This window comes from Blattabacterium cuenoti (genome assembly GCF_014251575.1).
In the GTDB taxonomy this organism is placed as follows: domain Bacteria; phylum Bacteroidota; class Bacteroidia; order Flavobacteriales; family Blattabacteriaceae; genus Blattabacterium; species Blattabacterium cuenoti_N.
Genome location: NZ_CP059191.1, coordinates 173014 through 403699 on the forward strand (window position 1 = coordinate 173014; position 230686 = coordinate 403699).

General features: G+C 27.6%; 213 protein-coding genes, 11 tRNA genes, 4 rRNA genes and 2 pseudogenes (1 of these 230 cut by a window edge). 99 read left to right on the top strand and 131 right to left on the bottom strand.

Going from position 1 to position 230686, the window contains the following annotated elements:
* The first annotated feature begins 16 nt into the window (after nt 1-16).
* Genes purH through guaA form a run of 3 tightly spaced genes read left to right on the top strand, consistent with a single transcriptional unit; the run spans nt 17 to nt 4366 of the window.
* Entirely contained in the window at nt 17-1552 is a 1536-nt protein-coding gene (gene purH / locus H0H67_RS00810; protein WP_185859450.1) for a bifunctional phosphoribosylaminoimidazolecarboxamide formyltransferase/IMP cyclohydrolase, read from the top strand.
* A gap of 5 nt (nt 1553-1557) precedes the next feature.
* A complete protein-coding gene (purD, locus tag H0H67_RS00815) occupies nt 1558-2793 on the top strand; it encodes a phosphoribosylamine--glycine ligase (protein ID WP_185859451.1) in 1236 nt (411 codons plus the stop codon).
* Between the two features lie 25 nt (nt 2794-2818).
* Nucleotides 2819-4366 carry a glutamine-hydrolyzing GMP synthase gene (guaA, locus tag H0H67_RS00820; protein WP_185859452.1) on the top strand — a complete coding sequence of 516 codons (1548 nt, stop codon included), beginning with the start codon at nt 2819-2821 and terminating at the stop codon, nt 4364-4366.
* A 7-nt stretch (nt 4367-4373) separates the two neighbouring features.
* Here guaA and accD read toward each other — a convergent pair whose 3' ends face one another.
* Nucleotides 4374-5213 carry an acetyl-CoA carboxylase, carboxyltransferase subunit beta gene (gene accD / locus H0H67_RS00825; RefSeq protein ID WP_185859453.1) on the bottom strand — a complete coding sequence of 280 codons (840 nt, stop codon included), beginning with the start codon at nt 5211-5213 and terminating at the stop codon, nt 4374-4376.
* A gap of 4 nt (nt 5214-5217) precedes the next feature.
* Nucleotides 5218-6285, bottom strand: a complete 1068-nt coding sequence (gene fbaA / locus H0H67_RS00830) for a class II fructose-bisphosphate aldolase (protein ID WP_185859454.1) — start codon at nt 6283-6285, stop codon at nt 5218-5220.
* Nucleotides 6286-6429: 144 nt separating this feature from the next.
* Between fbaA and H0H67_RS00835 the strand changes: the two genes are divergently transcribed.
* Entirely contained in the window at nt 6430-9009 is a 2580-nt protein-coding gene (locus H0H67_RS00835) for a UvrD-helicase domain-containing protein (protein WP_185859455.1), read from the top strand.
* A 1-nt stretch (nt 9010) separates the two neighbouring features.
* Here the strand turns inward: H0H67_RS00835 and lipA are convergent, their stop codons facing one another.
* Entirely contained in the window at nt 9011-9865 is an 855-nt protein-coding gene (gene lipA, locus H0H67_RS00840; RefSeq protein WP_185859456.1) for a lipoyl synthase, read from the bottom strand.
* A gap of 97 nt (nt 9866-9962) precedes the next feature.
* Here lipA and H0H67_RS00845 point away from each other — a divergent pair, with 97 nt between their 5' ends.
* The 3 genes from H0H67_RS00845 to H0H67_RS00855 are packed head-to-tail and all read left to right on the top strand — an operon-like array spanning nt 9963 to nt 12423.
* Nucleotides 9963-11066, top strand: a complete 1104-nt coding sequence (locus H0H67_RS00845) for a Nif3-like dinuclear metal center hexameric protein (protein ID WP_185859457.1) — start codon at nt 9963-9965, stop codon at nt 11064-11066.
* Nucleotides 11066-11860, top strand: a complete 795-nt coding sequence (locus H0H67_RS00850) for a zinc ribbon domain-containing protein (RefSeq protein ID WP_185859458.1) — start codon at nt 11066-11068, stop codon at nt 11858-11860. Before H0H67_RS00845 ends, H0H67_RS00850 begins: the two co-directional genes overlap by 1 nt.
* Before the next feature lie 8 nt (nt 11861-11868).
* Nucleotides 11869-12423: a thioredoxin family protein gene (locus H0H67_RS00855; protein ID WP_185859459.1), complete on the top strand. Its 555-nt coding sequence runs from the start codon at nt 11869-11871 to the stop codon at nt 12421-12423.
* Here the strand turns inward: H0H67_RS00855 and H0H67_RS00860 are convergent.
* From H0H67_RS00860 to H0H67_RS00875, 4 genes are read right to left on the bottom strand one after another with little or no spacing between them, the layout of a single operon-like run.
* The gene (locus tag H0H67_RS00860; RefSeq protein WP_185859460.1) at nt 12407-13414 is read right to left on the bottom strand and encodes a DHH family phosphoesterase; all 1008 of its coding nucleotides are present in this window, start codon (nt 13412-13414) and stop codon (nt 12407-12409) included. The two genes, H0H67_RS00855 and H0H67_RS00860, sit on opposite strands and share 17 nt — an antisense overlap.
* Before the next feature lie 7 nt (nt 13415-13421).
* Entirely contained in the window at nt 13422-14840 is a 1419-nt protein-coding gene (locus tag H0H67_RS00865) for a CCA tRNA nucleotidyltransferase (protein ID WP_185859461.1), read from the bottom strand.
* Nucleotides 14841-14856: 16 nt separating this feature from the next.
* A complete protein-coding gene (locus H0H67_RS00870) occupies nt 14857-15435 on the bottom strand; it encodes an L-threonylcarbamoyladenylate synthase (RefSeq protein ID WP_185859462.1) in 579 nt (192 codons plus the stop codon).
* Nucleotides 15436-16260 (bottom strand): 2,3,4,5-tetrahydropyridine-2,6-dicarboxylate N-succinyltransferase, encoded by an 825-nt coding sequence (locus tag H0H67_RS00875; protein WP_185859463.1) that lies wholly within the window; start codon nt 16258-16260, stop codon nt 15436-15438.
* 74 nt (nt 16261-16334) lie between these two features.
* Between H0H67_RS00875 and ruvX the strand changes: the two genes are divergently transcribed.
* Together ruvX and def are read left to right on the top strand one after the other, a co-directional pair.
* Nucleotides 16335-16760: a Holliday junction resolvase RuvX gene (ruvX, locus tag H0H67_RS00880; RefSeq protein ID WP_185859464.1), complete on the top strand. Its 426-nt coding sequence runs from the start codon at nt 16335-16337 to the stop codon at nt 16758-16760.
* A 3-nt stretch (nt 16761-16763) separates the two neighbouring features.
* On the top strand, nt 16764-17291 hold the full coding sequence (gene def, locus H0H67_RS00885; RefSeq protein ID WP_185859465.1) for a peptide deformylase: 528 nt from the start codon (nt 16764-16766) through the stop codon (nt 17289-17291).
* Here the strand turns inward: def and rplT are convergent.
* From rplT to H0H67_RS00940, 11 genes are all read right to left on the bottom strand, one after another.
* A complete protein-coding gene (gene rplT, locus H0H67_RS00890) occupies nt 17286-17633 on the bottom strand; it encodes a 50S ribosomal protein L20 (RefSeq protein WP_185859466.1) in 348 nt (115 codons plus the stop codon). The genes def and rplT overlap by 6 nt on opposite strands.
* Before the next feature lie 5 nt (nt 17634-17638).
* A complete protein-coding gene (gene rpmI / locus H0H67_RS00895) occupies nt 17639-17827 on the bottom strand; it encodes a 50S ribosomal protein L35 (protein WP_185859467.1) in 189 nt (62 codons plus the stop codon).
* Between the two features lie 20 nt (nt 17828-17847).
* Nucleotides 17848-18369, bottom strand: coding sequence for a translation initiation factor IF-3 (infC, locus tag H0H67_RS00900; RefSeq protein ID WP_185859468.1), 522 nt, complete (start codon nt 18367-18369; stop codon nt 17848-17850).
* A gap of 57 nt (nt 18370-18426) precedes the next feature.
* Nucleotides 18427-19683: a threonine--tRNA ligase gene (gene thrS / locus H0H67_RS00905; protein ID WP_185859469.1), complete on the bottom strand. Its 1257-nt coding sequence runs from the start codon at nt 19681-19683 to the stop codon at nt 18427-18429.
* 21 nt (nt 19684-19704) lie between these two features.
* Nucleotides 19705-20451: an MIP/aquaporin family protein gene (locus H0H67_RS00910; RefSeq protein WP_185859470.1), complete on the bottom strand. Its 747-nt coding sequence runs from the start codon at nt 20449-20451 to the stop codon at nt 19705-19707.
* Nucleotides 20452-20464: 13 nt separating this feature from the next.
* Nucleotides 20465-21961, bottom strand: a complete 1497-nt coding sequence (gene glpK, locus H0H67_RS00915) for a glycerol kinase GlpK (RefSeq protein WP_185859471.1) — start codon at nt 21959-21961, stop codon at nt 20465-20467.
* Nucleotides 21962-21988: 27 nt separating this feature from the next.
* Nucleotides 21989-23593 carry a glycerol-3-phosphate dehydrogenase/oxidase gene (locus H0H67_RS00920; protein ID WP_185859472.1) on the bottom strand — a complete coding sequence of 535 codons (1605 nt, stop codon included), beginning with the start codon at nt 23591-23593 and terminating at the stop codon, nt 21989-21991.
* A gap of 119 nt (nt 23594-23712) precedes the next feature.
* Complete coding sequence (gene ffh / locus H0H67_RS00925) at nt 23713-25065, bottom strand: signal recognition particle protein (protein ID WP_185859473.1); 1353 nt, start codon at nt 25063-25065, stop codon at nt 23713-23715.
* 19 nt (nt 25066-25084) lie between these two features.
* Nucleotides 25085-26839, bottom strand: a complete 1755-nt coding sequence (gene argS / locus H0H67_RS00930; protein ID WP_185859474.1) for an arginine--tRNA ligase — start codon at nt 26837-26839, stop codon at nt 25085-25087.
* 10 nt (nt 26840-26849) lie between these two features.
* A complete protein-coding gene (locus H0H67_RS00935) occupies nt 26850-27911 on the bottom strand; it encodes a branched-chain amino acid aminotransferase (protein WP_185859475.1) in 1062 nt (353 codons plus the stop codon).
* A gap of 82 nt (nt 27912-27993) precedes the next feature.
* Complete coding sequence (locus H0H67_RS00940; RefSeq protein ID WP_185859476.1) at nt 27994-30441, bottom strand: alpha-ketoacid dehydrogenase subunit alpha/beta; 2448 nt, start codon at nt 30439-30441, stop codon at nt 27994-27996.
* A gap of 99 nt (nt 30442-30540) precedes the next feature.
* On the opposite strand from H0H67_RS00940, the gene ndk reads away from it, so the two are divergent.
* The 3 genes from ndk to H0H67_RS00955 are packed head-to-tail and all read left to right on the top strand — an operon-like array spanning nt 30541 to nt 32375.
* On the top strand, nt 30541-30990 hold the full coding sequence (gene ndk, locus H0H67_RS00945) for a nucleoside-diphosphate kinase (protein WP_185859477.1): 450 nt from the start codon (nt 30541-30543) through the stop codon (nt 30988-30990).
* Nucleotides 30991-30999: 9 nt separating this feature from the next.
* A complete protein-coding gene (locus H0H67_RS00950) occupies nt 31000-31602 on the top strand; it encodes a LemA family protein (protein ID WP_185859478.1) in 603 nt (200 codons plus the stop codon).
* 38 nt (nt 31603-31640) lie between these two features.
* Complete coding sequence (locus H0H67_RS00955; RefSeq protein ID WP_185859479.1) at nt 31641-32375, top strand: TPM domain-containing protein; 735 nt, start codon at nt 31641-31643, stop codon at nt 32373-32375.
* 18 nt (nt 32376-32393) lie between these two features.
* Here H0H67_RS00955 and H0H67_RS00960 read toward each other — a convergent pair whose 3' ends face one another.
* On the bottom strand, nt 32394-35042 hold the full coding sequence (locus H0H67_RS00960) for a valine--tRNA ligase (protein WP_185859480.1): 2649 nt from the start codon (nt 35040-35042) through the stop codon (nt 32394-32396).
* A gap of 33 nt (nt 35043-35075) precedes the next feature.
* Here H0H67_RS00960 and H0H67_RS00965 point away from each other — a divergent pair, with 33 nt between their 5' ends.
* Nucleotides 35076-35609, top strand: coding sequence for a dihydrofolate reductase (locus H0H67_RS00965; protein ID WP_185859595.1), 534 nt, complete (start codon nt 35076-35078; stop codon nt 35607-35609).
* Here the strand turns inward: H0H67_RS00965 and H0H67_RS00970 are convergent.
* Nucleotides 35592-36227 (bottom strand): bifunctional nuclease family protein, encoded by a 636-nt coding sequence (locus H0H67_RS00970; protein ID WP_185859481.1) that lies wholly within the window; start codon nt 36225-36227, stop codon nt 35592-35594. The genes H0H67_RS00965 and H0H67_RS00970 overlap by 18 nt on opposite strands.
* 171 nt (nt 36228-36398) lie before the next feature.
* Here H0H67_RS00970 and H0H67_RS00975 point away from each other — a divergent pair, with 171 nt between their 5' ends.
* Together H0H67_RS00975 and H0H67_RS00980 are read left to right on the top strand one after the other, a co-directional pair.
* Nucleotides 36399-37043, top strand: coding sequence for a hypothetical protein (locus H0H67_RS00975; RefSeq protein ID WP_185859482.1), 645 nt, complete (start codon nt 36399-36401; stop codon nt 37041-37043).
* Nucleotides 37044-37112: 69 nt separating this feature from the next.
* Entirely contained in the window at nt 37113-38093 is a 981-nt protein-coding gene (locus tag H0H67_RS00980) for a pyruvate dehydrogenase complex E1 component subunit beta (protein WP_185859483.1), read from the top strand.
* A gap of 3 nt (nt 38094-38096) precedes the next feature.
* On the opposite strand, the gene metF is transcribed toward H0H67_RS00980, so the two are convergent.
* The gene (gene metF / locus H0H67_RS00985) at nt 38097-39059 is read right to left on the bottom strand and encodes a methylenetetrahydrofolate reductase [NAD(P)H] (protein ID WP_185859484.1); all 963 of its coding nucleotides are present in this window, start codon (nt 39057-39059) and stop codon (nt 38097-38099) included.
* Nucleotides 39060-39071: 12 nt separating this feature from the next.
* A complete protein-coding gene (gene serS / locus H0H67_RS00990; protein WP_185859485.1) occupies nt 39072-40337 on the bottom strand; it encodes a serine--tRNA ligase in 1266 nt (421 codons plus the stop codon).
* Between the two features lie 74 nt (nt 40338-40411).
* Between serS and rsmA the strand changes: the two genes are divergently transcribed.
* From rsmA to H0H67_RS01005, 3 genes are read left to right on the top strand one after another with little or no spacing between them, the layout of a single operon-like run.
* Nucleotides 40412-41200 (top strand): 16S rRNA (adenine(1518)-N(6)/adenine(1519)-N(6))-dimethyltransferase RsmA, encoded by a 789-nt coding sequence (gene rsmA, locus H0H67_RS00995; protein WP_185859596.1) that lies wholly within the window; start codon nt 40412-40414, stop codon nt 41198-41200.
* Nucleotides 41197-42078, top strand: a complete 882-nt coding sequence (locus H0H67_RS01000) for a bifunctional 5,10-methylenetetrahydrofolate dehydrogenase/5,10-methenyltetrahydrofolate cyclohydrolase (protein WP_185859486.1) — start codon at nt 41197-41199, stop codon at nt 42076-42078. The genes rsmA and H0H67_RS01000 overlap by 4 nt, the downstream gene beginning before the upstream one ends.
* A complete protein-coding gene (locus tag H0H67_RS01005; RefSeq protein WP_185859487.1) occupies nt 42065-42682 on the top strand; it encodes a 7-carboxy-7-deazaguanine synthase QueE in 618 nt (205 codons plus the stop codon). The genes H0H67_RS01000 and H0H67_RS01005 overlap by 14 nt, the downstream gene beginning before the upstream one ends.
* A gap of 6 nt (nt 42683-42688) precedes the next feature.
* Here the strand turns inward: H0H67_RS01005 and hisIE are convergent, their stop codons facing one another.
* The 8 genes from hisIE to hisG are packed head-to-tail and all read right to left on the bottom strand — an operon-like array spanning nt 42689 to nt 49860.
* On the bottom strand, nt 42689-43294 hold the full coding sequence (gene hisIE, locus H0H67_RS01010; protein ID WP_185859488.1) for a bifunctional phosphoribosyl-AMP cyclohydrolase/phosphoribosyl-ATP diphosphatase HisIE: 606 nt from the start codon (nt 43292-43294) through the stop codon (nt 42689-42691).
* A 2-nt stretch (nt 43295-43296) separates the two neighbouring features.
* Nucleotides 43297-44058: an imidazole glycerol phosphate synthase subunit HisF gene (gene hisF / locus H0H67_RS01015; protein ID WP_185859489.1), complete on the bottom strand. Its 762-nt coding sequence runs from the start codon at nt 44056-44058 to the stop codon at nt 43297-43299.
* 2 nt (nt 44059-44060) lie between these two features.
* Nucleotides 44061-44798 carry a 1-(5-phosphoribosyl)-5-[(5-phosphoribosylamino)methylideneamino]imidazole-4-carboxamide isomerase gene (gene hisA, locus H0H67_RS01020; RefSeq protein WP_185859490.1) on the bottom strand — a complete coding sequence of 246 codons (738 nt, stop codon included), beginning with the start codon at nt 44796-44798 and terminating at the stop codon, nt 44061-44063.
* 12 nt (nt 44799-44810) lie between these two features.
* Nucleotides 44811-45401, bottom strand: a complete 591-nt coding sequence (gene hisH / locus H0H67_RS01025; RefSeq protein WP_185859491.1) for an imidazole glycerol phosphate synthase subunit HisH — start codon at nt 45399-45401, stop codon at nt 44811-44813.
* A gap of 19 nt (nt 45402-45420) precedes the next feature.
* Nucleotides 45421-46587 carry a bifunctional histidinol-phosphatase/imidazoleglycerol-phosphate dehydratase HisB gene (hisB, locus tag H0H67_RS01030; RefSeq protein ID WP_185859492.1) on the bottom strand — a complete coding sequence of 389 codons (1167 nt, stop codon included), beginning with the start codon at nt 46585-46587 and terminating at the stop codon, nt 45421-45423.
* Nucleotides 46587-47690 (bottom strand): histidinol-phosphate transaminase, encoded by a 1104-nt coding sequence (gene hisC / locus H0H67_RS01035; RefSeq protein ID WP_238784583.1) that lies wholly within the window; start codon nt 47688-47690, stop codon nt 46587-46589. Before hisC ends, hisB begins: the two co-directional genes overlap by 1 nt.
* Before the next feature lie 4 nt (nt 47691-47694).
* Nucleotides 47695-48990, bottom strand: coding sequence for a histidinol dehydrogenase (hisD, locus tag H0H67_RS01040; RefSeq protein ID WP_455737546.1), 1296 nt, complete (start codon nt 48988-48990; stop codon nt 47695-47697).
* A 12-nt stretch (nt 48991-49002) separates the two neighbouring features.
* Nucleotides 49003-49860, bottom strand: coding sequence for an ATP phosphoribosyltransferase (hisG, locus tag H0H67_RS01045; RefSeq protein ID WP_185859495.1), 858 nt, complete (start codon nt 49858-49860; stop codon nt 49003-49005).
* A gap of 151 nt (nt 49861-50011) precedes the next feature.
* Here hisG and H0H67_RS01050 point away from each other — a divergent pair, with 151 nt between their 5' ends.
* Nucleotides 50012-50773 carry an exodeoxyribonuclease III gene (locus tag H0H67_RS01050; protein ID WP_185859496.1) on the top strand — a complete coding sequence of 254 codons (762 nt, stop codon included), beginning with the start codon at nt 50012-50014 and terminating at the stop codon, nt 50771-50773.
* Here H0H67_RS01050 and H0H67_RS01055 read toward each other — a convergent pair.
* Nucleotides 50766-50838 (bottom strand) — tRNA-Lys (locus H0H67_RS01055). The two genes, H0H67_RS01050 and H0H67_RS01055, sit on opposite strands and share 8 nt — an antisense overlap.
* 56 nt (nt 50839-50894) lie before the next feature.
* Here H0H67_RS01055 and H0H67_RS01060 point away from each other — a divergent pair.
* The 4 genes from H0H67_RS01060 (at nt 50895) to H0H67_RS01075 (ending at nt 54529) form a co-directional block, all read left to right on the top strand.
* Nucleotides 50895-51416: a shikimate kinase gene (locus H0H67_RS01060; protein ID WP_185859497.1), complete on the top strand. Its 522-nt coding sequence runs from the start codon at nt 50895-50897 to the stop codon at nt 51414-51416.
* Nucleotides 51413-52738: a tRNA lysidine(34) synthetase TilS gene (gene tilS, locus H0H67_RS01065; RefSeq protein ID WP_185859498.1), complete on the top strand. Its 1326-nt coding sequence runs from the start codon at nt 51413-51415 to the stop codon at nt 52736-52738. The genes H0H67_RS01060 and tilS overlap by 4 nt, the downstream gene beginning before the upstream one ends.
* A 76-nt stretch (nt 52739-52814) precedes the next feature.
* Nucleotides 52815-53882, top strand: a complete 1068-nt coding sequence (gene serC / locus H0H67_RS01070; protein ID WP_185859499.1) for a 3-phosphoserine/phosphohydroxythreonine transaminase — start codon at nt 52815-52817, stop codon at nt 53880-53882.
* Nucleotides 53879-54529: a YggS family pyridoxal phosphate-dependent enzyme gene (locus H0H67_RS01075; protein WP_185859500.1), complete on the top strand. Its 651-nt coding sequence runs from the start codon at nt 53879-53881 to the stop codon at nt 54527-54529. Before serC ends, H0H67_RS01075 begins: the two co-directional genes overlap by 4 nt.
* Here the strand turns inward: H0H67_RS01075 and trpA are convergent.
* The 7 genes from trpA to H0H67_RS01110 are packed head-to-tail and all read right to left on the bottom strand — an operon-like array spanning nt 54519 to nt 60918.
* On the bottom strand, nt 54519-55292 hold the full coding sequence (trpA, locus tag H0H67_RS01080) for a tryptophan synthase subunit alpha (protein ID WP_185859501.1): 774 nt from the start codon (nt 55290-55292) through the stop codon (nt 54519-54521). The two genes, H0H67_RS01075 and trpA, sit on opposite strands and share 11 nt — an antisense overlap.
* The gene (gene trpB, locus H0H67_RS01085; protein WP_185859502.1) at nt 55276-56478 is read right to left on the bottom strand and encodes a tryptophan synthase subunit beta; all 1203 of its coding nucleotides are present in this window, start codon (nt 56476-56478) and stop codon (nt 55276-55278) included. The genes trpA and trpB overlap by 17 nt, the downstream gene beginning before the upstream one ends.
* Nucleotides 56475-57101 carry a phosphoribosylanthranilate isomerase gene (gene trpF / locus H0H67_RS01090; RefSeq protein WP_185859503.1) on the bottom strand — a complete coding sequence of 209 codons (627 nt, stop codon included), beginning with the start codon at nt 57099-57101 and terminating at the stop codon, nt 56475-56477. Before trpF ends, trpB begins: the two co-directional genes overlap by 4 nt.
* A gap of 30 nt (nt 57102-57131) precedes the next feature.
* On the bottom strand, nt 57132-57926 hold the full coding sequence (gene trpC / locus H0H67_RS01095) for an indole-3-glycerol phosphate synthase TrpC (protein ID WP_185859504.1): 795 nt from the start codon (nt 57924-57926) through the stop codon (nt 57132-57134).
* Nucleotides 57923-58924, bottom strand: a complete 1002-nt coding sequence (gene trpD, locus H0H67_RS01100; protein ID WP_185859597.1) for an anthranilate phosphoribosyltransferase — start codon at nt 58922-58924, stop codon at nt 57923-57925. Before trpD ends, trpC begins: the two co-directional genes overlap by 4 nt.
* Nucleotides 58925-58926: 2 nt before the next feature.
* A complete protein-coding gene (locus H0H67_RS01105; protein WP_185859505.1) occupies nt 58927-59502 on the bottom strand; it encodes an anthranilate synthase component II in 576 nt (191 codons plus the stop codon).
* A gap of 6 nt (nt 59503-59508) precedes the next feature.
* A complete protein-coding gene (locus H0H67_RS01110; RefSeq protein WP_185859506.1) occupies nt 59509-60918 on the bottom strand; it encodes an anthranilate synthase component I family protein in 1410 nt (469 codons plus the stop codon).
* Between the two features lie 168 nt (nt 60919-61086).
* Between H0H67_RS01110 and H0H67_RS01115 the strand changes: the two genes are divergently transcribed.
* The 10 genes from H0H67_RS01115 to H0H67_RS01160 all read left to right on the top strand — a co-directional run bounded on the left by H0H67_RS01115 (nt 61087) and on the right by H0H67_RS01160 (nt 72701).
* A complete protein-coding gene (locus H0H67_RS01115) occupies nt 61087-62985 on the top strand; it encodes a putative porin (protein WP_238784584.1) in 1899 nt (632 codons plus the stop codon).
* A 97-nt stretch (nt 62986-63082) separates the two neighbouring features.
* Complete coding sequence (locus tag H0H67_RS01120) at nt 63083-63730, top strand: glycoside hydrolase family 73 protein (protein ID WP_238784585.1); 648 nt, start codon at nt 63083-63085, stop codon at nt 63728-63730.
* Between the two features lie 11 nt (nt 63731-63741).
* Entirely contained in the window at nt 63742-64140 is a 399-nt protein-coding gene (gcvH, locus tag H0H67_RS01125) for a glycine cleavage system protein GcvH (RefSeq protein ID WP_185859508.1), read from the top strand.
* A 22-nt stretch (nt 64141-64162) separates the two neighbouring features.
* A complete protein-coding gene (locus H0H67_RS01130) occupies nt 64163-66388 on the top strand; it encodes a heavy metal translocating P-type ATPase (RefSeq protein ID WP_185859509.1) in 2226 nt (741 codons plus the stop codon).
* A 37-nt stretch (nt 66389-66425) separates the two neighbouring features.
* On the top strand, nt 66426-66557 hold the full coding sequence (ccoS, locus tag H0H67_RS01135; RefSeq protein WP_238784586.1) for a cbb3-type cytochrome oxidase assembly protein CcoS: 132 nt from the start codon (nt 66426-66428) through the stop codon (nt 66555-66557).
* A 17-nt stretch (nt 66558-66574) separates the two neighbouring features.
* Nucleotides 66575-68770 carry a cytochrome-c oxidase, cbb3-type subunit I gene (ccoN, locus tag H0H67_RS01140; RefSeq protein ID WP_185859511.1) on the top strand — a complete coding sequence of 732 codons (2196 nt, stop codon included), beginning with the start codon at nt 66575-66577 and terminating at the stop codon, nt 68768-68770.
* A gap of 6 nt (nt 68771-68776) precedes the next feature.
* The gene (locus tag H0H67_RS03230) at nt 68777-68971 is read left to right on the top strand and encodes a CcoQ/FixQ family Cbb3-type cytochrome c oxidase assembly chaperone (protein WP_185859512.1); all 195 of its coding nucleotides are present in this window, start codon (nt 68777-68779) and stop codon (nt 68969-68971) included.
* Nucleotides 68961-69845, top strand: coding sequence for a cbb3-type cytochrome c oxidase N-terminal domain-containing protein (locus H0H67_RS01150; RefSeq protein ID WP_185859513.1), 885 nt, complete (start codon nt 68961-68963; stop codon nt 69843-69845). Before H0H67_RS03230 ends, H0H67_RS01150 begins: the two co-directional genes overlap by 11 nt.
* A 76-nt stretch (nt 69846-69921) precedes the next feature.
* On the top strand, nt 69922-70368 hold the full coding sequence (locus tag H0H67_RS01155; RefSeq protein ID WP_185859514.1) for a FixH family protein: 447 nt from the start codon (nt 69922-69924) through the stop codon (nt 70366-70368).
* Nucleotides 70369-70421: 53 nt separating this feature from the next.
* Entirely contained in the window at nt 70422-72701 is a 2280-nt protein-coding gene (locus H0H67_RS01160; RefSeq protein ID WP_185859515.1) for an NADP-dependent malic enzyme, read from the top strand.
* Here the strand turns inward: H0H67_RS01160 and murI are convergent.
* From murI to H0H67_RS01180, 4 genes are all read right to left on the bottom strand, one after another.
* The gene (gene murI, locus H0H67_RS01165) at nt 72688-73497 is read right to left on the bottom strand and encodes a glutamate racemase (RefSeq protein WP_185859516.1); all 810 of its coding nucleotides are present in this window, start codon (nt 73495-73497) and stop codon (nt 72688-72690) included. The two genes, H0H67_RS01160 and murI, sit on opposite strands and share 14 nt — an antisense overlap.
* Nucleotide 73498: 1 nt before the next feature.
* Entirely contained in the window at nt 73499-73921 is a 423-nt protein-coding gene (locus tag H0H67_RS01170; protein ID WP_185859517.1) for a hypothetical protein, read from the bottom strand.
* A 7-nt stretch (nt 73922-73928) separates the two neighbouring features.
* A complete protein-coding gene (gene rpsT, locus H0H67_RS01175) occupies nt 73929-74168 on the bottom strand; it encodes a 30S ribosomal protein S20 (protein WP_185859518.1) in 240 nt (79 codons plus the stop codon).
* 17 nt (nt 74169-74185) lie between these two features.
* Nucleotides 74186-74257: transfer RNA gene (locus H0H67_RS01180), tRNA-Glu, on the bottom strand.
* Between the two features lie 149 nt (nt 74258-74406).
* Between H0H67_RS01180 and H0H67_RS01185 the strand changes: the two genes are divergently transcribed.
* Complete coding sequence (locus H0H67_RS01185; protein ID WP_238784587.1) at nt 74407-74946, top strand: C40 family peptidase; 540 nt, start codon at nt 74407-74409, stop codon at nt 74944-74946.
* Here H0H67_RS01185 and H0H67_RS01190 read toward each other — a convergent pair.
* Genes H0H67_RS01190 through H0H67_RS01205 form a run of 4 tightly spaced genes read right to left on the bottom strand, consistent with a single transcriptional unit; the run spans nt 74937 to nt 78376 of the window.
* Nucleotides 74937-76187, bottom strand: coding sequence for a 3-phosphoshikimate 1-carboxyvinyltransferase (locus H0H67_RS01190; RefSeq protein ID WP_185859519.1), 1251 nt, complete (start codon nt 76185-76187; stop codon nt 74937-74939). The two genes, H0H67_RS01185 and H0H67_RS01190, sit on opposite strands and share 10 nt — an antisense overlap.
* Nucleotides 76188-76190: 3 nt before the next feature.
* A complete protein-coding gene (locus H0H67_RS01195; RefSeq protein WP_185859520.1) occupies nt 76191-76520 on the bottom strand; it encodes a nucleotide pyrophosphohydrolase in 330 nt (109 codons plus the stop codon).
* 4 nt (nt 76521-76524) lie between these two features.
* On the bottom strand, nt 76525-77493 hold the full coding sequence (locus tag H0H67_RS01200) for a transketolase family protein (protein WP_185859521.1): 969 nt from the start codon (nt 77491-77493) through the stop codon (nt 76525-76527).
* A 19-nt stretch (nt 77494-77512) separates the two neighbouring features.
* Nucleotides 77513-78376 carry a transketolase gene (locus tag H0H67_RS01205; RefSeq protein WP_185859522.1) on the bottom strand — a complete coding sequence of 288 codons (864 nt, stop codon included), beginning with the start codon at nt 78374-78376 and terminating at the stop codon, nt 77513-77515.
* A gap of 87 nt (nt 78377-78463) precedes the next feature.
* On the opposite strand from H0H67_RS01205, the gene smpB reads away from it, so the two are divergent.
* Both smpB and H0H67_RS01215 read left to right on the top strand, forming a co-directional pair.
* Complete coding sequence (gene smpB / locus H0H67_RS01210) at nt 78464-78904, top strand: SsrA-binding protein SmpB (protein WP_185859523.1); 441 nt, start codon at nt 78464-78466, stop codon at nt 78902-78904.
* Between the two features lie 76 nt (nt 78905-78980).
* Nucleotides 78981-80192 (top strand): OmpA family protein, encoded by a 1212-nt coding sequence (locus H0H67_RS01215; protein ID WP_185859524.1) that lies wholly within the window; start codon nt 78981-78983, stop codon nt 80190-80192.
* A 19-nt stretch (nt 80193-80211) separates the two neighbouring features.
* Here H0H67_RS01215 and tatC read toward each other — a convergent pair whose 3' ends face one another.
* Nucleotides 80212-81012 (bottom strand): twin-arginine translocase subunit TatC, encoded by an 801-nt coding sequence (gene tatC / locus H0H67_RS01220; protein ID WP_185859525.1) that lies wholly within the window; start codon nt 81010-81012, stop codon nt 80212-80214.
* An 85-nt stretch (nt 81013-81097) separates the two neighbouring features.
* Between tatC and H0H67_RS01225 the strand changes: the two genes are divergently transcribed.
* The gene (locus H0H67_RS01225) at nt 81098-82114 is read left to right on the top strand and encodes a redox-regulated ATPase YchF (protein ID WP_185859526.1); all 1017 of its coding nucleotides are present in this window, start codon (nt 81098-81100) and stop codon (nt 82112-82114) included.
* Here the strand turns inward: H0H67_RS01225 and H0H67_RS01230 are convergent.
* Both H0H67_RS01230 and dapF read right to left on the bottom strand, forming a co-directional pair.
* Complete coding sequence (locus tag H0H67_RS01230; protein ID WP_185859527.1) at nt 82104-83183, bottom strand: zinc-binding metallopeptidase family protein; 1080 nt, start codon at nt 83181-83183, stop codon at nt 82104-82106. The two genes, H0H67_RS01225 and H0H67_RS01230, sit on opposite strands and share 11 nt — an antisense overlap.
* A complete protein-coding gene (dapF, locus tag H0H67_RS01235) occupies nt 83180-83980 on the bottom strand; it encodes a diaminopimelate epimerase (RefSeq protein WP_185859528.1) in 801 nt (266 codons plus the stop codon). The genes H0H67_RS01230 and dapF overlap by 4 nt, the downstream gene beginning before the upstream one ends.
* A 110-nt stretch (nt 83981-84090) precedes the next feature.
* Between dapF and H0H67_RS01240 the strand changes: the two genes are divergently transcribed.
* Nucleotides 84091-85593 (top strand): Do family serine endopeptidase, encoded by a 1503-nt coding sequence (locus H0H67_RS01240; RefSeq protein ID WP_185859529.1) that lies wholly within the window; start codon nt 84091-84093, stop codon nt 85591-85593.
* On the opposite strand, the gene H0H67_RS01245 is transcribed toward H0H67_RS01240, so the two are convergent.
* Nucleotides 85590-86663, bottom strand: a complete 1074-nt coding sequence (locus H0H67_RS01245; RefSeq protein ID WP_185859530.1) for an LptF/LptG family permease — start codon at nt 86661-86663, stop codon at nt 85590-85592. The genes H0H67_RS01240 and H0H67_RS01245 overlap by 4 nt on opposite strands.
* Entirely contained in the window at nt 86660-87784 is a 1125-nt protein-coding gene (gene tgt / locus H0H67_RS01250; protein WP_185859531.1) for a tRNA guanosine(34) transglycosylase Tgt, read from the bottom strand. Before tgt ends, H0H67_RS01245 begins: the two co-directional genes overlap by 4 nt.
* An 88-nt stretch (nt 87785-87872) precedes the next feature.
* Between tgt and rsmH the strand changes: the two genes are divergently transcribed.
* From rsmH to hisS, 14 genes are read left to right on the top strand one after another with little or no spacing between them, the layout of a single operon-like run.
* On the top strand, nt 87873-88793 hold the full coding sequence (rsmH, locus tag H0H67_RS01255) for a 16S rRNA (cytosine(1402)-N(4))-methyltransferase RsmH (protein ID WP_185859532.1): 921 nt from the start codon (nt 87873-87875) through the stop codon (nt 88791-88793).
* A gap of 26 nt (nt 88794-88819) precedes the next feature.
* Entirely contained in the window at nt 88820-89158 is a 339-nt protein-coding gene (locus H0H67_RS01260) for an FtsL-like putative cell division protein (RefSeq protein WP_185859533.1), read from the top strand.
* A 3-nt stretch (nt 89159-89161) separates the two neighbouring features.
* Complete coding sequence (locus tag H0H67_RS01265) at nt 89162-91135, top strand: penicillin-binding protein (protein WP_185859534.1); 1974 nt, start codon at nt 89162-89164, stop codon at nt 91133-91135.
* A gap of 2 nt (nt 91136-91137) precedes the next feature.
* Nucleotides 91138-92604, top strand: a complete 1467-nt coding sequence (locus H0H67_RS01270) for a UDP-N-acetylmuramoyl-L-alanyl-D-glutamate--2,6-diaminopimelate ligase (protein ID WP_185859600.1) — start codon at nt 91138-91140, stop codon at nt 92602-92604.
* Nucleotides 92605-92618: 14 nt separating this feature from the next.
* Nucleotides 92619-93806, top strand: a complete 1188-nt coding sequence (gene mraY, locus H0H67_RS01275) for a phospho-N-acetylmuramoyl-pentapeptide-transferase (protein ID WP_185859601.1) — start codon at nt 92619-92621, stop codon at nt 93804-93806.
* A 2-nt stretch (nt 93807-93808) separates the two neighbouring features.
* A complete protein-coding gene (locus H0H67_RS03175) occupies nt 93809-94288 on the top strand; it encodes a Mur ligase family protein (protein ID WP_317168109.1) in 480 nt (159 codons plus the stop codon).
* Nucleotides 94279-95169 carry a UDP-N-acetylmuramoyl-L-alanine--D-glutamate ligase gene (murD, locus tag H0H67_RS01280; RefSeq protein ID WP_317168110.1) on the top strand — a complete coding sequence of 297 codons (891 nt, stop codon included), beginning with the start codon at nt 94279-94281 and terminating at the stop codon, nt 95167-95169. Before H0H67_RS03175 ends, murD begins: the two co-directional genes overlap by 10 nt.
* A complete protein-coding gene (locus H0H67_RS01285; protein ID WP_185859535.1) occupies nt 95166-96353 on the top strand; it encodes an FtsW/RodA/SpoVE family cell cycle protein in 1188 nt (395 codons plus the stop codon). Before murD ends, H0H67_RS01285 begins: the two co-directional genes overlap by 4 nt.
* Entirely contained in the window at nt 96343-97449 is a 1107-nt protein-coding gene (gene murG / locus H0H67_RS01290; RefSeq protein WP_185859536.1) for an undecaprenyldiphospho-muramoylpentapeptide beta-N-acetylglucosaminyltransferase, read from the top strand. Before H0H67_RS01285 ends, murG begins: the two co-directional genes overlap by 11 nt.
* A complete protein-coding gene (gene murC / locus H0H67_RS01295; protein WP_185859537.1) occupies nt 97446-98822 on the top strand; it encodes a UDP-N-acetylmuramate--L-alanine ligase in 1377 nt (458 codons plus the stop codon). Before murG ends, murC begins: the two co-directional genes overlap by 4 nt.
* 48 nt (nt 98823-98870) lie before the next feature.
* The gene (locus tag H0H67_RS01300) at nt 98871-99545 is read left to right on the top strand and encodes a cell division protein FtsQ/DivIB (RefSeq protein WP_238784588.1); all 675 of its coding nucleotides are present in this window, start codon (nt 98871-98873) and stop codon (nt 99543-99545) included.
* A 4-nt stretch (nt 99546-99549) separates the two neighbouring features.
* Entirely contained in the window at nt 99550-100920 is a 1371-nt protein-coding gene (gene ftsA, locus H0H67_RS01305) for a cell division protein FtsA (protein ID WP_185859539.1), read from the top strand.
* An 11-nt stretch (nt 100921-100931) separates the two neighbouring features.
* Nucleotides 100932-102296, top strand: a complete 1365-nt coding sequence (ftsZ, locus tag H0H67_RS01310) for a cell division protein FtsZ (protein WP_185859540.1) — start codon at nt 100932-100934, stop codon at nt 102294-102296.
* Between the two features lie 27 nt (nt 102297-102323).
* Nucleotides 102324-103733 carry a histidine--tRNA ligase gene (gene hisS, locus H0H67_RS01315; RefSeq protein ID WP_185859541.1) on the top strand — a complete coding sequence of 470 codons (1410 nt, stop codon included), beginning with the start codon at nt 102324-102326 and terminating at the stop codon, nt 103731-103733.
* Nucleotides 103734-103736: 3 nt separating this feature from the next.
* Here the strand turns inward: hisS and pnuC are convergent, their stop codons facing one another.
* Together pnuC and H0H67_RS01325 are read right to left on the bottom strand one after the other, a co-directional pair.
* Entirely contained in the window at nt 103737-104366 is a 630-nt protein-coding gene (pnuC, locus tag H0H67_RS01320; protein WP_185859542.1) for a nicotinamide riboside transporter PnuC, read from the bottom strand.
* A 9-nt stretch (nt 104367-104375) separates the two neighbouring features.
* Complete coding sequence (locus H0H67_RS01325; protein ID WP_185859543.1) at nt 104376-105011, bottom strand: 4'-phosphopantetheinyl transferase family protein; 636 nt, start codon at nt 105009-105011, stop codon at nt 104376-104378.
* A gap of 61 nt (nt 105012-105072) precedes the next feature.
* Here H0H67_RS01325 and H0H67_RS01330 point away from each other — a divergent pair, with 61 nt between their 5' ends.
* Nucleotides 105073-106083: an Mrp/NBP35 family ATP-binding protein gene (locus H0H67_RS01330; protein WP_185859544.1), complete on the top strand. Its 1011-nt coding sequence runs from the start codon at nt 105073-105075 to the stop codon at nt 106081-106083.
* A 4-nt stretch (nt 106084-106087) separates the two neighbouring features.
* Here the strand turns inward: H0H67_RS01330 and H0H67_RS01335 are convergent, their stop codons facing one another.
* Nucleotides 106088-106879 carry a purine-nucleoside phosphorylase gene (locus tag H0H67_RS01335; RefSeq protein WP_185859545.1) on the bottom strand — a complete coding sequence of 264 codons (792 nt, stop codon included), beginning with the start codon at nt 106877-106879 and terminating at the stop codon, nt 106088-106090.
* A 125-nt stretch (nt 106880-107004) separates the two neighbouring features.
* The gene (gene murB, locus H0H67_RS01340) at nt 107005-108030 is read right to left on the bottom strand and encodes a UDP-N-acetylmuramate dehydrogenase (protein ID WP_185859546.1); all 1026 of its coding nucleotides are present in this window, start codon (nt 108028-108030) and stop codon (nt 107005-107007) included.
* Between the two features lie 87 nt (nt 108031-108117).
* Between murB and H0H67_RS01345 the strand changes: the two genes are divergently transcribed.
* Nucleotides 108118-108387, top strand: a complete 270-nt coding sequence (locus tag H0H67_RS01345) for a YtxH domain-containing protein (RefSeq protein ID WP_185859547.1) — start codon at nt 108118-108120, stop codon at nt 108385-108387.
* A gap of 365 nt (nt 108388-108752) precedes the next feature.
* Complete coding sequence (gene rlmB / locus H0H67_RS01350) at nt 108753-109520, top strand: 23S rRNA (guanosine(2251)-2'-O)-methyltransferase RlmB (protein WP_185859548.1); 768 nt, start codon at nt 108753-108755, stop codon at nt 109518-109520.
* Here rlmB and pheS read toward each other — a convergent pair.
* Both pheS and H0H67_RS01360 read right to left on the bottom strand, forming a co-directional pair.
* Entirely contained in the window at nt 109504-110487 is a 984-nt protein-coding gene (pheS, locus tag H0H67_RS01355; RefSeq protein ID WP_185859549.1) for a phenylalanine--tRNA ligase subunit alpha, read from the bottom strand. The two genes, rlmB and pheS, sit on opposite strands and share 17 nt — an antisense overlap.
* Nucleotides 110488-110489: 2 nt before the next feature.
* Nucleotides 110490-110852, bottom strand: coding sequence for a hypothetical protein (locus tag H0H67_RS01360; RefSeq protein ID WP_185859550.1), 363 nt, complete (start codon nt 110850-110852; stop codon nt 110490-110492).
* Nucleotides 110853-110862: 10 nt separating this feature from the next.
* Here H0H67_RS01360 and H0H67_RS01365 point away from each other — a divergent pair, with 10 nt between their 5' ends.
* Both H0H67_RS01365 and H0H67_RS01370 read left to right on the top strand, forming a co-directional pair.
* Nucleotides 110863-111375, top strand: a complete 513-nt coding sequence (locus tag H0H67_RS01365; RefSeq protein ID WP_185859551.1) for a CvpA family protein — start codon at nt 110863-110865, stop codon at nt 111373-111375.
* Nucleotides 111372-112346 (top strand): LuxE/PaaK family acyltransferase, encoded by a 975-nt coding sequence (locus H0H67_RS01370; RefSeq protein WP_185859552.1) that lies wholly within the window; start codon nt 111372-111374, stop codon nt 112344-112346. The genes H0H67_RS01365 and H0H67_RS01370 overlap by 4 nt, the downstream gene beginning before the upstream one ends.
* 3 nt (nt 112347-112349) lie before the next feature.
* Here the strand turns inward: H0H67_RS01370 and H0H67_RS01375 are convergent, their stop codons facing one another.
* From H0H67_RS01375 to der, 3 genes are all read right to left on the bottom strand, one after another.
* Complete coding sequence (locus tag H0H67_RS01375) at nt 112350-114650, bottom strand: inorganic phosphate transporter (RefSeq protein WP_185859553.1); 2301 nt, start codon at nt 114648-114650, stop codon at nt 112350-112352.
* A gap of 84 nt (nt 114651-114734) precedes the next feature.
* On the bottom strand, nt 114735-115337 hold the full coding sequence (ruvA, locus tag H0H67_RS01380; RefSeq protein ID WP_185859554.1) for a Holliday junction branch migration protein RuvA: 603 nt from the start codon (nt 115335-115337) through the stop codon (nt 114735-114737).
* Nucleotides 115338-115373: 36 nt separating this feature from the next.
* Nucleotides 115374-116705 carry a ribosome biogenesis GTPase Der gene (der, locus tag H0H67_RS01385; RefSeq protein WP_185859555.1) on the bottom strand — a complete coding sequence of 444 codons (1332 nt, stop codon included), beginning with the start codon at nt 116703-116705 and terminating at the stop codon, nt 115374-115376.
* Between the two features lie 86 nt (nt 116706-116791).
* On the opposite strand from der, the gene trmD reads away from it, so the two are divergent.
* Nucleotides 116792-117457, top strand: a complete 666-nt coding sequence (trmD, locus tag H0H67_RS01390) for a tRNA (guanosine(37)-N1)-methyltransferase TrmD (protein WP_185859556.1) — start codon at nt 116792-116794, stop codon at nt 117455-117457.
* Here the strand turns inward: trmD and argH are convergent.
* A complete protein-coding gene (argH, locus tag H0H67_RS01395) occupies nt 117435-118823 on the bottom strand; it encodes an argininosuccinate lyase (protein WP_185859557.1) in 1389 nt (462 codons plus the stop codon). The genes trmD and argH overlap by 23 nt on opposite strands.
* 89 nt (nt 118824-118912) lie before the next feature.
* On the opposite strand from argH, the gene gyrB reads away from it, so the two are divergent.
* Genes gyrB through truB form a run of 3 tightly spaced genes read left to right on the top strand, consistent with a single transcriptional unit; the run spans nt 118913 to nt 122445 of the window.
* On the top strand, nt 118913-120841 hold the full coding sequence (gene gyrB, locus H0H67_RS01400) for a DNA topoisomerase (ATP-hydrolyzing) subunit B (protein WP_185859558.1): 1929 nt from the start codon (nt 118913-118915) through the stop codon (nt 120839-120841).
* 39 nt (nt 120842-120880) lie between these two features.
* On the top strand, nt 120881-121678 hold the full coding sequence (locus H0H67_RS01405) for an undecaprenyl-diphosphate phosphatase (RefSeq protein ID WP_185859559.1): 798 nt from the start codon (nt 120881-120883) through the stop codon (nt 121676-121678).
* A complete protein-coding gene (truB, locus tag H0H67_RS01410; protein ID WP_185859560.1) occupies nt 121675-122445 on the top strand; it encodes a tRNA pseudouridine(55) synthase TruB in 771 nt (256 codons plus the stop codon). The genes H0H67_RS01405 and truB overlap by 4 nt, the downstream gene beginning before the upstream one ends.
* Here truB and rpsP read toward each other — a convergent pair.
* On the bottom strand, nt 122386-122724 hold the full coding sequence (rpsP, locus tag H0H67_RS01415) for a 30S ribosomal protein S16 (RefSeq protein ID WP_185859561.1): 339 nt from the start codon (nt 122722-122724) through the stop codon (nt 122386-122388). The genes truB and rpsP overlap by 60 nt on opposite strands.
* 89 nt (nt 122725-122813) lie before the next feature.
* On the opposite strand from rpsP, the gene H0H67_RS01420 reads away from it, so the two are divergent.
* The 4 genes and pseudogenes from H0H67_RS01420 (at nt 122814) to H0H67_RS01435 (ending at nt 125511) form a co-directional block, all read left to right on the top strand.
* Nucleotides 122814-122884, top strand: a tRNA-Gln gene (locus tag H0H67_RS01420).
* 54 nt (nt 122885-122938) lie between these two features.
* Complete coding sequence (locus tag H0H67_RS01425) at nt 122939-124339, top strand: dicarboxylate/amino acid:cation symporter (protein WP_185859562.1); 1401 nt, start codon at nt 122939-122941, stop codon at nt 124337-124339.
* A gap of 7 nt (nt 124340-124346) precedes the next feature.
* Nucleotides 124347-125415 (top strand): annotated as a pseudogene (locus tag H0H67_RS01430) (diphosphomevalonate/mevalonate 3,5-bisphosphate decarboxylase family protein).
* A 21-nt stretch (nt 125416-125436) separates the two neighbouring features.
* Nucleotides 125437-125511, top strand: a tRNA-His gene (locus tag H0H67_RS01435).
* 7 nt (nt 125512-125518) lie between these two features.
* On the opposite strand, the gene H0H67_RS01440 is transcribed toward H0H67_RS01435, so the two are convergent.
* Nucleotides 125519-126709, bottom strand: a complete 1191-nt coding sequence (locus tag H0H67_RS01440; RefSeq protein WP_185859563.1) for a pyridoxal phosphate-dependent aminotransferase — start codon at nt 126707-126709, stop codon at nt 125519-125521.
* A 67-nt stretch (nt 126710-126776) separates the two neighbouring features.
* On the opposite strand from H0H67_RS01440, the gene rsmG reads away from it, so the two are divergent.
* Nucleotides 126777-127397 (top strand): 16S rRNA (guanine(527)-N(7))-methyltransferase RsmG, encoded by a 621-nt coding sequence (gene rsmG, locus H0H67_RS01445; RefSeq protein ID WP_185859564.1) that lies wholly within the window; start codon nt 126777-126779, stop codon nt 127395-127397.
* Nucleotides 127398-127411: 14 nt separating this feature from the next.
* Nucleotides 127412-128377, top strand: a complete 966-nt coding sequence (locus H0H67_RS01450) for an amidohydrolase family protein (RefSeq protein WP_185859565.1) — start codon at nt 127412-127414, stop codon at nt 128375-128377.
* 1 nt (nt 128378) lies between these two features.
* On the opposite strand, the gene lysS is transcribed toward H0H67_RS01450, so the two are convergent.
* Nucleotides 128379-129890, bottom strand: a complete 1512-nt coding sequence (gene lysS, locus H0H67_RS01455) for a lysine--tRNA ligase (RefSeq protein ID WP_185859566.1) — start codon at nt 129888-129890, stop codon at nt 128379-128381.
* A gap of 79 nt (nt 129891-129969) precedes the next feature.
* Here lysS and lipB point away from each other — a divergent pair, with 79 nt between their 5' ends.
* Complete coding sequence (gene lipB, locus H0H67_RS01460; protein WP_185859567.1) at nt 129970-130689, top strand: lipoyl(octanoyl) transferase LipB; 720 nt, start codon at nt 129970-129972, stop codon at nt 130687-130689.
* A 9-nt stretch (nt 130690-130698) separates the two neighbouring features.
* Here lipB and mtaB read toward each other — a convergent pair whose 3' ends face one another.
* The 10 genes from mtaB to H0H67_RS01510 form a co-directional block, all read right to left on the bottom strand.
* Entirely contained in the window at nt 130699-132030 is a 1332-nt protein-coding gene (mtaB, locus tag H0H67_RS01465) for a tRNA (N(6)-L-threonylcarbamoyladenosine(37)-C(2))-methylthiotransferase MtaB (protein ID WP_394366848.1), read from the bottom strand.
* A 63-nt stretch (nt 132031-132093) separates the two neighbouring features.
* Nucleotides 132094-132726 (bottom strand): peroxiredoxin, encoded by a 633-nt coding sequence (locus H0H67_RS01470; RefSeq protein ID WP_185859568.1) that lies wholly within the window; start codon nt 132724-132726, stop codon nt 132094-132096.
* Between the two features lie 53 nt (nt 132727-132779).
* Nucleotides 132780-134609 (bottom strand): DNA primase, encoded by a 1830-nt coding sequence (gene dnaG / locus H0H67_RS01475; RefSeq protein ID WP_185859569.1) that lies wholly within the window; start codon nt 134607-134609, stop codon nt 132780-132782.
* On the bottom strand, nt 134606-135271 hold the full coding sequence (gene rpe / locus H0H67_RS01480) for a ribulose-phosphate 3-epimerase (RefSeq protein ID WP_185859570.1): 666 nt from the start codon (nt 135269-135271) through the stop codon (nt 134606-134608). Before rpe ends, dnaG begins: the two co-directional genes overlap by 4 nt.
* A gap of 50 nt (nt 135272-135321) precedes the next feature.
* A complete protein-coding gene (locus H0H67_RS01485; protein ID WP_185859571.1) occupies nt 135322-136122 on the bottom strand; it encodes an enoyl-ACP reductase FabI in 801 nt (266 codons plus the stop codon).
* A 25-nt stretch (nt 136123-136147) separates the two neighbouring features.
* Complete coding sequence (gene metK / locus H0H67_RS01490) at nt 136148-137410, bottom strand: methionine adenosyltransferase (protein ID WP_185859572.1); 1263 nt, start codon at nt 137408-137410, stop codon at nt 136148-136150.
* Nucleotides 137411-137438: 28 nt separating this feature from the next.
* Nucleotides 137439-138512: a bifunctional 3-deoxy-7-phosphoheptulonate synthase/chorismate mutase type II gene (locus tag H0H67_RS01495; RefSeq protein WP_185859573.1), complete on the bottom strand. Its 1074-nt coding sequence runs from the start codon at nt 138510-138512 to the stop codon at nt 137439-137441.
* A gap of 15 nt (nt 138513-138527) precedes the next feature.
* Nucleotides 138528-139376, bottom strand: a complete 849-nt coding sequence (locus tag H0H67_RS01500) for a prephenate dehydrogenase (RefSeq protein ID WP_185859574.1) — start codon at nt 139374-139376, stop codon at nt 138528-138530.
* On the bottom strand, nt 139373-140527 hold the full coding sequence (locus H0H67_RS01505; protein WP_185859575.1) for a pyridoxal phosphate-dependent aminotransferase: 1155 nt from the start codon (nt 140525-140527) through the stop codon (nt 139373-139375). Before H0H67_RS01505 ends, H0H67_RS01500 begins: the two co-directional genes overlap by 4 nt.
* Complete coding sequence (locus tag H0H67_RS01510; RefSeq protein ID WP_185859576.1) at nt 140527-141363, bottom strand: prephenate dehydratase; 837 nt, start codon at nt 141361-141363, stop codon at nt 140527-140529. The genes H0H67_RS01505 and H0H67_RS01510 overlap by 1 nt, the downstream gene beginning before the upstream one ends.
* Before the next feature lie 208 nt (nt 141364-141571).
* On the opposite strand from H0H67_RS01510, the gene H0H67_RS01515 reads away from it, so the two are divergent.
* Nucleotides 141572-142903, top strand: a complete 1332-nt coding sequence (locus tag H0H67_RS01515) for an Nramp family divalent metal transporter (RefSeq protein ID WP_185859577.1) — start codon at nt 141572-141574, stop codon at nt 142901-142903.
* A 5-nt stretch (nt 142904-142908) separates the two neighbouring features.
* Here the strand turns inward: H0H67_RS01515 and rplI are convergent, their stop codons facing one another.
* The 5 genes from rplI to mnmE form a co-directional block, all read right to left on the bottom strand.
* Nucleotides 142909-143361, bottom strand: a complete 453-nt coding sequence (rplI, locus tag H0H67_RS01520; protein ID WP_185859578.1) for a 50S ribosomal protein L9 — start codon at nt 143359-143361, stop codon at nt 142909-142911.
* A 6-nt stretch (nt 143362-143367) separates the two neighbouring features.
* Nucleotides 143368-143676 (bottom strand): 30S ribosomal protein S18, encoded by a 309-nt coding sequence (rpsR, locus tag H0H67_RS01525; protein WP_185859579.1) that lies wholly within the window; start codon nt 143674-143676, stop codon nt 143368-143370.
* A complete protein-coding gene (rpsF, locus tag H0H67_RS01530; protein WP_185859580.1) occupies nt 143673-144023 on the bottom strand; it encodes a 30S ribosomal protein S6 in 351 nt (116 codons plus the stop codon). The genes rpsR and rpsF overlap by 4 nt, the downstream gene beginning before the upstream one ends.
* Before the next feature lie 61 nt (nt 144024-144084).
* Nucleotides 144085-145593: a glutamate--tRNA ligase gene (gene gltX / locus H0H67_RS01535; protein WP_185859044.1), complete on the bottom strand. Its 1509-nt coding sequence runs from the start codon at nt 145591-145593 to the stop codon at nt 144085-144087.
* 15 nt (nt 145594-145608) lie between these two features.
* Nucleotides 145609-147000: a tRNA uridine-5-carboxymethylaminomethyl(34) synthesis GTPase MnmE gene (gene mnmE / locus H0H67_RS01540; RefSeq protein WP_185859045.1), complete on the bottom strand. Its 1392-nt coding sequence runs from the start codon at nt 146998-147000 to the stop codon at nt 145609-145611.
* A 238-nt stretch (nt 147001-147238) separates the two neighbouring features.
* Between mnmE and H0H67_RS01545 the strand changes: the two genes are divergently transcribed.
* The 5 genes from H0H67_RS01545 to H0H67_RS01565 all read left to right on the top strand — a co-directional run bounded on the left by H0H67_RS01545 (nt 147239) and on the right by H0H67_RS01565 (nt 153926).
* Complete coding sequence (locus H0H67_RS01545; protein WP_238784557.1) at nt 147239-147961, top strand: N5-glutamine methyltransferase family protein; 723 nt, start codon at nt 147239-147241, stop codon at nt 147959-147961.
* A gap of 6 nt (nt 147962-147967) precedes the next feature.
* The gene (ligA, locus tag H0H67_RS01550) at nt 147968-149980 is read left to right on the top strand and encodes an NAD-dependent DNA ligase LigA (RefSeq protein ID WP_185859046.1); all 2013 of its coding nucleotides are present in this window, start codon (nt 147968-147970) and stop codon (nt 149978-149980) included.
* Between the two features lie 168 nt (nt 149981-150148).
* Nucleotides 150149-152551 (top strand): endopeptidase La, encoded by a 2403-nt coding sequence (gene lon, locus H0H67_RS01555; RefSeq protein ID WP_185859047.1) that lies wholly within the window; start codon nt 150149-150151, stop codon nt 152549-152551.
* 49 nt (nt 152552-152600) lie between these two features.
* Nucleotides 152601-153839 carry a diaminopimelate decarboxylase gene (gene lysA, locus H0H67_RS01560; RefSeq protein ID WP_394366795.1) on the top strand — a complete coding sequence of 413 codons (1239 nt, stop codon included), beginning with the start codon at nt 152601-152603 and terminating at the stop codon, nt 153837-153839.
* A 2-nt stretch (nt 153840-153841) separates the two neighbouring features.
* Nucleotides 153842-153926, top strand: a tRNA-Ser gene (locus H0H67_RS01565).
* 42 nt (nt 153927-153968) lie between these two features.
* On the opposite strand, the gene metG is transcribed toward H0H67_RS01565, so the two are convergent.
* Nucleotides 153969-155672, bottom strand: coding sequence for a methionine--tRNA ligase (gene metG / locus H0H67_RS01570; protein WP_185859049.1), 1704 nt, complete (start codon nt 155670-155672; stop codon nt 153969-153971).
* A gap of 24 nt (nt 155673-155696) precedes the next feature.
* On the opposite strand from metG, the gene H0H67_RS01575 reads away from it, so the two are divergent.
* On the top strand, nt 155697-156599 hold the full coding sequence (locus H0H67_RS01575) for a 5'-3' exonuclease (RefSeq protein ID WP_185859050.1): 903 nt from the start codon (nt 155697-155699) through the stop codon (nt 156597-156599).
* Between the two features lie 8 nt (nt 156600-156607).
* Here the strand turns inward: H0H67_RS01575 and nadD are convergent.
* Nucleotides 156608-157179, bottom strand: a pseudogene (gene nadD / locus H0H67_RS01580) (nicotinate (nicotinamide) nucleotide adenylyltransferase).
* A gap of 65 nt (nt 157180-157244) precedes the next feature.
* Nucleotides 157245-158381, bottom strand: a complete 1137-nt coding sequence (locus tag H0H67_RS01585; RefSeq protein ID WP_185859051.1) for a porin — start codon at nt 158379-158381, stop codon at nt 157245-157247.
* Nucleotides 158382-158498: 117 nt separating this feature from the next.
* Here H0H67_RS01585 and H0H67_RS01590 point away from each other — a divergent pair, with 117 nt between their 5' ends.
* Genes H0H67_RS01590 through ribB form a run of 4 tightly spaced genes read left to right on the top strand, consistent with a single transcriptional unit; the run spans nt 158499 to nt 162205 of the window.
* Nucleotides 158499-160385, top strand: a complete 1887-nt coding sequence (locus H0H67_RS01590; protein ID WP_185859052.1) for an FtsK/SpoIIIE family DNA translocase — start codon at nt 158499-158501, stop codon at nt 160383-160385.
* A 17-nt stretch (nt 160386-160402) separates the two neighbouring features.
* Nucleotides 160403-161260: an LptF/LptG family permease gene (locus H0H67_RS01595; protein WP_262887097.1), complete on the top strand. Its 858-nt coding sequence runs from the start codon at nt 160403-160405 to the stop codon at nt 161258-161260.
* 17 nt (nt 161261-161277) lie between these two features.
* Entirely contained in the window at nt 161278-161556 is a 279-nt protein-coding gene (locus tag H0H67_RS03170; RefSeq protein ID WP_262887098.1) for an LptF/LptG family permease, read from the top strand.
* Entirely contained in the window at nt 161537-162205 is a 669-nt protein-coding gene (gene ribB / locus H0H67_RS01600; protein ID WP_394366796.1) for a 3,4-dihydroxy-2-butanone-4-phosphate synthase, read from the top strand. The genes H0H67_RS03170 and ribB overlap by 20 nt, the downstream gene beginning before the upstream one ends.
* A 5-nt stretch (nt 162206-162210) precedes the next feature.
* Here ribB and H0H67_RS01605 read toward each other — a convergent pair.
* From H0H67_RS01605 to dnaE, 11 genes are all read right to left on the bottom strand, one after another.
* Nucleotides 162211-162284 (bottom strand) — tRNA-Asp (locus tag H0H67_RS01605).
* A gap of 6 nt (nt 162285-162290) precedes the next feature.
* Nucleotides 162291-162608 carry a thioredoxin gene (trxA, locus tag H0H67_RS01610; protein ID WP_185859053.1) on the bottom strand — a complete coding sequence of 106 codons (318 nt, stop codon included), beginning with the start codon at nt 162606-162608 and terminating at the stop codon, nt 162291-162293.
* Nucleotides 162609-162658: 50 nt separating this feature from the next.
* Nucleotides 162659-163738 carry a M20 family metallo-hydrolase gene (locus tag H0H67_RS01615; RefSeq protein ID WP_185859054.1) on the bottom strand — a complete coding sequence of 360 codons (1080 nt, stop codon included), beginning with the start codon at nt 163736-163738 and terminating at the stop codon, nt 162659-162661.
* A complete protein-coding gene (gene argB / locus H0H67_RS01620) occupies nt 163729-164511 on the bottom strand; it encodes an acetylglutamate kinase (protein ID WP_185859055.1) in 783 nt (260 codons plus the stop codon). Before argB ends, H0H67_RS01615 begins: the two co-directional genes overlap by 10 nt.
* A complete protein-coding gene (locus H0H67_RS01625; protein ID WP_185859604.1) occupies nt 164508-165464 on the bottom strand; it encodes an N-acetylornithine carbamoyltransferase in 957 nt (318 codons plus the stop codon). Before H0H67_RS01625 ends, argB begins: the two co-directional genes overlap by 4 nt.
* A gap of 8 nt (nt 165465-165472) precedes the next feature.
* Nucleotides 165473-168712 carry a carbamoyl-phosphate synthase (glutamine-hydrolyzing) large subunit gene (carB, locus tag H0H67_RS01630; protein WP_185859056.1) on the bottom strand — a complete coding sequence of 1080 codons (3240 nt, stop codon included), beginning with the start codon at nt 168710-168712 and terminating at the stop codon, nt 165473-165475.
* Nucleotides 168713-168730: 18 nt separating this feature from the next.
* Nucleotides 168731-169816, bottom strand: coding sequence for a glutamine-hydrolyzing carbamoyl-phosphate synthase small subunit (gene carA / locus H0H67_RS01635; protein WP_185859057.1), 1086 nt, complete (start codon nt 169814-169816; stop codon nt 168731-168733).
* Nucleotides 169806-170957, bottom strand: a complete 1152-nt coding sequence (locus H0H67_RS01640; RefSeq protein ID WP_185859058.1) for an aspartate aminotransferase family protein — start codon at nt 170955-170957, stop codon at nt 169806-169808. Before H0H67_RS01640 ends, carA begins: the two co-directional genes overlap by 11 nt.
* An 11-nt stretch (nt 170958-170968) precedes the next feature.
* The gene (gene argC, locus H0H67_RS01645) at nt 170969-171943 is read right to left on the bottom strand and encodes an N-acetyl-gamma-glutamyl-phosphate reductase (protein ID WP_185859059.1); all 975 of its coding nucleotides are present in this window, start codon (nt 171941-171943) and stop codon (nt 170969-170971) included.
* The gene (locus H0H67_RS01650) at nt 171940-173709 is read right to left on the bottom strand and encodes an argininosuccinate synthase domain-containing protein (protein ID WP_185859060.1); all 1770 of its coding nucleotides are present in this window, start codon (nt 173707-173709) and stop codon (nt 171940-171942) included. Before H0H67_RS01650 ends, argC begins: the two co-directional genes overlap by 4 nt.
* A gap of 157 nt (nt 173710-173866) precedes the next feature.
* Nucleotides 173867-178153 (bottom strand): DNA polymerase III subunit alpha, encoded by a 4287-nt coding sequence (dnaE, locus tag H0H67_RS01655; RefSeq protein WP_185859061.1) that lies wholly within the window; start codon nt 178151-178153, stop codon nt 173867-173869.
* Nucleotides 178154-178325: 172 nt separating this feature from the next.
* On the opposite strand from dnaE, the gene rpsA reads away from it, so the two are divergent.
* Nucleotides 178326-180131, top strand: coding sequence for a 30S ribosomal protein S1 (gene rpsA / locus H0H67_RS01660; protein WP_185859605.1), 1806 nt, complete (start codon nt 178326-178328; stop codon nt 180129-180131).
* An 18-nt stretch (nt 180132-180149) separates the two neighbouring features.
* Nucleotides 180150-181862 carry a ribonucleoside-diphosphate reductase subunit alpha gene (locus tag H0H67_RS01665; protein WP_185859062.1) on the top strand — a complete coding sequence of 571 codons (1713 nt, stop codon included), beginning with the start codon at nt 180150-180152 and terminating at the stop codon, nt 181860-181862.
* 13 nt (nt 181863-181875) lie between these two features.
* On the opposite strand, the gene rrf (H0H67_RS01670) is transcribed toward H0H67_RS01665, so the two are convergent.
* Nucleotides 181876-181985: ribosomal RNA gene (rrf, locus tag H0H67_RS01670) — 5S ribosomal RNA — on the bottom strand.
* A gap of 408 nt (nt 181986-182393) precedes the next feature.
* Here rrf (H0H67_RS01670) and H0H67_RS01675 point away from each other — a divergent pair.
* A complete protein-coding gene (locus tag H0H67_RS01675; RefSeq protein WP_238784558.1) occupies nt 182394-183863 on the top strand; it encodes a ribonucleoside-diphosphate reductase subunit alpha in 1470 nt (489 codons plus the stop codon).
* Between the two features lie 13 nt (nt 183864-183876).
* On the opposite strand, the gene rrf (H0H67_RS01680) is transcribed toward H0H67_RS01675, so the two are convergent.
* From rrf (H0H67_RS01680) to H0H67_RS01700, 5 genes are all read right to left on the bottom strand, one after another.
* Nucleotides 183877-183986 (bottom strand): 5S ribosomal RNA (gene rrf / locus H0H67_RS01680).
* Nucleotides 183987-184029: 43 nt separating this feature from the next.
* Nucleotides 184030-186924, bottom strand: a 23S ribosomal RNA gene (locus H0H67_RS01685).
* A gap of 62 nt (nt 186925-186986) precedes the next feature.
* A tRNA-Ala gene (locus tag H0H67_RS01690) sits at nt 186987-187060 on the bottom strand.
* 4 nt (nt 187061-187064) lie between these two features.
* A tRNA-Ile gene (locus H0H67_RS01695) sits at nt 187065-187138 on the bottom strand.
* Nucleotides 187139-187220: 82 nt separating this feature from the next.
* Nucleotides 187221-188756, bottom strand: a 16S ribosomal RNA gene (locus H0H67_RS01700).
* The 16S, 23S and 5S rRNA genes sit together here with 2 tRNA genes alongside, the layout of an rRNA operon.
* A gap of 208 nt (nt 188757-188964) precedes the next feature.
* Between H0H67_RS01700 and queA the strand changes: the two genes are divergently transcribed.
* From queA to H0H67_RS03215, 4 genes are read left to right on the top strand one after another with little or no spacing between them, the layout of a single operon-like run.
* Nucleotides 188965-190008, top strand: a complete 1044-nt coding sequence (gene queA / locus H0H67_RS01705; protein ID WP_185859063.1) for a tRNA preQ1(34) S-adenosylmethionine ribosyltransferase-isomerase QueA — start codon at nt 188965-188967, stop codon at nt 190006-190008.
* A gap of 40 nt (nt 190009-190048) precedes the next feature.
* Nucleotides 190049-191026: a polyprenyl synthetase family protein gene (locus H0H67_RS01710; RefSeq protein ID WP_185859064.1), complete on the top strand. Its 978-nt coding sequence runs from the start codon at nt 190049-190051 to the stop codon at nt 191024-191026.
* Nucleotides 191027-191038: 12 nt separating this feature from the next.
* Nucleotides 191039-191227 (top strand): toprim domain-containing protein, encoded by a 189-nt coding sequence (locus tag H0H67_RS03210; protein WP_394366798.1) that lies wholly within the window; start codon nt 191039-191041, stop codon nt 191225-191227.
* 38 nt (nt 191228-191265) lie between these two features.
* On the top strand, nt 191266-193152 hold the full coding sequence (locus tag H0H67_RS03215; protein WP_394366857.1) for a DNA topoisomerase: 1887 nt from the start codon (nt 191266-191268) through the stop codon (nt 193150-193152).
* A gap of 10 nt (nt 193153-193162) precedes the next feature.
* On the opposite strand, the gene H0H67_RS01720 is transcribed toward H0H67_RS03215, so the two are convergent.
* A complete protein-coding gene (locus tag H0H67_RS01720; RefSeq protein ID WP_185859065.1) occupies nt 193163-193585 on the bottom strand; it encodes a hypothetical protein in 423 nt (140 codons plus the stop codon).
* Between the two features lie 272 nt (nt 193586-193857).
* On the opposite strand from H0H67_RS01720, the gene rsmI reads away from it, so the two are divergent.
* Nucleotides 193858-194523: a 16S rRNA (cytidine(1402)-2'-O)-methyltransferase gene (gene rsmI / locus H0H67_RS01725; RefSeq protein ID WP_185859066.1), complete on the top strand. Its 666-nt coding sequence runs from the start codon at nt 193858-193860 to the stop codon at nt 194521-194523.
* Here the strand turns inward: rsmI and H0H67_RS01730 are convergent.
* The gene (locus tag H0H67_RS01730) at nt 194520-195512 is read right to left on the bottom strand and encodes an aspartate-semialdehyde dehydrogenase (protein WP_185859067.1); all 993 of its coding nucleotides are present in this window, start codon (nt 195510-195512) and stop codon (nt 194520-194522) included. The two genes, rsmI and H0H67_RS01730, sit on opposite strands and share 4 nt — an antisense overlap.
* Before the next feature lie 65 nt (nt 195513-195577).
* Here H0H67_RS01730 and gmk point away from each other — a divergent pair, with 65 nt between their 5' ends.
* Nucleotides 195578-196153 carry a guanylate kinase gene (gmk, locus tag H0H67_RS01735; RefSeq protein ID WP_185859068.1) on the top strand — a complete coding sequence of 192 codons (576 nt, stop codon included), beginning with the start codon at nt 195578-195580 and terminating at the stop codon, nt 196151-196153.
* Between the two features lie 3 nt (nt 196154-196156).
* On the opposite strand, the gene H0H67_RS01740 is transcribed toward gmk, so the two are convergent.
* The 3 genes from H0H67_RS01740 to H0H67_RS01750 form a co-directional block, all read right to left on the bottom strand.
* Nucleotides 196157-196231, bottom strand: a tRNA-Pro gene (locus tag H0H67_RS01740).
* Between the two features lie 5 nt (nt 196232-196236).
* Nucleotides 196237-196310 (bottom strand) — tRNA-Asn (locus tag H0H67_RS01745).
* Entirely contained in the window at nt 196301-196747 is a 447-nt protein-coding gene (locus H0H67_RS01750; protein ID WP_185859069.1) for an RpiB/LacA/LacB family sugar-phosphate isomerase, read from the bottom strand. Before H0H67_RS01750 ends, H0H67_RS01745 begins: the two co-directional genes overlap by 10 nt.
* A 93-nt stretch (nt 196748-196840) precedes the next feature.
* Between H0H67_RS01750 and H0H67_RS01755 the strand changes: the two genes are divergently transcribed.
* From H0H67_RS01755 to H0H67_RS01775, 5 genes are all read left to right on the top strand, one after another.
* Nucleotides 196841-198061, top strand: a complete 1221-nt coding sequence (locus tag H0H67_RS01755) for a phosphoglycerate kinase (RefSeq protein WP_185859070.1) — start codon at nt 196841-196843, stop codon at nt 198059-198061.
* A gap of 53 nt (nt 198062-198114) precedes the next feature.
* Nucleotides 198115-198726 (top strand): superoxide dismutase, encoded by a 612-nt coding sequence (locus H0H67_RS01760; RefSeq protein ID WP_185859071.1) that lies wholly within the window; start codon nt 198115-198117, stop codon nt 198724-198726.
* Nucleotides 198727-198731: 5 nt separating this feature from the next.
* Nucleotides 198732-199088 carry a dihydroneopterin aldolase gene (gene folB, locus H0H67_RS01765; protein ID WP_185859072.1) on the top strand — a complete coding sequence of 119 codons (357 nt, stop codon included), beginning with the start codon at nt 198732-198734 and terminating at the stop codon, nt 199086-199088.
* 18 nt (nt 199089-199106) lie between these two features.
* Nucleotides 199107-199177: transfer RNA gene (locus H0H67_RS01770), tRNA-Cys, on the top strand.
* A 74-nt stretch (nt 199178-199251) separates the two neighbouring features.
* A complete protein-coding gene (locus H0H67_RS01775) occupies nt 199252-200004 on the top strand; it encodes a uroporphyrinogen-III synthase (RefSeq protein WP_185859073.1) in 753 nt (250 codons plus the stop codon).
* 80 nt (nt 200005-200084) lie between these two features.
* Here H0H67_RS01775 and glmS read toward each other — a convergent pair whose 3' ends face one another.
* Complete coding sequence (gene glmS / locus H0H67_RS01780) at nt 200085-201935, bottom strand: glutamine--fructose-6-phosphate transaminase (isomerizing) (RefSeq protein ID WP_185859074.1); 1851 nt, start codon at nt 201933-201935, stop codon at nt 200085-200087.
* 40 nt (nt 201936-201975) lie between these two features.
* Nucleotides 201976-202794 carry a glycogen/starch synthase gene (locus H0H67_RS01785; RefSeq protein WP_185859075.1) on the bottom strand — a complete coding sequence of 273 codons (819 nt, stop codon included), beginning with the start codon at nt 202792-202794 and terminating at the stop codon, nt 201976-201978.
* 177 nt (nt 202795-202971) lie between these two features.
* Here H0H67_RS01785 and rnr point away from each other — a divergent pair, with 177 nt between their 5' ends.
* Complete coding sequence (gene rnr, locus H0H67_RS01790) at nt 202972-204939, top strand: ribonuclease R (protein ID WP_185859076.1); 1968 nt, start codon at nt 202972-202974, stop codon at nt 204937-204939.
* Between the two features lie 5 nt (nt 204940-204944).
* Here rnr and coaD read toward each other — a convergent pair whose 3' ends face one another.
* Nucleotides 204945-205430: a pantetheine-phosphate adenylyltransferase gene (gene coaD / locus H0H67_RS01795; RefSeq protein WP_185859077.1), complete on the bottom strand. Its 486-nt coding sequence runs from the start codon at nt 205428-205430 to the stop codon at nt 204945-204947.
* 68 nt (nt 205431-205498) lie between these two features.
* On the opposite strand from coaD, the gene H0H67_RS01800 reads away from it, so the two are divergent.
* From H0H67_RS01800 to H0H67_RS01810, 3 genes are read left to right on the top strand one after another with little or no spacing between them, the layout of a single operon-like run.
* Nucleotides 205499-206566: a PSP1 domain-containing protein gene (locus tag H0H67_RS01800; protein ID WP_185859078.1), complete on the top strand. Its 1068-nt coding sequence runs from the start codon at nt 205499-205501 to the stop codon at nt 206564-206566.
* A 38-nt stretch (nt 206567-206604) separates the two neighbouring features.
* A complete protein-coding gene (locus H0H67_RS01805; protein ID WP_185859079.1) occupies nt 206605-208899 on the top strand; it encodes a transglycosylase domain-containing protein in 2295 nt (764 codons plus the stop codon).
* Nucleotides 208896-209900, top strand: coding sequence for a 2-hydroxyacid dehydrogenase (locus tag H0H67_RS01810; protein WP_185859080.1), 1005 nt, complete (start codon nt 208896-208898; stop codon nt 209898-209900). Before H0H67_RS01805 ends, H0H67_RS01810 begins: the two co-directional genes overlap by 4 nt.
* Here H0H67_RS01810 and H0H67_RS01815 read toward each other — a convergent pair.
* From H0H67_RS01815 to H0H67_RS03160, 8 genes are all read right to left on the bottom strand, one after another.
* A complete protein-coding gene (locus H0H67_RS01815) occupies nt 209835-210860 on the bottom strand; it encodes a sulfite exporter TauE/SafE family protein (RefSeq protein WP_238784559.1) in 1026 nt (341 codons plus the stop codon). The two genes, H0H67_RS01810 and H0H67_RS01815, sit on opposite strands and share 66 nt — an antisense overlap.
* Nucleotides 210857-210970 (bottom strand): hypothetical protein, encoded by a 114-nt coding sequence (locus H0H67_RS03220; RefSeq protein ID WP_394366799.1) that lies wholly within the window; start codon nt 210968-210970, stop codon nt 210857-210859. Before H0H67_RS03220 ends, H0H67_RS01815 begins: the two co-directional genes overlap by 4 nt.
* Nucleotide 210971: 1 nt before the next feature.
* Nucleotides 210972-211460 carry an assimilatory sulfite reductase (NADPH) hemoprotein subunit gene (locus H0H67_RS03150; protein WP_238784560.1) on the bottom strand — a complete coding sequence of 163 codons (489 nt, stop codon included), beginning with the start codon at nt 211458-211460 and terminating at the stop codon, nt 210972-210974.
* Nucleotides 211461-211833: 373 nt separating this feature from the next.
* On the bottom strand, nt 211834-212949 hold the full coding sequence (locus tag H0H67_RS01830; RefSeq protein ID WP_238784561.1) for a diflavin oxidoreductase: 1116 nt from the start codon (nt 212947-212949) through the stop codon (nt 211834-211836).
* Nucleotides 212859-213494: a flavodoxin domain-containing protein gene (locus tag H0H67_RS03155; protein ID WP_238784562.1), complete on the bottom strand. Its 636-nt coding sequence runs from the start codon at nt 213492-213494 to the stop codon at nt 212859-212861. The genes H0H67_RS01830 and H0H67_RS03155 overlap by 91 nt, the downstream gene beginning before the upstream one ends.
* Nucleotides 213495-213686: 192 nt before the next feature.
* The gene (gene cysK, locus H0H67_RS01835) at nt 213687-214598 is read right to left on the bottom strand and encodes a cysteine synthase A (protein WP_185859081.1); all 912 of its coding nucleotides are present in this window, start codon (nt 214596-214598) and stop codon (nt 213687-213689) included.
* A 17-nt stretch (nt 214599-214615) separates the two neighbouring features.
* Complete coding sequence (locus H0H67_RS01840) at nt 214616-215440, bottom strand: serine O-acetyltransferase (RefSeq protein ID WP_185859082.1); 825 nt, start codon at nt 215438-215440, stop codon at nt 214616-214618.
* 14 nt (nt 215441-215454) lie between these two features.
* The gene (locus H0H67_RS03160; RefSeq protein ID WP_238784563.1) at nt 215455-216717 is read right to left on the bottom strand and encodes an elongation factor 1-alpha C-terminal domain-related protein; all 1263 of its coding nucleotides are present in this window, start codon (nt 216715-216717) and stop codon (nt 215455-215457) included.
* Nucleotides 216718-216885: 168 nt separating this feature from the next.
* Here H0H67_RS03160 and H0H67_RS01850 point away from each other — a divergent pair, with 168 nt between their 5' ends.
* Nucleotides 216886-218115 (top strand): NADP-dependent isocitrate dehydrogenase, encoded by a 1230-nt coding sequence (locus H0H67_RS01850; RefSeq protein WP_185859083.1) that lies wholly within the window; start codon nt 216886-216888, stop codon nt 218113-218115.
* A gap of 9 nt (nt 218116-218124) precedes the next feature.
* Here H0H67_RS01850 and H0H67_RS01855 read toward each other — a convergent pair whose 3' ends face one another.
* From H0H67_RS01855 to menB, 5 genes are all read right to left on the bottom strand, one after another.
* A complete protein-coding gene (locus H0H67_RS01855; protein WP_238784564.1) occupies nt 218125-219192 on the bottom strand; it encodes an acyl-CoA synthetase family protein in 1068 nt (355 codons plus the stop codon).
* On the bottom strand, nt 219177-220148 hold the full coding sequence (locus H0H67_RS01860; protein ID WP_317168096.1) for an enolase C-terminal domain-like protein: 972 nt from the start codon (nt 220146-220148) through the stop codon (nt 219177-219179). The genes H0H67_RS01855 and H0H67_RS01860 overlap by 16 nt, the downstream gene beginning before the upstream one ends.
* Nucleotides 220149-220255: 107 nt before the next feature.
* Nucleotides 220256-220951, bottom strand: a complete 696-nt coding sequence (locus H0H67_RS01865) for a metal-dependent hydrolase (RefSeq protein WP_185859084.1) — start codon at nt 220949-220951, stop codon at nt 220256-220258.
* 5 nt (nt 220952-220956) lie between these two features.
* Nucleotides 220957-221862: a 1,4-dihydroxy-2-naphthoate octaprenyltransferase gene (gene menA, locus H0H67_RS01870; protein ID WP_185859085.1), complete on the bottom strand. Its 906-nt coding sequence runs from the start codon at nt 221860-221862 to the stop codon at nt 220957-220959.
* Complete coding sequence (menB, locus tag H0H67_RS01875) at nt 221859-222689, bottom strand: 1,4-dihydroxy-2-naphthoyl-CoA synthase (RefSeq protein ID WP_185859086.1); 831 nt, start codon at nt 222687-222689, stop codon at nt 221859-221861. The genes menA and menB overlap by 4 nt, the downstream gene beginning before the upstream one ends.
* 73 nt (nt 222690-222762) lie before the next feature.
* Here menB and H0H67_RS01880 point away from each other — a divergent pair, with 73 nt between their 5' ends.
* Nucleotides 222763-223173 carry a hypothetical protein gene (locus H0H67_RS01880; RefSeq protein WP_185859087.1) on the top strand — a complete coding sequence of 137 codons (411 nt, stop codon included), beginning with the start codon at nt 222763-222765 and terminating at the stop codon, nt 223171-223173.
* Here H0H67_RS01880 and H0H67_RS01885 read toward each other — a convergent pair.
* From H0H67_RS01885 to rplO, 11 genes are all read right to left on the bottom strand, one after another.
* Nucleotides 223147-224418: an SLC13 family permease gene (locus H0H67_RS01885; protein WP_185859088.1), complete on the bottom strand. Its 1272-nt coding sequence runs from the start codon at nt 224416-224418 to the stop codon at nt 223147-223149. The two genes, H0H67_RS01880 and H0H67_RS01885, sit on opposite strands and share 27 nt — an antisense overlap.
* A gap of 34 nt (nt 224419-224452) precedes the next feature.
* Complete coding sequence (gene eno, locus H0H67_RS01890) at nt 224453-225739, bottom strand: phosphopyruvate hydratase (protein ID WP_185859089.1); 1287 nt, start codon at nt 225737-225739, stop codon at nt 224453-224455.
* Nucleotides 225739-226158 carry a 50S ribosomal protein L17 gene (rplQ, locus tag H0H67_RS01895; RefSeq protein WP_185859090.1) on the bottom strand — a complete coding sequence of 140 codons (420 nt, stop codon included), beginning with the start codon at nt 226156-226158 and terminating at the stop codon, nt 225739-225741. The genes eno and rplQ overlap by 1 nt, the downstream gene beginning before the upstream one ends.
* Nucleotides 226159-226164: 6 nt before the next feature.
* Complete coding sequence (locus tag H0H67_RS01900) at nt 226165-227169, bottom strand: DNA-directed RNA polymerase subunit alpha (protein ID WP_185859091.1); 1005 nt, start codon at nt 227167-227169, stop codon at nt 226165-226167.
* Between the two features lie 23 nt (nt 227170-227192).
* Entirely contained in the window at nt 227193-227801 is a 609-nt protein-coding gene (gene rpsD / locus H0H67_RS01905) for a 30S ribosomal protein S4 (protein WP_185859092.1), read from the bottom strand.
* A gap of 16 nt (nt 227802-227817) precedes the next feature.
* On the bottom strand, nt 227818-228204 hold the full coding sequence (rpsK, locus tag H0H67_RS01910) for a 30S ribosomal protein S11 (protein ID WP_185859093.1): 387 nt from the start codon (nt 228202-228204) through the stop codon (nt 227818-227820).
* A gap of 15 nt (nt 228205-228219) precedes the next feature.
* A complete protein-coding gene (rpsM, locus tag H0H67_RS01915) occupies nt 228220-228600 on the bottom strand; it encodes a 30S ribosomal protein S13 (protein WP_185859094.1) in 381 nt (126 codons plus the stop codon).
* Nucleotides 228601-228717 carry a 50S ribosomal protein L36 gene (gene rpmJ / locus H0H67_RS01920; RefSeq protein WP_185859095.1) on the bottom strand — a complete coding sequence of 39 codons (117 nt, stop codon included), beginning with the start codon at nt 228715-228717 and terminating at the stop codon, nt 228601-228603.
* A gap of 16 nt (nt 228718-228733) precedes the next feature.
* A complete protein-coding gene (infA, locus tag H0H67_RS01925) occupies nt 228734-228949 on the bottom strand; it encodes a translation initiation factor IF-1 (protein WP_185859096.1) in 216 nt (71 codons plus the stop codon).
* Nucleotides 228950-229021: 72 nt separating this feature from the next.
* The gene (secY, locus tag H0H67_RS01930) at nt 229022-230413 is read right to left on the bottom strand and encodes a preprotein translocase subunit SecY (protein WP_185859097.1); all 1392 of its coding nucleotides are present in this window, start codon (nt 230411-230413) and stop codon (nt 229022-229024) included.
* A gap of 10 nt (nt 230414-230423) precedes the next feature.
* On the bottom strand, nt 230424-230686 hold the 3' portion of the coding sequence (rplO, locus tag H0H67_RS01935; protein WP_185859098.1) for a 50S ribosomal protein L15. It continues 214 nt past the right edge of the window; only the last 263 of its 477 coding nucleotides appear in the window; its start codon lies beyond the right edge, outside the window; it ends in the stop codon at nt 230424-230426.

The window sequence follows — 230686 nt, forward strand, 5'->3', positions numbered from 1 at the left end:
ATTAGTAGTATGTATTATGAAAAGAGCTTTGATTAGTGTTTATGAAAAAAATGAAAAACTATTTCAATTTTCTAGTTTTTTAGATCAAAAAGGATATCAAATAATTTCTACTGGGGGGACATACCAATATTTAATAAAAAATGGATTGTCTAATGTGATAGAAATATCAGATGTTACTTTTTACCCTGAAATTTTAGATGGAAGAGTAAAAACTATTCATCCTAATATCTATGGAGGGATTCTAGCAAATCGTTCGATTGAAAAACATCTCGAATCTATTCGTTTTCACAATATTCATCTGATTGATATTGTATTGGTTAACTTCTATCCATTTTTTGAAGAAATACGTAAAAAATCTCATTTAAATTCTTTGATTGAATTTATTGACATAGGAGGACCATCTATGCTTCGTGCAGCTGCTAAAAATTTTTTACATGTCACTGCCATTACAGATGATAATGATTATGAATTAGTAAAAAATGAAATTGAACATTATGGATTTCCTTCATTAAAATTGAGAAAAAAATTGGCTGGAAAAGTATTTAATTTTACTTCTGCTTATGATTCTGCTATTTCTCAATATCTTTTGATGGATGAAAAGGATGAAAAATTTCCTATTTATTTACATTCTTCTTACGAAAAGAAAATGAATCTCCGTTATGGAGAAAATCCTCATCAAAAAGCAGCTTATTACATTAATACGATTAATCATGGATCCATGCGGAATTTTCATCAATTACATGGTAAAAAATTGTCATTTAATAATTTAAGAGATATGGATATAGCTTGGAAAGTTGTTTCTCAATTTTCAGAACCTGCTTGTTGTACAGTAAAACATTCCACCCCTTGTGGAGTAGCGTTAGGAAAGAACATCATTGAAGCATTTCAAAAAACTTATTATGCTGATACTATTTCCTCCTTTGGAGGAATAATGGCTGTTAATGTTCCAATAACAAAAGAACTGGCAAAAGAGATTAATCATATTTTTCTAGAAGTTGTCCTTTCACCCAGTTATGAAACAGACGTTTTGAATATTTTAAAAATAAAAAAAAATCTTAGAATTATTAGTATCAATGAACCGATTTCGAATAAACTCGAATATGTTCAAATAGATGGAGGAATATTAGTGCAAGAAGCAGATTATTTTTTTCCTCATGAGGATAATTATAAAATAGTTACTAAAAAAAAATTTACTGATCAAGAACTAAAATCTTTATTTTTTGCTCAAAAAGTAGTGAAATATGTGAAATCCAATGCTATTGTTGTAGCTAAGGGAACACAAACTTTAGGAATTTCTGGAGGACAAACCAATAGAATTTGGGCCGCTAGTCAAGCTATAGAGAGAGCTTTAGAAAAAAGTAAAGAAAATTTAGTTCTTGTATCTGATGCTTTTTTCCCTTTTCGTGATGTTGTAGATGAAGCGGCTCGATCAGGTGGAATATGTGCTATTCTCCAACCAGGAGGATCTATGCGAGACGAAGAATCTGTAAAAGCTTGTGATGATTATGGAATAGCTATGGCTTTTACTGGGAAAAGACATTTTAAACATTAAGAATGATGAAAATTTTAATTATTGGAGGTGGTGGACGTGAGCATGCTATTGGAAAAAAATTATTAGAAGATAATCATTCTGTAAATCTTTATTTTTACCCTGGAAATGGAGGGACTGGAATAATAGGAAAAAATATTGAAAGTCACCACACTCTATTAGAATTAGGTGTTTTCGCTAAAAAAAATGCAGTAGATATAACTATTGTAGGATCCGAAATTTTACTGATAGAAGGAATTGTGGATGTTTTTCAAAATCTTGGATTAAAAATAATAGGACCGCATCATTTAGCAGCTAAACTTGAAGGAAATCGTATTTTTGCTAAATCCTTTATGAAAAAATATGGAATTAGAACTCCTAAATATGACATTTTTTCTTGCTATGAAAAGGCTATCAATTCTTTAGATCAATGTATTGGTTCTGTTGCAATTAAAACAAATGGAATAGCTGCAGGAAAAGGAGTTATTTTAGCTCATAATAAAAATGAAGCTGAAAAAGCTTTAAAAACTATTATGATAGAAAAAAAATTTGGAAAATCTGGAAATAAAATTATCATAGAAGAATTTTTGCAAGGAAAAGAGGCATCTATTATATCTGTTTTCAATGGAAAACATATTATTCCTTTTTTATCTGCTCTAGATTATAAAAAAGTTGGAGAAAATGAAACAGGAATGAACACAGGGGGAATGGGTGCTATTGTTCCGAATCCATATATGACGAATTCTATTTGGATAGATTTTCAAAAAAATATATTAGAGCCTACTTTAGAAGGATTAATTTCAGAAAAATTAACTTTTTTTGGATTTCTATATTTTGGATTAATGATCACTTCTAATAAAGTTTATTTATTAGAATATAATACTCGTATCGGAGATCCTGAAGCTCAAACTTTATTTCCATTAATGAAAAGTAACTTTTTAGATGTTATTCAATCTTATTTTTTTCGTGAAAAAGTATCTATTTCTTGGAAAAAATTATGTTCTTGTTGTGTTGTTTTATCTTCTAGAGGATATCCGGAAAAATACAAAAGTGGAAAAATAATAATAGGATTAAACTCATTACAAGAACCTTTTTATATTGCTGGAGCAAAAAAAGAACAAGGAAATTGGATTACATCAAGTGGACGCGTTCTAAATATGGTAGGATTAGGAAATACGATTCAAGAAGCTAGAAAAAAAGCTTACGATAAAGTGAAAAAAATACAATTCGAAAATTTGTATTTCCGAAAAGACATTGGTTTATAAAAGATCAATATAAAAAAATATCAAAATGAAAAAAGACTTTATCTGCATATTAGATTTTGGCTCTCAATATAGTCATATGATTGCAAGAAGAATTCGAAATCTAGGAGTAGATATTTTATTATGTGATTATGATACTTCCATATCCCATATTTTATCAAAAAAACCTAAGGGAATTATTTTATCAGGAGGACCTTTTTCTGTTTATGATAATGGTTCTCCATTAATTTCTAAAAATGTCTTTCAATTAGATATTCCTATACTTGGAATTTGTTATGGAATGCAACTTATTTCTTTTCTTTTTGGAGGAGAGATCGAAAAATCTAAATTTAAAGAATATGGAAAGTCCTACTTCATTATAGATCATTCCAATAACAATTTATTTTATGGAATACCAAAAAAATCCATTGTTTGGATGAGTCATTTTGATGAAGTAAAAAATATTTCAAAAAAATTTCAAATTATCGGACATACTTCATCTTGTGCTATTGCAGCTTTTAGTCATATCAATAAAGAGATTTATGCTGTCCAATTTCATCCAGAAGTAAAAAATACAGAATTCGGAATATCTATATTGAAAAATTTCGTTTTGAATATTTGTAAGTGTACTCCTAATTGGAATTTGAACAATTTTATAAAAGATGCAATAGATAAAATAAAAAAACGTGTAGACAAAAGAAAAGTGGTATTAGGTTTTTCTGGAGGAGTAGATTCTTTTGTGACCGCTTATATCATTCATCAAGCTATTGGAAATTCTTTGAATTGTATTTTTGTAGATACAGGATTACTTCTAAAAAAAGAAAAAGAAAGAATATCTCTTTTATGTCAAAAAATGAATTTACCTATTAAAATAATAGATGCTAAAAATCGTTTTTTATCTAGATTAATTGGTGTTATCGATCCTGAAATGAAAAGGAAAATTATAGGGGAAGAATTTATTTCTGTGTTCCATAAAGAATCAGAAAAAATCAAAAATGTTGAATTTTTAGCACAAGGTACTATTTATTCGGATATTATTGAATCTTCTTCAAAGAAAAAAAAATTAAGTTATTCTATAAAATCTCATCATAATGTAGGAGGATTACCTGATCCAAAATTCATGAAGTTTAAACTCATTGAACCATTAAAAGAATTATTTAAAGATGAAGTCAGAAAAATAGGACAAGAACTAGGACTTCCAGAGGAAATTTTATATCGTCATCCATTTCCTGGACCTGGATTAAGCATTCGAATTATTGGAGAAATAAATGAAAAAAAGATTTCCATTTTAAAAGAAGCAGAAAGTATTCTTATGCAAGAATTAAAAATCTATAATATTTACAATTCTGTTAGTCAGGCTTTTATCATTTTATTACCTGTTAAATCTGTAGGAGTAATGGGAGATAAACGAACTTATGAATATGCAGCTGTATTACGTGTCATAAAAACAGAGGATTTCATGACTGCTACTTTTTCACATTTGTCTTACGATTTTTTAGAAAAAGTTTCAAATAGAATAATTAATGAAGTTGATGGAATTAATAGAATGGTATATGATATAACCTCTAAACCTCCGTCTACTATTGAATGGGAATGAATTTTTTTTACATCATCATAGAAACTAAGTTGTATATATTTTTCTTTAATTCAGTTCTAGAAGAGATCAAATCTATAAATCCATGATCCATGAGAAACTCTGCTGTTTGAAATCCATCTGGAAGATCTTTTCCAATTGTTTCCTTGATTACTCTAGGACCAGCAAATCCAATAAGAGCTCCTGGTTCAGCTATATTGATATCTCCAAGTAAAGCGTAAGAAGCAGTAACACCTCCTGTAGTTGGATCTGTTAAAACAGATATGTAAGGAATTCTAGCATCCCGTAATTGAGTTAACTTAGCAATTGTTTTAGCCATTTGCATTAATGAAAAAGAAGATTCCATGATTCTTGCTCCACCAGATTTAGAGATTAAGATGTATGGATATTTTTTTTCTATACAACATGTTATCGCTCTAGATATTTTTTCTCCTACTACGGACCCCATAGATCCTCCTATGAATGAAAAATCCATACAAGATATCACCACATCAATTCCTTTTATTTTTCCTACTCCTGTTCTAATAGCGTCATATAAATTTGTTTTTTTTCTAGCCTCTTGAATTCTCTCTGTATATTTTTTATAATCTTTCCATTTTATAGGATCTTTACTAATCATTTTTATATTCATTTCCAAAAAATCACCATTATCAAAAAGAATTTCAAAATATTCTTTGCTATGAATTCTTACATGATATCCGTCTTCTGGACTTACATAAGCATTCTTTTTTAAGGCTTCTGTATCTATAACTTTTCCGCTAGGTGTTCTGTACCATAGACCTTTCGGTAAATCTTTTCTATCGTCTATAGACGTTAAAATATTCTTTTTTTTTCTCAAAAACCAAGCCATGGTTTTATAAAGTATTAATATTATTCATGAATTCAAAATATTTTTTTAGAAGAGTTTTAAAAGATTTTTCTCCTTCTCTTAACCAAACTCTAGGATCATAATATTTTTTATTTGGAAGATGTTTTCCTTCCGGATTTCCTATTTGCTTTTTTAAATATTCCTCATTTTTTTTCATATAATTACGAATTCCACAAGTGAAAGCATATTGCAAATCAGTGTCCACATTCATTTTAACAACTCCATAACTAATAGCTTGTTGTATTTCTTTTTTGGAAGATCCTGATCCACCATGAAAAACTAAAGAAACTGGTTTTTTTTTTGTACTAAATTTTTTACGTATGTACTCTTGTGTTTTTTGTAATATATCAGGACGAAGAATTACATTTCCAGGTCTATAAACACCGTGTACATTTCCGAAAGAAGCAGCTATAATAAAATTTTTGCTAATTTTAATCAATCTCTCATAAGCATAACTAACTTCTTTTGGTTGAGTGTATAATTTATTATTTTCTATGTTTGAATTATCTATTCCATCTTCTTCCCCTCCCGTTACACCCAATTCTATTTCAATGGTCATCTTGCTTTTATTCATTCTTTCGAAATATTTCTCACAAATACTAATGTTTTCTTTTAAAGGTTCTTGAGAAAGATCTAACATATGTGAGCTGAACAAAGTTTTTCCAAAACGATTATAATATTCTTCATTAGCTTCGATTAATCCATCTATCCATGGAAGAATAGGTTTAGAGCAATGATCTGTATGAAGAATGACTGTTGCTTTATAAGATGAGGCTAATTCATGAATATGCATAGCACAAGCTATTCCTCCTTTGATTGCAGCTTTTTGTTTGTTATTATTTAATCCCTTTCCAGCATTGAAAATAGATCCTCCATTAGACAATTGAATAATAACAGGAGAATTAACTTCTGCAGCGGTTTCCATTACTGCATTCACAGTATTAGATCCAATAACATTTACAGCAGGTATAGCAAAAACGTTTTCCTTAGCGTATTCGAATATTTCTCTAACAAGATTACCAGTGGCTACCCCAAAAGGAAATTTTCTAGACATGTGTTTTAAATTTATTTAATTTAAGGATGAACAAATGTAAAAAAAGTATTAATAGGTTAGGTTATAATTCAAAATAGTTTTCACTATTCTTTTTTTTAAACGATTTTATATATAATAATATATGCAAAAATTTTTTCGTAAATTATGTTTATTCCATCTACATTAAAGATATACAACGCTTCAGCCGGTTCTGGAAAAACCTTCTTCTTAGTAAAAAACTACCTTTATGTTCTATTAAAAAGTCCTTATCCTGATGAATTTAAAAGAGTTTTGTCTTTGACTTTTACTAAAAAAGCTTCTGAAGAAATGAAAAAACGTATTCTACAATGCCTTAAAGAATTTTCAAATCAAATAGTTAAAAAAGAGTATTATTCTTTATTTGATCATCTTGTAAAAGATTTGAAATTAACAAAAAATCAATTGTATGAACGTTCTAAAAAAATATTATCTGCTATTTTGCATGATTTTTCTTCTTTTTCTAAAAATACAAGTACAATAGATAAATTCACTTATAATATTATAAGATCTTTTATTTCAGATCGAGAAGTCTACTTAGAAATGGATACCAACAGGTTTTTATTGAAAATTGTAGAAAACCTACTATATAGATTAAAAAATTCAGAAAAATGGTCAAATATTTTGGTTCAATTTTCTTTAGAAAAATTAAAAAAAGGAAAAAGCTGGGATGTAAGTAAAGAACTATTTAAAATAGCTCATCTAATATTGGAAGAAAACAATTTTTTTTATATAAAAAAAATTAAAAGTTATTCTTTAGAAGATTTAATCCAACTGAAAAATACTTTGATAAAAAGAACTAAAAAATTTGAAAAAAAATGCGAAAAACAAGGTGAAAAATTTTTTCTCTTTTTAAAAAAAACTTCTATTCAAAAAAATTCATTTATTCATTCAGATTTTCCAAGACTTTTCCAAAAATTACAGATGAGGAATATATTTTTTAATCCTTTTAATGAACGTCTTGAAAAATATATTCAAAAAAAAGTATTTTATAAATGTTCTGTGCAAAGAAATCAAAAAATATTGATAGAAAAAAATAAAAATAAGATACTTTCATTATATGAAAAAACAAAATCTATATACAAAAAAAATATATCATATTATCTTTTAGATAAACTATTTTTAAAAAACATTAGTATCCTATCAATAATACACGAAGTAGAAAAAGAATTTCATTCTATAAAAAAAGAAAAAAAAATTCTTTTAAATGCAGAATTGAACAAAATTCTTTATGAAAGAATTACTCAAGGAACATTTCCAATGATCTATGAAAAAATTGGAATGCAATATAAACATTATTTTATAGATGAATTTCAAGATATTTCATTTTTACAATGGAACAATATTAGAATTTTAGTTGAAAATGCATTATCTGAAAATGGATCAGCTATGATAGTAGGAGATCCTAAACAATCTATATATAGATGGAGGGGGGGTGACGCAAAACAATTTATGAATATAATTCATTCTAAATTAACAAATTACAGAAAAGAATTAAAAACTTTAGAAACAAATTTTCGTAGTTATGAAGAAATTGTTCAGTTTAATAATTTACTTTATCAATCCATATCTAAAATTTTTCATTCGACTATTTATCGAAATATATATCAAGATTCCAAACAAAAGATATTTAAAAAATCTGGAGGATATGTAGAAATAAATTTTATTAGTAGTTTAGAAAATAAAAATTACAAAGAATATATTTATTTCAAAATAAAAAATAAAATAAAAAAATTATTGGAACAGAAATATGTTTTATCAGACATTGCGATATTAGTTAGAAATAATCAAGAAGGCCATTTTTTATCTGAAAAACTTGTTGAAGATGGGATTAATGTAAATACTTCTGTTTCTCTGCTAATAAAAAATCATCTGGAAATACAAATAATCATAAATTTTTTTTATATTCTTGCTAATCCCCATTATTATCAAAAAAGAGTTACTCTAATTTTTATGTTATTAAAAAACAAATTTATTCGTACTAGAAAAAAATATCATGATTTTATAATGAAAATTATTTTCTTACCACTGGATCTCTTTTTAAAAAAAATTCTGTCAAAAAATTCATTATCATTAAATAAATTATACAATAAATCCATATACAATATATCAGAAGAAATAATTGAAGCTTTTGGATTATTGAATAAACAGAATACTGCATCTATCTATTCTTTTTTGGACTTTGTTTATAGATCTATGAAAAGTGTAGGGAATTCTATTGTAGATTTTCTAGATTACTGGGAATCTAAAAAGGAAAAAGAAAGCATTATTATTTCTGATCATAGACATGCTATTCGTGTTATGACTATTCATAAATCTAAAGGGTTACAATTTCCTGTAGTTCTTATTCCTTTTACGGATTGGAATCTTGATTCTAAAAATCAAGTAGGAATATGGATGGATGTAAGTCCTCATTTATATCATGGATTGAATTCTGTTTATTTGGAAATAGAACCATATTTCAAACGTATTAAACATGATGAAAATATCCGTAATTTTTATGAAGATCATCTATCAAATACTGTATTTGATAATATCAATCTATTATACGTAGCTACTACCCGTTCTATAGAACAGCTAATCTTGTTTTCAAAACTAGAAAATGAAAAATCCGTATCATTTTACATTAAAAATTTTCTTCGTGAAAAGAAAATATGGAATGACAAAAAATATAAGTATTCTTTTGGAAAAAAAGGAAAAAATCATTGATTCATCTCACATGTTTTTCTGCATGATAAGAAGACCGTACTAATGGACCACTTTCTACATATTTAAATCCCATTTTTAATCCAATTTCTTTCAATTCTTTGAATTGTTCTGGAAAAACGAAAAAACGAACAGGATAGTGTTTTAAAGAAGGTTGTAAATATTGTCCCATTGTTAGAATATCTACTTTAGATTTTCTCATATCTTTCATTGTTTCAATTATTTCTTCTTTTGTTTCTCCTAATCCTAACATGATTCCTGTTTTTGTCCGAATATTTCTATTTTTTTCTTTGATATATTGCAGTAATCCAAGACTACGATCATATTTAGCTTGAATACGTATTTTTTTTGTTAATCTGAAAACTGTTTCCATATTGTGAGAAATCACTTCTGGTTTAACATTAATGATTTTATCTATTATTTTTTTTTCTCCTTTAAAATCAGGGATTAAAGCTTCTATTGTTATGTTTGGATTTAAATATCGTACTTTTTGTATGGTTTTTACCCATATAGAAGACCCCATATCTTTTAAATCATCTCTATTGACAGAAGTTAATACGGCATGTTTAATTTTCAATATCTTTATAGACTCTGCTACTTTATTTGGTTCTTTCCAATCCACTTTTTCAGGACGTCCTGTTTTTACTCCACAAAATCTACAAGATCTTGTACAAATATTTCCCAATATCATAAAAGTAGCTACACCTTTTCCCCAACATTCTCCTATATTAGGACAACTTCCACTTTGACAAATCGTATTCAATTTATGCAAAGAAACTAATTTTTGTAATTCATGATAATTTTTATTCATTGATAATTTTACTCTTATCCACTTTGGTTTTTTGCGAATGATATTCATAATTATTTTTTTGTTTTTATTTTATCTTTATTTATGCAATAATATTATAAAAATCAATTTTTTTTGATAAATTTGTTGATGCAGGTATGTTTTTAACATGGAAGTATTCGTAAGAGATATAGCTGATAAATTAGAAAATCTAGCGCCTATAGAATATGCAGATTCTTATGATAATGTTGGATTGATAGTAGGATCGTTTCATCAAAAAGTAATAAATATACTAATCACTTTAGATCTTACTGAGGAAGTTTTCTATGAATCTATCAATAAAAAGTGTAATTTAATAATATCCTTTCATCCTATCATTTTTAAACCCATAAAAAATATAACTGGAAAAACATTTTCAGAAAGGGTAATAATTTCTGCATTAAAAAATAATGTGTCTATTTATGTTATTCACACTAATTTGGATTTAGTCTGGGAAGGTACTTCTGATTATATATCCAAATTGTTAAAAATCAATAAAGAAAAAGTCCTTATTCCAAAAAAAGAAACTATAAAAAAAATGATCACTTATGTTCCAGTTAATTATGCAGAAAAAGTAAGAAATTCTTTATTTGAAGTAGGAGCTGGAAATATTTCTAATTATAGTCATTGCAGTTATAATTTCGATGGATTTGGAAGTTATATGGGAAACAAGAAAACCAAACCATTTTCTGGAAAAAAAGAAATTTTTCATATGGAAAAAGAGACTTGTATTGGTGTTATTTTCCCCTCTCATAAATTAAATCTTATCAAAGATGCTCTTTTTAAAAATCATCCATATGAAGAAATAGCTTACGAAATTTACAATATTGAAAATGTTAATCCTTATATAGGAATAGGTTTTATAGGATCTCTCGTGAAAGAGATGAATGAATATGATTTTCTTTTTTTTCTAAAAAAGAAAATGAATTTTCCTTGTATTCGTCATTCTCATTTTACAGAAAAAAAAATTAAAAAAGTAGCTATGATAACAGGTTCAGGACGTTTTGGAATAGAAACCGCTATCAAAGAAAAAGCTGACGTTTTTATATCCTCTGATTTAAAATACCATGATTTTTTTAAATCTGAAAATAGAATATTGATTGTAGATGTCGGTCATTATGAATCCGAAAAAATCACTAAAAATTTATTAAAATCTTTTTTATACAAAAAATTTACTTCTATTTCTATTTATGAGTCAGAAGTTCATACTAATCCAGTTAAATATATTCATTAATGGGCCATAAAATACAAGAAACTATCACTGTAGAAGATAAATTGAGGGCATTATATAACCTTCAATTAATAGATTCTCGTATAGATGAAATACGAAAATTTCGTGAAAATATTCCCATGGAAATAAAAAGTTTGGAAGAAGAATTAGACCAAATGAAAAAAAATTTAGAAAATGTTCATGAGGAAATCCTTTCCATAAAAGAAAATATAGATAAACAAAATAAAAATATTCAATCTTCAGAAACATTGATTAAAAAATATGATCAACAAAAAGATAATGTAAAAAATCACAAGGAATTATATTCTCTTGATAAAGAAATTGATTATCAAAAACTGGAGATTCAGTTATCCAAAAAAAGAATCAAAGAATTGAATGTAAAAATTCACAAAAAAGAAGAGATTCTAGGGGAAAAAGAAGATATTTTAAATAATAAAAAAGAACATATTTTTCACAAAAAAAAAGAATTGAATAAGATTCTCTTAGAAAACGATAAAGAAGAAAAAATTCTTTTGGAAAAATCTTTGTATTTTTCTAAAAAAATTGATATTCGTTTGTTACAAACCTATAAGAAAATAAGGAATGGAGTGAAAAATGGAGTGGCTGTTGCTCCAGTACAAAGAGGGGCTCCATTGGGTTCTTATCTAGCAATCACACCTCAAAAATATTCAGAACTGATACAAAGAAATAAACTTTTAATAGATGAACACAGTGGAAGAATATTAATAGATTCTGAATTAGCTGAGGAAGAAAATAAAAAATATTCTGTTCTTTTTTCTAAAAAAAAGAAAAAATAATAAATAAAATGGTACTAACTTATTCTTCTAGTGAAATTAAAATTCAAATAAAAGATTTTAACTTGTTAGAAGTTTCTTCAGGAAAGAAGAGATTTTTGAAAGATTTTTTTTCGGATACAGCAACTGTAATTATGTTTATTTGTAATCACTGTCCGTATGTAAAACATATTAATGCAGAATTAGTACGTTTATCTACCGATTTTATTCCGAAAGGAATTTCATTTTTAGCTATCAATTCTAATGATGCAAAAAAGTATCCGGAAGACTCACCGGAAAATATGAAAAAAGCACATTATCAGTTAGGTTATCCTTTCCCTTATTTTTTCGATGAAACACAAGAAGTCGCAAAATATTATTGCGCAAAATGTACTCCTGAATTTTTTATCTTTTCCGGAAAAGGAAATTTATATTATCATGGTCAACTAGATGATTCTAGACCTGGAAATGAAATACCAGTGACAGGTTTTGATGTAAGAAATGTATTAAAAAATATTTTGAAAGGAAAAAATATAAATCAAACTTATAAATTAAGTTACGGATGTAATATCAAATGGAAGACATAAGATTTATATGATAATTAGGAATAATATTTAAAAAATATTCAATGGATTCAGATAGACTTTTTTCTAATATACCTCCTGCTGCATTTTTATGTCCACCTCCTCCAAAATGCTTTCTGGAAAACAGATTCACATCAAAACTTCCTTTAGAACGAAAAGAAATTTTAATTGGATATTTTTTTCTTTCTTCAAAAAAGAAAACAGAAAAAACAATATCTTTTATACCTAGTCCATAAGTAATAATACCTTCAGTATCTCCTTGTTTGTATGAATAAAAATTCATATCCGAAGCATTGATACTTGTATAAGCTGTACGATATTTTTTTATTACTTTTAATTTTTTTAAGGCTTTAGATAATAATTTTAATTTATTTTCATTGTATTTTTCTTGTAAATGATCATAGATATTATCTATATCAATTCCTTTTTCTATTAATTTTCCGGCAATAAAATGAGTTTCTGAAGTAACGGAAGGAAAACGAAAAAAACCTGTATCAGTCATTAAACCAACATATAAACAAGTGGCTATTTCTTTATCTATTTTGTCTAAATGATTCATTTCAGATATAAACCTGAAAACCAAAATGCTAGTAGCTGAAACGGTTGAATCAGAAAACATAAAATCGAAGCGAAATGGAAAAGGATGGTGATCTATTAGTATTTTTTTTGCTTTTGAATATAAAAAAAATTCTCTTAAGTTTTTTATTCTTGATAGATTATTAAAATCTACAAAAAAAACATAATCAGAATTTACAATTTTTTTTTTTACTAAAGATTTAGTTTTTTCTGAGAAAACAAGAATATTATCAGTTCCTGGAAGCCATTGAAAAAATTCAGAATATCCTGTTGGAGATATTAAATCCACATCATGTCTTAGTTTTCTCAAATAAAATAAAAGAGCTAAAGAGGAACCTAAAGCATCTCCGTCCGGATTATTATGTGGTAACAAAACAATTTTTTTTTTATTTTTTCCATCAATACTAGAAAACAACATATATTTATTATTTTTTTTTCAATCCTAATTCTTCTCCTTTTTTTAACATAAGAAGATAAGCAGAATGAAATTCATTAGATATTTTTCCTTCTAAAATAGAATCTTTAATAAAATTTTTTATAATCCCTATTTTTTTGCATGGATCAATCTGAAAAGCCTTCATGATATCATTTCCTGATATAGGTGATTTCCAATTTTTAATTTTATCTCTTTCTTCTAATTTTTTAATCCTTTCCATAAGAAGATAAATATTTTTTTGATATTGTTTTCTTTTTTCTATATTATTAGTGGTAATATCAGCAATACACAATTTTATTAAATCTTCTAGATCTTTACCAAGATCAAATAATAATCTACGGATAGCAGAATCTCTAGTCCTATTTCCTATTAACGCTATGGGTTTATAACTATATTGAATCATCTTTTTCACATATTTCATAGTCCCCCCTCTTGGAAGTTTTAAACGTTGAAATATATTTGTAACCATTTTTGAACCTATAAATTCATGATCATGAAAAGACCAACCTATTTTTGGTAAAAATTTTTTGGTATAGTATTTTCCTATATCGTGAAGTAATGCAGCCCATCTTAACCAAAGTGAACTGTCTTTTTCTTTGCTGATATTATCCACTACTTGCAAAGTATGATAAAAATTATCTTTATGTTTACATCCGTTTTTTTCTTCTATTCCTTTTAACAAAGTTAATTCTGGTAATATAATTGATAATAATCCAGACTTATATAATAACAATAATCCTATAGAAGGCTTTTCAGATAATAGAATTTTATTAAATTCTTCTATAATTCTTTCTGTAGAAACAATATTTATTCTGTTTTTATTTTTTTGAATAGATTTAAATGAATATTTTTCAATTGTAAATTGAAGTTGAGTCGCAAATCGAATAGCTCGCATCATTCTCAATGGATCGTCAGAATAAGTAATATCTGAATCTAATGGAGTTCTTAATATTTTTTTTTTTAAATCTGACAACCCTCCAAATGGATCTATCAATTCTCCATAATTATCAGGGTTTAAACTAATAGCTAAAGCATTGATTGTAAAATCTCTTCTATTTTGGTCATCTTGTAACGATCCTAACTCTATAAAAGGGTTACGACTAGATAAATGATATGATTCTTTTCTGGATCCAACAAACTCTATTTTTTGATTATCATATTTTAACATGGCAGTTCCAAAACGTTTAAATATCTTTATTATCGGATAAGGCTTAATATATTTAGAAACCTCTTTAGCTAATCTAATTCCCTCTCCTACAGTCAAAATATCTAAATCTTCTGATTTTTTTTCCCCCAGCAAAAAATCTCTAACATAACCTCCCACCACATAACTATCTTGTTTTATTTTCTGAGAAGAAAGGCTTACGATACGAAATATTTTTTTACTAAGAGCAGATGATAAATTCATGTTAGTTGATTACTTACTAACTACGTAATATTTTTACCTTATCTGAAACAATTTTGATAATAGAAGAACTACTATAATTAGCTCTTTTTTCCCTACGAAAATTAACTGCATAATCTATTCTTTTTAAAATAGAAGGACTAATTTCAGAAAAAGATTTAGGAGTAGAAAATCCTGATAAATTTGCAGAAGTAGAAATAATAGGTCTATCAAAATTTCTGATTAAACAAACACAAAATGGATCATATGTCAAACGAACAGCTAAAGTATTGTCTTTTTTCAATAAATTAGATGCTATTTGATTCACATGATCATACACTATGGTGATAGGTTTATTTTTTTTTGCAATATTATCAACAATAATTTTTCTAGTAAAATCAGTAATCTCTCCTACCAATTGACGTAAACGGTCCATTTTTTCTACCAAAACAATCATAGACTTAGAAAAAGTTCTATTTTTGATTTTACATATTTTCCTTATAGCCTGAATATTAAAGGCATCACAACCCAACCCCCACACAGTATCTGTAGGATATAATAAACTTTTTCCTTTTTTTAATATTTCTACACTTTTTTCTATTTCTTCGTGAAAAGACATCTAAATCACTAAATTATGAGTTCTTAACGCTTCATTTAAAGATGTTTTTTTATCTGTGCTTTCTTTTCTTTTTCCTATAATCATAGCACATGGAACATAATATGTTCCTGAAGGAAACTTTTTTGGATAAGATCCTGGAATTACCACAGAATATCTAGGAACAACTCTTTTTATCTCAATAGCTTGATTATTAGTTACATCAAAAATTTTAGTAGAATTGGTTAAAACAACATTTGCTCCTAAAACAGCACCTTTTTCTATCCGAACTCCTTCTACCAAAATACATCTAGATCCAATAAAAACATCATCCTCAATAATAACAGGATAAGATTGTAAAGGTTCTAGGACTCCTCCTATTCCAACTCCACCGCTTATATGTACACGACAACCAACTTGAGCACAACTACCTACTGTTGCCCATGTATCTATCATGGTTTCTTCTCCTATATATGCGCCTATATTGACGTAAGAAGGCATAAGAATAACTCCAGGTGATATATATGAACCATAACGTGCTATAGCATGAGGGACTACGCGAACCCTCTTTTCTTTAAATTTATTTTTTATAGGTATTTTATCATAAAATTCTAATGGACCTAATTCTATGACATTCATATTTTTAACAGAGAAATACATTATAATTGCTCTTTTTACCCATTCATTGACTATCCACTTTCCATTTAAAAAATTAGAGACTCTAATTAATCCATTTTCTAAATGGTCAATAACCTGAATTACTATATTCTTGATATTTTCGTCATCGATCCACGAACTTTTTTGATTCCAAGCTTTTTCTATCTCTAATTTGAGTTTGTTCACTTTCATAAAGGTTGATTGAAAACAAAAGTAGTAAAATAAAATAAGATAACAAGTATATATTTGTTATAACAATTACAAAAATGGCAAAAATATTGGGAATAGATTATGGAAAAGTGATAACAGGTTTATCTATAACAGACAATGAACAAATATTCGCATTTGGATTAGATGCTGTTCCAACTAAAAAATTAATGAATTTTTTAGAATCTTTTTTATCTCATGAAAGAATAGATGAAATAGTTATAGGTTTGCCAAAAAAATTAAACAATCAAAAAGAGACATTAATAGAAACAGATATTCAAATATTTATAAATAAATTTCGTATAAAATATCCTCAAATTTTGATAAAAAGATTAGACGAACGTTTTACATCTAAGATGGCTTTTAATACTATGATAGAATTAGGTTTAAAAAAAAAAAAAAGAAGAAAAAAAGTAATTTTAAACCAAATTAGTGCCACTATTATTTTACAGTCTTATCTCGCAAAAAAAGAAAAAAAAAATTAATTTATGGTATTGCCTATAATTCTTTATGGAAATCCTATTTTAAGAAAAAAATGTGTAGACATAGATTTTTCTTTCTGCAAAAAAAAAATCAATCAATTAATAAAAGATATGTTTGAAACTATACATCAAGCAAAAGGAATAGGATTGGCTGCTCCTCAAATTGGAAAAAATATACGATTATTTATAATAGAAACTCCTTATTTAGATGGGAAAGATCTAAATAATTACAAAGAAGTTTTTATTAATGCTAAAATATTAAAAATTCATGGGAAAGAGTACAAATTTAATGAAGGATGTCTTAGCATTCCTGGAATAATGGGAAATGTAAAAAGAAAATCTAATGTTTTGATTGAATATTATGATCATAATTGGAAAAAACAAAAGAAAACCTTGACGGGAATGTGTGCTAGAGTTATTCTTCATGAATATGATCATCTTGAAGGAAAACTTTTTATAGATTACTTTTCTTCCATGAAAAAAAAAATAATAGAAAAAAAATTGATTAGTTTATCAGAAAAAAATTCTTCATGAAGAAAGATGATCTACTATTTTTTTTAAAGTATTTGGCTCATTCATAGAAAAATAAGAAAGTATTTTTCTATTTATTTTAATTTTTTTATCGGATAATTTTTTCATAAATTCAGAGTAAGATATTCCATATTGACGGACTCCGGCATTAATGCGTTGAATCCAAAGAGATCTGAAATCTCTTTTCTTTTTTTTTCTTCCTGAAAAAGCATAAAAAAAAGATTTTTCTACGGCATTTTTAGCAACTGTATAAACTTTACTCCTTGATCCATAAAAACCTTTTGCCGATTTTAGTATTTTTTTTCTTCTTCGTCTAGAGGAAACTGAATTTGTAGATCTGGGCATAATTTTTATATCTGTTTTTTGATATTCTGTTGATCTGATTTATTCAATAGAGTAAATTTAGAAAGATGACGTTTTTTCTTTTTTGATTTTTTAGTTAAAAGATGATTTTTGAATGCATGTTTTTTTTTTATATGTCCATTCGCCGTTTTTTTAAATCTTTTTTTTGATCCTGATTTTGTTTTTAATTTTTTCATAATATTGTACGTGCATAATGTTAAAATTTTTTTGGAGCTAGGATCATATACATTCTTTTTCCTTCCATAACCGGCATTTGTTCTACTTTTCCATATTCCTCAATTTCTTCTGCAAATTTTAACAATTTTATTTTACCTTGATCCTTGTATACTATTGAACGACCTTTAAAAAAAACAAATACTTTCACTTTGTCTCCACGCATTAAAAATTTCTCAGCACTTTTGATCTTAACTTTTCCATCATGATCACCGATTTGTGGACCAAATCGGATTTCTTTAGTATTCACTTTAATTTGTTTTGCTTTAAATTGTTTTTTTCTTTTTTTTTGTTCATATAAAAATTTTTTATAATCCAGTATTTTACATACTGGAGGATTCAATTTTGGATTAATTTCAACCAAATCTAATTCTTTTTCTCTAGAAAATTGAATAGCTTTTTGGATAGAGTAAACTCCATTTTCTAGAGAAGAATCTCCTACCAAACGAACTGTTTTTGAGTCAATATTTTCATTAATTCGATGGACCTCTTTTTTTTGTGGCAATGGTCGAAAAATTCTCTTTTTCTTATTTCCTCTTGAAAATTTCTTTTTTATAATAGTTTAGTTTATTATTGTTTTAGTTTTTAAATTAGTTTCATTAAAAATAGCTTCTATTCCCTTAGAAATAGGAAACGTTCCTATATGTCCTAACCCATGACGTCGTAACGAGATCATTTCATTTTTCTCTTCTTTTTCTCCCAAAATAATCATATAAGGAATCTTATTGTCTTCAGAATCCCTAATTTTTTTATTAATTTTCTCATTTCTGCTATCAACAAATACTCGGATATCATAGTTTAATATCAAATTTAAAATTTTTTTTGCATAAATTATATATTTATCACTTATAGGAAGTATGACTACTTGGTTAGGAGCCAGCCAGAATGGAAGATTTCCTCTGGAATGTTCTATTATAATGGCAATAATTCGTTCCAGTGAACCAAAAGGGGCCCTATGTATCATGACTGGACGACATTTTTCATTATTTTTTCCTTTATAATATAAATCAAACCTTTCAGGCAAATTATAATCCACTTGAATTGTTCCAAGTTGCCAACTTCTTCCTAAGGAATCTTTAATAATGAAGTCTAGTTTTGGTCCATAAAAAGCTGCTTCTCCATAATTCAGAGATGTTTTTATTTTTTCTTCTTTGACTACTCTCAATATAGCTTCCTCTGCTTTTTTCCAGTTTTTTTCTGATCCTATATAATTATCTATTTTTTTTGTATCTCTAAGAGAGATTCTAACTGTATATTCAGAAAAACCTAGACAACGAAATACGTAAAAAACTAAGTTGATAACTCTTTTAAATTCTTCTAGTAATTGATCATAAGTACAAAAAATATGTGCATCATCTTGAGTAAAACATCTAACTCTAGTCAAACCATGAAGTTCTCCACTCTGTTCATAACGATATACTGTTCCAAATTCTGCAAAACGTTTAGGAAGATCTCTATAAGACCATTCTTGAGAACGATAAATTTCACAATGGTGAGGACAATTCATAGGTTTTAATAAAAATTCTTCTTCACGGGGAGTCTGAATAGGTTTAAAATTATCTTTTCCATATTTGCTCCAATGTCCACTTCTAACATATAATTTTTTATGTCCAATATGTGGAGTTACTACCATTTCATATCCAGACTTTCTTTGAATATCAGTTAAAAATTCTTCTAAACTTTTTCTAAAAATTGTCCCTCTAGGTAACCACAAAGGTAATCCACTTCCTACCCTATCAGAAAAAATAAAAAATTTTAGCTTTTTACCTATTTTTCTATGATCTATAGTATCTTCTTTTAAAGGGACTGATTTATCCATGAAAAAAAGTTACAAGTTTTTTTATGATGATAAAAATAAATATGATATTGCAGCCATCACACTTCCAAAAATAGGTCCTAATACAGGAACAAAAGCATAATCCCAATTACTTTTCCCTTTACCAGGAATTGGAATGATAGAATATATGATTCTTGGTCCTAAATCACGAGCAGGATTAATAGCTGCACCAGTATTTCCTCCTAAGGATAAAACAATTCCCAATACCAATAAAGCGGGAAGTAATGCCCCTAAAGATCCTAACCCTATAGGATATTTATTTTCTTTAAAAAAAAGGGTTCCTTCTACTGTAAGATATAAAGAAATAAATATAAAAATAAAAGTAGCTAATACTTCATTTAAAAAATTAAAAAATAAATTTTTTATAGAAGGAATCGTAACAAAAACAGATAATTTATCTTGTTCTTTTTGAGTTTCAAAAAAATGATCTTTATATAAAAACCATACTAATAAAGATCCTAACATAGCTCCAATAAACTGAGATAAAATATAAGATGGAACCATATCCCAATTAAATTTTCCAACTATGGCAAAACTTATTGTAACGCACGGATTCAAATGAGCTCCACTATAAGGAGCTGAAACTATTATTCCCATAAAAACAGCCAATGACCATCCTATAGTAATAGTAAGCCATTCTCCATTTCTGCTGTTCCCTTTGGTTTTTGACAAAATAACATTTGCTACTACTCCATTTCCTAAAAATACTAAAATCATTGTTCCTATGATTTCCGCACAAATTTTTGTCATTTGATTTAATTTTTTATTGACCAGACCATGAACGAGTTGTTTTAATTGCTTTTTCCCACCCTTGAATTCTTTCCAAACGACTAGACATTCCTTTTGGTTCAAAAACCTGTTCTAGTTGCCATTTTTTTTGAATATCTTCAAGACTGGTCCAATAATTTACAGCTAATCCAGCTAAATAAGCTGCTCCAGCTGCTGTAAGCTCAGAAATTTTTGATTTTACTACTCTCACATTTAAAATATCGGATTGAAATTGCATTAACAATTTATTTACCGTAGCTCCTCCATCTACACGAAGTTCTTTTATAGAAATACCAGAATCTGCTTCCATAGCCTTCAGAACATCCATATTTTGAAAAGCAATACTTTCTAACGCAGCCCTAACAAAATGAGCGGAAGAGGTCCCTCTTGTTATACCAACAATGGTTCCTCTAGCTTTCTGATCCCAATAAGGAGCACCCAAACCGGAAAAAGCTGGAACCACATATAAACCTTCCGTATTTTCCACTGAAGAAGCTAAAGTTTCTGCTTCACTTGAAGATATAAGAAGCCCCAATCCATCTCTCAGCCATTGAACAACAGCTCCTGCAATGAAAACACTTCCTTCCAATGCATATTGAACTTTATTTTTAATTTTCCAAGCAACAGTGGTAATTAAATTATTTTGAGAAAAAACAGGAGAATCTCCTACATTCATTAACATAAAACAACCTGTTCCATAAGTATTTTTTACCATTCCAATTTTAGTACACATTTGTCCAAAAAGAGATGCTTGTTGATCTCCGGCTATCCCAGATATGGGAATTTTATGAGAAAGAATATGTCCTGTAGTATAACCAAAAATTTCACTAGATGATTTAACTTCTGGGAGCATTGTTATTGGAATATCAAATAAATCAATTAATTCTTGATCCCAACTAAGTGTATGAATGTTAAAAAGCATGGTACGAGAAGCATTAGTTACATCTGTGACATGAATTTCTTTACCGGTTAAATTCCATATTAACCATGAATCTATAGTTCCAAATGCTAAAGATCCAGAATTAGCTTTTTTTCTAGCTTCAGGAATATTTTCTAATATCCATTTAATTTTTGTGGCAGAAAAATAAGGATCTATAATCAAGCCTGTTTTTTTCCGAATCATTTCAGTTAATCCTTCTTTTTTGAGAAGATCACAATATTTTGATGTACGTCTATCTTGCCAAACTATAGCATTAAAAATAGGTTCTCCCGTTTTTTTATCCCATACTACAGTAGTTTCTCGTTGATTGGTTATTCCTATTGAAACAATATTTTCACCTTCTAAATTTGCCTTTAAAATTGCTTCCAAAGCAACGGATGCTTGCGTCGACCATATCTCTTCTGCATTATGTTCCACCCATCCAGGATAAGGATAAATTTGTGTAAATTCTCTTTGAGCTACGGAAATAATATTTCCAATTTTATCAAAAATAATAGCTCTAGAACTAGTAGTTCCCTGATCTAATGATAGCACATATTTTTTCATAAACATATGATGAATAAAGGTATTACAACTCCATTAAACGACCGGATAATAGTACCGCATAGCTAACTCTTTGAAATCAGCTATTTGTGATTTTTCCCATTTTTCATCTCGAGAAAGTTCTTTAGCCATTAATGATGCTACTCTTGGTGCTATATCTATTGCTTTCTTTGCATTTAAAAATAATAAACGGAACCTTCTTGCCAAAACATCTTCAATTGTTCTAGCCATTTCATAACGAACCATCCATATAACTTCTGCTTCAGTACAATAATAATAAGAAGAATCTTGGGATATCAATGGAGTTCCTAACAATGGATTTTCCTCAATTAATTTTTTTATATGATATTCATCTTCTCCATATTTCTTCCAATGATAATTTTGGCTTTGATATAAAGAATTGGATCCATAAATCTTAATATTTTTTGTGACAGAAGGCCTTTTATTTAGTTTTCCTATTTCAACAGCTTTATTTACAGCATATTCAGACATTTTTCTATATGTCGTCCATTTTCCACCTATAATGCTTATTAATCCAGAAGGACTAATCATAAGTTTATGGGATCTAGAAATATCTTTTGTTTTAGTCGTAGAAGAATAATTATTAGGGACAAAAAGAGGACGCAATCCAGAAAAAGCACTGAGTATATCACTTTTTTTTGGATTGAAAACAAAATATTTGTTAAAAGTTTGTAAAATAAAATCTATTTCCTCCTCCAAAGGTTTTGGTTCAAGAACACTTTTTTCTAGAAAAGTGTCTGTAGTCCCTACCAAAACATGGTCATACCATGGAACACAAAATAAAATTCTTCCATCCGAAGTTTTTGGAATGACTACAGCATTTGAACTGCTAAAAAAAGATTTATTTAATACAATATGTGTTCCTTGACTAGGTTTTATTAAAATAGGGCATTCTGATTCATCCATTCTTGAAATAGAATCAGAAAAAACTCCAGTGGCATTTATAACGATTTTTGAGTAAATAGAATATTTTTTTTTGGTTTCAAGATCATAAGCTACAACTCCAGAAATTTTATTTCCAACTTTTTTTATAAGATTTTTGACTTGAAAATAGTTTAATAAAATTCCACCTTGTTGAACACAGGTTTGTGCCAAATTAATAGCTAAACGAGCATCATCAAACTGTCCGTCATAATATAAAATACCTCCTTTTAACTTATTAGTTTTAATTTCAGGGAAATTTTTAATTGTTTCATTTTTGGATATAAATTTGGACTTTCCAAAACTCAATGAACCGGATAGCCATTCATATAGTTTCAAACCTGTCCAGTACAAAAGACCCATTTTCCAACTAAAAATTGGAATAATAAATTTTTGTTTTTTCACTAAATGAGGTGCATTCTTTAACAATAATCCTCTTTCTTGTAAAGCTTCATAAACTAATTTGATATTCCCTTGAGCCAAATATCGTATTCCTCCGTGAACCAATTTTGTACTTCTACTGGAAGTTCCTTTAGAAAAATCAGACTGCTCTAAAAGAAGAGTTTTGTATCCTCTGGAAGCAGAATCCAAAGCAATTCCTAATCCGGTAGATCCTCCTCCAATAATGATAATATCCCAATGATTTACATTTTCTAAAATGTTCAAAAACCTATCTCTATTTAAAAAACCTTTCATCATGTTTCACTCATGTCAAATTCCAAACGGAATATTCCTCCTATTGGGATTTTGAAAATATTCAACAAACAAAATTAAAAATATTTTCAATAAAAGAAAATTTTAATTAAAATTAATCCAAATTAAACACCATTTTCTTTGTTCATCATTTTAGATATAAAATTTTTTATAATTTGTTGTTCTGAGCTTGCACTAATTTTTTTCATTATTTTATTTATGTCATAAAATTGTCTTAAAAAAAGATCTATATGATTTAATGTTATTCCAGATCCTTTGGATATCCTTTTTTTTCTTTTAATATCAACAAGTAATTTTGGATTATCTCTTTCATCAGGTGTCATAGAATGAATAATAGACTCTATTTTTTTGAAGGAATCTTTTTGATTTCCTCCATAAAAAGAAAAATACCTATCAACTCCAGGAATCATTGAAATAATGTTTTTTATACTTCCTATCTTTTTGATCTGTTGAATTTGCTCTAATAAATCATTAAAATTAAAACGATTTTTTGAAATCTTATGATAAATTTTCTTAGTTTTTTTTTCATCAAATTCCTCTTGTACTTTTTCAACTAAAGAAACTATATCTCCCATCCCTAAAATTCGATTAGCTATTCGATCTGGATGAAAAATTTCCAGATCTTCTATTTTTTCCCCATTACTAATAAATTTAATAGGTTTCCCCACAATACTAGACATGGTGATGGCAGCTCCACCTCGACTATCTCCATCTAATTTTGTCATTACAATCCCATCGAAATTCAATCTTCTTGAAAAAGATTGAGCAGTATTTACAGCATCTTGTCCTGTCATTGCATCGACAACAAATAAAGTTTCATCTGGGTTAGAATGTTTATGAATATTTACTATTTCTTTCATCATGATTTCATCAATAGCCAGTCTTCCAGCTGTATCAATAATAATTACATTTCTTTTTTTTCTAGAAGCATAAATAACAGATTGATCTAATATTTCTAGAACATTTTTATTTTCTTTTAAATAAAAAACAGGAATATTTATTTTTTCTGCAAGAAATTTCAGTTGGTCTATAGCTGCAGGACGATGAATATCTGCAGCTACTAATAAAGGAAATTTGTTTTTCTTTCTTAAAAAAAAAGCAAGTTTAGAAGAAAAAGAAGTTTTTCCACTCCCCTGCAATCCGCAAATTAAAATAACAGAAGGATCTTTATCAAGATTCATTTCTATACTTTTTTTTCCCATGAGTGTTACCAACTCATCATATACTATTTTTGTAATGATCTGTTTTGGATTTAATGAAGTAAGTACTTTTTTTCCAATAGATTTTTCTTTAACTTTATGAATAAAATTTTTAGCAATTTTATAATTGACATCTGCATCGATAAGTGCTTTTCCTATTTCTTTCATAGAAGATGCAATATTAATTTCTGTAATTTTATCATCTCCTTTCAAGATCTGAAGAGCCTTAGAGAATTTATTTTGTAAATGTTCAAACATAAATGTGAATTTTTTACTTTTACATACGATCAAGCATTTTAATGCCTAATAAATTCATTCCAGATTTTAAAACATTCCCTGTAACATGAATAATATTCATACAAATATTACTATGAATAACATTGAAAGGATCTATTAACTTTTTGTTTTGATAAAGAAAATTAAAAGATTTAGAAACTTCATAAATATAATTTGCTATTAATGAAGGATTTAAATTAATAGCTGATTTTTTTAAGACCAATGGATATTTTTGAAGAATTTTAATCATGTTTTTTTCATATATATCAAATTTAATATTTGACCAACAAAAATTCAACAATGAACATAAATCGAAGAACTTTCGTTCCAAAGAACGAATTCTGGAATAAGTATATTGAATATATGTTCCTGTTTTTCCTTTAAAATCTATAGATTTTTCAGGATGAAAAATAATTTTTTTTCTCGGATCTATTTTAAGGAAATAATATTTCAGAGCTCCTAATCCTATGATTTCAGCAGATTTTTCTTGTTTTCCTTCTTTTTTTAATTTTGAATATTTCTTTAAAAAATTTTTTTTTGCAATAGAATACATTTCTAAAATAAGACTATCTGCATCTATTACATTTCCTTCTCTAGATTTCATTTTGCCACTTGGCAAATATACCATTTCATAAGATAAATGAAATAATTTATTTACCCATATATATCCTAAACGTCTTAATATAGTAAAAAGAATTTGAAAGTGATAATCTTGTTCTTTTCCAACAATATAGATTAACTGGTCTATGTTATATTTTCTAAAACGTTCTACAGCAGTTCCAATATCCTGAGTTATATATACGGAAGTTTGATCTGATCGTAACAAAAGTTTTTGATCGAAACCTTCTTGAATCAAATCAATCCAAATTGATCCATCTTTTTTTTGAAAAAAAATTCCTTTTTCAAGACCTTTTTTGATAATTTTTTTTCCTATTTGATACACGTTACTTTCATATTCTATTTCATCAAAACTTATTTCCAATTTTCGATAAGTTTCTTCAAAACCGCTGTAAACCCATTTATTCATTTTTTTCCAAATATCTCTAGTTATTGGATCTCCACTTTCCCATTTTTTTAATAATTCTCTAGCTTCGATCAATATTGTCATTTCATCTTTTTTATCTATTTTTCTAATTTCTTCACGATAAATCTTATCGAATAAACTATAATATTTTCCTACAAAATGATCTCCCTTCATTTTAATACTGTCAGGAGTTTCTCCTTTTCCAAATTTTTTCCAAGCTATCATAGATTTACAGATATGTATTCCTCTATCATTAATGATTTGAATTTTTATTATTTTATGTCCAACCATTTTTAATATTTTAGCTATAGAAGATCCAATCAAACTATTTCTAACATGTCCTAAATGAAGAGGTTTATTAGTATTAGGAGAAGAATACTCTATCATTATTTTTTTGGATGGAAATTTTAAATGATAAAAATTTGTATTCAACATCTTTTGAAGAAGATGAATATAATAACTATCTTTAAAAATAAAATTTAAAAAACCTTCAATAATAGAAAATTGAATCAACCCATTTAATTGATTTTGCACATAATTTCCTATATTTTCTCCTATTTGTTCTACAGGTTTTTTTAATTTTTTAGACAAAGAAAATAAAACCAAAGTAAGATCTCCTAAATGTTCTTTTTTTGTATATTGAAAATCTAATTCCGGACAAGGTTTCAGTTTATATAAAACAGATATGGATTCTTTTGCTATTTCCTCTATAGACTGAAAATGATCATTCATAGAAGAATTTTTACAAATATCTTTTTAATTGAACTCTCCATCCAAAAGGATCTTCCGATAAATTATGCTGGATATCCAATAAACTTTTTTTTAAACGAATAGATATTCTTTCTTTTTCTGGAATATCTGGTAAACAAAAATTATTTCCTTGATAGTTAATTATTTTAAAAAAATTTATTACAGCAGCTGTTCCGCAGCCAAAAGCTTCTTTTAATTCTCCTGTCTGCAATCCTTTTATGATTTCTGAAACACTTAGATCTTTCTCTTCCACGGAAAATCCTTCTTTTTCAGCTAAAGAAAGAATACTTTTACAGGTAATTCCACTTAATATATTATCATTAGCTTTTGGAGTGATAAGTTTGTTTTTCAACCAAAAAAAAACATTCATAGTACCTAATTCTTCTATCATTGTGTGAGTAGAAGAGTCAGTCCACAATATTTGATCAAATCCTTCTTCATTTGCTAATCTAGTAGGATAAAAAGAAGAAGCGTAATTTCCAGCAGCTTTAGTAAATCCAACCCCTCCTGCTGCAGAACGGCTATATTTTTCTTCTATCTTAATTTTCAAAGGATGTTTATAATAGGAATCTGCAGGAGTAGATATAATCATAAACATATAATTTTCAGAAGGGGTTGCCGATAAAACACCGTTATTCGCAATTAAAAAAGGACGAATATATAAAGATTGTCCATAATTTTTAGGGATCCAATCCCTATCTATATCTATTAATTTTTTTAGTCCGTTCATAAAAATATATTCTGGAATAGTAGGCATTTCCAAACGAATAGCAGATCTATTTATTCTTTTGAAATTTTCTTCTGGACGGAATAAAAAAACTTCTTCATTTTTATCTTTATAAGCTTTCATTCCTTCAAAAACAGCTTGTCCATAATGAAAAACAGGAGAAATAGGAGAAAACGGAATATTCCCAAAAGGCTTAATAATGGAATTATTCCATTTTCCATCTTTGTATTCGGAACAAAACATATGATCTGAATACTGATGACCAAAGGTAATATTGTTAAAATCCATTTTTCCAATCCTTGAATGTAAGGTTTTTTCTATTTTCATAAAGTCAAAAAAATTAATGAAAACAAATATAATAAATGATTATTATGTTTTAATAAAAATTATTAATAAAACACCTAGTTTTCTAACTATCATGCATTATTTTTAATACTTTTTCTACAATATTTTCAACAGAAGGTTTTGAAAAATAATCACCATCTGATCCATAAGGAGGACGATGTTCTTTAGCCGTAATCGTAACGGGTGGACTATCTAAATAATAATATCCATTTTGTTCTTCTAATATTTTTTGTAAAATATAAGCAGAAGCTCCACCTGGTACATCCTCATCTATAATTAATAATCTGTTGGTTTTTTGTAAACTTTTTACAATGTCTTTTTGTAAATCAAAAGGTAAAAGAGATTGAATATCAATTACTTCTGAATCAATATTGATTTTATGCAATTCTTCTGCAGCTTCATTTACAATTCTCCACGTAGAACCATATGTTACCATGGTTATATCTTTTCCTTTCCTTGTTCTTTCCACTATTCCAATAGGAGTTCTAAAAAAACCTAAATTTTCCGGTAACTTTTCTTTGATTCTATATCCATTCAGACATTCAATAACTAAAGCTGGATCATCTCCAGATAATAAAGTATTATAAAAACCAGCAGCTTTGACCATGTTTCTTGGAACCAAGACTAAAATTCCTCTTAAATAATTAATAATTCCTCCCATAGGAGAACCTGAATGCCATATTCCTTCTAAACGATGACCTCTAGTCCTAATAATGACAGGAGCTTTTTGTCCTCCTTTTGTTCTATATTGCAAACAAGCAAGATCGTCACTCATGATTTGTAAAGCATATAAGATATAATCTAAATATTGAATTTCTACTATAGGTTTAAGCCCACGCATAGCAAGACCAATTCCTTGACCGAGAATAGTAGATTCACGTATTCCCGTATCAAAAATGCGAGTTTTACCATATTTTTTTTGCAACCCTTCCAATCCTTGGTTGACATCTCCTATTTTTCCTACATCTTCTCCAAATATTAAAAGATCAGGATATAATTCTAATAATTTATCAAAATTATTTCTCAAAACAATTCTTCCATCTACTTCAAAATTGTTATTCCTATACACAGGAAAAACTTCTGTTATTTTTACAGAAGATTTTTCGGAAATACTATATAAGTGAGAAGAATAATTTTCTTGTTCTTGATCATATTTTTTTTTAATCCATTTTATCAGACAATATTTTGAATCTGATTCCACTTCAGATAGTAGATATAAAATTTTTCGTGTAATACGAAATATTGATTTTTTTGTAGTAAAATTTTTAGTTTTATCATACAATTTTTGTATATACTTTTTCACATATTTATTAACCCATTTTTGATTAGAATAATCCTCTTGCATTTTTTGTAAAATGTTCACAGCTTCATTTTTAATTTCAATAATTGGTTTTTGAAACGCTTTCCAAGCTTTTTTTTGTTCATTTTTAACATATTCTTTAGCTTCTATATCTATTTTATCTAAATAACAAACATTGGTTAAGTTTTGTAACTTATTTTTTGTATTGAACTTAAAATTCAAAATCCAATCTCTAAATTTTTTTATTCCATCGTTATTCATTTCCCATTCCAAACGTTCTTTTGATTTATATCTTTCATGTGAAGAAGAAGTAGAATGTCCTTGCGGTTGAGTTAAATTTGTGACATGTATGATAACTGGAACATGTTCATAACGAGCTATTTTATCTGCACGAATATATGTTTTTGTAAGATCCATATAATCTGATCCATTCACACGAATAATTTCTACCCCTTTTTCTTTTTTGTTTCTATGAAATCCAGATAAAAGATCACTAATATTTTGTTTAGAAAATTGATATTTATTAGGAACAGAGATTCCATATTCATCATCCCAAATAGATAGTATGATAGGAATTTGCAAGACTGAAGCAGCATTTAAAGTTTCCCAAAATAATCCTTCTGAAATACTGGCATTCCCAATAGTTCCAAATGCTACTTCGTTTCCATCACGAGAAAATATTTTATGTGTTTCTTTTAAATTTTTTAGTTTTTTATAAATTTTAGATGCCTGAGCTAATCCTAATAATCTAGGCATTTGAGCAGCTGTAGAAGAAATATCTGCACTAGAATTCTTTTGTTGAATAAGATTTTTCCAAGTTCCATCACGATTTAGAAAACGTGTTCCAAAATGTGCAGTCATCATTCTTCCAGATGAAATAGGTTCAGCTTCTAAATCTGAATGGGCATACAATTGTGAAAAAAAACTTCTTACAGTTAAAGCTCCAATAGCCATCATAAACGTTTGATCTCGATAATATCCAGATCTAAAATCTCCATTTCTAAAAATTTTTGCCATAGCTAATTGAGGAATTTCTTTTCCATCACCAAATATCCCAAACTTAGCTTTTCCATTTAAAACTTCTTTCCTACCTAAAATACTGGTTTCACGACTAATTCTAGCCAATTTATAATCATTTAAAACTATTTTACTAAATGAATCAAAAGTGGGATCCTCATCATCATTATATTTTTTATTATTATTGTAATTCATAAATTCTAATTTTTTAGATGAAAATACAGTAATTTTACTTTATTAATTTCTTTATTTAATTTTATATATTATGTTCTTCTATTCAATAAAAAAAGAACTATGATTTATCATATTTTTGGAAATATAACCCTTTCTATTATCAAACCGGATGCGGTTAAAAAAGGACATAGCATCTCTATTTTATCCAAAATAGTTTATGCAGGATTTAAAATTGTTGCACTTAAGATGACAGAACTTTCTAAAAAATCAGCCATCAGATTTTATGAAGAACATAAAGAAAAATCTTTTTTCGAATCTTTGGTAAAATTTATGTCTTCTGGACCAATTATTTCGGTTCTATTGAAAAAAGAAAATGCCGTAAAAGACTTCAGAATTTTAATAGGAAATACAAATCCAATTAATGCTGAAAAAGGAACTATACGAAATTTGTATGCTACTTCTTTAGAAAAGAACGCTATACATGGATCAGATAGTAATCAAAATGCTTTTAAAGAATGTCAATTTTTTTTTTCAAGCAGAGAAATTTTCTTGAGAGAAGATATTTTATAAAAATTTTTTATGAAAAAAAATTTTCTAATAACCACTTACTCTATTTTAATTTTGATATTCATAACTGGATTATGGGGTGCTAATGTATATAATCATTTAGTAAAACTAAACGAAGGGATTAAAACACAATGGGGACAAGTGGAAAATGTTTATCAACGTAGATCCGATCTAATTCCAAATTTAGTGAATACAGTAAAAGGATCTGCAAATTTTGAAAAAAACACATTAATCCAAGTAATAGAAGCTAGAGCAAAAGCCACTTCTGTGGATATTAATCCAAATGATTTGAATCAAAATAAAATCAATAAATTTCAAAAAGCACAAGAAAACTTAAATAATTCTGTCAGTAGATTACTTTTAGTTGTGGAAAACTATCCTAATTTAAAGTCAACAAAAAATTTTTACGAATTACAAAATCAATTAGAAGGAACAGAAAATCGTATTAATATAGAAAGAAACCGATTTAATGATCAAGTAAATTATTTTAATACTTATAGAAATCAATTTCCAAAAATTATCATAGCAAACTTTTTTTCCCAATTTCAAGAAAAAGGATATTTCCAATCTCAAATAGGATCAGAAAGATCTCCTGTTGTAGATTTTTCCAAATAAGAATTGAAAAACAATTCACTAAAAAATCATGATAAAACATGAGAAAAACTATTCAATTAATTATTTTAATTTTTCTTTACACAAATCTAGCAAAAGGACAATTTAATATACCTGAAGCACCAAGAAAAATATATCCTGTTCAGGATTATGCAGGAGTCCTCTCCAAAAAGCAGATAGAAAAATTAAATCAAAAACTTGTTTCATACTATAAAATTACATCAACAGAAATTTTCATTTCTATCATTCAGGATCTTCATGGAGAAGATCCAAATTTTTTAGCTGCTCAATGGGGAGAAAAATGGAAAATTGGAAGCTTGCATAAAAATAATGGAATAGTTATATTATTATCTGTCAATGACAGAAAAATATCTATTCAAAATGGATATGGAATAGAACCCTATTTGACCGATTTTTTAACTACGAGAATTATAGAAAAAGCAAAACCTATATTGAAAAAAAATCTCTATTATCTAGCTATAGATTCCTGTATTCAGGAAATATTTCAAATTCTTCAGAATCAATATCATCATAAAAAACAAAAAAAAAAAGTTTTTCCTATGTGGAATCTTTTTATTTGTATGAGTGTTTTTTTTGTTATGCTTTTTTTTCTATGTAGAAAAAAAATAATAGACTCATCATTATTAAATACTTTACTTTTAACAGATTTTATATTCAGAAATAAAAATTTTCATAGTCATGAAAATGAAGATAATTTTGATGGATTTGGAGGAGGAGGAAATTTCGGAGGGGGAGGAAGTAGTGGAAATTGGTAATTTGATTTATCTTTTACTTCATTTTCTTAAAAATTTTAAATATTTTTTGAGTTGATATATTTTTTTCAATGTATCACTTTCTTTTTTTCTTTCCTTTAAAAGAAGGTTTTTTGGAATCGAAGAAACATATTTATCATTTGATAAATTTTTTCGAATTAAAGATAATAAATTATGAAAATGTTGAATTTTTTTTTCAATCCTAATAATATCCATATGACTAGTAGAATGATAGCTCTGATCTGCCAAAGATAAGAAAAATTGATCTGTATCTAAAAAAAAAGAATATATCGATTCATTTTTGGGTTCTTCTAATACAGAAACAATTTTTGATAAATTAGCCAATTTTAATATGATAGAATTATATTCTTTTTCTTCTTTCTTTCTCATAGTAAACAATACAAGACTTTTTTGATAAGGAATATTACTTTTATTTCTAATATTGCGTATTTTAGATATTATTTGAGTAATTCTTTCGAAAGAAACTAACATTTCATAATCATAAGATTTATTTTTAGGCCAATAAGAAACAATTAAAGCTTCTTCCGGTTTTCTTTTTTCAATAAGATTCCAAATCTCTTCTGAGAGAAAAGGCATATATGGATGTAATAATTTCAATATTTTTTCAAAAAATTTAATGGTGTTTAAATATTCTATTTTTGAAATACATCTATTTCCATGAATAGGTTTGATAATTTCAAGAAAATACGAACAAAAATCATACCAAATAAATTTATATAAAATCATTAATGATTCATCAAATTTATATTCTTGTAAATTTTTTTCAAACATTTCCAAAACATAATAAAAACGATTTTTTAACCATTTAATAGCAATTATAGAATAATCCGGCACATGTTGACTTTTTTGTATTTTCCAACTTTTAATTAAACGAAAAGCATTCCACACTTTGTTTGAAAAATTCCTTCCTTGCAAACATATTTTTTCCTCAAAATGAAAATCTTTTCCTGCACTAGTTTTCAACATTAGACCCATACGTACAGCATCTGCTCCATATTGATTAATTAAATCTATAGGATTTGGAGAATTATTTAATGATTTTGATATTTTTTGATTTTTAGAATCTCTAACAATTCCAGTAAAAAAAACCTTTTTGAAAGGTTTTTTCTTTTGAAAAAAGAAACCTGCTATAATCATACGTGCAACCCAAAAAAACAATATATCCGAACCTGTCACTATATCTTCAGTCGGATAATAATAAGAAATTTCGTGATTATGAGGATGACTAATTCCATCAAAAACAGATAATGGAAATAACCAAGAGGAAAACCAAGTATCTAAAACATCTGTATCTTGCCATATTTCATCATGACTTAAGTATGAATTTTCGCTTTTTTTTCTCGCTTTTTTCAATGCTTTTTCTAAACTTTCTGCAACCACAAAATCATTAGGTTTTTTCCCATAATAATAGACAGGAAGACGATGCCCCCACCATAATTGTCTAGATATATTCCAGTCACGAATTTGATTCATCCATTGAAAATAAATTTTATTAAATTTTTTGGGATAAAATTGAATATCTCCATTTTTTACAGCTTCTATAGCAGGAACAGATATTTCTCTCATTTTTAAAAACCATTGAAGAGACAATCTTTGTTCTACTACTGATAAAGTTCGTTCCGAAAAACCAATTTTATGATTGTATTTTTCTTTTTTTACTAAAAATCCCAATTGTTTTAATTCTTCAGTAATTTTTTTTCTTACTTCAAAACGATTCATCCCCTTGTAATGAAGGCCTTTTTCATTTAAGGTCGCATCTTCATTAAAAATATCAACTATGTCTAGTTTATGTTTATCCGCTATATTTTTATCGTATTTATCATGAGCTGGAGTGACCTTTAAAAATCCTGTTCCGAAATCTTTGTCTACATACGAATCCTGTATAATAGGAATATACTTATTAATTATTGGAACTTTTGCATATTTTCCTTTCAAATGAAAATAACGCGAATCATATGGATGAAAACAAAGAGCTGTATCCCCAAATATGGTTTCAGGACGAGTTGTTGCTACAGTCACATAATTTTTTTCTCCTTTTATTTGATACTTCAAATAATAAAGTTGACCAATACGTTCTTCATAAAGAACTTCTTCATCAGAAAGAGTAGTTTTAGCTTTTGGATCCCAATTAACAACATGGTAATCTCTATAAATATATCCATGTTCATACAAATCTATAAAAATTTTTGATACAGATCTGGACAATTTCTGGTTCATCGTAAATTGAGTCCGATTCCAATCACATGAACAACCCAATTTTTTAAGTTGATCAAAAATAATATTTTTATGTTTTTTTGACCATTCAAGAACATAATGCAAAAATTTTTCTCTTCCTAAAAAAGATTTGGACAATCCTTGTTTTTTTAATTGATCAACTACTTTAGCTTCTGTTGCAATAGATGCGTGATCTGTCCCAGGAATCCAACAAGCATTATATCCTTTCATTCTGGCATATCTAATCAAAACATCTTGAATAGTATTATTCAGCATATGTCCTATATGAAGAACTCCAGTAATGTTTGGAGGTGGCATCACTATAGTATAAGGTATTCTATCATCTGGGTAAGATGAAAAGTAATTTCCTTTCATCCAATAATCATATCTTTTTTTTTCCACAGATTTAGGATCATATTTGATTGAAATATCCATAAATTTAAAAATATAAAAAAAATTAAAATAATGATAAAAATTATTTTGATTGCTGCTGTTTCAAAAAACGGATTTATAGGAAAAAATAATCAACTTATGTGGCACTTGCCTAATGATTTAAAACGTTTTAAAAATTTAACTATTGGAGAAACAGTTTTAATGGGAAGAAAAACTTTCGAATCTATTGGAAAAATACTTCCAAAAAGAACAAATATTATCTTAACGAAAGATAAAATAAACTTCATGAAATCATTACACTTAAAAAATATAACAATTCAAAAGAATATAAAATTTTTTTCATCTGTAAAACAGATAGATTATTTAACAAATGAAAGAATATTCGTTATAGGAGGAGAAAAAACATATGCTTCTACAATTGAAAAAGCACATACAATAGAATTGACATTAGTTCATAAAAAATTTTATGGAGATGCAAAATTTCCAAAAATAGATGCAAAGAAATGGAAAAAAATATATGAATTTTTTTATGAAAAAGATAAATACCATTTATATAATTACAGTTTTATCAGATTCGAAAAAAAAGAAAAATCATTCTCTTCTATCTAATTCTTTCTTAATTTTTGCTGCAAGTTCATAACATTCATTAACCACTGCGTGGTTTAATAGTGCATTTAGATCTCTTTCAGTCATTTTTTCCAAATCTTGTTGACTTTTTTCTTTAAAAAAAAGAAATCCACTATTTTCTATTCCTGTTTCATAAGGTTCATTTTCTTTATCAATAGGAAACCCATTTTCAAAATAAATACCAGCTTTGTCAAATATTTCTCTTGTTGTATAAATAGGAGCCTGAAATCTTACTGCCAAAGCGACAGCATCTGATGTTTTTGAATCTATCTTATGTTCTTTTTTTTCTCCCTCTCCTTCTATAGGATCTCCTTCAAACAAAATATAAGAAAAAAATATTCCATTTACTAGTTTATATATTACAACTGCTTTTAATCTAACATGAAATAATTTTGCAAAAGTAAGAAATAAATCATGCGTAAAAGATCTGGATGGATCTCTTTTTCCTAAAGCAGAAGCAATAGATTGAGCTTGTAAACTTTCTATGATAATAGGAAGTTTAATTCTTCCAGATTCTTCTTCAAGTAATAAAACATATATCCCAGATTGTATTTGACTCAAGGATATTCCCCGTATAGCTAATCTAATGAATTGATCCATAGGAAAATTTAAATTATATAATAAATCTTGCTATTGTAACCAAATATCCTCAATTTAAAAGGATATTTCTGTTTTTTCATTTTTTGTTATAACAATAATATATATAAAATTATTATTATATGTAATAATTTTTTTTATATATTTATTAACAATATTTAAAATTTTTTTATTATGAATACTTCTGTTAAATTTCTGATTCCAACAATTTTTCTCGCATTAGGATTTATTTTATCCTGTAATGATGAGGTCACTTCCGTTGGAAAAGAAGAATCTGACGTGAAAAATACTACTACTGTAGAAAAAACTCCTTCTATTCCTGATCCACCACCTACTCTTGCTTCTTCTTCCCCTGAAACTCCTCCTACTGACCCTCCAAAAAATCCTACTCCTTCTTCTACAGAAACTCCTTCCAATGAAGACGATCCTTCAGACATGAATATAGATCCTGATGATTTATCTAGAAAAATCAAAGAAATAGGAGAAAAAATACAAAAATTAGAAAAAGAAAGTGAAAAACATTATGATGAATATTATCAAATGGTAGAAGTTCAAAAGGAAATATTGAATGAAGTCAAAAGAAGAAAAATGATTATGAGATCTAAGACAGTTGGATCCCCAGAACAAATAGAAGCTCAAAAAAACTTCGAAGATCAAAAAAAATTAGGAAAAGAAAAATTACAAATCCTAAAAGAAAAAAATATACTTTTGAATAATTTAAATAAATCAATAACAGAGGCAAAAAATGAAAAAATGGATTTGCAGAAAAAACAAGAAGATTTTTTAAAAAAACAAAAAGGAAGAGCGAAAAAAAATTAATTATCGTGAAGGAAAAGAAAGAGATTTCTTTCTTTTCCTAATATTGTCCTGAAAATGAAAAATCGATGTATGAAAGAAAAAACTTTTCGTGAAGTTATAGCAGAAGCTATGAGTGAGGAAATGAGAAGAGATGATTCTGTTTATCTCATGGGTGAAGAAGTGGCTCAATACAATGGGGCTTATAAAGCCTCTAAAGGGATGTTAGAAGAATTTGGACCCAAAAGAGTTATTGATACTCCAATTTCGGAATTAGGATTCTCTGGAATAGGTGTAGGTTCTGCTATGAATGGATGCAGACCCATTATTGAATTTATGACTTTTAATTTTTCTTTAGTTGCCATGGATCAAATCATTAATAACGCAGCGAAAATACGTTATATGAGTGGGGGACAGTGGAATATTCCTATTGTTTTCAGAGGGCCTACTGGTTCTGCTGGACAATTAGGAGCAACACATTCCCAATCTTTTGAAAGTTGGTATGCCAGTTGTCCTGGATTGAAAGTGGTCATTCCATGTAATCCTTATGATGCTAAAGGGCTTTTGAAATCTGCAATAAGAGATAATAATCCAGTAATTTTTATGGAATCTGAACAAATGTATGGAGATAAAATGATGATTCCAGAAGAAGAATACATTCTACCTATTGGAAAAGCAGATATCAAAAAAGAAGGAACTGATATCAGTTTAGTCTCCTTTGGAAAAATAATGAAAATGGCTTTAAACATAGCAAACAAACTAGATAAAGAAAATATTAGTGTAGAAGTCATAGATATCCGCACTATACGTCCCTTAGATTATGAATCTATACTTTTTTCTGTAAAAAAAACCAATCGACTAGTAATTTTAGAAGAATCATGGCCATTTTCATCCATATCCTCTGAAGTTTCGTATTTTATACAAAAAAAAGCATTTGATTATCTTGATGCACCTATTAATAGAATAACTTTATTGGACACTCCAGCCCCTTATGCTCATAATTTGATCAAAGATTGGTTTCCAAATGAAAAAAAGGTAATAAATGCCATCAAAGAAACTCTTTATTTAATCTAATAATTAATAAATGGATTGAACAATTTTATAAATATTTTCTGGTTTATCCATAGTGTAATAATGGATCACTTCTACACCAGAATTTTTCAATTCTTTAGATTGATGAATAGACCATTCAATTCCAATATGAGATACAATTTTTTTATCTTTCGCCTTTTCAACTTCTTTCACTAATTCGTGAGGAATATTCAAATAAAAACGAGAAGGAAGACTGTTTAACTGTTTTTTTGAAGAAATAGGTTTGATTCCAGGTATAATGGGAACAAAAATTCCTTCTGATCTACATTTTTTAACAAAAGAAAAATATTTTTTATTATCAAAAAACATTTGAGTCACAATATAATCCGCTCCTGCTTCTATTTTTTTTTTCAAAAAAAATAAATCACTTTCAATATTTGGGGCTTCCAAATGTTTTTCAGGATATCCTGCTACTCCAATACAAAAATCAAATAATGGAGATTCTTTTCGTTCAACAAAAGTTTTATCAAGATATTTTCCTCGATTTAAATCTTTAACTTGTTCAACAAGTTCTACTGCATGTTTATGTCCATCTTTTTTCGCAAGAAAATTACTTTCAGATTTCAAAGGGTCTCCTCTAAGAACTAGAACGTTATCTATTCCCAAAAAATTTAGATCTATTAAAGCATTTTCTGTCATTTGTTTATTAAAACCACCACAAATCAGATGTGGAACCGCATCTACTCCATATTTGTTCATAATAGCTGCACAAATTCCTACGGTTCCTGGACGCCTTGAAATTTTCCTTCTCTGCAAAAGTCCATTATTTTTTTCTACATAAATAAATTCCTCTCTATGATAAGTAACATCAATAAAAGGAGGATTGAATTCCATTAAAGGATCTAAAGTAGAAAAAATGTCTTTAATATCATGTCCTCTTAAAGGAGGTAAGATTTCAAAGGAGAATAAAGTTTTTTTTGCTTTAGATATATGCTCAATCACTTTCATAATACACAACTTTTACTTGATATGATCAAATTCAGTATAAGGAACTAATACTTGAGGTATATTAATTTTATTTTCAGTTTGATGATTTTCTAATAAAGTCGCCATAATTCGTGGTAAAGCTAAAGCACTCCCATTAAGAGTATGACAGAACCTTACATGACCTTTAATAGTTTTGTATCTCAAATTTAATCTATTAGATTGAAAATCATTACAATTAGATATAGAACTGACTTCTAACCATTTTTTTTGCGCTATAGAATAAACTTCAAAATCGTAAGTTATAGAAGAAGAAAATCCAAGATCAGGTCCATTCAAACGAATAATACGAAAAGGTAAATCTAAAGATTTTAAAATATTTTTGACATGCAAAATCATTTCTTCTAAAGAAGAATAAGAAGAATCTTGTGTGGTGATTTGAATAATTTCCACTTTTTCAAATTGATGCAACCTATTCAATCCTCTTACTTTGGATCCATAAGATCCTGCTTCTCTTCTAAAACAAGAAGTATAAGTAGTTGCTTTAACAGGAAGATCTGTTCTTGAAAATATTTTATCTCTGTAGCAATTCATAATAGGAACTTCTCCAGTAGGAATCAGATAAAGATTATCTTTTTCTATAAAATACATTTGATTTTCTTTATCTGGAATTTGTCCTGTAGCGTATCCCGATTTTTCATTTATAAGATAAGGTAAACTATATTCTTTATACGAAGCTTGTATATTTTTATCTAGAAAATATTGAATTAAACTTCTTTGTAATTTTGCTCCTTTTCCCATATAAACTGAAAAACCAGAACCACATATTTTCGTTCCCAAATTTGAATCAAATAAACAAAACTTATTTGATAATTCCCAGTGTGTAAGTGGATTATCAATATGACAATGAATTTCTCCCTCTTGAAAAATAATATTGTTTTCTTCAGAATTATTTTTTACTTTTTCATCAGGAATATTAGGAATTTGATTTAATTTTTTTTCTAAGATTTGAACAATTTTTCTTAGTTTAAGATTGATATTTTTCTTTTCTTTTTTTAAAAAAGTAGATTTTTCTTTTAAAGATTCTATTTGAGTTTTTTGACCAAAATTTAAAATTTGACCTATTTTTTTAGATATTGAATTTTCTTTTTCTAATATTTTGTTCAGTACGTTTTGAGCTATTTTTTTTTTTTCGTCTAAAATCAATATCTCATCTATCAGGTATATTTCTTGAAAATTTCTTTTTTTTAATCCTAATAAAACTTTTTCTCGATTTTTTCGTATGAAAGAGGTTCTAAGCATAAAAAAACTAAAATCCTGTTGACCATATATTTTTAAAAATGCAAGGTACGAATAATATTTTCTATATTTGTACAATGCAAATGCATAAGTCTACTACTAAAAGTAGAAATAAATTTGATCAGTATTTTTTAAAAGACAAAAATATAGCAAAGAAAATTGTAAGTAATCTTTCTTTTAAAAATTATGATGCAGTAGTAGAAATAGGTCCTGGATTAGGAATCCTTACTCAATATTTGTTGAATCTATATTGTCATCATCAGGTTTTTTTAATAGAAATCGATAGAAAATTAATTTCTTTTTTAAGAAAAAATTTTCCTATTTCTAAAAATAGAATTATTCATAAAGATTTCTTAAAATGGAATCCTGAAGAAATTAACTTGCAAAGTTTTGCAATTATTGGTAATTTTCCTTATAGTATTTCTTCTAAAATTTTATTTCATATATTGAAATATAATCAATACATACCAGAATGCATTGGCATGTTTCAAAAAGAAGTGGCAAAACGTATTACTTCTCATGAAGGGGAAAAAACTTATGGAATATTATCAGTTTTGGTACAAGCATTTTATGAAGTAAAATATCTTTTTACTGTAAAAAAACAAGTTTTCTTTCCTATGCCTAATGTAAAATCGGCAGTTATTTCTTTAAGAAAGAAGAATGAAGTTATTTCTTGCAACAAGGATTTATTATTCAAATGTGTCAAAACAGCTTTTAATCAAAGAAGAAAAAAATTAAAAAATTCTCTACAGTTATTTAACCATATTTCAAATTTTTATCAAATTCCATTTTTGAACAAAAGAGCAGAAGAATTATCTGTAAAAGAGTTCCTTCAATTAACAAAAGAAATAGAAATTAGAAGATGAATACTAAATTATTAAATGGAAATCAATTAGCAATAGAAATAAGAAAAGAAATTTCCAAGGAAATCGAAAAAAATATACTAAATAAAAAAAAACGTGTTCCACATCTTGGAATCATATTGACAGGAAATAATAGATCTAGTATGACATATGTCAATAGCAAAATCAAAGAGTGTCAAAATATCGGAATAAAATCTTCTTTAATTCATTTACCAGTGGGGTGTATAGAAAAAAAACTATTAGAAGAAATAAACAAAATGAATCAGAATCCATTAATAGATGGTTTTATTGTCCAATTACCTCTTGAAAAACATATCAATCAGGACAAAATAATTTTATCTATCGATCCAAATAAAGATGTAGATGGATTCCATCCTGAAAATTTTGGAAAAATGGCTTTAAACATAAAATCTTTTTTTCCTGCAACTGCATTAGGTATATTAACTCTTTTGGAAAGAAATCAAATCAAAATACCTGGAAAGCATACTGTAGTAATTGGAAGAAGTAGGATAGTCGGAAGGCCTATTAGTATTCTGATGAGCAGAAGAAGTAATTCTGGAAATAGTACGGTAACATTGACTCATAGTCATACTCCAAATATAGAAGATTACACAAAACAGGCTGATATAATTATAGTGGCAGTTGGAATTCCAAAGTTTCTTAAAGGAAGGATGATTAAAAAAGGATCTATCGTTATAGATGTAGGAATAAATAGTGCAAAAAATGAAAAAAAAATACTAGGTGACGTTGATTTTTATAGTGTTTATGGAAAAGCTTCTTATCTTACGCCTGTTCCAGGTGGAGTCGGACCTATGACTCGTGTTATGTTATTAAAAAACACTTTAATAGCTGCATTAAATAGAAAAGATGAAAAGAATTAGTTTTCCTATAAAAGAATTATTTTATTCTATTCAAGGAGAAGGACATTATTATGGAATAGCTGCATATTTCATTCGTTTTGAAGGATGCAATATAAAATGTGATTGGTGCGATACCAAAGAAAGCTGGAAAATCAAAAAAAATGATTTTATTCCAATTCATAAAATCATTGCTAATATTAGCAATAACAATCGTACAATCAAAAACATTGTAATTACTGGTGGAGAACCTATGATGTGGGATTTATATCCTTTAACAAAAATTTTGAAAAAAAAAGGATATCGTATTCATGTTGAAACTTCAGGATCCTATCCTATAAAAGAAAAATATATGGATTGGATCACAATTTCTCCCAAAAAAATAAAACTTCCTTTAGCAGAAAATTACAAAAAAACCAACGAATTAAAAATTATTATTTCTAATGAAAAAGATTTTCTTTTTGCGGAAGAACAAGCCATTCATGTAAAAACCACTAATTGTTTCCTGTTCCTACAACCTGAATGGACTAATTCAATTAATATTCTTCCAAAAATAATTTCTTACATAAAAGATAATCCAAAATGGAGGATATCTCTTCAAATTCACAAAATGTTAAATATTCCTTAATCATAATTATGAGTGTCTATTTTCCAGAATATTGATAACATCTTGTATAGAAAAACCTTTTTCATGTAAAAGAATGAGATAATGAAAAAGTAAATCTGCAGATTCATTTAAAAATAAATTTCTATTGTTATCCTTAGATTCAATAATAAGTTCCACAGCCTCTTCTCCTAATTTTTGAGATATTTTATTAATTCCTTTTTTTGATAATTGATATATATAAGAGTTTTTTTTCTGTTGATTAATTCTATTAAAAATTAAATCTTCCAAATAAAATAAAAAATTTTTTTTATTAATTTCTTTCCAACAAGTGTCTGTTCCTTTATGACAAATAGGTCCTGTAGGCTTTGCTTTAATCAACAAAGTATCTCCATCACAATCTATTAATAGATTTTTAATAAATAGATAGTTTCCACTAACTTCCCCTTTCGTCCACAATCTTTTTTTAGATCTGCTATAAAAAGTCACTTTTTTTTCATAAACACTTTTTTGATAGGCTTCTTGATTCATATAACCCATCATTAATATCTTATCTGTTTTTGCATCTTGAATAATTACAGGGATCAATCCATTTTCAAAATGGATCATTTTTTGTTGAAAATATTCTTTTTTCATAATCAAATTGTGTTTCTTACAGGTATATGAGAACGGGTTAAATAATATTTTAACTTTGGAATTTCTATTTCTCTATAATGAAATATGCTGGCAGCTAAAGCAGCATCTGCTTTTCCAATTTTGAAGATTTTATAAAAATCTTCTAATTTTCCAGCCCCACCTGAAGCAATAACTGGAGTAGAAATATTTTCGGATATTTTTCTGGTAATATCTAAAGCGAATCCATTTTTTGTCCCATCATGATTCATTGAAGTTAATAATATTTCTCCTGCTCCTCTATCAGCACCCTCTTTAGCCCAGTCTAGTGTTTTCTTTTTAGTGGAAATTCTACCACCATTTAAATATACCCACCATTCATTTTCTTCATATTTTGTATCGATAGCTAATACAATACATTGACTTCCAAATCTTTTAGAAAGTCTTTCTAAAAGATTTGGACTTTTAAAAGCTTCAGTATTAATAGATATTTTATCTGCTCCTGCATTTAATAACAATTCTACATCTTCTTCTTCTCGAATTCCTCCCCCAACTGTAAAAGGAATATTAATATGACTAGAAATATCTCTCACTAAGCTAGTTAATGTCTGACGTTTTTCATTTGTAGCTGTTATGTCCAAAAATATTAATTCATCTGCACCTTGTTTTGTATACCAACAAACTAATTTTATTGGATCTCCAGCATCTTTTAAATGTTTAAAATTAACTCCTTTTACTGTTCTTCCATTTTTAATATCTAAACAAGGTATAATCCGTTTAGCTAACATATTTAGTAGTTATTATTATTTTTTTCTTTCCAATTTCTAAGTTCTGATAACGATATCTGATTTTCATATATAGCTTTTCCAATAATGACACCTCTACAACCTAAATTGAATAATTGATCTATATCTTCTATATTTCTAATTCCGCCACTTGCTATCAATTCAATATTTGGAAATCTTTGAATAATTTCTTTGTATAAAGAAAAAGAAGGACCAGATAAAACTCCATCTCTAGATATATCTGTACAAAAAATTTTTTTGATTCCATAATTATTTTTTTCTTCTAAAAAATCCATAAATGGAATATCAAAAAATTCTGTCCATCCATTAGTTGCGATTTTTTTATTTTTAACATCTACTCCTAATAAAATTTTATCATCTCCATAAATATTGACCCATTTTTTTAAAAAGATGGGTTTTTTAACAGCAATACTGCCTACAGTTGCTATATCACCTCCATTCTCAAATACAGCACGTACGTCCTCTTCAGTATGAATTCCTCCTCCAAAATCTATAATCAAATTTGTATGTTTTGCTATTTTTTCCAAAATTTTCCAATGTACGACTTTCCCTTTTTTTGCTCCATCTAAATCTACTAAATGGAGTCTAGATATTCCATTATTTTCCAATAAAAATGCCACTTCTAGTGGATCATGATTATAAATTTTTTTCTTTTTAAAATCACCTTGTTTTAAACGAACGCACTTTCCATCAATTAAATCTATAGCTACTATAATATTCATCATTAATTATTTTTATAATCGGATAAAATTTTCTAATATTTTATGTCCTACATAAGAAGATTTTTCTGGATGAAATTGGACAGCATAAAAATTATTCTTTTGCAAAGCAGCACTGTAAGAAACTATATATTCTGTTTTTGCTGTCGTGTACTTTCCCAAAGTAGCATAATAACTATGAACAAAATATTGATAACTTCCATCTGGAATTTTTTCAAACAAAGGGCCTTTGAGTTTATGAATGGTATTCCAACCTATTTGAGGAATTTTATCATTTTTGTTTTTAGATTGAAACTTTTTAACTAACAAATCAAAAATTCCTATACATGTGGTACTACTTTCTTCTGAATATTTACAAAGTAATTGCATCCCCAAACATATTCCCAATACAGGTTGTTCTAATTCAGATAAAACCACATCCAACTTTTTTTCTTTTAAATATTTCATTGCATAATTAGCTTCTCCTACTCCTGGTAAAATAATTTTTTCCGCATTTTGAATAGATTCCATAGAATCTGTTACTATGGCTTGTACACCTATCCTTTCCAGAGAAAAAAGAACCGATTGTACATTTCCTGCAGGATATTTTATGATAATTGTTTTCATAATTTTTCATTAAAATTTTTTACAATAGTCCTTTAGAACTAGGTATTTTATTATTAAAAGAATTTTTTCTTATTGCCATTTTAATAGATTTTGCAAAGCATTTAAAAATAGATTCTATTTTGTGATGTTCATTTTTTCCTGTAGCATGAATATATAGATTGCATTTTGCAGATGAAGAAAAAGATTTAAAAAAATGATAAAACATCTCTGTAGGAACTTTTCCTATTTTTTCCCTAAAAAATTTGGCTTTCCATACTAATTGACTTCTTCCTCCAAGATCTAATGCCACTGTAGATAAACTATCCTCCATAGGAATTAAATAGAATCCATAACGTTCTATTCCTCTTTTATTTTCTAAAGATTGATTAAAAATTTCTCCTAAAGCAATTCCAGTATCTTCTATTGTATGATGTTCGTCTACATAAAGATCTCCTTTTGTTTGAATATTTAGATCTATAGAACTGTGAAAAGCTATTTGTTGTAGAAGATGATCAAAAAATCCAAGTCCTGTTTGTATATGAGCTCTTCCTTTTCCATAAAGGAAAATAGATATTTTAACATTTGTTTCTAATGTAGTACGTTGGTGTACTAATCTTTTGGTAGTAATAGACGATAAATATTCATAAATATTTTCCCAATTATCCGTTTTTAACGATATTATTTTTTTGAGATCTTTTTCTTCTATAGTAGAAAAATAATCTTTTTCTTCTTTTGTTAAATTCTTATAATGATGATTCTCCTTGATCCATATTGATTTACATCCCAGGTTTTTAGCTAGAAAAACATCATTTAATCTATCTCCAATGACAAAAGATTTAGAAATATTGTATAAATCAGATTGTAAATAAGTAGATAACATTCCTATCCCAGGTTTTCTAGTAGAAGATTTTTCTTCTGGAAAAGTTCTATCTATATGAACAGAATAAAAATCAATTCCTTCTGTTTTTAAAACATTTAAAATATGATTGTGGATAGGCCAAAATTTTTTTTCAGGAAATTGATCTGTTCCCAACCCGTCTTGGTTGGTCACCATGACTAAATTATAATTTAATTCTTGTACTATTTTTGACAAAAAAAATATAACCTTTGGATAAAAACTGATTTTTTCAATAGAATCAATTTGATACGTAGGTGGGTTTTCTCGTATGATAGTCCCATCTCTATCAATAAACAATATTTTTTTCATTACATCTTTATTTTGGAGTATTTTTTAATTTGATCTATTAAATACTCATTTTCTTCGTGAGTTCCTACTGTAATTCTTAAACAATTATTGCATAAAACAATTTTCGAACGATCTCTAACAACAATTTTTTTTTCCATTAAATATTGATAGAGATTTTTTGAAGAAAAATTAATTCTTACTAGCAAAAAATTAGCAGAACTAGGATAGACTTTACGTATAATAGGAATTTTACTTAATGATTCTTTCATATATTTTCTTTCTGAAAGAATGTTTTTTAAATGATAAAAAAATAAATCTCTATTTTCAAGAGCTTTAATAGCAATTTCTTGAGAATGAATACTTATATTGTATGGATGTTTAATTTTATTCATCCATTGAATAATGGATTCAGAAGCAATCGCGATTCCTATTCTTAAACCCGCTAAACCCCAAGATTTAGAAAGCGTTTGTAAGACAATTAAATTGGGATATTTATTAATTTCCATGGATAAAGATTTTTGATCTGAAAAATCAATATAAGCTTCATCTAAAACAACAATTCCTGTAAATTTTTTTGTAAGATTTTCAATGTTTTTTCTTTTTATATCGTTTCCTGTAGGATTATTTGGAGAACAAATAAAAATTATCTTACTATGTTGATTAACAGATTTTTCTATTTCTTCCAAATTCAATTGATATTTTTCTTTTGTAAGAGAAATTTTTACTATATCTACACCATGAATTTTTCCACTCACTTCATACATCCCATAAGTAGGGGGGAAAATTATAGCATGATCTATTTCTGGACGAGAAAAAATACGATAAATCAAATCAATAATTTCATCACTCCCATTTCCTAAAAATATTTTAGATGGAGAAATATTTTTTAAATCAGATATTTTTTCCTTTAATTCTTTCTGTAAAGGATCTGGATATCTGTTGTAAGAGTTCAAAAAGGATAAAGGAGATCCAAAAGAATTTTCATTAGCATCTAAAAAAATAGAATTTTTTTCTTTATCATGTTCTGTTCTTGCGGATATATAAGGATCCACTTTTAAAATATTGTCTCTGATTAGTGAATCAAGATCAAAATTGGAACAATTTTTATTTTGACTATTGTTCATGCATTTAAAATTCATTTTTTAATCGAATATTAATGGACTTTCTATGTGCAATTAATCCTTCTTCGGAAGATAAAATATTTACACATTCCGACAAATTTTTCAATCCTTCTTTGGATATTTTTTGAAAAGTGATTTTCTTAACAAAGCTATCTACAGATACTCCACTATAAGATTTTGCATAACCATATGTGGGTAATACATGATTTGTTCCAGAAGCATAATCACCAACACTAACTGGAGAATAATTTCCTAAAAAAACAGATCCAGCATTAATCACTTTTTCACTCCAATAGTAATCATCATTACAATTAATAATGAGATGCTCTGGAGCCACTTGATTTATAAAATTCATACATTCTTCTAAAGAAGAAAAAACAACTATTTTACTTTTTTTTAAAGATTTTTCAATAATATCTTTTTTCTTAGAAAGATGAAATAATTGTTTTGTTAATTTTTCTTTAACTTTTTCTATCCAAGATTCGTTATTTATAGTAACCAAAAGAATATAGCTTTCTGGATCATGTTCAGATTGAGATAGTAAATCAGCTGCTACATATTCTGGATTTGCTTTTTCATCAGCCATAATCACAACTTCTGAAGGACCTGCAGGCATATCTATGGATACAATTCCTTTTTGGGATACAATTTGCTTAGCTATTGTCACATAAGAATTTCCTGGACCAAATATTTTATACACGGAAGGAATACTCTCAGTACCATAAGCCATAGCAGCAATAGCTTGAACTCCTCCTACTTTATATATACGAGTAATTCCAACATATTTAGCTGTATATAAAATAGATGGATGAACATCTCCATTTTCATTTGGAGGACTACATAATATAATATTTTTACATCCAGCCAGTTTTCCTGGTATTCCTAACATTAATACAGTGGACAATAAAGGGGCGAATCCTCCAGGAATATAAAAACCTACTTTTTCTATTGGAATAGATTTTCTCCAACAAAAGGATCCTGTTGAAATTTCTATTTTTGATTCCTCATGTATCTGTTTTTGATGAAAAAACTTGATATTCTTATATGCTATATCTATAGATTTTTTTAATTTACTTGAAATTTTTATGTTTGCTTTTTGAAAATCTTCTTCTGTGACTTGAATACGTTTTATATCGACATTATCATATTTTCTTGTATAAGTTTTTACGGCTATATCTCCATAATTTTTTACATTATTAATGATAGGAATAACAAAATCTCTTAAGTGAGAAATTTCTTTCGAAGATCTATTCAAAATAGATTGACATGTTTTGTATGTAGGATGAATATACACTTGAATCATATCCATATTTTTTTATAGTATAATTTTTTCTATTGGCAATACTAATATATCCTGCGCTCCAAGTGCTTTTAAGTTTTCTATAATTCCCCAAAAATCATTCTCATTGACAACGGAATGAACCGAACTACATTCTGAATTTGCCAGGGGAAGAATAGCTGGACTTTTAATTCCTGGGAGATAAGATATTATTTTATCTAATCGTTCATTAGGAACATTTAATAGAATATACTTATTATTTTTGGCTTTTTTTACAGCTCTAATTCTAAATAATAATTTATCCATGATTAGATTTTGTGGAGAGCCTAAATGTAGATGTGATGCCAATACGGCTTCAGATTGAAGAACAGTTTCTACTTCTTTTAGTCCATTCATAAAAAGTGTAGATCCACTACTAACTAAATCGCAAATACAATCCGCTAAACCTATTCCAGGAGCTATTTCCACAGCTCCAGAGATTTCGTGAATTTCTGCATTGATATATCTTTTTTCGAAGAATTCTTGAACTAAAAAAGGATAACTTGTTGCAATTCTTTTTCCATCTAAATCATTTATATTGTTGTAAGATGAAGATTTAGGGACAGCTATAGCTAGTCTGCATTTTCCAAAACCTAAAGTCTCTCTTATTTTTATTTTTTTTCTTTTTTCCAAAAGAACATTTTTTCCTACAATTCCTATATCAGCTACTCCATCTTCTAAATATTGAGGTATATCATCGTCTCTTAGAAAAAGGATTTCTAGCGGAAAATTGAGAGCCGTTGTTTTTAATTTATCTATACCAATATTAACTTCAATGCTGCAATCTTTTAGCAACTTGATAGAGTCTTCATAAAGACGACCTGATTTTTGAATAGCTATTTTAAGTTTATCCATATAATAAGGAAAAAATAACAAAAGCTTACTCTTGTAAGCTTTTTATTGTAGATTAAATTAATGCATCACAGCAAATATAAAAACTATTTTGAATATTTTATAATTAACCTATAAGTCTCGTTTTCTCATAAATAAAAATTTACACAAAAAAATGAAAATTATTAGTTATAATATAAATGGAATAAGATCTGGAATTAATAAAGGATTATCTGATTGGATTGAAAAGAGCAATCCAGATATTTTGTGTTTTCAAGAAATAAAAGCTTTTCCAGAACAAATAGATACTTATATTTTTGATCAATTAGGATATAATCATTATTGGTTCCCTTCAATCAAAAAAGGATATAGTGGTGTAGGTATTTTATGTAAAGAGAAACCTATTCATGTGGAATACGGAATAGGATCTCCTTTTATTGATCAAGAAGGGAGGGTATTACGTATAGATTTGAAAAAAATGTCAGTAATTAGTCTTTATCTTCCTTCAGGAAATAACATGAAAAAGAGATTAAGTTTCAAATTTTTTTTTATGAAAAAATTTTTTTTTCATGTGAAAAAAATCATAAATGAATTGAATAATCTCATTATTTGTGGTGATTATAATATTTGTCATCATGAAATAGATATTTATAATCCTATTAAAAACCAAGAAATTTCAGGTTTTTTACCAGAAGAAAGGGAATGGATGACTCATTTTCTAGATTTAGGATTCATAGACAGTTTTAGAAACTGTGTTAAAGAAGCACATCATTATAGTTGGTGGAGTTATCGTTTTAATGCTAGAAAAAATAATAAAGGTTGGAGGATTGATTATGTTATGGTTAGCTATTCTTTGAAAGAAAAAATTAGGAAAGCTTCCTTATTGTCGGATGTAAAGTTCTCCGATCATTGTCCTGCTGTATTAGAAATGACCTGACTGGGATTCGAACCCAGGACCCTTACATTAAAAGTGTAATGCTCTACCAGCTGAGCTATCAGGTCTGAAAAAAATTAAAATAATCACTGAAAAAACAAATATACTATAAATTTATTTTTTTATGAAAATCACTTTAATAGGATACATGGGGAGTGGAAAAACTTCTATAGGAAAAAGATTATCTAAGGAAATAAATTTAAATTTCTATGATTTAGATACTATTCTCGTTGAAAGTAAAAAAGAGTCAATTTATAATCTTTTTAAAAAAGAAGGAGAACTTTCTTTTAGAAAAATAGAACATTTGATGTTAAAAAAAGTTTTAAAAAAGAAAGATGAATATGTTTTATCCGTTGGAGGAGGAACTCCTTGTTTTTACAACAATATTTATTTACTAAATAAATATTCAAAAACATTTTATTTAAGAACAAATAGTTATACTCTATTTAAAAGATTATTTTTTGAAAAAAAAACAAGACCTTTGATTGCTCATTTATCAAAAAAAGAATTGTTTCAATTTATTATGAAGCATTTGTTCCAAAGAACTTATTTCTATGAAAAATCTTCTGAAAAAATTAATACAAGTAAAAAATCTAAAAATGATATAGTTAAAGAAATTATTAAGTTTATTTATTATAGAAAATGAAAACATATGATCATGTTTTTCTAGAAAAAATTAGAAAATATTTTTCATTTCAAATAAAAAAGAAAGTATGTGTTGCTGTAAGTGGAGGATTAGATAGTATGGTTCTTATTAATGTATTACTTGATCTTTCTAACATTGAATTAGAAGCTGCTCATTGTAATTTCACACTAAGAAATAAAGAATCTAATGAAGATGAAGTTTTTATAAGAAAATTTTGTGCAAAAAAAAGTATCATATGCCATGTTAAAAAATTTGATACTTTGAATTTTTCTAAAAAAAATAAATTTTCTATACAAATGGCAGCTAGAAAACTTAGATATGATTGGTTTTCTGAATTATTAAAAAATAATTTATATGAGTACATAGTATTAGCACATCATCTTAATGATTCTATAGAAACTTTTTTCCTAAACATTTTGAGAGGAACTGGAATTAAAGGATTGTTAGGAATTCCTAAAAAAAATGAGAAATTTATACGTCCTCTTTCTGATTTCACTAAAGAAGAAATTTTACATTATGCTAAAATCAAAAATATAAAATGGAGATCGGATAGTAGTAATCAAGAAACTAAATATTTGAGAAATCAGATTCGTTTAATTTTATCTCAGTTTTCCTCTTTTTCATCTTTTTTTTATAAGGGGTTTAAAAAAACCATAGATCATCTTCACGATGAAAATTTTTTAATAGAAGAAAAAATTAAAAAAGTATATCATGAAATTACATTGGAAAAAAAAGATGATCCATTTTTTTGGAAAGTTGAATGTCATAAAATCAAAAAATTGAAACCTTTATCTTTTTATTTATTTAAATTATTTTCTCAATATGGATTTGACGATGTCAAAAGTTTAAAATCTCTTATTTATGCGCAATCTGGGAAGCAACTTATATCAAAAAAATATCGTATTATCAAAAATAGAAATAATTGGATTTTAATTTCCAATGAATTATTATCAGAAAATAAAAATAAAACTTATGTGATACAGGATTTTAAAAATGTTTGTTTACCCATTGATATTAAGTTTTTTTTTAATCCAAAAAAAGAAGATAGAAAAAAAATGTTTCTTGTAGATTTTGAAAAAATTCAATTTCCATTGCTATTAAGAACATGGAAAAAAGGAGACTTTTTTTTCCCATTTAAAATGAAAGGGAAAAAAAAATTAAGCAAGTATTATAAAGAAAAAAAATTTTCTCTTTTAGAAAAAGAACAAACATGGTTATTAATTAATGGAAATGGGTATATTATTTTGATTGTAGGAAATCGTTTAGATGATAGATTTAAGATAACAGAAAAAACAAAAAAAATATTAGGAATAAAAATATAATTGAGTTATTATCTATTAGTCTTACAATTTCAATTAGTATTTTTTTTAATTTTGAAAAGAATTAGTTGTTCGATTTATGAAAATACATAATTTCAATGCAGGCCCTTCTATTTTACCCCAAGAAGTTGTCAGAAAATCAGCTCAATCTGTAATTGATTTTAATGGGACCGGATTATCTTTACTTGAGATTTCTCATAGAAGTATAGACTTTTTAGAAATAATAGAAAAAACTACTTGTTTAGTAAAAAAAGTGATGAATTTGAATGATGATTATGCTATTTTATTTCTTCAAGGAGGAGCTACATTGCAATTTTCAATGGTTCCATATAATTTAATGGATCAAGAAGCAGCTTATTTAGATACAGGATTTTGGGCCAAAAATGCTATTAAGGAAGCAAAAAGATTTGGAAAAGTAAAAATTTTATTTTCTGGAAAAGATCAAAATTATACACATATATCAAAAAATTATCAAATTCCATATCATGTAGATTATTTTCATTGCACGTCTAATAATACAATTGTTGGAACACAAATGAAAACATTTCCTCAAACATCTGTTCCAATAGTTTGTGATATGTCTTCTGATATTTTTAGTAGGAAATTAAATTTTTTACAATTCAGTTTAATTTATGCTTCTGCACAAAAGAATGTAAGTTCTGCTGGAATGACTATCGTAATAGTGAGAAAAAATGTTTTAGGAAAAATCGAAAAAAACATTCCTTCTTATATGGATTATAAAATTCATATACAAAATAAAAGTATTTTAAATACTCCAAACGTTTTTTCTATTTATACTTCCATGTTAACTTTGGAATGGATAGAAAAAAAAGGAGGTCTTTCTATTTTAGAAATAGAAAATAAATATAAAGCTAAATTGTTATATGATGAAATAGATCAAAATAATTTATTTGAAAATAAAATACATAAAGAAGATCGTTCTAATATGAACGTTTCCTTTTTTTTAAAGGATAAAAAATTAGAAAAAGAATTTAATAAAATGTGGAGAAAAGAAAATATTGTTGGATTAGATGGACATAGATTTTTAGGAGGATATAGAGCCAGCATATACAATGCTCTTCCGTTGAAAAGTGTTCAATTTTTAATTGAAATCATGAAAGAATTCGAAATAAAATTTTCATCATGATAGAAAATAGATTTTTTCACATCAAAAAATTGATTCCAAAAAATATAAAAATTTTAGCAGTTTCTAAGAGTCAAGATATTTCTTCCATAGAAAAATTATACAAATTAGGACATAGAGATTTTGGAGAAAATTATGTTCAAGAAATGATGGAGAAATATAAAAAATTGCCTAAAGATATTCATTGGCATATGATTGGAAGAATTCAAAGCAATAAATTAAAATATATAATACCTTTTATTCATTTAATTCATAGTGTTCAAAAACTAGAACAAATTCAAAAAATTAATAAAATTGCGCTAAAACACAATAAAATTATTAATTGTCTTTTGCAAATAAAAATTTGTAAAGAAAAAAGTAAATCTGGAATCAACGATCAAGAAGCCTGTAATATATTGGAAAATTCAATTTATAAATCGATGAATAACGTAAAAATAATAGGAATAATGGGAATGTCTTCTTTTCAAGATCTTAAAAAAGTTCACAATGAATTTTTATATTTACGTAATTTATATAATGAGTACAAAAAAAAATATGGACATTATGTCCTTTCTATGGGAATGAGTCGAGATTATAACATAGCCATAAAATATGGGAGTACAATTATTCGATTAGGAACCTCTCTTTTTGGAGAAAGAATTATTCTATAATAGACTTTATATATTTTTTGATGCTTTCTTCCAACTGATTTTCATTTAATGATTGAATAAAAGAACTTCCGATAATTCCTCCATTTGCGTATTGACATGATAAATCAAAAGTTTTTTTGTCCTTTATTCCAAAACCAATTAATTTAGGAATATTTATAGACAATTTTTTTACACGTTTAAAAAACGATATTTGTTCTTCTCCAAAAGAATCATCAACTTTTCCTGTTGTTGAATTAGAAGAAACCAAATATAAAAAACCATCAGTTATTCTGCTTAACATATAAATTCTAGATGAATCAGTTTGTGGAGTGATCAAAAATATCATTGACAATAAATATTTTTTAAATAAATTTTGGTATTTTTCCACAAACAAATCAACAGGAAGATCTGGAAGAATTAATCCTTCGATCCCTGATTTTTTACATTTATTTAAAAATTTTTCTTCTCCAAACTTGTAAAATTGATTGTAATACCCCATAAGAATAATAGGGATTTTTATTTTTTCTTTGAATTTTTCTATTTGAGAAAATAATAAAGAAACATTCATTCCATTATTCAATGAAGTTTGATTACTATTTTGAATAATCATTCCATCTGCCAAAGGATCAGAATAAGGTATCCCTATTTCTATTAAATCAACAGGAAAATCCTGCAGTGTTTTAATTATTTTTACAGTGCTATTTATATTAGGAAATCCAGCTGTAAAATAAATGCATAATATGTTTTCATTTTTATTTCTAAATAAATTATGTATTTTGTTCATCATTTGAAAATTTGGTAAAAAACTTATCGTAAACATTGATATCTTTATCTCCTCTACCAGATAGAGTAACAACAACTAAATCCATTTTTTTAAATGGTATTTTTTTTAACGCAGCTAATGCATGAGAGCTTTCTAAAGCTGGGATGATTCCTTCTAATCGGGTCAATTCATATCCTGCTTGCAAAGCTTCTTCATCCGTAGAATGCAAAAAACTAACACGTTTTTTTACAAAAAGATTAGCAAACATAGGTCCTATTCCCGGATAATCTAATCCAGGAGATATTGAATGAGCAGGAAGAACTTGCCCTTCTTCATCTTGTAAAAGCATTGTCATACATCCATGTAATATTCCTTTAGATCCACAGTGAATAGCTGCAGCTGTTTTTTTTGTTTTTATACCTAATCCTGCAGCTTCTACTGCTACAAGATTCACTGAATCATTATCCAAAAAGTGATAAAAAGATCCTGCAGCATTACTTCCACCTCCTATGCAGGCAACTACATAATTAGGAAAAGAAGATCCTTCCTTTTCTTTTAACTGAATCTTAATTTCTTCACTAATAATAGACTGAATATCTGCAACCATTTGAGGATAAGGATGAGGACCAACCGTAGAACCTATTAAATAATAACATTCTGGATGGTTAATCCAATAACGAATAGCTTCGTTAACCGCATCTTTCAACGTTTTATCTCCACTACAAACAGAAATAACTTCGGCTCCAAGAGATTTCATTCTCAGAACATTCGTATATTGACGATGGATATCCGTTTCTCCCATAAAAACAATACATTTTAAATCCATTAATGCACAAGTAGTAGCAGTTGCTACTCCATGTTGTCCAGCTCCTGTTTCAGCAATAATCTTTTTTTTTCCCAATTTTTTTGCTAATAAAGCTTGACCTATAGTATTGTTAATTTTATGCGATCCTGTGTAATTTAGATCTTCTCTTTTTAGGTAAATCTTAGCTTTATATTTATCAGAATATTTTTTACAAAAAAATAAAGGTGTAGGTCTTCCTGCATAATTTTTTAGTGTTTCTTTATACGATTTCTGAAATTCAAAACTTGTAATAAATTTTTTATATTTATTTTGCAATTCTGTTATATTCCTATGCAACATTTCAGGAATAAAAGCTCCTCCAAACTCTCCATAATATCCATTTTTGTCAACAAAATATTTCATAATTCTCTTATTTTTTTTATAAAGGAATTTAATGCAATGCTATCTTTTTTTCCTGGAAAAATTTCAAATTGACTATTTACATCAACAGCGAACATTTTTGAATGTGAAAAGTTTTTAATTTTATCAAAATCGTTTATTCCAATTCCTCCACTTAAAAAAAATGGAATTTCAAAATTATATTCATCAAGTTTTTTCCAACAAAATTTTGTTCCGCTACCCCCATAGTTAATTGTATTATTATCAAATAGAAAATAAGTACAAAAAGGAATGTAATTCATTATGTTTTTAAAAGAAAAAAAATCATCTATTCTAAAAGCTTTAATTAATTTTAATCTATTATTGAATAATCTTTCACAATAAAAAGGACTTTCTGTTCCATGCAATTGAATAAAATCCAGTTTATTTTTTTTACTCATTTTCAATACATTTTTTTCTGATTCATTTACGAAAACTCCAATTTTTAATATTTCTTTTTTTAATTTTGGAATAACAAAATCAAAACCTACAAATCGAGGAGAATTAGGATAAAATATAAAACCCATAAAATCAGGTAGCAAATCTGAAATTTTTTGTATTTGAAATTTTAGACCACATATTTTTATTTTTAATGATTTATATTTCATAATGATTTATATTTCATAATGATTTATATTTCATAATGAATTGATTTCAAATAAAGATTTTATAAAATTTCTACAAATTTTTCCAGGATCTTTTCTTTTCATAAAATATTCTCCAATTAAAAAACCTTCAAAACCTTTTTTCCTTAATTCAAGAATAATATTTACATTATCTATTCCGCTCTCTGCTATTTTTATATAATTATCAGGAATTCTTGAAGATAATTTCAAACAATTATCATAATCTACAATAAATGTTTGTAAATCTCGATTATTAATTCCCACAATATCTAATTCTTCTGTTATTTTATCAATTTCAAATTCATTATGAATTTCTATAATGGTTTCTAAATCAATACTTTTTGCAAGTTTTGAAAAATTTTCTATTTGACTTTTAGAAAGAATACCAGCAATCAATAAAATAACATCAGCTCCTATAGATTTAGATTCTATAATCTGGTATTCATCTATAATAAAATCTTTTCTGAGTATAGGAGTGGAAACTATAGAACGTGATTTTTTTAAATCTTCATTTTTTCCAGAAAAAAAATTCTTGTCTGTAAGAATAGATATTCCACTAACTCCTGATAACTCGTAATCTTTGACTACTTTTTCTACTGGAACTATGTTGTTTATAATTCCTTTGGATGGAGACTTGGATTTAAATTCTGCAATAATACCAGTTCTGCTCTCCTTTAGTCTTTTAACTAAAGAAAACTTTTTTCTTTTGAAAAAAAAACTATTTTCCAATTCTTTTATAGGATAGAGTCTTCTGTTGTTATAGACTTCTTTTTTCTTAACAGATACTATTTTTCCAAGAATATTCATAAACTCAATAATTTTTTGAGAATATTCTTTGCTTTTCCACTTTTTAAAGATCGTTTTGCCTTATCATAATTATTCTCAAGACTGTCTTTATTGAGTAAACTCAATGCAAATGTAGCATTTATCAAAACAACTTCATTTTGAGCTAAAGTTCCTTCTCCTGATAAAATTCTAATGAATATACGAATATTTTCTTCTGTATTTTTTCCTCCTTTTAATTCATCAGGATTCACTTTTATTTTATTTTTTTTATCTATTCCCAATTTTTCTATAGAATAGAATTTTTCTCCTTTTGGAGTATAACATTTCATATCACTAGTAAGTGTTATTTCATCATAACCATCTATGCTATGAATAATAGCATAATTATTTTTTGTATTTTGGTACATATAATAATAAATTCTGGCTAATTCTAAATTAGAAACTCCTAATAATTGATTTTTTGGTTCTCCTGGATTGATTATTGGACCAAGTGTATTAAAAATAGTTCTAATTCCTAATTCTTTTCTTGTTCCAGATATAATATTTAAAACTGGATGGAATATAGGTGCATGTAGATAACAAAACCCAACTTTATCCAACTGATTTTTTAAATTATCTTCTTTATTCGTGAAATGATATCCTAACTCTTTTAAAAGATTTGAAGATCCAGTTATCGAGGAAGAACTAAAACTTCCATGTTTCATCACTTTTTCTCCTGATCCTGCTACTATAAAACATGCTAAGGTAGAAATATTAAAGGTATTTTTTCTATCTCCACCTGTTCCTACTATATCAACAGCATTGAATTCTTTGAGATTTACTTTGATGCATAATTCCATGAATGCTTGTCTAAAGCCTACTATTTCTTCTAATGTAGGTGTTCTCATGTTATATATAGTAGTTAAAGCCACTACTTGAGAATTATTAATTTTTCCTTTAGATAATTCCATAATAAGATCCTTAGCCTCCTGTTTTGTTAAAGTTTTTTCTAAAAAAAGATTTTCTAATATTTTTTTCATTTCTACTTCATTTTCAGCCAATTATTTATAATTTTTTCTCCATATGGAGTTAAAATAGATTCTGGATGAAATTGTACTCCACGTATATCATAAAATTTATGACGCAAAGCCATGATTTCTCCCTTATCTCCAATAGCTGTAATCTGAAGTTCTTCAGGAAAATTATGTGGAGATATAATCCAAGAATGATAACGACCAACTTTGATCTCTCTAGGTATTTTTTGAAAAATAATTTCTTTTGGATCAACAATTTTTATAGAACTAGCTATTCCATGATAAACTTCTTTTGTATTAAGAAGAGTAGCTCCAAACACCTCTCCTATAGCTTGTTGTCCTAAGCAAACTCCAAAAATACTTTTGGTAGAAGCAAAAGTTTTTACTAAAGGTTTTAAAATATGTGCTTCATCAGGAATTCCAGGTCCTGGAGAAAGAATAATTTTGTTATATTTTTCTATTTCAGAAAGTTTAATTTCATTATTTCTAAATACTTGTACAGGATTTTTTGTTAATTTTTTTACAGCATGAACAAGATTATAAGTAAAAGAATCATAATTATCTAAAATCAGTATTTCATTCATAATACTTCATATATTTTTAGCTAATTCTATAGCTTTAAATAAGGCCATTAGCTTATTATTTACTTCTTCTAACTCTTTTTCTTCTTTAGAATCAGAAACAATTCCTGCTCCAGCTTGAAAAAAAAGAGTATTATTTTTGCTGACAAAAGAACGAATTACTATAGCTGTATTCATACAAGAATTATTCAATCCAAAGAAACCAATAGCTCCTCCATATATTCCTCTATGTTGATTTTCCATTTTGTCTATCAATTCCATTGCTTTATACTTCGGAGCTCCTGATAAAGTCCCTGCAGGGAAAGTGTCTCCAAATACTTTTATAATGGATATATTCTCTTCCAGTCTTCCAGATACTTTAGATACCATATGCAGGACATGAGAAAAAACTTGAATTTCTTTAAATCCTTCTACTTTTACATCGGAAGAATTTTTACTCAAATCATTTCTTGCTAAATCTACTAACATGACATGTTCTGCATTTTCTTTTGGATTATCAGCCAGATTTTTAGATAATTTATTATCCTTTTCTTCGTTTCCAGATCTTCGTATAGTTCCTGCTATTGGATTAATATAGGCTATTTGATTATTAATGATTAATTGTGATTCTGGAGAAGAACCAAATAATTTATAACTTCCATAATCAAAATAAAAAAGATATGGAGAAGGATTTATAAATCGTAGGGCACGATATACATTAAATTCATCTCCTGTAAATTTCTGTTGAAACTGACGAGATAACACTATTTGAAAAACATCTCCCCGTAAACAAGCTTTTATTCCTTGGGATACCATTTTTTTGTATTCTATATCCGTAACATTTGAAGAACGATTTCCTACAGATTTAAATGGAAAAGAAGGAAAATTTTTCTTTTTTATTAATTCTACTAATTGATCTAGGTTAGTTTTTTTATCGAAATTAACAAATTGATGTTCAATTAAGTAAATTTCATTGTAAAAATTTCTGAATACAATTAGGTTTCTATAAAAACCAAATCGTATTTGCGGAAGATGATATATTTCTTTAATTGGAGAATGAAATTGAATGTTTTCGAAATATTGAATACTATCATAAGATATGTACCCATATAAACCGGAATAAGAAATAGAAGTATTTTCACTTTCAAATTTTTTGAAAAATTCCTCAATTAAAATTTGTATGTCCAACTGATCATTTATGAAAATATGTTTATGAACACAATTTGGATATGATATTCGCAATACATTTTTATCTAGAATAAATTCTGAAACTGGATTAATGCAAAGAATAGAAGAATTATTTTTGGAAATTTGATGATCAGAAGATTCTAACAATAATGTATTTGGAAAAATATCTCTTAGTTTTAAATATAATTCTATTGGTGTAGTACTATCAGCTAAAATTTTTTTCTGAATAGTTCTAAAATTAAATTTAAACATAGTTTATGGTATTTGTATATGATGAAAAAAGGCCGTCATAAAGACAAGCCTTGTGAATATTGTTGGTATAACATCTACCCTCAATTAATTTAAGAATACCATTTACTTTAGAAATGACATTTACCTCATGCAAATATAAATAAATTTTTATATCTATGGATATTAATTATGAATAGTATAATTTATTATATGAAAATATTCATTTTTGCTTGTTTTCTTTTTATATTTTCTTATTATATGGAAGCAATGGAAAGAAAAATATTGAATCTGAACGAAGATTCTGTTAATACAGATAATACAGAGATAGAAAAAGAAAAAAATTATATCGAAGTTTATCTTCCTAATTATCAGGATTACAGATTTTGGACAGAGGAAAATAATTTAAAAAAAACTTTATTAAACATAGAATCTTTTTCTATTGAAAAATATTATTCTCATAATTTTTTTAAACATGATGATTTTGGTTTTTTTTATAATCAAGGAAATGAAAAAAATTTATTGATTCCTAATAGAAGGATTCCACAAAAAAATCTATTTCATTCTCAGAATATTCTTTTTTTTAAGGATCCTTTTTTTTCTCGTGAAAAGATTCAATATTTTGATGTTCAAACTCCTCTATCAGAAATTTTTTATGAGAATAATTTATTTCAAGAAAGAGGATTGGGAGGTTTTTTTTCTCAAAGTCCAAATGAAAAAATCAATTATTCTATTGAATATAGAACTCTTAATTTGAAAAAAAAACTTGATTTTGAAAAAAATCAAAATTTATTGATAACTACTTTGAGCTATCAGGATCAGGATGATTATTATTATAAATTATGGGGACATTATATTTTGCAAAAATTTTATCTCAAAGAAAGAGAAGAAGTCATCAAATGGATTAAAAATTACAATTACAAAAATGTTTTTTTTGATCAAAAAAAATTTACTCATAACAGATTTTACATAAGTTTTATTCAAAAAATTTTTCATGAAAAAAATAAATTGTTTTTTTTTAAAACTTATATGGAATATGAAAAATATTCTAAAAGTCATTTTTTTTCTGAACAAAAAAATAAAATAAATCATTTTGATTTGAAAAATGGTTTTTCCTTGATGTTTAAGAAAAATAAATTTGAAATAGAAGTAGGATCAATTTTTGATAAAATACATTATCAATTGTTTTTACTCAATGAGTATAACAATAGAATAATTCCTAAAAATAAGTATATAAACAATATGTCCATAGAAACTCAAATAAATTATCCTATTAATAATATTTTGAAATTTCATTCACACAGTAAATGGACAATGGAATATAATAATTTGAAAAAAACATATTTTCAAATGAATATGAAATTTAATACATTTTTATTTTCAAAATTTGATTTTTCAAGTCAATTATATATTTCTGAAAATAAAGGAGTTAATCCTGATTATATTCATCTTTATATTCTAAGAGAAAATGAAGATTGTTATAACAATCAACGAAGTAATATGCTGAGTTTTGATAAAGAAAAAACAATAGATTTTTCTTTGTTTTACAATAAAAATTTTCATTTTTCTTTTTATATTTCTAGATTGGATCATTCCTTTTTAGACGAAAAAAAAGAAATGGAAAAATTTTTATATCGAAAGGATGTCCAATCATACGGATTAAAAATAAAAACAACACAAGACGTATGGAAGTTTCAATTTCATAATCTTTTTATGTATCAAAAATATAACTCTGATCCATTAGTTTTTTCTATCCCCAATTTTTTATCAAGAAGTACAATATCTTATCAAGATAATTATTTTAATAAGTCTTTATCAATAAAAACTGGTTTTTCTGTCCATTATTTCAGCCATTTTTATTATCAAAAAATTTATTATCCTTTTGATATTTATCTTTTTCCTTCGGAAAAAGAATGTTATCCAAATAAGATTGGAGGAAATCCTTTTATGGATTATTTTTTAAACTTAAAGATATATAGAACCATATTCTATCTTAGTATTCAAAACATAGGATTTCATTCTATTTATAGCCCTTTTAACAAAAAAGAATTATTTATTCGAACTGGATTTTCATGGACTCTTTTTACTTGATTCAAAAAATTTATAAATTTTTATAAAAAAACGTAATTTTATTCATCAAAAGTTAATAAAAATGAAAAAATTTTTTTATTTTATATTACTTTTTTTGATGTCTTTGTTTTCATCTTTATCAAAAGAAAGAAAAGAAAAGGAAATAGAAAGTGTCATTGAGTACATTAAAAAATATGCTGTTTTTGCTATTGAAGAAATGGAAAAATTTGGGATACCAGCTAGTATTAAATTAGGACAAGGAATTTTAGAATCTTCTAGTGGAAATAGCCCATTATCCAAAGCAACAAATAATCATTTTGGAATTAAATGTGGTAAAAACTGGATAGGAGATATTTATTATCATAATGATGATCTTCCAAAAGAATGTTTTCGTAAATATAATTCTGTTCGAGAATCTTTTCAGGATCATTCTAAATTTTTGCAACAACCACGTTATTCTAAATTATTTCTTTTTAAAAGAAATGATTATCGATCTTGGGCAGCAGAACTGAAACAGGCAGGTTATGCTACATCATTAAATTATGCCGATTTGTTAATTAATCAGATAGAAAAGTATCTCCTATGGAAGTTCGATGAAGAAAATTCTTATGGAATAGAAAAAAAAATAAACTTATACTTGACATCTATTATGCATATGCAAAAGAAAAACGATTCTTTTTTCAAGAAAAAAATACATTTCTTTTATAAAATTTTTCTTTTGATTAAAAAAAAATTAAACTGTACAAAAACAAGTTTAAATAATTAAATATTATATATATGAATCCTAAAAATTTGAGGTACAGTAAAAATCATGAATGGATTGGATTAGAAATCCAAAAAAACAGAAAAGCTTATATAGGAATTACTCACTTTGCTCAAAGTGAGTTGGGTGATATTGTTTATCTAGATATAGAAAATTCCATAATAGGAGAAAAAATAAAAGAAGGAGATCCATTTGGAACAATAGAAGCGGTAAAAACTGTTTCAGATTTGTTTATGCCTGTTTCAGGTTGCATACTTGCAATTAATAAAAAATTATTATCCCAACCAGAAATTATTAATAAAAGTTATTATGACGAAGGATGGATTCTACAAATAGAAATCTTAGACATAGAAGAATATAATAGATTGATGTCTTTGGAAGAATACAAAAAATATATACAGGAACCTAATTAATCAAGAATTATAATTTTTTATTATGAAGAAACATGATTTTTTTGATTTTTTGAATGATAAAAAAATTGCAGAAAAAGTAATTGATTTTAATCATAATAATATTACGACTGTTCGTTTTTTAATCCCTTCCATCCATTGTAGTTCTTGTGTTTTTGTTTTGGAAAGTTTATCTAAGTTTCATAAAAATATTCTAGAATCTACTGTTGATTTTTCCAGTAAACAAATTTGGATAACATTCAATAATGTTGAATTGAAATTAAGTCATTTAGCTAAAATTCTTGATAAGATGGGATATAGACCTTCTATTAATTTTGAATCAATAGAAAAAAGAAAAAAGAACACATTTGACAGAAAATTAATAGGAAAATTAGCTATTTCCTTTTTTTGTTTTGGAAATATTATGCTTCTAGCTATTCCAGAATATGTTGGGGCTTATCAAGATCCATGGTTCTTGAAAAATAGAAACTTTTTCCGTTATTTAATGTTATTTTTATCTTTACCAGTTGTAATATCTTCTTTTTCAGATCATATAAGATATGCCATTTTTGGATTAAAGAAACATGTTTTGAATATGGATGTTCCTATTTCCATAGGAATATTGGTTCTTTTTTTATGGAGTTGTTATGAAATTTTTTTTGATTTAGGTTCTGGATATTTTGATAGTATTTCTAGTTTTTCCTTACTTTTACTTGTGAGTAGAATCCTTCAAATTTATACTCATGATAAAATTATTTCTTTTGACAAGAATTATAAATCTTTTTATCCAGTTTTAATAACAAAAATATATAAAAATGAAAAAGAAGAAAAAGTTTTACTTTCTTCTTTAAAAAAAGGAGATACTATTCTAATTAGAAATGAAGAAATTATTCCTGCAGATTCTATCCTTATGAAAGGAAATGCAGTTTTGGATAACAGTTTTATTACAGGAGAATCCTGTTTAATAAATAGGGAAATAGGAGATCGTATCTATGCTGGTTCTAAACAAAAAGGAGAAGCTATTATTTTAAAGTTGATGAAAAGTGTGGATCATAGTTATTTAAGTTTATTGTGGAATAAAAATAAATTTAATTCTCATAAAAAATTGTTTTACTTGAATTCAATATCCACTAGATTTAGTCAGTATTTTACTCCTACTATTTTAATGATTTCTATAATAACTGGAATATATTGGTACTTAAATAATAATATATCAAAAATATTTCAAACTACTTTTTCAGTTTTAATCATCACTTGTCCTTGTGCTTTAGTTCTTTCTACTCCATTGATATTTGGAAATATAATACGTTTTTTTTCTAAAAAAAGTTTTTATATCAAAGATATTTTCACAATGGAAAGGATTTCTGCAATAAAAACTTTAATTTTTGATAAAACAGGAACTATAACTGATCCAAATAAAGAAAAAATATTTTTTATAGGAAATATAAAATATGAGGAAAAAAAGATCATAGCTTCTTTATTAAAAAATTCTAGTCATCCTTTAAGTCAAAGGATATTATCAGAGTTATCTATAAAAGATTTTTATTCCATAAAGAAATTTAAAGAAATAATGGGACAAGGATTAGAAGGAGTCATAAAAAATATACCGGTTAAAATAGGATCTAAAAAATATTTAGGAGTTACAAAAACAATAAATGATAAAAATAAAACAACAGTATTTATTTCTATAAACAAAAAATTTATAGGTTATTTCTTATTTAGAAATTATTACAGAAAAGGAATAAAGAAAATTTTTCAAAACTTGAAAGAATATAAAATAATTATTCTTTCTGGAGATCATAATGAATTAGAAAAAAAATACTTGAAATCTATCTTGCCCAAAGATAGTGAAGTTTTTTTCAATCAGAGTCCAGAAGATAAACTAAATTATGTTAAAAAATTACAAAAAAAAGGAGAAAAAATAATGATGTTTGGAGATGGGATTAACGATTGTGTAGCACTAAGTCAAAGTGAAGTAGGGGTTGCTGTGTCTGAAAATCCAACTAATTTTTTTCCAAGTTGTGATGCTTTTTTGCAATCTAATTGTTTGAATAAAATTTTCTTATTTTTGAAAATATCCAGAATATCTAGAAAGTTAGTGATTGTCAATTTTATGATTAGTTTATTTTATAATATAATAGGAATTTTTTTTGCTGTTACCGGTAATTTAAAACCTATTATAGCAGCCATTTTAATGCCTTTAAGTTCTTTTTCTGTTATTTTTTTCTCTATTGTATCTACTTGGATTCTTTCACGAAGATTTATTTTTTAAAAATTCTGAAATTTTTATTATGGACATATTAATTATTATGATATTATCTAGTATTTCTTTAGGAGCATTTTTTCTCATATTTTTTTTAATTGGTCTTTATTCCGGACAATTTGATGATTATGAATCTCCTAGGATCAGAATCTTAATCGATGATATTGAAAAAAATTAATTAATAATGATTTTCTAATGAAATTAATAAATGCATCATACTATTACAATAATCGTATTGTAAAAGCTTTTTTATACGCTACTATATTTTGGGCTCTTATTGGATTTTTATCTGGATTGTTCATAGCCTTGTTGTTGTTTTATCCTGAAATTCCTGAATTTATTTTTGGAAATAAACTCAAGGATTCTCAAGGAGTCATGGGCTTTGGAAGATGGAGAATGTTACATACCAGTACTGCTGTTTTTGCTTTTGTCGGGAATATAATTTTTACAGGATATTATTATGCTTTACAACGTTTATTAAAGACTAGAGTTTTTAGTGATACTCTCAGTTGGATTCATTTTTGGGGATGGCAAATATTTATTATTTCTACTTGGATTACTTTTTTGTTAGGAATAAACACTAGTAAAGAATATGCTGAGCATGAATGGCCTATAGATATAGTAGTTTTTTTAATTTGGATTGTTTATGGGATTAATATGATAGGAACTATTTTAAATAGAAGAATCAAACATTTATATGTTAGTATTTGGTTTTTGTTAGGAACATGGGTTGCTGTAGGTATGTTACATTTATTTAACAATCTAGAGTTGCCTATATCTCTTTTATCTTTTAAAAGTTATTCTATATATGCTGGAGTACAAGACGCTTTAATGCAATGGTGGTATGGACATAATGCTGTTGCATTTATTTTGACTACCCCTATATTGGGATTAATGTATTATTTTGTTCCTAAAGCATCCAATCAACCTATTTATTCTTATAAACTTTCTATTATTCATTTTTGGTCCTTAATATTTGTATATATATGGGCAGGCCCTCATCATTTAATGTATACATCGCTTCCTAATTGGGCTCAAATGTTAGGGACTATTTTTTCAATCATGTTAATTGCTCCTTCTTGGGGTGGAATGTTGAATGGATTACTTACACTAAGAGGAGATTGGAATCAAGTAAAAAAAAATCCTATTTTGAAATTTTTTGTGGTGGGAATTACTTGTTATGGAATGGCGACCTTTGAAGGCCCTATGCTTGCTACCAAAACTTTGAATTCTATTGGCCATTTCACAGATTGGGTTATAGCTCATGTTCATTTAGGAACTTTGGGATGGAATGGATTTATGGCTTTTGGAGTTATATATTGGCTAACACAAAAAATATGGAATACTAAATTATACTCTATATCATTGGCTAATATTCATTTTTGGTTAGGTGTTTTAGGAATTGTATTGTATATTTTTCCTATGTATTTTGGGTCTATATTACAATCTATGATGTGGAAAAAATTTAATCCTGATGGAACTTTAGCTTATAAAAATTTTTTAGATTCAGTTTTATCCATTATTCCATTTTATAAAATTAGATTTATAGGTGGAATGATTTACTTTTTAGGTTTCATTTTAATGATCTATAATGTTTTTAAAACAATCCAAAAAGGTTATTCAATTAATAATGAAGAATTCAAGTGCGATCCATTTTATGGAAATCTAAAAGAAAAAAATGAAAAATTTCACAGTTGGTTAGAAAGAAAACCAATACAATTAACGATTCTTTCTTTTATAGCAGTGGCCATTGGAGGATTTATAGAAATAATTCCTACTTTAGTGATTAAATCGAATGTTCCTACTATTCATAATGTAAAACCTTATAGAGCCCTTGAATTAGAAGGTAGAGATTTATTTGTTAGAGAAGGATGTAATGCTTGTCACAGTGCTCAAATACGTCCATTTAGAGATGAGGTAGTTCGTTATGGAGAATATTCTAAAGCCGGAGAATTTGTATATGATCATCCATTTCTTTGGGGATCTAAAAGAACAGGTCCAGACTTGGCTAGAGAAGGTGGGAAAAACCCTAATTCTTGGCATTATAATCATATGAATAATCCAAGATCAACTTCTCCTGGATCTATTATGCCAAGATATCCTTGGCTAATTTATAATAAGTTAGACAGGTCTAATACAGAAAAAAAAATAAAAGCAATGGTTAAATTGGGAGTTCCATATACTTTGGAATATATAAAGAATGTAAATCAAGATATGGATCGTCAAGCAAATAAAATTGTGTCTGATATTTATAAGGAGTATCCCAATTTAAAAATAGAAATTAATCAACAAAAAAAAGTAGAAAAAGAAAAATTTGTTTCTTTAGATAAAAGAGAAATTATAGCTATCATTGCTTACTTACAAAGACTGGGAACAGATATTAAATCTTAAAAATTAATGATAAGTTTTTTTAAAAAATATTTTACAGAAGAAAAAAATGTAGGGATTTTTCAATCTATTATGTTAATTTTATTTTTGTTAGTTTTCTTTTTTATTTTATTTTTTGTATTTTCAAAGCCGAAAAAATATTATGAAAAAATAAGTTTGATTCCTTTAGAAGGAGAAAAAAAAAGAAAAGGGTATGAGATCTAGAATTTCTTCTTTTATTATGATTCCTTCTTTTTTATCTGTCATAATATTTATGTTATATGTATTTTTTAGAAGCTATGATCGTATATCTTATTTAGTACATCCTATTACTGTATCTTTTTTGATTATAACTACGATATCATTATGGATTTTGGAATTTATTAATAATTTGATTTTTAGAAAAAAATTACAGTTTCTGGCAGAAGAAGAAAAGAAAAAAATTTTTGAAGAAAACGAAGGAAATTATTTTTATAGATTTTATAAATTTATATTTCATGATCCTAAAAAAATGAGTGATGGAGTTAAAAAAATAGATCATGGATTTGATGGAATTATAGAATTAGATAATCAATTACCAATGTGGTGGGTGCATCTTTTTTATTTAACAATTGTTTTTTCAGCAATTTATTTTTTTTCTTATTTACTAATGGATTTCTCTAATCCTTATAAGGAATATGAAATAGCTTACAAAAATCAGTTGAAAGAAATAGAAATTTTTGAAAAAAATACTCCACAGGCGACTATAGAAAATGCTTTTTTTAAGGATCATTTAATTAATAGTGGTAAAATTCTTTTTGATGAGAATTGTGCAACTTGTCATCAATCGGATGGAAGTGGAAATATAGGTCCTAATTTAACTGATGATTATTGGATCAATACTAAAGAAAAAGATTTATTTAAAAATATCTTCTCTATCATATGGAATGGAAGCGATAATAATCCAACTATGCGTGCCTTTGGAAAATCAGGAGAAATTAAAGGAAATGATATTGAAAAAATATCCAGTTATGTTTATTTTATTAATCAAAAATCTAAAAAACCTTTAATATATAAAGCTCCTCAAGGAAAAAAAATAACAGAATGGAGCCGAATATAAATTCTACTTGTACATTATTATACATCTCGATTTTTGCATTATCATTTAGTTTTACTGTTTTATAAAAATTTGAATTATGAAAATAAAATTCAATTGGGATGCCGGAATTGTGTTATCTTTAGTTATTTTTATAATCTTTATTATTTATATTTCCTTCTTTTTTCCCCATGTAGGGAGCCAGCTTGTATCAGACAGATATTATGAAGAAGAAATGAAATATCAAGAAATTATAAATGAAAAAAAAAATGTGTTAAAACTTCCTGATAGAATAAAAATTTTCATCTTATCTTCTGGAATTGAAATTTTATTTCCACCTATTAATGATGATTTTTATGGATTTTTTACTTTATTTAGATCATCTTCTAAAGATTTGGATTTAACGAGATCTTTCAAGATCTCTAAATCTTCAAAAAAAATATTATTTATTCCTAAAAAATTTTTGAAAAAAGGATATTATAAAATTATAATTAAATGGAAATCAGATAGAAAATATTTTTTAGAGGAAGATGTTTTTTGGAAATGACAATATTTTTTCAAAAATACTATTTCATAATTATTAATAAATATTTTAACATAATGAGAAAAAACATAAGTAGTTTTCGTGAAGAATCTTTAAATTATCATAGCCAATTTCCTTCTGGAAAAATACAAATTACACCTACAAAAAAATATAGCAGTCAAAGAGACCTTTCTCTTGCTTATTCTCCAGGAGTAGCAGAACCTTGTAAAGAAATAGCTCGTTCTTCTAGAGAAGTATATAAATACACATCTAAAGGAAATCTTGTAGCAGTCATTACTAATGGTTCCGCTGTATTAGGACTTGGAGATATTGGAGCATTAGCTTCTAAACCCGTTATGGAAGGAAAAGCTCTTTTATTTAAAATTTTTTCTGGAATTGATGTTTTTGATATAGAAATAGACGAATCTGATCCAGAAAAATTTATAGAAACAGTAAAAGCTATTGCTCCTACTTTTGGAGGAATTAATTTAGAGGACATAAAAGCTCCAGAAGCTTTTGAAATAGAGAGAAGACTTAAAAAAGAATTAAATATTCCTGTTATGCATGATGATCAACATGGAACAGCTATTATTTCAGGAGCAGCATTGCTTAATGCTATCAACTATGTTGGAAAAAAGATTCATGAAATTAAGATGGTTGTCAATGGAGCTGGTGCCGCTGCCATTTCCTGTACAAGAACTTATAAACAACTTGGGGTTAACCCTGAAAACATTCTTATGTTTGATAGTAAAGGTTTATTACATTCTTCAAGAAATGATTTGAATCAAGAAAAAAAAGAATTTGCTGTAAATATTTATCCAATTCAAAAACTGGATCAAGCTATCAAAAACGCGGACGTTTTCATTGGTTTATCTATAGGAGGAATTTTAACTCCTAACATGTTGAAAAGTATGGCAAAAGATCCGATTGTGTTTGCTATGGCTAATCCTGATCCAGAAATAGATTACAATTTAGCAATCAAAGTCCGTCCAGATGTTATTATGGCTACTGGAAGAAGTGATTATCCAAATCAAGTTAACAATGTTTTAGGATTTCCTTATATTTTCAGAGGAGCACTAGATGTTCATGCTAGTGTGATTAATGATGAAATGAAATTAGCAGCTGTACATGCTATCGCTTCTTTGGCAAAAGAACCTGTTCCAGAACAAGTAAACATTGTTTATAATAAAAAAAATATATTCTTTGGAAAAGAATATATTATTCCAAAGCCTTTTGATAATCGTTTGATTACTCGTGTTGCTCCTGCTGTAGCAAAAGCAGCTATGGATTCTGGAGTAGCAAGAAATCCTATCTTAGATTGGAAAATTTATCAAGAAAAATTGCTTGATAGAATGGGATACGAAAGTAAAATGCTTAGAATGATTCAAAATAGAGCTCGTACAAATCCTAAAAAAATTGTTTTTTGTAATGGAGAAGAATACGATATACTGAAATCCGTTCAAATTCTTCATGAAGAAGGAATTATTTCTGTTCCTGTTGTTTTAGGAAATGAAGATCGTATCAAACGTTTAATAAATGAAAATAACCTTGACTTTGAATTAGAAATTATAGATCCAGAAAAAGAAGAAAATAGAAAAAAGGTAGAATCCTTTTCTCAAATTCTTTGGAAAAGAAGAAACCGAAAAGGTTTAACTTTATACGATTCCAAAATGCGTATGCGTACCAATGATCACTTTGGAGCCATGATGGTCGATCAAGGAGAAGCAGATGCAGTAATTACTGGATATTCAAGAAGTTTTTCATTAAGTTTACGTCCGATGTTAGAAGTTATCGGTAGAGCAGATTCAGTTCACAAAACAGCAGGAATGATGATTTTGTTGACAAAACGTGGACCTTTATTTTTAGCAGATACAGCAGTCATTCCGGATCCAACAAGTGAAGAATTAGCTAGAATAGCTTTAATGGCTTCTCATGTGGTTAAAGGGTTTGATATTGAACCGCATATAGCAATGTTATCTTTTCAAAATTTTTCATCTGATTCAAAAACATCTACTAAAGTATCTAAAACAGTAGATTTTTTACATAAAAAATATCCAGACTTAATAGTAGATGGAGAATTACAACCTGATTTTGCTCTAAATGAATTTTTATTAGCTAGCAAATTTCCTTTTTCTAAACTCGTTAAAAAAAGAGCAAATATTTTTATTTTTCCAAATTTAGAATCAGGAAATTTAACTTATAAATTTATTAGAGGATTAGGAAATGTTCAAACTATTGGACCTGTAATGTTAGGAATGCGAAAACCGGCACATGTTATGCAAATGCAATCCAGTATAGAAGAAATAGTGAATTTAGCGACTTTATCTGTAATTGATGCACAAATTAGGAAGAATTAAAAACATGTGTTTTAATAAATACTTTTCTCCCAAAAAGAATTTTAACTTTTTTTTCAAAAAAAGTAGGAATAGAACTAGATGTATAAAAAATAGGATACTTACTATTACAGTTTGGATGAATACACAATAATTTTTCTTCATCTAATTTTTTTTTTATTTCCTGTACTACTATTTTCTGTATATTAATCAAATGAACTTTTCCATGATAAAATTTATCTATTTCTTGTTTAAGAAATAGATAATGAGTACAGGCTAGTAAAAGTGTATCTATTGATTTAAAATGATTTAAATAATTTTTTATAACATTTTTTTTTATTTTCAAACCTTTTTCAATCATTGGAGCCAATAAAGGTGTAGATATTTGAACAACATCTAAATGATGATAATATTTTTTTATTTTTTTTATATAAAAATTTGAACGTATTGTAGAAGGTGTCGCAATTATTCCTATTCTTTTGGAAGAAAGAAAAACTTGATTTTTCACTATAGGATCTATGACATTAAATATTAATATTTTTCTATGAAATTTTTGATGAATAGCATTTAAAGAATTAGATGTCATTGAATTGCATGCAATAACTAGTGCTTTACATTTCTTTTTATAAAGAAAAGAAGCTATTTTCATAGAATTTTCTATAATAAATTCTTTAGACTTATCTCCATAAGGCATATTTCCAGTATCTCCAAAATAAATAAAATTTTCATTAGGCATCCGCATTTTGATTTCTTTAGCTATAAGAAGTCCGCCAATTCCGGAATCAAATATTCCTATTGGAGATAATGGACTCACTTTCATATTATAAATTGAAAGGAAAACGAATCATTATGGTCAATACAGATAAAAAAAATAAAAATAAAATAGTATTAGTAATTTGTCCTTTTTGATATAATTTTTTGTAGAAAAAAATGAATATGAAAAAACCAATCATCATCATGATTGGATGTTCTATAAACTTAAAACGAGTTTTTTCTTGTTTTAAAATCTGAATTATTTCATTTTTGGATAAAGAAAAAAAGTAGGAATTCATCAATAATAAACCGATAAAAACTTGAAAAAGTATAATGAGGACGGTTACATTCAATATAATTCTAAAAAAAATCGTTCCTGCATTCATTTGGATTCCATAAAATCTGCTCCATAAAAGATAGATCATTACCATGATTAAAAAAGCAATAACTAAAAAAGCTATGTAATGATGTAATTTCAAAAAATATTTCATTCAAAAATCAATTATAGAATAATTTTCTATTTAATTTTTTTTTCAACCTAGCTGCTTTATTAACATGTATAATATTTTTCTTAGCTAATTTATCTATCATAGAAATTACAATAGAATGTTTTTCCTTATTTTTTTCTTTTAATAATTTTTTTATGGCTGTTTTTGTACTCTTATATGCATATTTGTTACGTAAACGTCTAGTATAGTTTTGTCTAATTCTTTTAAGAGAAGATAAATGATTTGTCATAATTAACAAAATTATAGTAGCCCATAGGGGAATCGAACCCCTCTTTCCAGGATGAAAACCTGACGTCCTAACCAATAGACGAATGGGCCTGATCAAAAAATAAGGAACACAAATTAAATTTTTTTTGTATTTAATACAAGTATTTTGTTTATATTTGATAAACAATTGGATTTACTTTTAAATAGTAAAAATTATCCTTATTATAAACTCTAAAATTTTTTTACTTATAGTTTATCATTTGATTTCTATTTCATTATATGGAAATGGAAATATAGAACATAAAAAAAAATGTGAAAGAATTTCTTTCAGAAAAAAGAAGCAAAACAGTATTAACTGCAAAAATTCGAAAAATTATTTTCAAATCATTAATCAAAAACTTTTTTTTAAAGAAAAAACAGAGTCTATTATAGAAAAAGCTAAGAATTATATGTTTACTCCATATAGATATGGGGGAAAGACTAAAACAGGAATAGATTGTTCTGCTTTTATAAGAAATGTCTTCGCTTCTTACAAAATATCTTTACCACGTATTTCTTATTTTCAAGCCAGAAAAGGTTTTTTTATTCCTAAAAAACAAATAGAAAAAGGAGATCTATTATTTTTTGCTACAGGAACGTCTAAAAAAATAAATCATGTAGGAATGGTAATCCACGTGAGCCCCAGAAATATATTTTTCATTCATGCTTCTACATCTAATGGTGTAATTATATCTCAATTATATCAAAAATACTGGAATCATCGATTTATTATGGCAAGAAGAATTATTTATTATTCATGATAATCAATTGAAAAACCTAAAGATTTTAAATCTTTCCAAAAGTTAGGATATGATTTTTCTACAACATTTGGATCCTCGATTTGTAAAAAAGAAGAACATAATCCAAATGGGGAAAAAGACATTGCCATTCTGTGATCCTGATAAGTTTTTATTCTTACAAAAGAATTGATTCTCTTTCGAGAGAAATCTGTGATTTCTAAACAAGAATCTGTGATTTTCGTTATCACTCCAAATTTTAATAATTCTTCCTTTAATGCTAAAAGCCTATCTGTCTCTTTAATTTTTAATGTCTCTAATCCTTTTAAACTACACTTAATTCCAAGTGCAGCACAAGTAACAACAATAGTTTGTGCAATATCTGGAGTTTGATTTAAATTTAAATCAATGAATTTCTGTGAAAAAAAATTGAATTTTTTTTTCAACGTAATTTCATTTTTTTCAAAAACAGTAGATATCCCAAAAGTTTTATCATATATAGAAGCTACTTCTCTATCTCCTTGTAAACTTTCATTGTTATATGAAGATAATGTGATGTGACTTTTTTTTGAAACAGCCACCATTGAATAGTAGTAAGAAGCAGAACTCCAATCTGATTCTATATAAAAGTATTTTTTTCCTTCATATTTTTTTGGATAAATTTGGATCACTTTTTCTTTCCAAGAGGTTTTTACTCCTGCTAAAGTTAGTAAATCAAAAGTCATCTTTATATATGGAATAGATGTTATTTTTCCTTCTAGATAAATTTCTAGTCCCGTTTTAAATTGACTAGCTATTAACATTAAAGAACTAATATACTGACTACTAATTTTTGCATCTATATCTATTTTTCCTCCTAAAATTTCCTTTCCAAAAATTTTTATTGGTGGATATCCCTTTTTTTCCAAATAATAAATTTCAGATCCTAGTTCTCTTAGAGCTTTTACAAGTACAGAAATGGGTCTTTCTTTCATTCTGTCTGATCCTGTTAAAACGACCTCTTTACCATTTTGAATAGCGAAATAAGAGGTTAGAAAACGCATAGCAGTTCCAGCATGATGAATATCTAATATGTTAGAAGTACTATTTAAACTTTTTTTTAATATTTCTGTATCTTCACAATTTGAGAGATTATCGATTTGTATATCGTCCTTATAAATAGCCTTTAAAATTAAAAGACGATTAGACACACTTTTAGATCCAGTTATAGATATAGAACCGAATAAAGAATTTTTTTTTTTATAAATATTAATGTAAGAAGACATATTTTATTTTAATTTTTCATTTTCATGATGTCTCGTATGATCTCTAATTTTTTTTTTCTTTAATTTTTTGTGAAAAGATTCTTCTAAATTAATTCCAGTTTGATTAGCTAAACAAACTAGAACAAATAAAACATCTGATAATTCTTCTCCAAGATCTTCATTTTTTTGACAATTTTTTTTTCTAGATTGCTCTCCATAGTATCTAGCAATAATTCTAGAAACTTCACCAACTTCTTCCGATAAAAGAATAGTGTTGGTTAATACGTCGAAATAACGAACTCCATGATTCATAATCCAATTATGAACCAATTTTTGTATATTTTTTATTTCCAAAATTTTATTGATTTTTTTTTTTTTTCAATAAAAACTGTACATGATTGACAATAGAATCACGATCAATATTATATTTTTTCAAAAGTTCCATGGGTTTTCCGCTTTCTCCAAAAATATCATTAACAGCTACTAAACTTTGAGGAACAGAACATTTATGAGTGGTAAGTATTCTTGCAACACTCTCTCCTAATCCTCCCCAATAATTGTGTTCTTCTGCAGTAACAATACATTTTGTCTTATTTACAGATTTTAAAATGGATTCTTCATCCAACGGTTTGATTGTATGAATATTAATAACTTCACATTCTATTCCTTTTTCTTTGGACAAAATTTGAGAAGCTTCTAGAGATTCCCATACTAAATGTCCTGTGCAAACAATGGTTACATCTTTTCCTTCTGTTAAAAAAACAGCTTTTCCGATTTCAAATATTTGATCCTCATCTGTAAAATTAGCTACAGCAGGACGTCCAAAACGTAAATATACTGGACCTAAATAATTAGCTATAGACAAAGTAGCAGCATAAGTTTGATTATAATCACACGTGTTAATAACAGTCATTCCAGGTAACATTTTCATCATTCCAATATCTTCTAAACTTTGATGCGTAGCACCATCTTCTCCTAAAGTTAATCCAGAATGAGAAGCACATATTTTTACGTTTTTATAAGAATAAGCAATAGATTGACGTATTTGATCGTAGACACGGGATGTGGAAAAATTGGCAAACGTTCCAGTAAACGGAATATATTTTCCAATGCTGAGTCCAGCTGCTATACCAATCATATTTGCTTCTGCTATTCCTATTTGAAAAAATCTTTCTGGAAATTCTTTAGAAAATTGATTCATAAATAAAGAGCTAGTCAAATCTGCACACAATGCTACCACTTGATTATTTGTTCTTCCCAAAAAAGTCAAAGCTTTACCAAAACCAGCTCTAGTTTCTTTTAGACCTTTATTTTCATATTTTTTCATATACTATTGTTTTTTTTGATCAATCAAATAAGGGATAATCTATTAAAGAGGTTTCATGAAGTTGAGATAAAGCTCTTTCTAATTCTTCTTTATTAGGATATTTTCCATGCCATGCATTATTTCCTACCATAAAATCTACACCGTATCCCATTTGAGTATATAGTATAATTAAAACAGGTTTTCCTTTTCCAGTTTCATTTTTTGCTATTTTTAAAACCTCAATCACTTTTTCAATATTGTTTCCTTCTAATTCTTCTAAAACTTTCCAATCGAAGGATTCAAATTTTTTTTTCAAGTTACCAAGAGGTAATACTTCATCTGTTGTTCCATCTATTTGTTGTCCATTGTAATCAATAGTTGCTATATAATTATCTATATTTCTGGATCCTGCATATAATATAGATTCCCAAATTTGTCCTTCATTTAACTCTCCATCTCCATGTAAACTATAAATTATTCTATGAAATTCTTTATTCAATTTTTTTGATAAAGCTGCACCAATAGCCACAGACATTCCTTGTCCTAGAGAACCAGAGGAAATACGGACACCGGGTAATCCTCTATGTACAGATGGATGTCCTTGTAAACGTGAATTTAATTTTCTAAAAGTAGATAATTCTTTTACTGAAAAAAACCCAGAACGAGCCAGTATACTATAATAAACAGGAGAAATGTGTCCATTAGATAGAAAAAAAAGGTCCTCTCCTTCTCCATCCATAGAAAATTTTTTTGGATTATAATGCATTATCTCTTGATATAAAGCTACAAAATATTCTGTACACCCCAAAGATCCACCTGGATGCCCAGATTTTGCATCATTGACCATTCGCAAAATATCTCTTCTAACTTGAGAACATAAATCCTTTAAATAACGTACATTCATTTTTATTTATTCAATTTTTTAACAAATTTTTGTTTGTATATTTTCGTAATTTCGTTTAATTATACAAAAGTAACAATTAATTAAATTATGAGTATTCTAAATAGAAAGGCAAAATTCCAATATCATTTTTTAGAATATTATATAGCTGGAATACAACTGTTTGGAACAGAAGTTAAATCAATTAGACAAAAAAAAGTCAATATTATGGAAAGTTTTTGTCAAATGATACATGGAGAATTGTATTCTATGAATATGTACATATCGGAATACAAATTTGGAACCAACTGTAATCATTCAATCAGAAGAGAAAGGAAATTATTATTGAAAAAAAAAGAATTGAAAAAAATAGATAAAAAACTGAAAAACAAAGGATTAACTATTGTTCCCATTGAGTTATTTTTTAATAGTAAGGGATATATAAAAGTGAAAATAGTTTTGGCTAAGGGGAAAAAAATATATGATAAACGTGAATCTTTACGAAAGAGAGATTCTTTGAGGGAAATTAAACAATCTTTAAAAATTATTTAATAATTAAAAATTGTATTTAATTTGTTTTTGAAATCAAATATTTATATTTGTTTAGATTCAAAGAAATTATAGTTTTATGAAAAACGTCAATTTTTTTATTATTGCTTTATTCGCTTTTTTTTCGTCTGTGTTTTCCCAAGATTCGAAAGAAAAATGGTTTGTTCGAATAGGAGCACACGATATTAATTATTATCCTATCAAATCTCCTTTTAAAGGTTTTTTTCTTAAAAAGAATAATAGTTTTAATCCTATTATTTCTAATATAGAATTAGAGCATAATGTCAAAAAACATATCGGGTTATATTTAGATGCATCATTAGGTTTGGTAGAGAATAACAGATGGAGAATAGGAAAGGTTACTTTCGTAAAATTGAGTCATGGGGTAAACTTATACATTTTTCCTCATTATAAGATTGATCCCTATTTGCGATTAGGTGCAGGGTATCATAAATTTAATGGTTACATAGACAGAGAGTTAAGAATTTCAGATACAAAATATTTTAAAACAAATAAAAAGGATTTTTTTGTATTAGACGGTGGATTAGGTTTAAATTTATGGATCGTTTCTAATTTTGGAATTAATGTACAAAGTACTTATAATCAAGTTTTTGCTTATCAATCAAGTGACTTTTTGAATTTTTGGAAACATAATATAGGAGTCATTTTCCGTTTTGGAAATTTAAAGTTATCAGAGGATAATAAGGATAAAAATCAAGAAAATAAAAAAATAGTAGAAATCAATAAAGATAATTCTTATTTTCCATCAGTAATGGAAGAGAAAAAAGAAGAAGAAAAAATTTGTTGTCAGAATAAAAATCAAAAAGATTCAGATAATGATGGAATCTTAGATCAAGAAGATTTATGTCCAAATCAATTTGGATTGAAAAAATTCAAGGGTTGTCCTGATACCGATTCAGATAATATTCCGGATAATGAAGATAAATGTCCTAAAAAATTTGGAAAAAAAGAAAATAAGGGATGTCCTAATGTAGTTTTTAATCCTGTTTTATTTGGTTGGGCTAAATTTTCATTATCCCCTCGTTCTATAGCTGTCGTTAATGAAATAGCTGAAATCATGATTAATGTTCTTCCAAATTCTAAATTTTATATATCTGGATATACAGATGGGAAACATAATAAATCTTTGTCTCTAAAAAGAGCAAATTCAGTATTTGAGGCTTTGGTTTCTAAAGGAGTCGATCCTTCTAGAATAGAAGTGAGAGGATTGGGAGGAAAAAAATATAATAAAAAAGGACGACGTGTTGAAATAACAATACGAAAGTCATGAATAAAAAAACCTCTTGGTTTCAAGAGGTTTTTTTATTTACAAAAAACGATACATATATACTTACTTGATAAAGTAGTAACAGAGGAATGAAAACAATTATTGTGCTTAAAATATCTCCAGGTGTAATAGCAGAAGCTATAATTAACATTATGAGAAAAGCATGTTTTCTGTATTTTATTAAAAAAGTATAGGAAATCAATTCCATTTTAGTAAGAATAAATATGAAAAATGGAAATAAAAAAATAATTCCCATAGACAGTACGGAATGTATGATTAAAGAGATATAGTCCGATAAATCAAATATATTTTTCGGAACGCGACTTATTCTAAAAGAATATCCAAAATGAATTAAAAATGGACATAACACAAAATAACCAAAAAGAACTCCTAATCCAAATAGAATGGTTACTATTATGAGGATCGCTCTGGAATATTTTTTTTCTTCATCCGATAGAGCAGGTCTAATAAATTTCCAAAACTCATAAAAAACATAAGGAGATGATAAAATAACTCCTCCTATAAAACAAGTCCATACATAAATGTTGAATTGTCCAAATATTTGTCTATTTTGTATTTCCAAATCTCTAGATAAAAAAGAAACAGGATTCAAATGAATACCTAAAAAGGTATTTGCTAATTTATAAAATATACGGTAAGTAATGAAATCAGTTTTGGATGGACCGAAAATAATGTAATCAAATATAATATTTTTATTATTCATTAAAATAATCATTGCAATGATTATTGCACAAAAACAATGAATAATATGTTTTCTCAGTACTTCAATGTGTTTCCAAAACGACATTTTATTTTCTTTCATTTATTCATTAAAATTGATAACTAAAAATGATTAAATTTATCATAATACTGATAAAAATTGTAATTTTAATGTTAAAATTAAATCAATGAAATGTGGAATTATTGGTCTTCCAAATACAGGAAAATCAACATTTTTTAACTTTATTTCTAACTCAAAAGCTTTATCAGATAATTTTCCTTTTTGTACCATAGAACCTAATTATGGAGTTACAAAAGTTCCAGATCAAAGGCTATATGAACTCAAAGAAATCGTTCAACCAATGAATTCAATTCCATCAGAAATCAAAATAGTAGATATAGCTGGTCTCATAAAAGGTTCCCATAAAGGAGATGGATTGGGAAATAAATTTTTATCTCATGTTCGTGAAACAAATGTAATCATCCATATGATACGTTTTTTTCACGACATGAGCGTTCTTCATGTAGAAGGATCTATAAATCCTATTAGAGACAAAGAAATTATTGACATGGAATTACAGTTAAAAGATCTAGAGACAATAGAAAGTAGATTAGAAAAGATCACAAAGAAAAACAAAATTAATCAATCTATAAATACACTTCAAAAAGTTTTTTCTTTTTTAAAGAGAGGAAAAAATATTAGAATGTATCCATTGAAAGAAGAAGAAAAAAAACATATAAAGGATTTGCAGTTATTAACTATTAAACCTGTTCTTTATATATGTAATATTGATGAAAAATTGAATAATAAGACTCATTTACATATAAAAAATCTGAAAAAGATAGTAAAGATGGAGAATTCTCCTTTAGTCGTTTTATCGTTGAAAAAAAATTGTATTTCCTATGAGGTAGACCAAATTCTGAGAGAAGCCTATAAATTATTAAACTTGCAAAGTTTTTTTACGATAGGAAAAAAAGAAATACGAGCTTGGTCTGTACACAATCAATGTACAGCTTATGAAGCTTCTTCAGTCATTCATACAGATTTTAAAAAAGGATTTATCAAAGCAGAAGTCATTCATTATAATGATTTTATAAAATATAGATCAGAAGAAAAAGTAAAAAAGGCGGGAAAAATTTTTTTGGCAGGAAAGAATTATTTCATTCAAGATGGAGATATCATTCGTTTTCGATTTAATCGATAAAAAATTTTTTATTAATTTCTTGTAAAGTCTCAAAAATTAATAATATAGTTTTCTCTACATCTTTTTTATGAACCATTTCTACTGTAGTATGCATGTATTTTAGAGGAATGGATATTAAAGCAGATGTGACTCCCTTATTGGAATAAGCAAAAGCATCTGTATCTGTTCCTGTATATCTAGATGAAACTAAACGTTGAAAAAGGATTTTTTTACTGTCAGCAGTATTAATAATAAGTTCTCTAATATTTTTTTGTATTGATGGAGCATATCCAATGACAGGTCCTAATCCACATTTAATATCTCCTTGTATTTTTTTATCAATCATAGGACTATATGTATCATGCGTTACATCCGTAACAATAGCCATATTTGGTTGTATGGTTTGAGAAATCATTTTAGCACCTCTCAATCCCACTTCTTCTTGAACAGAATTAACTATGTATAATCCAAATTTTAAATGAACATCATTTTCCATGATCATCTTTGCAATTTCTGCTATTATGAAACCTCCTATTTTATTATCTAATGCTCTAGAGACAAAATAATTGTGATTCATAATAAAAAAATCATCAGGATAAGTAATAATACAACCTACATAAACTCCTAGATTGATTGCTTCAGTTTTACTGGAAACACCAATATCCACAAAGATATTATCTATACTAGGATATTTTTCTTCTGAAGATTTTCTTGTATGAATAGCGGGCCATCCAAATACTCCATGAACAAATCCTTTTTCTGTATGAATAATGACTCTTTTAGATGGAGCAATTTGATGATCGGATCCTCCATTACGAGAAACATATATAATGCCTTCTTCGGTGATATAATTAACATACCAAGATATTTCATCAACATGAGCTTCAATGATTAATTTATATGTAGAATTCGGATTGATGATTCCTACTGCTGTTCCATATAAATCTGTTTGAATTTTTTCTACATAAGAATTAATGTAATTTATCCATATTTTTTGTCCTTCACTTTCACATCCTGTTGGAGAAGAACTATTTAAATATTTTTTAAGAAATTTTAAAGAATCACTACTAATTGAATAATTACTTTTCATATCATAATATATCCTTGAAATATAAAATCCACATTTCCAGTTAAATAAATATCTTCATATTCGTTTTTTGTTTCTTTTAATGAAACCCACAATTTTCCTCCAAAAGTATAAACTTTAATTTCTTCAATAGAGGAAATTTTATTCATTTTATATGCAGCGATGACAGAAGCCGTTACTCCTGTTCCGCAGGATAAAGTTTCGTTTTCTACTCCTCTTTCATAAGTCCGCACTTGTAAAGTATTATTTTCAAGTATTTCTACAAAATTCACATTGACTCCTTTTTTCAAATAGGAATTTTGAATTTTTCTTCCTTCTTTATACACATCTATTTTTTTGATGTTTTCTACAAAAAGAACATGATGAGGAGACCCAGTATTTAAAAAAACGTGTTCTGGATGAATTTCTATTTCATTTTTTTTTATATTCAGTAAACTCATAGAAACCAAATCCTTGTTTTTGTTTTTTTTTATCAATCCATAATGATATCCATCTACAGCTCTAAAATGAATTTCATTACCTTTGGTAATTCCTAATTTTTTAGCAAAATGAACGGCACATCTTCCTCCATTTCCACACATTGTACTTTCTTTTCCATCGGAATTATAATATTTCATATAAAAATCGCCTTCGCCTTTAGAATCATTTTTAATCAAAATGATTCCATCTGCACCAATTCCAAAATGTCTATCACATAATTTTTTTAAAATAGGATATTCCTTCACTATTTTTTCTGTTCTGGAATCTATGAGTATGAAATCATTTCCTGTTCCCTGGTATTTAAAAAAATTCAGTTTCATAAAAACGAAGTTAACATTATTTATTAGAATAATAAATAGAATAATAAAATTATGAATATTAATATTAATTTCTTCTTATATATTTGTGCTGAATAACTAACTGTCAAAATATGAAGAGAATAGTTTTTTATATTGTACTTAGCAGTATGATGAGTTCAATCATAACCATTGCTGCATATAAACAATACACTAAAGAAGATCCTTTTATTTTTCCATATACATCATCTTCTTCTTTATCAAAAACAAAGTTAACCTCATCAGATCCTTCATCATTGGTTAGTTCTGCAGGATTACCTGATTTTACCAGAGTCGTAGAAAAAACAATACATGCAGTAGTTAATGTGAAAAATTATTCAAGAAAATATAGTAGTCAATTTGATCCACTTGATTTATTTTTTGGATTTCCTGATGATTATAGAGGAAAAAAACCTCAGAGAAATGACCTTCCTGGACTTCATGGATCAGGAGTAATCATATCACCTGATGGATATATTGTAACGAATAACCATGTGATCAAAGACGCAGAAAAGATTGAAATCACTCTTAATGATCAAAGAACTTATAGGGCTAAGTTGATAGGAAAAGATCCTAGCACGGATATAGCGTTATTAAAAATAAGTGATAAAAATTTACCTTTTATTTATTTTTCAGATTCTAATAAAGTGCAGATAGGAGAATGGGTTTTGGCAATAGGAAATCCTTTTGATTTAAACTCTACTGTAACAGCAGGTATCATCAGTGCAAAAAATAGAAGTTTAGGAATATTAAGAGGAGAAACACAATCAGCTATTGAATCTTTTTTTCAAACAGATGCAGCTGTAAATCCTGGAAATAGTGGAGGGGCTTTAGTTAACACCAATGGTGAGTTAATTGGAATTAATACAGCTATTTCTTCATCTTCAGGAAATTTTATAGGATATAGTTTCGCTGCACCTTCTAATTTAGTGGCAAAAGTTATACAGGATATAAAAAAATATGGAACAGTACAACGTGCATATTTAGGAGTTAGAGGAATGGATCTTTCTAAAACAGAATACTTAAAAGCTTACAATAAAGAAACACATCAAAACATAAAATCACAACAAGGATTTTTAATAGGAGAAGTATTTGATCGAAGTGGAGCTGCAGATGCAGGTCTTAAAAAAGGAGATATCATAAAAAGTATAGACGGAAAATTAATACAAAATATTGCAGATTTATCATTTATTGTGGGAACAAAACATCCAGGTGATAAGGTTAAAGTAAATATTATACGTAACAGACAGAAAAAAACTTTTAACGTTACTTTAAAAGATTTACAAGGAAGAACAAAAATAAGAAATAGAGAAGAAATTAGTCCATCTGAATTATTAGGTGCAACATTTGAACCACTTAGTAAAGAGTATAAAAAAGATTTTGGCATTGATTATGGAATTAGAATAAGAGAAATTAGAACAGGTCGTTTAAGTTCTATAGGGATGGAAGAAGGAGACATTATTTTATCTATTAATGGAGAAAAAATGAGAAAACCTAATGATGTTGATCGTGTTTTAAAAAAATACTCAGGAGATGTTACTATAAAATCTATTAAACAAAATGGACAAGTATATATAGCAGGATTTGAAATGAATTAATTATTCCAATAAAAAAACAATGTAATTATTCCAAAAATCATATTTGGTAGCCAAACAGATAAATAAGAAGGGATATAATCCTTAGTGGAATATATTTTTGTAATTTCCATGAAAAAGATATAAAAAACAGCTAATATAACCCCTATAATCATATTATAACCTATTTCTCTTTTTTTTCTTAAAGATAGAGATAATCCTAAAATAGTGAATATGAAAGTGGAAAAAGGTAAGCTCGTTCTTTGATAATATTCATTTAAATGAATATTGACATTTCGATTTATTTTTTCTGTATCTATAAATTTTTTCAGTTCAGAAATATTCATAGTTTCTGCTATGTATTCTTCCGGCAAAAGTTCTTCAGGAGTAAAGGGAAATTTCTTGATTTTATAATCACCTTTAATAAAATAATCATGATTTTTTTTTATTGTAGTCTCTCTGTAATCATACAAAACGTAGATTTTCTTTTTTTTTGACCAAAAAATATTTTTAGATTTTAGAATATATATTAATTTTTTTCCATAAAATTTTTGATAAACAAACTCTTTCCCTATATTTTCTTTTCTTGAAAAATTTCTAATAAAAATATATTCATTATTTGAAATTTGAGAGCTTATGGTTTGATTTTCATCGTATTTTTTTTTATATCTTGAACTCAATAAATATTGATAATGAAATTGATTTTTTCTTTTGTTAGCCATAGGAAGAAAATAATAGTTTATTATTAAGGCTACAATTCCTATCATAAAAGCTGATATTAAATAAGGAACAGTTAATCTGTTAAAACTTATTCCACTTGACAGAATAGCCATAATTTCTGAATTTTTTTCTAATTTAGATGTGAAAAAAATAACAGATAAAAAAACTGAAATAGGAGAAAAAGTATTAGATAACCATATGGCCCAAAAAGGATAATAAAAAATTAAAGCTTTTTTAATTGATCCTTGATTGTTTTCCAAACGATGCATGCGTTGAGATATATCTATTACTATAGATAGCAATTGCAGAGAAACAGTAATAAATAAAAAAGTCAACAAAAGATTACGAATAATATAACGATCAAGAATTTTCATAAACGTTCTTTTAACAAAGGAATTACCGATTTTTTCCAAGAAGAAAATTTATTATGCATAATATTAACTCTTGCTTGTTTAATTAAATTGGAGTAAAAAGATAGGTTATGTATAGAGGCGATTTCTTTTGCCAAATTATCTCTGGATAAAAAAAGGTGTCTGACATAAGATTTGCTATATAATTGGTCTACATAAGAATTTCCTAATTCATCTAAACAGGAAAAATCTTTTTCCCATTTTTTATTTTTTATATTCATGATTCCTCTCCATGTAAATAACATTCCGTGACGTCCATTTCTTGTAGGAAGAACACAATCAAACATATCGATTCCAAGAGATATTCCTTCCAAAATATCGACAGGATTTCCTACTCCCATTAAATATCTAGGTTTTTTTTTAGGTAAAATATCTGTCAATAAATCAGTAATATTGTGTGTTTGTTCTTTTTCTTCTCCTAAACTTAATCCACCTATGGCATAACCTTCAGATTCTAACAGGGATATTTCTTCTGCAGAAGATCTTCTTAAATCTGTATAAATACTTCCTTGAACAATAGGGAAAAAACTTTGTTTGTAATTATATATTTCTGGATTTTCTTGTAAATAGGAACAACATTTTTTTAACCAAATATGCGTTCTTTCTATAGATTTTTTAGCATACTGATGACTGCAAGGAAAAGGTGGACAATCGTCAAAAGCCATAATAATATCTCCGCCAATGAAACGTTGAATATTCATAGATTTTTCTGGAGAAAAAAAATGATAGGATCCATTTATTATTGATTTAAATACTACTCCATTTTCTGTGATTTTATTCAATTTTCTCATAGAAAAAATTTGAAATCCTCCACTATCCGTTAATATAGATTCGTTCCAATTCATAAAAGAATGAATTCCACCTGCTTTATGGAATACTTCAATTCCGGGTTGTAAATATAAATGATAAGTATTTCCAAGAATTATTTTTGATATTTTCTTCAGATCATGTATTGGGACAGTCTTCACATAGCCTTTTGAAGCTACTGGCATAAAAATAGGAGTTTCTATTTCTCCATGATCTGTTTCTATAATTCCAGCCCTTGCTTTAGAAAAACAATCCGTTTTAATTAAATTAAATTTCATTTAAAAAAATTTTTTTAAATTTTAATGACAGATGCAACATATATATATTGATAAAACATAATTTAGTTCTATATAGCTATAAAAAAAAATGGAATTTCAACATTCTGACTACCATAATATATACTCCCATCATGAGCCAGTTCTTCTAAAAGAAAGCATAGAAAATTTAATAACAGATCAAAATGGAATTTATATAGATGCAACATTTGGAGGAGGAGGACATTCTTATGCTATTTTAAGAAAATTAAATAAAGGAGGAACTTTAATAGCTTTTGATCAGGATAAAGAATCTATAAAAAGGAATTTTATTAAGGATAAACGTTTTCATTTATTTCACAATAATTTTATTCATATACGTGATATTTTGAATCAAAATAATATCAAAAAAGTATCGGGAATATTAGCTGATTTAGGTCTTTCATCTTTACAAATAGATGATCCTGAAAGAGGATTTTCAAATCAATTAAATTGTCCTTTAGACATGAGAATGAATCAGGAATCTTCTTATTCTGCTCAAAATGTTCTTAACGAATGTTCAAAAAAAGAGTTATTTAATATATTTTATGAATATGGAGAATTTAAAAATGCAAGAAAGATTGTGGAAAAAATACTAAAAAAACGTTTTCAAAAAAAAATTACTACTAGTTTGGATTTAATTAATCTTTTTTTTATTCATGGATCTTTTAAAAGAAGAAAAAGGTTTTTTGCTAGACTTTTCCAATCAATACGAATAGAAGTGAATAATGAAATAAACATTTTAAAGGATTTTTTATTAAAATCTTCTAAAATTATTCGAAAAGGAGGTAGAATAGCTATAATTTCATATCATTCTCTTGAAGATAGAATAACGAAATATTTTTTTAAAAAGGGAATTTTAATAAATAAAATTAACTTAAAAAATCTTCCATTCAGAATGATCCATAAAAAAGTAATTAAACCAAGCCTTCAGGAAATCATAAGGAATCCAAGATCCAGAAGTGCTAGATTAAGAATAGGGGAAAAAGCTTAATTATTCAAAAATAAAATGAAAAAAACATGAAAACAAATATCAAGGATATCCTTAAAGGAAAGTTTTTAGTCAAAGAAGATGCCTACCGTAGTTGGAATTTCATTGTTTTTTTGACTGTACTATCTTTAATCAGCATTACTAGTTCACATATGATGGACAGAAAAATTCGAAAAATAACTAAAATTAGTGAAGAAATTAAAGAATTAAAATCTGAATATGCAGATATACATAGGAAATGTATGAAAATGCAATTATTTTCTTTTCTTAGAAAAAAATTGGTTAATGGATTAAAACATTTAGAGGAACCTCCATACGAATTGATCTTAGAACATCAACAAGAAAAAGAGATGAATACAAGAGAATAAAGGATGAAACGAGAAAGATATATTTTATTATATAAATCTTACTTAATTGGTTTTTTATTCATCTTAATTGCATCATTAATTATTTTCAACTTATTCTATATTCAAAATTATTCAGAAGGATACAAAAAATCTGTTATAGAAAAAACGATTAGAACCAATTTAATTAAGGCTAAACGTGGAAATATTTATGCATCAGATAGTAGTATTTTAGCTATGTCTGTTATAAGATATGATATTCACATTGATTTTAGATCCATATCTGAAAAATTATTTCAAGAAAATATTTATTATTTATGTAATTCATTGGAATCTTTGTTTAAAAAACCAAAATCTTTTTTCTATAAAAAATTTCAGTACGAAAAAAGAAAGGGAAATAGATATTTTTTGTTAGCAAAAAATTTAGATTATCCACATTTCAAGATATTACGAAATCTTCCCATTTTCAACAAAGGACAAATCAGGGGTGGTTTTATTGTGGAAAAAAAAATATGCAGAGTTCATACATTAGAAAATATTGGAAAAAGAACATTAGGATATGATGATCATAGAGGAAAAGCAGGACTAGAAGGAGCCTTTAGTAAATATTTAAAAGGAAAAGATGGAAAAAGGTTAGAACAACGTATCAGTTCTAAAATATGGAAACCATTAAAATCAGGAAATGAAATAGATCCAGAAGATGGAAAAGACGTTTATTCGACTATAGATATATATTTGCAAGATATAGCTTATCATGCATTACTTCAAGAATTATCCATTTCTCAAGCAGATCATGGATGTGTTATTCTTATGGATGTCAAAAGTGGAGAAATACCTGCTATGATTAATCTAGAAAAAACCAAAAAAAATACTTACGAAGATTTAAGAAATTTTGCAGTATGGGAAGGAAGTGAACCAGGTTCCACGTTTAAAACAATGGCTATTCTTGCAGCTCTAGAAGATAAAAAAATAGATCTTGATATGATTATCAATATCAAAGGAGGAGTCATGAAATTAAGAGGGAAAAAAATACGCGATAGTCACTATAGTGGATATGCAGAAATGAATCCAAAACAAATTTTGGAATTATCTTCAAATGTAGGAATAGCAAAAATTATTTATGAAAATTATAAAAAAAATCCAGAAAAGTTTATAGGACACTTATGTAAATGGAAATTAGATAAAAAAATAGGAATAGATATTCCAGGTGAAAGCATGCCTTTCATTCCAAAACCTGGAAAAAATAATTGGAGTAGCATTACATTACCATGGATGACTTTTGGATATAATATCAAATTAACTCCTTTACAAATACTCACTTTTTATAATGCGATAGCTAATCAAGGTAAAATGATTAAACCTTTATTTATTAGAGAAATAAAACATCATGAAAAAAGCATAAAAAAATATACAAAACCTATCATAATGAATCCTTCTATCGCTGAAAAATCTTCTCTCGTAAAAATTCAAAATATGTTAGAAGGAGTCGTGAAAAATGGAACAGCCAAAAAATATTATAATCCAGAATATCCCTATGCAGGGAAAACTGGAACAACACAGTTAAATTACTGGATAAAAGGAAAACCTTTATCTTATAATAGTTCTTTTGTAGGATACTTTCCTGCTAAAAATCCAAAATATTCTTGTATTGTAGTCATTTCAAAACCAGAAAAAGGATATTACGGAATTGAAGTAGCAGTTCCTGTATTTGACAAGATAGCTAAATCTATCTATCCAAGAATAGAAAAAAAAACATTTTTCAAAAAAAAAGAAAATCAAGAAGATTTCCTTAAAAAGATTAGAGAATCAAAAAACTTTTTTGTTGATAAATGGATCATGCCTAATGTAATTTCCATTCCTGGAAAAGAAATTATTCCTATTCTGGAAAATAGGGGTTTTAAAATTCGATATCAAGGGATTGGAAAAGTTATTAATCAGTCTGTTCAACCAGGAAATAAGTTGAAAAAAAATCAGATGATATTTCTTAAACTAGAAGAATGAAAATAAAAAAGAGATTAAAATATATTCTAAAAAAAGTGGATGTGTTAAAAATAATAGGAAGAAATACTTCTAAATTGATAGAAGGAATTTCTATAGATTCCAAAATCATACAAAAAAATATGATCTTTGTAGCCAAAAAAGGAAAAATAACAGATGGACATGAATTTATTATAGATGCCATTCAAAACGGAGCTAATACTATAGTTTGTGAAAAAATAAATCATCCTATTCATCAACATATTACCTATGTTATTGTTGCAAATTCTACGGATGCTTTAGGTATTATGTCTTCAAATTTTTATGATCATCCTACAAAAAAGATAAAATTAATAGGAATTACGGGAACAAATGGAAAAACCTCTGTAGCAACAATACTTCATCAATTATTTTCTAAAATGGGAGAAAAAAATATTCTGATTTCTACTATGGGAATCAAAATATTATCTAAAATATATCCTACAACACATACAACTCCAAATATTATTGAAATCAATAAATATTTAAATCTATCAATCCGTAAAGGATGCAAATATGCTTTTATGGAAGTGAGTTCACATGGAATCCATCAGAAAAGAATTGCAGGATTATTATTTCAAGGAGGTATTTTTACTAATATAACACATGATCACTTAGATTATCATGAATCTTTTGATCATTATCTATCTACTAAAAAGTTTTTTTTTGAAAATTTATCTAAGAATGCTTTTGCATTAATGAATTCAGATGATAAAAATTCGTATAAAATCATAAAAAATATTTTATCTAAAACCTATTTTTACGGGTTTAAAAAAAATGCAAATTTCAAAATTCAAATTTTAAAAAAAAGTATTCATGGAAGTCAATTACTCATTGATGATCATCAAATTTTTACTCATTTAATCGGAACTTTTAATGTTTATAATTTATTATCCAGCTACGCTACAGCCATTTTGCTAGGTAAAAATAAAGATGATATTCTGAAAAAAATAAAAAATATAAAACCTATCAGAGGACGTTTTGAACAATTTTTATCCAATTCAGGAATTCGTGTCATTGTAGATTATGCTCATAATCCAGATGGATTAAAAACTGTTTTAAATACTCTTAAAGAAATCAAAAAAAATAATGAAAAATTAATTTGTGTTATAGGTTGTGGAGGAAATAGAGATATAAAAAAACGTCCTTTAATGGGAAAAATTGTTTATGAAGCATGTGATGTTTCTATTTTTACATCAGATAATCCTAGGGAAGAGAATATGGAAAAAATATTAGTTGATATGAAAAATTTTAAATCATATCTCAATAAAGAATCTATTTTGACTTTTGTAAACAGAAAAGAAGCTATTCAAACCGCAATTCAAATTGCAAAAAAAAAAGATATTATTCTGATTGCTGGAAAAGGACATGAAACTTATCAAGAAATAAAAGGAAAACGTTTTCCTTTTAATGATATGAAAATAGTTAAAGATTTATTGAAAAATTATGTGTGAAATGAAATAAGATGATGATTCCTCATTTTTTAATAAAATACTTAATCTGCATCTATTTTTTGATCAATATCAATTCTGTTTTTTTCAGAGCTGTAATAGCTTTTTTTTTATCGTTTTGTATATCCTTGGTTTTTTATAAAAAAATTATATGTTGGAAAAAAAAAAATAGCATCGGAGAACATATACGAAATCTTGGCCTCATTGGACAAAAAGAAAAAGAAGGAACTCCAACAATGGGAGGAATTATCATGATATTTTCTACATTAATTTCTACAATACTTTTCTCTTCTTTGAAGAATATATATGTACTTATGTTGATTATGACAACATTGTGTATGGGAAGTATTGGATTTGTAGATGATTATATTAAAATAAAATACAACAAAAAAGGACTTAGTATAATGGGAAAAATATTAGGTCAAATTTTATTGGGACTTTTTATTGGAAGCACTATGTATTTTTTTAATACAAATGTTTCTATTCAAAAAGTAGATTCAAACTTTTTGATTAAAGAAGAACATGGGTTCAAAACCACTCTTCCCATTTTTTCTAGTCATAATAATGAATTTGATTATGCTTATCTTTTAAGCTGGTATAATAAAAAATGGAAAAAATACACATGGATTGTTTTTATTCCTATGGTGATTTTCATTATCACATTTTTATCTAACGGAGCTAATTTAACCGATGGAATAGACGGATTAACAGCTGGAATTTCTTTTATTATTTTTGCTACTTTATCTTTATTATCTATCATCTCAAGTAATAAAATATATTCATCCCATCTTCATTTTATATACATTCCTCATCTAGATGAAATAATCATATTCTCTTTTTCTTTTCTAGGAGCTTTAATAAGTTTTCTTTGGTACAATACCTATCCTGCTCAAATTTTCATGGGAGATACTGGTAGCCTAACTATAGGAGGAGTTATAGCGACTCTAGCTATCATAAACAGAAAAGAATTAATATTACCTATTTTGTGTGGAATTTTTTTTATAGAAAATATTTCTGTCATAATACAAGTATTGTATTTTAGATATTATAAAAAAAAATATGGAATAGGAAAAAAAATTTTTCTCATGGCACCTTTGCATCATCATTTTCAAAAACTAGGATATCATGAAAATAAAATTTTCAATCGTTTTCTTATCATACAAATGATGCTTTCGGTGTTAGTATTGATTTTATTAATTATATAACAATGAAAAAAAAATTAATAGTCATATTGGGTGGAGGAGAAAGTGGAGTAGGAGCCGCTTTATTAGCTAAAAAAAATGGATTAAAAATATTTTTGTCTGATTCAGGAATTATTTTAAATAAATACAAAAAAATTTTAATTCAAAATGAAATTCCTTTTGAGGAAAAAGGGCATACAGAAAGTATAATAGCTCAAAAAGCTATTAAAGTAATAAAAAGTCCTGGAATTTCTAGAAAAAATTCTATTATAAAAAGAATTAATTTTTTGGGGATTCCTATTCAATCCGAATTGGAATTTGGAAAAAGTTATCTAAATCACTCCTATGTAATAAGTATAACAGGAAGTAATGGAAAAACAACGACCAGTTCCATAATTTATCAAATTCTTAAAAGAGAAGGAATTAATGTTGGAATAGCAGGAAATATTGGACGTAGTTTTTCTAAAGAAGTTATAAAAAAAAAAACGTTTACGTATTGGAAGTAAGCAGTTTTCAATTGGATGATTGCTATAGTTTTCGATCAAATATTGCAGTATTATTAAATATTACAAAAGATCATTTAAATAGATATGATGATATTGAAAGTTACATGTACTCTAAATTTAAAATAGCAACTTTGCAAAAAAAAGAAGATATTTTCATTTATAATCATGATGATCCTCTCATAAGAAAGGGATTAAAAAAGTATCCTATTTTTTCTCACTGTATTCCTTTTTCTATAAAAGAAGAATTACATATTGGAGCTTACATAAAAAATAACAAAATATTTATTCGAAATCAAAAAAATCAAGAAATTTTTTTTTTAAATGTGAAAGATATTCCTTTAATAGGAGATCATAATTTATATAATATTATGGCTTCATTAATGATATTCAAAATATTAAACATCAAAAAAAAATCAATAATTCCTATGATATTAAAATTAAAACCTATAGAACACCGTCTGGAAAAAATACTCAATTTCAATGGAATTCAATTTATTAATGATTCTAAAGCCACGAATGTTAATGCTGTTTTTTATGCATTAAAAAGTATAAATGGACCTGTTATATGGATAGCTGGAGGAAAAGATAAAGGAAATGATTATATAGAATTAATTCCCTTAGTTAAAGAAAAAGTAAAAGCTATAATTTGTTTGGGAATAAATAATGAAAAAATTATAAATTTTTTTAAAGATATTATTGATATCATTTTGGAAACAAAAAGTATTCAAAAAGCTGTTTATATGGCTTACATATTGTCTTTTCATGGAGATAATATTTTGCTATCTCCTGCTTGTTCTAGTTTTGATCTTTTTAAAGATTATAAAGAAAGAGGAAATAAATTTAAAAAAGAAGTCAGAAAACTTATTTCTGAAAAAATATGAGAAAAATAGATGTTTTTTTCAATAGATATCTAAAAGGAGACAGATATCTATGGGCTTTCATCTCTTTATTGGCTATATTTTCTTTTTTACCAGTATATTCCGCTAGTACTAATTTGGTGACTACATATGGAGGAACAAATACAGTTTTTAATTATTTGTTAAAACATGCTCTTTTTTTGTTAGTTGGTTTTTGCATTCTTTTTTTTACTCAATTTGTAGACTATAAATATTTTTATAGTATGTCTATACTTTCTATGCCTGTAGTGTTCATTTTATTAGTTTTTACTATTAGTCAGGGAAAAGAATTGGATGGAGTTAATGCTTCTCGTTGGTTGCACATTCCCATTATTAATATATCTTTTCAAACTTCCAGCATTGCTGGATTAGTTCTTTTTATTTATTGTGCTAGATATTTGGCTCAAAAAAAGAAAGAACGTATAAATTTTATAAACTCTTTTTTTCCTTTATTGTTTCCTATATTTTTTATTATTGGATTGATTTTCCCAGCTAATGGTTCTACTGCAGTTATTGTTTTTATTTCCGTTTTAATTTTACTTTTTATAGGAGGATATCCATTAACAGGTGTTATGGGAGTTTTATTAATGGGTATTCTATTTGCAGGAATCTATATTTACTCTGTTATAAAATGGGGAGATAAAAATCCTATGAATAGGGTTTATACATGGAAAAGTCGTATAGAAAAATTTTTGGATCATGAATCTGAAGAAAGTTATCAAATGAAACAATCTAAAACGGCTATTGTTTTAGGAAATAAATTTGGTCGTGGACCTGGAAAAAGTGTTTTAAAGGCTTTTCTTCCACAATCTTCTTCTGATTTTATTTATGCTATTATAATAGAAGAATATGGATCTGTTGGAGGAGTAATTCTTTTATTTATTTATCTACTTATTTTACTTAGAATTATGGTAATAGCTACTAAGGTTCAAAATTATTTTTGCTCTTTATTGGTATTATCTGTTGGGTTACCTATTATTAATCAAGCACTCATTAATATGGGAATAGCTGTTGGTTTATTTCCAGTAACGGGACAAACTTTACCACTAATTAGTGCTGGAGGGACTTCCATGTGGGTTACTTTTTTTAGTTTTGGGATCATATTAAGTGTTAGTCGAATTATATATGATAATTCAACTAATAAAATTATAATTCATCATGAACAATAATATTTCACCTAGAATAATTATTGGGAGTGGAGGGACTGGTGGACACATCTATCCTGGAATAGCTATTGCAGACGAACTTAAAAAACAAATTCCAGGAACCAATATTTTGTTTATTGGATCTAAAAATCATATGGAAATGAAAGAAATTCCTAAATTTGGATATTCTATTGAAGGAATTTGTATTTCAGGAGGAAAAGATAAATTTTTTTCTATAGAAGGATTTATTTTATCTATACAATTGATATATAGTTTTTTTTTGGTAAATAAAATTATCAAAAAATTTTCTCCAGACATAGTTGTTGGAACAGGTGGATTTGTTAGTTTTCCTACTTTATATGTTGCAAAAAGAAATAAAATCCCTATTCTTATTCAAGAACAGAACTCTTTTCCTGGATTAACTAATAGAATATTTTCTCGTTATGCTCATAAGGTATGTGTTGCTTATGAGCAATCCAAGAAATATTTTCCAAAAGAAAAAACAATAATAACTGGAAATCCAGTTAGATCTGAAATATTCCAATTACCTAGTAAAAAAAAAGCTTGTATTCATTTAGGATTAAAGGTAGAAAGACCTATTATTTTATCTATAGGAGGGAGTCAAGGTTCCAATAGTATGAATAATGCTTGGATAAAAGGTTTAAAAAAACTAATAGAATTAGATATGCAACTTATTTGGCAAGTTGGTAAATTTGATATTCATAGAATTAGAAAGAATAAAATGTCTCATCATTCAAATTTTATTTTAATGGATTTTATTGAAAATATCCCGACATGTTATGCTGCTGCAGATATTATTGTATCTAGAGCTGGAGCTTTAACTATATCAGAAATATGTTTAATAGGAAAACCATACATATTAATTCCTTTTCCTTGGTCTTCCGATGATCATCAAAATAGAAATGCTAAAATATTAGAAGAAAAAGAGGCTGCTTTAATTATTAAAAATGAGGAAATAGAGAAAAAATTAGTGGATTCAACTATACAATTAGTGAATGATTCCATTATGAAAAAAAAAATGAGTAGAAATATCCTGCAATTAGGAAAACCTGAAGCGACAAATGATATTGTTAATGAGATTTTACAAATTATTTTATGAACTTAAACCAAGTTGATTCTTTTTATTTTCTAGGAATAGGAGGAATGGGAATGAGTTCCCTTGCTAGATATTTTCATGCTATGGGAAAAACAGTTTGTGGTCATGATCAAAGTAGAACTTTTTTGACTAAAAAATTAGAAAAAGAGGGAATCTCCATCAATTATCATGATTGTATAGAAATATTACCTAAATGGGTACTGTCTAAACAATGTTTGATTGTGTATACTCCAGCCATTCCGAATCATCATCAACAATGGATCTATTTAAAAAAATATGGGAAAAATATAAAAAAACGTTCTCAAGTATTGTCCTTGATCACAGAAAATGAAATTTGTATAGCTATAGGAGGGACACATGGAAAAACAACTACTTGTACCTTGCTAGGGCATATTTTATATAGTGCAGGAATTCATGTTACTGCTTTTTTAGGAGGAATATCTGAGAATTACCAATCTAATATCATATTGAATGGAACTAAAATTTTTTTGGTAGAAGCAGACGAATTTGATCGTTCTTTTTTATATTTATCTCCTAATATTGCATGTGTTACGTCTTTTGACCAGGATCATGTGGATACTTATCCAAAAAAAGAAACCTTGAAAAAGGCTTATATAGCTTTTTTTAACAGAATAAAAAAACCATATAAAAAAGTATTTATTTGTCAAGAAGAGTCTTTTTCATCAAAAAACGCAATCTACTATTCTGTGATAGAAAAAGCAAATTATTATTCTAGTCATCTTTCTATAAAAGAAAAAAAATGGTATTTTGATTTTCATACTCCTACAGAAACATGGAAATCTTTGCCTTTACCTATTCCAGGAATACACAATTTAAAAAACGTCACAGCAGCATTAGCTATATCTGACTATCTAAAAATTAATAAAGAAAAAGTAAGAAAAGCTTTGTTTTTATTTAAAGGAATCAAAAGAAGATACTCCATACATTATCAATCCAAAAAAAAAATATATATAGATGATTATGCACATCATCCTACAGAAATAAATGCTTTGATTCAAACTGTTAGAGAGTGTTTTCCGAATAAAAAAATACTGGGTGTTTTTCAACCTCATTTATTTAGTAGAACTAAATTTTTTGAAGAATATTTTGCGAGAAGTTTAGAAAATCTTGATATTTTAATCTTATTAGACATTTATCCAGCTAGAGAATTTCCCATGGATGGAACTAATTCAAGTAGTTTATTAGAAAAAATAAAAATGAATTCTAAAAATAAAGAAATATCTACCTTATCCAAGGTTTTAGAAAAAATTAAAGAAAAACATAAACACTTTGATATTATTCTTACAATAGGAGCTGGTGATATAGATACCTTAATTATTCCTATAAAAAAATGGTTGTATAAACGATATGGATAAATGAAAAATAAATCCTTTATCCTCATATTATTATTGTATATAACATGTATGGGTTTCCTTTTTTATTTTTCTCAAAAAACACATCAAAACAGAACCTTAAAAAAGGTCAATATCGTCATAGATCCCTTATCCAAAGACCATTTTGTAAATGAAAAAATCATTAAAAATATTCTATTTCCTAAAATAGAAAAAATTGAAAAAAAAATCGGTCAATTATGTATATTGAGAATGGAAAAAAAATTAAATAATTATCCTTTTGTAAAAAAATCTGAAGTTTTTATTAGTGTAGATGGCTCCCTAAACATAAAAATTTGGCAGAAAGAACCAATTTTAAGAATAAAAAATGGGAATCAAGAATATTATCTGACCAAAGATGCAGAAGTTTTAGAACTTTCTCCTTTTTATTCTTCAAAAGTTATTTTAGCAAAAGGACCTTTTTCAAAAAAAGAAAAAAAATATTTAGCAGACTTGGTCAAATTTATAAACTCTGATGAACTACTCAAAAACCAAATCATTAGCATCAAAAAAAATGATCATAATTCATTTATTTTAATCCCAAAAATAGGAAATCATAATATTATATTAGGAAATATAAATAATTTTAAAAATAAATTGAATAAATTAAAAGCATTTTATAAGCAGTACCTAAATAAAATAGATACTAATCAATATCAAAGTATTGATTTGCAATATAAAGACCAAGTAGTCGCAAAAAAAAGATAAGTCTATGGAATATCAAGATATAGCTATAGGTCTTGATGTGGGGACCACAAAGATTGTAGCTATGGTAGGAAGGAGAAATGAATATAATAAAATTGAGATCTTAGGCATAGGAAGATCTAAAAGTATAGGTGTGCATATAGGGGTTGTCAACAATATAACTCAAACTATTGAAGCTATTCGTGAATCCGTATCTGAAGCAGAACATAGTTCTGGTTTAAAAATAAAAGAAGTTATTGTTGGAATAGCAGGGCAACATATTAGAAGTCTACAACATAATGATTATATTACTAGATTAGATTTTGAAAATGTAATCAATCAAAAAGATATACAAAAATTAATAGATCAAGTTCATAAATTGGTGATGCTTCCAGGAGAAGAAATAATTCATGTCCTTCCACAAGAATATAAAGTCGATAGTCAAGCAGAAATAGGAGAACCAATAGGAATGTATGGAAGTCGTTTAGAAGCAAATTTTCATGTAGTGGTAGGACAAATTTCTTCTATTCGTAATATTGGAAGATGTGTCAAAGCAGCAGGATTGAATTTAGCTGGAATGACTTTAGAACCTTTAGCTTCTGCAGAAGCTGTATTAAGCACCGAAGAAAGAGAAGCTGGTGTAGCCTTAGTGGATATAGGAGGAGGAACCACTGATGTAGCTATATTTAAAGATAACATTATTCGTCATACTGCTGTTATCCCTTTCGGAGGAAATGTTATTACTGAAAATATTAAAACAGATTGTTTGATTATTGAACGACAAGCAGAATTACTAAAAATCAAATTTGGATCTGCATGGCCTGGAGAAAATAAAGAGACAGAAATTGTTTGTATTCCTGGATTAAGAGGTCGTGACCCTAAAGAAATTTCTTTGAAACATCTTTCTCAAATTATCCATAAACGAGTATGTGAAATTTTGGAACAAGTCAATGTGGAAATCAAAAATTATGGAAATGAAGAACAAAAGAAAAGACTGATTGCAGGATTAGTTATGACAGGAGGAGGTTCTCAATTAAAACATATTCGTCCTTTAACGGAATATATTACTGGAATGGATGTACGTATAGGTTATTCTAATGAACATATTGCAGGAGGAGAAAACGGTCTTATAAGTAATCCAGAATATGCAACGTCTATAGGTTTAGTAATTAAAGGACTTGATGATAAAAAAAAATATCTTTGTACAACAGATATGGGACATATACATGATGAAAATCACACTTCTGAGTTTATTTCTACAAAATTTTATAATAAAAATCGGAAATTAAATTATGAAGATAATTCGGATTATTCAAAGAAAAAAAATAAAACAAAATCAAAATCTTTTCTTGAAATTTGGGCAGATAAGTTCCGTCAAATATTGAATGACACAGAATAACAAACAATGAAATGAAAAAAGAAGATTTTATACAAAAAAAAGAGAACGTTCAATTTGGATTTCCGAAAAATCGTTCAGCTGCAATCAAAGTAATTGGAGTAGGAGGTGGAGGGAGTAATGCTTTAAGTCACATGTTTGAACAAGGAATTACTGGCGTAGATTTTATAGCATGTAATACGGATGCCCAAGCTTTAAATAACAACCCAGTTCCTGTAAAAATTCAATTAGGAGCTTCGATTACGGAAGGTCTAGGCGCTGGAGCAGATCCAGAAGTAGGAGAAAAGGCTGCTTTAGAAAGTCTGGAAGAAATAAAAAGTGTTCTAGATTCTAATACTAAAATGACATTCATTACAGCAGGAATGGGTGGTGGAACTGGAACAGGTGCTGCCCCAATTATTGCAGGAATTTCTAAAGAAAAAGGGATTCTGACTGTAGGAATCGTAACAATTCCATTTCATTTTGAAGGAAAAATGAGATTACAACAAGCTCAAAAAGGAATAGAAGCATTAAGAAAAAATGTGGATTCTCTCATTGTGATTAATAATGATAAATTGAGAGAATTATATGGAAATCTAGGATTTAAAGCTGGATTTGCAAAAGCAGATGAAGTTTTAACCACTGCAGCTAAAGGTATTGCAGAAGTAATCACTCACCATTATAAACAAAATATAGATTTAAGAGATACTAGAACCGTTCTTAAAGAAAGTGGAACAGCTGTTATGGGGTCTGCTATTTCTGTTGGTGAAAATAGAGCAAAAGACGCTGTTGGACAAGCCTTGGATTCTCCATTATTGAATGATAATAAGATTACGGGAGCTAAAAATGTTCTTTTGCTTATTGTTTCAGGAAGAATAGAAATTACTATAGATGAAATTGGAATTATCAGTGATTATATACAAGCAGAAGCAGGAAACAATGCTAACATTATTATGGGAATAGGAGAAGACGAAAGTTTGGAAGAAAGTATTTCAGTAACTATAGTAGCTACAGGATTTCCTACGGAAATTCAGAGAGCCATTAATCATGAAGAAAAAAAAATTTTTCATAGATTGGAAGAACCTTATGAACAAAGATTAACAAAAGTAGAAGAAATTCATTCTTATTCTAAACGAATAGATCCTTATTCTTCTACAAATTCAAATCATTCAGAAAAACCTTCTTATAATAAGAAGAAAGAAAATTTTTCATTAAATCAAAAAAAAAGCATTTTTGATCAAGCTATTGATTCCAATTTTGTAGAAAAAAAACATAAAAAATATATGATTCTAGAAGATAGTTTTGATCTTCCTATTTCATACAATGAAAATGAAAAAATATTCAAAAAGCGTACTCGTAAAAAAGAAAATCATAAAAATGAAAAGTTCAATGACTTTTAACTTTTTTCATAATAATATTCATTGATTATGGAATTCCCTAATATTCCCAAAGGGACCAGGGATTTTTCATCAATTGAGATGAGTAAACGAAATTATTTAATTCAAGTTATTAGAGAAAAATTTGAACTTTTTGGTTTTTATCCGATAGAAACCCCTTCTTTTGAAAATATTTCTACTCTTGTTGGTAAATATGGAGAAGAAGGAGATTATTTAATGTTTAAATTACTTCATTCAGGCAATGTTTTAAAAAAAAGAATTTCAGATTTTTTCAGAAAAATCAATAGTAAGGAAAAAACGGTTGATGTTGCAAAATTTTTGAATGAACATTTATCTAATAAAGCTCTTCGATATGATTTAACGGTTCCTTTTGTACGTTATGTGGTAATGCATAAAAATGAAATCGTTTTTCCTTTTAAAAGATATCAAATTCAACCTGTATGGCGTGCTGATAAACCTCAAAAAGGAAGATTTAGAGAGTTTTATCAATGTGATGCAGACATCGTTTCATCTTATGGGTCTTTATGGGAAGAAATAGAATTAATTCAACTTTGTGACGAAATTTTTACAAAATTGAATTTTCCTATCATCATCTATATTAATCATAGAGATATATTAGGAGGATTAGTTGAAATTTCTGGTATAAAAAATAATTTATGGAAAGATTTTACTACATCTTTAGATAAATGGAATAAAATTGGACGAGATTTAGTCAAAAAAGAAATGCTTCGTAAAGGAATATCATCTCAATCATTTGAGAAAATAGCATTTTTTTTTGATATGAAAGAAAATTTTTCTAAAAAAGAAAAACATTTGACTGTAGCCTTTCAATATTCTAAAAAAGGAAAAAAGGGGATCAAAGATTTGAGTTTTATTTATAAAAATATAAGGAGGATTTCTTTACAAAACACAAAATTGGAATGGAATATTTCTTTAGCTAGGGGAATGAATTATTATACAGGTACAATATTGGAAATTGTTCCATTCCATAATAATGGTTATTCAAATTTAATTTCTATTGGTGGAGGAGGTAGGTATGATCAATTAGCTAATTTATTTGGAATGAAAAATGTTTCTGGAGTAGGAGTTTCTTTAGGTTTAGATAGAATTTATTTAGCTATGGAAAAAAAAAATTTGTTCCAAACTATTTCTAATTATCCTTCAAAAGTTTTGTTTATTAATTTTGGAGATGAAGAGGTTTTGTATGCATATAAAATGATAAATTTTTTGAGAAAAAAAGGAATTTCCACTCAATTATATCCTCATACGGTTAAAATAGGAAAACAATTTAGATATGCTAATGATAATAATATTCCATTTACTATTAGTATAGGAAAAAATGAAATTAAAAGAAATAAAATAAGAGTAAAAAATCTTAAAGAAAGGACAGAAAAAGAATACGATAATATAAATGATATTGTGAATCAATTAATTCAATAATCATTATAAAATTTTATTGAGTGCTTTTTTCTTCCAAATAAAAAATCCTGCTATAGCCAATAGGACAAGAATGATAAATAAAATTCCTGTCAATACAAAGCCTTTCAAAAAATAAAGAGGAACGGAAATAACGTTTCCAACCATCCAAAATATCCAGTTTTCTACTTTTTTCATAGCCATTTGATACATCCCAGAAAAATAAATACCTGTTGTCAATACATCCATCCAATCAAAATGGGATTGAAGTTTTCCATGAAAATAATAAACCATCATGCTGAAAATACAAGTAGATAAAAATAAAATAGCCGTGTGTAAATAATCTTTTTGATTGCAAAAAGTGATAGGAATTTCTTTATTTTTTTTATCCTTTTTATATAGCCATACATACCATCCATAAAAACTCATCACCGTGTAATACAGATTAATAATAAAATCACCATAAAGAGAAGTCACGAAAGTTAAATAACTATATATTATAGTACTTACTATTCCTATTGGATATCCCCATATACTATTATTTTGAGCAAAAAAAACACTAAATACTGTAAATGCTACAGCTGTAAATTCTAAAATTATAGAAAAAATGTTCCTATTATAATAGGGGTAAAAAAGGATATCGATCCAATCATTCATTAGATTGATTCATTTATCTATAATATAAACTAGGTAATGTTCTTCTATTTTTCTATAAAAAGCAGAAAATTTCTTACTATAGGTCTTTTTTAGAATCCAGCATGATATGCAATAATCTTTTTTAAGACAAAAAGGAGAAACTTTATAATGATCTAAAAAACTATAAAAAATACCACCTTCTAGTTTATACAAACTTTCTTTAATTCCCCATATAATATGCAGATAATCTTCTTCATAATTTGGATTAATAAAAATAGATTCATCTTTTCTAAGAAATTTTTTTTTTATTTTAACTATTTTATTGTCTTTTCGTAATTTTTCTATGTCTATCCCTATCTGATAAGAACTTATAGCTATGGCAATTTTTTCAAAAGAATGACTTAAGGAAATATTTTTTCCTTCAGAAAAAAGAAAGGGTTTTCTTTTTTCATTATAAAAAATATTCATTTTCATGCCTATATATCTCAGTACATAACGGATTCCTAAAAATTCTCTTTTTCTTTTTTTTGATAAAGATAAAAAAAACATTTTTTCTTTATCGGAAAGAATTAGCTTTTCTAAAAACGTTGTTTCTAAAAAGTGTTCCCATCTAAAAACTATAATCTTTGTATGAAGATTATTAAATTTATAGGCACAAAAATTCATTTAGTATTTTTTTTTAAATCTAGCCATTTTTTTTTGTACTATTGTGAGTTAAAAAAAATATATGAAAGAAAGAATTGAAAAAGCATTAGAAAATGTTATTCTTCTTGATAAGAAAAATATTATTGAATCTGGTTTTGTAAAAAAAATAGATTTATTAAGTAATAAGATCATAATCTATTTGAGTTTATCCAATCCAGCTATGCATTTCAAAAATAAATTAATAAAAGATATAACCGATTCGATCAAAAATCAAAATATATTAGATACAATATGCATAAAAATAGAAATGAAATCAGATATCAAACCTGTAATCAAAAACATAATAGCTGTAGCTTCTGGAAAAGGAGGAGTTGGAAAATCTACAATATCAGCTAATATTGCTGTATCTTTAGTCAAAATGGGTTTTCATGTTGGATTATTAGACGCTGATATATATGGTCCTTCTATTCCATTAATGTTTAATATTGAAGAGGAAGATATTAATACAAGGATACATAAAAATGGGATGATTAATCCTATTATTAGTTATGGAGTTAAAATTCTATCTATAGGTTTTTTTTCAAAATATGGACAGGCTATTGTTTGGAGAGGTCCGATGGTCACTAAAGTTTTGAGACAATTTATTCATGAAACTGATTGGGGGGAGTTAGACTTTTTAATTGTAGATTTACCACCAGGAACAGGGGATATCCATTTATCTCTTTTGCAAGAAATTTCATTAAAAGGAATTGTTATAGTTAGTACATCTCAAAAAGTAGCATTGTCGGATGTAAATAGGTCTGTAGGAATGTTTCGTATTCAATCTATTTCTGTTCCAATTCTTGGAATTATAGAAAATATGTCTTATGTTCTTACAAAAGAAAGCAAAGAAAAATGCTATTTTTTTGGAAAAAATGGAGTTAAGAATTTTTCCAAAAAAATGAATCTTTTTTTTCTTGGAGAAATTCCTATGTTACAAGAAATACGAGAATATTCAGACTTGGGAATTCCTGGAGTTTTAGAAAACGAGAATATTAAAAATATTTTTCTAAAAATTACGAAAAATATTATCAATCAATTGAGTATGAAATGAATTATCAACAAAGTTTTATAAATTCTTTTATTATTAATATTAGAATAGATATAGATTTTTCCGTTTCTTGAAAAAATGTATTCCTATAATCTGCATTATTCTGAATTTTAGGTCCATATACCCCCATCACAATAATAGATATGGCGAATACTCGTAAATTCATACATCTAGCAGTGATCACATCTGTAACTATATTCATTCCAACACTATCTCCACCCATAGATCGTATCATAGAATGTTCTGCATAGGTTTTATAATTAGAATAGGGAAAAGCTACATACACTCCTTTCTGGATAATTATGTTATGATTCATGGCTATATTTTCTGCAATTTCTAGCATATTTTTATCATATATTTCTGTGATTTCAAAAAATCTATTTTTGATCAAATCCTTTATATTAGGATTTTCTGGAAAAAAATTTATATGATCTTTAACCAACATAACATCTCCCATTTTGTAATTTGGATTTACCCCTCCAGAAATATTAATTAATATGAATTTATCGATTCCTATATTTTTACACAAAACAATAGGAAAATAGTTTGTCCCATTTTCTTCAGAAAAAGGTTCTATTAAAAAAACTATATTCTTCCCTTCTATTTGACCAAATAGAAATTTTCCATATAATTTTTTTTTCGAAAAAATGGGTATTTCTTCATAAGAAATGCATATAGGATTTTGGATTTCCTCTATCAGTTTATCAAACTGACTTCCTAATAATAAAATTCCAAAATCAGGTTTTTCTTTGATTTTGTTTTGTATGTATTGTTTTGATTTTTCTAAAATAATTGACATAAATTCAAGTTTTTATCAAATTATATGGAACGGAAAAAACCAGCATTCCTTGAAAAGTGGAAATGAAAATAAAAAAAAGGTAAAATTGTTTCATGTATTTTTTTATCATTTGATTCATTTTTTACTTATCGTATAATATTTACTTCTCTTGATAAAGGAATACTAAATTTTTTTTTTATGTCTTTCTTTATTTTTTCTGAAAAATAATATATATCCATTCCACTAGCCTTTCCATAGTTTACCAAAATTATAGGTTGTTTCTCATATACTCCTACATTTCCAATTTTTATTTCTTTCCATCCTGTGTTTTCAATTAATGAGCTAGCAGATAGTTTGATTTTATCATTAGAAATATCATAATAACCAATAATAGCGGGATATTTATATTTTAGTTTTTTAAAATCCAAAATACTTACTATAGGATTCATAAAAAAACTACCAGCATTTCCAATTTTTTTTGGATTTGGAAGTTTACGATGTCTAATATTAAAAATTGCCTTACTTAAATCGTGAATAGTAGGTTCTTTAATATTCATATTTTCTAATTCCTTTTGAATTTCCACATAGGATGTGTTCAATTTTTTATATTTTTTTCTTAAAAGAAAAAAAACAGATAAAATTATAAACTTATTTCTGCAATGAGGATGCTTGAAAAAAGAAGAACGGTATTGTAGTTGACATTCTTCACGTGTAAATTCTCTTATTTTTTGATGATCCGTTTCATATACTTGTACTTTGAGTAAAGTATCTTTGACTTCTGCTCCATATGCTCCAATATTTTGAATAGGTGCAGCCCCAACAGTACCAGGAATAAATGATAAATTTTCTAAACCGCTAAATCCTTTTTTTATGGTCCATTTGACAAATTCATTCCAATTTTCTCCAGCAAAAGCTTGAACAATGACTTTATAATCATTTTCCTGGATCACCTTTTTTCCTTTTATTCCCATTTTCATGACTAATCCTGGATAATAATTTTTTAAAAAAAGAATATTACTTCCATTTCCCAAGAAAAGTTTTGGAATGGATGGATATATATCAAAAATTTTTTGAATTTCTTCTATACTTTTCACTTCTACAAAATAACGAGCATAAACATTTATTCCAAATGTATTAAATTTTTTGAGAGAAAAATTTTTTTTAATTAACATGTGAAAAATATTTCATAAATACACAAATACAATTTTGTGCGTAAATTGATTAAATTTATCCGTAAAAATATAAAATTGTTATTCTTTATGAAAAGAGGAGGAAGTTTTTTTTGGGGAGTTATTCTAGGAACCATGGCTGGTTTAATAATGGGAATTCTGTTAGCTCCAAGAAAAGAGGAAAAAATAAAAAATATACTAGGAAAAAAAACAGAAGAATTAAGAGATAATTTGCAGGAAATTAGCAAAAAAATTGGTCAAAAAGTACATCGGATTAAATCCGATTTTGAAGCAAGGTGGAAAAAAAATAAAATAGAGAAAGAAAAAATGGATCAAGTAGAAGATGAATTGGGAACTTAAGAAGTTTTTTATTTTTTTATGTTCATTTTTATTAGAAATTTTATCCATAAAAAATGGTGTATTTTAAAGAATGAAGTTGTTAGAATATTGATTTACATCATGACAGAAATTTTTCTGAGTTTTTTTTTGTTAATATTTTGTATTATTATTTTTTTTTTAGGAAGTCTTTCTTTATGTTTTTTTCTTTCCTTTTATTTCGAAAATTATGTAATTGGATTTGGACTTCTAACTATTTTGTATTTTTTTCTTTTCCTTTTTATCTTTTTTTTCTGTAGAAATATTCCACGATTTTTTATCAAAAATTTATTAAGAAAATCTATTTTTAGAATTTTTGATAAAAATCAAAAAAATTAGAATTCTTGTCTATGAATAAATTAGAATTAGAAATTGTTTATGGAATACATCCATTGATAGAAGCTATTCGATCTAAAAAAACTATTAGTAAGCTTTTTTTTCAAAGAGGATTGAAAAAAGGATCAAATGCTTACAAAAAATTAATAAGTCTTTCTAAAAAAGAAAATATTCCAATTCAAACTGTTCCGAAACAAAAATTTTATCAATTCAAAAGTAAAAATCATCAAGGAGTTTTCGCTATTCTTTCTCCTATAGAAACTTATCAAATAGAAGATTTGCTTCCTATATTTTATGAAAAAGGGATAAACCCACTTTTGGTCATTTTAGATCGTATTACAGATGTACGAAATTTTGGATCTATAATACGTACTGCTGCATGCGCAGGAGCAGATGCTATTATTATTCCAAAAAAATATACAGCAATGATTGGATCTGATTCTATCAAAACTTCTTCAGGTGCTTTATTTAAAGTTCCAATATGTCAAGAAAAAAATATAAAGAATACTATAGAGTTTTTAATGAACTATGGACTAAAAATTGTTTCCGCTACAGAAAAATCTAATATTTATTGGTACAATATTGATTTTTCAGGTCCAACAGCTTTAATACTAGGAAACGAAGAAAAAGGAATTTCTCCTAAATATTTAGAAATATCCTGCGAAAAAGCAAAAATTCCAACAATGAAAGGAATTTCTTCTTTAAATGTATCTGTGGCTTGTGGAGTTATTTTATATGAAGTTTTCCGACAAAGAAAATTTCAGTCTAAAACTCACTTTTAAATTGTCTTAAAAAACGGATATCATTATCAAAATAAATTCTAATATCTTTCATATGATAAATCATTAAAGCTAAACGTTCTATACCTACTCCAAAAGCAAATCCGGAATAAATTTCTGGATCAATATCTACATTTTTCAAAACTTTGGGGTCTATCATTCCACAACCCATAATTTCTAACCATTCACTATTACAATATATATCTACTTCAGCACTAGGTTCTGTAAATGGAAAATAAGAAGGACGAAACCGGATTTTTTCTTTTCCAAAAAGAGAAGTTATTAAATAATGAATCGTTTGTTTTAAATCGGAAAAGGAAACTTTTTTATCTATATAAAATCCTTCTGCTTGATGAAACATGAAATTTGAACGTGATGAAATGGTTTCATTTCTATATACTTTTCCTACAGATAAAACACGAAAAGGCGGATGATGTTTTTTCATATATCGTATTTGTACAGATGAAGTATGTGTACGTAACAAAATATCTGGATTTTTGCACAAAAAAAATGTATCTTGCATATCTCTAGATGGATGATCTATCGGAATATTTAAAGCAGTAAAGTTATGCCAATCATCCTCTATTTCAGGTCCATCTACATAAATGAATCCAATTTTTAGAAAAATATCTATCATTCTATTTTTTATCATAGATAGGGGATGTATAGATCCTATTTCTATAGACTTTCCAGGTATAGTAGGATCGTACTTGAGTATTTTTTCATTTTGAATGTTATTTTTGGATTGGTAGCGAAAAATTTTTTCTTGAACTTCTTTTTTTAATTCATTAATAATTTTTCCATAAATTTTTCTTTTATGGATGGATATTTTTTTTAATTCTTTGAATAAGATTGTTATGATACCTCTTTTTTTTCCTAAAAATTGGATTCTAAATGTTTCTAAATCATCATATGTTTTAATATGAAAACATTTTATTTTTTCTTTGATTTGATCTATTTTTTGATCCATATTTATTCAATAATATTTTCTTCACTCATATAACGAATGATAGCTTTTTGAATTAAAAACAATTGTTCTTCCTGATTAAAAGGAATTTTTGTTTTTAACACATAATGAGGCCATCCTTCCTTATCTCTTCCAAGAAACGAATAATACCCAAAAGGTTCTAGTATTCTACATATTGCGATATGTAAAATATTGATTTTATCTTCCCTATTTAAAAATCTATTTTTACCTTTGCCCAGCTCTTGAATTCCTATTAAGTAAATAATTCCAATGATATCAATTTTTCCTTCTATAGAAAAATGATTTCGTATGTATAACATTACTTTATTCCAATTTATATGAAATTTTTGCATAAATTTTTTTTTCATTTTACTTGTTATGTTAGCATCAGATATAATTATTATAATTTTAGTTTTATATGGAGGATATCAAGGTTATCAAAAAGGTTTAATCTCTCAATTTTTTGTATTCATGATATTTATCATTTTTATTTATAAAGGGGCCTATGTATTTGATTTAGTCAAAAAAGTCAATTTAGTAAGTAAAAAATCCTATTTTTTTGGAATTTCTTCTATAATTTTTTCTTTTCTTTCTATAATTTTTTTAGCTTTTCTAGCTAAAAAAATTATAGAATTTATTATGATGATCACATGGATGAAACCTGTGGATAGATTGTGTGGTGGAATATTAGGCATGATTAAATATTTTTTTTATATTTCAATATGTCTTTTTTTTCTAAAAGAAGCAAATCAAAAAGTAGATATAATTCCTTATAGTTTTTTTCAAAATTCTTTTGAAAAAGAATTTCAATTTTTTTTCTCGAGAAAAGGATATTTGTTTAATAAATTGAAAGAATTATATTTTTATTTACAAATTTTATTTTCTAAATGAACTTTAAAAAGAAGATTTTTTCGGTATCATCTCAAAATGAATTTGAAAATTTAACGTTGGATATATTTCATTATCAAATTGATAATAATAAAATTTATAAAAACTATCTTCAATCATTAAAAATAGATCCATTGAAAATAAAAAATATTTCTGAAATTCCTTTTCTACCTATTTCTTTTTTTAAAACACATTTTATTTGGAGCAGTAAAAGGAGCATTCCAGATGTTCTTTTCACTAGTAGCGGAACGACAGGAATAAAAAGTAAACATTATGTAGCAGATTTAAGTGTTTACATTAACAGTATTAGAAAAGGATTTGAATTTTTTTATGGTCCAATAGAAAAATTTAAATTTTTAGGATTTTTTCCTACTGATAGAAAGGATTCTTCTTTAATTTATATGATAAAATATTTGATCCAAGAAACCATTCAAAATGGAAGTGATATTGTTTTTTCCTATTCCAATTACAAGGATAAAAATTGGATTATACCTGATCAAAAAAATGTTTTAATTTTTGGACTTAGTTTCTCTTTATTAGATTTTATAGAAAATATGGAAAAAAATGGATATAAAAAAAACGTGATCATTATGGAAACAGGAGGAATGAAAGGAAAAAGAAAAGAAATCATTAGAGAAGAATTACACAATATTTTAAAAAAATTTTTTTGTGTAAAGGAAATTCACTCTGAATATGGAATGACAGAATTGCTTTCTCAAGCATATGCAGAAAAAAACGGTGTATTTCGATGTCCTCCTTGGATGAAAATATATATCAGAGATCCTGAAGATCCTTTTATTCATATAGATAATAATAAAATAGGAGGTATTGATATTATAGATTTATCGAATTACTTATCTTGTCCTTTTATTTCTACCGAAGATTTAGGAAAAAAAATAAATGACTATGAATTTGAAGTCTTAGGAAGAATGGATTTTTCAGACATACGAGGATGCAACATAATGACCATTTGACCCTTAGAAAGCTAGAAAAGAGGCGTCTTTTTTTGATGATATATGAGATAAAGCATTGTGATACAATAGTATGATATTTTCTATATTTTCTGTTATTTTTTTTGATTGCAAAAGAATATCCAGCATCAAAAAAGTGTTTTTTGTTCCATATTTTTTATAAATAATTCCCATAACCTGTTGATTCATTTGTTCTTCTATTTTTTTTAGAATTTTATTTTGGATCGGACAAGGAAATTGTATTTTTTTACAATTTTTATCTATTGTTATTTTTTTTATGATGTTAAAATGTTCAATCATAAGATCTTCAAGTATTAACAAATTTTTCTTTTGTTGATATTTTAAAGGTTTATGGCTATTTATCACATGAAATAATGTATGATTAGTAATCATATCTGAGGATTCAATAATTTCTTTAGTTTTATTATATATATGTAGATAAAGAATTCCAGCAATAGGTTCACTTTTTTTCGTTTTTTGAATCACTTGAGTTAAAGAATTCTGTATTTTTGTAAAATTTTCTTTTACTTTTAAAAAAGAATTTCTACTAGATTGAAGAGTTTTTAAATTTTCTTGAGTAATTCCTTCTATACTATTTTTATAAATTACTTCTATATATTCAAGTATAGGTTTAAGAATATCAAAGGTTTTGTTTAAGGTGGTTTCTAAAGTAAGATTTACTATAATATCAAAAAACGGTTTTTCTTCTTTTATTTTTTTATGATATTTTTTATAACTTTTGTAAAAAACAAATATAATTAAAAAAATAAGAGAGGATAAAGCCCATGCTTTAAAAAAGTATAAAAAAGCAGCCGTTACTCCTGCCATTGTGAAAGCGATTAATCCTGTTAAAAACCATCCTCTTATAACTTTTAACACTCCTGAAACTCTATAAACAGCACTTTCTCGATCCCAAGCTCTATCTGAAAGAGAAGTCCCCATAGAGACCATAAAAGTAACGAAAGTAGTAGATAGTGGTAATTTTTGAACCGTAGCTATAGATATCAATATGCTAGATATAGTTAAATTAGCAGAAGCTCTAACTAGGTCAAAAGCTACGCTTTCTTCTTTTTGTGTTTTTTTTTGTTTAAAATTTTTTTCTATTTTCACCAAAAGTCTTTTCGGAAAGAATTTAAAAAAATAATTTCCGAAACATAAAAAAAATCTAACAATTCCTCGAGAAAAAGAATTGGATAAAAATTTCTCTGGACCTTCATTTTGTCTACTTAAATTAATCTCTGTGCTAGTGATGTTTTTTGTTTTTTTGGAAAACCAAAGAGTTAATATCATAATCATTCCTGCAAAAATCAAAACCAAAGATGGGACCTGTACATTTCCAGATAAACTTTTCATATTGAATTTTTCAGCAGGAGGACTTCCCGCTTCTTTCCATATATTATAAGACTGTATTCCAGCTATAGGGATTCCGATAAAATTGACTAAATCATTTCCTGCAAAAGCCATAGCCAAAGAAAAAGTTCCATATAATACGACAAATTTTAATATGTTGTATCCTAAAGAAACAAATATTTTTGCTACGATTGTCCATGTTGAAAATAATATAAGCAAAAAAACAAAAAAATTATGGTGAATCCATTTTATAAAATGTTGAATGAATAAGGAAAATCCTGTTAAATAATTATCATTAAGAAATCCTTGTAATGTACTATGCAATCCTTTAACAATAAGAAAATAAGTCATACTGCTCAATGAAACAGCTGTCCATATTACTCCTGCATATTTTAATTTGCTCTCATATTCAAAACTAAATAAAGAACGAATGAAATAGTGAATGAAAGCACCAGAAGTAAAAGAAATTATAATAGATAAAAAAATACCTATACTAATAGTTAATGTTTTTTCTGCTTTAATGTATAGAGTTAAATGATGAAAGGGCTCATTATTTAATGGAGAACTCATTTTAACCATTGCTATACTGAAAGCTCCACCTAATAAACAAAAAACCATAGATACTGTAGTAGAAGTGGGTAATCCTAAAGTGTTAAAAATATCCAGTAAAATAATATCGGATATCATAACCGCTAAAAAAATAAAAATAATATCTGAAAAATAAAAATAGGAAGGATCAAAAACTCCTTTTCTTGCTACTTCCATCATTCCGCTAGATAAAAAGGCTCCTAATAAAATACCTAAGCTAGCAAAAATCATGATAGTTCTACGAGAAGATACTTGAGATCCAATAGCGGAATTGAGAAAATTAACGGCATCATTAATTAAACCAACAATCAGATCAAATATGGATAATAAAAAAAGAACCACTATAATTGATGGATAAAAAAATTTCATATAGGTATTATTGAATTGAATTCACAAAAAAAGCAAAAGTATATTATTTTTAAGGTTTGTTTTTTTATAAATCGGAAATCATTTTTATAATTTTTTCAAAGATTCTTTAATGAGATTTTCTACAGAAAATTCTGGATGTTCATTCAAAATATTATCCAAAACCTTTTTAGATTTTTGAGGAGAAAATCCAAGTACACTCAAAGCGCTTAAAGCTTCTTTTTTGATTAAATAAGGTGTATTTTCCAAAAATTTTACGTTTTTTCCTTTTTTAGGAATAATTTCTTTAGTTAATTTATCTTTTAGTTCAATAATAATTCTTTGAGCTGTTTTTGTACCAATTCCTTTTACTTTTTCAAATACTTTTATATCTTCTTTATATATAGATTCTTTGATTTCATATGGAGTAAGAGAAGATAATAACATGATAGCAGAACTTGGACCTATTCCATTCACGGATATCAAATAAGAAAATATTTTTCTTTCTATTTTGTCAAAAAAACCATACAAAATATGTTTATTTTCTTTGATAAAAAGATAAGTATGTATACATATATCTTTTCCTTCTTCTTCTAACAAAGAAGAATAGGTATATGACGAGATATGAATATGATATCCTACTCCATGACAATCTATTATTAAATAAGATTGATTTTTTTCTATTAACTTTCCTCTTAAACGTGTTATCACAGTATTCTAAAAAAGTAGATAATAAATCCTAAAAAATTATTTTTTTCTAAAGAAAATTTGTATGGGGACTCCTCTAAAATCAAAGTGATAACGAATTTGATTTTCAACAAATCTTTTATAAGATTCTTTTATATATTGAGGAAAATTAGAAAAAAAAATAAATATTGGCGTGCATGAGGGCAGCTGAGTACAATATTTTATAGTTATTAATTTCTTTTTTTTCTTAGAAGGAGGAGGATTTTTTTTCAAAATTGGTAACATAATTTTATTTAAAATATTCGTTTTTAATCTGTTTTTACGGGATTTTAAAATCTGATCAGCTGTGGGAATAATATGAAAGATTCCATCTTTATTTTTAGCAGATATAAATAAAATGGGAACATTATCAAATGGAGATATTTTTTTTCGAATCAATAATTCGTAATTTTTTTGCATAGAATAATTTTTATTATGAAATAAATCCCATTTGTTAATAAGAATTATAATACCTTTATGATACTTTTTCACTAATCTAAAAATATTCATATCCTGTTTTTCCCATCCACGAGACGCGTCTACCATTAAAAGACAAACATCAGTGTATTCTATCGTTTTTACCGTTCTCATAGAAGAATAAAATTCAATGTTTTCTCTTATTTTTGATTTTTTTCTTACTCCAGGAGTATCAACTAAAATACATTCATATCCCCATTTTTTGTAGAAAACATCTAGACTATCTCTAGTCGTACCAGAAATGTTAGTTACAATATGATGATTTTTATCTAGAAAAGAGTTAATCAAAGTAGATTTTCCGACATTTGGACGTCCTACCACAGAGAAACGAGGAAGAAATTCTTTTTCTGCGATTTTTTCTTTTCTTTCAACGAATTTTTCTTTGAAGATTTCTACTAATTTATCTAGTAATTCTCCCGTTCCACTTCCATTTATAGCTGATATATAGTAATAGTTTACAAATCCTAAACGAAAAAAATCTGTATCAGAATATATGAATTTTCCGTTATCTACTTTATTCACTACTAATAAAGTGATTTTATGACATTTTCTGAGTATTTTAGCTATTTCTCTATCCGTGTCGAATATACCCATTATATCTACCAAAAATAAAATCACATCAGCTTCTTTGATGGCCATGAAAATTTGATTTTTTATTTCTTTTTCAAGTACATCATTTTTTGAAATCGTAAAACTAAACCCACCTGTATCCACCACAGAAAATTTTATTCCATTCCATTCTGAATCCCCAAAAATTCGATCTCTTGTGACTCCACTTGTCATATGAACAATAGCTTGTTTTCTTCCTACAAGACGATTAAAAAAAGTAGATTTTCCGACATTTGGACGTCCTACTATAGATACGATATAATTCATTTTGATAAATTATTCACAAAGGTAGAATTTTTTCATTAGTTTCATTCCTAGATTCTTAGTCAAAGTGTATATTACTAAAAAAAATAATGCGTATAGATATTGTTAGCTTAGTTCCTGAAATTCTTCATAGCCCTTTTTCCAATTCTATTATTAAAAGAGCAATCAATAAAGGATTGATTGATATTTATGTTCATGATTTACGTAAATATGGTTTAGGTAAGCGGAAAAAAGTAGACGATTATCCTTATGGAGGTGGATCCGGAATGGTTATTCGAATAGAACCTGTATATCAATGTTTTTCAAAATTGTTATCAGAACGAAATTATGATGAAAAAATTTTTATGACTCCTGATGGAAAGTTATTTTCACAAAAATATGCGAGAACTTTAACTGGTAAAAAAAATATTATCATTCTTTGTGGACGTTATAAAGGAATTGATCAGAGAATTCGCGATTATTTGATTTCCAGAGAGATATCTATTGGAAACTACATCTTATCTGGAGGAGAACTAGCAGCGGCTGTTGTAATAGAATCTGTAGTTAGATTATTACCTGGTGTTATACAAAATAAAGATTCCATTCTTACGGATTCTTTTCAAAAAGAATCCTTAATAGCTCCTCCCATTTATACTCGTCCAGTCGTTTATAAAGGATGGTCTGTTCCAGAAATTCTTTTATCTGGACATCATAAAAAAATAAAAGATTGGTTTTATCAAAAATCCATGCAAATTAAACGAAAATTGGATTCTTAGAAGATCCATCAAAATGAATTTTGCTATAAATCAAACGTTTTATAACTTTGTCAAGTTGATCAAAATCAAATTCTTTGATCACATTTTGCATCAAATTTCTAATTCTCGTGTTACATAAATTTCCTATGCTTCCTTCATGAGAATAAAAACCCTTTGTTAAGGGTTTAAAACATCCATTTTGGATATCTAAACCGATTTTTTGATAAGCTTCTCTAAAAGAATATCCTTCTTCAACAACAAGTTTGTTAACTACTTCTACACTGAACAAGTATTTATACTTCTCTTCCTTAAGAATGTCCTTTCTCACTATGATATGATTCAACATATACTTAAACATAGAAAAACATTTTTTTATTTCTTCAAAAATAGGAATAAATCTTTCTTTAATGATTTGAAAATCTCTATGATATCCAGAGCAAAAATTAGAAGTAATCAAAGAAATTTCATTAGGCAATGAAGTCATTCTATTACATTTAGCTCGTATCATCTCAAAAACATCTGGGTTTTTTTTATGAGGCATGATGCTAGATCCGGTAGTCAGATGATCAGGAAAACTAATGAAATTGAAATTTTGACTTAAATATAAGCAAATATCTTGTGCCATTTTACTTAAAGTTCTTGCTAAAGAAGCAATAGATTCTGAAACTATTCTTTCCATTTTACCACGTCCCATTTGAGCATATATTACATTGTAATTTAAACTTTCAAATCCCAATAAGTCCGTTGTCATTTTTCTATTTAAAGGTAAAGAAGATCCATAACCAGCAGCGGATCCTAAAGGGTTTTTGTTGACAATACGATATGCTGTGCGAATTAATAGCAAATCATCTATTAAACTTTCTGCATATGCAGCGAACCAAAGTCCAAAAGAAGAAGGCATAGCTATTTGATAATGAGTATAACCAGGCATTAATGTATTTTTATGTTTTTCACTTAATTTTAATAACAAATCAAAAAAAGAATAAGTGATCAAAACTATTTCTTTGATTTCTGTGCGAACAAAAAGTTTCAAATCTACCAATATTTGATCATTTCTGGATCGCCCACTATGTATTTTTTTCCCTACGTTTCCTAAACGATTTGTTAATAAAAACTCTATTTGAGAATGAATATCTTCTATTCCTTCATCTATTCTAAAATTATTTTTTAATATTTCGTGAACATAAATGTGACGTAACTCCTTAATCAAAATTTTTAAATCTTTTTGATTTAATAATCCAATACTTTTCAACATAATGATATGAGCTATAGTTCCTATAACATCATGCGGAGCTAAAAGTAAATCTATTTTAGAATCCTTCCCTGAAGTAAAATTTTCTATTTTTTTATCAAAACTAAAATTAGTCTTTTTCTCCCAAATTTTCACGCAAAAACATTTTTATTCTATCTTTGATCGAAGATAAAACTATAAATTTTTATGGAAATAAGGAAAATTTCTAATAAAATTCATGGATTATGAGTAAACATAATACTATAAAAAATTATACAGCAGATAGTATTCAATCTCTTGAAGGAATAGAACATATCAGACTAAGACCTTCTATGTATATTGGAGACATAGGAACTAGAGGGCTTCATCATTTAGTCTACGAAGTGATAGATAATTCAGTCGATGAAGCTTTAGCAGGTTTTTGCAATAAAATATGGGTGACAATTCACAAAAATGGATTTATTACCGTACTTGACAATGGTCGTGGAATTCCAATAGACATTCATAAAAAAGAAGGAAAATCTGCTCTTGAAGTAGTTATGACTAAAATTGGTGCAGGTGGTAAATTTGATAAAAATTCTTATAAAGTTTCTGGAGGATTACACGGGGTAGGAATTTCCTGTGTCAATGCTCTATCTAAAAAACTTATAGTCACAATTTATCGGAACGGAAAAATTTATCAACAAGAGTATTTAAAAGGAAAAGCCCTTTATCCTGTAAAATGTTTAGGAAAAGCCAATATGCAAGGAACAAAAATTCATTATCTTGCTGATCATTCTATTTTTAATTCCATTACATATAATTATGAAATTTTAGCCAATCGATTGAAAGAATTATCTTTTTTAAATAAAGGACTGTCCTTATTTTTAAAAGATGAAAGAGAGAACATCAAAGAATATTTTTTTTCTAAAAATGGATTAAAAGAATATCTTCCTATTTTAGATAAAAATCAAGAATCTTTAACAAAAAATGTCATTTTTATTGAAGGAGAAAAAGATAATACAATTGTAGAAGTTGCAATGCAGTACAATACTTCTTTTAAAGAAAAAATTTATTCTTATGTTAACAATATCAATACTTATGAAGGAGGAACTCATCTTTCTGGATTTCGAAGAGCACTAACAAGAACGTTAAAAAAATATTCTGATGGATATGGAATTTTATCCAATAAAGATAAAGTCGAGTTAACTGGAGATGATTTTAGGGAAGGAATTACAGCTATTATATCTGTTAGGGTAATGGAACCTCAGTTTGAAGGACAAACTAAGACCAAATTAAGTAATCACGAAGTGGGAGGAATTGTAGATAAAATTGTAGGGGAAATGTTGAACAGTTATTTAGAAGAACATCCTAGTGATAGAAAAAAGATTATTGATAAAGTCATTCTAGCAGCTAAAGCACGTCAAGCCGCTAAAAAAGCTCGTGAATTAATACAAAAAAAGAATCCCATCAATAATAGTATTTTACCTGGAAAATTAGCAGATTGTTCTTTCAATAATCCAGAAAGCTGTGAAATCTATTTGGTTGAAGGAGATTCTGCTGGAGGAACAGCTAAACAAGGTAGAGACAGAAATTTTCAAGCTATTTTACCTTTGCGAGGTAAAATCTTAAATGTTGAAAAAGCTATGCAGTATAAAATATTTGAAAATGAGGAAATAAAAAATATATTTACTTCTTTAGGAGTCTCTATTGGAACAGAAGAAGATCAAGAAATTTTAAATGTAAAAAAACTGAGATACAATAAAATTATTATTATGACAGATGCGGATATAGATGGAAGTCATATTTCTACTTTGATTTTAACATTGTTCTTTCGTTATATGAAACCATTAATAGAAAAAGGACATATTTATATTGCAACACCTCCACTTTATTTAATCAGAAAAGGAAATCATCATCAATATGCTTGGAGTGATCAAGAAAGAGAAAATATACTCAATCAATTAGGAGGAAGAAAAACTGTTAATATACAACGTTACAAAGGATTAGGAGAGATGAATGCGGAACAGCTTTGGGAAACGACTATGAACCCCAAAAAGAGAACTCTACGCAAAGTAAATATAGAAAATCATTCGGAAGCAGACAAAATATTTTCCATTCTTATGGGAGATGAAGTTCCGCCACGTAGAAATTTCATAGAAAAAAATGCAATACATGCAAAAATTGATGTATAGTATTCTAGTTTTATTCAATTCAATACATCACATTCCATCATGAATTATATTCAATCAATCCTGTTAGGGATTATTGAAGGAATTACAGAGTTTTTACCTATTTCTTCTACAGGACATATGATCCTTGCAGCTTCTATTATGGGAATACTAGAATATAAAATAACAAATTTATTTCTTGTATCTGTTCAGATTGGAGCAATTTTATCAGTAGTTTTTTTGTATAGAAAAAAATTTTTTTTTCAAAAATGGGATTTTTATCTAAAAATTTTTTTAGCTAGTTTTCCTGTAGGGATTTTTGGTTTTTTTTATTCCAAAAAAACAAATTTTTTATTAGGGGATCCACTGATCGTTGCTCTATCTCTTTTTATAGGAGGATTAGTCATTTTGAAATCAGAAAATTTTTATGAAAAAAATTACCCTAATAAAAAGAACAGAATTACTTATTTCAAAGCTTTAACTATTGGATTATTTCAATGTATAGCTTTGATTCCAGGAGTATCTAGAAGTGCAACAACCATTGTTGCTTGTATGCTACAAAATGTTAATAGAAAAAAAGCTATTGAATTCTCTTTCTTTTTATCTGTTCCTGTTATTGGAATTGCTACATGTAAAAAATTATTCGACTATTATTTTCAATTAAATTCTTTTACATTTAAAGAGATAGAATTATTATTTTTAGGAAACATAGTAGCTTTCATAACTGGAATGATAGTTATCAAATGTTTTATGAAATATTTGAAAAAAAATAATTTCAGATTATTCGGATACTATAGAATCATTTTAGGGATTTTTTTTCTTGTTATACATTATTTGATTAAACCTATTGGAAAATTTTGATCAAAAATTTATTAGAATTTCAAAATGGAAAAATGTTGTTAATAGATAAACCGTGGGGATGGACTTCTTTTGAAATTGTGAAAAAAATTAAAAGTTATATTCTCACGAATACTCCTACAAAAAAAGCAAATTTAAAAATAGGACACGCAGGAACTTTAGATCCTCTTGCTACAGGTTTATTAATTGTTCTAACAGGAAAATATACTAAAAAAGTAGATGATATTCAAAATTATAAAAAAACTTATACAGGGATTATCAAATTAGGCTGTGAAACTTTATCTTTTGATTCAGAAACAGAGGAATATAATTTTTCTTCCACTTCGCACATCACTACTCAACTTATTAGAAAAACATCAAAAAAATTTATAGGAGAAATGGATCAATTTCCTCCCTATTTTTCTGCCTTAAAAAGAAAAGGAAAAAGATTCTATGAATATGCTAGAAAAGGAGAAAAAATAAATTTGATGAAATCGAGACGTGTCAAAATTTATCAATTTCATATCCTAAAAATAGGAATTCCCTACATAAAATTTTTTATAGAATGTGGAAAAGGAACTTACATTAGATCTATTGCTCAAGATTTTGGAAAAGCACTCAGAAGCGGATCTTATCTACTTTCTTTAAGAAGAGAACGTATAGGAAATTTTTCTATAAATAGTTGTTATGGTTTAGATCTTTCAGAAAAATTAAAATTTCCATGTTACTTATTAAATTTTATATTTTTTGTACCATCCATGAAATCTTTTGTGGCATTCTTCATCAGTTAAAACTCCTTTTCTAACTCCTTCTAATAAATGTTTTTTAAGTAATACACCGTTTTTAGAAAAAATGGATCTTACCGTGTTGGTAGGTTGGGCCCCTTTCATTAACCAGGATACAGCGTTTTCCATTTTTAATACAGTTGAAGGAGGATCCGTATGAGGATTATAAGTTCCTAGTTTTTCAATAAATTTACCATCTCGTGGAGAACGAGAATCAGCTACAACTATATGATAAATAGGTTTATGTTTTTTTCCTATTCTTTTTAAACGTATTTTCACAGACATAATTTTATGGATTTAAATAATAACCAAAAAACCTTAATTTAGGCATAATTATAATGTTTTTGAAAAAAAAATGGTATATATTTACACGTAGACCCGTTGTGTAACGGTAGCACAGCAGATTTTGGTTCTGTAAGTTGGGGTTCGAGTCCCTACGGGTCTGTTCCCGACCGTATAGTTTTTAATTTTATTTTTGAGATATGTTGAATTTTACAAAATGAGTATTGGAATGAAAGTAAAAAAGGAAAAAATTTTATTAATAGCTTTTTTTAATGTTTTAGCATATGTATTGATTCATTTGTTCAAATCTTTTTTAGGATTGGATAAATTGACTCTTTGCATATTAAGATGCTTCGTCATATCTATTTTCATATTGTATGCCTTTCTGAAAAAAGATTTAACTACTTGGATCTTATTATCCATTATCATAGGAATAGAAATGGGATTAGATCTACCAAAAATTGCTGTAGAACTAAGATTTTTATCTCAAATATTTTTGAGATTGATAAAAACTATTATTGCTCCAATATTATTTTCAACTTTAGTAGTTGGGATAGCAAGTCATTCTAATATTAAACAATTAGGCAGCATGGGATGGAAGTCCCTATTATATTTTGAAGTCGTCACAACTTTAGCTTTATTCATTGGTCTTATTGCTATTAATGTCTCTCAAGCTGGAGTAGGCATTGTGATTCCCGAAGGAATCACAGAACAACAATTGCCAAAAGTAGAAAGTAGAACTTGGCAAAACACTATTATTCATGTATTTCCAGAAAATTTTATCAAATCTATATATCATGGAGATGTATTACCTATAGTGGTATTTTCTGTTATTTTCGGAATTTCCATGGTTTTTTTGGAAGAAAAAAAACGAACTCCTATATTACTATTTGCAGAAAGTCTTTCAGAAATCATGTTTAAATTTACTAAAATTATCATGTATTTTGCTCCTATAGGAGTAGGATCCGCTATAGCTTATACAGTAGGACATATGGGGTTGGATATTTTATATAATTTATTTCAGTTATTGTTGACTCTTTATATTGCTTTACTTATCTTTTTGATAGTTGTTTTACTTCCTATTCTTTTATGGATTAAAGTTCCTTTAAAAGGTTTTATTAAAGCATTAACTGAACCTGTATCACTTGCGTTTGCTACTACGAGTTCAGAGTCGGCCTTACCTCTACTTATGGAAAATTTAGAGAAATTAGGCGTTCCCAGAAAAATTATTGCTTTTGTGATTCCTACAGGTTATAGCTTCAATTTGGATGGGACTACTTTATATTTATCTTTAGCTACTGTTTTTGTAGCACAAGCATCTGGTATTCCTTTGAGTTTTAGTCAACAAATATTCATAGGTTTGACTTTGATTTTAACTAGCAAAGGAGTAGCAGGAGTTCCTAGAGCTTCTTTAGTTATTCTTTTAGCGACTGTTGCTTCTTTTGGATTACCCACTTGGCCTATATTAGCTATTATAGGCATAGATGAATTAATGGACATGGCTCGCACGACAGTCAATGTGATAGGAAATGGATTAGCTAGTTGTGTGATAGCTCGTTCTGAGGGAGAATTGGACGATAAAAAAATGTTAGATTATGTCAATCAAAGTGATTTGTAATTAAATTTTGAAAAAAAACAGTTTTTTTTATAGAAAAAAAAAATATTCTATAGACCCAAATGGAGTAGTCACAAGAAAAAGTCATTCTAATATTGCTTTAATTAAATATTGGGGAAAGCATAAGAATAAAATTCAAATTCCGTTGAATTCGTCTATTAGTTATTCACTGGGAGGAGTATACACGGTAACACGATTAATTTATCATCTGAAAGAAAAAAAAAAAAAGAAATTTCTCCATAAGAGTTTTTCTGTCTGGAAAAGAAAAAACTAGTTTTCTTCCAAAGATTTTGGAGTTTTTTCATAGAATTTCATTTTATTGTTCTTATTTACGAGATTTTAATTTTATTATCAAAACCTATAATACTTTTCCACATAGTAGTGGAATAGCTTCTTCTGCTTCTTCTATGAGTGCTTTAGCATTATGCATTATGGAAATAGAAAAAAAATTAGTTTCTTCTTTAAAAGAAGATTTTTTTTTAAAAAAAGCTTCTTTTTTAGCCAGATTAGGTTCCGGAAGTGCTTGTAGATCTATTTATCCTGGACTTGTTGTCTGGGGATATCATCAATCCATAAAAGGAAGTAATGATCTTTATGCTATTCCATATCCATATAAAGTCCACCCCATTTTTACAAAAATGGTAAATACTATTTTAATAATAGATGAAGAACCTAAAAATATTTTGAGTTCAAAAGGGCATCAGTTAATGAATAACCATCCTTATGCTAGAGAAAAACTTAAATGTGCTAATCAAAATATGGATAGGCTTATATCCATATTAAAAATAGGAGACTTTCAAGAATTTGGAGAATTGATAGAACATGAAGCTTTGACTCTTCATGCCATGATCATGACATCTCGTCCCTATTTTTTATGGATGAAACCAAATACTCTGAACGTTCTTTATACTGTATGGGATTTTAGAATACAAAGCAAGAAAAATATCTATTTTACATTAGATGCAGGTGCAAATGTTCATCTTTTATACCCTATTCAAGAAAAAAAATTAATCCTAAAATGGATATATAGCGATCTTTTTTCTTATTGTAAAAAAATTATAGAAAGTTTTTGTTATTAATTATATTTGTTATTATATATGGTGGACGTAGCTCAGTTGGTTTAGAGCATCAGATTGTGGTTCTGAGGGTCGCCGGTTCGAATCCGGTCGTCCACCCAATTTTTTAATTTAATGCCTTTTTTATTCTTGTGAAGGCTTCTATAATTTTTTCTTCTGAGGAAGCGTAAGAAATACGCAAACATTCATGATTCCCAAAAGCACTACCACTAACGGTAGCTACTTGAGCTTTTTCAAGTAAAAATTCAGAAAAATCATCTGCATTTTGAATCATTTTACCATATAATTTTTTTCCAAAAAAATCTGAAACTTTTGGAAAAATATAAAAAGCTCCATTTGGTTTATTAAATTGAAAACCATCAATTTCTTTGATCAGATCCAAAACTAAGTTTCTTCTTTTTTGAAACTCTTTGATCATATATCCTATTTTACTAGGATCGTTTTTTAATGCAGCAATAGCTGCTCTCTGTGCAATAGAATTAGCACAAGAAGTCATTTGTCCCTGTATTTTATCACAAGATTGAGCAATCCATTCTGGAGCTCCGATATATCCAATTCTCCAACCAGTCATTGAAAAAGCCTTAGAGAGTCCATTTAGTGTGATAACTTGATTATAAATATCAGGAAATATAGCAATACTAGTAGCATGTTCGTCAGAGTAACAAATATGTTCATAAATCTCATCAGAAAGAATCATGATTTTTGGATGTTTTTTAAAAATTTCTGCTAAATCTCTTAATTCTTGATAAGAATAAACACTTCCTGTAGGATTACAAGGAGTACTGAAAATAAATAATTTAGTTTTAGACGTTATTGCTTTTTCTAACTGTTTTGGATGAATCTTAAAATTGTTTTTCATGGTTGTTTGGATTACAACAGGATAAGATTCACATAATTTTACCATTTGTAAATAACTAACCCAATAAGGAGCGGGAATAATGACTTCATCATTTTGATTCAGCAAAGATAAAAGAACATTCATTATAGCTTGTTTTGCTCCAGTAGAAACTACAATTTGATAAGGTGTATATTTTAAATGATTATCACGGTATAATTTTTCGCATATTACTTTTCTAAGTTCTAAATATCCGGATACAGGAGTATAATAATGATAACCTTCATCGATCGCTTGTTTAGCAGCATCTAAAACAAAATTAGGAGGCAAAAAATCTGGTTCTCCCAAACTTAAGTTAATAATGTCATAGCCTTTGTTTTTTAATTCTCTGGCTTTAGCTGACATAGCTATGGTTTGCGAATAAGATATATTCTGCAAACGATGAGACAATCTATTTTTCATAGATATTAGAATTTGAAATGATTACAAATCTAAATAAATTTGGTTATAAATTTATTGATCCATTAATATGGAATTAATTAAAAAATATTTTCCAGATCTATTGAATCAGCAAATCTATAAGTTGTCTTCTTTGAAAAATTTATACGCATATTGGAATTCACATGTGAATTTAATTTCTAGAAAGACATTCTACGATTTTTATCAACAACATGTCCTTTTTTGTTTAGGAATAGCTAAAGTATTTTCTTTTTTTCCTGGATCATGTGTTATGGATTTAGGCACAGGAGGAGGATTTCCTGGAATTCCTTTATCCATAATTTTTCCTCATACAGAATTTATATTAGTCGATTCTATTCGAAAAAAAATTAAAATTATAGAAAAAATCATATATGATCTTCATTTAAAAAATGCACATCCTATTTGTATTCGTGCAGAAAAATTAGAAAATAAGTTTGATTTTGTGGTTACTCGAGCAGTCACAAAAATAGATATCATCCATAATTGGATAAAAAATAAATTTAAATGCAAATCTAATTCTAAAATCAAAAATGGAGCTTTATATCTAAAAGGAGGAAATCTTTATGAGGAATTAAAAAAATTTCCTCATGCAATAGAATATCCTTTAAATCATTATTTTCAAGAACCATTTTTTATAACTAAAAAAGTAATTTGGATTTCCAATATTTAAGAAACCGATTAAAAATGAATCCTAAGAAAATTTTTATAGAAAAAGTAAAAGAAAAAGGAGGATGGGTTAATGCTCATGCTCACTTAGATAGAGCTTATACTCTAACAAAAAAAAATTTCAAATATTCTTATTTTTCCCTAAAAAAAAAATGGTATCTGGTTGATGAAATGAAACGTTTAGCTACAGAAGAGGATATTTATATCCGTATGGAAAAAGCTTTGGAATATTTTTTAATGCAAGGAACACAAGCTTTGTGCACCTTTATTGATGTAGATGAAATTATTGAAGATCGAGCCTTGAATGCAGCTCAAAAATTGAAAAATAATTATGAAAATTCCATCCATATTTGTTTCGCTAATCAAGTTCTGAAAGGTGTATTGGACAAAAAGTCAAAATATTGGTTCGATAAATCAGTAGAATTTGTGGATATTATTGGTGGGTTACCCGCCAAAGATTATGGAAAAGAAGATGAACATCTAGATATTTTATTAAAAACAGCTAAAAAAAAGGGTAAAATAGTCCATGTACATGTTGATCAATTTAATACTAGCAAAGAAAAAGAAACCGAAAAATTAGCCAAAAAAACGATTGAACATGGAATGCAAGGAAAAGTAGTAGCTATACATAGTATTTCTTTAGCAGCACATACCAGAGCTTATCGTTATGAAACATATCAATTAATGAAAAAAGCAGATTTAATGGTAATCTCTTGTCCCATTGCTTGGATTGATCATACCAGAAGTGAACGTTTGACTCCTAGCCATAATTCTATCACTCCAGTGGACGAAATGGTTCCTGAAGGGATAATAGTGGCTTTTGGAACAGATAATATTTGTGATATCTACAAACCTTTTTCTGATGGAAATCTATGGATAGAATTACGTGTCATGTTAGAAGCTTGTCATTATTATGATATAGATCATTTAGTCGAAATTGCTACAATAAACGGATTAAAAGTATTAGGATTAGAGGATTGTTAACTTATTTTTTTCCTCCTTTTTCTGGACGCATTTGTGGAAAAAGTAAAACTTCTTGAATAGAGTTTTTTTGAGTAAGTAACATAATTAAACGATCTATTCCAATTCCAATCCCTGCAGTAGGAGGCATTCCAAATTCTAAAGCACGTATAAAATCTTGATCCACTGACATTGATTCATCTTTTGTGTTTTTTTCGGATAACTTCATTTGTTCTCGTAAACGATTAAGTTGATCTATAGGATCATTAAGTTCTGAATAAGCATTGGCAATTTCTTGACCATTGATAATAAGTTCAAAACGTTCTGATAAATTTTTTTTATGACGATGTCTTTTTGTTAAAGGACTCATTTCTACTGGATAATCAATAATGAAAGTAGGATTAATGTAATTCTTTTCGCATTTTTCTTCAAAAATGTTCTCAATCAGTTTAGCTTTACTCATTTTTACATTTTCTTCTATATGCAATTTTTGACATACTTTTCTTAACTCCTCCTTTTCCATTTTTTCTAGATCAAATCCTGTATATTTTTTAATAGAATCCAATATAGAAATACGGGGAAAAGGAATTTGAAAATTAATATGATTATTTTCTTTTTCTTGAAATTTATTCCAGATACACTCCATCAGTTTTTCTGTAAAATTCATCATCCAATAATAGTCTTTATATGCTATATAAAGCTCTAGTACAGTAAATTCTGGATTATGAATCCGATCCATCCCCTCATTTCTGAAATTTCTAGAAAATTCATAGACCCCGTGAAATCCACCAATTATAAGTCTTTTCAAATAAAGTTCATTAGCTATACGTAAATACAATGGAATTCCTAGTGTGTTGTGATAAGTTTCAAAAGGACGAGCTATAGCTCCTCCAGGAATAGATTGTAGAATAGGTGTATCTACTTCTAGATAACCTTTATCATCCAAAAAATTTCTTATTTTCTGGATGATACGAGTACGTTTAAAGAAAATTTCTTTGACATGATCATTTACTATAAGATCTACATAACGCATACGATAACGTTGTTCAGTATTGGAAAAAGCGTCATATGTTTTTTTATTTTTTTTATCTACTTTGACTTGTGGTAATGGTCGTATAGATTTGGATAACAAAGTTAATTTGTGAGCATAGATAGTGATTTCATTCATTTTCGTTTTAAATAAAAAACCTGTCACTCCAATAATATCTCCTATATCTATAAGTTTTTTTAAAAAAATATTGTAAGTATCCTCTTTCCCCATTTTATCCGAGTATAAATGATCTTGAGAAAAGTATATTTGTATACACCCCGTGTAATCTTTGATTTCTCCAAAAGAAGCTTTTCCTAAAATACGCAAACGCATTAAACGTCCGGCTATGCTAATAGTTTCTTTTTCTGTTTCTGTAAAATTTTTCAGTATATTACAAATGGGATCTGTTACATTGTATTCATCTGATGGATAAGGGTTTATTCCTAGTAATTTTAGTTGATCTAATTTTTTTCTGCGTATGATTTGTTGTTCTGATAAATAGGACATAGATTGATTTGTGTATGGAACAAAAATGAACAAAACGAAGGTACATTTGTTTATAATATTATATAAATTTTAAAAAACTATGAAAAAAAAAATACTTTTTTTCGAAGACTTAGGAAAAAAAGAATATGAAGAAACTTGGAAATATCAGAAAAAATTATTTGATGATATTATTCAAAAAAAAGTAAAGAACATTTCTTATCAAAAAGCAGGATATTTTCTATTTGTAGAGCACCCCCATGTATATACTATAGGAAAAAATGGAAAAAAAGATAATCATTTGTTGGTTTCATCAGATTTTTTAGAAAAAATAGATGCAACTTTTTATCAAACAGACAGAGGAGGTGATATCACTTACCATGGACCTGGACAATTGATAGGATATCCCATTCTAAATATGGATTATTTTTTTACGGATATTCATAAATACCTTCGTCTTTTAGAAGAAGTCATTATCCATTTTTTATGGAAAAATTATGGAATCAAGGGAGAACGAAAAAAAGGAAAAACAGGAGTATGGTTTCATGTAAAAAACGGAAAATCAAGAAAAATATGTGCAATAGGAATTAGAATGAGTCGTTGGGTAACCATGCACGGATTTGCTTTAAATGTCAATACCGATTTACGGTATTTCGATTATATTATTCCTTGTGGAATTTACGATCAAGAAGTAACTTCTTTGAAAAAAGAATTAAAAAAGAATGATATCTCTTTTCAAAAGGTAAAACGTATGGTAAAAAAATCTTTTCAAGAGATTTTCGATGTGGAATTCACACCTATGTCAAAAAAATTGGATCAATAAATTCATAATTTATTTATGTATGGGTTCGGCTATCATAATTCCATCTTTGTCTATTTTTGTGATGATTACATCTTGTAATGTGTTTCTATATAATAAATTGTATGAATTAAATGGAATCTTAGTTCTAATATAATTTTCTGTATACCCATATAAATATTCTTGATTTGTAGAATTATTTTCAAATAAAACGGTTTTCTTCGTATGGATTTGCCTTTCGCAAAAAAAACGATATTTTTTGTTTGAAAGATTTCTCAAGATTTGATTCCGTTTCCATTGTATTTTTTGAGATACATGTCCCTGTATAGTGATAGATTTTGTATTTGGTCGAGGAGAATAAGTAAATATGTGCAGAGATGAAATTTCTAATTTTTTCAAAAAATGATAAGTTTCCAAAAAATGTTTATGTGTTTCTCCAGGAAACCCAACAATAACATCTGAACCTATATAAGCATCTGGGATGAAAAATCGTATTTTTTTTACTTTTTCTTGATAAAGTTCTCGTCTATAACGTCTCTGCATTTTTTTCAATATATCGTTGCTTCCAGATTGTAAAGGAATATGAAAATGAGGAACAAAATGTTTGCTTTTAGACAAAAATTCAATACATTCATTTTTCAATAAATTAGGTTCTATAGAAGATAAACGTATTCTTCCTTTTTCTTTGATTTGATCTTCTATAGCTTGTATTAAATCAAAAAATGTATACAAACGACGATTTTCTCCATATATTTTCTTTCCATAATCTCCAATATTGATACCTGTTAAAACTATTTCTTTCACTCCGTTTTGAAAAATAAACCTAATATTTTTCAATATATTTTCCATACTCTCAGAACGAGAGGCTCCTCTTGATATAGGAATAATGCAATAGCTACACTTATAATCACATCCATCCTGGATTTTTAAAAAAGAACGAGTTCTATCTCCAATAGAAAACGATGGAAAATAAACATTTTTTGTCTTTGTATTTGAAATAATTTTTGGGTGATCTTTTTTCAATAATTCTCTATCAAGATAATCTATGATTTTGAATTTTTCGTCAGAACCTAAAACTAGATCAACTCCAACAATAGAAGAAACTTTTTTAGGATTCAGTTGAGCATAACATCCTATTGCTATAATAAAAGCTTGTGAATTTTGATTCATAGCAGAACGTACAATGTGCCTAAATTCAACTTCTGCATTTTCTGTAACAGAACAACTATTGATTACATAAATATCTGCATAACTTTTGAAAGGAACATGTTGATAATATAATTTCGAAAATTTTCTTGCTATAGTAGAGGTCTCTGCGTAATTGAGTTTACACCCCATTGTATAAAATGCTACTTTTTTTTTCATTATTTTTGGTATAATGAAGAAAAGAGAAGAAAGGATCAGATGATCTTTATCTGATCCACTTCTCTAAGATGAAAAATAATCTACAATCCCACTATGACTAGCCTTCATAGCTTTTTTTCCTTTTGTCCAATTTGCTGGGCACACTTCTCCATTTTTTTCATAATATTGAAGAGCATCTATCATACGAATAGCTTCATGAACATTTCTTCCTAAAGGAAAATCATTAATTAAAAAATGTCGTATAATACTTTCTTTATCTATTAAAAACAATCCTCTGTAAGCAATCAGTTCTCCCGTTGCTTCTTTAAATCCTTCATCATGATTGCAAATCCAATCTCCAGACAAAACTCCATAGTTATGAGATATGGTTTTATTAATATCAGAAACAATAGGGTAGGTCACACCAGATATTCCCCCTTTTTCTTTTGGAATCTGCAACCAAGCCCAATGAGATTGTTCTGTGTCCGTAGATACAGCAATAATTTGTACATTTCTAGTCTCAAAATCCTTCATTTTTTCTTGAAATGCATAAATTTCTGTGGGGCATACAAAAGTAAAATCTTTAGGGTAGAAAAAAAGCAAAACATACTTTATTCCATAAAATTGTTCTAAAGTGAAATTTTGTACAATATCTTTTCCATTTAATACCGCACTAGCCGTAAAATTAGGCGCTTTTCTTGAAATTAATGTCTTCATTTTTCGCAAGTTTATATGCACGAATTTACCAAAAAAATTATTATAGAAAAAAATCACACATATCTATGTAACTTTTTATGAATTTCATTTTTTATATTTGTTAAATACATGATTTTTTTGAGAAAAGATTTTTTATCATCATCTTTTGTTAGATGATGATGAATGATTTCTTTTTTAATTAATTTTGAAATATATAAAGATCTATATCTTAATAAAAGATCCATTATATATTGATCTATGTGATCTTCGTGAGAAGAAACTTGTATTCCTTTTTTATCCCATTTGGATAATAAATAAATTTTTTGATTTACTTTATCATTAAATTCATTCAAATGACCTTTTTTTTCCTTTTGTAAACAAATTTTATCAAATATTTCTTGATTCTTATTCAAAGAAAAACGTAAATTCCAATATTTGAAAGTATGCAATATCTCTTCGAAAACTGTTGTGTTGCATTTTTCTTTTTTTATTATTTTATTTCCATGATTTAAAATCAATTGAATCAATTTTTCTTCAAGAATAAGAAGAGTGTTTTGATTCTTTTTTTTACTATGAATTGCTTTAACCTTAGGAAGTATTTTTCTGTTTTTTTTGTTTATTCTTTCCAATTCATGAATTAGAATTTCTTGACGAATTTGTAGCATTTTGGATGCTTCTTGCAAGTATAATTCTTTTTGAAGAACATTGGATATTTTTGAAATACTATTCAAAATGTTTAAAACCAAAAATGATTTTTTAATGGGATCATCTTGATGAAATTTTTCATATATTTTTTGTTTAAAAGAAACAAAATTATAACTTTTTTTCGCTAAAAAATCTCTTAATTGAGAGATAGAATACTTTTTAGATATAGAATCTGGATCTTCTCCGTTAGAAATAAATAATATACGTAAATTCATTCCTTGTTCCAGGATCATATTAATTCCTCTTAAAGAGGCTTGAATTCCAGAACGATCTCCATCATAAAAAAGAACAATATTTTTTGTAAATTTTTTGATCAATAGTATTTGATCGACAGTCAATGAAATTCCAGAAGAAGAAACCACATTTTTGATTCCAGATTGATGTAAAGAAAGAACATCTGTATATCCTTCCACTAAATAACAAAGATCTTCTTTGATAATATTTTTTTTAGATTGATATAATCCATATAGAATTTTACTTTTTTGAAAGATATCGCTTTCGGATGAATTAATATATTTAGAATAACTATAATCAATATTCCTACCACCAAAACCTATCACCCTTCCTGATAAATTATGGATTGGAAACATCACACGTTGACGAAAACAATCAAAAAAATTATTATAATATTTACTGAAAACAGTAACCCCAGATTTTTTGAGATCCCGTATTTTAAATCCTTTTTCTAAGGCTTGTTTTGTAAACAAACTCCAAGAAAGAGGGGCATAACCTAATTCAAATTTATGAATAATTTTCATATTAAAACCTCTTTTTTGAATTAAATAATTGAATCCATTTTTCTGTCCCTCTTTAGTAAAAAACAATTGATTTATGAAAAAACGTTTTGCATAATCTTGTATCAAGTATAATTTTTCATGTTCTTCATGGTCTATTTTACTAAATTTTTCTGTATAATCAATTTTAATATCATATTTTTTAGCAAGATAACATAATGATTCTACATAAGTAGAATGTTCGTGTTCCATAAGAAAAGTAATAATATTTCCACCTTTTCCAGAGCTGAAATCTTTCCATATTTTTTTTGTAGGAGAAACTATAAAAGAAGGTGTTTTTTCATTAGAAAATGGACTAAGTCCTCTATAATTTAGACCACTTTTTTTTAACTCTACAAAATCTCCAATCACATCTTCGATACAAGAAACAGAAAGTATTTTTTTTATAGTTTTTTTAGAAATCATGACAAATCATTATTACAAAATTTCATTCTATGAATAATTTTTTTTGGATTAGAATTAGAAAAAATAGTAGTTCCTGCTACTAATATATCTGCTCCATTTTTGAATAACAAGGAAGCATTTTCTAAATTAATCCCTCCATCAACTTCTATGAGAGCAGAAGAATCTTTTTTTAAAATTAAATCTTTAGTATCTTCTAATTTTTGATATGTTTGTCTAATAAATTTCTGTCCACTAGAACCAGGATTAACACTCATTAATAAAACAAAGTCTATATCTTTAATAAGATCTTGTAAAAGAAAAATCGGAGTATGCGGATTCACAGCTACACCTACCTTCATTCCATATTCCTTAATAGAATAAATAGTTTTGTTTAAGTGAATACAAGCTTCATAATGAACGTGTAAATGATCTGCTCCACAATTTTTAAATTGTTCAATATATAGATATGGTTGTAATATCATTAAATGAACATCTATAGGTTTATTAGCGTATTTTTTTACATATTTAGTAAACAAAGATCCAAAAGAAATATTAGAAACAAAAGAGGTATCCATAATATCAATATGGAACCAATCTGCTTCACTTTCATTCAGCATTTCTATATCACGATGTAAAAAAGCTAAATTAGCTGAAAGTAAGGATGGAGCTATAATTTTTTTCATATTTATATATTTAGATAGGATTTAGAAGCGTAAGCGTTTTCTAGAGATATTTATGAAATCATAGTTTCACTAATTCCAGTATTAGAAAAACCACCGTCATGATACAAATTTTGCATCGTTACTTTTCTTGTTAAATCTGAAAAAAGTGTAATTATATAGTTAGCACAATCTTGTGCTGAAGCGTTTCCTAATGGAGATATTTTTTCTGAAAAAATAAAAAATTTATTAAAACCTTTGATGGCTTTTGCTGCTCTTGTGAGACTAGGAGATTGTGATACAGTATTAACCCTTACCTTTTCTTTGATCCCCCAATGATAACCAAAATTACGTGTAATACTTTCTAAATAAGACTTATAGTCAGACATATCTCCATAATGTGGAAAACTTCGTTGAGAAGCAATATATGTTAGAGCTACAATAGAACCCCACCTATTCATCGCTTTTTTATTCCAAGCCGTTTGCATAATCTTATGATAAGAGACAGCAGATATTTCCCATCCTTTTCTTAAAAACTCATAATTCAAAGATGGATAAGTCAATCCTTTTCGTATATTTATAGACATAGCTATAGAATGCAATAAAAAATCTATTTTTCCTCCAAAATGATCTAATGTTTTTTCAAACAAAATATTAAGATCTGATATGGAAGTGGCGTCTGCTGGAATTACCATAGATTTTGTTTTATGAGATAATTCATGAATTTTTCCAATTCTTAAAGAAGCTGGTGTATTAGTTAGTACAAAAGCCGCTTTTTCTTCATAAGCACGTTCCGCAACCTTCCAAGCAATAGAATTTTCATCCAAGGCACCAAATATAATTCCTTTTTTTCCTTTCAATAGATTGTAATACATAGTTAAAATATTTAACTAAAAATACCTATTTTTTGAATTTAATATTAAAAATGTCCTTTATAACAGGTAAATAATCCAACTTTTCCCATGTAAAAAGTTCTACTTCTTGTTTTTTTGGATTTCCTTCTATATCCAAAAAAAACTTATATACTTTTCTTGGAGTTTTTCCCATATGTCCATACACAGATGTTTCTTCATACATTGGTTGACGCAATTTTAATCTTTTTTCTATAGCATAAGGACGTAAATCAAAAATTTGATTTATATTCGACGCAATTTTTTCATCATCTATCTTTGATTGACCATAGGTATTGACAAAAATACCAATCGGTTCTGAAATTCCTACTGCATAGGATATTTGTATCAGTAATTCATCTGAAATTCCTGCTGCAACAAGGTTTTTAGCTATATGTCTAGCGGCATAAGCACCAGATCTGTCCATTTTAGATGGATCCTTTCCAGAAAAAGCTCCTCCTCCATGAGATCCTCTTCCTCCATAAGTATCCACGATAATCTTTCTTCCAGTCAGTCCAGTATCTCCATGAGGTCCTCCAGTGACAAATTTTCCTGTAGAATTAATGTAATATTTTGTTCTATCTGTAAATAATTTTTTTACATTTTTTGATCGTATGTTATTCTTCACTCTTGGAATCAAAATGTTTATAACATCCTGAACAATACGTTGATGCATTCTTTCTTTCGTATCAAATTCATCATGCTGAGTTGAAATCACTATAGAGTGAATATGCACCGGTACATTTTTGTTCGAATATTCCAAAGTGACTTGCGATTTTGCATCTGGACGTAAGTAAGTCATTTTTTCTCCTTCATTTCGAATCGATGAAAGTTCTCTTAATAGATGATGAGAGATCTCTAATGTTAAAGGCATATAATTTTCAGTCTCTTTCACAGCATAACCAAATACTATACATTGATCTCCAGATACTTGATTTTCTTTTTTTGATCTTTTAATTCCCTCTAATAGATCCAAAGACTGTTCTTGAATAGAAGAAATAATTCCACAAGAATCTGCATTGAATCTATATTCATTTTTGGTATATCCTATTTTTCTAAGGATATTACGAGCTATTTTTTGAACATTCACCCAAGTTTTAGAATTGACTTCTCCAGCTAATATAATTTGTCCAGTGGTCACTAAAGTTTCTATAGCTACTTTTGCATCTGGATCAGACGCTAGAAAATGATCTAATATAGAGTCCGATATTTGGTCTGAAATTTTATCAGGATGACCTTCTGAAACAGATTCGCTGGTAAATAAATAAGCCATTTTTTTAGGACTGAGCTATTTAAATTAATTACCTGATTTGATTTTGAATTTTAATAGATTCCTGATGCAAAAGTTTAAAAACTCTTTCAAGGAATTCTTCAGAAATTCCTAAACTTCTACCTAAATTAATAGATTTATCCATAATATTTTTCCATCTTTCAGGTTGAAAAATAGCTACATCTGAAGATTTTTTTAAAGCTCCTAATTTCTTTGAAATGTTCATTCTTTCTGCTAAAAGAGCGATAATATTTTCATCTAGTTCATCAATGAAAATTCTAAAAGAATCTAAATCTCTTTTACTTTTTTGATCACATTTTTTGTGATCTGTTAATGTTTTTAACATTTCCAAAAGTTTTTCAGGAGTCACTTGTTGTTGAGCATCACTCCAAGCATGATCAGGATCACAATGACTTTCTATCATTAATCCTTCATATTGAAAATGATAAGCTTTTTTTGCTATATCAAAAATTCCTTCTTGATTTCCGCAAATATGTGAGGGATCACATAGAATGGGGATTCTAGGAATAAGATTCCTAAAATTTAACAAAAAATTCCAATTAGGTTGATTACGATATTTAGAGTTTTTGTAGGTATAGAAACCACGGTGTATTACTCCCAATTTTCTAATTCCTTTATTCAACAAACGTTCCAAAGCTCCTATCCATAATTCTATATCAGGATGAATTGGGTTTTTAACCAAAATAATTTTATTATTTTCTCCTTCCAGAGCTTCCGCTATTTCTTGAACCGTGAAAGGACTAGCTGTACTTCTAGCACCTATCCAAAGTACATCTACTTCAAAAGAAACAGCTAATTTAACGTGTTCTGCATTAGCTATTTCTGTAGCTATCATGAATCCAGTATTTTTTTTAACTTTATGAAGCCATTCAAGTCCTTTTTTTCCAATTCCTTCAAAATTATTTGGTTTTGTCCTAGGTTTCCATATTCCTGCCCGAAATACTTGGACATAGGAAGGGTTTAACCGATTGGCTGTTTCTAATATTTGTTGTTCACTTTCTGCACTACAAGGACCAGATATAATTAAAGGTTTATTTAATTTATCAATCCAGGATCTATCTATACTATTATTCAGTTTTTCCATCACAACACATTTAATTTACACATATTTTTTATCTTTTATATTGTTTGCCTTTTTCATATATAGATCTATCTTATGAAATTCTTTATTTATTAAATAATTACGAAATATTTCTAAATAATCAATATAAAAATCTATAGATCGAATCAGATTATCTCTATTAGAAATAAAAATAGGTAACCACGTTTCAGGCTTACTTTTCGCTAAACGAGTGGTTGAATCTAATCCACTTCCCATCATATTATTCAAAATTTTTTCTTCATTTTTAAATTTTTTTAAAACAGTACTAGCTAAAGCAAAAGAGACTACATGAGGTAAATGAGATATGTAAGCAATATATAAATCATGTTCTTTAGAAGTAATATAAATCATCCTCATTTCCATAATAGAATAGATCTTTTTTGCAATAAACATTGCATCTGGATCGCTCAGTTCAGAGTCACAAATAATGCAATTTTTTTTATAAAAAAGATCATAATGAGCTGAAATAGGTCCAGAATTTTCAATTCCTGCAATAGGATGTGTAGCTACAAAACGACTTCTTTTTGGATGAGAAAAAACTCGATTACAAATATCATATTTAGTAGATCCAGTATCTAAAATTACTGTATCTGCACTAATTCTATTAAGGATACTTGGAAGTATTTTTTCTATTCCATCCACGGGGATAGATAAAATAATTACTGAAGATTGCATAATGAGATCCTGCAAAGGAATTATTTCGTCTACAATTCCAAGTTTGACAGCATATGAAGCATTTTCCTCATTCGAATCTGTTCCTATAAATTTATCTCCAAAATTGGATTTTCGCAATCCTAAACCAATGGATCCACCAATTAACCCTAATCCTATAATTCCAATATTCATGAAAAAATTCTATTTTTTGCTTGTTCCAAAATTTTTACTGGACAACACATAGAAAACCTTACATATCCTTTCCCATTATTTCCAAACACACTACCAGGTGTAATAAATATGTGATGGGTTTTAAGAAATTCATCGGACCATATACGATCATTTTTTTCTGGCCCTTTTATTCTTGCCCAAACAAATATTCCGGAACTTTTTTTCGTATATTTTAAGTTTAGATAATCACATATTTCCCATATTATTCTTCTGCGTTGAATATATTCTTTATTAAGTCTTTCAAACCATTTTGAATCATGATTCATAGCTTCGATAGCCCCAATTTGTATGGGATAATACATACCAGAATCCATTTGACTTTTTACTTTTACTATATTTTGAATAAATTCTTTTTTTCCTATTATCATTCCAACACGCCATCCTGGCATATTGTAACTTTTGCTTAATGAATTCAATTCTAAGGCTATATCTTTGGATTCTTTGACATTAAAGATACTTAAAGGACGTTCACTATTCAATATAAAACTATAAGGGTTATCATGAACAAGTAAAATTCGGTTTTTTTTCGCAAAAAGAACAATTTCTTCTAACTTCTCAAAAGTAATTGTTGCCCCCGTAGGCATGTGAGGATAATTGATCCACATAATCTTTACCTTAGTGAGATTCTTTTTTTCTAAAAAGTGAATATCAGGATACCAATTTCCATTCTCATAAAGATTATAATAAATAATTTCTGCTTCCAAAAGCCTTGATATAGATGAATAAGTAGGATATCCAGGATTTGGAATTAGTACCTGATCCCCTTTGTCTAAATAAGACATACTTATATGCATAATTCCTTCCTTAGAACCCATTAATGGCAAAATCTCATTTTTAGGATCTACATGAACTTGATATGCTTTATCATACCAATTAGAAATGGCATTACGCAATTTTTCTATTCCAATATAGCTTTGATAAGCATTCGAATGCTTGAGTTCCGACGCTTTTTTCATTTTATGTATAACTCCTTTTGGAGGAAGTAGATCTGGATTTCCAATTCCCAAATTAATGACTTTGATGCCCTTTTCTTCAAAATGATTAATTTGCTTCATTTTTTCGGAAAAAAAGTATTCCGATATTTGATGCATTTTTTTTGCTGCTACAATCATTAGGATCTAATTCTACCATTTTTATATTCTCCCATAATAGACAATTTATGAAGACAGGGAATTTTTAGGATTCTTTTTTTCATTTTTTCATAATCTTTTATATTATTGAATATAATATCCACATAAAAGGAATATTCCCAAGGTCTTTGTATTATAGGAATAGATTGTATTTTAGTCATATTGATTCCAAGACTAGATATCATACTCAATATCTGAGATAAACTTCCAGTAGTATGCAATATTTTGAATATTAGTGAAGCTTTATTAAAGGAATCATTTTCTTGTTTGCAACTATTTTTAATGATAAAAAATCTAGTAAAATTACTTGTAATAGTTTGTATATTCTTGGAAAGAATTTCTAAACCATATTCTTTAGCCGCATTTTCAGACGCTATGGCTGCTAACCCTTTTTTTTTGCATATAGAAATATATTTAGCGGCAGCAGCTGTATCTGAGTATTCGGATATTTTTATATAAGGATGTGCATCGATAAATAATTCACATTGCAAAATAGCCATAGGATGAGAATAAATCTCTTTAATATCTTCTATATTTTGCCCTGGATAAGCCATTAAATGATGTTGGATGGGCATATACACTTCTCCTACTATTTTCAAATTATATTCAGACAAAAGACTGTAATTAGCCAATATAGTACCCGCTATGGTATTTTCTATAGCCATAACTCCAATATCTACATTGGATTTAGCAACGGAAATAGCTAGTTCCCTGAAAGAAGAACATTCCATCAACTTGTAATTACATCCTTCAAAATATCTGGAAACTGCAGCATGATGAAAACACCCTTTAACCCCTTGTATAGCTATTTTTTTCATGAAACTAAAGAAAGATTGAATTACTTGGAAACCCAGAAAGTTTCATTATCAATCAAGCGGAATGAGACAAATATAATAAATTATTTGATTTAATGCAATTTATTCTTTGATTTTTCAGAATTTACATTAATTCGATTCAAATATGAATTGACAACAAAAAGATTAAAACGGTTAACTTTATATTTTCGTGTTCTACTATTTTATTTTTATGCCAAAAAAAAAATATTCTACAGGATGGAGAAATGAAAACAAGCACCCTTCCCTTTCTGAAGTTTTTTCTTCCGTTCCTGTTCCTCAACAAAAAGGAATATGGAGAAAACTTTTTTCTTTTACTGGTCCAGGACTATTGATTGCTGTAGGATATATGGATCCAGGAAATTGGGCTACAGATATTGCTGGAGGGTCAAAATTTGGTTATATGCTTTTATCCGTTATTTTTATATCCAATTTCTTTGCCATTATTTTGCAACATTTGGCTTTAAAATTAGGAATTGTTAGTGAGAGAGATTTAGCACAAGCTTGTAGGGATCATTATCCACCCTTTATTAGTTTTATATTATGGATTTTATGTGAAATAGCCATTTCTGCTTGTGATTTAGCTGAAATTATTGGTTCTGTGTTAGCCTTAAAACTACTTTTTTGCATTCCCATTACATGGGGTGTATTAATTACAGCTATCGATATTTTAATCATTTTGTTTTTTCAATATAAAGGGTTTAGATATATTGAAAGTGTGGTTGCCGCTTTAATATTTACAATTTTAGTTTGTTTTAGTTTTGAAATTATTAGATCAAAACCGGAAATTTTTTCCATATTGAAAGGCTTTATTCCTAACCCAGAAATAATCAAAAATTCGCAATCTTTTTATATATCTATCGGAATATTAGGAGCTACCGTCATGCCTCACAATCTTTACCTTCACTCAAGTATCATACAAACTAGAGATTATCCACGTACTATTGAAGGGAAAAAAATGGCTATAAAATATGCGACCATAGATAGTACCTTATCTTTATCTCTAGCTTTTTTTATCAATGCGGCTATATTAATTATATCCGCAGCCACTTTTCACAAAGCTGGACATACAGAAGTAGCAGATATTATGCATGCACACAAACTTTTAACTCCTATACTTGGTTCTAGCCTTGCTGGAGTTTTTTTTGCATTAGCTTTGCTAGCATCAGGACAGAATTCTACACTAACTGGAACTTTAGCTGGACAAATAGTCATGGAAGGATTTCTGAATATCAGATTAAAACCTTGGATAAGAAGATTAATCACAAGACTGATAGCTATTGTTCCAGCTATGATCGCTTCTATTGTTTATGGAGAAAAAGGAACAGCTGAATTATTAATAATTAGTCAAATAATTTTATCAGTACAATTAAGTTTCGCTATTGTTCCATTAGTTTATTTCACAGGAGATTCTAAAAAAATGGGATCATTTGTAAATGGACCTATTTTAAAAATATCAGCTTGGTTGATTACTGTCATAGTGATATTTCTAAATTTATTTTTATTATATGATATTTTCCTTTAGTTCTTTTAGGAAGAAGCTAATACTTCAAAATTTAACGTAAACTCGCGTTGTTGATGCAATCGTATATTTGCCTGATGTTTTCCTATTGTTTTAATGATTTTATTTCCAGGAATTCTAATAAATTTTTTATCTATTGAAATTCCTTCTTTATTCAAAATTTTCATGATTTCTTGATTATTAATAGAACCAAAAAGCTTTCCTCCTTTTCCCACTTTAGCTGGTATTTTAATAGTTAATTTTCTTAACTTATTTTCTATTTCTTTTGATTTTTCAATTAGAAAATTTTCTTTTTTAGAACGTTGCTTCAATATTTCACGAGTATTTTTTATAATTCCAGGTAATGCTAAAACAGCATATCCCTTAGGAATTAAATAATTTCTAGCATAACCAGGTTTAACATCTAACTCATCATATTGAAACCCCAAGTTTTCCACATCTTTTTTTAAAAGAATTTTCATTTTTTTTTATCTTAAATCATCTGTAACAAAAGGCAAAAGGCCAATTTGCCTACATCTCTTGATAGCCGCATTTAATTTGTTTTGATTTTTTTGTAAAGTTCCTGTAATACGACGTGGCAAAATTTTACCTTGTGCATTCAGAAATTTAATTAAAAATGTAGGATCCTTATAATCTATATATTTAATATTTCTTTGTTCAAAATAACAATATTTTTTTTCTACTTTGGTTTCTATTTTGATAGGAGATAAGTATCTTAAATCACTATCTGATACTTGTTGTTTTGTTGTATGTTGATGGGATTCCTCTAATATCATAATTCTTCATCTTTTTTTAATAATTTTTTTCTTCTTCTTTCTCCATATTCTATTCCATATTTATTTAATTTAACAGTTAAAAAACGTAAAATACGTTCATCTTGTCTTAATTTTAATTCTAAATCAGAGATTAAATTGGGGATCAACAAAAATTCAAATAAATGATAACAACCACTTTGTTTTTTGTGAATAGGATAAGCTAGTTTTTTTAATCCCCAATGTTCCTGATAAACGATTTTTCCTTTTTTTTGGATTAGATAATTTTCATATTCTTTTGCTGTTCCTTTTGCTTGATCATCAGATAATATAGGAGTGATTATCATGATATTTTCATAATGTTTAAGCATTGAATTCTTTTTTACTAAAATGTAAATCTATATTTTTATGTTCTTTTTTCAAAAAAACATTCTAAATTTTTTCTTTGATTTTATTTATCAATTTTTCTAAGCGTTGTATGCTTTCTTCTTTTCCTAGCATTTCAAAAATCATGAAAATATCAATTCCTTTTAGAACACCGACTAAAGCCAAGCGGAATAATTGCATGATTTTCTGTCTATTTTTTTGATCCTCTTGAAACAATTTTTTCAAATTGACAGACGTAAATTGACTTGTATGAGATAACAATATTTTTGCATTTTCTAATTGATAGATAGATTTTTGATGACAAATTTTATTGAAAAAATTAGATTCATAAGAACTAGGAGAAATAAAAAAATAAAAAGAATGTTCCCATATTTCATGAATGAAATGTATTCTATCAATCGTTATATGGATAATTTTCCACAAATAATCTTTTTTACAAAAAATCGAACGTTTTTTGAGTTCTTCGCAAAGAAATGAAAATATTTCTTCTTTATTTTTTTTCAAATATTTTTTATTGAACCAATTAGCTTTTTTTAGATCAAAATAAACACCAGATTTATTTATTTTTTCTAAAGAAAAAAAATTTATTAATTCTTGTAAAGAAAAAATTTCCCTTTTGATTCCAGGATTCCATCCTAATAAAGCTAACATATTCACGAATGCTTCCGAAAAATAACCTAACTCCCTATATCCTGGAATAATGATTTGAGTATCTGGAACTTTCCATTGAATAGGAAATATAGGATAATCTAATCTATCTGCATTTCTTTTGCTAATTTTTCCTTTTCCATCCTTTTCTAAAATTAAAGGTAAATGTGCAAAATGAGGAGGGCACCAACCAAAAGACCTATACAATAATAGATGCAAGGACATAGATGGAAGCCATTCTTCTCCTCTTAAAACATGAGTGATTTTCATTAGATGATCGTCTATTGTATTAGCTAAATGATAAGTAGCTACTCCATCTGATTTTAACAATATCTTATCGTCTAAATGATCTGTATTTACTATGATATTTCCACGTATGAGATCATACATCTTCAATTTTTCTCCAGGTTGAATTTTAAATCGAATCACATAAGAAGAACAAGATTGTAATTTTGCATGTAATTGTTCTTTCGTCATAGTTAAAGAATTGTCCATATTCATTCGAATTCTATAATTATAAGAAAAAGTTAATCCACGATCGTTATATTCCTTCCTTTTTCTATCAAGATCTGTATCAAAAGCATAATAAGCATATCCTTTTTCTAACAATTTTTTTATATAAAAAAGATAAATATTCAATCTTTCAGATTGATGATAAGGAAAATAAGGACCTCCATAACCTACTCCTTCATCAGGTTCTATATGACACCATTTTAATGTTTCAAGAATATACGATTCAGAATTAGAGACAAATCTTTTTCGATCAGTATCCTCTATTCTAAGAATAAATGTTCCGCCATGTCTTTTAGCAAAAAGATAATTGTATAATGCAGTTCTGATTCCACCTAAATGAAGTGGTCCTGTAGGACTAGGGGCAAAACGAACTCTTACAAAATTTTGTGACATAACAATTAATAAATCTTATTTTCCAATGCAAAATTTTGAGAAAATATTTCTCAAAATATCTTCACTTGTTACTTCTCCCGTTATCTCTCCTAAATAACGCAATGCTTCTTTGATATAGATAGAAACTAAATCTTCTGAAAGTCCTTTTTTTAAAGCATCATCGGCTAATAAAACCTCTCTTAATGAAAGTTTCAAAATTTCATAATGTCTGCTTTGTGTAACAACTATTTTTTTTTCTTTTAATCTTTCAATAAATAAATGATTTAAAGCATCTAGGACTTTTTTGACTTCGTGACGATTTTTGGCAGAAATTTCAAAAAAATAAGAAACCTTCGACTTGATATGATCAAAATCATGGAAATAGGATATATCTGACTTATTCGCTATTACAAAAATATCTTTTAATGGATACTTTTTTTTGATTTTTTGAATATCATTAATAATTATTTTATGTTTTTTGATTTTTGAAGAATCAAAAATATATAATATCACTTGAGACTCTTCTATTTTATTCATGGTTTTTTCAACTCCCATCGTTTCTATGGGATCTAGGGGTTTTCTAATTCCTGCTGTATCAAAAAAATGAAAAAGAATCCCATTTAAAACAATTTCTCCTTCTACACAATCTCGAGTCGTTCCTTCTATATTGGATATAATAGAACGGTCTTCCTGAATCACCTGATTGAAAAAAGTAGATTTTCCGACATTGGGTTCTCCAATAATGACCACATCTACTCCTTTTTTGATAGCATTCCCCAACGAAAAAGATTCAATTAAATCTTTTAAAGTCTCTTCTAATTCTTGTAAAAATAAAAAAAGTTCTGATCTATTAACAAAAATCACATTATCTTCAGAAAAATCTAACTCAAGTTCTAGTAAAGATGCAAAATCCAACAATTTTTTTCTTAAATTTTTAATGGTATTAGATAATTTTCCTTTGATCTGTTGTAAAGAGATTTCATGGTAAGCTTTATTTTCAGATAGAATAAGGTCAGCTATAGCTTCTGCTTGTGATAAATCCACTTTTTTATTTAGAAAAGCACGAAATGTAAATTCTCCAGGACGGGCTAAACGTATTCCTTTTCTAATTAGCAATTGTAAAATACGTTGTTGAATATAATAAGATCCATGACAAGAGATCTCTATCATATTTTCTCCTGTATAAGAAAAAGGAGATTTAAAGATAGAAATCAATACTTGATCCAATAAATTATTATTTTCTTCCATGATAAACCCTAAATGAATAGTATGTGTAGATTGATTTTCCAGTTTTTTTCCAGGTTTAATAGGAATAAAAATATTTTCAACAGTAGATATGGAAGTTTTTCCAGAAAGACGAATAACAGAGATTGCACTGGAACCAATAGGAGTTGCTAGAGCAACAATGGTCTCTTCATCTTCTAACATAATGACACAGATTAGATGGATATAAAAATAAGTATTTTTTAATTCACATGATTTCAATTAACTTCAATTTCATGAAATCTTTTGACAAATTTTACAGTTTATTTCAAATAACTCTTCAAAATTTATATACAGAACCTAAAGAGATAGAAAGTCTCTTTTTTTTACTGATGACCCACATTTTTAAATGTGATAAAACAACTGTTCTATTACAATTAATAGAAAAAAAAAAATCAATTTTTTGATTTATAAAAAATTAATCAAAAAATTATGGGAATTAAAAAAAAATAGACCTATTCAATATGTAATTGGAAAGGCCTACTTTTTTGGGATGGAATTTATAGTTAATGAAAAAGTATTCATTCCAAGACCAGAAACAGAAGAACTTGTCTCCTGGATCTTACAGGATAACAAGAATACGAGCAACGTTAAAATATTTGATATTGGAACAGGAAGTGGATGCATTAGTATTACCTTAAAAAAGAAAAAACCTGAAATTGGACACATTCATGCAATAGATTTTGATCAAGAAACTCTTGATATAGCTCGTAAAAATGCAGAATTACATAATGTAGAAATTTCATTTAAAAAAGTGGATTTTTTAAAAGATTCTATTTCTTTTATCCCAAAAAGAAACGAAAATTCTGTCAGCATCATTGTAAGTAATCCTCCTTATATTAGGCTATCTGAAAAAAAATTATTACATCAAAATATTATTCAATACGAGCCTTTTCAAGCTTTATTTGTTCCTGATGAAGACCCTTTAATTTTTTATAAAAAAATTTCTTTTTGGATCAAAAAAAAATTGACTGGAGTTGTTTATGTTTATTTTGAAATCAACCAATTTATTTATTTAGAGATTATTGATTTTTTGAAAAAAATCGGATTTTTAAATATAAAAATAAGGAAAGATTTTCAAGGTTTTTTCAGAATGATTCGTGCCGTATATTACATAGATAAATAAAATCACATGGATCAAAAAAAAAAAATAGAAAAAAAAATAGACGAACTCAGAAAAGAGTTATCAAAATATAATTATAAATATTATAATTCGTACACTTCAGACATCTCCGATTATCATTTTGATAAGAAATTAGAAGAATTGTCTTTTTTAGAAAAAAAATATCCTGAATTCTATGACCCTACTTCACCCACAATAAAAATAGGAACAGATTTCCATGAAAATTCCTCTATCTCTACAGTTTTTTATCATAAATACAAAATGTACTCTCTTCAAAACACCTATTCTAAGAAAGAATTAATAATTTGGAAAAAAAAAATCAGTAAATCAATTCATACTTTATCCTTTGTGTGTGAACTCAAATATGATGGAGTCTCTATTAATTTAATTTATAAAAACGGATTTTTAACAAATGCGGTTACTCGTGGGGATGGAGAAAAAGGAGAAGATGTAACAGAAAATATAAAAACTATAAAAAACATTCCCTTAAAATTAAGAGGATATAATTATCCTGCGTATCTTGAAATACGTGGAGAAGTTTTTCTTCCTACAAGGAATTTTATAGAAATAAATAAAAGACGTATAAAAAGTGGACAAACTCCTTATGCAAATCCAAGAAATACGGCTAGTGGAACTCTGAAAATTCATGATCACAAAGAAGTACGTAAAAGAAATTTGTTTTGTATAGCATTTCATGTTGCTGGAACAAATTTGCCTTTTGACACGCAATATGAATCTCTAAAATACATAAAAGATTGGGGTTTTCAAGTTCCAGAAACAGCACGTTATTGTAAGAACATAGAAGAAGTATTTCATTTCATAGATTTTTGGAGTCTATGGAAAGAGAAACTCCCCTACCAAATAGATGGCATAGTTATTAAAGTAAATGAATATCAAAAACAATCATTTTTAGGATTCACCAATAAATATCCACGATGGGCCATAGCCTATAAATTCAGACAAAAATTGTATGAAACCAGACTATTAAGCCTTACGTTCCAAGTAGGTCGTACTGGAATAATTACTCCTGTAGCCAATGTAGTTCCCATCTCTATTTCTGGAACAAAAATCAAAAGAGTTGTTCTTTATAATGACAGTTTTATACAAAAAATGGGGATTCATTATGGAGATTCCCTTTTATTAGAAAAAGGAGGAGATATTATTCCAAAAGTAACAAAAATCAATATAAAAAAAAGATCTAGTCAAGCATTTCCTGTATTCTTTTTAAAGAAATGCCCATCATGCAATAGCACTTTAACAAAAAAAAATGAATTATTTTACTGCACAAATCAAAACTGTTCTTATCAAAGAATAGAAAAAATAAAACATTTTGTGAGCGAAAAGGCTATGAATATTCAAAAAATTGGAAGTGAAATGATAAAAAAACTATACAAAAAAGGTTTTTTATATAGTTTTTATAATTTATATGAATTGAAAAAAGAAGAACTCCTTCAAATAGATGGGGTAAAAGAAAAATTGGCAGAGAACGTTATAAAAAACATAGAAAAATCTAAATACAATCCCTTTGATAAAGTTTTATATGCCTTAGGTATTCGTCATGTAGGAGAATATATTTCAAAGAAATTAACAGAACACTTTTTGGATATCAATTCTTTAATGCATGCAAATTATGATCATTTAATTTCTATTTCAGGCATAGGAAAAAAAATCACAGAAAGCATTCTCACTTATTTTTCAATTCCTGAAAATCAACAAGTAGTTAAAATGCTAATCAAATATGGATTACATTTTTCGAAATGTTCTATGAGTAAAAAATTTTCTTCTATTCAAGGAAAATCTTTTGTATTTACAGGAAAATTATCTTGTATGACCCGAAATAAAGCTAAGAATATGGTAGAAAATCTAGGTGGAAGAGTCTATCATACTGTCAATAATCAAATTCATTTCATCGTAGTTGGAAAAAATTTCGGTTCCAAATTAAAAAAAAGTATGGAAAAAAATAATGTAAAAATTTTAACAGAAAATCTTTTTCTGGATATGCTTAAAAAAGCAAAAAAATAAAAATAAATCAAATTTTAAACGATTGTTTTAAAAGAAAAATAGTCAGTATAGATGGTTTTGTTTTTCATATAGAAAACAGTATATTTAATTCTTAAGTTCTTAAGTGATGATGATGAATTCATGCATCACAGAATTAATGCATCATTTAAGTAAGAAATCTATTTTTTTATGTTACTAAAAAATATATTTACAGAATCTGGATTCGAGTCTGAAGCTGAGTTTATACCCTTAATGAGTCAAGATGAAGAGGATCAGCTTCTTAAAGACGATATTCCTAAACAATTATGTATCTTAACAGTCAGAAATATGGTTTTATATTCAGGAATTGTTTTTCCAATCATAGCAGGAAAAAGTGGATCCATTCAATTGTTACAAGATGCTTATGGATTTGATAAAACGGTTGGAGTATTAACACAAAAAAATTCTGGAATAGAAAATCTCAGTGAAAAAGATTTGTATTCTATTGGAACGGTTGCTAAAATATTGAAATTATTAAAAATGCCTGATGGAAACACCACTGTTATTTTACAGGGAAAAAGAAGATTCAAAGTCAATCGTTTTATTCAAAATGATCCCTATTTTAAAGCAGAAATTATAGCTTTAGAAGAAAACAAACCTTCCTGCAAGGATAAAGAATACCTTGCTTTGGTTGAATCTATAAAGGAAATTGCTATAAAAATTATTCAGGATAACCCCAATATTCCATCAGAAGCGAGTATTGCTATTCGGAATATAGAAAGTCCTTCTTTTTTAATCAACTTCGTAGCAGCTAATATGAATTTAGCTACCAGAGATAAACAAAAATTGTTAGAATATGATGATTTAAAAAAAAGAGCAATGGAAACGTTGCGTTTTCTAAACGTAGAACATCAACAAATTAAATTAAAAAATGATATTCAATCTCGTGTTCGTAGTGATATGGATCAGCAACAGAGAGAATATTTTTTGCATCAGCAAATTAAAGCCATACAAGAAGAATTAGGAGATATCTCTTATGAAAAAGAAATTGATGAAATGCGAGCTAAGGCGTCCAGAAAAAAATGGCCAAAAGAAGCAAAAAAACAGTTTGACAGAGAATTGCTAAAAATGCAAAGAATTAATCCTCAAATGCCTGAATACACAGTCCAGAGAAACTATCTAGAATTGATGATTGATCTACCTTGGGGTAGATATTCAAAAGATAGTTTTGATTTAGAATATGCACAAAAAATATTAGATAGAGATCACTATGGTCTGGAAAAAGTCAAAGAACGTATTATAGAATATTTAGCTGTCTTAAAATTAAGAGGAGACATGCGTTCTCCTATTCTATGCTTTTACGGTCCACCTGGAGTAGGAAAAACTTCTTTAGGAAGATCTATAGCCACTGCACTGAAAAGAAAATACGTACGTATTTCTTTAGGAGGATTACATGATGAATCTGAAATCCGTGGACACAGAAGGACTTATATAGGAGCCATGCCTGGTAGGCTTTTGCAATCTATACGAAAAGTAGGAACATCCAATCCTGTTTTTGTGATAGACGAAATAGATAAAATGGGTTTAGGGACAAATGGAGATCCTTCTTCCGCTATGTTAGAAGTTTTAGATCCTGAACAAAATACCTCGTTTTACGACAATTTTTTAGAAATGGGTTATGATTTGTCAAAAGTATTGTTTATTGCTACAGCAAATTCACTTTCCCATATCCAACCAGCTCTCATAGATAGGATGGAGGTTATAGAAATGAATGGATATACAGTAGAAGAAAAAACACAAATTGTAAAGAAACACATACTTCCTAAACAACTCAAAGATAATGGATTAAAAAAATCAGATTTAATACTTGGAATGAAACAAATAGAAAAAGTCATTGAAAGTTACACAAGAGAATCTGGATTGAGAACTTTGGAAAAGCATATTGCTAAATTAGCACGTTATGCAGCCAAGCATATTGCTATGAATAAAAAATATGTGAAACATTTAAGTATTGAAAAAATAGAAAGTATTCTCGGAATTCCAAATGATCCAGACCGTTATGAAGAAAATAATGTTCCAGGTGTGGTAACAGGTTTAGCTTGGACTCATTTTGGTGGAGATATTTTATATATTGAATCCAGTTTATCTAAGGGAAAAGGAAATTTAAGTATTACTGGAAATTTAGGAGAAGTCATGAAAGAATCTGCAACGATTGCTTTGCAGTATATTAAAGCTAATTATAAAAAATTTAACATAGATCCTATCATGTTTGAAGAAAAAAATGTACATGTTCATGTTCCTGAAGGAGCTGTTCCAAAAGATGGTCCATCTGCAGGAATAACAATGTTAACCTCTTTAGTGTCAAGTTTTACGAAAAGAAAATTAAGACCTCATTTAGCTATGACAGGAGAAATAACCCTGAGAGGGAAGGTCCTTCCTGTAGGTGGGATTAAAGAAAAAATTCTAGCGGCTAAACGGGCTAATATTAAAGAAATTATTCTTTCACAGGACAATAAAAAAGATGTAGAGGAAATTAAACCAGAACATTTAAAAGGATTAACCTTTGATTATGTTAGAAATATGAATGATGTGATTCATTTAGCTTTATTGTAAAAAAATTTTTCAACCATAGTTTCTATGTTTTTTTTGATTGATTAAAAATATGATGAATGAATTAGAAAATAGAAGTGACTCAGTTCATAGAGAACACTTAATTCAATTAGCTAAAAAATACGGAACTCCACTTTATATATACGATTCTTGCAAAATAAAGAAACAATATATCAAGATGAAAAATGCTTTCAGTGGGATCCAGAATTTAATAATTAATTATGCTTGTAAAGCTAATACTAATCTGAATATATTAAAAATTTTCCAAAAATTAGGGAGTGGATTAGATACCGTATCTATACAGGAAGTAGAAATAGGATTAAAAGCTGGTTTTCAGCCTAAAAAAATTATATTCACACCTAACTGTGTTTCTATTCAAGAAATCAAAAAGGCCGTTGGTTTTGGAGTTAGAATCAACCTAGATAATCTATCCATTTTAGAACAGTTTGGAGAATATTATCCAAATTATTCTATAGGGATAAGAATCAATCCGCATATTATGGCAGGAGGAAATTCAAAAATTTCAGTAGGACATATTGATTCTAAATTTGGAATTTCTTATTATCAAATTCCTCATATGAAAAGAATATTAAAAAATACAGGACTCAAAATAGAAGGATTTCATATGCATACAGGATCTGATATATTAGATGTCAAATCCTTTTTAGACGGTGCAAAAATATTGTTTCAAACAGCTATCGATTTTCCAAATCTTGATTATATTGATTTTGGAAGTGGTTTTAAAGTCCCATATAAAAAAAATGATCTCAAAACAGATCTTACTTCTTTAAGTCATTTTATCACGGATAAATTTAAAGATTTTTGTAAAACTTACGGAAGTCAAATTGCTTTGATTTTTGAACCAGGTAAATTTTTAGTTAGTGAATCTGGATATTTTTTAGTTAATGTCAATGTCATCAAACATACTACTTCGACTGTATTTGCTGGAGTAGATTCAGGCTTTAATCATTTCCTTCGTCCTATGTTTTATGATGCTTATCACTGTATTGAAAATATTTCTAATCCAAACGGTCTTTTTCGCTTTTACACGGTCGTTGGATATATTTGTGAATCGGATACCTTTGGTTTGAATCGAAAAATTCAAGAAATCCGTGAAGGTGACATTTTGTGCATGAAAAATGCGGGAGCTTACTGTTTTTCTATGTCTTCTAATTATAATTCTCGTTATAGACCTGCTGAAGTTTTGATTTTTCAGGGAAAAGATTTTCTGATAAGAAAAAGAGAAACTATGCAAGATCTTCTGAGAAATATAGTGGAAATACACATGTAAATGGAGAGATGGCAGAGTGGTTAATTGCGGCGGTCTTGAAAACCGTTGAGGGTTACGCCTCCGGGGGTTCGAATCCCTCTCTCTCCGCAACAGTAATCAAAGTAATTTAATTTCAACAGATAAAAATTTTTAAAAACTTTTTTTGGATTCATGTTCAACTTGTATTTTTTCTAATTTTATTAGTTGTTTTTCAATACTTTCATTAGTTACTTTTTCAAATAATAATTTGTTTGTCCCTAATAAATGTCCTGGACATAAAATTTTTTCTTTTATTTGATTCCAAAAAAAAGTTTTCAAACGAAGCATATCTAACAATTTTTTTGCAGTCTTTGGAAGAAATGGTTCTGCTAATTGAGCTAACATTCCAACAATTTGCAAAGAAACATAAAGAATAGTTTCTACACGTTCTTTTTCTTTTTTTTTCCAAGGTTCTTCTTCTGTTAAATATTTGTTTCCGAGTTTAGCTAAATTCATAAAACAAGCCAAGGATTCTCTGAATTTATAGGATTCAATCAAATCACCTATATGTTCTGGATAATTTTTTATTCTTTTTAAAATATTTTTATCCTTTATAGATAAAATTCCTGGATTAGGAACAATGCCATCGTTGTACTTTTTAACTAAAGTTAGACTTCTATTTACGAAATTTCCTAATATAGCAACCAATTCTGTATTATTTTTTCTTTGAAAATCTTTCCAATTGAAATTATTGTCTTTTTTTTCTGGCATATTAGCAATGAGAATGTAACGAAGTGTATCCTGTTGATTTGGAAAATCTTCTAGATATTCATGACCCCATACTGCCCAATTTTTAGAAGTTGATATCTTTTTATTTTCTAAATGAAGAAATTCATTAGCTAATATTTTATCCGGCAGTATATATCCATCATCATATGCTTTAAGGATGACTGGAAAAATAATGCAATGAAAAACAATATTATCTTTTCCTATAAACTGAATTAATTTAGTTTTTTTATCTTTCCAATAAGGTTTCCAATCTATCTTTTTTCGTTTAGACCATTCTATAGTAGAAGAAATATATCCTATAGGAGCTTCGAACCATACATACAGTACTTTTCCCTTCTCTTGCGAAATGGGAACAGGAACTCCCCAATTTAAATCTCTCGTTATAGCACGAGGGGTTAATCCTTGATCTAACCAAGATTTTGCTTGTCCATATACATTCACTTTCCAATCTTTTTTATGACTAATTAAAATCCATTTTTCCAAGAATTTTTGATATTGATTCAAAGGGAAATACCAATGTTTAGTTTTTTTCAAGACTGGAAAGCTTCCACTTATGGTAGATTTTGGATGTATTAAATCTTCAGGAATTAACGAATTTCCACAATTTTCGCACTGATCTCCATAAGCTTCCTTTTTTTGACAATGGGGACATATACCGGATATATACCTATCCGCTAAGAATTGTTTAGCTTCTTCATCATAATATTGTTCAGACACTTTTTCAAAAATTTTTTCTTTTTCATGAAGTTTTTTGAAAAAAGAAGTAGAAATTTCGTAATGAATTTCTGTAGAAGTTCTGGAATAGTTATCAAATTGTATACCGAAATTCGTGAAACAATCTTTGATCATATGATGATACTTATTTACTATTTCTTGAGGAGTTTTTTTTTCTTTTTTAGCTTGCATAGCAATAGGAACTCCATGTTCATCCGATCCACATATAAAAATAACATCTTTATTTTTTCGTCTCAGATAACGAACAAAAACATCTGCAGGAAAATAAACTCCTGCTAAATGACCTATGTGAATTGGTCCATTTGCATATGGTAAAGCAGCAGTGACTGTATATTTATTTGATTTTTTCATAATAGAATAAATTTTTCATAAAATATGAATAATAATAAAAAATTATTTTTAATAGATGCATATCCCCTTATTTATCAAAGTTATTATGCTTACATCAATAATCCTCTTTTTACTTCCAAAGGACTCAACACTTCGCCTATCATAAATTTCACATACTTTTTGATCAAAACATTAAATGATGAGAAGCCATCTTATATGGCTGCTATTTTTGATGATAGTCAAGAAATTTCTTTTCGAAAAAAAGAATATTATAAGTATAAGGAACATAGAAAGAAAACTCCGAAAGCTATTTGCATAGCAATTCCTTATATTAGAAAAATTTTAAAAATCTTTCAAATTTCTTGTTTTTATGCAAAAAATGGATATGAGGCCGATGATCTTATCGGAACAATAGCTAAAAAAGCCGAAAAAAAAGGATATATTATTTATATAATTACTTTGGACAAAGATTTTTTTCAATTGGTCACAGAAAACATTAAAGTTTATATACCACCTTTTAAAGGGAATCCAAAAAAAATATTCGGAATAGAGGAAATAAAAGAAAAATTTGGAGTAACCCAACCAAAACAAGTTATAGATTTATGGAGTATGATGGGAGATCCTTCTGATAATATACCAGGATTACCAGGAATAGGAGAAAAAAATGCTAAAAAATTTATTCAAAAATATGGAAGCATTGAAAAATTGTTAAATTCTACTCATCATCTTAATGGAAAGATTCAAAAAAATATTGAAGAAAACAAAAATTTAGGTCTTTTATCCAAGAAATTAATTACTATTGTTACTAATATTCCCCTTTTTTATTTTCATGAGAATAAATTTCATGTAAAAAAACCAAATTGGCATTCCATTAAAAAAATATTCGGAGAACTTGAATTCATAAGATTATTAAAAATAGCTCATCAATATTATAAATATAAAACGTAAAAATAATTTTATCTTTTTCTATAAAATTTATATTTTATCATGTAATTCCAAACTTCTGTATGAAGCATAGGTTTCATATTTTTTCCTTTTTGAATAGAATTTCGAATAAAAGAAGAAGAGATTTCAATAATTGGAGCCTTCAAAAAAATTATATTTTTACGTTTAAAAACAGGATTGGAGAAATGACCAATTCTAGGGTAAACCAAAATATCATATTTATTCAAAATAATTTTATAATTTTTCCATTTTCTTAAAGAAGAAAAAGAATCTTGTCCCAAGATAAGATAAAATTGATTTTTAGGATATTTTTTCTCTATATTGGACAATGTATGAATTGTATAAGAAGGAGAAGATCCAGATTCTATATCTAGAACACTCATTTTTTCATAACCATAAACAGCTATTTGAACCATTTTTATGCGGTGTTTATAATCTAAAAGATTTTTTTTTTTAATGGATTTTGTGGAGAAACTACAAACCAAACATGATCTATATCTGAAAATTCTATGATATAATTAGCAATAATTGTATGTCCTAAATGTATGGGATTAAATGATCCAAAATAAAGTCCTATTTTCATATTTTCACTAATCGATCAAACAAAAAATATCGAGCCTCTATCTCGATATTTTTATCCTTATTATCTTAAATCATCTTAATACGATAACTAAATCCTAAAATGATAAAATGATTATTCTTATTTTCTTTTTTAATTTGATCTAAATTGTAATTAACTTTTTGATTTTGATATAAAAAATGAAAACTTAGATCTTCATTTTTTATGATAGGAAGAAATTCTATCCCTCCATAATAAGTATATGCTTTTTTGAACAATTTATTTTCACCCAAAATATCATTAACTCCTTTTTTAGAGGTCCCCATTTCATAAACTCCTTTTGCAATCAAATTCCATTTTGGAATAAAATTGTATTTTAATTTCACTAAATAAGTTCCATATTTTACAGAAGCTACATTTTGATAATCATAATTATATGAACGTAAAATTTTTGTAACATCGCCATTTTTTTCTATGTCTTCATCACTTAATATATAATCTGCTTCTATAAAAAAAGGTTTTAAATCTAATTTACTCCCTAAAGCTATCAATTTCCAAAATTTTTTATCTTCATTTTCTTGAAAAATAGAATATGACCATCTGTTTTGTATTATTTGATTATTGAACAAACTCCAATTCCAATTCACAGAATAACCCATAGTATTATTCACTTTTTGAACTGTACTTTCTTCCCTATTATTATTTGAATTTGTAATACTATTTACAATTTGAAATTGTAATTCATGATTTTTGATTGGAAGATAAATAAAACTGAATCCAACAGGATTTTCCTTATTTTTATATACATTCGTATACCGATATGGGGATCCATAGAAATTATTAGTATATTCTATGCTTCCAAAAGAAGCTGGTTGTTTTCCTATCAAAAAGTAAAGTTTTTCATTCCACTTATATTTTAAATAAGCTAAATCAACTGTTCTGTTATTTTCTATATTATTCAATTTTTTTGAAAAACGATAACTGATTTTGTCATTTGCCTTTCCTATAACTTCTAAATTTAAATAGTCTTCAGAAAAACGAGAGCCCTCAAAAAATTCTTTTTTCACTGTAGAATTAATACTACTCCTAAAATCTACAAACATGTTGAAATGAGTATTTTCATCTTTATTTTGATGAAATGTTCCTTCATCAGCGTAGCTGTAAGTATGAAAAGGATAAAAAAAACCTAAAAAAAGAATAAAGGAAATCATTTTTGTTTTTTTCATTTTTTTAATTATTATGTTATATAACTTAATATAATATAATCAATTTTCCAGTATAAAAACTTTTAAGTAATTGAAAAAACATTTAATTTTTTTTAAAAACTACTTATTCAAAATAAAATGTACAAAAATATTTCAAAAAAAAATGCTAAAAAAAAAAGAAAAAACGAAAATAATAAAACTATTATAACTTTTTTAGGATTTTTTTTATTGGTGAGTAGCCTTTTTTTGTTATTAAGTTTTTTTTCTTTCCTTTTTCATTGGAAAAATGATCAAAGTCAGTTGGAAAAACTTTTCGATAAAGATATCATGGCAGAAAATCTACTTGGAAAAATGGGAGCTTTTGTTTCTCACTACTTTATTCACTGTGGAATAGGATTGAGCGCTTTTTTTCTTCCGATATCATTGTTTTTGACAGGATTAAAAATTCTTTTTGTAAGAAGAAAACTATTGAATAATTTTTATAAATCAACAATATATAAATTTATATTTTTCAGTATATGGCTTCCAATAACTTTTTATCTTGTTATTCCTGATCAAGGAATATTGAGTGGAATTTTTGGATTTGAAATAGGAAACTTTTTGATCCATTTATTTGGAAAAATAGGATCATATATACTTATTCTTACGAGTATTATTTTTTACTCTATCATTATTTTTCGTATTACGACTCCAAACATAAAAAATGGAATACGACAAAAAATACATTTTTACGAAAAAACAGATCCAATATTCAAATTGGGGAATTTTTTTAAGACAAAGATTATCAATAAATCATTGAAAAAAACCAATGTATCTAACAGTAAAAAAGATAAAAACATTCTCCATTCTATTCTTTATAAGAAAGATTTTTCTTCCACATCAGTGAATAATTTAGAAATAGATTCTAATAAAAAAAAAATAGTACAAGTACTTAACTATTATAAAATAGAAATATGTCAAATCAAAACTATCATAGGCCCTACTATCATATTATATGAAATCTATCCTAAGATAGGAACACGGATATCTAAAATCAAGAATTTAAAAAATGAGATAGCCTTAAATTTATCTGCTATATCTATAAGAATTATAGCTCCCATGCCTGGAAAAGGATCCATTGGAATAGAAATTCCGAATCACAATCGTTATCCAGTTTATATGAAAGATATTCTTTTTTCAGAAGAGAGCAACAAAAAGAGTCATCAAATGGAGCTCCCTATTTCTTTAGGAAAGACAGTATTTAATAAAATTTTTGTTATAGATTTAGCTAAAATGCCTCATTTGCTTATAGCAGGATCAACTGGACAAGGAAAATCCGTAGGATTAAATGTTATGATTGTTTTCTTATTATATCAAAAAAATCCAGAAGATATCAAATTTATTTTGATTGATCCAAAGAAAGTAGAATTATCTATATACAAAAATATTTCAAAATCTTATTTTGCTACTCTTCCAAATTCTGTAGAACCCATCATCACAGATTTACATAAAGTAAAAAACATATTAAATTCTTTATGTAAAGAGATGGATAAAAGATATGCTATTTTGGAAAAATTTAAAGTTAGAAATATTCAAGAATACAATGTCAAATACAATCAAAAATATCATTTACCTTATATCATACTAATCATTGATGAATTCGCAGACTTAAGTTTTTCTTTTCATCAAAAAAAACAAATAGAAACGTATATAACTCGGTTATCACAGCTTGCTCGTGCTGTAGGGATTCATTTGATTATAGCTACACAACGTCCATCCGTTGATGTAATTACCGGATTGATTAAATCAAATTTTACTGCAAGAATTGCATTTCGAGTAAGTTCTAAAATAGATTCTAGAACTATATTAGATTGTACAGGAGCTGAACAATTGATAGGAAAAGGAGATCTTCTATTTTCTAATCGAAATGAGTTGATACGGCTACAATGCCCATTCATCGAATTATCAGATATTCAAAAAATCGTTGATTTTTATTCCAATCATGATAAAAAAAACGAATACTTCTTCTTGCCAAAACCGGATTAAGTCAAATATTCAATGATATGAAGCTAATAAAAAAACTTGATCTATATATGATTCGTTTATTTATAGCTCCTTTTTTAATTATTTTTTCTACAATATTTATCGTTTTTATGATTCAATTTTTTTGGAGTCAAATAGATGAATTGATTGGAAAAGACATTGATATTTTAATAATAATAAAATTTATATTTTATTTTGGAATATCTATTATTCCATTAGTTACTCCTATATCACTATTATTGACTTCTATAATAACATTTGGTAATTTTTCAGAAAATCAAGAACTTACTGCTATAAAATCTTCTGGAATATCTCTTTTTCGTATCATGAAACCTATTTTAGGAATAACCTGTATTTTATCGATTGGATTGTATTTTTTCTCAGATTTAGCCATTCCAAAAGCGAAAATGCAAGCTAAAAAATTAGGATATCAAATATCATTAACTCATCCCTCTTTCAAATTAAAAGAAGGAATTTTTGTAAATTTATTACCAGATTTTTTCATAAAAATAGACAGAAAATCGAGAAAAAATAAACAATTGCATAATATATTTATTTTTTTTTATGATAAAAATTCACTAGTAAATACTATTCTTTCTAAAAAAGGATTTTTTATTCCAAATGAAGATAGATCTGAATTTATTCAATTTAAATTAATGAATGGGATTTTGTATAGTGAAAATACGAATGAAAACAAAGAACAATCCTCTTATCAAATTGTAGAATTTGATACTTTAATTCAAAACTTTAAAATTCCTTACTATGACTATGAAGGAATAAAAGAATTAGATGACTATGATACCCAAAATTTAATTCAAAAAATTAACTTTTTAAAAAAAAAAATTCTGAATATCAAAAAAAAAATATCTATAAATTAGTTAAGCTGCAATTAGAATTGCAAAAAAAATTTACATTTCCAGTAACATGCATTATTATGTTTCTAACTGGAGCTCCTTTAGGAGCTATTATTAGAAAAGGAGGAATAGGTCATCCTACCATTGCGGCAATAACTATATTCATTATTTATTATACTTTGCTGACTATCACTCAAAATAAAGTAGAAAAGGCTGAAATTTGTCCATGGATAGGAGCATGGATTCCGAATTTTATTTTTTTTCCAGTAAGCATATGGATGACTTATAAAACTGCAATGGATGATTTTTATATTCAATAAAACAAATATAGATATGGTTTTTGGTTCGAATCAAAATTTAGATAGTATTGAAGAAGCCATACAGGATATACAAAGTGGAAAAATTATTATTGTGGTTGATGATCAAAATCGTGAAAATGAAGGAGATTTTATAGTAGCTGCTGAAAAAATAACTCCTCAAATTGTAAATTTTCTCATTACTCATGGGAGAGGACTCCTTTGTGTTTCCTTAACAGAAGAAAAATGTGATCAACTAGAACTTCAAATGATGGTAAAAAAGAACACAGATCCTAGGAAAACGGCTTTCACAGTATCTGTAGACTTACGAGGATATGGCGTTAGTACTGGAATTTCAGTTTCAGATAGAGCAAAAACTATTTTTGCCTTAGTCAACAAAGTCAACCCAAAATCATTTAATAAACCAGGTCACATCTTTCCTCTTCGCGCAAAGAAAGGAGGTGTCTTAGAAAGACCTGGACATACAGAGGCTGCTATTGATATAACTAAAATGGCTGGATGTACCCCAGGAGGAGTTGTGGTAGAAATACTTAATGAAGATGGATCTATGGCACGTCTACCACAATTGATTCAAATTTCTAAAAAATTCCATATGAAAATTATATCCATAGAGGATCTTATCAAATATCTTAAACAGAAAAGAAACAGATAAAAATGCGGTCTGGACGGGATTTGAACCCGCGACCCCATGCGTGACAGGCATGTATTCTAACCAACTGAACTACCAGACCCAAAAACTAAATTAAAATATCTAATTTTTTTCTGATATCCTCTTTAGAGGAAATTCCAATATGCATATCTTTTTTCTCTCCGTTCTTAAAAAAAATCATGGTGGGAATGCTGCGTATTCCATATTTAGAAGAATATTTTGGATTATTATCCACATTTAATTTAAAAATCAATGCTTTATTATGATATTCAGTAAATAGATCTTCTAATAGAACAGACAAAGATCGACATGGAGCACACCAAGGAGCCCAAAAATCCACCAATACAGGTTTATCCGATTCATGAACTAATTTTTCAAAGTTATCATCGTTTATTTCTTGTAACATACTTTTTTCATTTAAAGAACATAACAAATTTACCTTTTTTTGTTTCAAATTCAAAAGTGAAAGTCTTTTAACAAACAGATATAAATATCTATTCCTTCCATGATTTCTGAAATCAAGATGTATTCATTAGGAGTATGAGAACGGACACTATCTCCGACTCCCATTTTAATGGTGGAAAAAGGCATAATGCTTTGGTCTGAAAGAGTAGGAGATCCATAAGTTTTTCTTCCTATTCGTTGAGCTTTTAAAACAATGGGATGCATAGGATTTATGAAAGAAGAGTTTAAATGAGAAGAACGTGGTTTCATTTGAGAGTGAATTATTTTTTGTATAATTTCAATTAATTCCTCATTTTTATATAACTCATTGGTTCTAATATCTACTACAAAAGAACAAAAATCAGGAATCACATTGTGTTGTATTCCTCCTTGGATTTGAGTCACATTTAAGGTAGTAAAACCTAGTAATTCCGATTTTCTATCAAAAGAAAAATTTCTTAAGTGTTCTATGTCTCTTGTTGCTACATAAATAGCATTGATTCCTATATCTCTTGCAGAGTGTCCTGTCTTTCCTTCAGCTATGCAATCCAATACCATCAATCCTTTCTCAGCAATAGCTACTTGCATTTGTGTTGGTTCTCCGACAATTCCTAAGTTTATACATTCCAATTCAGGTAAAATTGCTCTTACGCCTAAAGGTCCAGATATTTCCTCTTCCGCAGTAATTGAAAGAATTAACTTGTAAGGTAATTCAGATAAATTACTTAAATATATAAAAGTGGATATTAACGAAACAACGGAAGCTCCAGCATCATTACTACCTAACCCTATAAGTTTATCTTCTTGTTTGATAGCAGAAAAAGGATTAGTTTTCCAATTTTTTCCTGGTTTAACCGTATCATGATGAGAATTTAATAGTATAGTTCGTATATTTCCTTTTTTTAAATAGTTCGTGTTTTCAGTCCATATATTGTTAAATTTTCTTTTAACATGAAATCCATATTGATGAAGATAATCTTCTATAAGAAAAGAGACCTTGTTTTCTTGTTTGGATATAGAAGGAGTATTTATAAGTTGTATAAGAAGCTGTATAGCTTCTTTCTTTAAAACTTGCAAATTGACTACGGACATAGAAGAGTCTTATTATTAACATCATTTAAATAGTTAGGGAGACCTATACTGACCTGAGATACTCCATTTTTTAATGCAAAAAAAGCATTTTCCAATTTAGGGATCATTCCATTTGTTATGGAATGATTTTGTTTCATTTTTTGAAATGAATTAAAATTTATTTTTTGAAAAAAAGATTCAGGGTCCTGTATATCTCGTAAAACTCCTTTTTTTTCAAAACAAAAATGTAATTCCGTTTCACAATCTTTTTCCTTTGCTAAGGATATAGCTATATAAGCTGCTATTGTATCTGCATTTGTGTTTAGTAAATTTCCTATTCCATTATGAGTTATAGAACATAATACAGGAATGATATTATTTTTCAATAAAAATTTTATTAAACGTGTATTAATACTTTTGCTATTAATATCCCCCACATATCCATAATCAATATTTGTTTTTTTTCGTAAATATGATTTAATGCAATTTCCATCTGCTCCACATAAACCCAAAGCATTACAGTGATGAGATTGTAATAGAGCTACAATATTTTTATTGATCATTCCTGCATAAGTCATAACAACTATATCCAAAGTTTCTTTATCTGTTATTCTTCTACCTTTTATAATTTTTTGCAAAATTCCCATTTTATTTGAAATGAAATCTGCTTTTCTTCCTCCTCCATGAATCAACACCTTATATCCTTGTAGTTGACAAAAAGCTTTCAAAGAAAAATTAAGAACCTTTTGGTCATTAATTAAATGACCTCCAATTTTAACTATATGGATTTTCATGATAAAGATTGTAGAATTTTTAAAAAAATTATTTGTGAAGCATAAATTCTATTTTCTGCTTGTTGCAATATAATGGAATGTTTTCCATCTAAAACAGAATCTTCTACCACAACATTCCTCCTGACAGGTAAACAATGCATAAATTTAGCCTGATTGGTAAGTTTCATTTTATTTACAGTGATCATCCAGTCAGAATTTTGACAGAGCATTTTTCCATAATCTAAATAACTACTCCAATTTTTTGCATAAATAAAATCGGCATTTATAAAAGCCACATCTTGATGATGTGTGGTAAAAACTCCATTAGAAAATCTTTTATTAAGATCGTATTTTTCTGGACACGCAATAGTGAAATCTATTTTATCTATTTTTGATATCCATTGAGAAAAAGAATTTGCCACGGAATGAGGCAATGGTTTGATATGAGGAGCCCAACTTAACACTACTTTACATCTTTTTTTAAAAAAAGATGTAAATTCGGCAATAGTCATTACATCTGCTAAAGATTGCAAAGGATGCAAAGTAGCACTTTCCATGTTAACTACTGGAACTCTAGAATATTTTAATATTTTATTAAAAATTACTTCTTTGTAATCATAATCTCTATCTGATAAACTAGGAAAAGTTCTTACAGCAAGAATATCACAATATATGCTCATTATAGAAATAGCTTCTTTAAGATGTTCTTGTGTCATTTTCATCACACTTCCATCATTCATTTCAATTTTCCAAGAATCTTTATGAACATCTAATATCCAAGTATTGCATCCTAAGTTAAAAGCTGCTTTTTGACAACTAATTCTTGTTCGTAAACTAGGATTAAAAAAAACCAATCCAATTGTTTTATTTTTTCCAATACGTTTAAATTCATATGGATTTTTCTTTAAAAAAAGAGCTTCTTTAATTAGATCATATACGTTAATAACATCTTCTACGCTAAAAAATTTTTTCATAAACTTTTTCATTTATATTCATTCCAAGCTTTTATAAATAATTGGTCCATAGATAAATTACAAAATGCTTGTATAAAAGCTTTTGCTAAACGCGCATTGGTGAGAAGAGATATATTAAAATCAACGGCATAACGTCTTATAGCATAATCATTATCCAATTCTGATTTACTTAGATTTTTTGGAATATTAATAATAAGATCCAATTTTCTATTTTTTATCAATTCAAGAACATTTGAATATTTTTTGACATTCGGCCAATAAACTCTTATGGAGGGAATTCCATTATTGGATAAAAATTTATTGGTTCCTTCTGTCGCAAATAATATATATCCTTTTTTATGCAATAGTTTGACGACTTCTAAAAGATCCAATTTAGATTCAATAGGTCCTCCAGATATTAATATATTTTTTTTTGGAATTCTATAACCAACAGAAAGCATGGATTTTAAAAGTGCTTCATCAAAAGTATTTCCTAAACATCCCACTTCTCCTGTGGAAGACATATCCACACCCAAAATAGGATCTGCGTCTTGCAAACGAGAAAAAGAAAATTGAGAAGCTTTTATTCCTAAAAAATTTGTAATAAAAAAATTAGGTTCTATTTTATTTTTTTTCTTGCCAAGAATAACTTGAGTAGCTAATTCAATCATATTAAAATGAGATACTTTTGATACAAAAGGAAAACTACGAGATGCTCTCAAATTACATTCAATGACTTTGATTTCATTATCTTTAGATAAAAACTGAATATTGAAAGGACCAGATATATCAAAATATTTGGATATTTTCTTAGATATATTAATGATTTCTTTTAATGTTGACAAATAGAGATTATGTGGAGGATATACTAAAGTAGCATCTCCTGAATGGACTCCTGCAAATTCTACGTGTTCTGATATAGCATAATACAAAATTTCTCCATTTTGAGAAACAGCATCTAATTCAATTTCTTTTGCATTTCTAATAAATTCTGTAATAATTAATGGATATTCAGGAGATATAGATACTTTTTTACTAAGATAATGTTGTAATTCCTCTTGATTAGAAAGAACACTCATATCTGCACCCGAAAGAACATACGAAGGTCTGACTAATATTGGAAAATCCACTTCTTTTACAAATTGATAAATAGTATCAAAATCGGATAATTCTTTCCATCTAGGCTGTCCGATCTTTAAATAATCCATAGCATTGGAAAATTTGTATCTATTTTCTACTTTATCTATAGAAATAGGAGAGGTCCCCAAAATTTTTACTTTTTTTTCATAAAGTTTTAAAACCAAATTATTAGGAATTTGTCCTCCCATGGAAACAATTGTTCCTTTCGGCTTTTCCAGTTCAATAATATCCAATACACGTTCTAAAGTAAGCTCTTCAAAATATAATCTGTCACATACATCAAAATCAGTACTCACAGTTTCAGGATTATAATTAATCATTATTGATCTGTAAGATTCTTTCTTAATAGTATTTAATGCATTAACACAACACCAATCAAATTCTACACTACTTCCAATTCTATAAACACCAGATCCTAATGTGATAACAGATTTTTCATCTTTTTCATAAATTATATCATGTTGAATGGCATGATAGGTTAAATATAAATAATTTGTGTATGACGGATATTCAGAAGCTAAAGTATCAATTTGTCTCACATATGGAACTATATTTTTTTCTTTTCTATATTCTCTTATTTCTTTTTCTAAATGATAAATACTGTGATATTTACATAGATTGTTTTTTTTGTTAAAAAAAACACTAGCTATTTGCATATCAGAAAAACCTTCTTTCTTTGCTTTCCGTAACAATTCGTCCGGAATATCTCTCCAATTATCAAAATGATCTATCTTTTTTTTTGTTTGAAAAATATTATCAAGTTGATATAAAAACCATGGATCAATTTTCGTTAAATCATGTATCTCTTTCATAGAAAAACCTTCTTCTAAAGCTTCTTCTAAAAAGAAAATTCTTTGATCTGTCGGTTTTTTAAGAGATTCTCTCAGTAGACGATTAGATCCCAGTTTTTTTTTATAAATGTTGATGAACCCTTGCATCCCAATATCTAACATTCGAATACCTTTTTGTAAGGCTTCTTCAAAAGAACCTCCAATAGCCATTACTTCTCCCACACTTTTCATACTACTTCCAATCCTATTAGAAACTCCATAAAATTTTTTGAGATCCCACCTAGGTATTTTGCATACCACATAATCCAACGCTGGTTCAAAAAAAGCAGAAGTCTTTTTAGTCACAGAATTTTTCAATTCATGCAATCCGTATCCTAAAGACAATTTAGCAGACACAAAAGCTAAAGGATAACCAGTTGCTTTAGATGCAAGAGCACTTGAACGAGAAAGACGTGCATTAACTTCTATAACACGATAGTCTTCTGAATTAGGATCTAATGCAAATTGGACGTTGCATTCTCCAACTATCTTAAAATTTCTGACAATATATATAGCTAATTTTCTTAAACTATAATATTCAGAATTTGTTAGAGTTTGTGACGGTGCCACTACAATACTTTCTCCTGTATGAATTCCTATAGGATCAAAGTTTTCCATATTACAGACAGAAATACAATTATCATATTTATCTCTAACTATTTCGTATTCAATTTCTTTCCATCCTTCTAAATATTCTTCTACAACAATTTGAGAAGAATAAGAAAAAGCCTTACTTACTATTTTTTTTAAATCATTAATATCTTTCGCAAAACCACTCCCCAAACCTCCAAGTGTATAAGCAGATCTAATAATAATAGGAAATCCTATTTCTAAAGAATAAGAAATAGCATCATCCATAGAATGAGCCACAAAACTTCTTGCCGTTTTTATATTAATATGAGTCAACCTATTTCGAAACAAGTTTCTATCTTCACTGTGAATAATAGATTCAATAGGAGTTCCTAAAACTTGAATTTTGTATTTTTCTATAATTCCTTCTTGAAAAAGCTGAATTCCACAATTTAATGCAGTTTGTCCCCCAAAAGACAATAGAATTCCTTCTGGTTTTTCCTTATTTATAACCCCTTTAATAAAAAATAAAGTCAAAGGAAGAAAATAAACTTTATCAGCAATTCCTTTAGAAGTTTGAACTGTGGCAATATTTGGATTAATCAATATAGTATAAATTCCCTCCTCTTTAAGGGCTTTTAATGCTTGTGTTCCAGAATAATCAAACTCACCAGCTTCTCCTATTTTTAATGCACCTGATCCCAGGATAAGTACTTTGTCTATTTTCATACTAATTTTGGAAGATTATTATTTATTTCTTCTAACAATTGAATTGATAAAAAGATCGAATAAAAATTCTGTATCTGTAGGTCCACTTGAAGCTTCTGGATGAAACTGTACAGAAAAAAAAGGTTTATAATCATGAATGATCCCTTCGCAAGTATCATCATTTAAATTTTTAAAAAATATTTTCCATTCTTTAGGAAGTTTTATTGCATCCAAAACATATCCATGGTTTTGTGATGTAATAAAACTTTTTCCTGTTTTTAGTGATAATACTGGCTGATTATGACTCCTATGTGCATATTTCAATTTATAAGTATTTCCTCCGGCTGCAATTCCCAAAAGTTGATTTCCCAAACATATACCAAATATAGGTCGTTCTTTTTTCATAGCTATACGAATATAATGTATAGGTTTTTCATAAATTTTAGGATTTCCAGGTCCATTAGAAAGAACCAATCCATCATATTTTTCATTTGTAAAATCATAATCCCATGGAACCCTTATAATAGTACAATTTCTTCTCAAGAGACAACGTAAAATATTATTCTTTAAACCAAAGTCTACGATTAATATTTTATATTTTCCATTTCCATATGTTATTTTTTCATGAATAGAAACTTTTTCAGAAAGGTTCTCCTGATTCGGATCATAAAAAGGAAGATTTTCATTTTCCATTAAAATTTTACCTAACATAGATCCTCCCTTTTTTCTAAGTTTTTTTGCAATGAATCTGGTATCTATACCAGATAATCCAGGAACTCCATTTTTAGATAACCAATCAGATAGAGATAAACTCATATTCCAATGATACGGTCGGTTAGAATAATAAGAAATAATAAGTCCAGATACTTGAATTCTATCGGATTCATAAAATTCAGAAATAGATTCAGAACAAGAAAAAGATGGAATTCCATAATTTCCTATTATAGGATAAGTATAAGTAAGGATTTGCCCTCTGTAAGAGGGATCCGTCATACTTTCTGTATAACCGGTCATAGCTGTATTAAATACAACCTCTCCAGAAGAGGATACTGGTGCTCCAAAATGATAAGCTTCATACCTTGTTCCGTCTTCCAACATAAGGATAGCCTTTCTTTTATTTTCCATTTTTTTTATATAGATATCCTAAGGCATTCTTTAACTTTGTAAGGAATAATTTGATATGATTTTCGTTAATATTCATCGGAGGAAGTAATCGCAAAACATATGGATTGTTAGATGTTCCAATAAATACTTTCTCTTTATAAATCAAAATATTTTTCAAATCCTGAATAGGAAAATCAAATTCTAACCCTAGCATAAGCCCTCTTCCCCTTATTTTTTTAATTTCAGGAATGATACGCAATTCTTGTAACAGTATTTTTCCCATTTTTTTTGCATTTTCAATTAAATTTTCTTTTTGAATAATTTCTAATACAGCAATACCAGCTGTACAAGCTAAATGATTTCCACCAAAAGTAGTTCCTAACATCCCATAATATGGTTTAAATTTAGGATGTATGAGTACACCCCCTATAGGGAACCCATTCCCCATCCCCTTAGCTATAGTAATTAAATCTGGTTGTACAGGATAGAATTGGTGAGAAAAAAAAGATCCAGTTCTTCCATATCCACTTTGGACTTCGTCAATAATCAACACTGTATCGTATTTATTGCAAAGGTCTCTAACTTTACAAAAAAAGTCTAACCCTGGATCTATAATTCCAGATATTCCTTGTATTCCTTCAGTAATTAAAGCACAGATATCTTTGTTCTTTAATTCGTATTCTAAAAAATCAATATTCTGATAGTCTATAAATATAGTTTCATGTTGAGCATTAAAAGGGGATACTAATTTGTAGTTATCCGTTACTGATACACTTCCACTTGTTCTTCCATGAAAAGAACCCTTAAAAGCAATAACCTTTTTTTTCCCTGTATGAAAAGAAGCTATTTTCAATGCATTTTCATTAGATTCTGTTCCAGAATTACATATAAATAAGGAATAATCTTCATATCCTGAAATCTTTCCAAGAAGATTAGCCAATTTATTTTTTTGAGAAATATAAACACTATTAGAATAATAGGATATTTTATGAATCTGTTCAGTCAAGGCTTTCACATAATATGGATGCGAATGACCAATAGAAATCACAGCATGTCCTCCATAAAAATCTAAATACATATTTCCTTTCACATCAAACAAATAAGAACCTTTGCTTTTGTTTAATTCTATATCTAGAATAGGATAAACGTTAAATAATTTCATATTCTTTTTGATTAGAAACGAACGGATTTTAATTTTAAACCACAAGTTTCATCCAAATTAAATATAAGATTCATATTTTGTATAGCTTGACCAGAAGCTCCTTTTATAAGATTATCTATAATACTGATAACAACCAATTGATCCTTCTCTTTAACAAGATGTAAAATACATTTATTAGTATTGACTACTTGTTTAACATCGATATTAATATCAGAAATATTTACAAATGGATGATTTTGATAATATTCTTTGAATATTTCCCTATTCTTTTCTAAAGAAAAAGTAGAATAAGTATATAAAGTGGTTATAATTCCTCTTGAGAAATTTCCTCTATAAGGGACAAAATAAACTTTAGAACAAAAATTATTTTGTATTTTATGGATAGTTTGTTCGATTTCCTGTAAATGTTGATGTTGAAAAATATTGTAAGCAGAAATATTATTGTTTCTCCAACTAAAATGATTCGTGTCACTCTGTTTCCTTCCAGATCCTGTAGAACCAGTTATAGCACTAATATGAATATTCTTTTTTAATAATTGATTTTTAGCTAATGGCAAAATAGCTAAAAGAATAGCTGTAGCAAAACATCCAGGATTGGCTATACTATTCGATTTTTTTATTGTTTCTTTTTGTAATTCTGGTAATCCATAGACAAAATTTCTATTTTTAAAAGCGGATTGATTCATGATTCTGAAATCTTGACTTAAATCAATGACTTTTGTTATTTCTGATATATGATTCAATTCTTTTCTAGACTGTCCATGTCCTGAACAAAGAAATACTACATCTATTTCTTTGTTTAAATCACGAGAAAATTTCATATTTTCTATTTCTCCTAATAGATCTTGATGAATCAAATGAATCAATTTTCCTGGATGACTTCTACTAACTATACTTTTTATTTTAGTTTTTGGATGATGAATCATCAATCTAATTAATTCTCCAGCAGTATATCCAGTTCCTCCAATAATACCTATTTCAATCATTTTTCTTTTTTATTTAAATTATGATACATTTTCATTTGATTACTCAAAATCTTTGTAAAACCCCTCACATCTTCTGCACTCCAAGCATAATTCATTTCTCCATATTGAGCCATGTTAGAAGATGCCATCAAATCAAATTTAGATTTGATCCCTACTAAATGAAATCTATAAGGATATAGAATTATATCTACAGTACCGGTCAATCTTTCTTGTGTACTTTTTAAAAACTTTTCTATATCACGCATAACAGGATCTAAGTATTGAGCTTCATGAAGTAACATCCCATACCAATTAGACAATTGCTCTTTCCAATAAAGTTGCCATTTCGTGAGAATGTGTTTCTCCAATAGATGATGAGCCTTGATAATAATAATTGCAGCTGAAGCTTCAAATGCTACTCTCCCCTTAATCCCCAAAATAGTATCTCCTATGTGTATGCCTCTTCCTATAGCAAATTCTGAGGCTATTTTTTCAATTTTGATTATGTTTTTTATAGCTTTACCTTTTTCTTGATTAACACCTACTAGTTCTCCTTTTTCAAATTCTAGTTCTAAGTTTTCCCTTTTTTTTCTACTCAATTTGGTTGGATAGGCCTCTTCAGGAAAATCGTGAGAAGAAGTCAGTGTTTCCTTTCCTCCTATACTAGTTCCCCAAATTCCTTTGTTGATAGAATATTTTGCTTGATCCCAACAAATAGATATTCCTTGATCTTTCAAATATTCAATCTCTTCTTCTCTAGAAACTTTCATATCTCTTATAGGAGATAAAGTTATTTTTTCTGGACAAATAATTTGAAAGGCTATATCAAATCTAATTTGATCGTTTCCAGCTCCTGTACTCCCATGAGCAATTGCTTTCGCTTGAATAAAAGTTGCATACTGTGCTATTTTAATAGCCTGAAAAATTCTTTCTGAACTTACTGAAAGCGGATAAGTATTATTCTTAAGAATATTTCCGAATATAAGATATTTTATGCAGTTTTGATAGTACTCTTCTATGGAATCAATAGTTTTGTGAGACTGAGATCCAATGCTTATAGCTCTTTTTTCAATTTTTTCTAACTCATTTTTGTTGAACCCTCCTGTATTAATGATAACTGTATGAACTTCGTATTTTTCTCGGATAAGATATTTTAAACAATAAGAAGTATCTAACCCTCCACTATAAGCTAAAACGATCTTATCTCCTGGAGATAAATAATTATTTCTATATTTTTTTTTATTGCTTTTATTTTTATCTGTATTGGGATCATATAAAAGACCTGTACATAAACACATTGTTCTATGATTTCTCGTTAATATATCAAAGTTTGCGCAACTTTGGCATCCTTTCCAAAATTCTTCTGATTGGGTCAGTTCACTAAAAGCAACAGGTTTAAAACCCAATTCAGTATTGATTTTGATAACTGGATTACTTGTTGTGATACTAAAAATTTTTGAATTTGGAAATTTTTTTCTGGAAAGTTTAAATATTTCAATTTTAATAATTTTTGCCAATCCTTGTTTTCTAAATTCAGGAAAAACAATCAAACCGGAATTAACGACAAATTCTTTGTTTTGAAAAATATCAAGATAGCTAAACCCCGCTAATTTTTCATCACAAAAAGCAATTACTGCATTTCCATGAATCATTTTTGATTTGATATACTCTGGATCTTTCTTTTTGATTCCAGTTCCTCTACTCTTTGCTGCTTCCTCAATTTTCTGACAAATTAAGGAAGCATATTTTGTATCCTCTTCATGAGATACTCTAACTTTGATTTTCATTTTTTTAAGAAACCACTAAGAAAAAAAATAAATGATTTGTACCGATTGGTAGGAGTATGAATTATGCTTCATATATTTTACTTTTACTGTACCTGAATACAAATTTAATAAAGTCTTTTTAATTAATTTCAGTCTTTATACTTTACTTGATTAAGTTTTAATTTAAACAAAAATCTAATCCGTTTATTTTTTCTAATTTCTTTAAAAAACTTGAATTAATATTAATTCCATATTTTCTAGATTCAAAATTTAAAAAAATTCTATTTTCCTTATCATAAAGAACAATATTTAGTTTTTTATTTCCTATTTGTTGAGAAAATAACTTTTCTATATTACTAATAATTGTGTTATTTAAATCATTAATATTAATTTTTACTATTAGTTTACGTACTAATTTATTGAGAACATTTTGCAAATTTTCTATATGCAAAATATTTATTTTATATTCTTTATATTTTGATCTTTCAATAGAAAGACATAAATACAATAAACTGTTATTCAACAAAATTGGCTCATATTTCATATATTGTTGTCCGTAAATCCTGAACTCTTTAGAAGAATTATAATCTTCTAATAAAAATAGACCATATTTTATCCCACTTCTTATATATGTCTTCTTTTCTATTTTTGATAAAATTCCACATGTGTGGATTTTTTTTCCTACAAGCATAGATTCTTTTTTATTTAGTTGGTCTAAAGATAGATTTGTAAAATATTTCATTTCATAATAATAATCATCTAAAGGATGTGCAGAAGCATAAACACCTAACACTTCTTTTTCTTTGGATAATTTATATATATTACTCCATAAATCACATTCCATCATAACAGGTTTATCTACTTCAATTTCAATATTTTTATTTCTTGATTTTTGAAATTTTGATCCCAATCGAATAGTTCTTTCCAAAACGTTTAATTTATCATCATTTTCGATATGAAAGTATTGTTCTCTATGTATATTAAAACAGTCCAAAGATCCAGATAGAATTAAACTTTCTAAAGTTTTTTTATTCACTATACGTAAATCAATTCTTTTGACCAGATCAAAAATGGAGCTGAATGGTCCATTTTTTTTTCTTTCTTGAAGAAGAATTTTCACAGCATTTTCTCCAACTCCTTTTATTCCTGCAAGACCAAATCGAATACTATTCTGATCAGTAACCTCAAAAAAAGAATCACTCTCATTGAGATCTGGATTAATCACAGATATATTCATTCTTTTGCATTCTTCTATGAAAAAAGTAAGCTGTTTAATGTTATGCATATTATTACTTAATACAGAAGCCATATATTCATATGGAAAATGAGCCTTCAAGTAAGCAGTTTGAAAAGCGATATAGGCATAACATGTAGCATGAGATTTATTAAAAGCATAACAAGAAAAATATTCCCAATCTTTCCATATTTTTTCTAATCTATTTTTAGAATACCCTTTATTCATAGCTTTTTCAATAAATTGATTCCTCATTTTATTGAGAACTTCTTTTTGTTTTTTCCCCATAGCTATCCTAAGAAGATCAGCATCACCTTTGCTAAAATCAGCTATTTTTTGAGCTATTAACATAACCTGTTCTTGATATATTGTTATTCCATAAGTTTCTTTTAAAAATTCTTCCATTTCTGGCAAATCATAGGTAATAGCTTCTTTTCCATGTTTTCTAGATATAAAATTAGGAATGTATTGTAAAGGTCCAGGCCTATACAGTGCATTCATTGCTATTAAATCATCAAATTTATCAGGTTTTAACTGACGTAAGTATTTTTGCATACCTGGAGATTCATATTGAAAAACGGCAATCGTTTCTCCTTCTTGAAAAAGAGAATAAGTTTTTTTATCTTCTAAAGGAAATAAAAATTCTGTATTAATATTTTTTCGTCTTTTTTTTATAAGATTTACAGCATCTTTGATGATAGTCAGAGTTTTTAATCCTAGAAAATCCATTTTTAATAATCCAGCATGTTCTACAACATGATTATCAAATTGCGTAAGCAATAAATCAGATTCTTTTGATACGGAAACCGGAATGTATTCTTTAATATCGTATGGACTTATTATAATGCCACAAGCGTGTATCCCTGTGCTTCTTATAGTTCCTTCTAAAATTTTTGCTTGCTGCAAAACCTTACCCTCCAAGGTATCTTTATTGTTCGCTATTTTTCTAAGCTTTTGTATGTTATTTATTTCTTCTTTATTAATTTTTTCTATGGAATAATTTTCTGATAAAATAGTTTTCAATGATAGCATATTCGGAATCATTTTAGCGAGAGAATCTGTTTCTTTTAAAGATAAGTTTAATACACGTCCAGTATCCCTAATAGATGATTTAGCCCCCATTGTTGCATATGTTATGATTTGTGCAACTTGATGTTTCCCATATTTTTGAACCACCCATTCAATAATTTTTTCACGTCCTCTATCGTCAAAATCAATGTCAATGTCTGGTAAAGAAATTCTATCAGGATTTAAAAAACGTTCGAAAAGAAGATGGTATTTTATTGGATCTATATTGGTGATTCCTAAACAATAGGCAACAACGGATCCTGCTACTGATCCTCTTCCAGGTCCCACTGAAATATTCATTTTTCTAGCTTGATGAATAAAATTGTGAACAATAAGAAAATAACCAGGATAACCAATTTTTTCTATTGTTTTTAATTCAAAAAGAATTCTTTCTTGGATTTCTTTGGTGACATTTTTATAACGTTTTTTAGCTCCTTCATAAGTGATTTTTTTTAAAAATCGATTTTCTCCTCTATTTCCTCCGTCTATTTTATCCATAGGATCTTCAAAAAATCTTGGGATTTGAAATTTTGGAAGCAATATTTTGTGTGAAAGATGATAAGATTCAATTTTATTAACCAATTCCTCTAAAAAATCAAAAGACTCTGGAAGATCAGAAAATATTTTTTTCATTTCTTCTGAACTTTTAAAATAAAACTCATGATTTGGAAACCCGAATCTATAACCTTTTCCTTTTCCTATAGGTGTTGATTGTTTTTCTACATTTTTTACACAAAGCAAAATATCGTGTGCATTTGCCTCGTTTTTATCTAAATAGAAAGTGTTGTTTTGTACAATATATTTTACATGATATTTTTTAGAAAATTTGAGTAATATATTATTGACATGATCTTCTTCTTCTAATCCATGACGTAATAACTCTATATAGAAATCATCTCCAAAAAGTTCCTTCCACCATAAAAAAATTTTTTCCGCTTTTCTTTCACCATAATTAAGGATAGTATATGGAATTTCTGCATTGAGATCTCCAGTAAGAGCAATTAAATTTTCCTTGTACTTTTCAATTAATTTTTTTCCAACCCTAGGAACTCCAGCATAAAACCCTTCTGTAAAACCAAGTGAACAAAGTTTTGCTAAATTTTGATAACCTTTTTTATTTTTAGATAAAAATACTTGTTGATATCGTTTATCCGGTTCATCTTTTGTAAATTTTTTTTGCAAGTAATTGTCTGAAAGAAAAACTTCACACCCAATGATTCCTTTAATCGATTTTTGGGGATAATATTTTTTATTTATAGAATGAATAGCATTTAAAAAATGGAAAGATCCCATTAAATTTCCATAATCTGTTATTCCTACAGCTGGCATATTAAAACGTATAGCTCTATCAACCAAAGATTGTATATCTACAGTAGAATAAAGGATAGAAAAATAGGTGTGATTGTGAATATGAGAATATTTTTTTTTTTTCAACTCTTCATTATGAAAATTTATTTTTCCTTTTTTTTCTTCTGAAGATGTAGGAAAAGAGAAAGAAGGATCAAAGGATACTATAGAGGAAGAAATTTTAGATGAATATTTATTCTTGAATTTCAAGATCGTATTTTCTTCCACTCCTATATCTTGATGTGATATAATTCCAATACGTAGTAACTCTAAAAAACAACGAGCTGTAGCTTTTACGTCATTTGCCGCATTATGCAGATTTGGGATATTTTCTCCAAAAAGTTTTTGATATAATTCAGATAACGTAGGCCATTTGAATTTTTTCCTATTTCCTGACAACTTGCAATAAGAAACAGAAACTACTTTAGTATCTAATATTTTTTTCCTTTCAAAAGAAATTTCTGTTTTTTTTCTAAAAAATTCACATTCTATAACTTTTCTATCAAATTCTAAATTGTGTCCAATTAAACATTGATACTTTTCAAGAGATTTTTTAAATTCACGGAGAACGAAACTCAAATCAACTCCATATTTTTCGGCTTTATCATTAGTAATTCCATGAATTTTAAAAGAATTGAAAGGAATGTCATAATGATCCGGTTTTATAATAAAATTTTTAAATTCTATTAAATCGCCTAAAGTATCATGACTTTGCCATGAAAATTGCACAATCCTTGGCCAATTATCTGTATGAGTAATTGGAAAGTTATAGGATATAGGCAATCCTGTTGTTTCTGTATCAACAATGAGGTACATTTTATTTGAATTAGTAGAAAAAGTTACTGAAAAATTATTAGTTTTGTATTATCTGTTTTTTCGTAAAATTTAAATAAATAAACGAGAATCGAATATTCTCGTTTCTCTATCCATATTTGTTCATAATTTGTTCATATAGACAGAGAAAATAATGAAAAAAATAATAAAAATTATGTCTAATCAAACCGAAGAAATAAAAAGAAAAGAATCCCCTTTATCTGATAATGAAAAATTGAATGATCAGGGAAAAATAAAAACAAGTTTCGATTGGACGAAATACGAAACTCATTTAAATAATGAGATACAGGAAGAAAGAAAAAAATTTGAAGAATTATACACAAAAACTTTACCCAATATTCAAGAACTAGAAATATATCAAGGAGTAGTAACACATATTACGGATAAAACTGTTATTGTAGATATTGGATTTAAAGCAGAAGGGTCCATTCCTATAAGCGAATTTAGAGAAAATTCCAATATTCAAATTGAAAGTAAGATAGAAGTTATGGTTGTTAAAATGGATTATAAAGGACAATGTATTCTTTCGTATCAAAAGGCAAAAATGTTGAGAAATTGGCAAAGAATCAATGAAGCATACGAAAAATCAGAGGTCATATTAGGCTATGTTGCAGCTAGAACAAAAGGAGGACTAATTGTTGAAATATTTGATATCGAATGTTTTTTACCTGGATCACATATAAATGTTAAACCTGTTCGAGATTATGATACTTACGTAGGAAAAACTATGGAAGTTAAAGTCGTTAAGATTAATCAAAAAACAAAAAATGTTGTCGTTTCTCATAAAGTATTAATAGAAAGAGATATTGAAGAGCAGAGGAAGGAAATGATCTCAAAGTTAGATAAAGGTCAAGTGTTAGAAGGAAAAATAAAAAACATTCTTCCTTATGGTGCTTTTGTGGATTTAGGAGGAGTGGATGCTTTACTTCATATTACCGATATGAGTTGGCCACACATCAATCATCCCACAGAAGTCGTTCAATTAGAACAAGAATTAAAATTTGTAGTATTAGGTGTAGACAAAGACAAAAATCGTGTACAATTGGGATTGAAACAATTGCAACCTCATCCTTGGAACTCTTTAGACAAAGATCTAAAGGTAGGAAGTAAAGTGAAAGGAAAAGTAACTGTTTTGGCCGATTATGGAGCATTTGTAGAAATCATTCCAGGGGTAGAAGCCTTATTGCACATTAGCGAGATGTCTTGGTCTACTGATTTGTCTTCCACTCAAGATTTTTTGCAAATAGGAGATGAATTAGAAGCTGTCATTCTGACGATAGACCGTCAAGAAAGAAAAATGTCTTTGAGTGTAAAACAACTTACTCAAGATCCTTGGATTAACATACAAGATAGATATACTATAGGATCAAAATATATTGGAACTGTCAAAAAATTTACAAGTTTTGGGGTTTTTTTGGAATTAGAGAAAGGAATATCTGGAGTTGTTTATACTAATGATCTTTCATGGATCAAAAAAATTAAACATCCTTCTGAATTTTGCAATATAAACGATGAATTAGAAGTTATTGTACTTGCTTTAGATCCTCAAGCTAGAAGACTAAATTTAGGACATAAACAACTAACGGAAAATCCATGGGATAAGTATGAGAAAAATTATTATGTAGGAAGCATTCACAATGGAATAATATCAAATTTTTTTGATAAAGGAGCTTCTGTAAAATTTTTAGAAAATCAAGAAATTGAAGCTTTTTCACCATTACGTTTCTTAGAAAAAAAAGATGGAAGTTTCCTTAAAAAAGGAGAAAAAACTAATTTTAAGGTAATAGAATTTAATAAAGAAACTAAAAAAATTGTGGTTTCTCATACATCTGTTTATCGTGATAAAGATAAGAAGAAAGAACAACGTGTGAGAAATAGAAAATTTGAGAGATCTACTCTTGGTGATATAGAAGGATTAGCTAAACTAAAAGAGCAAATAGAAAAAGAAAAAAATAACTAGAAATAGTTCTAAAAAAAAATGGAAACACACCCTATTGCAGAAAAAGAAGGATGGAAAGTTGGAAAAGATTTTCCTGTTTGGGCTAATAATGAATTATATTTGACTACAATTAAAGGTGGATATTTATTAGATGGAGAAACTCCTTTTGAGGCATACAAAAGATTAGCAAAAAATGCAGCAAAAATTCTTAAAAAACCAAAAATGGAAGGAGAGTTTTTTAATATTTTTTGGAGAGGATGGCTTATTCCTTCTACTCCAGTTATGGTTAACCTAGGAACAGAAAAAGGGTTGCCTATCAGTTGTTTTTCTGGAAGAATTGGAGATAGCATGTATGAAATATATAGAAAAAATTTAGAGATGGCTATACTTAGTAAGCATGGAGGAGGAACATCATATGATTTTAGTTTGGTTAGATCTGTAGGTAGTCCTATAAAAAATGGAACATTAGGAACTTCTGATGGAATTATTCCTTTTATTAAATCATATGATAGTGCAATCGTAGCTAGTAAACAAGGTAGAACACGAAGAGGTGCTGTAGCAATCTATTTAAATATAGAACATAAAGAGTATCCAGAATTTCTAAAAATAAGAGAACCTAAAGGAGATATTAATCGTCAATGTCACAATGTTCATCAAGGTGTGATAATTTCTAATTCATTTATGGAAAAAGTATTGAAAGAAAATGGAAAAGAACGAGCTTTGTGGATAAATACCCTTAAAGAACGTGTAAAAACTGGAGAACCATATCTTTTTTTCAAAGAGAATGCTAATCACAATCTTCCAGAAAATTGGAAAAAACATGGATTAAAAATACATCACAGCAATCTTTGTTCAGAGATAATGTTACCAACAGACGAAAATCATACTCTTGTATGTTGTCTTTCTTCTCTAAATCTATATAAATATGTAGAATGGAAAAATACAAACACTGTTTTTTATGCTATTTTATTTCTTGATGCTGTTTTACAGGAATTTATTGATAAAGGTAAAAATATAAAAGGAATAGAGGATGCTGTTCGTTTTGCAGAAAAAAGTAGAGCTTTAGGCTTGGGAGCTTTAGGTTGGCATTCGTATTTACAATCTAATATGATTCCTTTTATATCTGTTCAATCTGAAATATTGACACATAATATATTTAGGAAAATACAATTGGAATCTCAAAAAGCTACCAAATATTTAGCTAAAGAATACGGTGAATCCGAATGGAATATAGGAACAGGAAGAAGAAATTTAACTTTAATGGCTATGGCTCCTAATAGAAGTTCTGCTAAATTAGCTGGAGGTCTTTCTCAAGGTGTAGAACCTCTAGCTGCAAACATATATGTGGATGATGATGCAAAAGGAATGCATATTAGAAAAAATCCTTATTTGGAAAGAATACTTATAGAAATTGGATATAATCTTCCAGAAGTTTGGGAGCAAATAGCCAATGAAAAAGGATCTTGTCTTGGTTTAACGGCTCTTAACGAAGAACAAAAAAATGTTTTTAGATGTTTTAAAGAAATTAATCAACTGGATTTAATAAAACAAGCCAGTATACGACAAAAATATATTGATCAAGGACAAAGTATTAATCTTTCTTTTCATCAAAATGCTCCGGCCAAATACATAAATAAGGTTCATCTTGATGCTTGGAAAATAGGATTGAAAAGTCTTTATTATTACAGAAGCGAAAGTATTCTTCGTGCAGATACAAAAAATAGAGATTTATATTCAGAAAGTTTACTTTAAACGAAACAAAAAAAAAGGGCGGCGACTTACTCTCCCGGAATAACCAGTACCATCAGCGCTAATGTGTTTCACTTCTCTGTTCGGAATGGGAAGAGGTGGGACCACATTGCTATAACCACCCATAAAAAATTTTTAAATAACATAACATAATATACATGAGAAAAAAATTAAAAGCTTACGGGTAATTAGTACTACTCAGCTATGACATTACTGTCTTTACACTTATAGCCTATCAACGTTGTCATCTGCAACGACCCTTGAAAGAAGCCTAATCTTGTGGTGAGTTTCGCACTTATATGCTTTCAGTGCTTATCTCTTCCGAACATAGCTACTCAGCAATGCACCTGGCGACACAACTGATACACCAGAGGTTCGTCCAATTCGGTCCTCTCGTACTAGAATCAGGTCCACTCAAGCTTCTAACGCTCGCAATAGATAGAGACCGAACTGTCTCACGACGTTCTGAACCCAGCTCGCGTGCCACTTTAATGGGCGAACAGCCCAACCCTTGGGACCTTCTTCAGCCCAGTTATGGTTAACCTAGGAACAGAAAAAGGGTTGCCTATCAGTTGTTTTTCTGGAAGAATTGGAGATAGCATGTATGAAATATATAGAAAAAATTTAGAGATGGCTATACTTAGTAAGCATGGAGGAGGAACATCATATGATTTTAGTTTGGTTAGATCTGTAGGTAGTCCTATAAAAAATGGAACATTAGGAACTTCTGATGGAATTATTCCTTTTATTAAATCATATGATAGTGCAATCGTAGCTAGTAAACAAGGTAGAACACGAAGAGGTGCTGTAGCAATCTATTTAAATATAGAACATAAAGAGTATCCAGAATTTCTAAAAATAAGAGAACCTAAAGGAGATATTAATCGTCAATGTCACAATGTTCATCAAGGTGTGATAATTTCTAATTCATTTATGGAAAAAGTATTGAAAGAAAATGGAAAAGAACGAGCTTTGTGGATAAATACCCTTAAAGAACGTGTAAAAACTGGAGAACCATATCTTTTTTTCAAAGAGAATGCTAATCACAATCTTCCAGAAAATTGGAAAAAACATGGATTAAAAATACATCACAGCAATCTTTGTTCAGAGATAATGTTACCAACAGACGAAAATCATACTCTTGTATGTTGTCTTTCTTCTCTAAATCTATATAAATATGTAGAATGGAAAAATACAAACACTGTTTTTTATGCTATTTTATTTCTTGATGCTGTTTTACAGGAATTTATTGATAAAGGTAAAAATATAAAAGGAATAGAGGATGCTGTTCGTTTTGCAGAAAAAAGTAGAGCTTTAGGCTTGGGAGCTTTAGGTTGGCATTCGTATTTACAATCTAATATGATTCCTTTTATATCTGTTCAATCTGAAATATTGACACATAATATATTTAGGAAAATACAATTGGAATCTCAAAAAGCTACCAAATATTTAGCTAAAGAATACGGTGAATCCGAATGGAATATAGGAACAGGAAGAAGAAATTTAACTTTAATGGCTATGGCTCCTAATAGAAGTTCTGCTAAATTAGCTGGAGGTCTTTCTCAAGGTGTAGAACCTCTAGCTGCAAACATATATGTGGATGATGATGCAAAAGGAATGCATATTAGAAAAAATCCTTATTTGGAAAGAATACTTATAGAAATTGGATATAATCTTCCAGAAGTTTGGGAGCAAATAGCCAATGAAAAAGGATCTTGTCTTGGTTTAACGGCTCTTAACGAAGAACAAAAAAATGTTTTTAGATGTTTTAAAGAAATTAATCAACTGGATTTAATAAAACAAGCCAGTATACGACAAAAATATATTGATCAAGGACAAAGTATTAATCTTTCTTTTCATCAAAATGCTCCGGCCAAATACATAAATAAGGTTCATCTTGATGCTTGGAAAATAGGATTGAAAAGTCTTTATTATTACAGAAGCGAAAGTATTCTTCGTGCAGATACAAAAAATAGAGATTTATATTCAGAAAGTTTACTTTAAACGAAACAAAAAAAAAGGGCGGCGACTTACTCTCCCGGAATAACCAGTACCATCAGCGCTAATGTGTTTCACTTCTCTGTTCGGAATGGGAAGAGGTGGGACCACATTGCTATAACCACCCATAAAAAATTTTTAAATAACATAACATAATATACATGAGAAAAAAATTAAAAGCTTACGGGTAATTAGTACTACTCAGCTATGACATTACTGTCTTTACACTTATAGCCTATCAACGTTGTCATCTGCAACGACCCTTGAAAGAAGCCTAATCTTGTGGTGAGTTTCGCACTTATATGCTTTCAGTGCTTATCTCTTCCGAACATAGCTACTCAGCAATGCACCTGGCGACACAACTGATACACCAGAGGTTCGTCCAATTCGGTCCTCTCGTACTAGAATCAGGTCCACTCAAGCTTCTAACGCTCGCAATAGATAGAGACCGAACTGTCTCACGACGTTCTGAACCCAGCTCGCGTGCCACTTTAATGGGCGAACAGCCCAACCCTTGGGACCTTCTTCAGCCCCAGGATGTGACGAGCCGACATCGAGGTGCCGAACCTCCCCGTCGATGTGAGCTCTTGGGGGAGACTAGCCTGTTATCCCCGGAGTACCTTTTATCCTTTGAGCGATGGCCCTTCCATACGGAACCACCGGATCACTATGCCCTACTTTCGTACCTGATCGACTTGTAAGTCTCACAGTCAAGCACCCTTATGCCATTACACTCTACACACGATTACCAAACGTGTTGAGGGTACCTTTGGGAGCCTCCGTTACCTTTTTGGAGGCGACCACCCCAGTCAAACTACCCACCACGCAATGTCCTCAATTTTTTGTAATTGAGTTAGATTTCAACTAAAAAAAGGGTGGTATTTCAAGGACAACTCCACATTACCTGACGATAATGCTTCAAAGTTTCCCACCTATCCTACACATTTTTTAATCGGAATCAATACGAAGCTATAGTAAAGGTTCACAGGGTCTTTTCGTCCCATTGCGAGTAATCGGCATCTTCACCGATATTACAATTTCACCGAGCTCACGGCTGAGACAGTTTCCAGATCGTTACACCATTCGTGCAGGTCGGAACTTACCCGACAAGGAATTTCGCTACCTTAGGACCGTTATAGTTACGGCCGCCGTTTACTGGGGCTTCAGTCAAAAGCTTTGCCGAAGCTAACCTTTTTCTTTAACCTTCCAGTACTGGGCAGGTGTCAGACCCTATACATCATTTTTCAATTTAGCAGAGTCCTATGTTTTTGATAAACAGTCGCCTGGATCTATTCTCTGCGGCCTTCTCTAAAAGAAGGCTACCTTTCTCCCGAAGTTACAGGTTCATTTTGCCTAGTTCCTTAGCCGTGAATCACTCGAGCACCTTAGGATTCTCTCCTCAACTACCTGTGTCGGTTTTGGTACGGTTTGCTTTTATCTGAAGCTTAGAGGCTTTTCTTGGAAGCTCTTACCTGCACTATCCACTCTCCCGAAGGTTTGTGGTACTATCATAGATCGGAAAAATATACGGATTTTCCAATATATTTTATACCTAACTATTTCAACGTACACTTCCGTCCGTACGCGACAGTTTCATTGCTCCGTCCCCCCTATCGCAATAAAAGCAAGTACCGGAATATTAACCGGTTTTCCATCGATTACACCTTTCGATTTCATCTTAGGATCCGACTAACCCTCAGCTGATTAACATAGCTTAGGAACCCTTAGTTTTTCGGTGTGCGGGTTTCTCGCCCGCATTATCGTTACTTATACCTACATTTTCTTTTGTAATAGCTCCACTATATCTTACAACATAGCTTCCACGCCATTACAATGCTCCCCTACCGATTGATTGAAAAAATCAATCCCATAGTTTCGGCGATATATTTATGCCCGATTATTATCCATGCTCAATCACTCGACTAGTGAGCTGTTACGCACTCTTTAAATGAATAGCTGCTTCCAAGCTAACATCCTAGCTGTCTGAGTAACTAAACCTCGTTAGTTCAACTTAATATATACTTAGGGGCCTTAACTGATGGTCTGGGTTGTTCCCCTCTCGGACATGGACCTTAGCACCCATGCCCTCACTACCGTGAAACATAATAACAGCATTCGGAGTTTGTCAGGAATCAGTAGGTGATGAAACCCCTTCATCCAATCAGTAGCTCTACCTCTGTATTACTTTACACGATGCTGCACCTAAATGCATTTCGGGGAGTACGAGCTATCTCCGAGTTTGATTGGCCTTTCACCCCTACCCACAAGTCATCCGAAGACTTTTCAACGTCAACCGGTTCGGTCCTCCACTATGTGTTACCACAGCTTCAACCTGCTCATGGGTAGATCACTCGGTTTCGCGTCTAATTCTTCCGACTATACGCCCTATTCAGACTCGCTTTCGCTACGGCTCCATAGCTAAACTACTTAACCTTGCCGGAAAAATTAACTCGTAGGTTCATTATGCAAAAGGCACGTCGTCACTTCACAAAGAAGCTCCGACAGTTTGTAAGCGTATGGTTTCAGGATCTATTTCACCCTTCTATTCGAAGTACTTTTCACCTTTCCCTCACGGTACTAGTTCACTATCGGTCTCTGAGTAGTATTTAGCCTTACCGGATGGTCCCGGTAGATTCAGACAAGATTTCCCGTGTCCCGTCCTAATCAGGTTACTATTAGGTAATTTTTCCATTTCGCATACGGGATTATCACCTTCTATGATAGACTTTTCCAAATCTTTCTGCTATGGAAAAATAGTCCTTATTATAGACCTACAACCCCACTGTAGCCTAAACCACTGTGGTTTGGGCTTTTCCGCTTTCGCTCGCCACTACTTACGGAATCACTATTGTTTTCTTTTCCTCTAGATACTTAGATGTTTCAGTTCTCTAGGTTTGCTTTACTCTACTCTAGAGTAATATCATATCATCAATATGATAGGTTTCCCCATTCGGAAATCTGCGGATCAATTTGTATGTGCCAATCCCCGCAGCTTATCGCAGCTTATCACGTCCTTCCTCGCCTCTCAGAGCCAAGGCATCCACCATACGCCCTTCATTAGCTTTTTTGATTTTTTCCTCATTTGTATATTATGTATGTCAAAGAACTTTACAGAATAACATTCCGAAATGGAGAATATCGGAGTCGAACCGATGACCTCCTGCGTGCAAAGCAGGCGCTCTAGCCAGCTGAGCTAATCCCCCAAAATAGTCTCGCGCGGAATTGAACCGCGGACCTCTACATTATCAGTGTAGCGCTCTAACCGTCTGAGCTACGAGACTGATAAATTAATCAATCTCCTCAGTAAGAAAGAAAGCTCCTAGCCTAAAAAAGAATTTTTTCAATAAGAAAAAATACTCTAAAAAAAGAGATGTTCCAGCCGCACCTTCCGGTACGGCTACCTTGTTACGACTTAGCCCCAGTTATCGATTTTACCTTAAGTAGCTCCTTTTACGGTCACCAATTTCAGGTATCCCCGACTTCCATGGCTTGACGGGCGGTGTGTACAAGGCCCGGGAACGTATTCACCGCATCATGGCTGATATGCGATTACTAGCGATTCCAACTTCATAGAGTCGAGTTGCAGACTCCAATCCGAACTGGGATCGGCTTTTAGAGATTAGCTTCTGATTACCCAGTAGCAACCCTTTGTACCGACCATTGTAGCACGTGTGTAGCCCAAGGTATAAGAGCCGTGATGATTTGACGTCATCCCCACCTTCCTCTCGACTTACGTCGGCAGTCTTGCTAGAGTCCCCGACATTACTCGCTGGCAACTAACAATGAGGGTTGCGCTCGTTGAGGGACTTAACCCAACACCTCACGGCACGAGCTGACGACAACCATGCAGCATCTTGTACTCCGTCCGAAGACTAAGCTATTTCTAACTTATTCGTAGTACATTTAAACCTTGGTAAGGTTCCTCGCGTATCATCGAATTAAACCACATGCTCCACCGCTTGTGCGGGCCCCCGTCAATTCCTTTGAGTTTCAGTCTTGCGACCGTACTCCCCAGGTGGATCACTTATCACTTTCGCTTAGTCACTGAAAAAAATCCAACAACTAGTGATCATCGTTTACGGCGTGGACTACCAGGGTATCTAATCCTGTTTGCTCCCCACGCTTTCGTGCCTCAGCGTCAGTATAGATTTAGTAACCTGCTTTCGCGATCGGTGTTCTGTGTGATATCTATGCATTTCACCGCTACACCACACATTCCAGCTACTCCAATCTCACTCAAGTCTACCAGTATCAATAGCAATTTTAACAGTTGAGCTGCAACATTTCACTACTGACTTAATAAACCGCCTACGCACCCTTTAAACCCAATAAATCCGGATAACGCTTGTGTCCTCCGTATTACCGCGGCTGCTGGCACGGAGTTTGCCGACACTTATTCGTATAGTACATTCATAATTCCCATCACGTAAGAATTTTTATTCCTAAACAAAAGCAGTTTACAACCCGTAAGGCATTCTTCCTGCACGCGACGTGGCTGGTTCAGAGTTTCCTCCATTGACCAATATTCCTCACTGCTGCCTCCCGTAGGAGTCTGGTCCGTATCTCAGTACCAGTGTGGGGGATCACCCTCTCAGGCCCCCTACCGATCATAGTCTTGGTAAGCCTTTACCTTACCAACTAACTAATCGGGCGCACGCCCATCTTTTGCCGCATTTCTGCTTTAATAATAAAATCATGCGATTTTATTATATTATAGAATATTAATCCGAGTTTCCTCAGGCTATTTTCTAGCAAAAGGTAGGTTACGTACGTGTTACGCACCCGTACGCCGGTCGCCATCGAGATCTATTATTAATAAATCTCATGTTGCCCCTCGACTTGCATGTGTTAAGCCCGTCGCTAGCGTTCATCCTGAGCCAGGATCAAACTCTCCGTTGTAAAAATTAATATCAAAGACGCAAAACCTTATTAAAAAAAATTCTAAATATCAGGTCTAGAAGCTTTCTTATGCAAAGAACAATAAATGTTATTCCAAAAATACAAGTATACGTTTTTTTTGAAAAAAAAAGAATATATATATTTTTTATTGAAAAAAAAAATAATCTAATTTTATAAAAATTAGCGTAAAAATTTCTAACCTATTAGTATGAGAACCTCAGATTTTGATTTTGGATCCCCTTTGAATCTTCTTGCCAAATTTCCTTCTCAAGAAAGAGATGAATCCAAATTGATGGTGATTCATAGAAAAATCAAAAAAATAGAACACAAATTATTTAAAGATTTATATCAGTATTTTGAAGAAGGGGACTCTCTTATTCTTAATAATACTAAAGTTTTTCCTGCAAGATTATTTGGAAATAAAGAAAAAACAGAAGCAAAAATAGAAGTTTTTTTACTTAGAGAACTAGATTCCAAAGATAGAACTTGGGACGTGTTAGTTGACCCTGCAAGAAAAGTAAGAGTAGGAAATAAATTAAATTTTGGACATGGATTAACAGGAGAAGTTATAGATAATACAACTTCCAGAGGAAGAATCTTACAACTTCATTTTAACGGAAGTCATAAAGAACTTATAAAAAAAATAAAAGAATTAGGAAAGACCCCTCTACCAAAATATATTAATAGGCAACCAGAAAAAAATGATGAGGAACGTTATCAAACTGTATATGCAAAAAAAGAAGGATCTGTTGCGGCTCCAACTGCAGGATTACATTTCTCCAAACATTTATTAAAAAAATTAGAAATAAAAGGAGTAAACTTGGTAGAAATCACTTTACATTTGGGATTGGGTAGTTTTCTACCTGTAGAAGTAGAAGATATCTCAAAACACAAAATGGATTCTGAAAAATGTTTTATAAATGAAGAAACATGTAACGTTATAAATCGTAGCATACAAAAAAAAAAACGAGTATGTGCTGTAGGAACTTCTTCTATGAGAGCTATAGAAAGTTCTGTTTCTTCTAATAGAAATTTAAATCCCTTTTCTGGATGGACCAATAAATTCATTTTTCCTCCTTATAATTTTAGTATAGCTAATTCTATGATTACAAATTTTCATATGCCAAAGTCAACATTACTTATGATGACATCGGCTTTTTCCGGTTTTGATTTGCTTATGAAAGCATATCAAATAGCTATTCAAGAAAAATATAGATTCTATTCTTATGGAGATGCCATGTTAATTTTATAAATTATAAAAATGAAAAATCATAATATTTCATTATGAAATTATGAAAATAGTTCTAGAAAAAATAAAAATTCCTATAAAAAAAGAAATAAAAGAATTTGAAAAACAATTTATCAACGTAATCAAAAGTAATGTAACCATTATAGACCAAATAACTCATTATATTATTCATAGAAAAGGTAAACTAATTCGTCCTATATTTGTTTTCTTGATAGCTAAAATGTTAGGAACAATACAAAAAAAAACATATCATACTGCTTGTTTGATAGAATTAATACATACAGCTACACTTGTTCACGATGATGTTATAGATAATAGTTCTTTACGTCGTAATTCTTTTTCTATCAATGCCATATGGAAAAATAAAATAGCTGTTTTAATAGGAGATTACTTGCTTTCTAAAAGTCTTTTATTGGCAACAGATAACAATTATTATGATCTTCTTAAGATAATTTGCAAGACGATTAAGGATATGAGTGAAGGAGAACTATTACAAATGGAAAAATCTAAAAAATTAGATATTACCGAAAAAATTTACAATCAAATTATTTATCACAAAACAGCAAGTTTAATAGCTGCTTCTTGTGAATGTGGAGCTCTTTCAGTGAATGCAGATGAAAAAACAGCATCAAAAATGAGAAAATTTGGAACTTTTACTGGAATCGCTTTTCAAATAAAAGATGATTTATTTGACTATGAAGAAGAAAATAAAAATTTTACAGGAAAACCCATAGGAATTGATTTAAGAGAAAAAAAAATAACACTTCCACTTATTTATACTATTCGAAAAGCTTCTAAAGAAGACCAAAAATGGATATTAAATTCTATAAAAAATTATGACGAAAAAAAAAGACATAAAATAATTGATTACGTCAAAAAATACGGAGGATTAGAATATGCTACTCAAAAAATGATAAAATTCCGTAACGACGCATTAAAGATTTTAGAACTTTATCCAGAAGGAACTATTAAAGAAGCATTGAAAATAATGGTTAATTTCATTATTGAAAGAAATCAGTAAAAATTTTTTTAAATGAAAGAAAATTTAGTTATTGTAGAATCTCCAACAAAAGCTCATACTATACAAATTTTTTTGGGAAAAGATTATCATGTAGTATCTAGCTATGGACATATTATAGACCTTCCAGAAAAAGAAATGGGAGTTAAGATAAAAGAAAATTTCAAACCTAATTACGTGATTTTATCTAAAAAAAAAAAATAGTTCAAAATCTTAAAGTTTTAATAAAAGAATACAAAATTATTTGGTTAGCTTCAGATGAAGATCGTGAAGGAGAAGCTATTGCTTACCAAATTTATAAAACATTTAATATTCCTGATAAAAAATACAGAAGAATAGTTTTTCACGAAATTACGAAAAAAGCAATTTTTCATGCTATAAAAAATCCGAGATCTATTAACTATAATTTGGTTCATGCTCAACAAGCAAGACGAATTTTAGACAGACTGGTAGGATTTCAACTATCTCCTATTCTATGGAAAAAAGTCAAAAAAGGTCTTTCCGCAGGTAGAGTTCAATCTGCTGCAGTAAAACTTATAGTAGAACGAGAGCAAAAAATTCAGAATTTAATTCCATTACCTTCTTATCAAATAGATGGAGTTTTTACAAACGAACAGAAAACAGTTTTCAATGCTAAATTAGAAAAGAAAATTGAAAATAAAAATCAAATGATGAGTATTCTATCATCATGTATCAATAGTACTTTTCTAGTAAAAAAAATTATTCTTAAATATGAGAAAAAAAATTCTCCTCCACCATTTACAACTTCTTCTTTGCAACAAGAAGCTTATAAAAAATTGAACTACTCTATATCAAAAACTATGTTTTTGGCACAAAAATTATATGAAAAAGGATTTATTACGTATATCCGTACAGACAGCACAAGTTTATCAAAAAATATTTTATCAGAAATAAAAAATCATATACTTTCTTCATACGGAAAAAAATATTTATCCATAAAAGAATTTTACAAAGGAAAAATACTTTCTCAAGAAGCTCACGAATCGATTCATCCTACTATTATCAATCATGTTGATGAAAACTATTTAGAATCTCTAGATGTATTTCAAAAACGTCTTTACAAACTTATATGGGAACGTACTATTATGGGGCAAATGACAGATTCTGTTATTGAAAAAAAAGATTTTTATATTCAACCTTCTCATTTAGAATATTTTTTCATTTGGACAAAAAAAACTATTTTTTTTGATGGATTTATGAAAATTACAAATCAAGATAAAAAAGAAAAACCTAATATTTTAGAAATCAAACAAGGTTCCTTTTTAAAGAGAAAAAAAATAATAGCAAAACAAATTATTCAAAATTATTTATATAGATATAATGAAGCCTCATTAGTAAGAGATTTGGAAAAATTAGGGATAGGAAGACCTTCTACTTATGTTCCTATCATATCTACTATTCAGAAAAGAAATTATGTAAACATACAGAAAATCCTAAAAAAAATAGAAAAACGTAAAAGTTTTTTTTTAAAAGAGAATTCTATCACTGAAAAAAATGAAGAAATCACTGAAATAGAAAAAAACAAATTCATTCCTACAGAAATAGGAATTCTGACCAATAATTTTTTGAAAAAAAATTTTGGTGATATAGTAAATTATGATTTTACAGCAAATTTAGAAAAGAATTTTGATGATATCGCTCAAGGAAGAAAATCTTGGATTGAGATTCTTAAAAATTTTTATGATGGATTTCATCAAAAAATACAGCATGTTAAAAAATATGTGGATAAAATTCATAAAGAACGTTTTCTTGGAATAGATCCTAAATCGAATAGAAAGGTTTTTGCAAGAATTGCTAGATTCGGACCAATTGTTCAAATGGGAGAATTTAAAGATAAAGATAAACCTAAATTTTCTCCCTTATTAAACAATCAAAATATAAATATGATTTCACTTTCAGAAGCTTTAAAAATTCTTGAATTACCCAAATTTTTGGGTTTCTTCGAAAAAGAAGAGGTTTTATTGAAAATAAATAAATACAACATTTATATTAAACATAAAAAAAAATATATTCCGATTGAAGAAAAAATATTTTTTAATTCATTAAATCTAGAACTAGAACAAGCCATTAAAATTATAATTGAAAATAGAAAAATTCATTTAACTTAATCTTTAAAGTTTAACTATCAAAATATCTTTGATTTAAATAAGTAGTAGGATAAGCTTGATCATGTCCTGTACGTCTAACATGGTCCAAATATTTTGGAATATAAGATAAAGCTTTAACTCTATCAGATAAAGACATCCTATTCCATATATTTTCGGCCATCTTTTTCTTTCCTACTTTATATTTATAATCGATCCAAAAACGATTAAAAGATAAATCTGTAGGAATTTCCTCTATAGAAAAAGAAGCTTTTGAATTTCTCATTTTATTGATTATAGATTCATTATAAGGTAAATATTTACCAATCCATATATAATGTGATAAAGAAAGTCTTTCAGGAAAAATAACTTCTCTTAAAAATCCATTTAAATCATATTTAAATATAATATCTCCAGATACTAAACGACTTCTAAATATATATTGTTTACCTCTCATTATTATTTATTTCATCAGCATTAATTAATCTTTTAATGCACAAAATATTATTACGAATACAAATTATTAACTATTTTATTTGATGATGAAATTCTAAAAAAAAGTGTTTTACATGATTTTATTTACTGCAATAAATTACTCAATTTAAAATATTTATGTAGATGCAATAATTTTGAAAAATTTATAACTGCATGGAAAAAGTTATGGTTTTTTATTTTATAAAAAATGAATTTACAATATCTTTTTTTTTCACAAATTTTATAAATTTGAATATGTTATATATTGTTCCTACTCCTATAGGAAATTTAGAAGATTTTACTTTCAGAGGATTACGAATATTGAAAGAGGTCGACGTTATTTTAGTAGAAAGTTATAAAATTTCCAAAAAATTATTAAACTTTTATAATATTGAAACTCAAGTAAATATATATCATATTCATAATGAACATAAAATAATCCCTTATTTTATAAAAGAAATTAAGAAAGGAAAAAAATTAGCATTAATATCCAATGCTGGAACACCAAGTATATCAGATCCAGGATTTCTATTGATTAAATCTTGTATAAAAGCTTCTATTTCTGTAGAGTGTTTACCTGGTCCTACAGCTTTAATTCCAGCATTAGTTAATTCAGGAATCTCTACTAATGAGTTCACTTTTATTGGTTTTTTACCTAAAAAAAAAAGAAAAATTAGATTAGAACATCTATCTAAAGAAAATAGAACTATTGTATTATATGAATCTCCTCATAGACTGTTACGAACATTGAACGATATAAAATATTTTTTTGGATTAAAAAGAAATGTTGTAATCTGCAAAGAGATATCTAAATTATTTCAAGATACATTAAGAGGAGACATAGAAAAAATAATTTCATATTATGAAAACGTCGGAAAAATATTAGGAGAATATACTATTATCATTGAAAAAAGTTACTAAACATATTTTTTATTTATTAAATATTTTGCAATTTGAATAGCATTTGTCGCTGCTCCTTTACGAAGATTATCAGAAACTATCCAAATATTTATAGAATTTTGAAATGAAAAATCATCTCTAATTCTACCAACAAATACTTCATCTTTTCCTTGTGCATATAATGGCATGGGATAAATGTTTTTTTGTGGATTATCTTGAACAACTACTCCTTTTGTTTTAGATAAAATTTCATAAATACGATCTATACTGGGTTTCTTTTGAAATGTAATATTTACACTTTCTGAGTGCCCTCCTATAACAGGAACACGTACAGCTGTAGCTGTAATGGCTATATTTTGATCATTTATTATTTTTTTTGTTTCTTTGATAAGTTTCATTTCCTCTATTGTATAATTATTTTCTGTAAAAGAATCACAATGAGGTAAAACATTTTGATAAATAGAATGCGGATATACTTTGTGAACATTAAAATATCCTTCTTTTTCTTGATTCAATTGATTCAAAGCTTTTTTTCCTGTTCCTGTTACTGACTGGTAAGTAGAAACTACTACCCTATTAATTTTGTATTCTATGTGCAAGGGGAATAAAACCATTGCTAATTGTATTGTAGAACAGTTAGGATTAGCAATAATATTATCTTTTTTTTCCAAAAAAGAAGCATTAATTTCAGGAACAATTAATTTTTTACCAGGATCCATTCTCCACGCAGAAGAATTATCTATAACAGTTGCCCCCTCTTTTGCAAATTTAGGAGCCCATTCTTTTGATATACTTGAACCCGCTGAAAATAAAACAATATTTGGTTTTTTTAACAATAAATCATGTAAACTAATAACCTTATATATTCTTTCCTTGAAATAAAATTCTTTCCCTATAGATTTTTCAGAAGCAGAAAGATATAATTCTTTCACTGGAAAATTTGTTTTTTCTAAAACATCTACCATGACACGTCCTACCATACCTGTAACACCAACTATTCCTAGTTTCATATGAATTTCTATAAAAATTTAATTTTCCATTATTATGAAAACAAAGTTAGTAAATTAATTAGATAATGAAAAAAGGGAAAATGATCATTTTATCAGGATCTTCTGGATCTGGAAAAACTACTATTTCACATTGTTTACTTTCAAAATTTCCAAATTTAAAGTTTTCTGTATCGTGTACCACACGATCAATTCGGAACAATGAAAAACATGGAAAAGATTATTATTTCATATCCATGAACAGTTTTATTTCTAAGATAAAAAAACATCAATTTGCAGAATGGGAAGAAGTTTATCCTAAATTATTTTATGGAACTTTAAAGGACGAAATTTCAAAAATTTTTAAATCTAATAAACATGTTTTATTCGACGTTGATGTTAAAGGAGGATTAAGTTTAAAAAAACAATATCCAAACAATTCACTATCTATATTTATTATGGTTCATTCAATAAAAATTCTAAAAGAAAGACTTTTAATGAGAAAATCTGAACAATCAGATAACCAAATAAATACACGTTTAAATAAAGTGAAAAAAGAAAATAGTTATGCAAAATTATTTGACTTTGTTCTATTTAACATTGATTTATTCCAAACAAAGAAAAAAGCAGTTCAACTAGTTTCTAATTTTATCTATGATAAATAAAGATCGGGGTGACTGGACTTGAACCAGCGACCACACGCCCCCCAGACGTGGACTCTAACCAATCTGAGCTACACCCCGAAAAACTCCTCAGGCTGGATTCGAACCAGCGACTCCCTGATTAACAGTCAGGTGCTCTAACCAGCTGAGCTACTGAGGATTATATTTAATTGGTATTTTACTTATTCTGATTCTATGTCTTCCTCCTTCAAAATTGGTTCTTAGAAATATTTCTATAATTTCTAAAACTTCATTTTTATCTAAAAAACGTGCTGGTAAACTAATAATATTAGCGTTATTGTGTTTTCTAGCTAGAACAGCAACTTCTTTTTTCCATACTAAAGCAGCACGAATTTTTTTATATTTATTGGCAGTCATTGCTGCTCCATTCCCACTTCCACATATAATAATTCCAAAATTGGCCTTTCCATTTTCTACAAATTCAGCTGTAGGATGAATAAAATCAGGGTAATCAACTTTTTCCCCATATTTAGAATACCCAAAATCTTTAATTTTGTATCCTACTTCTGTTAAAAAATTGTTTATCAAAAATTTATAATATACTCCCGTATGATCAGATCCTATTGCTATTCTCATAAATTTTTTGCAAAAAAGATGCTAATAAATATACATTTAAAAATTTTAAATTGAAATACTAACTTTGTAAACAAAATTTGTTTACCATTTAAAATGTTAGAGGATATAAAAACTATCAATGATTTTGATTTCAAAGATCAAATAGTCTTACTAAGAGTAGATTTTAATGTTCCTATAGATAAATATTATCAAATAACGGATGATACACGCATTCAATCCAGTCTTCCGACTATTCAAAAAATACTTTCTGAAAAAGGAAAAATAGTCCTTCTTTCTCATTTTGGAAGACCTAAAGGGATCCCTTCTAAAACTTATTCTTTAAAATTTTTAACTTCTTTTTTATCCGAAAAATTAAAAATTACAGTAAATTTTTGTGAGGATTGTATAGGAAAAAATGCAGAAAAAAAAGTTAGTGAATTAAAAAATGGAGAAATTTTATTATTGGAAAATCTTCGTTTTTACAAAGAAGAAGAAAAGGAAAATGAAAATTTTGCTTTTGAATTGTCTAAATTAGGAAATATTTATGTGAATGATGCTTTTGGAGTATCTCATCGTATGCATACTTCTATCACTATTCTTCCTAAATTTTTTGGAAAAAAAAAATGTATAGGACTTCTTATGCAAAAAGAAATTCAATTTTTGAAAAAATTTTTGTCAGGAAAAGGAGAAAAACCAATTACAGTTTTATTAGGAGGAGCAAAAATTTCTTCAAAAATTGAAATTATTGAAAATCTCATTGATTTTGCAGATCATATATTAATAGGAGGAGGGATGTCTTATCCATTCATCAAAATAATGGGCGGAAAAATAGGAAAATCTCTTATTGAAAAAGATAAGAAAATTGAAAAAATATTAAATAAGATTCTTGATAAATGTCAAGAAAAAAACAAAAAAAATATTTTGTCTTTTCCAAAAGACGTTATTATTGCTGATTCATTTAAAAATACATCAAATACTAAAATTTCTCCTATTGATTCTATTCCATATGGATGGATGGGTTTAGATATAGGCCCTTCTTCTATAAAATACTTTTGCAACATTATAGAAAAATCAAAAACTATTTTATGGAATGGTCCAGTAGGAGTTTTCGAATTGACTAATTTTTCTTTAGGAACCAGATCTATAGCAAAAACAATTGCAAAAGCAACTGAAAAAGGAGCTTTTTCTTTAGTAGGAGGTGGAGATTCTATCGCCTCACTAAAAATGGAAGGATGTGATAAAAAAATCAGTTATTTATCTACCGGAGGAGGGGCATTATTAGAGAGTTTGAAAAATAAAATACTTCCTGGAATAAAAGCTATTATAAATACATAATAAAAATCAAGTTTTTAATTATATTTGTGTTTCTCAAATAAAAGAAAAAAATTATGTCATTCAAACTTCCAAAATTATCTTATTCATATAAGGATTTTGAACCTTATATAGATCGAAAAACTATGGAAATCCATTATAATAAACATCATGCATCTTACACAGAGAACTTGAATCGAGCTATATCTGGAACAGATATGATGAATTTTACTATAGAAAAAATTATGAAAAGAGCTTGTATGGAAACTCCAGCAGTACGCAATAATAGTGGAGGTTTTTACAATCATAACCTTTTTTGGGAGATATTAATTCCTCATTCAGAGTATACAAGTCCAAGTATATTTCTAAATGAAATTTTTTCGAAAAATTTCGGTTCTTTTGATTCTTTTAAAAATCAATTTTCTACTGCTGCATCTAATCGTTTTGGTTCAGGATGGGCCTGGTTATGTGTAAAAGAAAACAAATTGACAATTTGTTCTACAGCAAATCAAGATAATCCTATTATGTCTGGAATAGGTTGTGAAGGAATTCCAATATTAGGATTAGATGTTTGGGAACATGCTTACTATCTAAAATATCAGAATCGTCGTTTAGACTACATATCTTCTTTTTGGAATATTATTAATTGGAAAAAAGTAGAAGAAAATTACAATAAAATAGTAAACTAATTTTCATGGGTAAAATAATCCTAGAAAATATCAGATTATTTGGATATCATGGATGTATGCAGGAAGAAGGACGTATAGGTTCTCATTATACCACTAACATAGAAATTGAATTAAATATTAATGAAGCTGCTATTCATGATGATTTATCAAAAACTGTTGATTATGTACATTTATACTCTCTTGTGGAAGAAGAAATGAAGATTAATTCTAAATTGATAGAACATTTAGCAAAAAGAATAATTCAAAGAATTAGAAAAAGATATAAAGAATTTTTGATTAAACATATAAAAGTAAAAATTTGTAAAGAAAACCCCCCATTACAAGGAGACGTAGATAGAGTGTGTGTTATTTTAGATGATTAAAATTTTTTGACGTATTTTGGCACTGTGGCCGAATGGAAAGGCAGAGGTCTGCAAAACCTTTTATAGCGGTTCGATTCCGCTCTGTGCCTTTTTTTTATATTAATTTTCTGCATAAATTTGCGAATTTAAAATCATAAAAATATTTGAAGAAATAAAGATAGAGATGAAGATAAATAATATTCTTATTTCACAACCTCTGACAGGAGGATCTGATTATCCATACTTAAAGCTCAGTAAAAATAAAAATGTAAAGATCGATTTTAGATCTTTTATAGAAGTTAAAGGAGCATCATCTAGTGATGTAAGAAAACAAAAAATCAATTTTTCTGATTTTACCGTAGTTCTTTTTATAAGTAAAAAATCTGTAGATCATTATTTCAGATTGGCAGATTCTATGCGTTTTAAAGTTCCAATTTCTATGAAATATGTCTGTCAAACAGAAACAATTGCTTATTACTTGCAAAAGTACATTGTCTATAGAAAAAGAAAAATTCATATTGGAAATAAATCATTTCAAGACATATTACCTTATATAAAGAAACATCCAAAAGAAAAATTTCTATTGCCTTCTTCAGATATTTTAAAACCCGATATTCCAAATATGTTAAATAAACTAAATGTTTTTTGGAAGAGAGCCATATTATACAAAACCAATTCTAGTGATTTATCTGATTTAAAACACATATGTTATGATATTTTGGTTTTTTTCAGTCCAGCAGAAATCAAATCTTTGTTTGAAAATTTTCCTAAATTTGATCAAAAAGGTATAAAAATTGCTACTTTTGGAAAAAATACTTTGGATGCTGCTGCTAAGGCAGGATTAAAAATAGATATAAAAGTCCCGACTCCAGAATTTCCTTCTATGGCTATGGCTTTAGAAAAGTATATCAAAAAACTAAACACAATAAAATATTAAATATTTTTTTTGCTTTTAACTAATGAAATATTCTTCCTTTTAAAAAATTGATAGATTCAAAAAATATTTTTCACTCACTTTTACTCTACTGTTACTGATTTCGCTAAATTTCTTGGTTGATCAACATTTTCTCCTCGTATATAAGCTATTTGATAAGCCAATAATTGAAGAGGAATAACAGTTAATAATGGACTAAGTTCCTCTGAACTTTCTGGAACTTTAATTACATAATCAGCTAACATACTTACTTGAAGATCTCCTTCATTAACTATAGCTATTATTTGACCTTTTCTAGCTTTAATCTCTTGAATATTTCCTACTATTTTGTCATAACATCCTTTTTTTGTTGCGATAATAACCACTGGCATATTTTCATCAATCAAGGCTATAGGTCCATGTTTCATTTCTGCTGCAGGATAACCTTCTGCATGAATATAGGATATTTCTTTTAGTTTTAAAGCTCCCTCTAAAGCAACTGGAAAGTTTATTCCTCTTCCTAAATAAAGAAAATTATTTACATTATGATAGATTTTGGAAATTTTTCTTATAGAATTATCTTTTTTTAAAAAATGATTAATTTTTTCTGGAATTAATCCAAGTTCTTGACATAAATATTTATAACGATTGTCATTTATAGACGATCTATGCTTTCCTATTTTCAAAGCTAATAAAACAAGAACTGTAATTTGTGTAGTAAAAGATTTTGTAGACGCTACTCCAATTTCAGGACCTGCATGAGTATAAGCTCCTGCATCTACATTTCGCGCAATGGATGATCCTACTACATTACAAATACCAAAAACAAAAGCCCCTTTACTTTTTGCCAATTTTAAAGCAGCTAAAGTATCGGCTGTTTCTCCAGATTGAGAAATTACAATAATTACATCTTTTTTTTCTATAATAGGATTCCTATATCTAAATTCTGAAGCATATTCTACCTCTACTGGAATACGAGCAAGTTCTTCTAATAGATATTCCCCAATTAAACTAGCATGCCATGAAGTTCCACATGCTACTATAGTTATACATTTAGCATTAATAAAAATATCTTTATTAGATTCAATTCCATCAATACAAATTATTCCTTCTGAAATTAATAATCTTCCACGTAATGTATCCAAAATTGTTTTTGGTTGCTCATATATTTCTTTTAACATAAAATACTTATACTCTCCTTTTTCTATTTGTTTCAAATTTATTTGAAGTCTTTTAATAATTGGATTTAGCCTATGATTATCTACAATTTTTCTCAAATCTAATTCTTTTCCTTTTCTAAGAATAGCCATTTCTCCATCTTTTAAATAAATAGCATTTTTCGTATAATCTATGAAAGGAATAGGATCAGATGCAATAAAAAATTCCTTCTTATTAATTCCCAACGCAATAGGACTTCCTAATTTCGCAATAATAATTGTTTCTGGATGAGACTGATCCACAACAGCAATAGAATAGGCACCTACAATCTCATTCAAAGAAATTCTTACAGCTTCTTCTAAAGATAATTTGTTTTCTTTCTTGATATACTCAATAAAATTTACAAGAACCTCTGTATCTGTCTCACTTTTAAAAGTAAAACCATTTTTTGACAAAATGATTTTAATTGCATGATAGTTTTCTATGATTCCGTTATGAATTATAATCAAATTATTGGAATTAGAAACATGAGGATGAGCATTAATATCATCTGGAATTCCATGTGTAGCCCATCTAGTATGACCGATTCCAGTTGTTCCACTTATTTTTATTTTGCAAGAAGATATTTTTTTTTCCAATTCATAAACTCTTCCTTTTGTTTTACACAAACTATATCCCCCTTCATAAAAAAGAGCAATCCCGGAACTATCATATCCTCGGTATTCCAATTTTTTTAATCCGTTAATAAGAATAGGATAAGCTTCTCTGTAACCCAAATAACCAATTATACCACACATTCTAACTGATAGAATTAGAAGTTTTTATCTATGAAAAATATTAATTTATTTGTTCTGAAACAGTTTCTTTATAAAATTGTTGATAAACAGTTTCTATTTTTTCTACAGGATAATATTTTAATACTAATAATTTGTTTATTTTTATATAATCCTCTATTTCTTCAGGAAAGTAAAGATCTCCTTTTATTATAGCATCCGAAAAATACATACATAATTTGATCAAATTAAAATAATTCGGATTTTCTAACAATTTTAATTTTTTAGATTTAATTCCATCAAATCTTACTTTTTTAATAATCTCTTTATTTAGGTTACCTTGAAAAGGTTTGTTATAAATAGATACTACTATTTTTGCGTTTTGATATACAGGATCATTTTTATAAAAATTTTTAATATACAAAGGAATAAAAGAACTAATCCATCCATATATATGGATAATATCAGGTTTCCAATTTAATTTTTTTACAGTTTCTAAAACCCCTTTTGTAAAAAATAAAGCTCTTTCGTCATTATCTTGAAAAAAAATTCCTTTTTCATCTTCATATATAGCTTTCCTTTTAAAATATTCTTCATTATCTATGAAATAAACTTGTAATCTTGCATCAGGAATAGAAGCAACTTTTATCAATAATGGTTGATCTATATCATTAATAACTAAATTCATGCCTGACAAACGAATGACTTCATGTAATTGATGTCTTCTTTCATTTATCACTCCAAAACGAGGCATAAATATACGTACATCGTTTCCTATTGATTGCATAAACTTAGTGGCTTTTAAAACCGATAAAGAGATTGGATTCTCTGAAGAAAAAGGAAATAAGTCTGAAGAAACATATAATATACGTTTACCTGTCATCTTAGATTAGAGTTATTTTTTATTTTGATATATATATAGTAAAAAAACGGATCATTGCAAATATAATAAATAATATCCAATTACTAAATTTCATAATAAAAATGAAAAACGATTTTTTTAGATAAAATCTTGTAGATTGTAGGTTTTTTAGCTTTATTTATAGATAGACATATTATCATGAAATCAGAAAAAAAAATAAAAAAAAAACATTGTAAGAATTTTTTTACTGGATTCATTAATATTACTAACCATGGATATGCTTTTGTTAATATAGAAGGATTTAAGAAAGATATTTTTATTCCAAAAAATAAGACAAACAGAGCTTTAAATGGAGATTTAGTAAAAATAAGATTGAATAGAAAAAATAGTAAAGGAATAAAAATAGAAGGAGAAGTATTGAAAATAATAAAAAGAAAAAACAAAAAATTTATTGGAATATTAAAAATGAATTTTCAATCTCACTCTAAATATGGAACGGTTATAGTCTACAATAATAGTATTCATGTAGATATCTTTGTTTCAATAGATAATGAAAAATATCATCACAATGATAAAGTTTTAGTTCAAATCATATCATGGCCCAAAGAGATCAAAAATCCTCTTGGAAAAATTATCAAAATATTTGGAAAAACTGGAGAATATAAAGCTGAAATTTATTCATTATTAGAAGAATATGGAATTCACTACGAATTTTCCAAAGAAGTAGAAAATGAAGCTAAAAAAATTTTTTCAAAAAGAATTTCAGATACAGAAATTAGAAAAGATCTGCGAAATATTAATACTTTTACTATAGATCCTTTAGATGCAAAAGACTTTGATGATGCACTATCAATTAGAAAGCTAAATGATGACACTTGGGAAATAGGGGTCCATATATCCGATGTTTCTCATTATATAAAAGAAGGAAGCTTGTTAGATAAAGAAGCATATTCACGTGCTACATCTATTTATTTTATAGGAGAAGTCATTCCTATGCTTCCAAAAACATTATCGAATGATCTTTGTTCCTTACAGCCTATGGAAGACAAATTAAGTTTTTCCTATATTTTTAATATGGACAGTCAAGGAAAAATATTAAAAAGTTGGTTTGGAAAAACAATTATACGATCTGATAGAAGATTTACATATGAAGAAGTTCAAAAAATTATAGATAAAAAAAAAGGAGATTTTCACGAAGAGATTTATACCTTATTCTTATTTTCTAAAATATTAACAAAAAAAAGATTAAAAAATGGATCTATTTATCTTGAAAAAGTTGAGGTTAAATTCAATTTAGATAAAAAAAATAATCCAATTTCTTTACATTTAGAAAAAAACAATGATGCTCATCGGTTAATAGAAGAATTTATGTTGTTAACCAATCAAAAAATTTCAGAGTTTGTTAGTTTAAATTTTAATGAAAATCCTTCTAATAAACTCTTTATTTACAGAGTTCACGATAAACCAGATTTTCAAAAAATTTTTTTTCTAAAAAAAATTATAGAGCCTTTAGGTTATTTTTTAAATTTTAAAAATTTAAAAACTTCCATTAATTGTTTATTAAAAAAAATTAAAGGAAGACCAGAACAAAATATGATTGAAAATTTGATTCTTCGTGCTATGAGTAAAGCAAAATATTCCACCAAAAATATAGGACATTATGGATTATCTTTTTTTTATTATACTCATTTTACTTCTCCTATAAGAAGATATTCAGATATAATAGCTCATCGATTACTGCACTATTATCTAACAAAAAATCATAATAATGAAAATGCGTACAAACTAAAAAAAATTGAATTTTATGAAAAACAATCCCAATATTGCAGTTATAAAGAACGTATAGCTATAGATTTAGAAAGAGAATTCCTAAAATATATACAAGTGAAATATATCAAAAAATTTTTAGGAAAAGAGTTTTATGGCATTATTACTGGATTCACTGATTGGAGTGTTTATATTGATCTACTATTATTTCAAACAGAAGGAATGGTAAGATTATGTGATATTAAAGAAGATTCTTATATTCTGAATTCAAATAATTATAGCATAATTGGAAAAAAAAAAAGAAAAGTTTATCATTTAGGAGACAAAGTAAAAGTAAAACTAATAGATGTAAATATGGAAAAAAAACAAATTATCCTTGATTGGATTGATAATAAATAACTCTATTATTCTATTCTCACAGTAGAAGGAACAAATATGGAATAGTCTCCTCCATTTTTCATAATATCTCTCACAATGTAAGAAGAAATATGAGAATTTTCATAAGAAGAAAGAAAATAGACAGTTTCAATAATATCTTTTTTGTCTAATTTTTTATTAGCAAACAATATATCTTTTTCAAATTCAAAATCAAATTGATTTCTAATTCCTCTTAACAAAAATTTAGCTTTTTTTTTTATACAAAAAGAAATGGTTAATCCATTAAATGATTCTATTTCTATTTTATGTTTATGGGAAAAATCAAGAAAAGTTTTTCTAATCCATTCTTTTCTCTTTTTAAGAGAAAACATATTTTTTTTTTCAAAATTTTTTCCAATAGCTATAATAATTTTATCAAATAAATTCAAAGACCTAATAATAATATCATAATGCCCCAAAGTTATGGGATCAAATGATCCAGGAAATACAGCTATTTTTTCATTGTTATTCATAATAATTTTTTTAGATCATATATATTTATATATAATTTAATTTTTTATTAAAAAAAGTTATTAGGATAATGAACAAATCATGTTCTAATTGTTTAAAAAATAAATGTGAAAAAAAGGATTTATCCTTTTTTCAAAATAATTATAAAAAAAAACAATGCAATAAACTGAATGTATTAGACTGGTTATCTAACATTCAATCTCCTTTTGAATATCAAAAACATGATGTTGTAGAAGTGCAATTTAAAAATGATAGAAAAGAATTTTTTGTAAATCAAGAAAAAATATCTCTTTGCAAAGGAGACATTGTTACTGTAGAATCTAAATCAGGAATGGGATATGATGTAGGAACAGTAATTTTAACTGGAGAATTGGTCAATTTACAAATAAGAAATGAAAATATAAACTTTTTAAAAAAAATATACAAAAAATCAACATATAAAGAAATCAATATTTGGAAATCTTTCAGAAAAAAAGAATTTTCAACTCTTTCAAAGGCTAAAAAAATTGCAAAAACTTTAAATCTTTCTATGAAAATTTGCGATGTTGAGTATCAAGGGGATGGAGAAAAAGCTATTTTCTATTATACAGCTGAAAATAGAGTTGATTTTAGAAAATTAATCAAAGAATTAGCTTTACATTTTCACACACGTATAGAAATGCGTCAAATAGGATATAGACAAGAAGCAGCAAAAATTGGAGGAATTGGTTCTTGTGGTCGCGAACTTTGTTGTTCAACTTGGTTAAAAAATTTTAAAATTGTCACAACTAATTCTGCAAGATATCAACAACTTTCCATAAATATTCAAAAATTAAATGGACAATGTAGTAAATTAAAATGTTGTCTTAACTATGAATTAGATGCCTATTTAACTTCTCTAAAAGATTTTCCGGATTTCAACAAAAAAATCCACACAGAAAAAGGAATCGCTCAATGTATGAAAATTGATGTTTTCAAAAAAGAAATGTGGTTTTCTTACATTAAGAATCCAAATACTTGGTTTAGAATAGAAGTAAAAAAAATTAAAGATATTTTAGAAAAGAATAAAAAAAATCAAATAGCACCTCCTCTAGAGGAGTTATCAACAATTGATGCCATTCAGAAAACCGAATTAACATTTAAAGATTTGTCTATATAATTCTCACATTATTTATTATATGCTAATAAATTTTTTACGTGTATAAAAAAAGTATAAAATCTTATTTTCGTGTGCTTCTTTTTTATTTTTGGTTTTTCTTTTTTATAGGAATAAGTATTATATTTTTAATTTTTTATGCAGCATCTAAAGGTTATTTGGGAGCTTTGCCTAATACTAAAGATATAGAAACCCCTACTATGGAAGTAGGATCGGAGGTGTATGACTCTAATGGAATACTCTTGGGAAGATTTTTTTCAGAAAATAGAACTTTAATCACTTATAAACAACTTCCGAAAGATCTTGTTAATGCTTTAATAGCAAAAGAAGATATTCGTTTTAAATATCATTCTGGTATTGACGCTAAATCTCTTCTTAGAGCGATTCTTTCACTTGGTAAAAAAGGTGGTGGAAGTACTATATCTCAGCAATTAGCAAAACTTCTTTTTACAGGACCATCTGCAAAAAATAAATTGCAAAGAATTCATCAGAAACTTTTAGAATGGGTCATGGCTATTGAATTGGAAAAACGTTATACTAAAGAAGAAATTATTACGATGTATTATAATAAGTTTGATTTTTTATATAATGCAAAAGGGATAGAAACAGCCGCTCACACTTATTTCAATAAAAAAGTTTCTGAACTTAATTTAGGAGAATGTGCTACATTGGTTGGAATGTTAGAAAATCCTTCTTTATATAATCCTAAAAATTATCCTAAAAGAGCAAAAAAACAAAGGAATTTAGTTTTATATCAAATGAGAAAATATAATTTTTTAAATGCATATAGGTATGAAAAAGAATTGGAAAAACCTGTAAAAATTAATTTTAAAATACAAAAAAAAGATTTTGAATTGCTTACTTATTATGGTGAATTTTTAAAAAAAGAAATTCAAGAAGCTTTAGACGAACATGAAAATCAAACTGGGCAAAAACTAAATCTTTATTCTAGTGGTTTAAAAATATATACATCTATTGATGCAAGAATGCAAGATTATGCAGAAAAAGCTGTAAAAACACACCTCAGTAAATTACAGATTTTATTCAATCATTTTCAAAAAAAAAACAAAAATGCTCCATTTTTGAATATATCTCAAGAAAAAACAAAAAGAATATTAATATCTGCTATGCATAGAACTTCTCTTTACCAAGATTTGAAACAAAAAGGATTAACAGAAGAAAAAATTTTAGAAAAATTTAAAAAGCCACAATCAATAAAATTGTTTACTTGGAATGGACCAAAAAAAGTATTAATCTCTCCATGGAATTTTCTTCGTTATCAAAAAAGTATTATTCAAGCTGGTTTGTTATCTATAGAGCCATCTACTGGGTTTATAAAAGCATGGGTAGGGGGAATAGATTTCAATTATTTTCAATATGATCATGTGGCACAAACACAACGTCAAGTTGGTTCTGTTTTCAAACCCATTTTGTATGCTACTGCTATTAATGAATTGCATTATAATCCTTGTACAAAAATTTCAAATGAAAAATTTCATTTAGGAAAATGGAGTCCTAGGAATTCTAATGGAAAATATGGAGGATCCCTTACATTAAAAGATGGTTTAGCTTTATCTGTAAATACGATTTCAGCCCGCTTGATATCACAAATTACTCCAGGTCCAGTAATTAGTTTAGCAAAAAAAATGGGTATAAAATCTATGATTCCTGAACATCCATCTATAGCTCTTGGTTCTGCAGATCTAACATTATATGAAATGACAGGAGCATTCAATACATTTACCAATTATGGTTTTTACGTAAAGCCCAGTATTTTAGTTAAAATAGAGGATGAAAACGGAAATTTAATCAAAGAAAATATAGATCTTAGCAGAAGACAAGTTTTTAGTGAAGAAGTAGCATATATTATGTTAAAACTAATGCAAGGAGTTGTTAAATATGGAACAGCTAAAAGATTACAGAAATATAATATTATAGGAGATATAGCTGGAAAAACTGGAACAACTAATGAAAACTCAGATGGATGGTTCATCGGAATGGTCCCCAATTTAACTACTGGAGTTTGGGTTGGTTGGGAAGATAGATTTTCTCATTTCGAGAATATTAAATTGGGGCAGGGAGCGAATATGGCTTTGCCTATATGGGCCTATTATATGAAAAATTTATATAAAGATATTAATCTGATTTATAATCATCAATTATTTTTTCATAAACCTAAAAATTATCAATATCATTGGGATCAATGTGAGGAAAATCATCTGTTCAAAGAAGAAGAAAATATTATTGAAGAAAAAGAAAATAAAAATTCTTTGAAAGAAATTATAGATATTAATGAAAATTTAAATAATGAAAATAATAAAGATTACGATAAATGATCAAAAGAATATTAGTTTTAGAAAAAAATCATCCTTTTATTATATACAAACTAAAAAAAGAAGGATTTATTTGTGATGAAAATTATTATGACTCAACCGATAAAATTGATATATCTGTATATGATGGGGTCATTTTAAGAAGCAGATTAAAAATAGATAAAAAATTTATTAAAAAAGCTAAAAACTTAAAATTTATAGCTAGAATTGGATCTGGAATAGAAAACATAGACAAAGATTATGCTTCAAAAAAAGGAATCACTTTAATTTCTTCTCCAGAAGGGAATAAAGATGCTGTAGCAGAACATGCAATAGGAATGCTTTTATGTATCATGAACCATATCATTCCTTCTCATCAACAAATTAAAAAAGGAAAATGGGATAGAGAAAATAATAGAGGAATGGAAATCATGGGAAAAACAATAGGGATTATTGGATATGGAAATACTGGAAAAGCTTTTGCAAAAAAACTTTCAGGATTTGATGCTAGAATATTATGTTATGATATTTTACCTAAAATCGGTGATACTTATGCAATGCAAGTTGACATGAATACAATTTTTAAAAAATCAGACGTAATCAGTTTGCATGTCCCTTATACAAAAGAAACAAAAGGAATGATTAATTATAATTTTATAAAAAAATTTTACAAGCCTTTTTATTTGATAAATACTTCTCGTGGGGGATGTGTTCTAACAAATCATTTAGTCAAAGCATTAAGAAACGGAAAAATATATGGAGCTTGTTTAGATGTATTAGAGTATGAAAATTTTTCTTTTGAAAATATTTTTCATTATCATAAACTTTCAAAAAATTTTTTTGATCTTATTCATTCTAATAAAGTTGTATTAACTCCACATGTTGCTGGATGGACTCAAGAATCAAAATCCAAGATGGATAAAAAAATTGTCGAAAAAATTCTTTTATTAAACAAACTATTAATTGAAAAAACAATTATACAAAATCCTCACGCTCCAGATAATTACCAAAATTCCTATAGATAGAAACATTATTTTTATAGGAAGTTTTCCGGATATTTTTGCTGCTAAAGGCGCAGCAAATAATCCTCCAAAAACTAATCCAAAAACTATTCTCCAGTAGTTAATTCCTAATAAAGAAAAAAAAGTTAAAGTACTCGAAAGAGTTACAAAAAATTCAGATAAACTTACCGATCCTATAACATATTTTGGAGTTCTTCCCTTTGATATTAAAGTGCTAGTAACAAAAGGGCCCCATCTTCCACCTACAAAAGAATCTAAAAAACCTCCACATCCTGCGAGACACCCTATTTTTCTAGTTTTTTTGTGATCCTTTTTCCATGTCTTTAACAAAATTTTAACTCCAAAGAAAAAAGTATAAGAAGCTAACATTGGTTTAAAAATAGCGTAAGACTCTCCAAATTTAGCAAGCAAAAAAGCTACAACAATAGAACCTATAACTCCTGGGATAAGTAATATTTTAAATAATTTTTTGTTTACATTTCCCATCTTATAATGACTCAATCCAGATATTCCGCTAGAGAATATCTCTGCAGTATGTATACTAGCACTGATTGAAGGAAGAGGAATTCCAAAAGAAAGTAATATAGTCGTACAAGTTAGACCATATCCCATTCCTATAGCTCCATCAACGAGTTGTGCAAAAAAACCAGTAAAAATTAGATATAAAAAATTTTGATTAAAATGATCCAATATTTTTTGAAAAAAAATACTTTTTGTTAAAAAATGTAGAAAAAAACTGATAGTAATAATAAGTCCTATTATAAAAAACAAATACTTTATTAAATTTTTATGTAATTTGTTTTCTTTCAATGATGTTTTTTTGATCAACCATTTTTCAGTTATTAAATTGAGAATTTTCACTTTATATTCAAAATTTCCTTTTAGTTTTTTTCGTATTTTACACATATTTATCAACACGTCATCTAATTCATGTGGTAAAACATTTATAAAAATTTCTTTCAAACTGTAGGAGACTTTCCGTTAGTAGAAATAGCTATCTTTAAATTTCCTTTTTGTACAATAGACCCCATATAAAAATCACAAAGATCAGGAGCATCAGGAACATTAACCAATTTATGGATCTTCAGAATCAGAAAAACCAATTACAGTTCCTAACCTAGAATAAGTTTTATAATTACCATGAGTAGTAGATAATCCTCCTCCAACAGATATGTTAAACCCTTTTAAAATTTTAGATTTATTGTCAATAATAGCAATTAAACCTATATCATTAGCAAAAACGTCGACATCATTATTAGGAGGGATTGCTATAGAAATTTTGAATTTACTAGGTAAATAAGTTTCCTTGTAAAGAGGATCTTTTTCTTCTTTTTTTTCATATATCTTATTTCTATCTAACCAAATTTCATAGTAATATTTTGTTTTAGGAAGTAACATATTGCTAATTTTAGTAGCATAATTCAAAATTTCTTCACGAGAGTATTTACTGTCTATATAGGTACTGCATACCACATTTCTGTTAACATCTCCACATGTAGCAATAGAATCCAATTGATGAATATCAAAAAATTGAATAGTTGGTTTTATTTTGGATTTTATCAATCCATGTAATTGAATTATTTGTCTAGTCGTTATTTTGATGACTCCAGTTGAATTTTATTCTGAAATATTATGAATAGATACCCATTGTTTATGATTGATAAGACCTCCTGGAATTCTTAAACGTATCATAAAAGAATATAATCTTTCCAGTTTTTTTTTAGATCTCTCTTTTCTTATATCTCTATCATCTTGTTGATAGAACCCATGAAATTTAATAATTACTTGATCGTCATCATAAAGACCACCAGATAATTCATTTTGTAAACTATCTATAAGAGTCTCCCTAAGTCCTATGCTTTCTTTTTTTATTTTTTCTTATTTTGTTATACGAGATATTTTCATGTTTACAAAATTGAATTTTTCATCAATTTTTTTAGTATACGTCTTTTAAATATCTTCCATGTTTTTTCATTTCTTTCATAAAAGATTCTGGATCACATCCTCCTACTTCCTCTATTACACGAAAGATCATTTTTTCAACATCTATGCTCATAGGATTTTTTTTTCCACAAACATAGATATATGCTCCATTTTTTATCCATGAAAAAAATTCTATTCTATTTTCCCATATTTTATCTTGTACATATATTTTTTTTTCTTGATCTCTAGAGAAAGAGAGACTGATTCGATTAAGAACTCCTTTTTTTTTCCAATTTTGGATTTCTGTTTGATACAAAAAGTCTGAATAAAAATGTTGATCTCCAAAAAATAGCCAATTTTTCCCTGTAGCTTCTATAGCTTCTCTTTCATATAAAAAAGAACGAAAAGGAGCTATTCCGGTTCCAGGTCCAATAAGGATTATGTCTTTTTCAGAATTTTTTGGTAATCTAAACAATTGATTTCTATAAATAAAAAATGATAATTTTTCTCCTTCCTTTAACTTAGATAAAAAATCAGAGCAATGACCATATACAGTTTCTCCATTCAATTGAAAACTATGACGAGATACAGTAATATGTATTTCATTATAATGAGCTTTAGGAGAAGAAGAAATGGAATATAATCTTGGTTTGATAGGTTCCATTATTTTTATTAAATCTCTTAATGAAAATTCCTTTTTTATAGGAAATTCTTTTAAAAGATCAATCAGTTTCCATTTTCGATTAGAAGGAATATTTTTTTTTTCAGATAAAAAAGAATATTTTTTTAAAAAATTATCTGATAAATTAAAAATATTAAATTCTTTCTTGAAAAGATTAAATATATTTATTTCAGATCCTTTTTTTTTTCTATTTCTTAAAATATATTCTATAATATCATGTATTTCATTCGAAGAATTTTCAGGAAACACTCCTATAGAATCACCCGGAAGATATTTAACTTCATTTTGAACAGAAATTTCAACATGATAAATTTCTTTATTAGACCCTCTTTTTTTATCACTTAAAAGGATATTATTCAAAACTTTTCCACATATTTTTTCCCTTCTATTTTCTGTATTTTTTTCATATTTTTTTTTTGAAAAAAATTCAAAATTTCTAAAAACCATTTATTTGCTTTTTCTTCATAATCGACATCACATTTATGCAATGGAACGATTCTGATTGCTCCTATGTTATTCAAACGTTTATCTACATCGACCCCCGCTTTACAAAAGTAAGAATAAGATTTATCTCCTAAAGCTAATACACTGTATTTTAAATGATTAAGATTAATTTTTTGATTTTCATGAATAAAATCAAAAAAATCTTTTGCGGAAGAAGGTGGTTCTCCTTCTCCATGTGTACTAATTATTACGAATAAATAATCTTCTTTTTCCAAATCTTGCAAACGATATTGATCTAAACTCATCAATTTCATTTGCAATTTTTTATTTTTTGCTTTTTGATAAATGTCAAAAGCTAAATTTTTGGCATTTCCTGTCTCTGTCCCATAAACTAACGTAATTTTTTCCTCTTTATTTAATTCTTTAGAAGATTTTTTAGTATTAGAAGATAATAATCCAGACATATAGCCACACATCCAAATAATCTCTTCTATAGAGGATTCTTTGATTAAATTAAAAAATGTTTTTTTATTTGATTCAGATAACATTTTATTCAATTTTATAAAAGAAAATATTAATAAATATCACTCAAAATAATTTTTTTTCTCTTTGAAATAATGATGTAAAACCACTATTTTACCTACAATGACTAAAAAGAAGGAGACATAAAATGATTCAAAGCTTTTATAGTAATCAAATCAGGATCTCCTGGTCCTGCTGAAAAATTACTTTTTTTGTTATCATAAAAAAAGATTTTCAACTGAAAGATATCTTTCTCCAGTATCATAATTAAACGTCAATATTATGGATTTTTCAGAAAAATTAGATAATTGTTGATCTATAGCAGATAGAACCGCTCCTGTAGAGATTCCAACAAGAATTCCTTCTTTTTTTGCTATTTTACGAACAAAAGTAAAAGCATCTTCTTTTGAAACTAAAAAAGATCCATCTAATATTTTTACATTCAAAATGGAAGGGATAAAACCTGCACCTAATCCTTGTAAAGAATGCGGATTTGATTCGCCTCCAAATATCACTGGAGATTCCACAGGTTCCACAGAAAAAATTTTTAGATTAGGATATTTATTTTTTAATACTTCTCCTATACCAGTAATATGTCCACCAGTTCCAACTCCTGTAATAAAATAATCTATTCCTTCAGGAAAAGCATCTATGATTTCTTTTGCTGTTGTATTTTTATGAATATTTGGATTAGATATATTATCAAATTGTTTAGGCATCCAGGAATTAGAAATTGTATCAATTAGTTCTTCTGCTTTTTTAATAGCACCATTCATTCCTTTTTCTCTTGGAGTTAAAACAAATTTTGCTCCAAAAATAGAAAATAATTTTCTTCTTTCAATACTCATAGATTCTGGCATGACTAAAATAAGACGATAATCTTTCACAGCACAAACCATAGCTAATCCTATTCCTGTATTTCCAGAAGTAGGTTCTATGATAATATCTCCTTTATGGAGGGCTCCTTTTTTTTCAGCATCTTCTATCATAGATAGTGCTATTCTATCTTTTATACTTCCTCCTGGATTATTTTTTTCTAATTTCATCCAAATTTGGTGATTCGGATATAATTTATTAAGACGAACATGAGGTGTATTTCCAATAGTTTTTAAAATACTATCAAATTTCATTTTTTTTCTTTTTTTTATTATATCATAAAATTAATAGGATCAGGAAAAGGACTATTATTTCTCATTTTTATTTCGCTTTTTTGATATACTATAGAAAAAGGAGGAACACTTCGTGTTAACCAAACATTTCCTCCAATTACACTATCATGACCTACTATAGTTTTTCCTCCTAAAATCGTAGCCCCCGCATAAATAGTAACTTGATCTTCTATAGTAGGATGACGTTTTTGATTAGATAATTTTTTATCCACATGAATAGCTCCCAAAGTAACTCCTTGATATATTTTAACTTTATTTCCTATTTTTGTACTGGAACCTATAACTATTCCTGTTCCATGATCAATTGCAAAAGATGTCCCTATTTCTGCAGATGCATGAATATCTACTCCTGTTTTACTGTGTGCATATTCTGTAATCAATCTTGGAATAATTGGAATTTTCTGAATCCAAAATTGATGAGCTATTCTGTATAATGCAGTAGCGAAAAAACCAGGGTAAGAAAGAAAAATTTCTTCTACAACTGTTGCAGCAGGATCAGATTCCAAGATAGCATAAGCGTCTATTATCAATGTTTGATAAATATTGGGAAGTTCTTCAAAAAATTTTTTAGAAAGATTATTAGAATTTTTTTGATCAATATTTAATTCAAGAAAAATTTCATATAAAAAATTAAAGAGTTTTTTATAATTCTTTTTGAGAAAAACTTTATTTTGTAAAGTATATCGATCAGAAGTAAATAGAAAATTAAATAAAGCTTCTATAAATTCCTCAGATTTTTTTTTATTAGGAAAAGGATTTCTTTTTTTGTTATCTTCAAATATAATATTTAAAAAATCTAACATTTATTTAATTTAATTTATTGAATCATACAAGCAGCCACTGTAGAATAACTTGTTTCATCTATTAAAATGCAAGATCCATTTTCTTTTATTTTTTTATAAGGATCATGTGGAACTGGTACAGATGTTTTTACTTTCACTTTAACTAAATCATTCAACACAGCATGATCAGGTGTATTTTCTTTTTTTAGAGTATTCACATCTATACGATAAAAAATATTTTTAATCCGAACTGTAACTTGAAAACAGTGAATTTGAAATAAATACTGATTTCCCATTTTTAATGGTTTATTTGACATCCAGAAAATAATCATCTCAAATTCTTGAGAAAAAATAGGAAGATCATCATCTTTTTTCACTATAAGATTTCCACGAGAAACGTCTATTTCATCTTCTAAATACATAACTATACTCTGTGGATAAAATCCTTCCTCTACTCTTAATCCACATTTTTCTATTTTTTTTATAAATGTATGATTTTCATATGGATAAATGATAATTTCATCTCCAACTTTATATATTCCACTAATAATTTTTCCAGCATATCCACGAGATGTATCATACTTATTACTGGAACGAATGACATATTGAACTGTATATATAGAAGCTTCTAAATAAGTTTTTCTTTGAATCACAACATTTTCCAATAAAGAAAAAAGACTCGGTCCAGTATACCATTTCATATGATATGATTTATCTACTACATTATCTCCATTTTTTGCACTAATTGGAATCATGTCTACGTCATTTAAACCTACTGGATGATATTTAATCAAATGATATTTTGAATCCCATTCCAAATCATTCAATTTTTTTCTTTCTACAGAATGTTCTGCACGCAATCCAGTGACCCATACAAAATTTCCTTGTAAAGCTCTTTTTAGGGGTTCTACTTTGCGTAAAAAACAACATTTTATTCTATTTTTTACATTATCATAAAATGAATTTGGTCCATTTTTTGACAAAAAATCCTCTAATTTATCTTGATTAGGATAATAAGCAGAAATAGAATATTCATAAAATTTATTTGTATCTTTCCAAACTTTATAAGTTTCTTCAAACAACCTTCCTGTATCTAAAGTGAATATTTTTATGGAAATTTCATTTGATAAAATAAAATGAGAAATTAATTGATCCTCAATATTCAAGATTGTAGAAAAAACGATTTTTCCTGTAAAAAAATTTGAAAGAGCTCTTAATTTATCCTCTACAGAAAAAGAGGACTTGATTTCTTTTGAAAGATCAGATAAACATTCTTGTGATGAAATTTTCCATTTCATATTTTTCATTCATTACCATAAAAACAAAAAACCCTTCGAATCATTCAAAGGGATGGTAAATAGATACCAAATACATTCTTGTTACACAAATATAAGAATTTCTTTTATTATTAAATATTTTGCCAAAAATATGTAATATTATTTTGTTTAAAAAAATTTTGCAAATTCATGAAAAAAATTAAAGTAAATAATCCTATAGTAGAAATAGATGGAGATGAAATGGCTAGAATTATATGGAAATATATTAAAAAATATTTTATTTTTCCTTACTTAGATATAGATATCATTTATTTCGATCTAGGAATCGAAAATAGAAATCTTACCAATGATCAAATTACCATAAAGGCTGCTTATGCCATAAAAAAATATAATGTTGGAATTAAATGTGCGACAATAACACCGGATGAAGACAGAATGAAAGAATTTCATTTAAAAAAAATGTGGAAATCTCCAAATGGAACTATACGGAACATTATTAATGGAACCGTTTTCAGAGAACCTATCATAGTTAATAACATTCCTCGTTTAATCCAAAATTGGAAAAAGCCTATATGTATCGCCCGGCATGCTTATGCAGACCAATATAAAGCAACAGATTTTATAATTGAGGAAAAAGGAAAATTGTATATTTATTTTCTTCCAGATAACAATAAAAATAAATTAAAAAAATTTGAAATCCATCATTTCATGGGACCTGGAATTGCTATGGGAATGTACAACACTGATCAATCCATATGTGGATTTGCTCGTTCTTGTTTTAATTATTCCATACATAAAAAATTGCCTCTTTTTCTTTCTACCAAAAACACCATTCTGAAATCATATGATGGAAAATATAAAAAAATTTTTAAAGACTTATATGAAAATGAATTTCAATCAAAATTTGAAGAACTAAAAATCAGTTATGAACATCGTTTAATAGATGATATGATAGCAAAAGCTATCAAATCGAATGGAGGATTTATATGGGCTTGTAAAAATTATGATGGAGATGTACAATCTGATTGTATTGCTCAAGGATTTGGTTCATTAGGAATGATGACTTCAGTTCTACTTACTCCAGATGGAAAAACTTTAGAATCTGAAGCAGCTCATGGAACTATAACTAGACATTATAGATTATATCAGAAAGGACAAAAAACTTCCACAAATCCTATTGCTTCTATTTTTTCTTGGACTAGAGGTCTTAAACATCGTGCTTTTTTAGATAAAAATGTGGATTTAAAATATTTTTCTGAAAAAATGGAAGAAGCATGTATAGATTTTATAGAATCCGGAAAAATGACCAAAGATTTGTTTAAATTAGCTTATGGAAGTGAATATAACAATGAAAAAAATTATTTAGATACCAAAACCTTTCTAAAAGAATTAAAAATTTTTTTCGATAAAAGAATATAATACAAATTTTCATGTTTTTATTTTTTGAATTAATTTTTTCATAATCTCTTTTCTTCTCACTTTCCCAAGTGAATTTTCTATAAAATGAGGAAAAAAGAAAATATTTTTTGGTTTGTAAAATTTATTTTTTCCATTAAAAATAACTTCTGGAAGTTTGAATGGAAAAGGATCTCCCTCAATAATTAATACTATTTTTTCCCCAAAAATTTTATCTGGAATTGAAGATATGAAAAATCTTTTATGAAAAGGGATAAAAGAACTTATATTTTTTTCTATTAATTCAGGAATAATTTTTATTCCTCCACTATTGATTACATTATCATATCTTCCTATCCAGTAAAATGTATCACTAGATATCATATGAACTATATCATTTGTTTGTATAAAAGAATCCATAGAATAAATTTTTAAACAATTTCTTTCATCTACACTCAAATGTATATCTTGAAATGATTTATAAAAAGTAAGTTTATTTGAACCATTAATTTTTCTTAGAGCTATATGACCTAATGTTTCTGTCATTCCATAAGTTTCATAACAAATAGTTGAAATATTTTGCAATTTTTTTTCTAAAAAATTGGAAATGGAACATCCTCCTATTAAAATAATCTTAATATATTCTAAATATTTTAAGCTAAAAAAAACTTGCATGGGGACCATTGATATAATATCGAAACATTCTTTGATATTTATCAAAGGATTAGATGATGGAGGAACACAATAGATTTTCCACTTAAAAATAATAGCACGAACTAAAAACATTTTAGCTGCTATAAAGTCTGGAGATAAACATAATAATCCTCTGATTCCTCTTTTTTCTAGTTTTAAAAATTCTACAGTTTTTATAGCTCTTTCAAACATATGCTTTTTTTTCAAAAATATTATTTTTGGAGAACCTGTTGTTCCAGAAGTTGAAACAGATAATACAGATTCATTATCATACCACTTTTTTAAAAATGAAAAAATAGCGTTTCTCCAATGAAAATCTTTTTTGCAAGAATTATAATAAGAATCAGTCAATGTTTTTTTAGAAGAAAAATCTATCCACATATTTTCATTTATTAAAATATTTTCCATTTCATAGATGGATTATACCAAATAGAACCTTTATTAATTTCTAAAGGAGACCTCCAGTTATTCACATATAAAACTCCTGTATTTAATCCATGAACATTAGAGTTTTGATATTTTTTTTTCATCATAAAAGTCCATTGAGCGGCAGCATTAATCCCAATATTACTTTCTAAAGAAGAACTAATCCACCATTTAATTTTTCTTTTATCAGCTTCTAATATCCATTCTTTAGATCCATAAAAACCTCCATTTATGCTAGGCTTCAATACAACATATTTAGGACAAATAACATCCAATAATCTTTTTTTATCTTTCAATTCATGAATTCCTACTAATTCTTCATCTAATGCTATAGGTAATTTTGATTTTTTACAAATTTCTGACATTTTTTTCCAATTTCCGGATAAAATAGGCTGTTCCATTGAATGAACTATATTTAAATCATAAAGTTTATTTAAACAATACAAAACTTTTTGAAAATTTTCAAAACAACCATTTGCATCTAAACGTATTTTTATATATGGATATTTTTTTTTAATTTTTTTTAAAATTAAATACTGATCTTCAAAAGAATCCACACTCGTTTTCATTTTTATAAATGAAAAACCTTTAATAATTTTTTTTTCTATTTCTTTTATTATATCGTTTTTTACACCCTTCTTTTTTTTAAAAGAATTAAGCCATATCAAAGCATTTATAGATATACCTTTTTCTCCATGAGTAAATTCAGAATCATATAATATAGGGAATTTGTTTTTTAAACTTAAAAAAGCTTGTTCTAATCCAAAAAAAATGGATGAATATGAAATATATTTACGATAATAATGTATTTCTGTTTTTTTTAAATAAATCACCTTTTTGGAAAGACTCTCTAATTCATTTTTAAAGTGATTTAAATTTTTTGAAACTTCCAATATTGGATTACATTCTCCTATCCCTATTCTATTATTTTGTTTCAATATAATAAACCAAATAGTATTATGATTAAATATTCTATTGGAGTTAAATATTTTTCTTCTGAAAAAGAAAGTTTTTTTTTTAAAAAAAAATTTATTTTATCCATTATTTAAAGAAATATAGTTTCTCCCATTTCTAACAGAATTAGTTCTTTTCCTTTTTTAGAAAATCTTTTTTTAGCTTCATTTTTATTAATTTGAATTTCTTCAAAAGTATCATAATGAACTCCTAATATTTTTTTGCATTTCAGAAAATCTGAAGCAATAATTGCTTCTTCTATATCCATTGTATATCTACCTCCTATCGGTAAAATAGAAAGTTTTAGTTTTCCAAAATTAGGAATAATATGCATTTCACTCGTCAAAGAAGTATCTCCCGATATATATAAATTACCCTCATCTGTATGTAACAAAAAACCGCCAGCATTTCCACCATAAGTTCCATCATTAAAAACACTAGAATGAGATGCCCAAACATATTTTAATTTACCAAAAGAAAAAGAAATAAAAGATCCATAATTCATACCATATGTTTTGATTCCTTTTTTTTCAAAATAATTAGAAATTTCATAATTAGAAATAACTAAAACATTATTGAATTTTTGTGAAAAAAATTCTACATCACATACGTGGTCATAATGTGCATGAGTTAATAATATATAATCTACTTTTTTTAAATGATCAAAATATTTCAAAAAATTTTTATTTTGAAAAACAGGATTACCAGAAAAAAAAGGATCTATTAATAAATATTTATCATGTATTTCTAATGAAAATGTGCTATGAGAAAAAAAAGTTATTTTCATAATATTTATAAAAAATTGCTGATACCTATACTTAATCCATACAAAAAAACAATTAAAATTAATCTTTTTAGTTCTAAATTGAATAAATTATTCTTCTTTAAAAAAAGGATTCTTTTAACATGAAAAATCAAAAAAATAACGACTAGTATAAAAAAAATACACTGAAAAATCGTTTTTTGATTCAAAAGAATAAAAAAAATTCCTAAAAGAACTGAAATAAATAAGGAAATTACATGATATAATTTTGCACGTTTTATTCCCAACCATACTGCCATAGTATATTTACCGTTTTCATAATCATTATCTATATCTCTCATATTATTTATATTTAGAACAGCTACATTTAATAATCCCATAGATGAAGATAATAAAAACATATCCATATGTAAAGCATTTGTATATAAAAAATAACTTCCTTCTACCGAAAAAAGACCAAAAAAAATGAAAACAAATAAATCTCCCATTCCTACCACGTATCCATAAGGAGAAGATCCAATAGAATATTTTATAGAACCATAAATACAAACAAAAATTCCTATAAAATAGAATAAAAAAACAAAAATATTTTTATACAAAATACTTTGATAAAGTAATAAAAATCCTGATAAAAAAGATAATACGGAAAATAAATAAATAGCTTTCTTCATATCTAATAAGGAAAGAAACCCACATTGAATTGTTCTTTTAGGACCTATACGTTTAAAATTATCAACTCCTGTTATACTATCTCCATAATCATTTGAAAAATTAGCCAGTATTTGCAATAATAAAGCTGTAATAACACATAAAATGTATGTGTGTAAATTTACAGAAACTCTAGACTTAGATATAAGATAACTTAAAGTTATTCCAGAAAAGGATAAAGGTAAAGTATGTAAACGAGCTGCATGGATCCAATATTTTAATTTCATAAAAATCTTGTAAATTTTTTAAAATTAGGATCTCTTTTTTCTAAAAAAGCTTTTTTTCCTTCCTGAGACTCTTCCATCAAATAAAACATTAAAGTGGCATCTCCTGCCAACTGCATTAATCCATGTTGTCCATCTAATTCCGCATTTAAACAACGCTTGATCATCCTTAAAGACATAGGGCTTTTTTTCTGTATTGTTTTACACCATTTTATAGTTTCTTCCTCTAATTTTTCTTGACTTACAACTTTATTGATCAATCCCATTTTCAATGCTTCTTTAGCCGTGTATTTTTTACACAAAAACCACATTTCTCGTGTCTTTTTTTGACCAATATGACGAGCTAAATAAGAACATCCAAATCCTCCATCAAAAGAACCTACTTTAGGACCAACTTGACTAAAAATAGCATTATCAGATGCAATAGTCAGATCGCAAACTACATGTAATACGTGCCCTCCTCCTATAGCATAACCATTTACCATAGCTATAACAGGTTTAGGTATTTCTCTTATTCTCTTATAAAAATCTAAAATATTCAATCTTGTGGTTCCATCTTTTCCCAAATAACCACCCAACCCCCTTGTTGTTTGATCCCCTCCAGAACAAAAAGATTTATCTCCAGCCCCCGTTATAATTAATATATCTATATCAATTCTATTGCTACATATATCCACAGCATCCATCATTTCATTTACTGTTTCTACACGAAATGCATTATGACACCATGGTCTGTTTATTTCTATTTTAGAAACTCCTTTCCAAAAAAGAAATAAAATATCTTCATATTTTTTGATTGGGATCCAATCTATCTCCAAGGTAGAATTCATAAAAAAATAAATTAAAAATTGATGTTTATTTTTACATTTTTACAAAATAACAAAAAAATACTTCAATTATGCTATGTTTCGTAATATATTATCAGTATCTACAGGAGTAATAATAAGCATCATAGAAATACTATTTTCTATCAAATTTATAAAAAAATGGTTTATACAAACACAATCCATCCCGATAAAAAAATTAAAAAACGTTCTTGTTGAAGCTCCAACTGAATTTTTTTTGGTTATGATTTTTTTCTATGCTTTTAGTGCTTTGTTAGGAGGGACAATAACTGCTTTTTTTGCACGAAACGCAAAAAAAGCTTATGCTATGTTGACGGGATTTATTTTATTTTTTATAGCATTATTTCATGGATTTTTCTATCCATTTCCTTTATGGTTTAAAATAGTAATACTTCCACTTTTTTTTCCTTTTTCGTATTTAGGAGGAAACTTTATAGAATTCTTACAAAGAAAAAAATGGATAAATTAATAAATAAACAAATCCGGAGATGTATCCAATCAAAGCTATCCAACTAATTTTTTTCAAGTACCAAAAAAAATCTATTTTTTCCATTCCCATAGCAGCTACTCCTGCAGCAGAACCTATAAGAAAAATGCTTCCTCCTGTTCCAGAAACATAAGCTATAAAATGCCATAAATCATGATCAATTGGATAAGAAGAAAACATGGCTATAGTAGCGGCGACCAAAGGGACATTATCTATAATAGAAGAAATCAATCCAAATATAAAAGTTGTAATTTTCCATGTATAAACAGTCTCATTTATCCAATGAGATAAACTATATAATTTTCCCAAGGATTCCAAAGAAGAAACTGAAAGTAAAATACCCAAAAAAAACAAAATACTAGAAAAATCCAATTTTTTAAAAATATCGTCTATAGATAAAATAGACTCTGATTTATATTTTTTAACGATACAAAGAATAATTCCAAGAGAAAACATCATACCCATGTATGGAGGAACCCCAGTTATAGTTTTGAAAATAGGAACAAGCAACATTAAAAAAAGACCTACTTTCAACATAAAAAAACCTCTATTGAGATTATCTTTTGATAATTTATTTTTTTTAACTTGAAAAGTTCCATTAAATACAGGCATAAAAGATGCTATCAAAGTGGAAATAAACATGCATAATATAGATGGAACAAGTATCTTTTTAAGAAGATGTATAGTCGTTACTTTATTAGAAATCCACAACATTGTTGTAGTTATATCCCCAATTGGGGACCAAACTCCTCCTGCATTAGCAGATATCACAACTGATCCCAAATAATATAAACGTTCTTTATAATTAGAAACTGTTTTTCTAAGAAGAGAAATTAAAACTATAGTTGCTGTTAGATTATCTATTATTGCAGATAATAAAAAAGAAACTAAACTTATTATCCACAAAAATCTACGTTTAGTATTCGTGTAAAATAATTCTCTCAAAGCTTCAAATCCGGAATACTTTTCAATTACAGAAATAATAGACATAGCTCCAATAAGAAAAAAAACAATTTCAGAAGCTTTACCTAAATGAAGTAATAACAAATATTTGGGATCCTTTTTAATTATTAAATGTTGGTCAAATTCATAAACAGGAAGATTAAATAACATAATAAATGACCAACAAGTGGTAGCCATCAGAATGGCTGGAATAACTTTATTTAAAGAAAATAAGTTTTCAAGAGTAATAAATAAATATCCAAGTATAAAAATTAAAATTACCATTGATTCTTAATTCATCATTGATGGAATATTTTTTTTATGTTTGATTCCATCCTGAATAAAAAGAATATTGACCAAGCGTTTCTTCAATGCGTAATAATTGATTGTATTTTGAAATTCTTTCAGAACGACAAATAGAACCTGTTTTGATTTGTTCAATATTTAATGCAACAGAAAAATCTGCTATGAAAGAATCCTCTGTTTCTCCAGAACGATGAGATATAATATTCTTATACTTGTTCTTTTTAGCCAAATTAATTGTTTCAATTGTTTCTGTTAATGTTCCTACTTGATTAACTTTTATAAGAATAGAATTTGCTATTTTCTTTTTGATTCCTTCATTTAGTTTGCAAACTTGAGTAACAAAAAGATCATCTCCTACTAATTGAATCTTGTCTCCCATTTCATCCGTTAATAATTTCCACCCTTCCCAATCATTTTGATCCATTCCATCTTCAATAGATATAATTGGATATCTTTTAATTAAATAGGATAAATAATGAACATGTTCTTCTTTAGACTTTTCTGAAGTTTCTGTTTTTTTTTCAAATTTAGAATAGTCATATTGATTATCTTTATAAAATTCAGATGCAGCACAATCTATAGCTATTCCTATTTGATCATAAGGTTCATAATTCGCCATATGTATAGCTTCTAATATATGATCCAAAACATCTTCTATTCCATCAAAATTAGGAGAAAAACCTCCTTCATCACCAACACTTGTTGAAAAACCTTTTTTATGTAAAAGATTTTTTAATTGATAAAAAACCTTATGTCCCATTTGAAGTGCTTCCATAAAACTATTAGACTTAACAGGAACTATCATAAATTCTTGAAAAGCTATAGGAGAATTGGAATGTCTTCCTCCGTTTACAATATTAATTAAAGGAGTAGGCAGTTTATTCGTATAAACTCCTCCTAAATATTTATAAAGAGGAATTTTTAGTTCATTAGATGCAGCTCTCGCCACTGCTAATGAGATAGCTAAAATTGAATTAGAACCCAATCTTTTTTTATTAACTGTCCCATCTAATTCTAACATCAGTTTATCAATATAAACTTGATCAAATATAGATTTTCCAATTAATTCAGGATAAATAATATTATTAACATTCTGAACAGCTTTCAATACTCCTTTTCCAAAAAAAACATCTTTTTGATTATCACGTAATTCAAAGGCCTCATGTTCTCCTTTTGAAGCTCCAGACGGAACAGAAGCACGTCCAAACACATTTTTTTCTGTTATTACATCCACTTCAACAGTAGGATTTCCTCTTGAATCTAATATTTGTCTTGCCTTAATTTTTTTTATTTTACTCATTATTCATTTTTTTTTCTACTGCGTCTTACAGATTTTATTATTTTCTTAGATGTATAAATCTTATTAAAATCTACTAATTCAATAAAAGAAAGAGAGGCTTGATCTCCAATACGAAATCCAGTCTTTATAATTCTAGTATATCCACCAGGACGGACACGAACTTTATCAAAAACATTTTTAAACAATTCTGAAACTGCTGTCTTATCTCTTAGAGACGAAAAAATATTTCTTTTAGAATGAGTTGTGTGGATTTTAGATTTTCTAATAATAGGTTCAACATATTTTTTTAGAGCTTTAGCTTTGGCTAAAGTTGTAAAAATTCTTTTTTTCTTAATTAAAGAAGAAGCAAGATTAGAAAGAATAGATTTTCGATGTCCATATTTTCTTCCTAAATGATTATTCTTATTCCTATGATTCATCTATTTTTATTCTTTATTATTTAATAATCTATATTCTAAGATATCCATTCCAAAATATAATCCTTTTTCCTTCATTTTACTTTCCAACTCGTCTAAGGATTTTTTCCCAAAATTCCTCATCTTCAACATATTATTTCGATTACAACTGACCAAATCTGCAATAGTTTCTACAGATGCAGATTTTAAACAATTTTTTGTACGAACAGATAAATCCATATCGATTAACCTAGATTTTAACAAAGTACGCATTCGTAAAAATTCTTCATCATATTTTTTATCTTTTTTGATTTCTTCTTGTTTCTTTTTTCCTATTTTATCATAAGAAAAAATAGAAAAATATTGAATTAATATTTTAGATGCTTCCATTAAAGCTGATTTTGGACAAATAGAACCATCCGTTTTAATTTCTAATGAAAGATTCTCAAAATCAATCTTTTGACCAACTCGACAATTTTCTATTGTATATTTTACATTTCTAATAGGAGTATAAATAGAATCTATAGGAATTGTTCCAATCAAATCATCATTATTCCTCTTATTTTCTTCTGCAGGAACATAACCTCTTCCTTCTTCAATTGTGAAACTAATTTCTAGACTCACAGATTCTTCTTTATTACAAATAATCAAATCATCGTTTAAAATTTGAAATCCAGAAATAAATTTATTCAGAATCCCTCCCGTTACCTGTTTCCCATGATGAATAGATGCATTAACTACTTCTTTATGAATTCCTGTTACTTTTCTTTTTAAACGAATTTTTTTAAAATTTAAAATTATTTCAGTCACATCCTCAACTACACCTTCTATAGTAGAAAATTCATATTTAACTCCTTTAATTCGAATAGAAGTAACTGCAAAACCTTTTAAAGATCCTAATAAAACTCTTCTCAATGCATTTCCTAAAGTAATTCCATATCCAGGTTCTAACGGTTTTAAATGAAAAACACCTTTGTTATCTGAAAACTCAGACATTGCAATTCTATCAGGTTTAACAAAATCTAGAATAGCCATATGATGATGTAATGTATGATTAACTATTTTGAATATAATTCAACAATAAGTTGTTCTTTAATATTTTCAGGAATTTGTGTCCTCTTCGGCATCACTCTAAATATACCAAACATATTTTTTTCATCAAAAATTAACCATTCAACTAATGATCCTGCTTTTTTTTGTATACAATCCAATATAACTGGATGTTTTTTAGATTTTTCTTTTACTCCTATTTTATCTCCTGGTTTTAATCTAAAAGATGGAATATTAACTATATGATTATTCACAACAATATGCCTATGTGAAACAATTTGACGTGCAGAAGATCTAGATGGAGCAAGTTTTAATCTAAAAACTATATTGTCGAGACGGCTTTCACATGCTTGCAATAACAATTCTCCAGTAATTCCTTTTTTTCTTGCAGCTTCAAAAAATAACCTTTCAAACTGATTTTCTAATATTCCGTAAGTATATTTTGCTTTTTGTTTTTCTATCAACTGTATAAAATATTCTGAACGTTTTCCTCTACGACGATTATTTCCATGTTGTCCAGATGGATACTTTCTTCTTTCAAAATATTTATCTTCTCCATAAATACATTCTCCAAATCTTCTAGAAATTTTAGTTTTAGGTCCTATGTATTTTGCCATAATTTTCTAATAAATGTTAAACTCTTCTTCTTTTAGGAGGACGACATCCATTATGCGGCAATGGAGTTATATCTTTTATCATTGTTACTATAATTCCAGAATTACTTAAAGCTCGTATAGCTGCATCTCTCCCTGCTCCAGGTCCCTTGACTTTTACTTCAACTTTTTTGATTCCAGCATTTATCCCTTCTTTTGCTACATTTTCTGCGGCCATTTGTGCTGCATACGGTGTATTTTTTTTAGATCCTTTAAAATTCATTTTACCAGCAGAAGACCATGCTATGACTTCCCCTTTTTTATTTGTTAACGTTATAATAATATTATTAAAAGTGGATTGAATATGAGCTTCCCCTAAAGAATCTACAACTACAGATCTTTTTTTCCCCAATGATGATTTTGCCATAAAGATTATTTTTTATTACTTTGTAACCTTTTTTTTATTTGCTACAGTTTTTTTTCTTCCTTTTCTAGTCCTACAATTGTTTTTTGTTTTTTGACCCCTTAGAGGTAACCCTTTTCTATGTCTTGTTCCTATATAACAACCTATATCCATCAATCTTTTGATATTAAATTGTATATCAGATCTTAATTCTCCTTCAATCTTTATATTATTAGATATATATTTTCTGATTTTGCTAATATCATCATCAGACCAATTCTCTACTTTTTTATTTTCATCTATTCCAACAGAACACAAAATTAGTTTTGACAAACTTACCCCTATTCCATATAAATAGGTAAGACCTATAACACCTCTTTTAGATCTAGGAATATCTACCCCTGAAATTCGAACAGCCATTTAACCCTGTTTCTGTTTAAATCTAGGATTTTTTTTGTTAATAATTCGCAAACGTCCTTTTCGACTGACAATTTTACAATTTCCAGTTCTTTTTTTTAAAGAAGCTCTGACTTTCATAATATAATAAATTTTATTAATATCTATAAGTTATCCTCCCTCTTTCTAAATCATAAGAAGACATCTCTAACCTCACTTTATCTCCTGGCAATATTTTTATATAATGCATTCTCATTTTTCCGGATATATGAGCTTTAACAATACATCCGTTTTCCAATTCAACACGAAACATTGCATTTGGAGACGATTCTACAATGGTTCCATCTACTTCAATATGCTTTTGTTTAGCCATAATAACAATTAAATGTATTCAAGTAAGTTATACTTAATTTATATAAATATGAGAAATAATATACAAAAAAAATTATAATCTAGTATATCTTCCACTACGATTTTTCATCATCATCAACCCATCATAATGATAATTTAGTAAATGAATATTCACTTGTTGTGAAACATCCAAAATAACTCCTACTACAATTAACAATGAAGTTCCTCCATAAAATAATGCAAAATTTTGAGTTACTCCTATCCGAAAAACTATAGATGGAAAAATAGCTATTATAGCCAACAAAAAAGCTCCAGGAAACGTAATTTTAGATAAAACATCATCTATGTATTCAGCAGTTTCTTTCCCTGGTTTAATTCTTGGTATATGACCTCCATTTCTTTTCAAATCATCAGCCATTTGATTTACTGGAATTGTAATAGCTGTATAAAAAAAAGTAAATACTATTACCAACAAAGAAATAGTCAAATTGTACCATAATCCATAAATATCTTGAAAAAGATGAAAAAAATTTTTAATTTTTACATTTCTTACATAATCAGAAAAAGTTAAAGGAAAAAGCATAATAGATTGAGAAAATATAATAGGCATAACTCCAGCAGCAGTCATCTTAAGAGGAAGATACTGATGTTTTTTGTGAATTAATTGAGAACCCAACCCCAAAGATTTATAATGGGAAACATATTGAACTGGAATCTTCCTAATGGCTTGAATAATTACAATAGAAAATAAAATAACTAATAACCATAATAAAAATTCAAGAAATAATACTATTAATCCTCCATTTCCAATTTCCAGTTTGCTAAAAATTTCTTTAGCTATAGCATCAGGAAAACGTGCTATTATTCCAGACATAATTATTAAGGAAATTCCGTTCCCTATCCCTTTATCTGTAATTTTATCTCCTAACCACATAGTAAATAAAGTTCCAGATGTCAAAATTATTATTCCTATAACCCAAAACATACTTTTTCCATAAAAAGTATTTATATCAATTAAATAAGTTTTAGAAAAAGAATTTGATGAAAAAGGAATGAATTTTTGGGTTAAAGAAATGAGATAAACAGGGGCTTGTATTAAACATATCCCGACTGTTAACCATCTTGTAATAAAATTAATTTGTTTTCTACCACTTTCTCCATCTCTTTGCAATTTTTGTAAGTAGGGAATAATTATACACATTAATTGAATAATGATAGAAGCAGATATATAAGGCATAATTCCTAAAGCTAAAACTGAAGCACGATTAAAAGCTCCTCCAGTAAAAGAGGATAAAATTTGCATTAATCCTTTAGATCCTGAATTAAATTTTTCCATAAAATCACTAATTCCCAAAGGATTAATTCCTGGAAGAGGGATATAAGCACCAAAACGATATACCAACAATAAACTTAGAGTTATTACTATTTTTCTTCGCAATTCTTTAATGTTCCAAATATGATGAAAAGATGTTAAAAAATTATCCATAATAATTTTTTCATGATATAGATAAAGCTTCCCCACCTGTTTTTTGGATAGATAACAAGGCTTTTTTACTAAACTTAGATGCATATATCTTTAATGAAGCACACAATTCACCCCTTCCCAATATTTTAACCGGATTATTCTTTTTTGATAAATTATTTTTTAATAAAACTTTTTGATCAATAAGATCTTGAATTTTTCCTTGATTCACATAATTTTGAATTGTATCCAAATTAATCAAAGAAAATTTTTTTCTCAAAAAATGTCTTCTAAATC

What these genes read in the sequence shown, in the direction of transcription:
- purH (WP_185859450.1), top strand. Translation starts at nt 17, where the DNA reads ATGAAAAGAGCTTTGATTAGTGTTTATGAAAAAAATGAAAAACTATTT.
- purD (WP_185859451.1), top strand. Translation starts at nt 1,558, where the DNA reads ATGAAAATTTTAATTATTGGAGGTGGTGGACGTGAGCATGCTATTGGA.
- guaA (WP_185859452.1), top strand. Translation starts at nt 2,819, where the DNA reads ATGAAAAAAGACTTTATCTGCATATTAGATTTTGGCTCTCAATATAGT.
- accD (WP_185859453.1), bottom strand. Translation starts at nt 5,213, where the DNA reads ATGGCTTGGTTTTTGAGAAAAAAAAAGAATATTTTAACGTCTATAGAC.
- fbaA (WP_185859454.1), bottom strand. Translation starts at nt 6,285, where the DNA reads ATGTCTAGAAAATTTCCTTTTGGGGTAGCCACTGGTAATCTTGTTAGA.
- H0H67_RS00835 (WP_185859455.1), top strand. Translation starts at nt 6,430, where the DNA reads ATGTTTATTCCATCTACATTAAAGATATACAACGCTTCAGCCGGTTCT.
- lipA (WP_185859456.1), bottom strand. Translation starts at nt 9,865, where the DNA reads ATGAATATCATTCGCAAAAAACCAAAGTGGATAAGAGTAAAATTATCA.
- H0H67_RS00845 (WP_185859457.1), top strand. Translation starts at nt 9,963, where the DNA reads ATGGAAGTATTCGTAAGAGATATAGCTGATAAATTAGAAAATCTAGCG.
- H0H67_RS00850 (WP_185859458.1), top strand. Translation starts at nt 11,066, where the DNA reads ATGGGCCATAAAATACAAGAAACTATCACTGTAGAAGATAAATTGAGG.
- H0H67_RS00855 (WP_185859459.1), top strand. Translation starts at nt 11,869, where the DNA reads ATGGTACTAACTTATTCTTCTAGTGAAATTAAAATTCAAATAAAAGAT.
- H0H67_RS00860 (WP_185859460.1), bottom strand. Translation starts at nt 13,414, where the DNA reads ATGTTGTTTTCTAGTATTGATGGAAAAAATAAAAAAAAAATTGTTTTG.
- H0H67_RS00865 (WP_185859461.1), bottom strand. Translation starts at nt 14,840, where the DNA reads ATGAATTTATCATCTGCTCTTAGTAAAAAAATATTTCGTATCGTAAGC.
- H0H67_RS00870 (WP_185859462.1), bottom strand. Translation starts at nt 15,435, where the DNA reads ATGTCTTTTCACGAAGAAATAGAAAAAAGTGTAGAAATATTAAAAAAA.
- H0H67_RS00875 (WP_185859463.1), bottom strand. Translation starts at nt 16,260, where the DNA reads ATGAAAGTGAACAAACTCAAATTAGAGATAGAAAAAGCTTGGAATCAA.
- ruvX (WP_185859464.1), top strand. Translation starts at nt 16,335, where the DNA reads ATGGCAAAAATATTGGGAATAGATTATGGAAAAGTGATAACAGGTTTA.
- def (WP_185859465.1), top strand. Translation starts at nt 16,764, where the DNA reads ATGGTATTGCCTATAATTCTTTATGGAAATCCTATTTTAAGAAAAAAA.
- rplT (WP_185859466.1), bottom strand. Translation starts at nt 17,633, where the DNA reads ATGCCCAGATCTACAAATTCAGTTTCCTCTAGACGAAGAAGAAAAAAA.
- rpmI (WP_185859467.1), bottom strand. Translation starts at nt 17,827, where the DNA reads ATGAAAAAATTAAAAACAAAATCAGGATCAAAAAAAAGATTTAAAAAA.
- thrS (WP_185859469.1), bottom strand. Translation starts at nt 19,683, where the DNA reads ATGGATAAATCAGTCCCTTTAAAAGAAGATACTATAGATCATAGAAAA.
- H0H67_RS00910 (WP_185859470.1), bottom strand. Translation starts at nt 20,451, where the DNA reads ATGACAAAAATTTGTGCGGAAATCATAGGAACAATGATTTTAGTATTT.
- glpK (WP_185859471.1), bottom strand. Translation starts at nt 21,961, where the DNA reads ATGTTTATGAAAAAATATGTGCTATCATTAGATCAGGGAACTACTAGT.
- H0H67_RS00920 (WP_185859472.1), bottom strand. Translation starts at nt 23,593, where the DNA reads ATGATGAAAGGTTTTTTAAATAGAGATAGGTTTTTGAACATTTTAGAA.
- ffh (WP_185859473.1), bottom strand. Translation starts at nt 25,065, where the DNA reads ATGTTTGAACATTTACAAAATAAATTCTCTAAGGCTCTTCAGATCTTG.
- argS (WP_185859474.1), bottom strand. Translation starts at nt 26,839, where the DNA reads ATGAATGATCATTTTCAGTCTATAGAGGAAATAGCAAAAGAATCCATA.
- H0H67_RS00935 (WP_185859475.1), bottom strand. Translation starts at nt 27,911, where the DNA reads ATGAAAATAGAAAAAACCTTACATTCAAGGATTGGAAAAATGGATTTT.
- H0H67_RS00940 (WP_185859476.1), bottom strand. Translation starts at nt 30,441, where the DNA reads ATGAATTACAATAATAATAAAAAATATAATGATGATGAGGATCCCACT.
- ndk (WP_185859477.1), top strand. Translation starts at nt 30,541, where the DNA reads ATGATTTATCATATTTTTGGAAATATAACCCTTTCTATTATCAAACCG.
- H0H67_RS00950 (WP_185859478.1), top strand. Translation starts at nt 31,000, where the DNA reads ATGAAAAAAAATTTTCTAATAACCACTTACTCTATTTTAATTTTGATA.
- H0H67_RS00955 (WP_185859479.1), top strand. Translation starts at nt 31,641, where the DNA reads ATGAGAAAAACTATTCAATTAATTATTTTAATTTTTCTTTACACAAAT.
- H0H67_RS00960 (WP_185859480.1), bottom strand. Translation starts at nt 35,042, where the DNA reads ATGGATATTTCAATCAAATATGATCCTAAATCTGTGGAAAAAAAAAGA.
- H0H67_RS00970 (WP_185859481.1), bottom strand. Translation starts at nt 36,227, where the DNA reads ATGGATCAATTCATTAGATTAGCTATACGGGGAATATCCTTGAGTCAA.
- H0H67_RS00975 (WP_185859482.1), top strand. Translation starts at nt 36,399, where the DNA reads ATGAATACTTCTGTTAAATTTCTGATTCCAACAATTTTTCTCGCATTA.
- H0H67_RS00980 (WP_185859483.1), top strand. Translation starts at nt 37,113, where the DNA reads ATGAAAGAAAAAACTTTTCGTGAAGTTATAGCAGAAGCTATGAGTGAG.
- metF (WP_185859484.1), bottom strand. Translation starts at nt 39,059, where the DNA reads ATGAAAGTGATTGAGCATATATCTAAAGCAAAAAAAACTTTATTCTCC.
- serS (WP_185859485.1), bottom strand. Translation starts at nt 40,337, where the DNA reads ATGCTTAGAACCTCTTTCATACGAAAAAATCGAGAAAAAGTTTTATTA.
- rsmA (WP_185859596.1), top strand. Translation starts at nt 40,412, where the DNA reads ATGCAAATGCATAAGTCTACTACTAAAAGTAGAAATAAATTTGATCAG.
- H0H67_RS01000 (WP_185859486.1), top strand. Translation starts at nt 41,197, where the DNA reads ATGAATACTAAATTATTAAATGGAAATCAATTAGCAATAGAAATAAGA.
- H0H67_RS01005 (WP_185859487.1), top strand. Translation starts at nt 42,065, where the DNA reads ATGAAAAGAATTAGTTTTCCTATAAAAGAATTATTTTATTCTATTCAA.
- hisIE (WP_185859488.1), bottom strand. Translation starts at nt 43,294, where the DNA reads ATGAAAAAAGAATATTTTCAACAAAAAATGATCCATTTTGAAAATGGA.
- hisF (WP_185859489.1), bottom strand. Translation starts at nt 44,058, where the DNA reads ATGTTAGCTAAACGGATTATACCTTGTTTAGATATTAAAAATGGAAGA.
- hisA (WP_185859490.1), bottom strand. Translation starts at nt 44,798, where the DNA reads ATGAATATTATAGTAGCTATAGATTTAATTGATGGAAAGTGCGTTCGT.
- hisH (WP_185859491.1), bottom strand. Translation starts at nt 45,401, where the DNA reads ATGAAAACAATTATCATAAAATATCCTGCAGGAAATGTACAATCGGTT.
- hisB (WP_185859492.1), bottom strand. Translation starts at nt 46,587, where the DNA reads ATGAAAAAAATATTGTTTATTGATAGAGATGGGACTATCATACGAGAA.
- hisC (WP_238784583.1), bottom strand. Translation starts at nt 47,690, where the DNA reads ATGAACAATAGTCAAAATAAAAATTGTTCCAATTTTGATCTTGATTCA.
- hisD (WP_455737546.1), bottom strand. Translation starts at nt 48,990, where the DNA reads ATGATTCAAGTGTATATTCATCCTACATACAAAACATGTCAATCTATT.
- hisG (WP_185859495.1), bottom strand. Translation starts at nt 49,860, where the DNA reads ATGGATAAACTTAAAATAGCTATTCAAAAATCAGGTCGTCTTTATGAA.
- H0H67_RS01050 (WP_185859496.1), top strand. Translation starts at nt 50,012, where the DNA reads ATGAAAATTATTAGTTATAATATAAATGGAATAAGATCTGGAATTAAT.
- H0H67_RS01060 (WP_185859497.1), top strand. Translation starts at nt 50,895, where the DNA reads ATGAAAATCACTTTAATAGGATACATGGGGAGTGGAAAAACTTCTATA.
- tilS (WP_185859498.1), top strand. Translation starts at nt 51,413, where the DNA reads ATGAAAACATATGATCATGTTTTTCTAGAAAAAATTAGAAAATATTTT.
- serC (WP_185859499.1), top strand. Translation starts at nt 52,815, where the DNA reads ATGAAAATACATAATTTCAATGCAGGCCCTTCTATTTTACCCCAAGAA.
- H0H67_RS01075 (WP_185859500.1), top strand. Translation starts at nt 53,879, where the DNA reads ATGATAGAAAATAGATTTTTTCACATCAAAAAATTGATTCCAAAAAAT.
- trpA (WP_185859501.1), bottom strand. Translation starts at nt 55,292, where the DNA reads ATGAACAAAATACATAATTTATTTAGAAATAAAAATGAAAACATATTA.
- trpB (WP_185859502.1), bottom strand. Translation starts at nt 56,478, where the DNA reads ATGAAATATTTTGTTGACAAAAATGGATATTATGGAGAGTTTGGAGGA.
- trpF (WP_185859503.1), bottom strand. Translation starts at nt 57,101, where the DNA reads ATGAAATATAAATCATTAAAAATAAAAATATGTGGTCTAAAATTTCAA.
- trpC (WP_185859504.1), bottom strand. Translation starts at nt 57,926, where the DNA reads ATGAATATTCTTGGAAAAATAGTATCTGTTAAGAAAAAAGAAGTCTAT.
- trpD (WP_185859597.1), bottom strand. Translation starts at nt 58,924, where the DNA reads ATGAAAAAAATATTAGAAAATCTTTTTTTAGAAAAAACTTTAACAAAA.
- H0H67_RS01105 (WP_185859505.1), bottom strand. Translation starts at nt 59,502, where the DNA reads ATGAATGAAATACTGATTTTAGATAATTATGATTCTTTTACTTATAAT.
- H0H67_RS01110 (WP_185859506.1), bottom strand. Translation starts at nt 60,918, where the DNA reads ATGTTTAAATTTAATTTTAGAACTATTCAGAAAAAAATTTTAGCTGAT.
- H0H67_RS01115 (WP_238784584.1), top strand. Translation starts at nt 61,087, where the DNA reads ATGAATAGTATAATTTATTATATGAAAATATTCATTTTTGCTTGTTTT.
- H0H67_RS01120 (WP_238784585.1), top strand. Translation starts at nt 63,083, where the DNA reads ATGTCTTTGTTTTCATCTTTATCAAAAGAAAGAAAAGAAAAGGAAATA.
- gcvH (WP_185859508.1), top strand. Translation starts at nt 63,742, where the DNA reads ATGAATCCTAAAAATTTGAGGTACAGTAAAAATCATGAATGGATTGGA.
- H0H67_RS01130 (WP_185859509.1), top strand. Translation starts at nt 64,163, where the DNA reads ATGAAGAAACATGATTTTTTTGATTTTTTGAATGATAAAAAAATTGCA.
- ccoS (WP_238784586.1), top strand. Translation starts at nt 66,426, where the DNA reads ATGATATTATCTAGTATTTCTTTAGGAGCATTTTTTCTCATATTTTTT.
- ccoN (WP_185859511.1), top strand. Translation starts at nt 66,575, where the DNA reads ATGAAATTAATAAATGCATCATACTATTACAATAATCGTATTGTAAAA.
- H0H67_RS03230 (WP_185859512.1), top strand. Translation starts at nt 68,777, where the DNA reads ATGATAAGTTTTTTTAAAAAATATTTTACAGAAGAAAAAAATGTAGGG.
- H0H67_RS01150 (WP_185859513.1), top strand. Translation starts at nt 68,961, where the DNA reads ATGAGATCTAGAATTTCTTCTTTTATTATGATTCCTTCTTTTTTATCT.
- H0H67_RS01155 (WP_185859514.1), top strand. Translation starts at nt 69,922, where the DNA reads ATGAAAATAAAATTCAATTGGGATGCCGGAATTGTGTTATCTTTAGTT.
- H0H67_RS01160 (WP_185859515.1), top strand. Translation starts at nt 70,422, where the DNA reads ATGAGAAAAAACATAAGTAGTTTTCGTGAAGAATCTTTAAATTATCAT.
- murI (WP_185859516.1), bottom strand. Translation starts at nt 73,497, where the DNA reads ATGAAAGTGAGTCCATTATCTCCAATAGGAATATTTGATTCCGGAATT.
- H0H67_RS01170 (WP_185859517.1), bottom strand. Translation starts at nt 73,921, where the DNA reads ATGAAATATTTTTTGAAATTACATCATTACATAGCTTTTTTAGTTATT.
- rpsT (WP_185859518.1), bottom strand. Translation starts at nt 74,168, where the DNA reads ATGACAAATCATTTATCTTCTCTTAAAAGAATTAGACAAAACTATACT.
- H0H67_RS01190 (WP_185859519.1), bottom strand. Translation starts at nt 76,187, where the DNA reads ATGTCTTCTTACATTAATATTTATAAAAAAAAAAATTCTTTATTCGGT.
- H0H67_RS01200 (WP_185859521.1), bottom strand. Translation starts at nt 77,493, where the DNA reads ATGAAAAAATATGAAAATAAAGGTCTAAAAGAAACTAGAGCTGGTTTT.
- H0H67_RS01205 (WP_185859522.1), bottom strand. Translation starts at nt 78,376, where the DNA reads ATGAATGTACGTTATTTAAAGGATTTATGTTCTCAAGTTAGAAGAGAT.
- smpB (WP_185859523.1), top strand. Translation starts at nt 78,464, where the DNA reads ATGAGTATTCTAAATAGAAAGGCAAAATTCCAATATCATTTTTTAGAA.
- H0H67_RS01215 (WP_185859524.1), top strand. Translation starts at nt 78,981, where the DNA reads ATGAAAAACGTCAATTTTTTTATTATTGCTTTATTCGCTTTTTTTTCG.
- tatC (WP_185859525.1), bottom strand. Translation starts at nt 81,012, where the DNA reads ATGAAAGAAAATAAAATGTCGTTTTGGAAACACATTGAAGTACTGAGA.
- H0H67_RS01225 (WP_185859526.1), top strand. Translation starts at nt 81,098, where the DNA reads ATGAAATGTGGAATTATTGGTCTTCCAAATACAGGAAAATCAACATTT.
- H0H67_RS01230 (WP_185859527.1), bottom strand. Translation starts at nt 83,183, where the DNA reads ATGAAAAGTAATTATTCAATTAGTAGTGATTCTTTAAAATTTCTTAAA.
- dapF (WP_185859528.1), bottom strand. Translation starts at nt 83,980, where the DNA reads ATGAAACTGAATTTTTTTAAATACCAGGGAACAGGAAATGATTTCATA.
- H0H67_RS01240 (WP_185859529.1), top strand. Translation starts at nt 84,091, where the DNA reads ATGAAGAGAATAGTTTTTTATATTGTACTTAGCAGTATGATGAGTTCA.
- H0H67_RS01245 (WP_185859530.1), bottom strand. Translation starts at nt 86,663, where the DNA reads ATGAAAATTCTTGATCGTTATATTATTCGTAATCTTTTGTTGACTTTT.
- tgt (WP_185859531.1), bottom strand. Translation starts at nt 87,784, where the DNA reads ATGAAATTTAATTTAATTAAAACGGATTGTTTTTCTAAAGCAAGGGCT.
- rsmH (WP_185859532.1), top strand. Translation starts at nt 87,873, where the DNA reads ATGGAATTTCAACATTCTGACTACCATAATATATACTCCCATCATGAG.
- H0H67_RS01260 (WP_185859533.1), top strand. Translation starts at nt 88,820, where the DNA reads ATGAAAACAAATATCAAGGATATCCTTAAAGGAAAGTTTTTAGTCAAA.
- H0H67_RS01265 (WP_185859534.1), top strand. Translation starts at nt 89,162, where the DNA reads ATGAAACGAGAAAGATATATTTTATTATATAAATCTTACTTAATTGGT.
- mraY (WP_185859601.1), top strand. Translation starts at nt 92,619, where the DNA reads ATGATTCCTCATTTTTTAATAAAATACTTAATCTGCATCTATTTTTTG.
- H0H67_RS03175 (WP_317168109.1), top strand. Translation starts at nt 93,809, where the DNA reads ATGAAAAAAAAATTAATAGTCATATTGGGTGGAGGAGAAAGTGGAGTA.
- H0H67_RS01285 (WP_185859535.1), top strand. Translation starts at nt 95,166, where the DNA reads ATGAGAAAAATAGATGTTTTTTTCAATAGATATCTAAAAGGAGACAGA.
- murG (WP_185859536.1), top strand. Translation starts at nt 96,343, where the DNA reads ATGAACAATAATATTTCACCTAGAATAATTATTGGGAGTGGAGGGACT.
- murC (WP_185859537.1), top strand. Translation starts at nt 97,446, where the DNA reads ATGAACTTAAACCAAGTTGATTCTTTTTATTTTCTAGGAATAGGAGGA.
- H0H67_RS01300 (WP_238784588.1), top strand. Translation starts at nt 98,871, where the DNA reads ATGGGTTTCCTTTTTTATTTTTCTCAAAAAACACATCAAAACAGAACC.
- ftsA (WP_185859539.1), top strand. Translation starts at nt 99,550, where the DNA reads ATGGAATATCAAGATATAGCTATAGGTCTTGATGTGGGGACCACAAAG.
- ftsZ (WP_185859540.1), top strand. Translation starts at nt 100,932, where the DNA reads ATGAAAAAAGAAGATTTTATACAAAAAAAAGAGAACGTTCAATTTGGA.
- hisS (WP_185859541.1), top strand. Translation starts at nt 102,324, where the DNA reads ATGGAATTCCCTAATATTCCCAAAGGGACCAGGGATTTTTCATCAATT.
- pnuC (WP_185859542.1), bottom strand. Translation starts at nt 104,366, where the DNA reads ATGAATGATTGGATCGATATCCTTTTTTACCCCTATTATAATAGGAAC.
- H0H67_RS01325 (WP_185859543.1), bottom strand. Translation starts at nt 105,011, where the DNA reads ATGAATTTTTGTGCCTATAAATTTAATAATCTTCATACAAAGATTATA.
- H0H67_RS01330 (WP_185859544.1), top strand. Translation starts at nt 105,073, where the DNA reads ATGAAAGAAAGAATTGAAAAAGCATTAGAAAATGTTATTCTTCTTGAT.
- H0H67_RS01335 (WP_185859545.1), bottom strand. Translation starts at nt 106,879, where the DNA reads ATGTCAATTATTTTAGAAAAATCAAAACAATACATACAAAACAAAATC.
- murB (WP_185859546.1), bottom strand. Translation starts at nt 108,030, where the DNA reads ATGTTAATTAAAAAAAATTTTTCTCTCAAAAAATTTAATACATTTGGA.
- H0H67_RS01345 (WP_185859547.1), top strand. Translation starts at nt 108,118, where the DNA reads ATGAAAAGAGGAGGAAGTTTTTTTTGGGGAGTTATTCTAGGAACCATG.
- rlmB (WP_185859548.1), top strand. Translation starts at nt 108,753, where the DNA reads ATGAATAAATTAGAATTAGAAATTGTTTATGGAATACATCCATTGATA.
- pheS (WP_185859549.1), bottom strand. Translation starts at nt 110,487, where the DNA reads ATGGATCAAAAAATAGATCAAATCAAAGAAAAAATAAAATGTTTTCAT.
- H0H67_RS01360 (WP_185859550.1), bottom strand. Translation starts at nt 110,852, where the DNA reads ATGAAAAAAAAATTTATGCAAAAATTTCATATAAATTGGAATAAAGTA.
- H0H67_RS01365 (WP_185859551.1), top strand. Translation starts at nt 110,863, where the DNA reads ATGTTAGCATCAGATATAATTATTATAATTTTAGTTTTATATGGAGGA.
- H0H67_RS01370 (WP_185859552.1), top strand. Translation starts at nt 111,372, where the DNA reads ATGAACTTTAAAAAGAAGATTTTTTCGGTATCATCTCAAAATGAATTT.
- H0H67_RS01375 (WP_185859553.1), bottom strand. Translation starts at nt 114,650, where the DNA reads ATGAAATTTTTTTATCCATCAATTATAGTGGTTCTTTTTTTATTATCC.
- der (WP_185859555.1), bottom strand. Translation starts at nt 116,705, where the DNA reads ATGAATTATATCGTATCTATAGTAGGACGTCCAAATGTCGGAAAATCT.
- trmD (WP_185859556.1), top strand. Translation starts at nt 116,792, where the DNA reads ATGCGTATAGATATTGTTAGCTTAGTTCCTGAAATTCTTCATAGCCCT.
- gyrB (WP_185859558.1), top strand. Translation starts at nt 118,913, where the DNA reads ATGAGTAAACATAATACTATAAAAAATTATACAGCAGATAGTATTCAA.
- H0H67_RS01405 (WP_185859559.1), top strand. Translation starts at nt 120,881, where the DNA reads ATGAATTATATTCAATCAATCCTGTTAGGGATTATTGAAGGAATTACA.
- rpsP (WP_185859561.1), bottom strand. Translation starts at nt 122,724, where the DNA reads ATGTCTGTGAAAATACGTTTAAAAAGAATAGGAAAAAAACATAAACCT.
- H0H67_RS01425 (WP_185859562.1), top strand. Translation starts at nt 122,939, where the DNA reads ATGAGTATTGGAATGAAAGTAAAAAAGGAAAAAATTTTATTAATAGCT.
- H0H67_RS01440 (WP_185859563.1), bottom strand. Translation starts at nt 126,709, where the DNA reads ATGAAAAATAGATTGTCTCATCGTTTGCAGAATATATCTTATTCGCAA.
- rsmG (WP_185859564.1), top strand. Translation starts at nt 126,777, where the DNA reads ATGGAATTAATTAAAAAATATTTTCCAGATCTATTGAATCAGCAAATC.
- H0H67_RS01450 (WP_185859565.1), top strand. Translation starts at nt 127,412, where the DNA reads ATGAATCCTAAGAAAATTTTTATAGAAAAAGTAAAAGAAAAAGGAGGA.
- lysS (WP_185859566.1), bottom strand. Translation starts at nt 129,890, where the DNA reads ATGTCCTATTTATCAGAACAACAAATCATACGCAGAAAAAAATTAGAT.
- lipB (WP_185859567.1), top strand. Translation starts at nt 129,970, where the DNA reads ATGAAAAAAAAAATACTTTTTTTCGAAGACTTAGGAAAAAAAGAATAT.
- mtaB (WP_394366848.1), bottom strand. Translation starts at nt 132,030, where the DNA reads ATGAAAAAAAAAGTAGCATTTTATACAATGGGGTGTAAACTCAATTAC.
- H0H67_RS01470 (WP_185859568.1), bottom strand. Translation starts at nt 132,726, where the DNA reads ATGAAGACATTAATTTCAAGAAAAGCGCCTAATTTTACGGCTAGTGCG.
- dnaG (WP_185859569.1), bottom strand. Translation starts at nt 134,609, where the DNA reads ATGATTTCTAAAAAAACTATAAAAAAAATACTTTCTGTTTCTTGTATC.
- rpe (WP_185859570.1), bottom strand. Translation starts at nt 135,271, where the DNA reads ATGAAAAAAATTATAGCTCCATCCTTACTTTCAGCTAATTTAGCTTTT.
- H0H67_RS01485 (WP_185859571.1), bottom strand. Translation starts at nt 136,122, where the DNA reads ATGTATTACAATCTATTGAAAGGAAAAAAAGGAATTATATTTGGTGCC.
- metK (WP_185859572.1), bottom strand. Translation starts at nt 137,410, where the DNA reads ATGGCTTATTTATTTACCAGCGAATCTGTTTCAGAAGGTCATCCTGAT.
- H0H67_RS01495 (WP_185859573.1), bottom strand. Translation starts at nt 138,512, where the DNA reads ATGGAAAAACTGAATAATAGTATAGATAGATCCTGGATTGATAAATTA.
- H0H67_RS01500 (WP_185859574.1), bottom strand. Translation starts at nt 139,376, where the DNA reads ATGAATATTGGAATTATAGGATTAGGGTTAATTGGTGGATCCATTGGT.
- H0H67_RS01505 (WP_185859575.1), bottom strand. Translation starts at nt 140,527, where the DNA reads ATGATTGTAGCAGCAAAAAAAATGCATCAAATATCGGAATACTTTTTT.
- H0H67_RS01510 (WP_185859576.1), bottom strand. Translation starts at nt 141,363, where the DNA reads ATGAAAAAAATAGCTATACAAGGGGTTAAAGGGTGTTTTCATCATGCT.
- H0H67_RS01515 (WP_185859577.1), top strand. Translation starts at nt 141,572, where the DNA reads ATGCCAAAAAAAAAATATTCTACAGGATGGAGAAATGAAAACAAGCAC.
- rplI (WP_185859578.1), bottom strand. Translation starts at nt 143,361, where the DNA reads ATGAAAATTCTTTTAAAAAAAGATGTGGAAAACTTGGGGTTTCAATAT.
- rpsR (WP_185859579.1), bottom strand. Translation starts at nt 143,676, where the DNA reads ATGATATTAGAGGAATCCCATCAACATACAACAAAACAACAAGTATCA.
- rpsF (WP_185859580.1), bottom strand. Translation starts at nt 144,023, where the DNA reads ATGCTTAAACATTATGAAAATATCATGATAATCACTCCTATATTATCT.
- gltX (WP_185859044.1), bottom strand. Translation starts at nt 145,593, where the DNA reads ATGTCACAAAATTTTGTAAGAGTTCGTTTTGCCCCTAGTCCTACAGGA.
- mnmE (WP_185859045.1), bottom strand. Translation starts at nt 147,000, where the DNA reads ATGTTAGAAGATGAAGAGACCATTGTTGCTCTAGCAACTCCTATTGGT.
- ligA (WP_185859046.1), top strand. Translation starts at nt 147,968, where the DNA reads ATGGATCAAAAAAAAAAAATAGAAAAAAAAATAGACGAACTCAGAAAA.
- lon (WP_185859047.1), top strand. Translation starts at nt 150,149, where the DNA reads ATGTTACTAAAAAATATATTTACAGAATCTGGATTCGAGTCTGAAGCT.
- lysA (WP_394366795.1), top strand. Translation starts at nt 152,601, where the DNA reads ATGATGAATGAATTAGAAAATAGAAGTGACTCAGTTCATAGAGAACAC.
- metG (WP_185859049.1), bottom strand. Translation starts at nt 155,672, where the DNA reads ATGAAAAAATCAAATAAATATACAGTCACTGCTGCTTTACCATATGCA.
- H0H67_RS01575 (WP_185859050.1), top strand. Translation starts at nt 155,697, where the DNA reads ATGAATAATAATAAAAAATTATTTTTAATAGATGCATATCCCCTTATT.
- H0H67_RS01585 (WP_185859051.1), bottom strand. Translation starts at nt 158,381, where the DNA reads ATGAAAAAAACAAAAATGATTTCCTTTATTCTTTTTTTAGGTTTTTTT.
- H0H67_RS01590 (WP_185859052.1), top strand. Translation starts at nt 158,499, where the DNA reads ATGTACAAAAATATTTCAAAAAAAAATGCTAAAAAAAAAAGAAAAAAC.
- H0H67_RS01595 (WP_262887097.1), top strand. Translation starts at nt 160,403, where the DNA reads ATGAAGCTAATAAAAAAACTTGATCTATATATGATTCGTTTATTTATA.
- ribB (WP_394366796.1), top strand. Translation starts at nt 161,537, where the DNA reads ATGATTTTTATATTCAATAAAACAAATATAGATATGGTTTTTGGTTCG.
- trxA (WP_185859053.1), bottom strand. Translation starts at nt 162,608, where the DNA reads ATGTTACAAGAAATAAACGATGATAACTTTGAAAAATTAGTTCATGAA.
- H0H67_RS01615 (WP_185859054.1), bottom strand. Translation starts at nt 163,738, where the DNA reads ATGTCCGTAGTCAATTTGCAAGTTTTAAAGAAAGAAGCTATACAGCTT.
- argB (WP_185859055.1), bottom strand. Translation starts at nt 164,511, where the DNA reads ATGAAAATCCATATAGTTAAAATTGGAGGTCATTTAATTAATGACCAA.
- H0H67_RS01625 (WP_185859604.1), bottom strand. Translation starts at nt 165,464, where the DNA reads ATGAAAAAATTTTTTAGCGTAGAAGATGTTATTAACGTATATGATCTA.
- carB (WP_185859056.1), bottom strand. Translation starts at nt 168,712, where the DNA reads ATGAAAATAGACAAAGTACTTATCCTGGGATCAGGTGCATTAAAAATA.
- carA (WP_185859057.1), bottom strand. Translation starts at nt 169,816, where the DNA reads ATGGAAAATAAAAGAAAGGCTATCCTTATGTTGGAAGACGGAACAAGG.
- H0H67_RS01640 (WP_185859058.1), bottom strand. Translation starts at nt 170,957, where the DNA reads ATGAAATTATTTAACGTTTATCCTATTCTAGATATAGAATTAAACAAA.
- argC (WP_185859059.1), bottom strand. Translation starts at nt 171,943, where the DNA reads ATGATTGAAATAGGTATTATTGGAGGAACTGGATATACTGCTGGAGAA.
- H0H67_RS01650 (WP_185859060.1), bottom strand. Translation starts at nt 173,709, where the DNA reads ATGAAAATCAAAGTTAGAGTATCTCATGAAGAGGATACAAAATATGCT.
- dnaE (WP_185859061.1), bottom strand. Translation starts at nt 178,153, where the DNA reads ATGTACCTCATTGTTGATACAGAAACAACAGGATTGCCTATATCCTAT.
- rpsA (WP_185859605.1), top strand. Translation starts at nt 178,326, where the DNA reads ATGTCTAATCAAACCGAAGAAATAAAAAGAAAAGAATCCCCTTTATCT.
- H0H67_RS01665 (WP_185859062.1), top strand. Translation starts at nt 180,150, where the DNA reads ATGGAAACACACCCTATTGCAGAAAAAGAAGGATGGAAAGTTGGAAAA.
- H0H67_RS01675 (WP_238784558.1), top strand. Translation starts at nt 182,394, where the DNA reads ATGGTTAACCTAGGAACAGAAAAAGGGTTGCCTATCAGTTGTTTTTCT.
- queA (WP_185859063.1), top strand. Translation starts at nt 188,965, where the DNA reads ATGAGAACCTCAGATTTTGATTTTGGATCCCCTTTGAATCTTCTTGCC.
- H0H67_RS01710 (WP_185859064.1), top strand. Translation starts at nt 190,049, where the DNA reads ATGAAAATAGTTCTAGAAAAAATAAAAATTCCTATAAAAAAAGAAATA.
- H0H67_RS03210 (WP_394366798.1), top strand. Translation starts at nt 191,039, where the DNA reads ATGAAAGAAAATTTAGTTATTGTAGAATCTCCAACAAAAGCTCATACT.
- H0H67_RS01720 (WP_185859065.1), bottom strand. Translation starts at nt 193,585, where the DNA reads ATGAGAGGTAAACAATATATATTTAGAAGTCGTTTAGTATCTGGAGAT.
- rsmI (WP_185859066.1), top strand. Translation starts at nt 193,858, where the DNA reads ATGTTATATATTGTTCCTACTCCTATAGGAAATTTAGAAGATTTTACT.
- H0H67_RS01730 (WP_185859067.1), bottom strand. Translation starts at nt 195,512, where the DNA reads ATGAAACTAGGAATAGTTGGTGTTACAGGTATGGTAGGACGTGTCATG.
- gmk (WP_185859068.1), top strand. Translation starts at nt 195,578, where the DNA reads ATGAAAAAAGGGAAAATGATCATTTTATCAGGATCTTCTGGATCTGGA.
- H0H67_RS01750 (WP_185859069.1), bottom strand. Translation starts at nt 196,747, where the DNA reads ATGAGAATAGCAATAGGATCTGATCATACGGGAGTATATTATAAATTT.
- H0H67_RS01755 (WP_185859070.1), top strand. Translation starts at nt 196,841, where the DNA reads ATGTTAGAGGATATAAAAACTATCAATGATTTTGATTTCAAAGATCAA.
- H0H67_RS01760 (WP_185859071.1), top strand. Translation starts at nt 198,115, where the DNA reads ATGTCATTCAAACTTCCAAAATTATCTTATTCATATAAGGATTTTGAA.
- folB (WP_185859072.1), top strand. Translation starts at nt 198,732, where the DNA reads ATGGGTAAAATAATCCTAGAAAATATCAGATTATTTGGATATCATGGA.
- H0H67_RS01775 (WP_185859073.1), top strand. Translation starts at nt 199,252, where the DNA reads ATGAAGATAAATAATATTCTTATTTCACAACCTCTGACAGGAGGATCT.
- glmS (WP_185859074.1), bottom strand. Translation starts at nt 201,935, where the DNA reads ATGTGTGGTATAATTGGTTATTTGGGTTACAGAGAAGCTTATCCTATT.
- H0H67_RS01785 (WP_185859075.1), bottom strand. Translation starts at nt 202,794, where the DNA reads ATGACAGGTAAACGTATATTATATGTTTCTTCAGACTTATTTCCTTTT.
- rnr (WP_185859076.1), top strand. Translation starts at nt 202,972, where the DNA reads ATGAAATCAGAAAAAAAAATAAAAAAAAAACATTGTAAGAATTTTTTT.
- coaD (WP_185859077.1), bottom strand. Translation starts at nt 205,430, where the DNA reads ATGAATAACAATGAAAAAATAGCTGTATTTCCTGGATCATTTGATCCC.
- H0H67_RS01800 (WP_185859078.1), top strand. Translation starts at nt 205,499, where the DNA reads ATGAACAAATCATGTTCTAATTGTTTAAAAAATAAATGTGAAAAAAAG.
- H0H67_RS01810 (WP_185859080.1), top strand. Translation starts at nt 208,896, where the DNA reads ATGATCAAAAGAATATTAGTTTTAGAAAAAAATCATCCTTTTATTATA.
- H0H67_RS01830 (WP_238784561.1), bottom strand. Translation starts at nt 212,949, where the DNA reads ATGGTTTTTAGAAATTTTGAATTTTTTTCAAAAAAAAAATATGAAAAA.
- H0H67_RS03155 (WP_238784562.1), bottom strand. Translation starts at nt 213,494, where the DNA reads ATGTTATCTGAATCAAATAAAAAAACATTTTTTAATTTAATCAAAGAA.
- cysK (WP_185859081.1), bottom strand. Translation starts at nt 214,598, where the DNA reads ATGAAATTTGATAGTATTTTAAAAACTATTGGAAATACACCTCATGTT.
- H0H67_RS01840 (WP_185859082.1), bottom strand. Translation starts at nt 215,440, where the DNA reads ATGTTAGATTTTTTAAATATTATATTTGAAGATAACAAAAAAAGAAAT.
- H0H67_RS03160 (WP_238784563.1), bottom strand. Translation starts at nt 216,717, where the DNA reads ATGAAATGGAAAATTTCATCACAAGAATGTTTATCTGATCTTTCAAAA.
- H0H67_RS01850 (WP_185859083.1), top strand. Translation starts at nt 216,886, where the DNA reads ATGAAAAAAATTAAAGTAAATAATCCTATAGTAGAAATAGATGGAGAT.
- H0H67_RS01855 (WP_238784564.1), bottom strand. Translation starts at nt 219,192, where the DNA reads ATGGAAAATATTTTAATAAATGAAAATATGTGGATAGATTTTTCTTCT.
- H0H67_RS01865 (WP_185859084.1), bottom strand. Translation starts at nt 220,951, where the DNA reads ATGAAAATAACTTTTTTTTCTCATAGCACATTTTCATTAGAAATACAT.
- menA (WP_185859085.1), bottom strand. Translation starts at nt 221,862, where the DNA reads ATGAAATTAAAATATTGGATCCATGCAGCTCGTTTACATACTTTACCT.
- menB (WP_185859086.1), bottom strand. Translation starts at nt 222,689, where the DNA reads ATGAATTCTACCTTGGAGATAGATTGGATCCCAATCAAAAAATATGAA.
- H0H67_RS01880 (WP_185859087.1), top strand. Translation starts at nt 222,763, where the DNA reads ATGTTTCGTAATATATTATCAGTATCTACAGGAGTAATAATAAGCATC.
- H0H67_RS01885 (WP_185859088.1), bottom strand. Translation starts at nt 224,418, where the DNA reads ATGGTAATTTTAATTTTTATACTTGGATATTTATTTATTACTCTTGAA.
- eno (WP_185859089.1), bottom strand. Translation starts at nt 225,739, where the DNA reads ATGAGTAAAATAAAAAAAATTAAGGCAAGACAAATATTAGATTCAAGA.
- rplQ (WP_185859090.1), bottom strand. Translation starts at nt 226,158, where the DNA reads ATGAATCATAGGAATAAGAATAATCATTTAGGAAGAAAATATGGACAT.
- H0H67_RS01900 (WP_185859091.1), bottom strand. Translation starts at nt 227,169, where the DNA reads ATGGCTATTCTAGATTTTGTTAAACCTGATAGAATTGCAATGTCTGAG.
- rpsD (WP_185859092.1), bottom strand. Translation starts at nt 227,801, where the DNA reads ATGGCAAAATACATAGGACCTAAAACTAAAATTTCTAGAAGATTTGGA.
- rpsK (WP_185859093.1), bottom strand. Translation starts at nt 228,204, where the DNA reads ATGGCAAAATCATCATTGGGGAAAAAAAGATCTGTAGTTGTAGATTCT.
- rpsM (WP_185859094.1), bottom strand. Translation starts at nt 228,600, where the DNA reads ATGGCTGTTCGAATTTCAGGGGTAGATATTCCTAGATCTAAAAGAGGT.
- rpmJ (WP_185859095.1), bottom strand. Translation starts at nt 228,717, where the DNA reads ATGAAAGTCAGAGCTTCTTTAAAAAAAAGAACTGGAAATTGTAAAATT.
- infA (WP_185859096.1), bottom strand. Translation starts at nt 228,949, where the DNA reads ATGGCTAAACAAAAGCATATTGAAGTAGATGGAACCATTGTAGAATCG.
- secY (WP_185859097.1), bottom strand. Translation starts at nt 230,413, where the DNA reads ATGGATAATTTTTTAACATCTTTTCATCATATTTGGAACATTAAAGAA.